The organism is Burkholderia sp. BCC1985 (genome assembly GCF_905339915.1).
Classification (GTDB): Bacteria; Pseudomonadota; Gammaproteobacteria; order Burkholderiales; family Burkholderiaceae; genus Burkholderia.
Genome location: NZ_CAJPGY010000012.1, coordinates 1 through 202,572 on the forward strand (window position 1 = coordinate 1; position 202,572 = coordinate 202,572).

The following is a 202,572-nucleotide window of genomic DNA, read 5'->3' on the forward strand; positions in this document are numbered from 1 at the left end:
CCCCGCGCTGCGTTTCCGTTAGCGCGAAAGAGGCGTGATTCTAAGCACCTGCCCTCGTCTGCGCAACCCCTTTGTGAAAATATTTTGAAAAGCCCCCGTGCGCTGCCGCGCACGGGGGCTTTGGGTTCGTTGCACCAGGCGATCATGGCGGCGACCGACACCCGTCGCTCGCCAAGCTCCACCCGGCCGCCGGCGAATCAACGGTTCTTGAATACCGGTTTCCGCTTCTCGACGAATGCCGCCATCCCTTCCTTCTGATCTTCGGTAGCGAACAACGAATGGAACAGTCGACGCTCGAAATGGACGCCCTCGGCCAGCGTCGTCTCGTACGCACGGTTCACCGACTCCTTGACCATCATGACCGCCGGCAGCGAAAACTCGGCGATCGTCGTCGCAGCCGCAATCGCCTCGTCGAGCAGCTTGTCGGCAGGCAGCACACGCGACACCAGCCCGGCCCGCTCCGCCTCGGCTGCATCCATGAAACGTGCGGTCAGGCACATGTCCATGGCCTTCGCCTTCGAGACCGCGCGCGGCAGGCGCTGCGTACCGCCTGCGCCAGGCATCACGCCCAGCTTGATCTCGGGTTGACCGAACTTGGCCGTTTCCGCCGCGAAGATGATGTCGCACATCATCGCGAGTTCGCAGCCACCGCCGAGCGCGAAGCCCGCCACGGCAGCGATGATCGGCTTGCGGATCTCGCGGACGGTCTCCCAGTTACGGGTGATGTAGTCGCCGCGGTAAACATCCATATAGGAATAGGTCGCCATCATGCCGATGTCGGCCCCGGCCGCGAACGCCTTCTCGCTTCCCGTCACGACGATCGCGCCAATCTCGTCGTCCGCGTCGAACGCTTTCAGCGCAGCGCCCAATTCATCCATCAATGCATCGTTCAGCGCATTCAGCGCCTTCGGACGATTCAGCGTGACCAGCCCGACTCGCCCCCGGGTCTCCACCAGGATGTTCTCGTAAGACATCTATTTCTCCTCGATCAATGAAATGAGAAACGCCTCGCACATGCGAATAGTTTGATGCTACCATTCTCCGACCAACCGGTCGGTTAATTAATCGATCCAACCCTTCTCAACGTCCATCAGGCCGCCGTCATGACCCATGCACTGTTCACGAAGCACGAAGACACGCTGAAACACGCCCTCGCCGCCATCGAGAGCCGCGGGTACTGGAGCCCGTTCGCGGAAATGCCGAGTCCCAAAGTGTACGGGGAAAGCGCGAACGCCGATGGCGAAGCGGCGTTCAAGGCACACCTCGGCAACACGTTCGTGCTCGACCAGCCGGCGTCCGGCGGAACCGTCGGCGCGGAGCAGTCGCCGTACGGGGTCGCGCTGGGCATCCGCTACCCGAAATCGACGCCCGACGAACTGATTGCCGCAGCCGCCGCGGCCCAGCGTGCATGGCGCGAAGCCGGCCCGAGCGCCTGGATCGGCGTCAGCCTGGAAATCCTCGCGCGACTGAATCGCGCGAGCTTCGAGATTGCCTACAGCGTGATGCACACGACGGGCCAGGCGTTCATGATGGCGTTCCAGGCCGGCGGCCCGCACGCGCAGGATCGAGCACTCGAAGCGGTCGCCTATGCATGGGACGAGTTGCGGCGCATCCCCGCCGATGCGCACTGGGAGAAGCCGCAAGGCAAGAACCCGCCGCTCGCGATGCACAAGCGCTATACGATCGTCCCGCGCGGTACCGGCCTCGTGCTCGGCTGCTGCACGTTCCCGACCTGGAACGGCTACCCGGGCCTGTTCGCCGATCTGGCGACCGGCAACACGGTGATCGTCAAACCCCATCCGGGCGCGATCCTGCCGCTCGCGATCACGGTCCGCATCGCCCGCGACGTGCTGCGCGAAGCCGGCTTCGATCCGAACGTCGTCACGCTCCTCGCGACCGAGCCGAACGACGGTGCCCTCGTGCAGGACCTCGCGCTGCGTCCTGAAATCAAGCTGATCGACTTCACGGGCAGCACGCAAAACGGCACGTGGCTCGAACGCAATGCCCACCAGGCACAGGTGTATACCGAGAAGGCAGGCGTCAACCAGATCGTGATCGACTCGACCGACGACCTGAAGGCCGCGGCCAAGAACATCGCGTTCTCGCTGGCGCTGTACTCCGGCCAGATGTGCACGGCACCGCAGAACATCTATGTGCCGCGCGACGGCATCCGGACGGCAGACGGTCATGCGAGCTTCGACGAAGTCGCGCAGGCCATCGCCGTCTCCGTGCAGAAGCTGACCGGCGACCCGGCGCGCTCGGTCGAACTGATCGGCGCGATCCAGAACGACGGCGTGACCGCGCGCATCGACGACGCGCGCAAGCTCGGCCGCGTGCTCGCCGACAGCCAGACGCTCCAGCACCCGACGTTCGCCGACGCTCGCGTGCGCACACCGCTCGTGCTGCAACTCGACGTGGCCGACCGCGCGAAGTTCACGCAGGAATGGTTCGGCCCGATCTCGTTCGTGATCGCGACCGACTCGACCGCGCAGTCGCTCGATCTCGCCGGCGAAATCGCCGCGGAACATGGCGCATTGACGCTGTCCGTCTACAGCACCGACGACCAGGTCCTCGACGCTGCGCACGATGCGGCGGTGCGTGGCGGCGTCGCGCTGTCGATCAACCTGACGGGCGGCGTGTTCGTCAACCAGTCGGCCGCCTTCTCCGACTTCCACGGCACCGGCGCGAACCCGGCCGCCAACGCGGCGCTGGCCGACCCGGCGTTCGTCGCCAACCGGTTCCGCGTGGTGCAAAGCCGCGTCCATGTTGCGCCGAAGGCAGTGCCCGCGGAAGCCGGCCAGACGGCATAACCCGAATGGCCGACGTGCAAACGCCGTCACGTTCTCTACCATGAACGAATCCGTCAACCGGCGGGTTCGTTGCACATCGACACACCCATGACCGACGCCTACATCTGCGACGCGATTCGCACCCCCATCGGCCGCTACGGCGGCGCCCTGAAAGACGTTCGTGCCGACGATCTCGGCGCGGTGCCGCTCAAGGCGCTGATCGAACGCAACCGTAACGTCGACTGGTCGGCAATCGACGACGTGATCTACGGCTGCGCGAACCAGGCCGGCGAGGACAACCGCAACGTCGCGCGCATGTCCGCGCTGCTCGCGGGCCTGCCGACCGCCGTGCCGGGCACGACGCTGAACCGGCTGTGCGGCTCAGGCATGGACGCCGTCGGCACCGCCGCGCGCGCGATCAAGGCGGGCGAGGCACGCTTGATGATCGCGGGCGGCGTCGAAAGCATGACGCGTGCGCCGTTCGTGATGGGCAAGGCCGCCAGCGCGTTCGCGCGCCAGGCCGCCATTTTCGACACGACGATCGGCTGGCGTTTCGTCAATCCGCTGATGAAACAGCAATACGGCGTCGATTCGATGCCGGAGACGGCCGAGAACGTCGCGGTCGACTACGACATCAGCCGCGCCGACCAGGACCTGTTCGCGCTGCGCAGCCAGCAGAAAGCCGCGCGCGCGCAGCGGGACGGCACGCTCGCCGAGGAAATCGTCCCGGTGACGATTCCGCAGAAGAAAGGCGACGCGCTCGTCGTATCCGTCGACGAGCATCCGCGCGAAACGTCGCTCGAAGCGCTCGCGAAGCTGAAGGGCGTCGTGCGCCCGGACGGCTCGGTGACGGCCGGCAACGCGTCGGGCGTCAACGACGGCGCATGCGCACTGCTGCTCGCCAACGCGGAAGCCGCCGATCAATACGGGCTGCGCCGCCGTGCGCGCGTCGTCGGCATGGCGACCGCCGGCGTCGAGCCGCGCGTGATGGGCATTGGCCCGGCGCCGGCCGCGCAGAAACTGTTGCGCCAGCTCGGGATGACGATCGACCAGTTCGACGTGATCGAGCTGAACGAGGCATTCGCGTCGCAGGGTCTCGCGGTGCTGCGCATGCTCGGCATCGCCGACGACGATCCGCGCGTGAACCCGAACGGCGGCGCGATCGCGCTCGGCCACCCGCTCGGCGCATCGGGCGCCCGGCTCGTGACCACGGCACTTCATCAACTCGAGCGTACGGGCGGCCGCTTTGCGCTCTGTACGATGTGCATCGGCGTCGGCCAGGGCATCGCGATCGCCATCGAACGCGTGTAACCGACGCACCGCGCGCCTATAACGAAGTCATGAAGGAGACACTGCATGTCATATCAGGCGATCCAGCTGGATATCGATCAGGCTGCCCGCGTGGCCACGATCACCCTCAACCGTCCGGACAAGCTGAACAGCTTCACGCGGGCAATGCACCGCGAATTGCAGTCGGCACTCGATGAAGTCGAGACGGCCGGCGCGCGTGCGCTGATCCTGACGGGTGCGGGGCGCGGCTTCTGCGCAGGCCAGGACCTGGCCGACCTCGACTTCACGCCGGGCGCGTCCACCGACCTCGGCACGCTGATCGACGAGCATTTCAATCCACTGATCCGCTGCCTGCAACGCATGCCGATTCCGGTGATCGCCGCCGTCAACGGCACGGCGGCCGGCGCCGGCGCGAATCTCGCGCTCGCCTGCGACATCGTGTTCGCCGCGCGCTCGAGCAGTTTCATCCAGGCCTTCGTCAAGATCGGGCTCGTGCCCGATTCGGGCGGCACATGGTTCCTGCCGCAACGCGTCGGCATGGCACGCGCGCTGGGGCTCGCCCTGACCGGCGACAAGCTCGGCGCCGAACAGGCCGAACAATGGGGCTTGATCTGGCGCGCGGTCGACGACGATGCGCTCGCCGCGTCGGCCCGTCAAGTTGCCAACCAGCTCGCGCAGCAACCGACGCTCGCGATCGCGTCGATCAAGCAGTCGATGCGCGACAGCGTCACGAATACGCTCGACCAGCAGCTCGACCTCGAGCGTGACCTGCAGCGCAAGCTCGGCCAGTCGTACGACTACGCGGAAGGCGTGAAGGCGTTCATCGAGAAGCGCGCGCCGCGGTTCGAGGGACGTTGACATGACCACCTCCACCGACACGCTCGACCCCGATGCGCTCGCCCGTGCGGCGGCACGGGCCATGTACGACGCGGACGCCTGCAGCCGCGCGTTCGGCATGGAAATCGCCGAAGTGCGCGCCGGCTACGCACGCCTGCAGATGCGCGTGCGGCCGGAATTCCTGAACGGGCACCAGACCTGCCACGGCGGCATCATCTTCACGCTTGCCGATTCGACGTTCGCGTTCGCGTGCAACTCGTACAACCTGAATACCGTTGCCGCGGGCTGCTCGATCGAATACCTGCGCCCCGTCTACGGCAACGACCTGCTGACGGCCGAGGCGATCGAGCAGACACGCAGCGGCCGGCATGGCGTCTACGACATCCGCGTCACGAACCAGGCAGGCGAAACGGTCGCGATGTTTCGCGGCAAATCGGCCCAGATCAAGGGCACGGTCCTCCCGGAAGACCGCTGACGTCCACGGCTCGCTCATAACAATCACTGGAGACAGGCATGACTACCCCGCTACCGCTCGAGCCGATCGAGACCGCTTCACGCGACGAGCTGACCGCGTTACAGCTCGAACGCCTGAAATGGTCGCTCCGGCATGCGTATGAGCACTCCCCCGTCTATCGCCGCAAATTCGACGAAGCGGGCGTGCATCCCGACGATCTGAAGACACTCACGGATCTGTCGCGCTTCCCGTTCACGACCAAGAGCGACCTGCGCGACAGCTACCCGTTCGGCATGTTCGCGGTGCCTCAGGACCAGATCTCGCGCATTCACGCGTCGTCGGGCACGACCGGCAAGCCGACCGTCGTCGGCTATACGGCACGCGACATCGATACGTGGGCGAATCTCGTCGCGCGCTCGATCCGCGCAGCCGGCGCGCGGCGCGGCGACAAGGTTCATGTCAGCTACGGCTACGGTTTGTTCACCGGCGGGCTCGGCGCACACTACGGCGCCGAACGCGCAGGGCTCACTGTGATCCCGTTCGGCGGCGGCCAGACCGAGAAGCAGGTGCAGCTGATCCAGGATTTCCGGCCCGACATCATCATGGTGACACCGAGCTACATGCTGTCGATCGCCGACGAGATCGAGCGCCAGGGCCTCGATCCCGCGCAGAGTTCGCTGCGCATCGGCATCTTCGGCGCGGAACCGTGGACCAACGACATGCGCGTGGCCATCGAGCAGCGGATGGGCATCGACGCGGTCGACATCTATGGGCTGTCCGAAGTGATGGGCCCGGGCGTCGCGTCGGAATGCGTCGAGACCAAGGACGGCCCGACCATCTGGGAAGACTACTTCTACCCGGAAATCATCGACCCCGAGACCGGCGAAGTGCTGCCGGACGGTGAACTCGGCGAGCTGGTCTTCACGTCGCTGACGAAGGAAGCGCTGCCGATCATCCGCTACCGCACGCGCGACCTCACGCGCCTGCTGCCCGGCACCGCGCGCACGATGCGCCGGATGGAAAAGATCACCGGGCGCTCGGACGACATGATGATCGTGCGGGGCGTCAACGTCTTCCCGACGCAGATCGAGGAACAGCTGCTGAAGCAGCGCGCGCTGGCACCGCACTATCAGATCGTGCTGACGAAGGAAGGTCCGCTCGACGTGCTGACGCTCAACGTCGAGCCGTGTCCCGAAACGGCGCCCGACACGGCCGCGATCCACGCGGCCAGACAGGCGCTCGCACACGACATCAAGTCGCTGATCGGCGTGACGGCTGTCATCAACGTATTGCCCGTGAACGGAATCGAGCGCTCGGTCGGCAAGGCGCGACGCGTCATCGACAAGCGCAAGGGCTGATACCGGCTACGGCACGAGGGCGCTCCGGAACAGCGATCATGCGCGGCCCTCGAAAAAACAGCCCGACCGGCCAAAACCGGTCGGGCTGCCTCGTCTCGATGCGCCGGCTACACGTGCGTGCCGGCGTCACCGCGGATCACGAATTCGGGAACAGCAGCCACATCCGGCCGATCTGCTTCATCCGTCCGGCCTGGTCGCCGGCGTCGTCGCCGAGCCCCCAGAAATAGTCGGCCCGCACGCCGCCCTTGATCGCGGAACCCGTGTCCTGCGCGAACACGAGCCGGTTCATCGGCGTATTCGTCAGCGGACGCGTGGTCTGCAGGAACACCGGCGTGCCGAGCGGGATCGACGACGGATCGACCGCGATCGAACGCTCCGCCGTGAGCGGCACGCCGAGCGCACCGATCGGGCCGTCCGCGCCGCCGTGCGGTGCATCTTCCTTCGTCGGCATGTCGCGGAAGAACACGAATCGCGGATTCGTGTCGAGCAACGCATCCACGCGAGTCGGGTTCGCCTTCGCCCACGCCTTGATGCCCTGCATCGTCGCCTGGGCGGGCGTCAGCTCGCCGCGATCGAGCAGCCACTTGCCGATCGAGCGATACGGCTGGTTGTTGGTGCCGCCGAAACCCACCCGCATCACCGAACCGTCGTCGAGCAGCACGCGTCCCGAGCCCTGCACCTGCAGGAAGAACGCCTCGATCGGATCGTCGACCCACACGAGTTCGTTGCCGTTCAGGATGCCGGCGCGCTCGAGCTGCGCGCGAGCGGGCAGCGCGGCACCGGCGCGATAGCCGGCCGGCCAGCGGTACAGCGCGTACTGGTAAGGACCGCGACGCACGCGGGAGCCATGCAGCAGCGGCTCGTAATAGCCGGTCACGAGCCCGTCGAGCGTGCCGTCGGTGTTCGCCAGCTGAAACGGCGTGAAATACGTTTCGAAGAAGGTACGCGCGCTGCTGACGTCGAGTTCGTCGAGGCGATCGGCGGCCGCGCAGGCGCGCTGCCATGCCGGCTGGCGCGCGAGCCGCACACAGTTCTGCCGCAGCGCGGCCGTCGCGCCGATCAGCGAATCGTCCTGCCAGCCCGGCACCTGTTGCCAGGCAACCGGCGTGAGCCGCTTCGCGGCGACCTGCCCCGGCACGATCGCCGCACCGGTCGGCGGCTTGAGCGTCGACGTGCGCGTCGGCGCGCCGCCGCACGCGGCAAGCAGCGCCGCCGTCGCGACCGCCGCAACCCAGCCGGCCGCCCGCGGCCCAAACCACATACAATGTCCGTTCTTGATGGAAACCGCCATGTCTGATTTTCTCGACCAATATCCGATGCTCATCTTCGCGCTCGAAGCCTTCGTAGCGCTTGCCCTGCTGATCTTCATCGTCGTGTGGACGTCGTCGGGCAGGAAGAAGCACGCCCGCGGCAACGACCGCCAGCCGCGCTGACCATCGCCCGCACGCTCAATGCAGCGTGCGCGGCATATGCAGCGCAAACTCGTCGACCGGCGCGTCGAACCGCTCGCCGTCCTCCGCCACGCAGAAGTACGCGCCGCGCATCGTGCCGACCGGCGTCGCGATCACGGCCCAGCTCGTGTATTCGAACTGTTCGCCCGGCTGCAGCAGCGGCTGGTGCCCGACGACGCCGAGCCCCTTCACTTCCTGCACGTGGTTTTCGCTGTCCGTGATGATCCAGTGACGCGCGATCAGCTGGGCCGCGACCTGCCCGGTATTCCGGATGGTCAGCGTGTACGCGAATGCGTATTGACGCCGATCGGGGTCGGATTGTTCCGGCAAGAAGCTGGTTTTCACCGAAACGGTGAACTGATACTGACTCATGGTGTTTCCGCTGTAGGTAACCGCCGCGCCGACTCGAGCGGCAGGGCCGCGGGCGCGCCGCACTGGTTCGGCATTCTATGCGGAATCGGGCCGCATCCGCACGGCCCGTCGCCGCGCACCGGGTCGCCGGACGGTAGAATGGCGGTTTTGCGCCGCTGCGTCCCCGCTCCCCTGTCATGACTCAATTCCGCATCGCTCCCAGCATCCTGTCGGCCGACTTTGCACGGCTCGGCGAAGAAGTCCGCAACGTGGTCGCCGCCGGCGCCGACTGGATTCACTTCGACGTGATGGACAACCATTATGTGCCGAACCTCACGATCGGCCCGCTCGTCTGCGAGGCGATCCGCCCGCACGTGCAGGTGCCGATCGACGTGCACCTGATGGTGCGCCCGGTCGACCGGATCGTGCCCGATTTCGCGAAAGCCGGCGCGAACCTGATCAGCTTCCACCCGGAAGGCTCGGACCACATCGATCGTACGCTGTCGCTGATCCGCGATCACGGCTGCAAGGCCGGCCTCGTGTTCAACCCGGCCACGCCGTTGAACTATCTCGACCACGTGATGGACCGCCTCGACTTCGTGCTGCTGATGTCGGTGAACCCGGGCTTCGGCGGCCAGTCGTTCATTCCGGAAACGCTGAACAAGCTGCGCGAAGCGCGCGCCCGCATCGACGCGTACACCGAGCGCACCGGCCGCGAGATCCTGCTCGAGGTCGACGGCGGCGTGAAGGCCGACAACATCGCGGAAATCGCGGCGGCCGGCGCGGACACCTTCGTCGCGGGTTCGGCGATCTTCGGCAAGCCCGATTACCGCACGGTGATCGACGAGATGCGTGCCGCGCTCGCCACCGTCGCGCGGAGCTGACGCCGTGGCCGATTCCTCGCTGGCCGGGGCCGCAGCCGACGGCACGGTCCGTTTCGCGACGCCGCGCATCGACGCGGCGCTGATCGACCTCGACGGCACGATGGTCGACACGGCCGACGATTTCACGGCCGGGCTGAACGGAATGCTCGCGCAGCTCGGCGCGCCGGCCACGTCGCGCGACGAGGTGATCGGCTACGTCGGCAAGGGCTCCGAGCATCTGATCCAGAGCGTGCTGAAGCCGCGCTTCACGCGCGAGGAAGCGCACGCGCGCTTCGACGACGCGCTCGCGATCTACCAGACCGAGTACGCGAAGATCAACGGTCGCCACACGCGTCTCTATCCGGACGTCGCAACCGGCCTCGATGCGTTGCGCACGGCCGGCATCCGGCTCGCATGCGTGACGAACAAGCCGCACCGCTTCGCGGTCGAGCTGCTCGAGCAATACGGGCTGATCCATCACTTCGGCATCGTGCTCGGCGGCGACAGCGTCGCGCGCAAGAAGCCCGATCCGCTGCCGATGCTGACGGCGTGCGAAGCGCTCGGCGTCGCGCCGGACGCGGCGGTCGCGATCGGCGACTCGGAAAACGACGCGCTGGCGGGCCGCGCGGCCGGCATGGCGACGCTGACGGTGCCCTACGGCTACAACCACGGCAAAGCTATACAAACGATAAATTCGGATGGTATAGTCGATTCGCTGCTGGTCGCAGCCCGCGCGATCACCGCGCACAACGCCGGCCGGCCAACCCTCTGATTATTTCTTCCATCCGCATGTTTCTGAATAAAAAACGGAGTCTGAGCAGCATCGACCGGGGAGCCTGGCCCTGGCGTCGCTGGTCGCGCTAACCTCTTCGATGAGGTACGCTGAGGCACGTCTTCAGCGCCGTTTTTTATCTCGCTGCGCAGCCGCGCGCCGATCGTCGCACCACCTCGAGTTCTACCGCGTCCGAACGCTTGCGTTCAGGACCGGCCGCAGGCTCGCGACGTTCACGCCCGGCGAGCCGGCCGGCAACAGGCACTTCTCGATCGACCGCCCTTTCGCCGACGGCAGCCCGCGCAGCGTCAAGTGATCCCTGGCGCACGCCGCCGCTCGTCCCGAACAGGACCGGAACATGACCGAACTCGAATTCCAATCGCTTGCGAACGAAGGCTACAACCGCATCCCGCTGATCGCGGAAGCGCTCGCCGACCTCGAAACGCCGCTGTCCCTCTACCTGAAGCTGGCCCAGCCTGAACGCGCGGGCGCCAACTCGTTCCTGCTCGAGTCGGTGGTCGGCGGCGAACGCTTCGGCCGCTATTCGTTCATCGGCCTGCCCGCCCGCACGCTGGTGCGCACCCGCAACGGCGTGTCCGAAGTGGTGCGCGACGGCCAGGTCGTCGAGACGCACGACGGCGACCCGTTCGAATTCATCGAGTCGTTCCAGGCGCGCTTCAAGGTGGCGCAGCGCCCGGGCCTGCCGCGCTTCTGCGGCGGCCTCGCCGGCTATTTCGGTTACGACGCGGTGCGCTACATCGAGAAGAAGCTCGCGAACACCGCGCCGCGCGACGATCTCGGCCTGCCCGACATCCAGCTGCTGCTCACCGAAGAAGTCGCGGTGATCGACAACCTCGCCGGCAAGCTCTATCTGATCATCTATGCGGACCCGGCCCAGCCGGAAGCCTATACGAAGGCCAAGCAGCGCCTGCGCGAGCTGAAGCAGCGCCTGCGCACGACCGTACAGCCGCCCGTCACGTCGGCGAGTGTGCGCACCGAGACGTTCCGCGAGTTCAAGAAGGAAGACTATCTGGCCGCCGTGCGCCAGGCGAAGGAATACATCGCGGCCGGCGAACTGATGCAGATCCAGGTCGGCCAGCGTCTGACGAAGCCGTATCGCGACAATCCGCTGTCGCTGTATCGCGCGCTGCGTTCGCTGAATCCGTCGCCGTACATGTACTACTACAACTTCGGCGATTTCCACGTGGTCGGCGCATCGCCGGAAATCCTGGTGCGCCAGGAAAAGCGCGGCGAAGACCAGATCGTCACGATCCGTCCGCTCGCCGGCACGCGTCCGCGCGGCAACACGCCCGAGCGCGATGCGGAACTCGCGACCGAACTGCTGAACGATCCGAAGGAAATCGCCGAGCACGTGATGCTGATCGACCTCGCGCGCAACGACGTCGGCCGCATCGCGGAAATCGGCTCGGTGCAGGTGACCGACAAGATGGTGATCGAAAAGTACTCGCACGTACAGCACATCGTCAGCTCGGTCGAAGGCAAGCTGAAGCCCGGCATGACGAACTACGACGTGCTGCGCGCGACGTTCCCGGCCGGCACGCTGTCCGGCGCGCCGAAGGTGCGCGCGATGGAACTGATCGACGAGCTCGAGCCGATCAAGCGCGGGCTGTACGGCGGCGCCGTCGGCTACCTGTCGTTCTCGGGCGAGATGGATCTCGCGATCGCGATCCGCACGGGCCTGATCCACAACGGCAACCTGTATGTGCAAGCGGCAGCCGGCGTCGTCGCGGACTCGGTGCCCGAATCCGAATGGCAAGAGACCGAGAACAAGGCGCGCGCGGTGCTGCGTGCGGCCGAACAGGTCCAGGACGGCCTCGATAGCGACTTCTGACCGGAGACTGACCATGCTGCTCATGATCGACAACTACGATTCGTTCACCTACAACCTGGTCCAGTACTTCGGCGAACTGGGCGAGGACGTGCACACCTATCGCAACGACGAAATCACGCTCGACGACATCGCGCGCCTGAACCCCGCCGCCATCTGCCTGTCGCCCGGCCCGAGCAATCCGCAGCACGCGGGCATCACGCTCGACGTGCTGCGCGAATTCGCGGGCAAGAAGCCGATCCTCGGCGTCTGCCTCGGCCACCAGGCGATCGGCGAAGCATTCGGCGGCCGCGTCGTGCGCGCGAAGACCATCATGCACGGCAAGGTGAGCCGGATCGAAACCGACTGCCGCGGCGTGTTCGCCGACCTGCCGAAGCATTTCGACGTCACGCGCTACCACTCGCTCGCGATCGAACGCGAATCGCTGCCCGACTGCCTCGAGGTGTCCGCGTGGACCGACGACGGCGAGATCATGGGTGTGCGCCACAAGACGCTGCCGATCGAAGGCGTGCAGTTCCACCCGGAATCGATCCTCTCCGAGCACGGCCACGCGCTGCTCGAGAATTTCCTGAAGCAGAATCGCGCAGCGGCCCGCGCGGCCGCGCCGGCAGCCTGACGGGAGACGCACGATGACGATTACCCCGCAGGAAGCGCTGCAACGCACGATCGAGCACCGCGAGATCTTCCACGACGAAATGCTGCACCTGATGCGGCTCATCATGCGCGGCGACATGTCGCCCGTGATGGCGGCCGCGATCATCACCGGGCTGCGCGTGAAGAAGGAGACGATCGGCGAGATCGCCGCCGCCGCGACCGTGATGCGCGAATTCGCGAACCACGTCGAAGTGCAGGACAACTCGAACTTCGTCGACATCGTCGGCACGGGCGGCGACGGCGCGCACACGTTCAACATCTCGACCGCGTCGATGTTCATCACGGCGGCGGCCGGCGCGAAGGTCGCGAAGCACGGCAACCGCGGCGTGTCGAGCAAGTCCGGCAGCGCCGACGTGCTCGAGGCGCTCGGCGTGAACATCGACCTGCAGCCCGACCAGGTTGCCGCATCGATCGCCGAAACCGGCATGGGCTTCATGTTCGCGCCGAACCATCATCCGGCGATGAAGAACATCGCGGCCGTGCGCCGCGAGCTCGGCGTGCGGACGATCTTCAACATTCTCGGCCCGCTGACCAATCCGGCCGGCGCGCCGAACCAGCTGATGGGCGTGTTCCACCCCGACCTCGTCGGCATCCAGGTGCGCGTGATGCAGCGCCTCGGCGCGCAGCACGTGCTGGTCGTGTACGGCAAGGACGGGATGGATGAAGTGTCGCTGGGCGCCGCGACGCTCGTCGGCGAATTGCGCGACGGCAAGGTGCACGAATACGAGATCCATCCGGAGGACTTCGGCCTGCAGATGGTATCGAACCGCACGCTGAAGGTGGAAAATGCCGAGGAATCGCGCACGATGCTGCTCGGCGCGCTGGACAACCAGCCGGGTGTCGCACGCGAGATCGTCACGCTGAACGCGGGCACCGCGCTCTATGCAGCCAATATCGCCGAATCGATCGCCGACGGCATCCAGCTCGCCCGCGAAGCGATCGCGAGCGGCAAGGCACGCGCGAAGGTCGACGAACTCGTGCGCTTCACGCAGCAGTTCAAGCGCTGACTCCCTTTACGAATCAAGCAGGAACCCACATGAGCGACATTCTCGACCGAATCATCGCCGTCAAGCGTGAAGAAGTCGCGGCGGCCATGCGCAGCACGCCGCTCGAGGCACTGAAACTGGACGCATCGGCGCGCGACCTGCGCGACTTCGTCGGCGCACTGCGCGCGAAGCAGGCAGCGGGCCAGGCGGCGGTAATCGCCGAAGTGAAGAAGGCGAGCCCGTCGAAGGGCGTGCTGCGCGAGCATTTCGTGCCGGCCGACATCGCGCGCTCGTATGCGGCTCACGGCGCGGCGTGCCTGTCGGTGCTGACCGACGAGCAATTCTTCCAGGGCAGCGTCCGCTATCTCGAGGAAGCGCGTGCGGCGTGCACGCTGCCGGTGCTGCGCAAGGACTTCATCGTCGACGCGTACCAGATCCTCGAGGCGCGCGCGATGGGCGCCGACGCGATCCTGCTGATCGCGGCCGCGCTCGACACGCCGCTGATGCAGGACCTCGAGGCGTACGCGCACTCGCTCGGCCTCGCGGTGCTGGTCGAAGTTCACGACCGCGACGAGATGGAACAGGCGCTGACGCTGAAGACGCCGCTGCTCGGCATCAACAACCGCAACCTGCGCACGTTCGAGACGACGATCCAGACCACGCTCGACATGCTCGACATGATTCCGCCGGACCGCATGGTCGTGACCGAGTCGGGCATCCTGTCGCGCACCGACGTCGACACGATGCGCGCGGCGAACGTGAACGCGTTCCTCGTCGGCGAAGCGTTCATGCGCGCCGACCAGCCGGGCGAGGAACTGGCGCGGATGTTCTTCTGATGGCGATCGAAAAGGAAATCAAGCTCGCGCTGCCGGCCGGCCAGGCCGATGCGGCGCGGCGCTTTTTCGAGACGCTGACCGGCGAAACCGGTAACGTGATCGCGCTGGCGAACGTCTACTACGACACGCCCGACCTCGCGCTGGCGCGCTCGAAGAGCGCGGTGCGCGTGCGCCGCACGCCGCACGGCTGGCTGCAGACCTTCAAGACGGTCGGCAGCGCGGAAGCCGGCCTGCATCGCCGCCATGAATGGGAATTGCCCGTCGCCGGCGATGCGCTCGAAATCGATGCGCTGGTCACCGCGTGCGACGTGCCGGAGGCTGCCGGCGCGCTGCGCGATGCGGCGCCCGCGCTGCACGCACTGTTCCGGACGGATTTTTCGCGTACGCTGTGGCGCATCGCAATCGGCGGCGCAACCGTCGAGGCCGCGGTGGACGTCGGCGAGATCGTCGTCCAGGCGGAACACGATACGCGCCGCGAACCGATCAGCGAAATCGAACTCGAACTGATCGACGGCCCGGAAGCGGCGCTCGCGACACTCGCCGCCGAACTGCAGCAAGCGCTGCCGGGCCTCGCCCCCGAAAACATCAGCAAGGCGCAACGCGGCTACCGGCTGCGCGCGCAATAAACCCGCATCACGCATGGCAACCCGCAAGACTCTCCGCACGCCGCAGCAGGCGTCGCTGTTCGATGATCCCGTGCCGGAAACGGCGCAGGACGATGTTCCCGCCCCGGCGCCTGCGCCGGCCGCAGCCGGGCGCAAGCCCGCAAAGAAGGCAGCGGCCCCCGCGCCGGTTTCCGCCGCGCCGCAGCCCGCTGCCGCCGACGCTCCCGGCACTCCCGCCGCCCCTGTTGTCGCGGATGTCCCGCACCTCGCCGCGCAATTCGACGCGCTGCCGGCCGTCTGGCGCGACGTGCTGAAACCCTTCACCGACAGCGACGCGTATGCGCCGCTGTGCCGCTTCGTCGACGACGAACGCGCGGCCGGCAAGACGGTCTACCCGACCGACGTGTTCCGCGCGCTGCGTCTGACGAGCCCGGACGACGTGAAGATCGTGATCCTCGGCCAGGACCCGTACCACGGCGACGACCGCGGCACGCCGCAGGCGCACGGCCTCGCGTTCTCGGTGCCGCCGGCCGTGCGCACGCCGCCGTCGCTGCGCAACATCTTCAAGGAGATCGCCGCGAATTTCGGCCACGACACGCCGCGTCACGGCTGCCTCGATACCTGGGCGCGCCAGGGCGTGCTGCTGCTCAACACCGTGCTGACGGTCGAGCGCGGTGCGGCCGCGAGCCACGCGAAGCGCGGCTGGGAGCAATGCACGGACACGCTGATCCGCGAACTCGCCCGCCGCCATCGCGGGCTCGTGTTCATGCTGTGGGGTGCGCATGCGCAGGCCAAGCGCGCGCTGTTCGACGCGAACGCGCACTGCGTGCTCGAGGCGCCGCATCCGTCGCCGCTGTCCGCTCACCGCGGCTTCCTCGGTTGCCGCCACTTCGCGCTCGCGAACGACTATCTGGCCGACGCGGGGCGCGAGCCGATCGACTGGCGCCTGCCGGAGGTGGCCGAAACGCTTGCGTAACCGCGTTGCGCATTTAGCGCTTCACGTTTCGCTTTCGTCCGCATCAAGCAAAAACGCCGCGCCCCTTTCGGGACGCGGCGTTTTTTTCATCCGTCGGACGCAGCGGGTGCACCGCACCCGCGTCGGCCTCAGACGGCAGCGATCGCTTCGCGTGCGCTGGCGAGCGCGGCGCTCTGCGCATCCGGCCCGAGGTTCAGGCCTTCAGCGTGGATGAAGTTCACGTCGGTCAGGCCGATGAAGCCGAGGAACGAGCGCAGGTACGGCGTCTGGCTGTCGTTCGGCGTACCCAGGTACTTGCCGCCGCGGGCCGTCACCACGTGAACCTTCTTGCCCTTGATCAGGCCTTCCGGACCGTTCTCGGTGTAGCGGAACGTGACGCCTGCGCGGGCGATCCAGTCGAAATACGTCTTCAGTTGCGACGACACGCCGAAGTTGTACATCGGTGCGCCGATCACGACGATGTCGGCCGCCTGCAGTTCGGCGATCAGCGCATCGCTCTTCGCGACGATCGCATTCTGTTCCGCGCTGCGCTGGTCGGCCGGCGTGAAGAATGCGCCGAGCACCGATTCATCGAGGTGCGGCAGCGCGTCGGCCAGCAGGTCGCGAACCACGACCTTCGAACCGGGGTTCGATTGTTGCAGCTTTGCCGTCAGTTCGTTGGCCAGCAGCGTGGATTGCGCACCTTGCGAGCGCGCCGCGGAATTGATTTGCAGAATGGTCGTCATGTCAGGCTCCGGTTTGGTTGCGCTTCGGTAGCGCGAGTGACGCCATTGTGCGTGGCCGCATGGCCGCGAAAAAGCGGGTTCAGGGCGACGGATTGTTGCAGCAACAGAACAATCCATGATCGCGCCCCGAAACCCGCCCGTGCATGCTCAGCCCTTCAGCCAGGCTTCGCGGGCCTTCTGCGCGGCAGCCGGTTTCGCGGCGGCCGCGAGCCGGTAGCGCGCGATTTCCGGCCCGTCCAGTTTCAGTTTCGCGGTCCGCAGCTCGTCGCGGCGGAATGCGTGCACCTCGACCTTGTCGCCCGGCCGGTAACGCGCGAGCAGCATGTCGAGGTTCGTGCCGGTGACGCGCAGCCCGTCGAGCGCGATCAGCGTGTCGCCCGCCGACAGCCCCGCGCGATGCGCGCCGCCGCCTTCGTAGACCGCCGCCAGCGTGCAGTCCGCGCCGCCGCGCAGCCGCGCGCCGATGGTCGGCTTCGCGGTCGCACCCGCTGCAACCTCCGGCGTGAGCGTCACGCCGAACGGCGCGAGCAGGTCGGCGAGCGGCAGGTCGCGCGTGCCGTGCACGGCGTCGGCGAACAGCCGGCCGAGCGCGACGCCCGTCGCTTCCTCGATCAGCGTCTCGACCTCGTTTTCTTCGACACCCGCCTGCTTGCCTCGATAGAACTCGCGGCCGTAGCGTTGCCACAGCAGACGCATCACGTCGTCGAGCGACTTGCGGTTGCGCGTCTGCGCGCGGATCGCGAGATCGAACGCAAGCGCGACGAGCGAACCCTTCGTGTAATAGCTGACGATCGCGTTGGTCGCGTTCTCGTCCTGACGGTAGTACTTGATCCACGCGTCGAACGAGCTGTCCGCGACGCTCTGCTTCAGGCGCCCCGTGCCACGCAGCACGCCGCCGACGGTACGGCCGAGCGCCGCGAAATATTCGTCCTGCGACATCAGTCCGCTGCGCACCAGCATCAGGTCGTCGTAATACGACGTGAAGCCTTCGAACAGCCACAGCAGCGACGTGTAGTTTTCGCGCGCGAGGTCGTACGGCACGAACGCGGCCGGTTTGATGCGCTTCACGTTCCACGTATGGAAATACTCGTGGCTGCAAAGGCCGAGGTACGTGCGATAGCCTTCCGTCGTTTCCGACCGGCCCTTCACCGGCAGGTCGGTGCGGTTGCAGATCAGCGCGGTCGACGCACGGTGCTCGAGGCCGCCGTAGCCGTCGCTGACCGCGAGCGTCATGAAAACGTAGCGGTCCATCGGCGCCAGTTTCGATTTCGGTTCGAACAGCGCGATCTGCGCTTCGCACACGCGCTTCAGGTCGGTGCGCAGCCGCTCCATGTCGAGCTGCGTCACGCGCCCGGCGATCACGATGTCGTGCGGCACACCGTGCGCGTCGAACGTCGCCAGCGCGAATTCGCCGATCGTCACCGGATGGTCGGCGAGCTCGTCGTAGTTCGCTGCGCGATACGCGCCAAACCCGTAGCGCCTGGTCCCGCGTGCCTCGGGCAACGACGTGCCGACGCGCCACGTGCGAAACGCCGGGCCCGCCGGTTTCGCGATGTCGACCTCGCATGGCGCATCCTCGCGGCCGGCGGCGCTCAGGAACACGGCCGTGGCGTTGAAGAAGCCGCCCGAGTCGTCGAGATACGCGGAGCGGACCGACAGGTCCCATGCGTACACGTCGTAGCGCAACGTCAGCGCGCCGTTCACCGGCGCGGCCTGCCACGTGTTCTTGTCGGTTTTCGCGATCCGCACCTTGCGGCCCGCGTCGTTGAACGCGGCGAGCGTCACGATGTTGCGCGCGAACTCGCGCACGAGGTAGCTGCCCGGAATCCATACCGGCAGCGAGAAGCGCTGGCCTTCGGGATCGGGATCGGTGACCGTCACCGTCACTTCGAACAGGTGCGCGGCAAGATCTTTCGGGGCAATCGAATAGCGGATCGGCTGGGTCATCGTGGCAATCGGTCGAAAATCGGACGGGAAATCAGACGGAATACGGCGGCGGAAACGAAGAGAGGCGCCGGCAGAGATCGCGGGCGCCCCTCGCTGGCCGGGCCATGCGGCCCGGCGTGTCGCCGGTTACTTGCTCGACGCGAGCGCCTGGTTCAGCTGGTCGGCCGACACCGCGCCCGGCAGGCGGCGGCCGTCGGGCAGGAAGATCGTCGGCGTGCCGGTGACGTTCATCCCGCGGCCGAGCGCGAGGTTCTTGTCGAGCGCGGTCGTATCGCAGGCGCCGGCGCCGGTCGGCACGCGATGGTCGAGCATCCAGCCCTCCCAGGATTTCGCGCGGTCGGTCGCGCACCAGATCGCCTTCGACTTCGTGGTCGAATCGGGCGACAGCACCGGATACAGGAACGTGTAGACGGTCACGTTGTCGACCGACTGCAGCGTCGTCTCGAGGCGCTTGCAGTACGGGCAGTTCGGATCGGAGAACACCGCGATCTTGCGGGCGCCGTTGCCCTTGACGACCTTGATCGCGTTCGCGAGCGGCAGGCTCGCGAAGTCGATCTTGTTGAGGTCGGACAGGCGCGCGTCGGTCAGGTTCTTGTGCGTCTTGGTGTCGACGAGATCGCCGAGCAGCACGTAGTCGCCGGCTGCATCGCTATAGATGATCTGCGTGCCGAGGTTCACTTCGTACAGGCCCGCGACGGGCGACTTCGACACGCTCTTGATCGGCGCGTCGTTGCCGAGACGCGCTTGCAGCGTGGCTTTCAGCTTGTCGGTGGTCTGGTCGGCCTGCGCGGTACAGCCGAGCGTCGCCATCGTGACGGCCAGCGCCAGCGATGCGATGCGGATCGTTTTTTTCATCCTGTCGTTCCTTCAGCTCAATCGGAGTGCACGTCACAGTGTACGCCGTAACGGAGCCCAGTCCGACAGGCCGAGGGCGCGAAGGTTCGCTCAGCCGAGCGCGGCCGACACGAGCCAGCGCTTCACGAGCGGTTGCGCGCCGACGAACGCCATGCCCGCGTTGCGGACCGCCTTCGCGAACGAGCCCGGAACCGCGAACAGCCGCTGCAGCCCGTCGGTCGCGACCATCAGTGCGCGGATGTCCTCGCGGCGCGAGCGCTCGTAGCGGCGCAGCAGCACCGTATCGCCGAGGTTGCGGAAGCTCTCCTTGTTCGCGATCGCATCGGCGAGTGCCGCGACGTCGCGCAGCCCGAGGTTCATCCCCTGCCCCGCAAGCGGATGGATCAGGTGCGCGGCATCGCCGACCAGCGCGACGCGCGGGGCGATCAGCTTGTCGACGGTCTGCAGCGCGAGCGGGAAGCCGGCCGCCGGCGTCACGCATTCGAGCGTGCCGACCTGGCCGTGCGACACGCGCTCGACTTCCGCCGCGAGCTGCGCGGGATCGAGCGCGAGCAGTTCGTCCGCATGCGCTGTGTGCGCGGACCACACGAGCGACACGTGACCGTCCGGCAGCGGCAGCAACGCAATGATCTCGCCTTCGTGAAACCACTGACAGGCCGTCTCGCGGTGCGGCAGCGACGCCTTGAAGTTCGCGACGACGCCCGTCTGCCGGTAATCGCGCCGCTCGACCCTGGCCCCCATTTGAGAACGCACCCACGAATGCGCGCCGTCCGCGCCGACCACGAGGTCCGCTTCGAGCACCTTGCCCGACGACAGCGTCAGCACGGCTGCGTCGTCGCGCACGTCGAAGCCCTGCGCGCGCGCGTCGAACCACGTGAGGTTCGGCTGGAACCGCAGCGCCGCGTCGAGCGACGTCTCGATCAGCGACGATTCGGCGATCCAGGCCAGTTGCGGCACGGAGGCCTGGTACGCGGAGAAATGCAGTTCCGCGTGCGCGTCGCCATACACGCGCATGTCGTACACCGGCGCGAGCCGGCCATGGTCGAGCGCCTGCCAGACCCGCAGCCGCTCCAGCAATGCCTGCGAGCTGGACGACAGCGCGTAGATGCGGGTGTCGAACGCGAGATCGGCGGGGCGCGGCGTGGCCGGCTGGGCGAGCAAGGCGGTCTTGTAGCCGGACTGGGTCAGTGCGAGCGCGGCCGTCTTGCCGACGAGCCCGCCGCCGACCACGGCGACGTCGAAGGTGTGGTGGGCAGTCATGGCGGGCATTATAGCCGTGGGGCCAATCCCTTACGCGGCCGGACTTTGCGGGAAATCAGCAGAATCGCAGGCGGGTCCGGCAGCGCGGCGGCCCGTCGCATCGGGCGTTCGGGTGAAGGCCGGAAACCGGGGCGTCGGCACGGTACAATAGCGCCTTTGAACGTCGGCCCGCCGCGCCCCGCGCGCCGGCCGTCCCTATTTTCCCGCGCCGCCGTGCCTTGTCCGGCCGCGCCGCTCCACCCGTCCGAAGGATTCCATGAGTCTCAAATGCGGCATCGTCGGCTTGCCCAACGTCGGCAAGTCCACCCTGTTCAATGCGCTGACCAAGGCCGGCATCGCCGCCGAGAACTACCCGTTCTGCACGATCGAGCCGAACGTCGGCATCGTCGAAGTGCCTGACACGCGCCTGAAGGCGCTCGCCGAGATCATCAACCCCGAGCGCATCGTGCCGGCCGTCGTCGAATTCGTCGACATCGCGGGCCTCGTCGCGGGCGCGAGCAAGGGTGAAGGCCTCGGCAACCAGTTCCTCGCGAACATCCGCGAAACCGATGCGATCACGCACGTCGTGCGCTGCTTCGAGGACGACAACGTCATCCACGTCGCCGGCAAGGTCAGCCCGATCGACGACATCGAAGTGATCAACACCGAACTCGCGCTCGCCGACCTCGGCACCGTCGAGAAGGCGCTCACGCGCTACTCGAAGGCCGCGAAGTCCGGCAACGACAAGGAAGCGGTGAAGCTCGCCGCGGTGCTCGAGAAGGTGCGCGCGCACCTCGACCAGGGCAAGGCCGTGCGCGGCCTCGATCTGTCGGACGACGAGCAGGCGCTGCTCAAGCCGTTCTGCCTGATCACCGCGAAGCCGGCGATGTACGTCGCGAACGTGAAGGACGACGGCTTCGAGAACAACCCGCACCTCGAAGCGGTGCGCAAGTATGCGGAAAGCGAGAACTCGCCGGTGGTCGCGGTGTGCGCGGCGATCGAGGCGGAAATCGCCGATCTCGACGATGCGGACAAGGAAGCGTTCCTCGCCGACATGGGCATGGAAGAGCCGGGCCTCGACCGCGTGATCCGCGCGGGCTTCAAGCTGCTCGGCCTGCAGACCTACTTCACCGCGGGCGTGAAGGAAGTGCGCGCGTGGACGATCCACATCGGCGACACGGCGCCGCAAGCGGCCGGCGTGATTCATACGGACTTCGAGCGCGGCTTCATTCGCGCGCAGACGATCGCATTCGACGACTTCGTCGCGTACAAGGGCGAACAAGGTGCGAAGGAAGCCGGGAAGATGCGCGCGGAAGGGAAGGAATATGTCGTGCACGACGGAGATGTGATGAACTTCCTGTTCAACGTCTGACGCATCAACAGACGCTGTTTCGTGCAGTGTCACGGTAACCAGGAAAAGCCCGCAAGTCGCGGGCTTTTTTCATTTCGAACGGGTTCGTGAAGGTTTGCGGGAAGCACTCGCGGACAACCGTTTCGTCATTTCCTTCGCCGCCGCCGTTACACAGATCGCCCGCGCCGCAGGTCGCATCGAACCATTGCTCCACGCATTACGCGTCGATTGTTCACATGATGCGTCGCGCGCTTTCTTCCACCGTGCGATCTGCGCGTCGAGCGCCTTCTTGCGCTCCGGCCGCTCGCTCACCGGTTTGTCGACGACCCGCTGCAAATCCCGCTCGGCGACGAGCTGATCGCGCCACGCGCAAAAATTCATGCTCGTCTGGTTCGAATCGCAGTCGCTGAGCAGCGCGTTGACCTCGCTAGCCGGCAAACCGCTGCGCACCGCTATCTCGTCCTCTGGCGTCGGCCCGGCAAATGCATGCGCCGACGCCAGTACGAGCAAACCGATCATGGCCGTTGTCACTGTGCCCTCTGTTGTGGCTGGAACGGCGCCGATTCGAGCAGACGCCGGTCGACAAGCCCGCTTTCCCGCCGACGCAGCTCCGCCCAACCTGCTTCACTCAACCTCAAGCCCTCATTCGCCATCTGCCACTCTCCCGGCGCGACCGCTCACGCGAGTCGACCTCATCATTTACTTCGGTTGTCGATGCGCTCAAGGTATGGAGTTGCCGTCGGCGATGAAATCAGACGAGTTCGATTTTGCGAGTCCTTATGTCAATGATTCGCCGTGGTGATGAACGCTCCAGGTTCCACGTCAAGTGCCTCCGTTTGCTGGTGCAAAACAAATGGCCCGATCGCCAATGCCGATCGGGCCATTTTCACGACGGGAATCCCCGCGTCAACCGACAGCGAACGCTCAGGCCCGCTGCCGCATCGTCACTTCATCACATCGCCGACACCCGCCGCCCCGCCCCCGCTCGCGCATCGCGACCGCGCTTGTTCAGCCAAGACGCAAACAGCACGAGCAGCGCGAGCACGGCCGTCGCACCGACTTCCATCCGGTGTTCCTCGCTGACGAACATCACGGTCAGCGTGCCGCAGATGAACAGGATCACCGCCCACGTGAGCCACGGGAACAGCCACATCCGCAGCGTCAGGTCGGCGCCGCCCGATTCGAGCGTCTTGCGCATCCGCAGCTGCGAGATCGCGATCACGAGATACACGAGCAGCGCGATCGCACCCGACGTCGCCAGCAGGAAGCCGAACACCTGCTCCGGCATCAGGTAGTTCGCGATCACGGTCAGGAAACCGAATGCGGTCGATGCCAGCACGGCCGCACGCGGCGTACCGGTCGAATCGGTGCTGTGCAGGAACGCAGGTGCGTCCTTGCGCTTGGACAGCGAGAACAGCATCCGCGATGCGGTGTACAGCGCGGAATTCAGGCAGCTCGCGACCGACACGAGCACGATCACGTCGATGATCGCCTTCGCGTTCGGAATACCGATCAGCTCCATCGCACGCTGATACGAGCCGTGCTTCGGCAGCAGCGGATCGTTCCACGGCACGATCGCCGCGACGACGAGGATCGAGCCGAGATAGAACAGCGTGATACGCCAGATGACGGAATTGGTCGCACGCACGATCTGGCGTTGCGGGTTGTCCGACTCGGCGGCCGCGATCGTCACGATCTCGGTACCGAGGAACGAGAACATCGTCGTCAGCATCGCCGCGAGCACCGCGCCGGCGCCGTTCGGCATGAAGCCCTGGTGCGCGAAGAGGTTCGACACGCCCGATACGGCCGGCGCGGGCACGATGCCGACGATCGCCGCACCGCCGATGCACAGGAACACGACGATCGCGACAACCTTGATCAGCGCGAACCAGAATTCGAATTCGCCGTAGTTCTTGACCGAGAAGAGGTTGGTGATCGTCAGCAGCAGCGTGATGCCGAGCGCGAAGATCCAGGTCGCGACGCCGGGGAACCACGCATTGAGGATGGTAGCCGCAGCGGTTGCCTCGATCGGGATCACGAGCACCCAGAACCACCAGTACAGCCAGCCGATGGAGAAGCCCGCCCAGTGACCGATCGCGCGATCGGCATAGGTCGAGAACGAACCGCTGTCCGGATGCGCGACGGCCATCTCGCCGAGCATGCGCATCACCAGCACGACCAGGACGCCCGCGATCGCATACGCGAGGATCGAAGCCGGGCCGGCTTCCGCGATTGCGTGGCCGGAGCCGACGAACAAGCCCGCGCCGATGACGCCGGCAATCGACATCATCGTCACGTGCCGCTGCTTCAGACCCGTGCCGAGGCCTGTCTTGCTTCCACTCATGTGTCTCTCTCCAAAAAACGGTTCCGGTATGACCGGGTGTCGCGTGAAGGCGGCGGGGAGTTGTCGTTGTTGAACCCGGCAGCCCGCCGCGCATGCGCGCATACGGGCAGGAAGCCGGGTCGAGCTGTTCCGGTCGGTGCGCGACGCAGTCTGCGAAGCCGCGGGTGCGATGCGGCGCACGAGGTGCCGGCGCATCGCGTACGCCCCTTCCGTCGGCTGTCGGTCAGCCGCCTTCGAAGCGAAGGAGTGTAAGCATCAAACGGTTCTTCACTAAGAACCAATTGAAGAATTTCGATGGATCCACTTGTTGCATCGATGCGAACCGATGCAACGCATGATCCGGTTCGGCGTCCGCCTGCGGGCAGCCGGATCGGGCAAGTGATGACGGCGCGTGCCCGCTCGGCATCATGGTGAACACGTTCCGTCGAAGCGGATCGCGTGCCGCGCCGGCGCGGCTCAGTTGGCGTCGTCCGGCCCTGCGTCGCGCCATTTGGCCGGCACGATCGCGCGCCATTCGCGCAGAAGCAGGTTTCTCACGGCGTCGGGATGCGCGGCCGACAGGCGCACCAGCACGATCGGCCAGCCCGCATAGTGGTCGGTCAGGTAATACACGTCGGGCTCCGCTTCGATCAGCCACGCGCGCTCGTCGGGGCCGACGCCCTTCACGACGAGCGTATCGCCGTCCTCGCGCAGGCGCGCGAGCGTCTTGCCCTTCACCTTGAGTGCGGGCGTGCCGTACGACGTCCCCTCCTCGACGCCGCGCCATGCGAGCGCGATCTGCCGCACTTCGTCGAATGTCACGATGCGCCTCCAGCCGTCGATGATCGAGATCCGGCCACCGTAGCGGAAATCGTAGATCGCGCCTAGCTGGAAGGCGCCGTGCCTTGCAGCGGGCGACGCGCGTCTAGCGACCGGCCGCGCGCACGGCCATCTGCGCGCGTCCGGTGGTGGCGACGATCGCGAACGCGACCGCATTGGCGGCCGCGCTGGCCAGGATCGGCACGAGATAACCGCCACCCGCGTCGTAGATGAAACCGGCCGCAGCCGGCCCGATCAGCGTGCCGAACGCGATGCTCGTGTACAGCACGCCGATGATCGCGCTCACGTTGCGGCCGCCGAAGTAGTCCATCACGACTGCGGGCAGCACGGCGACCCAGCCGCCGTAGAACACGCCGAACACGAGTGCGAACGCGGCCAGCGTCGCGACGCTGCCGGCGCCGGCCCACGCGACGAGCGCGACGGCCATGCCTGCGAACATCGCGAGCAGCGATGCGCGGCGGCCGAAGCGGTCGGCGAGGCCGCCGAGAAAGAAGCGCCCAGCCGTGCTGCCGACGCCGATCGCGCCGAGCAGCAGCACGGCCGTCGACGATGCGACGCCATGATCGAGCGCATACGGCACGAGGTGCACGAACGGCACGAAGACGCCGAACGAGCACACGAGGCATGCCGCGTAGAGGCTTGCGAACGGTCGCGACGTGACGGCCTCGCGCAGCGTCGCGCCGGTGGGCGCCGCTGCGGCAGCCCGCGCGCGATCCACAGCGTTCACGGCGCCCGGGGCCCCTGCCGTGTGCCCGCCCGCTTCCGGCAAGCCTCCGCCGCCGGCCGGATGCACGGCCTCCCCGTCCGGCAACAGCCCGCGCCCGCGCGGGTCGTTCTCGATCAGCAGCGACATCCCGGCGCCGATCGCGACGGCGAGCGCCGCAAGCGTGAAATAGGCGCCGCGCCAGCCGACGTGCGCGATCAGCGCAGAGGCGAGCGGCGGCATCACGAGCGTGCCGACGCCGATCCCCGCGACCGCGAGCCCCGACGCGAAGCCGCGCCGCCGCACGAACCAGCGCTGCACGGCGCCGACGGCCGGCACATACGCGCAGCCGACGCCGAGACCGACACCGAGCCCGTACGCGACATAGACCTGCAGCAGCGTATGCGCGGCGCCGGCCGCCGCGAGACCCGCCGCCGTCAGCAACATGCCGGTGACGGCGAGCCGCCGTGAGCCGAAACGATCGGCAAGCGGGCCGCTGACGATGCCGAAGCCGAAATACAGGAAGCCGGCCAGCGAGAACACGAGCGAGATCTGCCCGCGCGATGCGGCAAAATCCCGCTGCAGCGCTTCGACGAACGCGCTGAACGTGTACGCACTGCCGAAGCCGACGAACGTGACGGCGAACGCGGCCGCCACCACATACCAGCCGTAGAAGACGCGCGACGCGCGCGGGCCGCTCATGACGATGCTCCTCTCAGGTTCCGCCGGACGCCGCGCGGCGTCCGGATTGCCTCATGGATATAGTTGAACTATGTTGATCGCATCGACCGCCGCGAGTCAGCCGTGACGAATGCGATCCGCATGCGACAACGGTACTCGCGCGCATGCCTTGCCTCAAACGATATTTCGTCGGCCTTTCGCTTTAGAAAAACTCAATGAACCGTTCCCGTCTGCCACCGCTCAACGCGTTGCGCGCGTTCGAGGCGGCGGCCCGCCACCTGTCGGTGAAATCGGCAGCGCAAGAGCTGTCGGTCACGCCCGGCGCGGTGAGCCAGCTGATCCGCACGCTCGAGACCCATCTCGGCGTGCAACTGTTCGAGCGCGTGAACCGCGGTATCCTGCTGACCGCCGCGGGCCGCGACTATCTGCCGCCCGTGCGCAACGCGTTCCGGCAAATCGCCGACGCGTCGCAGCGCGTGTCGGGCGCCGCCGACAGCGGCGTGCTGACGGTGAGCGTCACGCCGTTTTTCGCATCCGCATGGCTCGTGCCGCGCCTCGCGCAGTTCCGCGATGCATGCCCGGACGTCGACCTGCAGATCGTCGCGAGCCATGCGCTCGCCGATTTCTCGCGCGACGGCGTCGACGTCGCGATCCGCCACGGTCTCGGCCGCTACATCGGGCTGTGCAGCGAACGGCTGCTGACCGTGGAGATCGTCGCGCTTGCGGCGCCGGAACTCGTCGCGCGGCTGGGCATGCCGGCCACGCCCGCCGACCTGGCCGGATGGCCGCATCTGCACGACGCCGAACGCAAGGGCTGGCACATCTGGTTCGACGCGCAGCGAATCGCCGATTTCGGGCCGCCGCGCGGCCCCGCGTTCGACGATTCCAGTCTGTTGCTGCAGGCGATCCTCGCCGGCCAGGGCGCCGGCCTGCTGCCGGCGGCGATGGTGCGCGGCGAGCTCGCGAGCGGCCGGCTCGTGCAGCTTGCCGACGTCGCGTGGCTCGACGACTTCGCGTACTACCTCGTCTATCCGCCGCATCATGCGGAGCGCGCGAAAGTCGCCGCGTTCCGTCGGTGGATTCTCGAGGCCGCCCAGGCCGACGGCGCGGCATCGATGACGGGCACGGCGTAGCGTCGCTGCAGCGCGGGGCGGCGGCAACGATCTCGAGCCGATCGGCTAACATGCGGCCCGGGCCGTCGGCCCGCCAGCCACCGGCAACGGACAACGACATCAGCAGAGAGACCATGCCAGCCCTGCTCCGCCGCGCGACACGCATCGCAACCCTGTCGGCCGCGCTGTTCGTCGCGTGCGCCGCCCTGCCGCCCGCGACGCACGCCTATCGCGCGTCGCCCGGCTACGGCAGCGAAGCCGACCTCGACCGGCACGACACGTACCGCAATCGCGACGGCGACACCGTCCATGCACCGGCGCATTCGAAATCGGGCCGCGTGCCCGAGGGCGCGAGCGCGCGCTGCCGCGACGGCACGTACAGCTTCAGCCGCCATCGGCGCGGCACCTGCTCGGGGCACGGCGGCGTCGCCGGATGGCTGTGAACGCGGGTCGGCCGAATGGCCAGCGCGGTGCCAGCGGCAGCCGGCGCCGAAGTACAATACGCGCTCGCGCCGCCAACCCGCGGCGACACCGCCGCGCCCCGCGCGGCACGCTCCGTACCGAATCACCCGACGCCACGCACGCCCATGCGCTGCGCGGCAGTCTCAACCCTTTCTGAGTTTCACACCCAAATGGCCCAATACGTTTTCACGATGAACCGGGTCGGCAAGATCGTGCCGCCCAAGCGCCAGATCCTGAAGGACATCTCGCTGTCGTTCTTTCCCGGCGCGAAGATCGGCGTGCTCGGCCTGAACGGCTCGGGCAAGTCGACGCTGATCCGCATCATGGCGGGCGTCGACAAGGACATCGAAGGCGAAGCGACGCCGATGCCGAACCTGAACATCGGCTACCTGCCGCAGGAACCGCAGCTCGATCCGACGAAGACGGTGCGCGAAGCCGTCGAGGAAGGCCTCGGCGACCTGTTCCAGGCGAACAAGAAGCTCGAGGAAATCTACGCGGCCTATGCGGAACCGGACGCCGACTTCGACGCGCTCGCAGCCGAGCAGGCGAAATACGAAGCGATCCTCGCATCGAGCGACGGCGGCAGCCCCGAGCAGCAGCTCGAAGTGGCCGCCGACGCGCTGCGCCTGCCGGCGTGGGACGCGAAGATCGAGCACCTGTCGGGCGGTGAAAAGCGCCGCGTCGCGCTGTGCAAGCTGCTGCTCGAGAAGCCGGACATGCTGCTGCTCGACGAACCGACCAACCACCTCGACGCGGAATCGGTCGACTGGCTCGAGCAGTTCCTGGTGCGCTTCCCGGGCACCGTCGTCGCCGTCACGCACGATCGCTACTTCCTCGACAACGCGGCCGAGTGGATTCTCGAACTCGACCGCGGCCACGGCATTCCGTGGAAGGGCAACTACAGCAGCTGGCTCGACCAGAAGGAAGAGCGCCTGAAGCAGGAAGAAGCGTCGGAATCGGCGCGCCAGAAGGCGATCAAGAAAGAACTGGAGTGGGTGCGCCAGAACCCGAAGGGCCGCCAGGCGAAGTCGAAGGCGCGTATCGCGCGCTTCGAGGAGCTGAACAGCCAGGAATACCAGAAGCGCAACGAAACGCAGGAAATCTTCATTCCGGTCGGCGACCGCCTCGGCAATGAAGTGATCGAGTTCAAGAACGTCAGCAAGTCGTTCGGCGACCGCCTGCTGATCGACAACCTGAACTTCAAGATTCCGGCCGGCGCGATCGTCGGCATCATCGGCCCGAACGGCGCCGGCAAGTCGACGCTGTTCAAGATGCTGACCGGCAAGGAACAGCCGGATTCGGGCGAAGTCGTGATGGGCCCGACCGTGAAGCTCGCGTACGTCGACCAGAGCCGCGATGCGCTCGACGGCTCGAAGACGGTGTTCGAGGAAATCTCGGGCGGCGCCGACGTGCTGACGGTCGGCAAGTACGAAACGCCGTCGCGTGCGTACATCGGCCGCTTCAACTTCAAGGGCGGCGACCAGCAGAAGATCGTCGGCAACCTGTCGGGCGGCGAACGCGGCCGCCTGCACCTCGCGAAGACGCTGATCTCCGGCGGCAACGTGCTGCTGCTCGACGAACCGTCGAACGACCTCGACGTCGAAACGCTGCGGGCGCTGGAAGACGCGTTGCTCGAATTCGCGGGCTCGGTGATGGTGATCTCGCACGATCGCTGGTTCCTCGACCGGATCGCGACGCACATCCTCGCGTTCGAAGGCGATTCGCAGGTCACGTTCTTCGACGGCAACTACCAGGAATACGAAGCCGACAAGCGTGCGCGCCTCGGCGAGGAAGCCGCGAAGCCGAAGCGCCTGCGCTACAAGCCGATCAGCCGCTGAACGATGCGGCCCGTGCATCCGGCGACGCGACGCCGGGTGCCGAACGCGGCCGCCTCCGGATCGGCAGAACGACAAAGCGGGCTCATGGCCCGCTTTTTTTTCATCCGCCTGTCTGCATTCGGCTGTGGCGTCCGGCGCGCCGCCTACGCGAGCGCGCCCAGTTCGCGCAAACGCGTCTCGGTCGCGGCCGCGCTCGTGTGATGAATGCCATGCCAGCCGAGTGCCGTCGCAGCCGCGGCATTCTTCGCGTTGTCGTCGATGAACACGAGCTCATGCGGCGCAATGCCCGGCAGGTGCGGCTCGATCCGCGCATGCATCTCGCGGTAGATCGCCGGATCGGGTTTCACGAGCTTCACGCGACCCGACACGACGATGTCCTTGAAGCGCCGCAGCACCGGGAAGTTGTCCCACGCATACGGAAAAGTCTGCGCGGACCAGTTGGTCAGCCCGAAGAGCGGCATCCCCTGCGCATCGAGCCGGTCGACGAGCGCGGCGCCTTCGTCGAGCACGCCGCCGATCATCTCGTGCCAGCGCGCGTAGAACGCGCGGATCAGCGTCTCGTGCGCCGGAAACTTCGCGACCAGCTCGCGCGTGCCTTCGTCGATCGTCTGCCCGCCGTCCTGCCGGATCACCCAGTCCATCGCGCACACGTGCGTGAGGAACCAGCGGCGCTCGGCTTCGTCCGGAATCAGCTGCCGGTACAGGTACTCGGGGCTCCAGTCGATCAGCACGCCGCCGAAATCGAACACCACCGCCTTGATCGTCATGCGAACTCCGTGGCGAGCACGTCGGCGAGCGGACGCGGCGTCACCGCATTGCCCGACAGCGTATTGTTTTCCCACACGAAGTGATGATGCGCGACGATCTGCGCGGCCGACAGGTGCGCGCGCTCGTTCGTCGTGTGCAGGTCGGACACGACGGTCGTCCGGTAGCCGAGCAGTGCCGCGCGGCGCGCGGCCGAATCGACGCAGAACTCGGTCGCATAGCCGCAGATCAGCACCGAACGGATGCCGTGGCCGTCGAGCTGCGCGGCGAGCGGCGTGTCGTGGAACGAATCGCTCACCTGCTTGCGGATGCGCCAGTCGGTGCGACCGACGATCAGTTCCTCATGCAGTTCCCAGCCGGGCGTGCCGGGCACGATGTCGTCGTCCGCATCGCCGTCGTGCTGCACGAAGCACACGGGCGCGTTTGCCGCACGTGCCGCCGCCGTCAGCCGGTTGATGCCCGACACGACGTCGTCGAGCCGGTACGCGGGCCGCGCCCGCTGCACCAGCCCGCGCTGCATGTCGATCACGATCACTGCGGTGTCTGCCATCGATTGCCCTCTCGGTCGTGGTCCGGCCGTCGCGCGGCCGGTATCTATCGTGTATTGCGCGTCGCGTCAGATCGGCTGCGTGCGCGCGTCGAGCCACGCCTTCGCGTCGCCGCTCACGTGCCGGCCGACGCGCTCGCGCACGGTCGCGTGGTACGCGTTCAGCCACGCGCGTTCTTCCTCATGCAGCATCTCGATCAGCACGCAGCGCGTGTCGATCGGGCACAGCGTCAGCGTCTCGAACGCGAGGAAGTCGCCGAACTCGGTCTGCCCGCCCGCGCGGTTCACGACCAGGTTTTCGATCCGGATGCCCCATTTGCCGGGCCGGTACACGCCCGGCTCGATCGACGTGATCATCCCCTCTTCCATCGCCGTGTACGGCTCGGCCGGCGCGTAGTGCGAGATGACCTGCGGGCCCTCGTGCACGTTCAGGAAGTAGCCGACGCCGTGACCGGTGCCGTGGCCGTAGTCGAGCCCGGCCGCCCACATCGGCGCGCGCGCGATCGCGTCGAGCATCGGCGAGCGGATGCCGCGCGGGAAGCGTGCGCGCGACAGCGCCATCATCGACTTCAGCACGATCGTGAAATCGCGGCGCTGCAGGTCGCTGACCGTGCCGACCGGCACGACGCGCGTGATGTCGGTGGTGCCGGTCGTGTACTGGCCGCCCGAATCGACGAGCAGCAGGCCATCTCCGGCGATCGTCGCGTGCGACTCGGGCGTCGCGCGATAGTGCGGCATCGCACCGTTCGCGTTGAAGCCGGCGATCGTCGCGAAGCTCGGCGACACGTAGCCGGGGCGCCGCGCGCGCGCGGCCGTGAGTTGCTCGTCGATCGTCAGCTCGGTGATCGTCTCGCGGTTCACCGCCTGCTCGAACCACGCGAAGAATTCGGCGAGCGCGGCGCCGTCGTGCTCCATCGTCACGCGCACGTGCTCGATCTCGGCGGACGTCTTGCGCGACTTCGCGAACGTCGACGGGTTCACGGCTTCGATCAGCTTCACGCCGGCCGGCACGGCCTCGAGCGTGCCGAACGTCACGCGGCGCGGATCGATCAGCAGCGTCGCGCCGTCGGGCAGCGCCGCGAGCGACGCGCGCGCGGCGTCGTACGCGCGGACCTCGACGCCGTCCTGCGCGAGCGACGCGGCCAGCGCCGGCGACACCTTGCCGTCGGCGACGAACAGCGTCGCGCGATCGGCGCCGATCATCGCGTGCGCGACGAACACGGGGTTGAAGTTGACGTCGGCGCCGCGCAGGTTGAACAGCCACGCGAGATCGTCGAGCGTCGACACGAAATGCCATTGCGCGCCCTGCGCGTGCATCGCGCGGCGCACTTCGGCGAGCTTGCTCGCGCGCGTCGTGTCGGCCTGCGGCGCCACGTGCTCGAACACCGCGTCGCCCGGCAGCCCCGGGCGCTCCGGCCAGATCGCGTCGAGCAGGTCGAGATCGGTGCGCAGCGCGATGCCGCGCGCGCTCAGCGCGGCCGTCAGCGCGCGTGCCGCCGCGACGCCGAGCACGGCGCCGTCGACGCCGACCGTCGTCCCGGCCGGCACGTTCTGCGCGAGCCAGTCGACGTGCGGCGCGCTCTGCTGCCCGCCCGTCATCTTCATCAGCTGGACGCCCGTGCCGGCGAGTTCGGCCTCGGCCTGCACCCAGTAGCGGCTGTCGACCCACAAGCCCGCGAAATCCGCGGTCACGACCAGCGTGCCGACCGAGCCCGTGAAACCGGACAGCCAGCGTCGCGCCTGCCAGCGCTCGGGCAGGTACTCGGACAGGTGAGGATCGGCGGACGGCACGAGATAGGCGGCCAGGTCCTCGCGGACCATCGCGCCGCGCAGCAGCGCGAGGCGGGCCGGCACCGACGAGACTTCGGGGAGACGGGCATTCATGATTTCACCTGAGAGCGTTCAGCGACGGGCCGACACGGCGACCGTCACGGCTACGGCGAGGAACGCGACACCGGTGCAGACCGGCCATTCGAGCGTTTCGCCGTCGTAAAACAGTCCAGAGAGATTGCCGGCCATGCGCGCGGCGGCGGCGCCTGCGATGCCGACCAGCACCACGATCCACCATGCCGGCCGGCCCGTGCGCCGCATCGGATGCAGCCACCGGCCGAACAGCCCGACGGCCGCTCCCAGGACAAGGATTCCAAACCAGTTCATTCGACGCCTTCTATAAATTCAGATTCGTCCCATAGGCGTGAACGTTGCCAGCGGCTAGCATCGATTCATCCATCGAACCTGAGACCAGCCGGGCGCCGCGAACATTCGAGTGTAGGGGCCGACCCGACGTTATGGCAAGCGCGCGCCCGCAGGCGTATTGAAGAAATCCTCATGCGAATCGCTCTCATCGATCCGGAGGCGCATCATGCTGCGCTCCTGAACCGCCTGCTGTTCGCCGGCGGTCATGTGTGCCACGCGTTTCCGTCCAGCGCGGCGTTCTTCGAGTGGCTCGCCACCGATACCTGCGACATGCTGATCATCGGCAATTGGGCCGGCGACCAGCCGGCCGAGGTAGTCATTCCGCGGGCGCAGGCGATCCTGCCCGGCCTGCCGGCCATCGCCGTGATGCAGCTAGCGCGCGAAAGCGAAGTCGTGTCGTGCCTGCACGCGGGCGCCGACGACTGCCTCGTGCGCCCGGTGAGCGGCCCCGAGCTGCTCGCACGCGTCAACGCGCTGAGCCGGCGCGCGGGTGTCCGGCGGCCGCCAAATCGCTCGCGCGAAATGTATGGAGAATACGCATTCGATGCGACCCACAGCCTCGTGCGCTTCGGCAATGCGATCGTCGCGCTCACGCCGAAGGAGTTCCGCTTCGCACAGCTGCTGTTCGCGAACCTGTCGCGGCCCGTGTCGCGCGCGCATATCCTCGAGACGGTTTGGGCCCGCCGCCGCGACATGAAGTCGCGCACGCTCGACACTCATGCGTCCCGGCTGCGCAGCAAGCTGCGGCTGCTTCCGGAGCGCGGCTACCGGCTTCTGCCGCTCTACGGCTACGGCTACCAGCTCGACCGCGTGCCGATCGAGCCCCCAAATTCGAGGCCGCGCCACGCCGATGCCCGGTATGCCGCAAGTGAGGAAATCGCTGAAACGCTATAATATGGGGCTAAACGATAGCCCTCGATATGCAACTCCTCACGATCGGAATCAACCACCACACTGCGCCTGTCGCCCTGCGCGAACGCGTGGCGTTTCCGCTCGAGCAAATCAAGCCGGCTCTCGTCACGTTCAAGAACGTGTTCCTCGGCCCCCAGGCGCCGAATGCGCCCGAAGCAGCAATCCTCTCCACCTGCAACCGCACCGAACTCTATTGCGCGACCGACGATCGGGCCGCCCGCGAGGGTGCGATTCGCTGGCTGTCGGAGTACCACCAGATTCCGGTCGACGAACTCGCCCCGCACGTCTATGCGCTGCCGCAATCGGAAGCGGTCCGGCACGCATTCCGCGTCGCGTCGGGTCTCGATTCGATGGTGCTCGGCGAAACGCAGATCCTGGGCCAGATGAAGGATGCGGTACGCACCGCGACGGAAGCCGGCGCGCTCGGCACCTATCTGAACCAGCTGTTCCAGCGCACGTTCGCCGTCGCGAAGGAAGTGCGCGGCACGACCGAGATCGGCGCGCAGTCGGTGTCGATGGCCGCCGCCGCGGTCCGCCTCGCGCAGCGCATCTTCGAAAAAGTGTCGGATCAGCGCGTGCTGTTCATCGGCGCCGGCGAGATGATCGAGCTGTGCGCGACGCACTTCGCCGCGCAGAGCCCGCGCGAGCTCGTCGTCGCGAACCGCACGGCCGAACGCGGCCAGCGGCTCGCCGAACGTTTCAACGGCCGCGCGATGCCGTTGTCGGACCTGCCGGCCCGCATGCACGAATTCGACATCATCGTGTCGTGCACCGCGTCGACGCTGCCGATCATCGGCCTCGGCGCGGTCGAACGTGCGGTGAAGGCGCGCCGCCACCGGCCGATCTTCATGGTCGACCTCGCGGTGCCGCGCGACATCGAGCCGGAAGTCGGCAAGCTGAAGGACGTGTTCCTCTACACCGTCGACGATCTCGGTGCGATCGTGCGCGAAGGCAACGCATCGCGCCAGGCCGCGGTTGCACAAGCCGAGACGATCATCGAAACCCGCGTGCAGAACTTCATGCAGTGGCTCGACACGCGCAGCGTCGTGCCGGTGATCCGTCACATGCATACGCAGGCCGACGCGCTGCGCCGCGCGGAAGTCGAGAAGGCGCAGAAGCTGCTCGCGCGCGGCGACGATCCGGCCGCCGTCCTCGAAGCGCTGTCGCAGGCGCTCACCAACAAGCTGATCCACGGCCCGACGAGCGCGCTCAACCGCGTGAACGGCACCGACCGCGATTCGCTGATCGACCTGATGCGCGGCTTCTACCAGCACGCGCCGCGCTCGAACGACCAGTCCGGCCACTAGCGCCGGCCGGTTGCCCCTGCCGCCGGCCGCGCGCCGGCCTATCCTTTTCGAATACCCCTTTTGTCCGGGAGCGTCGCTCCACACCATGAAGACGAGCATGCAACGCAAGCTCGACCAGCTGTCTATCCGGCTGGCCGAACTGAACGACCTGCTGAGCCGCGAAAACGTCACGGCCGACCTCGACCAGTACCGCAAGCTGACGCGCGAACACGCGGAACTCGGCCCGGTCGTCGAGCAGTACGCGCTGTGGCGCCAGTCGCGCAGCGACGAGACTGCCGCGCAGGAGCTGGTCGCCGATGCATCGATGCGCGATTTCGCCGAAGACGAGATCCGCAGCGCGCGGGAACGCATGGTCCGCCTCGAAGGCGAGTTGCAGAAGATGCTGCTGCCGAAGGACCCGAACGACGACCGCAACATCTTCCTCGAAATCCGCGCGGGCACCGGCGGCGACGAATCGGCGCTGTTCGCGGGCGACCTGCTGCGCATGTACCTGCGCTTCGCGGAACGCCAGCGCTGGCAGGTCGAGATGATGTCGGAGAGCCCGTCGGATCTCGGCGGCTACAAGGAAGTGATCGTGCGGATCGCCGGCCAGGGCGCTTACTCGCGGCTGAAGTTCGAATCGGGCGGCCATCGCGTGCAGCGCGTGCCGGCGACCGAAACGCAGGGACGCATCCACACGTCCGCCTGCACGGTCGCGGTGATGCCGGAAGCCGACGAAATCGGCGAGGTCGAGATCAATCCGGCCGACCTGCGGATCGACACGTTCCGCGCGTCGGGTGCGGGCGGCCAGCACATCAACAAGACCGATTCGGCGGTGCGCGTCACGCACATCCCGACCGGGATCGTCGTCGAGTGCCAGGACGACCGCTCGCAGCACAAGAACAAGGATCGTGCGCTGAAGGTGCTCGCCGCGCGCATCAAGGACAAGCAGTATCACGAGCAGCACGCGAAGGAAGCGGCGACGCGCAAGAGCCTGATCGGCTCGGGCGACCGCTCGGAGCGGATCCGCACGTACAACTTCCCGCAGGGCCGGATGACCGATCATCGGATCAACCTCACGCTGTACCGGCTCGAGGCGCTGATGGACGGCGATCTCGACGAACTGATCGGCGCGCTCGTCACCGAACACCAGGCCGAACTGCTCGCGTCGCTCGGCGACACCGACTGAGGTCGCGATGTCCGACACCACCGCCGACGATCTGCTGCGCGCGTCGCCGCTCGACCCGGTCGATGCGCGCGTGCTCCTCGCGTACGCGCTCGGCTGGACCCGCACGCAGCTGATCACGCGCGGCGACGCCCCGCTCGAGCCCGCCGCGATCGCGCGCTACCGCGCGCTCGAAGCGCGCCGCGTGGCGGGCGAGCCGGTCGCGCAGCTTGTCGGGATGCGCGAATTCTTCGGCCGGCCGTTCGATGTGACGCCCGACGTGCTGATCCCGCGCCCCGAAACCGAACTCCTCGTCGAAGCCGCGCTCGACGCGATCGACGGTCGCCCGCATCCGGCCGTGCTCGATCTCGGCACCGGCAGCGGCGCGATCGCCGTGTCGATCGCCGCCGAACGGCCCGATGCACGCGTGTGGGCGCTCGACCGCTCATCGGCCGCGCTCGACGTCGCCCGGCGCAACGCGCACAAGCTGCTCGACGCGCGCCGCCCCGGCGGCCCGCTGCACTGGCTGCAGAGCGACTGGTACGCCGCGCTCGAGCCGACGCTCGCGTTCGACACGATCGTCAGCAATCCGCCGTACATCGCGCAGCACGATCCGCACCTCGCGCAGGGCGACCTGCGGTTCGAGCCGCGCGGCGCGCTCACCGACGATGCCGACGGCCTCAGCGCGATCCGCACGATCGTCGCAGGCGCCGGCGCGTACCTGAAACCAGGCGGCACGCTCTGGATCGAGCACGGCTACGACCAGGCCGAAGCCGTGCGTGCCTTGCTCGTGTCACGCGGCTTCGTCGCGGTCGAATCGCTCGCCGATCTCGCCGCGATCGAACGCACCACGGGCGGCCGCCGGCCCGTCTGACGGCCGGCCCGCCCGGTTGAAATCCGCTATCATTTCGTTCTAACGCCCCGCCAACGCAAGGTCAGTCATGGACACCCAACAACGTATCAAGCAAATCGTCGACGAAAACCAGGTCGTGCTCTTCATGAAGGGCAACGCGCAATTCCCGATGTGCGGCTTTTCGGGCCGCGCCGTGCAGGTGCTGAAAGCCTGCGGCGTCGACCAGTTCAAGACGGTCAACGTGCTCGAGGACGACGAGATCCGCCAGGGCATCAAGGAATTCTCGAACTGGCCGACCATCCCGCAGCTGTACGTGAAGGGCGAATTCATCGGCGGCTCGGACATCATGATGGAGATGTACCAGTCGGGCGAACTGCAGCAACTGTTCGCCGCCGCGTAACGCCCCGTTCCCGATGGCATCTCCCAGCGCGCCGCCACGCCGGCTGATCGTCGCGATCACCGGCGCCACCGGCGCGGTCTACGGCGTGCGGCTGCTCGAATTGCTGCGCGCCGCCGGCGGCGTCGAAACGCATCTGCTGGTTTCGAACGCCGGCTGGCTCAATATCCAGCATGAATTGCAGCTGTCGAAGGCCGAAGTCGAAAGCCGGGCGGATGTCGTGCATTCGGTGCGCGATGTCGGCGCGACGATCGCGTCCGGTTCGTTCGCGACCGACGGGATGGTGATCGCCCCGTGCTCGATGAAGACGCTCGCGAGCGTCGCGCACGGCCTGTCGGACAACCTGATCACGCGCGCGGCCGACGTCACGCTGAAGGAACGCCGCCGTCTCGTGCTGATGGTGCGCGAAACGCCGTTCAACCTCGCGCATCTGCGCAACATGACCGCCGTGACCGAAATGGGCGGCATCGTGTTTCCGCCGCTGCCCGCGTTCTACGCGATGCCGAAGACGATCGAGGAACTCGTCGACCAGACCGTCACGCGCGTGCTCGACCTGTTCGCGCTCAGCGCACCGATGACGACGCCGTGGGCCGGCATGCGGCCCGCACGGTAAGCCGCTCGACGCGGCGCTTCGGCGCCGTTCTCCACGCATCTTCGTCGATTCGGCCGCCTTCCGGTTCGATCCAGCCGCGCCCAGCCTCCCCGCGCCTGCTCCCGCGCACCCGAATCGGCCGAATTATCAACCATTGCGATTCAATCAAATTCCAGCAAGCCGATTTATCAATGTCCGGTGCGCGCCTATAGTCACATGCAACCCACTATTGCAGGCTCCCCACCATGAACCGCTTGCCTTCGCTTTACCTGTCACACGGCGCCCCGACGCTGCCGATCGACCCGACGCTGCCGTCCGGCGCATTCACGCACCTCGGCGCCGAATTGCCGCGCCCCCGCGCGGTGCTGATGCTGTCCGCGCACTGGGGCACGCAGCAGCCGGTCGCGAGCGTGGCCGCGCACCCGGAAACGATCCATGACTTCTACGGCTTCCCGCGCGCACTGTACGAGATCCGCTACCCGGCACCGGGCGCGCCCGAGGTCGCCGAGCGGGCGGCCGCGCTGCTGACCGCGGCCGGCATCGCGACCGCGACGACCGAGCACGGCCTCGACCACGGCGCGTGGGTGCCGATGCTGCTGATGTTCCCGGAAGCCGACGTGCCCGTCGCGCAGTTGTCGATCCAGCCGCGTGCGGACGCGGCCCATCACTTCGCGCTCGGCCGCGCGCTGCGGCCGCTGCGCGACGAAGGCGTGATGGTGATCGGCTCGGGCCAGATCACGCACAACCTGCGCGCGGCCGATTTCAGCGCGGCGCCCGAGGATGCGGACCCGCGCGTCGCGGAATTCACCGACTGGTTCGAGGCGAAGCTCGCCGCGCGCGACGTCGACGCGCTGCTCGACTATCGCCGGCAGGCGCCGCACGCGGCGCTGATGCATCCGACCGACGAGCACCTGCTGCCGGTGTTCACCGCGCTCGGCGCAGCCGACGACGACTACCAGCTCGGCATCCAGTCGCTCGGCACGTATCAACGCGTGCTCGCGATGACGAACTACGTGTTCGCAAGCGCGGCCGCCTGAATCGCGCGACACGGCGACACAAGCGCCGAGCACAAATAAAAAGCCCGCCCGAGCATCGCTCGGACGGGCTTTTTTGCGCTTTCCGCCACCGCCGATTCCGGTGGCAGGTCAGGCGTCAGGCACCGACCCCTTCAAGGATCTCGTCGTGCGCCTCGCGCTCGTCGAGATACTGGGTCCGGTAACCGGTATTCACGCCCCAGAAGTAGAACACCAGCGAGATTGCCGCGACGATCAGCATGTCCCAGCCGTACGGCAGCACGCCGTAACCGCCGAACTCCTTGCTGCCGACCAGCGACAGCACGGCCATCGTCGGCAGGTACGCGACCAGCCACCATGCGGCCTTCAGGTCGGCGCCCCAGCCGGTCCAGCCCGACTTCGCCTGGAAGTAGAAATACACCGGCAGCGCGACGATCATCAGCAGGATGATTTCGCCCGTCAGCGGCCACTTCGCCCAGTACAGGATCAGCGACGCGCAGACGAACGCGAACGGTGCGATCAGCTTCATCAGCGGGATCGACAGCGGACGCTCGATGTCGGTCGCCGCGCGACGCAGCGCCATCAGGCTGATCGGGCCGGTCAGGTACGAGATCACCGTTGCGACCGAGATCACTGCCGCGAGCGAGCTCCAGCCGCGGAAGAAGAACAGGAAGATGAACGACACGAGCAGGTTGAACCACATCGCCTGGCGCGGCACACCGTAGATCGGGTGCACGTTGCCGAACATCTTCGGCATCGTGTTGTTGCGCTCCATCGCGTAGATCATGCGCGTGGTCGTCGCCATGTAGGTCGTACCGGTGCCGCTCGGGCTGATGAACGCGTCGACGTACAGCAGGATCGCGAGCCAGTTCAGGTTCAGCGCGATCGCGAGTTCGGCGAACGGCGACGAGAAGTTGAACTGCGACCAGCCCTTCGCGACGTCGGCCGGATTCACCGAACCGATGTACGCCATCTGCAGCAGCACGTAGATCACGAGTGCGATCAGGATCGACGTGATCACCGCGAACGGCACGCTGCGCGACGGATTGCGCGCTTCGCCGGCCAGGTTCACCGGGCTCTGGAAGCCGTTGAACGCGAACACGATACCGCTCGTCGCGACCGCGGTCAGCACGGCCGACCAGCCGTACGGCGCGAAGCTTGCATTCGATGCAGTACCGAGGTTTTCCGAGTGGAAGCTCGACAGCATCAGGCCGAGGATCGTGAGGCCGGGGATCAGGAACTTGAAGATCGTGATCGCGGTGTTCGCACGTGCGAAGGCCTTGACGCCCCAGTAGTTCAGCAAGAAGTAGATGACGACCAGCACGGCCGACAGCAGCAGGCCGGGTGTCGTCAGCTCGCCGTTCACGAACAGCGCATGCGCCCACGGATACTGCCACGTGCTCATGTACTGGATCGACGCTTCCGCCTCGATCGGGATCACCGATACGATCGCGATCCAGTTCGCCCACGCGCTGATGAAGCCCACCAGCGAACCGTGCGAGTAGCGCGCGTAGCGCACCATGCCGCCCGACTCGGGGAACATCGCACCGAGTTCAGCGTACGTCAGCGCAATCGCGAGAATCACGACCGCGCCGATGATCCATGCGCAAATCGCCGCCGGACCGGCAATCTTCGCAGCCTTCCAGGCGCCGAACAGCCAGCCCGAACCGATAATCGAACCCAGCCCCGTCAGCATCAGTGCAAACGGGCCGATGTTCCGTTGAATAGAACTCTTCACATCCTCTCCTATGTCTCAAAAAGCATGGTCGGCCCGCGGTCCGGGATCGGCTCGGACAGCAGCGCGCATGCAATTTTGGGGGGAAGGATCACCCGATCGGGGCAACCCGTCCACGCGGCGCGTAGTTTAACGGTTGCACCTCCAAGTTGGCGCCAAAATCGTTCGGCCCCTACAAAAAAGTCGCATCGTTTGCAAGGTTTGTAAACCTTAACTCCGCAATAACCCTGAGTGCATGGAAATCCGGTTGACCGCGCGACCGATTACCCGTATAAACAACGTTGCAGGATTTCAAGCGGCGAGTGAATTGGTTCTTTCGTAGTTCGCCCATCAACGGTACTCCGGTTGGTCCCATTACCCCCTTCCTTGATTTTCCGCACCCCATGGGCCTCGGCCCCGTTTTATCTTTTTAGGAACAAGTAACATGGCAACCGGTACCGTCAAGTGGTTCAATGACGCAAAGGGCTTCGGCTTCATCACCCCGGAAGGCGGCGGCGACGATCTGTTCGCGCACTTCTCGGAAATCCGCGTCGAAGGCTTCAAGACGCTGCAAGAAAACCAGAAGGTTGAATTCGAAGTGAAGACGGGCCCGAAGGGTCTGCAAGCTGCGAACATCCGTCCGGTCTAAGTTCGGCGCGATAATTCGTGTAAAAAAGCCCCGCTTCGGCGGGGCTTTTTGTTTTCCGGCGCGGGCAGCCATGCGGCCGCTGCCGATCGAGAATGGCCTCCGGTCAGCCGAACAGCCGCTGCGCGTGAATGCCGAGCCCGGTCGCGACGCTCGCGAGGCGATCGCCGAACACCGGCTGCGCGTCCGGGAATGCGCCGGCGAGCGCACCCGACAGGAACGCGAGCCCGGTCGAGCCGCCGGTGAAATACAGCGCGCCGACATCGCGCGGCGCGACGCCCGCCAGCCGCACCGTTTCGCGCGCGGCATCGACGATGCGCGCGGTGTCGTCGACGCTCGCGTCGACCAGGCGTTCGGCGTCGAACGCGATCTGCAGATCCTCTTCCACGTCGTTCAGGTCGATCATCGTCTCCCCGCCCGCCGCCACGCCGATCTTCGCTTCTTCCGCGCGCGCCATCAGCGCATGCCCGAGCCGCTGCTCGACCACGCGCGTGAGCCGGTCGTACTGCCGCACGTCCTGGTACAGGTGCTTCATCAGCTTCAGCTCGCCCAGCCGCTTCGGCGTGTAGACCGTGTTGATGAGGTGCCAGGTCGCCAGGTCGAAGTAGATCCGGTTCGGCAGCTCGCGTCCCTCGGGATCGAGCGCGCGGTAGCCGAACGCCGGCAGGATCGCCGCCAGCTCGACGCGCCGGTCGTAGTCGGTGCCCGCGACGTGCACGCCGTGGTGCGCGAGCACGTCGTCCTTGCGCTCGAGGCGCGCCATCCGCTCCGGCCCGACGCGCACCAGCGAGAAGTCCGACGTACCGCCGCCGATGTCGGCGACCAGCACCAGCCGCTCGGCCTGCTGGCGCGACTCGTAGTCGAACGCGGCCGCGATCGGTTCGTACTGGAAATGCACGTCCGCGAACCCGACCGACTGCGCGGCCGCTTCGAGCTGGTCCTGCGCGAGACGGTCGGCGCGCGGATCGTCGTCGACGAAGAACACCGGCCGGCCGAGCACCGCGCGGCCGATCGGCGCGCCGGCGCGCGCTTCGGCCTTGCGTTTCAGGTGCGTCAGGAAGCGCGCGATGATCTCCGTGTACGCCATCGCACTACCGTCGCCGAGATCCGTCGTCGTTTCCGCGAGCGGCGAGCCGAGGATGCTCTTCATCGAGCGCATCAGGCGGCCGTCGAAACCGTCGATATAGGACGCGAGTGCCGCCCGGCCGTATTCGACCGTCTGCTCGTCGTTGTTGAAGAAGATCGCGGTGGGCAGCGTCAGGTGGTCGCCCTCGACGGGCGCGAGGCGCATGGCGTCGCCGTCGGGCAGGGCCACGGCGGAATTGGACGTGCCGAAATCGATCGCGCAGTAAGTCATGGGAAGGTGCCGCAGCATGGCCGGCGCGAAAACGGAAAGGACGGGCTTTTTAACATGAAGCCCGCCGGATCACAACCGGGGGCGGCCGCCGGCGCGGTGCAACCGGCCCGGGGCGGAGATCAGGCGCGCCTGCGGCAGGCCGGCGACAGGGGCGGACGGGGTGCCCGAGGCGCCCCGCCGCCCGCTTGCAGCGCACCGCCGACAGGTTCGGACAGAGTGCTCGACGCGCCCCGGCACCCGCTTGCGGCACACCGGCGACAGGTGCAGACGGGGTGCCCGACGTGCCCCGCTGCCCGCCTGCAGCGCACCGGCAACCTGTGCGGACAAGGTGCTCGACGCACGCCTGCCCGCTTGCACCATCAGGCCGCGGCGTCGAAACCCTTCTTCCATGCGCCCGCATACACGACCTCGCCGATCGCGTGGCGCGTGCGCGGCGCCTTTTCGCGTTCGCGCAACACCGGGTCGAGCTTGTCGACGTTGCCGTAGTGGCCGAGCGAGATGATCGCCGGAATCGCGACGTCGGCCGGAATCTCGAACGCATCGCGGAACGCCTTCGCATCGAAGCCGCTCATCTGGTGCGCGGCGAGACCCAGCGCGTGCGCCTGCAGCACCAGCGACATCGCGGCCGCGCCCGCATCGTACAGCGCGGTCGGCGCCGGCTCGCCCTTCGGCGTGAGCGTATGCGCGGTCACCGCGATCAGCACCGGCGCCGGCGCGTTCCAGCCCTGGTTGAACGGCACCAGCGTCGCGAATGCGTGCTTGAACGCCGCTTCGTCCTGCGTGCGATCGAACACGATGAAGCGCCACGGTTGCGCGTTGTAGGCGGACGGCGCCCAGCGCGCCGCTTCGAGCACCGCGTGCAGATCGGCGGCGCTGATCGGCTCGTCCGAATACGCGCGCGGGCTCCAGCGGCCGGCAATCAGGTCGTGAATCGAAACAGTGGTGGGAGCAGGTTTGACGGACATGCGGTTCCTCGCTGACATCGATGAAGGGCGCGAACGCCCGGCGAACCGCAAGCATAACCGCTTGAGCCGTCGCGCGCCCGGTCATCCCGCGCAATGCAAATCACCGATCCTGCATTGACCGGCCGCACCCGCGCACGGGCCGGCCGGCGCACCGCGCTCAGGCGGCCTGCGCGGCCGCGCGGGACGGGCCGCGATTGATCCGCAGCACGATCAGCGCACCGACGATGCAGAGCGCGCCCGAGATCATCGACGCGATCGTATAGGTGCCGAGGCTCGCGCGCAGCAGCCCCGCACCGAGCGCCGCGAACGCCGCGCCCAGTTGGTGGCCGGCGACGATCCAGCCGAACACGACCGGCGCCGCGGCCTTGCCGAACACGTCGGTGGCCAGCCGCACGGTCGGCGGCACGGTCGCGATCCAGTCGAGCCCGTAGAACATCGCGAACAGCGGCAGACCGAAGAAGTCGATGCCGAACGCATGCGGCAGGTAGATCAACGACAGCCCGCGCAGCCCGTAGTACCAGAACAGCAGCACGCGGTTGTCGTAGCGGTCGGACAGCCAGCCCGACAGCGTCGTGCCGAACAGGTCGAACACGCCCATCGCGGCGAGCAGCGACGCGCCCTGCACTTCGGACATCCCGTAGTCGCTGCACATCGCGATGAGGTGCGTGCCGACGTAGCCGTTGGTGCTCGCGCCGCAGATGAAGAAGCTGAAGAACAGCAGCCAGAAGTCGCGCGAGCGGCTCGCGGTCAGCAGCGTGCGGAACGCGACCGCGAGCGGGTTCTCCTTCGTCGCGTCGGGCGCCGCCGGCGCGTCGGCCGGCTCGCCGTACGGACGCAGCTGCACGTCGGCCGGCCGCTCGGGCAGCAGGAACGCGACCAGCGGAATCACGATCGCGGCCGCCACTGCGACGACCAGCACGACCGGCCGCCAGCCGTGGCGCTGCGCGATCGCCGCGAGCATCGGCAGGAACACGAGCTGCCCGGTGGCCGTGCTCGCGGTCAGGATGCCCATCACGAGGCCGCGCCGCGCATGGAACCAGCGTGTGACGAAAGTCGCGGACAGCGTCAGCGCGACGACGCCGGTCGAGCAGCCGACCATCAGCCCCCAGATCACGACCATCTGCCAGCTCTGCGTCATCATCGACGACAGCGCGACGCCCGCGCTCATCGTCACGAGCGCGGTCAGGATCGTCGGCCGCAGCCCGAAACGCTGCATCGCCGCGGCCGCGAACGGGCCCGTCAGGCCGTACAGCGCGATGTTCACCGAAATCGCCAGCGAAATCGCCGCGCGGCTCCAGCCGAGTTCGCGCTCGAGCGGCACCATCAGCACGCTCGGCGTCGCGCGCGTGCCGGCCGCCGCCAGCAGGATCAGGAAAACCACCGCCGCCGCGAGCCATCCGTAGTGGAAGCGCCCGCCGATTCGTGTCACTGCCCAGTTCATGTTGTCGCTCTCCAGTTGGCGGCCCCGCGCTCGCGCGTCAGCCCCGCCTCACCTCCGGGCCACCTCCGCCGCACGCTGCATCGGCTGACCCGGGCCGATACGTGGCATTTGTCTGTCGAGCCGGTCGGCATTGTTACCGATCGGTCACAAGTGTGTTGCGATCGTAGTGACCAGTCGGTAACATGTCAAGCAATTCACCACGCAGTCGAGGGTCATCATGTCGGGCATCGAGGCCGCCAACAAGCCGCCGGCACGCCGCACGCGCCGGCCGATCGCCGCGGCCGCCGCGCAGGAACACCTGCTGCGCGCCGCGGAGGAGCTGTTTTACAAGGAAGGGGTGCGCGCGGTCGGCGTCGAGGCGGTCGTGGAGCGCGCGGGCGTCAACAAGATGAGCCTGTACCGCCAGTTCTCGTCGAAGGACGAGCTGATCCTCGCGTATCTGGAACGGATGGATGCGTGCTTCTTCGAGCGTCTCGATTCGAGCGTCGCGAAGCATCCGGGCCAGCCGAAGGCGCAATTGATCCAGTATTTCGTCGATCTGGCCGAACGCGCGACGCAGAAGGACTATCGCGGCTGTCCGTTCGTCAACGTCGCGGCCGAATTCCCGGATACGTCGCATCCGGCGCGCGAGCGCGTCGCGCAGAACAAGGAACAGCTGATGAAGCGGCTCGTCGAGTTGTGCGAAGGCGCGGGCGCCCGGCAGCCGAAAGCGCTCGCCGACGCGCTCGCGCTCATCGTCGAAGGCATCTATGCGGCGAGCCAGACCTACCGGCACGGCGAAACGCCGATCGGCACCGCGCCCGCGCTGGCCACGCAGCTGATCGAAGCCGCCTGCGCGTGACAGGCGGCGCACGCCCCGCCCCGGCGTGCCCGCTCCGGCTACAATGCGGCCCTCGCTGCCGCTTCGCCCGACCGCCTCCGCCATGACCGATACCCGCCCCGACTCCCACGACGACATTCTCGCCGCCACGCGGCACTGGCTCGCGCGCGCGGTGATCGGGCTCAATCTGTGTCCGTTCGCGAAGAGCGTCTATGTGAAGGACCAGGTACGCTACGCGATCAGCGAAGCGACGACGCTCGAGGACGCGCTCGCCGATCTCGAAACCGAGCTGCGCGCGCTCGAAGCGGCGGATCCGCAGCAGGTCGACACGACGCTCGTGATCTATCCGCGCGCGTTCGCGGATTTCGTCGACTATAACGATGCGCTGTTCTTCGCCGAGCGGCTCGTGCGGCAACTGCGACTCGACGGCGTGCTGCAGATCGCGAGCTTCCATCCCGAGTACCGGTTCGAAGGCAGCGAAGCCGACGACATCGAGAACTACACGAACCGCGCGCCGTATCCGATCCTGCACCTGCTGCGCGAGGACAGCATCGCGCGCGCGGTCGATGCGTTCCCGGACGCATCCGCGATCTACGAGAAAAACCAGGAAACGTTGCGCCGCCTCGGCCACGACGGCTGGCGTGAATGGATGCGCCGGCCGGGCGACGACGTCTGACGCGTCGCGCGGCGGGTGGCTGGCGCGCGGCGGACGGAGGCCGGGCGTCGGTCCGCCTTGGTCCGCCTTGGTCCGCCTCGGTCCGCCTCGGTCCGCCTCGGTCCGCCTTGGTCCGCCTCGGTCGCCTCAGTCCGCGGACTGCTCGACGGCCTCGCCGGCCGCCGCCGCGGGCGCCGGCGCGAAGAAGCGCTCGTTCAGTTCGGCGAGCCCGAACATGCCGAGGATCTCGTTCAGCCGCTCGCCGGGCTTGCGGCGCGGCAGGTTCTTGTACTGCGCGATGATCAGCTCGTTCTTCATCGAATGCTCCCAGCCGACCAGCTCGGTCACGCTCACCTGGTAGCCGTGCGCCTCGAGCTGCAGGCAGCGCAGCACGTTGGTGATCTGGCTGCCGAATTCGCGCGTATGCAGCGGATGCCGCCACACTTCCGTCAGCGCGTTCGCGAGCGACTTGCCCTTGTTCTTGCGCAGCACGCCCGCGACCTCCGCCTGGCAGCACGGCACCAGCACGATGTGCTGCGCGCGCTTCGCGAGCGCGAACCGGATCGCGTCGTCGGTCGCCGTGTCGCACGCATGCAGCGCGGTGACGACGTCGACCGTTTCGGGCAGCTTCGGCGACGTGATCGAATCGGCGACCGACAGGTTCAGGAACGACATCCCGCCGAATCCGAGCCGCGCGGCGAGTTCGGTGGAGCGCGTGACGAGTTCCTCGCGCGTCTCGATCCCGTACACGTGCGACGCGAACGCCGGCGTGCCGTGCCCCGGCTGCTGCTTGAAGAACAGGTCGTACAGGATGAAGCCGAGATACGACTTGCCGGCGCCGTGATCGACGAGCGTCACGCCGCCCTTGTCGGCCTGCACGCTCGCGAGCAGCGGCTCGATGAACTGGAACAGGTGATAGACCTGCTTCAGCTTGCGGCGGCTGTCCTGGTTCAGCTTGCCGTCGCGGGTCAGGATGTGCAGTTCCTTCAGCAGCTCGACGGACTGCTCCGGACGGATTTCGTAGGTCTTGTTCGACATCGTGAAACGGCGCCGGGCCACGGTCGGTCGACCACGGCCCGGCGGCGGGAATTCGTGAGGAATGGCGACAGTTTACCGAAAATACGCGATCAGGCTCGCGCGCCGAGCCGCCAGAGCGACGTGACCTCGGCGCGGCGCGCGGCGTGCAGCGGATCGTCCGCGTCGGCCGACTTCGGGTGTGCGGGGCGGATGTCTTCGCGGCCGAGCACGACGAGGCCCGCTTCGTCGATCCATTGCAGCAGCGTGTCGCGCGGCCGCAGGCCGAGATGCTCGGCAAAATCGGACAGGATCAGCCAGCCTTCGCCGCCCGGTTCGAGATGGTCGGCAAGCCCCGCGAGGAAACCGCGCAGCATGCGGCTGTCGGGATCGTAGACCGCGTATTCGATCGGCGCGCTCGGACGGGCCGGCACCCACGGCGGGTTGCAGACGACGAGCGGTGCGCGGCCGGCCGGAAACAGGTCGGCTTCGACGACGTCGACGCGCCCGGCATGACCGAGCCGCGCGACATTCTCGCGGGCGCATGCGAGCGCGCGCGGATCCTGGTCGGTCGCGACGATGCGCTCGACGCCGCGCGACGCGAGCACGGCCGCGAGCACGCCGGTGCCCGTGCCGATGTCGAACGCGAGCGAGGTCGCGGGCAGCGGCGTGCGCGCGACGAGTTCGACGTATTCGCCGCGCACCGGCGAGAACACGCCGTAATGCGGATGGATCGGCGCGCCGCCGAGCGCCGGGATCGGCACGCCCTTCTTGCGCCATTCGTGCGCGCCGACGAGGCCGAGCAGTTCGCGCAGCGACACGACCGACGGCGCGCCGCCCGGGCCGTACGCTTCCTCGCACGCGGCGCGCACGTCGGGCGCGCGGCGCAGCGGGATAGTGTAGTCGGCGTCGAGCGGGATCAGCAGCATCCCGAGCGTGCGGGCGCGCTGCGATTGCGCGAGCCGGTGCAGGTTGAACGCGTCGACGCCGACCGCGGCCTTCGCCTTCTTCGGCTTGCGTTCGACGCGGCGCGCCATCGCCTGCACGAGCTGGCGTGCATTCTGGAAATCGCCCTGCCAGACGAGTGCGGTGCCCTCGCACGCGAGGCGGTACGCCGCGTCGGCGGTGACGCGGTCGTCGGCGGGCACGGCGCGCTTCGGCGGCTGCACGCCGGCTTCGGAACGCCAGCGCACGGCATGTTCGGCGCCGTCGGCGTCGGTCCAGTGGAAAACGGGGAAATCGGTCACGCGAGCTCGGCTACGGTTGGCTTCAGACAGGCGGCGGGTCCGGGCTACCGGAGTGCGCCGCGCGGACCACACCATACCGCGCTTTGCCCGCGCGGCAAAGCGTGGGCGACCGCCCTGGCCGCCAGCCGCGCGATGCTCGCGGCGTGTCAGCTCTGGTCGTCGAGCGCCGCGTCCGGCGCGTTCTGCTTCACCGACGCGATGCCGTTCTCGCGGCCGGCTTCAGCCTTGTACAGCTCGCTCGTGCCGATGATCTCGTGATTGCCGGCCTTCAGGTTGAACATGAACTGGCCGTTGCTCGCGGCCTTGCGCTCGTAGCGCGCGTCGTCCGGTGCGTTCTTGCGCACGGACGCGACGCCGTTTTCCGCCGACGCCTTGGTCTTGTACAGCTCGCTGCGCAGAATGATCTCGCCGTTGGCTGCCTTCAGGTGGAACAGGAACTGCCCGTCGTTCGCTTTCTTGATGACGAATTTCGCTGCCATGGTGCCCTCTCCAAAAAGTCGTCCGGCCCTCCGGACCGAGGCAGTCTAAACGCGATTGCAGCGCAAAACGTAAGGCGCACGAAACACGATCGTCAGGAATCGTCAGACGGCGCTGCAATCACGCCGCTTCGTCCGGTCCGGCATCCGGGGCGTCGCGCAGGCATCGTCTAGCCGCCCCACCCCGGCGTCGCCGGCATGCGCAACGTGCCCGCATCGCTGAAACGCACGGTGCCGAGCACGCCGCCGGCGAGCCGGCCGCGCAGCGCGTACGGCAACTCGCCGCTGGCTGCCGCGCCGGGCAGGTTCCACGCCTGCCGCGCGGCGGCGAACGCCGACACCGAAACGGGCACGTCGATCACGGCCTCGCCGAAGCGCGGCACGACGCCCGAGCGATCGCTGACCCCGCTCGCGAACGGCGTGCCGTTCAGGTCGAGCGCGACCGAAATGCCGTCGTATTCGATCGGCGTGTCATTCGGGTTCTGCACGCGCAGCTTCAGGCTGAAGCGCATCTCGAGGCCCTGTCCGGCCAGCGGGTCGAGCCCGGCGACGGTCACGCTCACGGGCTCGCGCGTCAGGCCCGCGCAACCGCCGAGCGCGAAGACGGCGGCGAACAGCAGCAGCATGGCGCGCAGCGGCGCGATACGGAACAGGGCTCGTGGCATGGGCTGGCCTCCTTGCGGCAATCGATCGGCGGGTCGTCGCCGCATTGTACCGAGCGCGCCGCGCCACGCCCTGATTCGTAGTTTTCGCGCGCCGGCGAGATCGTTAATAGATTAAAACTACGGAAACGACATGCTAAACAGAAAGCGAATTAATGCTTCCCAGCATTCAATGGCGCGCTAAAAATTCAAGAGAAGCACTTTCTAATTTTTTCGTTTCCTTTACCCAAAACCATCAAGTATATTTACGCATCCTTCGAGCAGGCCGACAAACCTTCAAGCCGTATGACGGCGATTTTACGGAACGGCGACACGCCGTCCTTCCGTCCTGCGGCCTGGTACGGCCAGCCCCGTGGGTCGTCGGTTCAAAGGGAATGCACGCCCGCACAGGGCGGGCGGCCCCGTGTCGTGCGCGCGAAATCAATTCAGTACAACCCGCGCCCGGCCATTTTGAACCGGCCAGTTAACCGACATCCGGAAACACAGAGGGGGCAGTAAACCATGATTACCTTCACGTAGTCGGCCGGCCGTCTTTTCGAATAATCCGTCATTGGCATTTCTCGTCGCTGTTGATTAACGGCGAGGGATTTCTTTTGCCGGCGTTTTCGCAGCACTGAACGATTCTTTCAACAATCGAGGTTTCAGTCATGTCGATCAACATTCACAAGATGCGTTACCTGCCGCTGGTTGCCGCACTCGCGCTCGCCGGGTGCGGCGGCGACGACAGCGGCGTCGGCTCGGCTTCCGCACTCAGCTCCGCCGGCGCGCCGCACTCGAGCTCGTCGCCCGCCGCCAACACGCCGCCGTCAGCGTCCAACGTCGACAAGAGCGTGTCGCCCGTCGAGCTGCCGGACACCGTGGTACCGGTCAACTACCGGCTGTGGTTCCGCCCGAACGATGCGCTGAACGCGTTCGACGGGCGCGCCGACGTCGAGATCAAGGTGCTGAAGCCGGTCAACAACATCGTGATCGCCGGCCATCGGATCAAGTTCACGAACGGCCGCATCACGCTGCAGCCGGGCAACATCCAGCTGATCGCGACGCCGCAGGACAAGGGCGACTTCTACCAGCTGCGCCCCGTCTCCGGCACGATCGCGCCGGGCAACTATTCGCTGCACATGGAATGGTCGGGCATCATCAACTTCAAGTCGTACGACGATCCGGCCACGCAGACAGGCGGCAGCTGCGGCGACGATCCGTATCCGGGCTGCTCGGCCGCGGAAGGCGTGTTCCGCGTCGACCTGAAGGGCACCGACGGCACGACGAGCGGCGCGATCCTCACGCAGGGCGAAACCAACCTGTCGCGCCAGTGGTTCCCGGGCTGGGACGAGCCGGCCTTCCGGCCGACCTATGAAGTGACGGCCGAAGTGCCGCAGAACTGGCGCGTCGTGTCGAACGCGGCCGAGAAGCCGTCGACCAACGTCGGCGGCGGCTACAAGCTCGTGCAGTTCGAAAAGACGCCGCCGATGCCGTCGTACCTGCTGTTCTTCGGCGGCGGCATGTTCGATACCTACGAGGACGACTTCTCGAGCCCGCTGCCGGGCGGCAAGGGCGGCCTGCACCTGCGCGTGTTCACGCCGCCGGGCATGAGCGACTGGGCCAAGCCGGCGATGGACCGCACCAAGCAGGCGCTCGATTTCTATTACCGCTACACGGGCATCCCGCTGCCGCTGACGAAGTTCGATACGGTCGCCGCGAACGACGCGTTCAAGGAGCAGAAGGACCTGAACTTCGGCGGGATGGAGAACTGGGGGTCGATCCTCGAGTTCGCCGACGACATCCTGCCGCAACCGGGCCAGCCGATGTCGCGCTACGGTAACGAGGTGCTGACGCACGAAGTCGCGCACCAGTGGTTCGGCGATCTCGTCACGGCCGACTGGTGGGACAACGTCTGGCTCAACGAGTCGTTCGCGACGTTCTTCGAGACGAAGACGACGATCCAGTTCTTCCCCGACGAGTTCAGCTGGCTCGACCAGGTGAAGAACAAGTATCGCGTGATCAATCGCGACATCGGCCCGAACGCGTTCCCGGTCGCGCCGAACTTCAACGACTGGGCATCGAACGACTTCGTGCTGAGCGCGAGCGCGTTCACGTACGACAAGGGCGGCCATGTGCTGAAGACGCTCGAGAACTATCTCGGCGAGCAGACATTGCGCCGCGGCCTGCAGCAGTACCTGGTCGACTACTCGTTCGGCAACGGCACGCCGAAGCGCCTGTGGGATGCGCTGTCGAAGGAAAGCGGCCAGGCGGTCGGCCCGATCGGCGACAGCTACGTGCGCCAGACGGGCGTGCCGCTGATCTCGCTCGACACGCAGTGCGACATGACGAAGAACCAGACGGTCGTCACGCTGAAACAGCAGCCGTTCCCGAACAAGAACGCGTATCCGGGCCTGCAGTGGACGGTACCGATCACGCTCGCGTACGGTCAGGGTCTCGCGAAACGCACGACGCTCGCGCTGAAGGATACGCAGACGCAGACGCGGATCGACGGCTGCACGGGCGTGGTCGCGGATCCGAGCGGTCTCGACTACTACGTCGTGAACTACAGCGACGCCGCGTGGAGCGGCCTGCTCACGCAGGTCAACAGCTCGGTCGATCCGGTGCTGCTCGCGAACCTGAAGAGCGAGGCCGCGCTGCTCGTCGCGAACAACCTCGCGCCGGCTTCGCGCTCGACGTCGATCGGCTCGGTCGCTTCGCCGGCCGCAATGAAGCTGCGCCAGGCGCCGAGCTTCGGCGGCATCGCGCCGACGATGAAGGAACGTCCGTCGCTGCGCTACCAGGGCATGTTCAAGCCGCGCAAGACGCTGGTTCAGTAACGTGATCCGGCCGGCCGGTGCCGCGCGATACGCGGCGCCGGCCGGCGTTCGACGCTTCATGTCCCTTCACGTCCCTTCACCTCCTATCGCAGGCCCCGGATGCGGGGCCTGTTTTTTGTTGCCGCCGCGCGCGGCGCCGCGCCAATGCCGGCCTGGCGCCTGTTCACGCCGATAACGGGCCCTAGCGATCGTCGCGCCGGCGAAACGCCCACCAAGCGGCGAGCGCGGTAAAGCCCGCGACCAGCAGCACCATCAGCCAGAACCCGTGCTTGTTCTCCGAGAACGGCACGCCGCCGACGTTCATCCCGAAGAAGCCCGCGACGATGTTGATCGGCAGCGCGATCACGGTCACGAGCGTCAGCGTGAACAGCGTCCGGTTGTTCTGCTCGTCGAGCCGCGAACCGATCTCTTCCTGCAACAGCTTGATCCGCTCGTTGAGCCCCGACAGATCGGCGAGCACCAGCGAGAACTCTTCGGTCGATTCGCGCAGCTCCTGCACGTCTTCGGCGTGGAGCCACGCGGGCGGTTTCGCGAGCAGCCGGAAAATCGAGCCGGGCTCGGGCGCCAGCATGCGCTGCAGCCGCGTCAGCGTGCGGCGCATCGCGCCGAGCTCGATGCGGTTCGACGTGAGCCGTTGCGACAGGAAGCGATCCTCGATGCGATCGACGTCGATGCTCGTGCGCCGCATGATCTGGATCAGCAGGTCGGCCTGGTCGCGCAGCAGGTGCACGAGCAGTTCGGCCGGCGACCGGAACCGCTCGCCGTCGCGCACACAGGCGCGCAGCGTATCGACCGAGCGCAGCGGCTTGAGCCGCGCGGTGACCATGATGCGCCGCTCGACGTGGACGAACAGCGTCGCGATTTCCGACGGCGTCAGCTCGAGGTTGAACATCACGTCGTTGACGATCGCGCGCAGCGCGCCGTCCTCCTGCTCGATGCGCGTCGAGCGCGATCCTTCGTGGAGGAATTCGAAGAAGCTGTCGGGCAATCCGAGGTGCGTGCGCATCCAGCGCTCGCTCGCGCCGTGCGCGAGATTGAAGTGCAGCCAGACGAAATCGTCCGATGCGGCCGCATCGCGCTCGCGGCACGCGCGCAGCCATGCGGCGGCCGCATCGGCATCGAGCATCGCGCCCGATCCGCCCGGGACGAAGCGGAATCCGCACACCATGCCGGACGTATCGGCGCCGTAAGTCTGTACGATCAGGTCCATCGTGTCGAAGGTCGTGCGGCGCTCGCCGCGCCGCGCATCGCGCATTGCGGCGCCACGCCGGGAAATGGAAGGAAACGTATGCCCGATGCATGCGGCATTTTCGTGACATTGTCACATCCTGCCGTCCGGCGTAAGACGTCCCCAAAAACAACGCGCCGCCCGGTGGGCGGCGCAGGTGCGATGTGCAGGCTGGTGTGATGCCGGTTACTGCCGCGTCTCCGACTGCGCGGCGGTCGGGCAGGCCGGATCCTTGCCCCAGTGGCCGTCGCAGACGCGCCAGCGGCACAGCTGATCCTCGAAGAAGCCGCGCTCCGCGCAATCCTTCACGCGCGATGCGAGCGAACCGCCCGTCGCGGCGGCCGTCTTGGTCGGCACGACCTGCCCCTTCTGCGCGGCGACCTTCTTGTCGGCCGGCTTCGTACGGGCGACGAGCGCGGCGAGCAGGTCCGCATCCGGGTCGTCCTTCCCGGACGCCTTCGCGCTCGCGGTACGGGTCGCCGCTTCGCGACGCTTCTTCGCCTGCGCGAGCTCCGCCTGCTGTTCCTTGTGATGCTTGCGAGCCTCCGCCTTCGCATCGGCCTTCGCATCGGCCTTGCTGCGGGCGGCGACCTTGTCGCTCTTCGCGGCGTCGGCCTTCGCGGATTTCGTCGTCGCCGCTGCTGCGGCAGCCGTCGCGGCGACGGCGCCCGCCGTCGCTGCGCCCGATGCATCGTCGGCACCGTTCGCGAGCGCGCGCGACAAGCGGCTGTTGTCCGCACCCGACGCGCCCGATGCGGACGCAACGGCCTGGGACGCGGCATCGTCGTTGACGATCGTCGCCGTTTGCACGACAGGCGCAGCCGACGCGGCATTCTGCGCGACCTGCACGGCGGCGGCGCTGGCCGGCTCGGCCTTTGCCGGTGCCTGCACGGGCGCGGCGGCCACGACGGCCGCCTCGCCGGATTGCTGCTGCCAGCGCCATGCGCCCCAGCCGCCGACGGCGACCACGAGCGCGACGACGGCCGCGATCGGCCCCTTCAGCGAACGGCGCGGCGGTTCGACCGGCGGCGTGACACGCCCTTCCAGATTCGCGAGAATGCGCGACTGCTGCGCCCCGCTCCCGCCTGCCGGTTTGGTATCGGATAGCAGGCTGGGCGGGGTTTTCGAATTTGAATTTTCCGGCGCACTCATTCAGCGTCTCATTGAATCCTGGTTTAATTCACCGCGATAATATAGCCCGGCCTCTCAAAGCAGCCTGATTCTAAGAGCAAGCATTGCAAAACACAATCAATTCCAATTTCCGGGGATTTCGTTGATTGCCGTCGCACTCGTCGCCTATTTCGCCCTTGCCGTCGCGGTTGCGGCACTGTTGCTTTTACCGGGTATCCGCGCGACCGTTTTCGAATCCGTCGCCCAGTTTCGCGGCCGCCTGACGCGCCGCGCGAACGATCACGCCGCACGTACGCGAAGTCAAATTGTTAAATCGGCAACCGTTACGCGCGGCGCATTAAGTGACGTGCAAAATTTACTGATCCGGCGGCGCTTGATGATTATGGTGTCGGCAGGTATTCTTGCGACGCCGCCATTGGTGGCCATTGCGTTACGCGGTCGGCAATTATTTCAGTACGACGACACGGCGCGCGTGCCTGACGAGAAGATCGCCGCGCTGCTGCAGGGCGAACAGCTCGTGCCGCCGCCGCCGTTGCCGCCGGAAGTCTTTGCCACGAAGGAAGTCGAACAGGTGCGGCCTGCGCTGAGAGATGCAAGCCGCGACTGGAACCTGCTGGATCCCGATTTCCGTACGCGTTTGCTGCTGGTCTACAAGATCATGCACGAACAATATGGTTACGAGATGGCGCTGCTGGAAGGTTATCGGAGTCCGGAACGACAGAACCGGCTCGCGCAGATGGGCACCAACGTGACCAATGCGGCGGCCTTCCAGAGTTATCACCAGTTCGGGCTCGCGGCCGACAACGCGTTTCTGCGCGACGGCAAGCTGGTCATTTCCGAGAAAGATCCCTGGGCGATGCGCGGCTACCAGTTGTACGGACAGGTCGCCGAGCAAGTCGGCCTGACCTGGGGAGGCCGTTGGAAAATGATGGATCTCGGGCACGTGGAATACCATAAACCCGGTTTTAAACTGGGACGCGGCAGCTAGTCAGGGCTGCCGGACAAGAAATAATGAGGGCGGCATGGGGCTTTTTAATCACCCGGCAGGAAACGATTTGGGCGGTGCAAACGATCGGGCATTCCGTTGCGCGATTTTTTCAGGCAGCCGCTTCCGTTTTAATTCTCACAGCGTCCTTTCATTATTGCGCGCGCCTTCTCCGATGCCGCGGGCGCATTGATGCCAGCCCCCTTCATCCCGTTTGACAGCATGGCGACACATCGCGGCGCCACGCTTGCCGCTCGGCGCGCCTGCGTCGCCTCACCGAATCGCACCGGAACCTGAACGTCCTATGCAACGCATCCTCAACGTGCTGACTCATCCGCGTACGCTCTCGATTGTCGGGATCGTCGCGCTAGCGGCGATTCTCTTCATCGCTGCCGACATGCTGCAGCTGCCGCTCCTGTGGGCGGCGGTCGCCTTCGCGGCGATCCTCGTGCTGTGGCTCGGCGTCGCACTGGTGCGCCGCTGGCGCGTGAAGCGCGCGAACCGGCAGCTCGGCCAGGTGCTGGAAGAGCAGGCGGAAACCGGCAAGATCGCCGCGCCGGCCGCGGCCGCGCTCGCACCCGACACGAAGACCGCCGACCTCGACGTGCTGCGCACGCGCCTGTCCGACGCGGTGAAGACGATCAAGACGTCGAAGATCGGCCAGGTGTCGGGCGGCTCCGCGCTGTACGAACTGCCGTGGTACATCGTGATCGGCAACCCGGCCGCCGGCAAGAGCAGCGCCGTGCTGAACTCCGGCCTGCAGTTTCCGTTCGCGGACAAGAACAGCGCGGTGATCCACGGCATCGGCGGCACGCGTAACTGCGACTGGTTCTTCACGACCGAAGGGATCCTGCTCGACACGGCCGGCCGCTACTCGGTGCACGAGGAAGACCGCAGCGAATGGCTCGGCTTTCTCGGCCTGCTGAAGCGCTATCGTCCGAAGGCGCCGATCAACGGCATCATCGTCACCGCGAGCATCGCCGAACTCACCGGCAACCGCCCCGAATTCGCGATCAACCTCGCGAAGAACCTTCGTCAGCGCGTTCAGGAGCTGACGGAGAAGCTCGAGGTGTTCGCGCCGGTCTACGTGATGTTCACGAAGGCCGACCTGATCACCGGCTTCACCGAATTCTTCAGCAGCAGCGACAAGCACGAATACGACCGCGTGTGGGGCGCCACCCTGCCCTACGAGCCCGATGACAAGCGCGACGTGGTCGCGCAGTTCGACACGCACTTCGAGGAACTGTACGAAGGGCTGAAGGAAATCAGCGTCGCGCAGCTGTCGCTGTCGCGCGGCAACCAGCTGTCGCCGGGCCAGCTGAGCTTCCCGCTCGAATTCTCGACGATCAAGCCGTCGCTGCGCGCGTTCCTCGCGACGCTGTTCGAGAACAACCCGTTCCAGTACAAGCCTATTTTCCGCGGCTTCTACTTCACCAGCGCGCTGCAGGAAGGCGAAACCAACAGCGCCGCCGCGCAGCGCATCGCGCACCGCTTCGGCCTCGACGCGAGCGCGCTGCCGAAGCCGCACAGCGCGTTCTCGAAGAACGGCTTCTTCCTGCGCGACCTGTTCTCGAAGGTGATCTTCGCGGACCGCCAGACCGTGCGCCAGTTCGCGAGCCCGACCAAGACCCGGCTGCGCTACGCGACCTTCTTCGGCTTCGTCGCGGCGCTCGCGCTCGCGCTCGGCGGCTGGACCTGGTCGACGATCGGCAACCAGCAGCTCGTCGCGAACGTGCAGGCCGACCTCGACAACGTCACGCGCCTGCAGCAGGGCCGCAACGACCTGCAGTCGCGCCTGCAGGCGATGGACATCCTGGAAGATCGCATCGAACAGCTCGAACAGTTCCGCCGCGACAAGCCGGTGTCGGTGTCGCTCGGCCTGTACCAGGGCGACCGTCTCGAGCAGCACCTGCTGACCGAGTACTACAACGGCGTGCGCCAGATCCTGCTGGCGCCGGTCTCGCAGAACCTCGCGTCGTTCATGAAGGACGTGAACGCGCACCCGGAACAGCTCGTGCCGATGACGCGCCCGCCGGAATCGGGTGCCGTGCAGGGCGGCGCGATTCCCGTGTCGACGAACCCGCCGGGCGCCACGCCGCTCGCCGGCGCCGCGCAAGGCGCATCCGCGGCGGCGGCCGCCGCGCCGCAACAGCCGGCCGCGCCGCAAGGCGGCCTCTACAGCGACGCGTCGCCGACCAACGTGCAGGACGCATACAACGCGCTGAAGACCTACCTGATGCTGTCCGACAAGCGTCACGTCGAACAGGCGCACCTGACCGACCAGCTCGCCCGCTTCTGGCGCGGCTGGCTCGAGACGAATCGCGGCAACATGCCGCGCGACGAGATGATCAAGAGCGCCGAGCGCATGATCTCGTTCTATCTCGCCCGCGTGAACGACAACGACTGGCCGATGATCGACGCGAACCTCGCGCTCGTCGACCAGACCCGCGAGAACCTGCGCCGCGTCGTGCGCGGCATGCCGGCCCGCCAGCGCGTCTACGAGGAAATCAAGGCGCGCGCGTCGACCCGCTTCGCGCCGATGACCATCGCGCGCATCGTCGGCGACGGCAACCAGGGGCTGGTCGCCGGCAGCTATGCGATTCCGGGCACGTTCACGCGCGAAGCGTGGTTCGACTACGTGCAGCCGGCGATCCGCGACGCGGCGACCAAGGAACTGCAGGCGAAGGACTGGGTGCTGAACACGTCGACGCAGGACGACCTGACGCTGGAAGGCAGCCCCGAGCAGATCCAGAAGACGCTCGTCGGGATGTACAAGACCGAGTACGCGCAGCACTGGCAGAAGTTCATGCAGGGCATCGCGGTGCAGGGCTTCAGCAGCTTCGGCCAGGCCGTCGACGGGATGAACCGCCTCGGCGACCCGCAGGATTCGCCGATCCGCAAGATCCTCGAGACCGCGTACGACCAGACGTCGTGGGACAACCCGTCGCTGGCGAACGTCGCGATCAAGAAGGCGCAGACCGGCGTCGTGAACTGGGTCAAGCAGCTGTTCACGCGCTCGCAGGCCGGCCAGGTGGCGGCCGCGAACATCGACATCAACGGCAATCCGGCCGAGGTGCCGATGGGTCCGATCGGCCAGGAGTTCATCGGGCTCGCGCGGATCGTCGCGACGCACGACGGCACGTCGATGCTCAAGGGCTATATGGACTCGCTGTCGAAGGTCCGTACGCGCTTCAACGTGATCAAGAACCAGGGCGACCCCGGCCCCGGCGCGCGCCAGCTGATGCAGCAGACGCTCGACGGCAACGGCTCGGAACTCGCCGATTCGCTGAAGTTCGTCGACGAGCAGATGCTGACCGGCCTCACCGATTCGCAACGCAAGTCGCTGCGTCCGCTGCTGGTGCGGCCGCTGATGCAGGCGTTCTCGGTGGTGATCCAGCCGGCCAGCGCGGAAGTCAACAAGGTATGGAACGCGCAGGTCTACCAGCCGTTCCAGAGCTCGCTCGCGACCAAGTACCCGTTCGCGGCGAACGCGAAGGTCGAGGCCGGCGCCGGTGAAATCGCGCAGGTGTTCGGTCCGGACGGTGCGATCGCGAAGTTCGTCGGCACGACGCTGGGCCCGCTCGCGGTGCGCCGCGGCGACACGCTCGCCGCCCGCACGTGGGGCGACATGGGCATCGGCCTCACGCCCGACTTCACGAACGGCTTCGCGCGCTGGGTCGCCCCGCTCGCCGGCGGCGCCGCGGGCGGCGCCGCCGCGGCGGCCGAACCGCAGACCGTGTTCCAGATCCTGCCGCAGCCGAGCACGGGCACGACGGAATACACGATCGCGATCGACGGCCAGCAGCTGCGCTACCGCAACACGCCGCCGCAGTGGACCAACTTCGTGTGGCCGAACCCGCAGGGCTCGCCGGGCGCGACGCTGTCCGCGACGACCTTCGACGGCCGCACGGTGCAGCTCGTCAACGAACCGGGCCGCTACGGTCTCGAGAAGCTGATCAACTCGGCGCAGCGCAAGCGCCGTCCGGACGGCACCTTCGACCTCACGTGGGTCCAGGGCAGCGTGAACGTGTCGGTGACGATGCGCATCATCAGCACGTCGCAGCCGACCAGCAGCGGCGGCGACCAGCCGCAGCAGCAGAGCCTGCGCGGCCTGCAGCTGCCGTCGTCGGTCGCCGACGCGAGCGCGGGTGCCGCGCAGAACGCGACGCAGGCCGGCTCGGGCGCGCCGGCGGCCGCACCGGCCGTCGCGGCCGCCACCGCAACGAACGCACAGGGGGCGCAATGACGCAAACCGTTCAGGCGCAGATCGCCTACTTCGGCAAGATTCCGTCGCGCGGCGACTTCGTGAAGAGCCCGCACAATCCGCAGTTGCTGCAGACGCTCGATCGCTGGATCGCGCAAGCACTCGAACTGCTCGCGGAGGATCCGCGCTGGAAGATCGTCTACGAGGATGCGAAGCCGATGCATTTCGCGTTCCTCGGCTCGCGCAGCAAGCTCGCCATCGCGGGCCACATGGTCGCGAGCCACGACGTGTCGATGCGCCGTTTCCCGTTCCTCGGCGCGACCGCGCTCGAGGTCGATCGGCCGCTCGCGTTCCTCGCGCGCAGCCCGCTGGCGTTCGCGCGGCTGTGGTCGCGCGTCGCCGCGCAGATGCCGGCGCTGCTCGCGAAGGAGGAGCCGCCCGGCGCGCTGCAGGCGCTCGGCGATACGCAGGTGCCGATCGACGTCGGCGGCCCCGGCACGTCGCATGACGGCACCTTCAACGACTTCATCGAACACCAGTCGCTGTACGGCCTGCAGCAGATGCTGCTCGAAAGCGGCCATCCGGTGCGACTGCGCGGCGCGATGCTCGCGCTCGGTTCGCTGTTGCGGCCCGTGATGCAGAGCGGCTCGTCGCACATCGAGCGCGGCCTCACGCTGCCGCTGCCGGTCGACCCGTTCTATCGCAGCCTCGTCGCCGCGTTCTGGCTCGAACTGATCGCACCGTTCGTCGCGCAGGCCGACTTCGAGCTCGCGATCTTCATCGGCACGATCGCCGAACGCGAACGGCTGATCATCGGCTTCAACGGCGCGTCGTCGAAGACGCTGCTGAGCGTCGTCGATCCGCAGACCTACGCCGCCCACAACATCGACATCGACGATCCCGAGTGGATCGACGCCCATGCGCAAAACGATCACCAGATCAGCAAGCTCGTCAGCTACCTCGACCAACCGCAACTGTCGCTGCGCGTCGCCATCGACGCCTTCCGCGAAGCGTTCATCGGAGGCTGACGGGATGCAACGCACGATTCAGGTCCGGCGCACGCGCTTGTCGCCCTTCGTATCCGCTCTCGCCGCCGCGGGCCTCGTCGCCTGCGGCGCGGCCCATGCGCAGAACACGGGCGGCTCGACCGTCACGCCGGTCGGCAACGGCACGGTCGCGACCGCCGCCCTGCCCGCGAACGCCAACCCCGGTGCCGCGCCGGCCACGGCGTCCGGCACGGTGGTGCGCGGCACGGCCGGCACGATCGCACCGCCGCCCGCGAACGCGTCGCCCGGCCAGGTGGTGGTCGGCGGCAAGGTGCCCGACGAGGCGACCAAGGCCGCCGTGCTGCAGAAGCTGCGCGACACCTACGGCGCGGCAAACGTGGTCGACCAGATCGAGGTCGGTGACGTCGCGACGCCGCCGAACTGGAGCGCGAACGTGCAGAAGCTGCTCGGCGCGCAGTTGAAGCAGATCAGCAAAGGCCAGCTGAAGATCAACGGCACGCAGATCGAGATGAAGGGCGAGGTGCACAACGAGGCGCAGCGCCAGCAGCTCGCGAGCGACATGGCCAATACGCTGAATCCGACTTATACGATCAAGAACGGGCTGCGCGTGTCGGCGTCCGAGCAGGGGCTGCTCGACCAGACGCTCGCGAATCGCACGATCGAGTTCGAAACGGGCAGTGCGACGCTCACACCGCAAGGCAGGCAGATTCTCGATCAGATGGCGGCCGCGCTCGCGAAGATGCAGAACCGCACGGTCGACATCATCGGGCATACCGACAACTCCGGGAACCGGACGTCGAACATCGCGCTGAGCCAGGCGCGTGCGGATGCGGTGAAGGGGTATCTGATCACGAAGAGCATCCCGCCGCAGCAGATGACGACGACAGGGGTCGGGCCGGATCAGCCTATTGCGCCGAATGATACGGCCGAGGGGCGCGCGAGGAATCGGCGGATCGAGTTCCGGGTGGGGCAGTAGGCGCCGATTCGGAGATATCGCGCGCCGGGACCGGATAGCGGCAGACTCGTCCCTCGGATTGCGCACGCCCAATCTGCTCGCGCATGGTCAACAAGCCGGTCACCTCACCGCCCCACTACTAAATCCAGCGATTCCAGTGAAATACGCAATCCGCTGCTTGTGGTCGGCCATTCTTCTGTTCGTTGGTGGGCTCTTCGTACTGGTGGGTATAGATGGCACGATCAATTCCGCCATCCTCGTTCGCGCTCGTGCGTGGCCTCACGTCCCCGCCATTGTCGAGCGATGCGAGTTGTCTCTGCGATACGGAAAATCCGATGCGACATGGGAGGCGCGCGCCCTGTTCCGCTATGGCGCGGGACAGGCGCAGCAGTACGATACGACGTGGCAGCCTGCCGGGTCGCCGGTGTATTCGCGTTCGGCCGCCGAGAACATCAGCCGCGAACAATTCGCCGCGTTCACGAAGAAGTATTGCAGCGCCGCAGCGAACGATGACCTGCGCGTTTCGCCGATGTTTCCGGGTATTGCGCGGCGCAACGAAGCGGTTGTGGGCGGGGAATGGGTACGAGAAATCGGATTCGGTCTGTTTGCTCTGGTCGCCGGGTTGATGCTGTCTGCGGCAAGCATTTCGCTGCTGCCGTGGATCGAGGATCGTAAAAAAAGCGCGGCGAAGCGGAAAGCGCGGCGTGCACGGAATCGCGTCAGTGGTTCGTGATGCGGATGTGCATGGCGGGTTCGGATCGCGCCTGGTCACGATCGTTCATGCGAGGCGCCGATCGCCGTTGTCGGTAGCTGAGGACCGGCCGTTCACTGATCGTGCGCGTGTTTAAGGTAATCCAAGCGTCTTCATTCGTTGCTCCGTCAATTCGGTCAAACACTGCGGATGCATTTCCCCAAAGCTGGTCTCGAACATGCTCGGATAGGGCACCATTCCGATCAGTGTTCCGGCTCCCTCTGACATGACGGGCGAAACGGCATCGAGCAGTCCGACGAGCTCCGCCTGGATCGACACGCCTTCAACCAGGCTGAACCCACGGACATGTCGGGTTATTTCCTTCTATTGTGAACTGCCACGAGCTTTCCGTTCGCGAAAGCAAACCACTTCCCCCCCACACTAAGCAGTACGCGGCCAGGCAGCCATCGGACATCGTCAATATCCAACTTGTCGCTAACCGACCAGACTGCGGCGGGTTTTTGGCGGAAATCGTACAGGGAGACAGCCGGTGGATCCGAAAAACCGCCGCTGAAGTCTTCGACGATCAACCGCGAGACGGCCTTATCCTGTTCTTTCGAATCCGGATAGTACACATAGCGTGAACCGTAAAGGTGATCGAATTGCTTGCCATCGAGCTCGACATTAAATGTAACGCCATCGCTTCCCGGTTGGACGATCTTTGATATCTGCAATGTGCCCGCAACGGTACGGATCGTATCGTGATCTCCCCCGGATGTCTGCGCCTTGACACTGATGCAACAGATCGCCATCAACATTACAACAAACGACTTCAACAAACTCGCCTCCTAAAAAGTGGGGTTCGTACCACCGACGACAGTCACAAGATCCAGCAGCGAACGAACATCTTCAAGTTTCGAAGGGTCACATGCGAAGTTCTTGAAGTTGACACCTGTGTCGATGAGATGGCTCAACCACAGGCGGTGAGCCTTGACATAGTTCCCACCGTTCTCTTCCGCACGCTTCGCTGCTGCCGCGCTTCCCACCTGCGCCGTCAAAAGCGTCTTGGCCCCGCGGGCAATGAGTCTGGGAGGATGGTGCGGCTTTGCTTCGGTGTACGTATCCTCCGCAGCAATTGTTCCGGCCAAGTACCGTTTTGCATCGCCTGCTCCTAAGTGGTGAGACAAGTACAGCATCTTCGCGCGCTCCCCATCATTCAATTTCGAGAAATCGTAGCCACCACCTTCGAGTGCCTTGAAATTCGACATACCGTAATCCACCGCCGCCATGATCGCCGCCTCGGCATTCATCCGCAACTCCAGAAGTTCGGCCTTGTGCTCAGGAACCACGCTGAATCGCCCGGCTGCGTCCTTCTTCACCCACCCGTTTGCTTCGGCCTTTTGGTTGATAAAAGTTCCAGGCCTGATCGCCTCGCCCAGCCATGTACCCGCGAGAAATTGCGTGAGCCCTCTCGCTGTCGACTTCGACGCTGCCGAATTGGGATCCCATTCGCCAGTGGAAACGCGCACCTTTTTCGTCTTTTCCTTACCTTTGACCTTGATTTTTTTTTCAACAACAACTGAAAGCTTCGCTGCCTCGATATTCACAACCGACGCGACGGCCTGCGGCTTGAAATTACTTTTCTTGCTCGCGGCAAGGATGTAGTCGCGAAACTTGCTGTTCGGCCCCAAACGCAGATTGTCCTTATTAGGACATTCGACACCTGCATTTACGACCGGATTTCCTGAACTGTCGCGATTGTGTTGCACCTCTCCTGGAGGCAGGGGCAACGGCGCCTTCTCTTGATGATCACTGCCACCTGTGTGGACACGCAGCGGGATCTGCGCCTTCAGCTTTGGGCTTTGTAACGTCGCCTGATGCACGCCTGCAGGCGGTTTAAGTTCAGCTACCTTCTTTCTCCCTCCATCCATCTTCGCCACATATACGTGAATCTTTTCGTCAGCCTTTCGCGTTCTCACGGGCGGCACGACCCCGTGTTCATCGGTAGCATGCTTGTGCCGACCTGCAGCTGTCACGATCGTCGTCTTCAGGTTTTGAATTGGCAAGCCTTTTGCGTCCGTGACGCGAATCCACAATTCGGCAAAGAACGCTTCGACAGGGTCCGCAGCGGGAGAGGAAAGGACAAGCTTTTGTCCTGGATAGATCAAGCGGGAGTTCTCGATCCGATTCAATTTGACGAGATCATCGACTGTCGTTCCGTGAGTGTGAGCAATGGCACTCAGGGTATCGCCGGGGCGGACGACATATTCGTTTTTAGTCTCCATTTTCATGCAACTCCAGCATCGCCTTCTTGTCCGAAATCTGTCATCGATTCGTCGTTTTCCCGATCGATATTGAAGTCGTATATTGCACCCCACTCGCCTTGACCGTAAAGCACTGTCAGATGTTCGGTCTCAGCAGGGTTAACTCTTCGCTCAGAACCCTCGTCAGCAGACACCCCCATGACGATACGCCGCGCCGCTTCCGGCGACACGGCGAACATCGAGTACTTTACTTGACTGACGGACTGACCATCGTCGATCGATCTGAACAAAACTCTCTGACTGAATTTTGTGGGCGACGATTGAGGCAAGTCGGGTAATGGATAACTTAAACGCGCCGGACCAGCAAAACTATGTTGGCTTCCCTTTACATCGACACGACCAGGTGCATGAATTTCGATATCTCCGCCAGCAATTCGGATATACGCACCCCCGGACGTTAACAAAATCTCCCGCGCCGCCGCGATTTCCGTGTTCTCGGTCGCAGAGAGAATTTTCACCGTCTTCTGCGCAGTGATTTCGATATTGTCCTCATGCGCCTGCACCTCGACCTTGCCTTTCCCGGCAAAGAGCTTCACGCCCGCGTTCTGCGCGAACAGGCTGAGCTTCTCCTTGACGCTCGCCACCAGCGATTTGCCGCTGACGAGATGCGTGCTCTGACCACTCACCACGTTCACGTGCCGGTCCGCAGCCAGGTGCGTACTTTGTTGCGACGCCACCCCAATCCCCGCCGGGCTCGCGAACAACATCACCGGCTCCTTGAACGCATTCGCATTCCCCGTCCCGCCGCCTGCAGTCCTGCCGCCGCCCGAAGCCGCCCCCGCCACGCTGCTCTGCGTCGCCTCGGCGAATTGCTTGAGCGCATCGCGACCGGTGCCGAGACTCTCCGCCTGATGCATCTCGCTGACCTGCGACATCGATTCGATCAGCCCCTCGGCATTGCCAAGCTGCTGCTTCGCCTCACTCACGTCGAGCGGCTGGCTGTTCGCCTGCTTCGGATGCGTCGTCACGTACAGGCCCTGCCCGGCCCGCATCGCACCGTACGCATCCGTGCGCAGGTCGAAGCCCGAGCCGAGATACGCACCGCGCGTGTTCCCGTTCTGCTCGATCAGATAGCCGAGGTGAAGCAACGAATTCGCGCTGCTGCTGAACAGGCGCGCGCGGTTCTGCCCGGTCGCGTCGTCGAGCACCATCTCGTTGTGCCCCCATCCTGCATACTCCTTCGACCGGAAGCCCGACAGGATCCCGTTGCTATGCCACTGCGGCCTGGTCGCACCGTTGTACACGCGATGCATGACGATCGGCCGGTCGCAGTCGCCGCCGATGTAGCCGATCAGCACTTCCTCGCCGACCCGCGGAATATGCACGCCGCCGTACCCGCCGCCGGTATCGGACTGCACGACACGCATCCAGCACGACGCGTTCTCGCGGCCTTCGCTCTGGCGGTCCCAGACGAACATGACCTTGATCCGGTTCAGCTCGTCCGTATAAACCTCTTCGCCCTTCGGCCCGACGACGATCGCCGTCTCGAGCTGCATCGCAGGCTTGCGATGCTCGAACGGGCTGCGGTACGGCACGCTCGCGCGCTGCGCTTCGACCTCGACGAGATAGAACCCGGCAGAGCCGTCGTCATGCCCGACTTCGAACGCCGCCGCTTCCCCGTGACCGGCCTTCACCTGCGCCAGCTGGTCCTGCAGGCTATGCGGAAAACTCGCTTCGTGGTCCGAAACCGGCAGATTGTTCTCGATGTACCGCGTGACGCCGATGGCCGCGAACTCGCGCTCGCTCGCCGAATCGCGGTCGTGCTCGGGATGACCGCTCAGCGTGAAGCGCCGGCCGGCATCGATGGCGCGCACGCCGCCCACGCCGAAGAAGCGCTTCGCGCGCGACTCCCATTCCTCGAGACGGATCTTCGACAGGTGTTCGCCGCGGTCCTGGCCCGGATACGTGTACGCGCCGGTGTATTCGTAGATTTCCGCCTGGCCCGGCAGGTCGCCCTGGCCGGCCTTGGTCGGCAGCAACGTGCCGTTCGGATTGCCCGCCGACGACGGCGCTTTGTAGTCGAACGTGCGCGTCGTGTGCAGCGTGCTTTGCAACGTCCGCGATGCGGTCCATTGCGTAAACCCGGCGGTTTCGGTGCCGCTGCCGGAACGATCGAACGTAACGACATTCGGCGACAGCGCATCGACCGCATGCACGTCGTCGGTGATGACGAGCGTATGCGCGTTCCCGTCTTCGCTGTACCGCCAGAACCCGAACAGCCCTTCGTCCTCCATCAGCCGGTGCACGAAGTTCCAGTCGGTTTCGCTCTGGCGACAGTACGACCGGGACGGCAACGGTTTCGACAACGCGAACTGGTATCGGCCCCTGGCCTGCGGATGCGTATCGAACACGTCGGAGAGAATCGCGTCGACCGGCTGGTCCTGCCAGTACCGCATGTCGCTGCGGAACTTGAGGAAATGCATCCACGACGCGAAGCGCAGCTGGTAACTCGACAGGCTGCCGTCGGCGCCGAGCCGTCGGGCCGTGTGGACATAGCCGTTGATCGGCAGATACGACTTGTCCGGCTGCTGGATCCACAGCGTGATCGGCTGCGCGATCAGCGTCTTGAGCTCGACGTCGCTCGCGGTGGACACCAGATCGAGCGCCACGCTGAAATCGCGGCCGAGCGCCGAACGGGTCACGGCGCGGCGCGGCACGAGCGCATTGTTCGGCAGCGACGGGATGTCCGTCTTCAGCAGCCGATCCTGCTGGATCAGGCCACCACGAATCGCCTGTGCCAGTTCGGTCACGTTCATGCGTCACCCTTCTTCTCGTTCATCGCGAGCCCGCCGGGCCCGCGCTCTCAGGTCAACAAGCGGCGGCTCACGACTGCTCGTCGGGCCTCACCCCCAGCAGCTCGCGGATGTGCGACAGCGACCCGTCGTCCTTCACGACGCTCTCGAGCCACTTGTGCAGCGGCATGTCGGCCCATTCGGCGGCCTTGTCCGCGAGATACGCGACCGGGCTGTGCGGCTCGGTCTGGCGGAAGTAGCGCGCGACCGCACGCAGCTGGTCGACGGCCTGCGCACGGTTCTGGATGCCGGCGATCATTTGCGTCACCGGCGGACGCGGAGCGGTCTGCGACTGCACATGGGTCTCCTCGGTGTGGAACGCGTCGCCGAAGCTCGGCTCGATGCGCTCGGGCTGCGCCTGCGGCGCCGACGGCGCATGCGGCGCGCTGCCCGTATAGCCCTGCTCGCGCGCGAAGCGCTCGACGAGCCGGTACACGGTCTCGAACGCGTCGCGCGTCTGCCGGAAGCTCGGCGCCGAATCGCCGGCGCGTTCGACGAGCCGCTCCTCGAACGCGTCGAGCGCGATTTCGAACGCCTTCAGGTTCGCGAGCAGCGTCGTGTAGAACGCGATCGACGTCACGCGCCGCGACGCATCGACCTGCTCGACCGACGGCTTGCCGCGCGCGATGTCGTCCGCGTGTTCCGGATCGCGCTTCACGGCCTGCGCCACATGCTGCGCGACTTCCCAGTCGAGCGTGGTGAACGCGTTCGATGCGCCGTCCGTCACTGGAATGCCGCGCAGCAGCTCGGCCGTGCGGCCGGACAGCCACGCGACGTTGCCGAGCCGGTATTCGACGTCGTCGCCTTCCGGCAGCGGATGCACGGTGTCCCAGTAGTCGCGGCACAGGCCTTCCAGCAGCGCATAGCCTTCGGTGAGGCCGGTGATGCCGTCCTCCAGCGCGAGCGCCTCGGTCAGCCATACGGCGAGCCGCAGGTCCTTGGTGCGCGTGCGCAGCAGCGCGCCCGCGTGATCGACGACGAAGCCCCAGTCGGCCTCCTTGATCTCGGTCACCCACTCGCCCTGGTCGAGCGTCGGATCGTCGTAGCGCCGCGCGTCCTGGATCGCGTCGAATTCGTTCGAGAACAGCAGGTCGTCGCCGCTGGGCGACGCATCGCTGATCGGCGTCAGCAGCTCGGGGAGATTGATCGGCATGGTTCAGTGAATCCGTTGATGCATGAGATGTCGCGTGCGGAGGCTCATTCGACCGTATAGGCGAATTCGCCGGCCTCGTCCGCGCGCACGGCGATGCGCGCGATGGCCGCGCCGTCGGCGATCCGGCCGAGCACGTGGCCCGCGATCTCCGGCAGCAGCGTGCCGTTCAAAATGTGGTCGACGTTGCGGGCACCCGAATCGACCTCGGTGCAGCGCGCGAGCACCGCGTCGACGAGCGATTCGTCCCACTCGAACGCGGCCTTGTGGTTCGCTTCGATGCGGCGACGGATCCGTTCGAGCCTCAGCTCGATGATCTCGGCCAGCACGTCGTCGGAAATCGGGTAGTACGGCACGACCTTCATCCGGCCGAGGAACGCGGGCTTGAACGTCTTGTACAGCTGCGGGCGCAGCGCCTCGGCGAGCGCGTCCGGATCGGGCAGCTCGTCGGCCGGCTTGTTCAGGCACGCCTGCATCACCGCGGCCGATCCGACGTTCGACGTCAGGATGATCAGCGTATTGCGGAAGTCGATCTCGCGCCCTTCGGCGTCGTCCATCGTGCCCTTGTCGAACACCTGGAAGAACATCTCGAGCACGTCCGGATGCGCCTTCTCGACCTCATCGAGCAGCACGACGGAATACGGGTTGCGGCGCACGGCCTCGGTCAGCACGCCGCCCTCGCCGTAGCCGACGTAGCCCGGCGGCGAGCCCTTCAGGCCCGACACGCTGTGCGCTTCCTGGTACTCGCTCATGTTGATCGTGACCATCTTGCGCTCGCCGCCGTACAGGATGTCGGCCAGCGCGAGCGCCGTCTCGGTCTTGCCGACGCCCGACGGCCCGACGAACATGAACACACCGCGCGGCTTGTTCGGATCCTCGAGGTTCGCGGTCGCCGTGCGCACGCGCTGCGCGATCGCATCGAGCGCATGGTCCTGGCCGATCACGCGCGCGGTCAGCAGCGGCTGCAGGTTCAGCACGGTGTCGATCTCGTCCTTCACCATCCGGCCGAGCGGAATGCCCGTCCACGCGGCGACGATCTCGGCGACGACGTGGCCGTCGACCTGCAGCGGCACCATCGGCTCGCCGCCCTGCAGCGCGTGCAGCGCCGCGACGCGTTCGGCCAGCTTCTCGCGCGTGGCCGGCACGTCGACCGGCTCGCCGTCTTCCGACGGACCGCGCGCCCGGTCGAGCGTGTCACGCAGTTCGGTGATCTCGACGACGATCGCGCGCTCGGCTTCATAGCGCGCTTCGTCCTCGGTCAATTGTGCGAGCGCCGTGTCGCGCGCGCCGCGCAGCTCGCCCAGGCGCTCGTCGTGCGCGGCGCCGCCCGCCGCTTCGCGCTCCAGCGACGCGATTTCCGCATCGATGCGCTCGATGCGCTTCTTCGTGTCGTCGATCGCTGCGGGCGTCGCGCTGTGCGCGAGCGCGACCTTCGCGCACGCGGTGTCGAGCACGCTGATCGCCTTGTCCGGCAGCTGGCGGCCACTGATGTAGCGATGCGACAGGCGCACGGCCTCGGTGATCGCGTCGTCGAGGATCCGCACGTTGAAGTGCTTCTCCATCAACCCGGACATCCCGCGCAGCATCGCGGCCGCGAGCGGCTCGCTCGGCTCCTCGACCTTCACGACCTGGAAGCGCCGCGCGAGCGCCGCATCCTTCTCGAAGTACTTCTTGTATTCGCTCCAGGTCGTCGCGGCGATCGTGCGCAGCTCGCCGCGCGCGAGCGCCGGTTTCAGCAGGTTCGCCGCGTCGTTCTGGCCGGCCTGGCCGCCCGCGCCGATGATCGTGTGTGCCTCGTCGATGAACAGGATGATCGGGTGCGCGCTCTTCTTCACCTCGTCGATCACGCTCTTCAGGCGGTTCTCGAACTCGCCCTTCACGCTCGCGCCGGCCTGCAGCAGGCCCATGTCCAGCACGTGCAGCGCGACGCCGCGCAGCGGCGGCGGCACGTCGTCGGCCGCGATCCGCAGCGCGAGACCCTCGACGACCGCCGTTTTGCCGACGCCGGCCTCGCCGGTCATGATCGGGTTGTTCTGGCGGCGGCGCATCAGGATGTCGATCGCCTGGCGAATCTCGGCTTCGCGGCCGATCACCGGGTCGATCTTGCCGTCACGCGCGCGCTGCGTGAGGTTGGTCGTGTACGTGTCGAGCGCGGGCGTCTTCGACGGGCCGGCCGCGGGCGCGGCGCCGTCGGGGGCCGGCGCGACGTCGCTGCCTTCCGCATCCGCCTGGCGCGGCTCGGCTTCGCTCGAACCGGCCATGATCTCGTCGAACTTGTGCTTCAGGTCCGTCACGTTCATTTCCGCGAACTGCGACGACATGCGCTGCGCGAACTGCGCGAGATCGGGCGCGGTCAGCAGCGCGAGCAGCAGATGCCCCGAACGGATGCGGCCGAGCTGCGAATCGAGCGACGCGATCAACCAGGCCTGTTCGAACAGCGCGATCAGGTGCACGGAAAACACCGGCGTGCGCGTGTTGCCCGTCTTCAGGCGCGTGAGTTCGCGCTCGAGATCGGCGCGCAGCGCATGCGGATCGACGCGGCTCGCACGCAACGCGAGCGGCAGGTCGCCCGTCGCCTGGTCGAGCAGCGCGAGAAACAGATGCTCCAGATCGACCTCGTAATGGCCGCGCGCCAGGCACGCGCTCGCCGCGCGCTCGGTCGCGTGCCGGCACAGCGGGTTCAGTTTCGTGATCAGGGTCTTCAGAGGCGTGCTCATGGCGTCGATCTCAGGTTCGATTGTTTGTTGTCGTTCGGAATCAGTGAATCACGTGCAGTTCATAGCGGGCGTCCGAGCGGTCGTCGGCTGCGTCGCGGGTGCAGAGGAACGCGTCCCAGCCGAGCCGCGAGCCCGCGCCGAGCACGCTCGCGCCGACCTCGGTGCGTTTCAGCACGAGCTTCACCTCGTATTCGAGCGTGACGCCGGCGAGCAACGTCAGCATGCGTTCGAGCGCAACGGCCTGCGCGCCGCCGGGCAGGAACGCCTCGTAGTCGCGCTTGGACAGCGGGCCGACGACGATCCGCGCGCGCATGTCGCGCTGCCATACGCGTTCGCCGACGAGCGCCGTCGCGCCGAGCACCGCGTTGACCTCGCCGAGCACGCTCAGCTGGTCGGGCGGCACGTCGTACCACTTGCCGACGAACTGGTCGATCTTCACCGGCACGCGGAAGTAATCGGACAGCGTGCGCTGCAGGTAGGCGGCCGACATCGGCCGGTGCCGCGCGGCGAGCGCGTAGCCGGCGACGGCCTCGTCGAGCACGCCGCCCGCGCCGGCCGCGAGGCTGTCGCGCACCTCGTCGCTCGGCACGCCGGCGATCGCGAGCAGGAGCGGCAGGTAGCGCTCGTCGCGGTCGAGTTCGTAATGGAACGGCAGCCGGTATTTCTTCCACGCCGCGTAGAACAGCGCGGTCGCGCGGTTCGAGAACACGTCGAAGAAGGCGCGCGCCGCGTGGTCGCGCTTCAGGTGCTCGCGCGCGACGATCTGCTCGGTGTAGTGCAGCGGCAGCGCGCCCTGCCCGCCGAGCAGCCCGAAGAATGCGGGTGTCAGTTCGACATGACCGAGCTCGCCGGCCGCGAGCGCGGCGCCGCGATCCTCGCCCGAGTCGAGCAGCGTGCCGTCGTCGTCGAACGAGCGGGCGCCTTCGATCTCGCTCGGCGGAAAGCCGAGCGACAGCGTGTTGCGGAATTCGATGCGCTGCGCGACGACGTCGCCCTGCCGCCACGCGCCGGGGGCATCGGACGCCTGCCGCGCGAACAGCCCTTCGAGCACGCGCACCGCCTGGAAGAACTCGAAGCGGTGCGGCTCGTCGAGCAGCGCGTCGACTACGCCAGGATCGATTCGCCGGTGCGGGGCTTGCATCGAATGATCTCCTCGCCGGTGCGCTTCGACACCACGACTAGTTGAACGAAACTGTTGAGATGAACGTACAGCCCGAAGAAGCTGTCGAGCACGCGCACGAACGACGCGAGGCTCGCGCCGACGAAGTGCTCCTCGTCGATCGTCAGGCGGATCTCGATGCCGCGCACGAAGGTCGCGAACGGCTTGCCGGGCAGCCACTGCACGGCGCCGCGCTGCTCGACGCCGGCGAGGCCGTCGATCTGGCGCATCGACACGGCGGTGCGCCGCAGGTCGTACAGCGTCAGCATTTCCTTGAGCGGCGCGAGCCCGTGCGCGACCAGCGACACGTGGTTCAGCGCGAGATGCGACACGAGCCGCCAGTGCGCGGCGCGGCCGCGCTCGAAGCGCACGCTCTGCGTCGGGCGCCGCAGCATCGAGATGCCGCTCGTCTGCGCGCCGCCTTCCTGGAACAGGTCGCCGCCTTCGAGGCCGAAGGCGAGCATCGCCGGCAGGTCGCGGTTCGTGCAGGTGAGGTCGAGGCTCAGCGTGTCGGTCTGCGGCGAGGTCGGCTCGAAGTCGATGTCGACGATCGAGATCTCGGTTTCGTAGCCGGGGCTTTTCTGCGCGACCCAGTCGTTGCGGCGCGCGAACCAGTAGTGACCGATCCGCGCCGATTCGCCGTGATGCAGCGAATAGAACGGCCGGAACTCGATCACCGATTCTTCATGCGCCTGCTGCCGGACGAGCTTCACCGAATCGATCGAGTACACCTCGTACGCGAACGCGCGGCGCGCTTCGGCGATTACCGGGTACGACACCGCGCGGTGCGTGATGCGGATCGGCTCGCCGTGCTGGCGGAACAGGTTGACGATCGGCGTGCAGAACAGCCGGAAATGGCTGGCCGTCAGCAACTCGAGCAGCCGCGCGACGTGCGAATCGCTGCGCACGTCCTGCAGCACCAGATGCAGCGTCGCGCGCTGGCATCGGCCCGACGCGCGCGCGATCGCCGCAAGATCGAAATCGACGAAATCGAACTTGTCGGGGAACGCTAAGTATTCGGTGAGCAGGCGATACGCAGGGTGCGACTTCGCCGGGTAGTCGATCAGCGCGTCGTCCTCGTCGAAGCCGGCGTGCGCGATCGGCAGCTTGCGCAGCGCGGTCCAGCGGCCGTTGCGCTCGGGCTCGACGTACGCGCCGAGCACGTTGACGAACAGGCAGTCGGTCAGCGCGGCGACGAACGACTGCTCGCCGTGCAGGTGCGCGCGCAGCGTCGGCAGCTTCAGCGCGCCGAGATCGAGCTGCGCGGCGAGCGATTCGAACGTGATCGAGATCACGCCCGTCGCGTTGGACGGCAGCACCGTCGCGCTCGGTGCGAGCGCGACCGGCGTGTAGCGCGCCTCCGAGATGCGGATCGGCGCGAGCGTCACGTCGTACGCGGTGCGGAACCGGCACTGCACGCCGCGGATCGGGCGGCTCTTCAGCTCGGTGCCGCGGTCGATCACGACCGGTTCGGTCTGCTGGCCGGGCGACGCCGGCGTGAACTGCGCGATCGAGCACGACGGGAACGGCCGCAGGTAGTGCGGATACAGCACTTCCAGCAGCGCTTCGGTGAATTCCGGGTAGTCGTCGTCGAGCTTCTTGTTGATGCGCGCGCCGAGCAGCGCGAACGACTCGATCATCCGCTCGACGTGCGGATCCTCGCAGTGCTCGCCCGACAACGCGAGCCGCGCGGCGATCTTCGGATAGCGCTCGGCGAAATCTCGCGAATAGCGCCGCAAAAACGATAATTCGCGCTCGTAATACGGCAGCAATTCTTCCATCGACGACCCCGAACCTCAATATTTCCTGCCGGACCCTGATCCACCACCGGGCGGTCCGGCCCGCTCGGCAGCTCGATTCACAGCATTCTGGCCGCGCGTGCGCGCGTGACCGAATACTGCAGCGTCGACGGCTGCAGCATCGCATCGAAACTCACCGGCTCCTCGGCCGGGTGCACGACGAGCAGCGCCTGGATCGCGAAGTAAAGCGCGTTGGTCGATTGCTCGTTCAGCTCGAACGTCACCTGCACCTGCTGCAGCCGCGGCTCGTGGCGCGCGATGGCCTGCTGGATCGACTTGCAGATGAACGCGCGGTCGTAGTGACTCGCGAGGCTCAGCCCCGCGAAATCGTTCAGCCCGTAGGTCAGCACCGACTTCTGGCACTCCGGCAGCGCGGCCAGCTCGATTTCGGTGTGCGCGATACGGGTGTTGAGAATCGCCTCGACGTCGCGGGCGACCGTGTTCTTGAGCTCGTCCAGCGACAATTGCCGCATCGCGGCCGAGGCCGGCAGATGCGGTTCGTCGTCGAACAGCTTGTCGAGAAAACTGGGTTCGAATCTTTTCATCGGCCGGCGTGCACAGCGAAAACGGCAACGGGACGCCGAGCGCCCCGTTGCCGCAACCGACCTTAGACCGCGTAGGTCTTGTCGTTCTTCGTCAGGCTCCAGGCGCCTTGCGTGTTGCCGCCCTGGTTGCCGCCGATCTTCTGCTGGGTCTGCTTCCACTGCACGGCCGCGTACTTCAGCGAGAACGTCTCGAGCGGCAGACCTTCTTCGCGAACGCTCGGTGCGATGCTCGAGATGATCACGTACTTGAGCTTCACTTCCAGATACTGCACGCGCTTGCCTTCACCGTCCGCGCGCGAGAAATGGACCGTCACTTCGTCGAACGTGGTGCCGCCCGATGCGTGCTGATACAGCAGCGGGCTCGACGAATCGATTTCCTTCGTGAAAATCATGTCGCCGTGCTCGCAGCGCGTCATCGTGTGACCGCCTGCGGTCGATGCCGTTGCCGAACGCGGCTGAACGATCGAGTGATCCCACGATTTCAGCTCGATCCAGCCTTGATGGTCCTTGTCCGCGGATTCACCCTTCACCGCCGGACTACCAAACTGCAAGTGCATATGTAACATGGCCCTTCGACTCCCCAAAGAGGTGGTTTTAACGTCCTACCCAGGCGGCCCGCCCGGGCGATTTACTCGCTTATGAATTTGCCGGTTTGGGCAGATCAGCGACAAGTCGCAGAGAAATCGAGAGTTCGTCGAGCTGAAAGTGCGGACGCAGGAACGCGACCGAACGATACGAGCCCGGCTTGCCCGGAATCTCCGACACTTGTATGGATGCCTCGCGCAGCGGAAATTGCGCCTTCTGTTCCTGCGATGCGTTGTCGTCGAGCAGGACGTACTGCGAAATCCACCGGTTGAGGAAAGTCTCCACGTTCTGCGCCGATGCGAAGCTGCCGATCTTGTCCCGCATCATCGCCTTCAGGTAGTGCGCGACGCGCGATACCGAGAAGATGTACTGAAGCTGGGCGGACAGGACGGCGTTCGCATTCGCGCTGTCGGTGCTGTATTTTTTCGGTTTCTGCACCGATTGCGCGGCGAAGAACGCAGCGTAATCCGAGTTCTTGCAATGCACGAGCGGGATAAAGCCGAGGTCGCTCAGCTCCTTCTCGCGGCGATCGGTGATCGCGATTTCGGTCGGGCACTTCAGCGCGACTTCACCGTCGTCGGTCTTGAACGTGTGGGTCGGCAGGTCCTCGACGAGGCCGCCGCCCTCGACGCCGCGGATCGCCGCGCACCAGCCGAAGTCGTCGAACGCGGCCGTCAGGCGTGCCGCGAACGCCCACGCCGCGTTGCACCACAGGTACTTGTCGTGCTCGGTGCCGTCGACGTCCTCGACGAAGTTGAAGTTCTCCGCCGTCTGGCCGTCCTTCGGATTGAACGGCAGGCGGCCGAGGAAGCGCGGCAGCGTGAGGCCGACGTAGCGCGAGTCTTCCGAATCGCGGAACGACTTCCACTTCGCGTATTCGACCGTGTCGAACACCTTGCCGAGATCGCGCGGCTTGCCGAGGTCGGAGAACGACTCGAGGCCGAGCAGCTCGGGCGACGCCGACGCGATGAACGGCGCGTGCGCGGCCGCCGCGACGTGCGACATCTGCTCGATGAAGTACATGTCTTCCGGCTGGCGCGAGATCTCGTAATCGCCGATCAGCGCACCGAACGGCGAGCCGCCGAACGTGCCGAACTCTTCTTCGTAGACCTTCTTGAACAGCGCGCTCTGGTCGAACTCGCTCGCGCCCTTGAAGTCGCGCACGAGGTCGCGCTTCGGTGCGTGCAGCGCCTTGATCTTGATCGTCTGGCCGGTGTTGCTTTCCTTGACCAGGTAATCCATCCCGCGCCACGTGCTTTCGAGGCGCTGGAATTCCGGCGCGTGCATCACCGCGGACAGCTGCGTGGAGATCAGGCGATCGAGTTCCGCGACGCGCGCGTCGATCGTCGCCGACAGGTTGTCCGACACGATCACCGTGCCGTCGAGCACCTGGTGCACGAGTTCGCCGATCAGGTCCTTCGCACGTGCATGCTCGGAATCGGATTTCGCGACCTTGCTCTTCTCGACGATGTCGTCGAGCAGCGAAGTCCCGGCGGCGTATTCCGCGCCGCTCGCTTGGGCCGCAGCCGTTTGCTGGTTCATCTCAACACTCCGTCGTCATTCGCCGTCTTTGTCGCCGCCGGTGCCCTTCGCGAGCTCCTGCAGCTGCTGCGTGTTCTTCAGCACTTCGGACAGCAGGTCCTCGAGCTTGTCGTTGCCGGCGAGCTTGTTGCGCAGGTCGGCGAGCTTCGAGCGCGCCTCGAGCAGGCGGCGCAGCGGGTCGACCTGTTCGACGACTTCGTCCGGGCTGAAATCCGACAGCGAACGGAACTTCAGGTCGACCGCGAACTTGCCGCCTTCCGGGCTCAGGCGGTTTTCCACCTGGAACGCGGCACGCGGCTCGATCGCCTTCATCACGTCGTCGAAGTTGTCACGGTCGATGTTGACGAACTTGCGGTCGCGCAGCTTCGGCTGCTCGACTTCCGACTGGCCCGCCAGATCGCCGACGACCCCGACGACGAACGGCAGTTCCTTTACCTCGATCGCGTCGCCCTTCTCGACCTCGTAGGTCAGCTGGACGCGCGGCGGCCGTATTTTCTGCAAGCTTTTCTGAATGCTTTCTTTCTTGGCCATCTCGACGGCTCCCAGGTTAGTTGTGGTTATCGCGTCAGTTGCGGTCAGTTGCGCAGTGCGCTGAACGGATCGGCGCCGCCCTTCTGCGGCGCGGTGTTGCCCGACGCCGTCGGCGTGGTGGCAGCACCGGCGGCGACCTCGGTTGCAGCGCCGGCGCCGGCCTTCGGACGGTGAATCTGGCGACGCACGACCTTGCGCGTTTGCGCCTTCTGCTCCGGCGGGAACAGCGCCGATTCGCCGAGCGTGTCGCGCAGCTGCTTCGCGAGCGCCTGCGCGTCCGACTTCGCATCGCCCGCGAGCGACGAATCCTGGCGCAGTTCGCCGAGCGACTGCGTCGCGATCCGCAGCCCCGCGACCGCGAGCACGCTCTTCGCCTGACGGTCGGTCGCGTCGCGCTGCAGTGCTTCCTGCGCGGCGACGATCGCCTGGCCGTAGTGGTTCTGGGCAAACTGGATCTGCGCGATGCGCGACCACGGCTCCTCGCGCGTCGGATCCGACTTCGCGAGCTGCTGGTACAGGCCGAGCGCCTTGTCCTGGTCACCCGATTTCGCGACGGCGTCCGCATCGGCCAGCGACTTGTTGAACACCTCGGCAGACGGCGGCGCCGGCGGCTGGCTCGCACAACCGGCGATCACGCCGCAAGCCAGCACTACCCCAGAAAGTTTTGCGAAGAGACGGTCTTTCATCGTTATATCCACCGGCGCGTGAGTATTAAAATCGTTGAGAATCTGGTTCTTTTGCTTTGCAAGAAGCGCGCGGGTATAGTACCGATCAATTTTTCATAATTCAATCGCTGCGTGCAGAGTAATTCCTTTTAAAATCGTGCGCTACCCCCTCGAAACGCCTCTGGCAGCGGCTCGCCGACGGCTTTCGCATCGACCGGAATGCGCAAGTTTTACTTGGCCTGCAACGCTTTGCGCGAACGACGGAAAAAATTTCCGAAGGCACGCTGCCGTGCGCGTGTGCTTAATAGTTGAACGGCCGATACGCCGGGGATTCGCGGCGAACGCGGAAATACCCGGCAGTTTTGACAGGGGAGTTAAAGGCGGCACGCCGGAAACACGATGAGATCGTCCATGATTCGCTATGCGCTGCCGCTGATTGCCTGCGCGCTCCTGGCCGGATGCGCGGCCGCCCCGCTGCTCGGCTCCGCCGCGAGCGCCGTCATGCAGGCCGCCGGCGTCGGCAAGCCCGACGTGCCGGATGCCCAGAAACCGCCGCGCAACATCGGGCTCACGCTCGCCGCCGCGCCGAACCTCAATGCCGCGAACGATCACAAGCCGCTCGCGTTAGTGGTCAGGCTCTACGCGCTGAAGGATCCGACTTCGTTCCAGCAAGCGCCGTTCGATGCATTCACCGATCCGACCAAGGAAAAGGCCGCGCTGGGCGCCGATCTGCTGAACGTGCGTGAAATCACGCTGATTCCGGGCCAGCGCTATACGGCAACCGAAAAGCTGTCGCGCGAAGCGCAGGCATTCGGCATCGTCGCGCTGTTCCGCGATCCCGCAATCCAGCGATGGAAACTGACGTTCGACCCGGCAAAGTCGGAGAAATCCGGCATAATCATCGGCCTGCATAATTGCGCGATGACGGTCACCGACGGCTCTGTCATCGCACCGCAACAGGGTGCGCCTTCGCAACCGCTGAATTTGCTTTCGTCGGTGACCTGCGGTTAAACATGACGCACGAATGTCATTTAACAAGAGTTAACAAAATGGCGATTAATTCGGGCACGAACAAATCGATTACATCGCAACGCGACATTAACCGGATTTGACATGAGTTATTCGGCCAAGGTGCTGTGGGGGGAAGGGCTGTTCCTCCGGCCTCAACACTTTCAGCGGCAGGACGCGTATCACGAGGCGCGCCTGTTCGAATCCATCCAGGCGATCCAGCCGTACAACTGGGGCGTGCGCTCGGTGCGCATCGACCGCGATGCGCTCGGCAGCAACGTGCTGCGCGTGGCCGAGCTCGCGCTCGTGTTCCCGGACGGCGCGCTTTATGCCGCGCCGCAGGCCGACGACCTGCCGCCGCCGATCGCGCTCGACACGCTGCCGGAAGGCATCAACGAATTCGTGTTCTACCTCGCGCTGCACCCGCTGCGCGAGAACGGCACCAACTACAGCGACGATCCCGCCGCCGGCTTCATCACGCGCTTCGTCAGCGAGCAGACGAGCGTCGCCGACAACTTCACCGACGCCGCCGAAGCCGACATCACGTTTCTGAAGACGCAGGTCAAGCTGATCGCGCACAGCGAGCCGCGCGACCAGCTGCTGTCGGTGCCGCTCGTGCGCGTGCGCCGCACCGCGACGTCCGGCTTCGAGATGGACGACAACTTCGTGCCGCCGTGCCTCGCGATCGACGCGTCGCCGATCCTGCACCAACGGCTGCGCCAGCTCGTCGACGCGCTGCAGGCGAAGGTGAACGCGCTGTACGGTTTTCACCGCGAACCGTCGAAGAACATCATCGAATTCCGCTCGGGCGACATCGCGTCGTTCTGGCTGCTGCACACGGCGAACGCCGCGTTCGCGACGCTCGCGCACCTGCACCAGCACGCGGCGCTGCATCCGGAGCGGCTGTTCCAGGAACTGCTGCGCCTCGCGGGGCAGCTGATGACGTTCTCGAAGGGCTACACGCTCGCCGACCTGCCCGTGTATCGCCATGACGATCCGGGCCCGAGCTTTGCGCGTCTCGACCTGATGCTGCGCGAGCTGCTCGACACCGTGATCTCGACGCGCTACTTCGCGATCACGCTCGACGAGGTGCGTCCGTCGTTCCACCTCGGCCGCCTCGATTCGGGCAAGATCGACGACAAGACCGAGTTCTATCTCGCGGTGTCAGCGGACATGCCGAACGTCGAGCTCATCGATGCGGTGCCGGCGCGCTTCAAGGTCGGCGCGCCCGACGACGTCGACAAGCTCGTGCTGTCGGCAATGCCCGGCGTGCGGCTGTCGTACATGCCGCAGGTGCCGCCCGCGATTCCGGTGCGGCCCGGTGCATGCTATTTCCAGCTCGACTCGCGCGGCGCGTTGTACGAGCGCATGCTGCAGGCCCAGTCCGCGATGATCTACGCGCCGACTGGCATCAATGACCTGAAATTCGAACTGATCGCGGTCACATCATGAGCTACGCGCCTTCCCTGTTCGGCGACAACGCGCCGGCCCCGCTGCATACCCCGGCGTCGACCGACGCCGCGTTCCAGGCCCGTTCGCTGCTCGACCTGCTGTACGACGGGTTCTTCATGCTGTTCCTGCTCAAGAACGGCCGCGAGCCGGACAGCGCGAGCGAGTTCAGCACGAAGATCCAGGAGTTTCTGGCGGATTTCGAGCGTGGCGCGAAGAAGCTGAACATCCCGGCCGAGGACGTGTATGGCGCGAAGTTCGCGTATTGCGCGGCGGTCGATGAAATGGTGCTGTCGTCGCAGTTCAAGATCCGCACCGACTGGGAACGCCGGCCGCTGCAGCTCGTGCTGTTCGGCGAGCAGCTCGCGGGGGAGAAGTTCTTTCAGTATCTCGAGGAATGTCGCGCGCAAGGCGCGGCGCGGTTGCAGTCGCTCGAGGTGTTTCATATGTGCCTGCTGCTCGGGTTCCAGGGCAAGTATCTGCTCGAGGGGCCGGAGAAGCTCGCGTATCTGACCGCGCGGCTGGGGGATGAGATCGCGCATATGAAGGGCAAGCGGGCGGCGTTTGCGCCGCATTGGCCGCTGCCGGATCAGATCGCGCATCGGCTGAAGCGGGAGGTGCCGGTTTGGGCGATCGGGGCGGTGTTTGCGCTGGTGGCCCTGCTCGGGTATCTCGGGCTCAATACCTATCTCAAGGACAAGACGCTGCAGGCGTTGGCGCCTTATTCGCAGGTGATCAAGGTCGGGCCGGAGTCGGCGAATTTGACGATTTCGTTGCCTTGAGGGGCAGGCTTCGTTCGGATGTTGACGCTTCGTGAAGAAAGGACCGCTCGGCGGTCCTTTTTTACTGTGGTGCGTGGGGCGCGTCGTCGTGCGTCGTGCGTCGTGCGTCGTGCGTCGTGCGTCGTGCGTCGTGCGTCGTGCGTCGTGCGTCGTGCGTCGTGCGTCGTGCGTCGTGCGTCGTGCGTCGTCAGAGCAGAATGAATTCCCCGTTGTCGACGTAGAACACGAACGCGTCGAACAATTGCGCGACGCTCGGTTCGTCGACCTGGTCATGCGCATTGATCACGATGTCCTCGATCGTCGCGCTATTCAGCGTGACGCGCCAGCCGGGTTGCGGTGCGGTAGCGGGCGGCGTGGCGGCTTCGGGGTCGTTGGCGTCTTCGGTGAATGCGCCCTCTGTATCGAGCGTCCAGGGCATCGGCGGCAGGCAGAGCCAACCGGAAAAATCGCCGGGATGTTCGAGAATGTGTTTCAGCGACGCGGTGGTCGCGGTGATGGTCGACATGGGTATTGCGGTGGTAACGGGACTGGAGTCAATACGCCCGAGCCAAGATGCGGCGGTTGCACAAGCGTGTCTGCGCAGCGGCGCTCGTGTCGAGCAAGGCGTGATTATGCCAAGTTCGTATGCGCGGGGTTGGCGCTGTGGCGGCTGTCGGTCAGTTGGCTCATGTAATACCGTCATTCGGGACCACGTCTAGTTTCCCGCGTCGGACTGCCCTTCAGGGTTGGTAGCGGACCGTTTCGTAGATCTTGGCCATGCCCTGCTTCGGCGGCGCGCTCGTTCGCGGCCAATCCGGACGAGAAGATCACGCAGGTCCAGCCCTTGCCACAGACCTTGCTGGTGACGAGATCGAGACGATGCGCGTAGAGTTCGTCTTGATTGAAGATCGTGTGCATATAGCGCGAAGCAAGCGCCGGATACTTGCCGTTCAGCATGAACGGTGCAAATTCCGGCTTCGTGTACTGGGCGGGCTTGTCGTCGACCTGGCTCTCGTACAGGTACTGCGCCGTACCTTCGGAAGAAGGTGCGACCTTGGTTCGCAGCACCTGAACGACGACGTCCAGATTCAGTACCTCGAATGCGGATTTGTCGGCTTCGATACTAACTCCTCGGCCATCGGTGCCCTGGAGCGGATCGTTTGCCGTGATCCGCCAATCTGCCGGAAGCTGGAAACTCAAACCATTGGCTTTGAAGAGCTTCGGATGCATCAGATCAGGGGCCGCTGCAGCTCTCGGCCAGAAATCGTCGGCATATGACGCTGTTACGAACGACAAGAGGATAAAAATTACGGAACGGATCGCATAATAACCATATCAAGTCACATCCTGGCCAATCCCAGTCTGACTCCGCCAAGACTACTTGCGAGTTGCTTCGCCTCGCCCCAACTATCGAACCCAATGGCCGAATGTGCGCTCTGCTCCGGGGGAGCAGTCGGTCAGTTTGGCATCAACCGGCCGGCGGGATACCCGTTGTGAACCTGACTCCCTTCTTCGTGGCACGCAATACAGCGTCAGCCAGTTGATCCCCCACGACAATGTATGTCGGAGAGTCGTATTGCCGGCCAATACCATTGGCAGAGAAATCGGAGCGCAAGACCATCTTTTTGAAGCCGACTTTGGCATCAGGGAATCCCGATATTTTCACCACTATCGGCTCAGAAGCGTCGTGATCGACCACGTCAACTTTCCTCATCGGATTGAGAAGAAAGTATGAGCCACCGATAGCCTCTCCATTCGATTTAATAACTGCCGGAATGAACTGTACGTCGCCGTCAATCGCCAGCTCCTCAATCGCAATACGCACCGCTTCGCTTACGAGCGGAATCAAGATGTCCGACCAGATGACGCCGTAATCTTGAATCTTTGAAAGACCCTTTTTGGGAAGCTCGAATACCAATGGATCAGATCTTACGAGGCGAGTTGCCGCCTGCAACTCGAAGCGATCCACGCCATTTTTTACCTCATCGTAGAGCGCCATCCGACTTTCCGGATAGTCCGCCTCTGTGGTCCAGATTTTCGTCATATTTCCTCACTCAGTTTGGACACGCCCATGATCGATGGTTCTTGTTGAGCATACGGTTCCCTGCTTTCAGCTCGGCCCGCTCTCGTGCAATGATTCCGCGCAGAGCCTGGTCATACTGTTTCTGGCCCCAACCCTGCTGCTTTCCTATCGTCACGTCATTGTTGATTTCTCATTCATCTGCGAGATCTTCTCGCAGTCATCGGCGTATGGGCGTTTCGTGATGCGTATCGATCCACCGCATCGGGGTCGGCGCATATTGATAGAGGTTATCGCCACCCGCAAGATCGATCGAATCCTTTGATACGATTCGCGCTTGCAAGGCTAATTTCTGAGAACAAAAAAAAGTATCCACGACCTTGCCATTCGATTTCAAATTTCTCAACCGTACGAATTCAGGCGTCGAAAATCATCCACCCATCTTCAACTCCTCCAGTTTGTGACCGGCATATTCACACGCCTCGGCCGACAAAATAACCTCCGCACCATCTTTTGTATTTCTAAAGCCATCGTCACTTCCCCGCCCGATCTATCACTCACGAGCGTTTCGAATTTTTGACGTTCCTTGAGACCATTGAGCGTCCCGAGGAATACCTCACACTCTTTCAAATCAAAGATGAATGAAATTCCACCAAATTCCCGCAACACTGCCAACATCGCTGCCCTTTATTTTCAACACCTGCCCCCCGAAACTACAGCGGGTTCTTCGTACGATGCCCGCGGCCTTCGAAATTCGCGCAATCATCTCCCCGCTTCGCCCCACGCCTTATACGACGCCGTTCGATCGTGTGTGTCAAAATTCGATGAAAATTGCTGCCTCAGGTGGGTCAATTTTGCGTGGACATCAACAGCTGGTCCACAATGCAGGTTTCCACGCTAGTCAGAAGGTTCGCGTTCATTTCGAACACGGCAAGCTCACCATCACCGCCACCTGAACGCCGAGTTTCAACTCATCACACAAACAACAAGGGCCGCTCTCGCGGCCCTTTTTATCTATACCCGTGACTCAAAATACCATATCAAGAAATCATTAAATGTAGCCCAGCGAGCCGGGATCTTCCCATTTATGAAATCGTTTAAAACCGAAATATCGAGATCGTAGACAGCACCATCATCCTTACTGTACAGGTACATACCTTCGCTTTCATCCGACGTTAAAGCCAGATACTGCTCCGGAATACCGTAGCGATCCCTAACATAATCCGTTTGGTCCGGAATTGCGGGAATAGATGGCCCCTCGATATCAAGCAACTCAGCAACAGGTCGCGAACTTATAAAGCCACCCTGATACTTGAGGTAGAACTGCCCAAAATCAGTATCCGAAGCAACGCCCAGATCTTGAAGTGCCCTCATGGCTGCTTTCGGATCACCTCTGGCGACGTCACCGGTAGATCCAGCCAGATACTGATCGACTGTTGATGGAATCACAGATTACACCCTCCATTTTTTGATGCATTTGCCTCTGCCGCGCGATCCTGCCAGTATTGCTTTCGATCAATGTCAAAGGCATCGCGATCAACGGGGAAATCAGGATTCTTTTGATTTCCATACGGATGCAATGCCTCGCGACCTGCGCCCCTGGCAGCCCTATGTGTGCTGGTTGTTACTTCGAACAAGGGACCGGTTGATTGTTGACGAGAATGGTGCAATTGAATCTGCTGAGGCACGCCGTCTTTCATCATAAATGGCGCACCACCTTCCATTGCTCGTTGCAAATTGGTTTTCCCTCGATGCTCCATATCCCAATCAATATCCTGCTGAAAAACAGTGTACGTGAGACCTGTACCTTTCTTACACGGCCCCCAGCTCCCTTTCTTGAAGCGACTCAAACCCAGCGGATCGATCCACTCTACAGGGTTGAGCGCGTATTGATAGACATTGATACCTCCCGCGAGACCGATCGGGTCCTTGCTAATAAACCGGCCACTACTCGGATCATAGTACCGATACCGGTTGTAATGCAGCCCCGTCTCGTCATCTCCCTGCTGCCCCTGAAACCGCAGCGGATTCCTCGCCGTGATCCCAGCTGCCTTCGACGCTCGCGCAATGACCTCCCGCGCTTCGCCCCACGCCTTATATGACGCTTCCCACACGACGTCGCCGTCGTCATCCGTCAGCAACTGCGGCGTCCCGATCTGATCGCAGTGGTAATAGAACAGCGCCGCGTCACCCCGCCGCTCCGGCATCTTCTGAAGCGGATCATCCTCCGGCACGTAGCGGTCGGTACTCTTCCACTCCGGCGTCGAGATTCCCTCAACCGGTTCCGCCACATACTGCGCCAGCGGCACAAACGTTCCCGGCTCGTACAGATAGTGCGTGCCGCGCTCGCCATCGCTCTCGTACGCCAGCGTGTCGCCATCCCACCCGAACACTATCCGCTCGCCGTTCACCTCCTTCGCAATACGACGACCGAACGCATCATAGAAATACCGTGACTGACTCTGCCGCGACGCCTCCGCAACCCGCGCCGACAGCAAGCGATTGAACTCATCCCACTCGTATTCCTGCTCCCCCGCCGGCGTGCGCTTGAGCACCAGATTCCCGCGCGCGTCGTACTCGAAGTGCATCCCCGCATACGCCTTCAGCAGATTGCCCAACACCTTCGGCACCTCGACCGGCAACGTGCTTTCCGGCCGCACCGGGCTCGACCGGTAGACCGGTGTTTCGGTGGACCGCACCGGATCGATGACGTTGCTCGCCGGGTCGAACGCAAACCGCTCCTTCGCGACCGGACTGATCGCCTCGATCAGCCGCCCGACCGGATCGTATCGATAGTCCGTCCCGCCCTTGCGACTATCCTCGATCCGCGACAACTGCCCGACCGCGTCATAGCGATACCGCCGCTCGGCGAGCGGCGCGGGCGAGGTCGACCGCTGGATCGTCTGCTGCAGCACGCGTCCTGCCGGGTCGTAATGCGTGCGCTGTCCGACCTTGCTCGACAACATGCGTACCGTCTCGCGATGCAGGTCATCGCGCTCGAATTGCACACGCTCGTCGCCATCGAGCAGCATCCCGTGCACATGCCCCGAGCCATACATCAGCCAGTCAACCGCATGCCCATCCGGCCGCACGGTACGTCGTCGGTTGCCGAGCTCGTCGTATTCGTGGTGCCAGACGTAGCTACGCCGCTCGCCGAACAAATCGTACGCGTGATGTTCGCGCACCAGATTGCCGACCGGATCGAAGAAGAACTGCACGCGGCTGTACCGGTTCACCGCGTCGATCAGCCTGCCGCTCCGGTCGTAGGCAAACCGTTCCTCGCTTTCCCCCGCCACACGCTTCATCAGGCGACCGTTTGCGTCGACGTCGATCGACGTCACGCAACCCGCTTCATCAACCGAAACAAGGCTGCCGCTGTCCGGGTCGTATTGATAACGCGTCGACTTGCCGTCAAAACCGATTTCCTCGATCAACCGCCCTGCCGGATCGTAGTGGAACTGGTACGTCGCAAGGTTCGCATCGGTCAGCGCGGTCAAGCGGCCGAGACGGTCGTAGCGATACGCAATCGTCTGCCCGAGCGCATCCGCGCGGCTCGCAATACGACCCGCTGCATCGTAGCCGTATCGGGTCGATCGATTGAGTTGATCCGTATGCCGCAACAACCGGCCTTCAGCATCGTATTGCACGTGCTCGACACCGGCCGGCGAACGCGTCTCCGTCAATTGGCCGTTCGGGCCATAACCATAGGCAACCACGCCACCGGACGCGTCCTTTGTCTCGATCACGCGGCCGATATCGTCGTACCGCCACTCCGTCTTCTTTCCGGAGCAGTCCGTGTAGCTCGTCAATTGCCCGGCGTCGTTGTATCCAAGCGCCTTCGAGCCGCCCTTCGCATCGGTGATCTGCGTAGGCAACCCCTTGTCGTTGTAGGCGTACTTCGTCGCATGCTCGAGCGGATCGATTTCCTCGACGAGATTGCCCGCATCGTCGTACTTGCGCTGCCACACATGCCCGTTCGGATCGACGAGCCGGATCATCTGATCCTTGTCGTCGTACGCCATCTCGACGATGCTGCCGTCCGCGCGCTCGTGCCATGTCCGGTTGCCACGTGCGTCATAACGCATCTGCTCGATGCTGCCGTCCTGCAGAATGTGCAGCGTCAGATTGTTATGCTCGTCGCGCCGGAACCATTCCTCGCTGCCGTCCGGATAGGCGATTCGATAAACGTATCCCTTGATGTTGAAGTAGTAGCGTGACGTCTGACCGAGCGCATCGGTCACGTAGGTCAGCCGAATGTTCGGATGCCATGCAAGGCGGATATCGAGGCTACCGTCGTCCGCGTACTCGCGCACGCATTTCGCGTTCGCGTTGTCTTCAGCGTCCGCGCCGTCCCATTCGAGCGTCATCCCGCGGCCAGTGCGATCGGTATAGCGCGTCACGAGATGACGGTGGTACTGATAGCTCCACGCGTTGCCGTACCGGTCGGTTGCGCGCACGAGATCGCCTGCTTCGTCATAGGCGTAACTCGCAAGCGTACGGCGCTTTCCATCGTCGAGCACCTGCTCGATCATCACGATCCGGCCTTGCTTGTCGTGCTCGAACGACAGCACATTGCCGCTCGCATCGATCAGGCGTGCCACGCGGTCGAGCGCGTCGTAATCGAGCGTGATCGCATTGCCCGCACGATCCTTCTGCATCGCCAGCCGGAACGCATTGCCGCGCCGTTCATACACGTGAAGCTCGTCGTGGCCGTATGCAATCGCGACCCACGTCTCGTCCAGACGCGTCAGCGTCAGGTTTTCCGCGAGATCGTCATGCACACCTCCGGCTGCAAGCGCGCGATATTCGATGCTGCGCCCGCTGGCATCGCGAAAGAACCATGTATCGCCCTCGACATCGATGCGCGTCGTATACGGCGTGAGCCACCGCGCGCCAAGTTCCCCGTTGTCGTATGCGGAAAGGCGCGACCGGTACGTGCGCGCCCAGACGAGCGGCAGTGCGCCGGGCAGTTCAAAGTCCGTGTGAGTGAAAGTCTCATCGCCGAAAGCAAAATCGATCGACCCGGTCGACGCGCCAATTCCGCAACTTTTACAAGGACTCTGGCCGGCACCTTCCGCATGCGCCTGCTGTCCGATCGCACCCGCCGGCTCCTGAGGACGATCGTGCTGCGCGCGCCCCTTGCCGCCGGGCGGCACGTCGGCGGTCTTTTCGTGAAGCTTCCCGCGTGCGCGCACCCTTGCCACGGCCTCGATCACTTGCGCGATCAGCCACAGCATCTTGCCTTCTTCGCTGCCGTTCAGATCGCGGATCGCCTTCGCGACTTTCGGCGCCTCGTCCTTCAGGAACGCGACGATATCGCGGAACGGTTGCAGCCACGAGTCCGGAGCAAGCTTCGCAGCGGTCCCGACCGTCGCGTTCCCGGCTTCCTTCCCCAACGCGATCGAACCTTCGTAACCGTACTCGATCGCATCAACCACCAGCATCGGGTTGTACCAGGATCGCTTGTCCATCTTCCGGGCGATCTGCGCAGTACGCCGCACGTTGGCGCTGCTGTCGAAAATTTGCCCTTTGAGGGCGAGTTCCAGCCCGGTAGCAATACCGAGCATCAACTCCTGCGCCTTATGCGCGCAGTCGTTCAGCAGTTCGACAAGAACGTCCTGCAGGGTCTTCAGGAAGTTCTCGATTTCGGTCGCGGCCGCGGCGTTGACATGCGTGACGAGCACCGAAATGAGCGCCGCGCCGAGATTGCCGCGAGACACCAGCAATTGATTGCGCACGAGCGCCAGCAGCGGCCGTGCCGACAGTCGAAACGATGCCAGCGGCGGCGGAACCGGAATGACGCCGATCAGGTTGATCGCAAGCCCAAGGTAATCGAGCAGATTGGCGTGGCGCTTCTCGACGATCATCACGATGTCGCACACCGCATCGTAAAACGCCATCAGGTTGCCGATGATCGGCACCGCGCTTGCGAAGGTCTTGAGATCCTCGAACGAAATGTGATTGCCGCTGATCTTGAGCAGCCACTTGTTGAAACGGTCGCCGCCCGCCGCTACGTCTTTCGGCGAAATATCGCTGAGCCAGGAAACGGCCTGTTCCTTCTCGGCGCCCGGTGGAAGTTGTTGTGCCATGTCGTTGTTCGTTCAATTCGTTTTTTCAAGACGGCTGACGAGCCGCCCTCTCAGGATTTCAGCGGTCCGCCGAACCCGCTCGTCGGAAGCTTCATGCCGGTCGCACCGGCGGCCGACGCCACCGTCGTAGCGCCCTTTCCGGCGATCCCGGCGACACCAGGTAGCGCGCCCTGCAGCGCACCGGATGCCGCCTTCGCAGCCGGCGTGGCCAGCGCCGCGAGCCCGCCTTGGCGAGCTGCCTGCACCATCCCGGCCACCTGCTTCGCGGCACTGCCCAGGCTCGATGCCGTCTGTAGCGCGGAAACAGCGCCTGCCCCACCCAGCGCACTTGCGGCAGCCGGCAATGCGGAACTCGCCAGTCCGCCCAATGCAGCACCGGCTCCACCTCCGCTCGCAAGCCCCATCGCAGCCGTCGTCGCCGCAGGCGCCATCCCCTTCAACTGGCTCGCGAGCTGGTCCGTCGCCGCGGCTTGCGCCGCCTGCGGCGACGGCTCGACGGGTTCGACCGGCCACTGCGCCTGCTTGAAGTAATTTGCGGGTTGAGCCGACTCGCGCGGATCCTTCCCGAACTCGACACGCACCGCACCCGGCGGCAAACCGCTCACCGCCGTATAGCCGCTGTTGTCGAGCGCCCCTTTCTTCAGCACGGCGCCGTTCACGTCTCTCACCGTGAACAGCCCGCCCTTCACCGCCTCGCCGTTCACGTACTTGTGAAACAGCTCCAACTGCCCCGGCTGATCCGGCCGCGGGCTCGGCAGCGGATAACCCATGCTCGCCGGGCCCGCGAACGTATGCGACGCGCCCTTCACATCGACCGCACCCGGCGTATGAATCTCGATGTTGCCGTCCTTGATGCGGATGTACCCGCCGCCACTCGTCAGCAGAATCCCCTGGTCGGCCGCGATCTCGATCCGGTCGGTTGCGGACACAACCTTCACCGCCTTCTGCGCGGTCACCTCGACGTTGTCCGACTGCGCCTGGATCTCGACCTTGCCCTTGCCGGCGAACAGCTTCATCCCCGCGTTCTGAACGAACAGGCTCAGCTTCTGCCCGATGCTGCCGATCAGCGACTTGCCTGCGGCGACGTGCACGCTCTGTCCGCTCGCGACGTTCACGTGATCGTTCGCGACCACGTGCAGCGACTGCTGTGTCGACATCCCGATCCCCGACGGGCTGCCGAACAGCATCACCGGCTCCTTGAACGCATTCGCGCTGCCCGTGCCGCCGCCTGCCGTGCGTCCGCCGGACGCGTTGCCCGACGCGCTGTCCAGCGTCGCGTCGGTGAACGCGCGCATCGTGTCGTGGGCTTCCTTGAGGCTTTCCGCCTGATGCTGCTCGCTCACGCCCGACATCGCCTCGACCAGGCTTTCGCCCGTCACCAGTTGCTGCTGCGCTTCCTTCACGTCGAGCGGCTGGCTGTTCGGCGCCTTCGGGTGCGTGGTCACGTACAGGCCCTGACTCGCCCGCACCGCGCCATACGCATCCGAACGCAGATCGAAGCCACTGCCCAGATACGACCCGCGCGAATTGCCGTTCTGGTCGATCAGGTAGCCGAGATGCAGCAGGCTGTTCGCGCTGCTGCTCATCAGCTGCACGCGGTTCTGCCCGGTCGCGTCGTCCATCACGAGGTGGTTGTAGCCACTGCCCGAATACTCTTTCGATCGATACCCGGACAGAATCCCGTCGCTATGCCACTGCGGCTGGTTCGCGCCGTTGTACACGCGCCCGACTGCCAAAGGCCGGTCGCAATCGCCACCCACGTAGTCGATCAGCACTTCCTCGCCGATGCGCGGCACGTGCACGCCACCGTAGCCGCCGCCGGTATCCGACTGCACGACGCGCACCCAGCACGACGCGTTCTCGTTGCCCGGGTTCAGACGATCCCATACGAACTGCACACGAATCCGGTTCAGCTCATCTGTATAGACTTCCTCGCCCTGCGGCCCGACGACGATGGCCGTCTCGAGATGCATCTTCGGCTTCTCGTGCTCGAACGGGCTGCGATACGGCACGCTCACGCGCTGCGCTTCGACCTCGACGAGATAGAAGCCGACCGAGCCGTCGTCGTGCGGCACGCGGAACGCGGCGTCGGCACCGTAGCCCTCCTGCGCTTGCGTCAACGTGTCGCGCAGGCTGTACGGAAAATCCGCGCTACTGCTCGCGACGGGCAGGTTGTTCTCGATCCACCATTCGACGCCGATCGCCGCGAACTCGCGCTGGTCGGCCGGATCGCGATCGTGTTCGGGATGATCCGCCAGCGTAAAACGACGGCCGGCATCGATCGCGCGCACGCCGCCCGCGCCGTGGAAGCGCTTCGCTTGCGACTCCCATTCCTCCATCCGCAGCTTCGTCAGATGGTCGCCGCGCGTCTGCTCCAGATACGTGTACGCACCGGTGTACTCGTAGACTTCGAGCTGGTCGGGCAATTCGCCCTGGCCGCCCATCGTCGGCAGCGTCGTGCCCTTCGGGTTCGACGGTTGCGACGGATTCTTGTAGTCGAACGTGCGCGTCGTCCGGGTCACGCTCTGCAGCATGCGCGAGCCCGACCATTGCGTGAACGCGTCGGCTTCGCTCGCCGCGCCGCCCCGATAGAAGCGCACGGTCTCCGGCGACAGCGGCGCGAACGCCTGCAGGTTGTCGGTGATCACGAGCGTATGCGACTTGCCGTCGTCGGCCTGCTGCCATGTGCTGTAGAGGCCTTCGCTCTCCATCAGCCGATGCACGAAATGCCAGTCGGTATCGTGCTGACGCGTGTATGAACGGCTCGGCAGCGGTTTCGACAGCGCGAAGCGGAAATGCCCCTGCGCCTGCGGATGCTGGTTCAGCACGTCGCTGATGATCTGGTCGACGGTCGTGTCGTTCCAGAGCCGCTGGTCTCGGCGAAACTTCAGGAAATGGGTGAAATCGGCGAACGTGAGCTGATAGGTCGTGAGCCCGCCGTCGGCGCCGAGGCGGCGCGCGGTGTGCACGTACCCGTTGATCGGCCGGTAGCTGCGATCGCCTTGCTGGATCCACAACGTGACCGGCTGCGCGATCAGCTTTTTAAGCTCCAGATCGCTGTCAGTCGACAGCACATCGAGCGTGAATTCGTACGCGCGCCCGATGCGCGACCGGCCGACGGCCCGCTGCACGGTCAGCACGTTGGCGCCCAATGGCGTATCGAGCTTCAGCAGCCGGTCCTGCTGAAGCAACCCGCCGCGCAATGCGGCAACAGTGTTCTGCATGTTCATGGCAACGGCCTTTTCTTCTTTTGACGCGCCCTCGGATGGCGCGTGATGCGATTTTCGCTCGCGCGATTTTACAGACAAATTACTAGCCGACTCGGAAAATGACCTGATTTAAAAGAGTATTTTTAATCGTTGGTCCGAACGTCCACGGCGAACCTTTCTAACGCTCGTCCAGCGCTCACGTGCCACGTCGTCACACAGCGCTGCCACCCCGCCGCCCGCTGAAATCGATTGCAATCAGGGCCAATTCGACTTCCGGCGCCGCCCGGTTGCGAGTAGTGTCTACGTGCCCGTCATTCGGCCCGGCCTGGGCACGATCGATGCCCGGTGCGCCCTCACCACACTGAACACTGGAGATCCACGATGAAACGTTCGAAGTTCCTGCTATCTGGCCTGCTGCTCGCGTCGGCCCTCGGTTTCACGGCCGTCGCCGCGCACGCGGAAGACCTGCTCGACTCGGTGAAGAAAGCCGGTGTGCTGCGCGTCGGCCTCGAAGGCACGTATCCGCCGTTCAACTCGCGCGGCACGTCGGGTCAGCTCGAGGGCTTCGACGTCGACGTCGCGAATGCGGTTGCCGGCAAGCTCGGCGTGAAGACGCAGTTCGTCCCGACCGAATGGAGCGGGATCATCGCGGGGCTGCAGGCCGGCAAGTTCGACGTGATCGTCAACCAGGTCACGATCACGCCGCAGCGCAAGGAAGCGCTCGACTTCAGCGAGCCGTACACGTACTCGGCCGCGCAGCTGATCCAGCGCAAGGACGACACGCGCAACTTCAAGTCGCTCGAGGACTTCAAGGGCAAGAAGCTCGGCGTGACGCTCGGCACCAACTACGACCAGATGGCGCGCAGCGTGCCGGGCATCGAGGTGCAGACGTATCCTGGCGCACCGGAAAAGCTGCGTGATCTCGCGGCAGGCCGGATCGAGGCGACGCTCGACGACCGCCTGATGCTGCCGTACATGATCAAGACGTCGAACCTGCCGCTGCGCTCGGGCGCGGTGCTGAACGGCGGCAAGCAGGAGATGGCGATCCCGTTCCGCAAGGGCAATCCGAAGTTCGAGAAGGCGATCAACGATGCGCTGGAGTCGCTGCGCAAGGAAGGCACGTTGAAGAAGATCTCGATGCACTGGTTCGGCAGCGACGTGACGGTGCCGGTCGCGCAGTAAGCGGTTCGCCGCGCTTGCATTGCGTCACGTCACTCGCTGCGGCGAAGGCGTGACGCCTCTTCTCTCCCGCTCTCTTCGCTCAGGCCGCTTCGTCGAAGCGCGCGAGCAGCATCTGGCCGATCGGCGTCAGCGCCGGGCGCGCAGCCACCTCGTTCACGCGTACCTGCGTATCGTCGACGAGCCGCTTTTCGACGAGCACGGCGAACGCGGGGTTCGCCAGGTCGACGCTGTCCGGTGCGCGGGCTATGCGCAGCAGCATCGAGAATTCATGCGGACTCAACATGGTCCTTGTCTCCTGATCGTCCGCGATCCGGTTCGAACGGCGTCGATCGTGTTTTCGAATGGAATGGTGCGAGGCATAGTCGATGCGCCGCCGGGAGCGAGACCCCGGTTGACCGTTGCGCAACGCGGGCACGGCGTCGCGTGCGGGTCACGCACGCCCGGATCGCGACGGTGGCGCCGCGGCGGGAACGTGCAACGTTAGGGGCGCAGCGTGACGCGGGCGTGACAGGGAAAGGGGGGCGCAACGATGTGCGATGCGCACTCGGATTGCCAGCGCAGCGCACGTCGTGCGGATCGGGGCGGGAGCGTAGGTATCTTCAGCCTCGATGGCGATGCCTGTGGCCGAGCTGGATTGACGTGCCATGCGGTCGAAACGTTAGCCTCCATTGCCCATGCGCCTCAAAATTCTCCGCTTCAAACTTCTAGCACTCCAACCAATATCGGCACGATTCCGTTGACGCGATACGCAGCGTTCGTCGCTCGAAATCGAACCGTCTCTCGCAGCGCCCCCCGCCCCAGGAATCTTCGCCTCACCTCGTCTGCCGTTTGGTCAGGGTTTCTATACCGAACGGCCAATTTGCACTCAAAGGAATTGAAACCGCCTACATTGAACGGACACCAAAGTATTTTTCTCTCCGCAAATCTTCACCGAGATTGTGAAAGGTCGTGTCGACGGCGAATGCGCTTCATGAGCACTGCATAGCCGCCACCGCCGCCCTCACTGTTGCGAATATCCGCACATCAAGGGATGGGCGTCGATGCAATCCCCGTGGATTGCACACAGCGGGCCACTCACTCATCCGATATAGCAAAAAAGCGATAAACTGATGACCTGGCATGTTGAGTTGATACCCGAGGCAACGGCCAAATTGCTGGCGTTGCCTCCCGATATGCGCGCCCGCTTCCTCCATATCGCGGAGATGCTGGCGGAGTTCGGCCCGCAACGCGTCGGGATGCCGCATGTGTGCGCGCTGACGGGAAAGCTTTGGGAAATCCGCATGACCGGGCGTGATGGCATCGCGCGGGCGATCTACGTCGCGCGGATGAAGCAACGCCTGATCGTGCTGCACGTGTTCGTGAAGAAGACGCAGAGAACACCGCGTCGCGCTATCGAAATGGCGTGCGCCCGGATAAGGAGGATTGAGCAATGACCAGCCTTGCAACGTTGAAGAAGCGCCTGTTGGCCGACCCGGCCACGCAGGCCGAGTATGACGCGCAGGCACCGGAGTTCGCCGTTGCCCGCGAACTTGTCGCCGCACGCGTGCGCGCCGGATTGACGCAGGAACAGGTCGCCGAGCGGATGCAGACCACTCAATCGACCATCGCGCGGATGGAGAGCGGTCGCACGATGCCGTCGCTGCGCACGCTGGCCCGCTATGCGAAGGCGACGGGAAGTCGCGCCGTGGTACGTCTGGAAGCGATGAAGTAGTTCGACTGCCGCTTGATGGCCCGGCGCCGCGCAAGCGACGGAATCCGCAGGCCGACGCCCGTCCCGGCGGATTGGCGATAAAGCACAGTCGGGAAACCATTGCCCGGATGTGCAGCGCGCACGCCGGTGATCGCTACGAACGAAAAAAAGGGGTTACGGAAAACTCCGTAACCCCTTTTCGGATTTGGTGCCGGCTGCAGGACTCGAACCCGCCACCTGATGATTACAAATCAACTGCTCTACCAGATGAGCTAAGCCGGCGTAAGCGCGAGATTCTACCTCATTTCACGATCTTGAGGCGAGGTCTGCTGCCGCCTTTCGAGCCATCCCCGTCGGTTTTCGGCGGTTCGTCGGCGCCTTCGGACGGTTCTTCGTTCGCACCTTGATCGGCAACCGGCGCCAGCACGACAGGCGACTCGTCGCGCCGCACCTCATCGGCCTGCTCGGCATCGTCCTCGAACGCGCCCGAATCCGCGCCCTCGCCCGCCACCGCATCGACCTGGAACGCCATCCCCTGGCCGTTCTCCCGCGCGTAGATCGCGAGCACGTTGGCCACCGGAATCTCGATCTTGTGCGCCTTCCCGGAGAACCGGGCGGTGAACTCGATCCACTCGTTACCCATCTGCAGCTGGCTCGTCGCCTCGAAGCTGATGTTGAGCACGATCTCGCCGTCACGCACGAACTGACGCGGCACGCGCGTCGAGTTGTCGACCCTCACCGCGATATGCGGCGTGTAACCGTTATCGGTGCACCACTCGTACAGCGCGCGCAGCAGATAAGGCTTCGTTGAAATCTCTTGCATCACAATCCTCGAACCCGGAGCGGGCACGCGGCACGCCGCGCCGCCCGCTCCGTCTTGCCCTCATTGCATCATCAACGACGCATGACCTTTTCGGACGGCGTCAGTGCTTCGATATAGGCCGGACGGCTGAAGATCCGCTCGGCATACTTCATCAGCGGCGCGGCGTTCTTCGACAGTTCGATGCCGTAGTGATCCAGACGCCACAGCAGCGGCGCGATCGCGACGTCGAGCATCGAGAACTCCTCGCCGAGCATGTACTTGTTCTTCACGAAGATCGGCGCGAGTTGCGTCAGGCGATCGCGGATCGCGAGGCGTGCCTTCTCGTGGTTCTTCTCCGCTGCCTTGCCCTTCTCGTTTTCGAGCGTGCTGACGTGAACGAACAGCTCCTTCTCGAAGTTGAGCAGGAACAGGCGTGCACGGGCGCGCTGCACCGGGTCGGCCGGCATCAGTTGCGGGTGCGGGAAGCGCTCGTCGATGTATTCGTTGATGATGTTCGATTCGTACAGGATCAGGTCGCGTTCGACCAGAATCGGCACCTGACCGTACGGGTTCATCACCGAGATGTCTTCCGGCTTGTTGAACAGGTCGACGTCACGGATCTCGAAATCCATCCCCTTCTCGAACAGCACCAGCCGGCAACGCTGGGAGAACGGGCAAGTTGTGCCGGAATACAGAACCATCATATTTGCGTTTCCTCAAAAAAGCCGAGGGCCGGCACGCGGCGCAACCCCTTTCACGGGTTCCGCCTTGCGCCGGCCCCACGCCGGTCAGGCGTGTTTACTTGATATCTTTCCAGTACGCGGCATTGAGCCGCCAGGCCAGGAAAGTCAGGACACCGAGAAAGACCAGCACCCACACGCCGAGGCGTTTGCGGGTCTGCTGGGCCGGCTCGGACATCCATGTCATATAGGCCACCAGGTCGGCCACCGCAGCATCATAGTCCGGCGGCGACAACGTCCCCGGCGTGACCTGCTGGAAGCCGACGAGCGTGTGGACCTTCTCGCCCGTCTCCTCGTCCGTCTTGTCTTCGAATTTGGCAGTGCGCTGCCCCTGCAGTTGCCACAATACATGGGGCATGCCGACGTTCTCGAACACCGCGTTGTTCCAGCCGCTCGGCCGCGTATCGTCGCGGTAGAAACTCCGCAGATACGTGTACAGCCAGTCGCGACCGCGCGCCCGCTCCTCGACCGACAGGTCGGGCGGCGTCGTGCCGAGCCAGTTCTTCGCGTCTTCGGGCCGCATCGCGACGGACATCGTGTTCCCGACCTTGTCGGTCGTGAACAGGAGATTCGTTTCGATCTCCTTCTGGGATATGCCCAGATCCGTCAGACGGTTGTAGCGCATCAGGTTCGCGCTGTGGCAGTTCAGGCAATAGTTTACAAACAATTGCGCGCCGTGCTGAAGCGAAACGAGATTTTCCGTGTTATCGGGCGCCCGGTCGAGCGGAAAATTACCCTCCGCGCGCACGGCCGGCGCCGCCAGCAGCGCGACGGCCGTCGCCCCGATCAGCGCGAGCGTCGAAAGCAGTTTCTTCATGTCGTTCTCTCCTCGCTCTCGTTAATGGGGCTTGAAGCGCACCCGCTCCGGCGGCTGCTTGAACGTGCCAAGCGGCGTCCAGACGGGCATGCCGAGGAAGAACGCGAAGTAGATCAGCGCACAGCCCTGCGCGATCAGCGTCGAGACCGGCGATGGCGGCCGCGTGCCGAGGAACGCGAGGATCAGGAACGCTGCGACGAAGATCCCGAGGAACACCTTGTGGAACAGCGGCCGGTAGCGGATCGACTTCACCGGGCTGCGGTCGAGCCACGGCAGGAAGAACAGCGTGATCACCGCCGAGCCCATCACGACGACGCCCCAGAACTTCGATTCCGTCAGGAACATGAACACGACGATCGCCGCGGCCAGCACCGGCAGCCCGACCTTCCACTTGCCGCGCGCGCGGATCAGCGCGAGCACGCCGAGCAGCGCGATCACGATCATCAGCACGATCTTGAACGGGTCGGTGGTCGCGCGCAGCATCGCGTAGAACGCGGTGAAGTACCACACTGGCGCGATTTCCGGCGGCGTCTGCAGCGGATTCGCCGGGACGAAGTTGTTCGACTCGAGGAAGTAGCCGCCCATCTCCGGCGAGAAGAACACGATCAGCGCGAACACCATCAGGAACACGCAGACGCCGAAGAAATCGTGCACCGAGTAGTACGGGTGGAACGGGATGCCGTCGAGCGGAATGCCGTCCGCGTCCTTCTTCGCCTTGATCTCGATGCCGTCCGGGTTGTTCGACCCCACTTCGTGGAGCGCGACGAGGTGCGCGATCACGAGGCCGACCAGCACGAGCGGAATCGCGATCACGTGGAACGCGAAGAAGCGGTTCAGCGTGACGTCGGACACGACGTAGTCGCCGCGGATCCACAACGACAGGTCCGGGCCGACGAACGGGATCGCCGAGAACAGGTTCACGATCACCTGCGCGCCCCAGAACGACATCTGGCCCCACGGCAGCAGGTAGCCGAAGAACGCCTCGGCCATCAGGCACAGGAAGATCGCGCAGCCGAAGATCCACACGAGTTCGCGCGGCTTGCGGTACGACCCGTACATCAGCCCGCGGAACATGTGCAGGTACACGACGACGAAGAACATCGACGCACCGGTCGAGTGCATGTAGCGGATCAGCCAGCCCCACGGCACCTCGCGCATGATGTACTCGACCGATGCGAACGCGAGCGTCGAATCGGGCTTGTAGTTCATCGTCAGGAAGATGCCCGTGACTATCTGGTTGACGAGCACCAGCAGCGCGAGTGAGCCGAAGAAGTACCAGAAGTTGAAGTTCTTCGGCGCGTAGTACTCGGAAACGTGCTTCTTCCAGGTGGACGTGAGCGGGAAGCGCTGGTCGACCCAGCCGGTGAGACCTGTCGTGGAGACTTCCTTGTTGTCGGCCATCACGCTTCTCCTTTCTCGTCCTTGCCGATCACGAGGGTCGTCGCCGACGTGAACATGTAGGGCGGGATGTCGAGATTCTGGGGCGCCGGCTTGTTCCTGAACACGCGGCCGGCGAGGTCGTAGGTCGAACCGTGGCACGGGCACAGGAAGCCGCCCGGCCAGTCGTCCGGCAGGTTCGGCTGCGGACCCGGCGTGAAGCGTTGGCTAGGCGTGCAGCCGAGGTGCGTACACACGGCCATCACGACGAGAATGTTCTTGCGATCGGCCCGCGAGCGATATTCGTTCGCGCAATACGCGGGCAACGGCATCGAATACGGGGATTTCGAGGTCGGATCGGCCACTTCCTTGTCGGCCTTGACGACGTCGGCCAGCATCGAATCGGTGCGATTCAGGATCCAGACGGGTTTGCCGCGCCACGGCACCGTGACCATCTCGCCGGGCTTCAGGCCGCTGATGTCGACCTCGACCGGGGCTCCGGCCGCTTTCGCTTTCGCGGACGGCGCAAGCGACGCCGCGAAAGGTATGACGGTGGCTACGCCTCCCACGCCACCTGCTACGGATGTCGCAATCAGCCAGGTACGGCGGCCGCTGTCGACGCGTTTCTCTTCCTTGTCTCGCATCACACGCCCCACTTCTGAGTTGGATTTTCCGTCACGACTTTTCATTCCGCCGCTAGTTTGCGCGAATGGAGTCGCCATTTACAAGGCCCGGAGACGAAAATCCCTTCGAAGTAATTGATAGTTAAGGGTTTTCCCCCACTATCGGAGCGATTAAATCATTTCACTTTTAAGCATACGCTACATTGCGAAATTTCGATGCACCGCCGCAAATCCGGCGTTCAGACCGGATTATGAATATCGATAAAAAGGTGTTCGAGATCGAATTCTTCGGACAAGTGGGCGCCGAGCGCCTGGATTCCGTAGCGCTCGGTCGCGTGGTGCCCTGCCGCAACGAACGCGACGCCGCTTTCGGCCGACGCGTGCGTGACGGATTCCGACACCTCGCCGGTCAGGAACACGTCGGCGCCCGCGTCGATCGCCGCGTCGAAATAGCTTTGCGCGGCGCCCGTACACCATGCGATGCGGCGCAACTGCATCTCCGGATCGCCGAGCACGAGCGGCGTGCGGCCGAGCGTGCGCTCGACCTTCGCGACGAAGTGCTCGAGCGAGACGGGCATCGGCAGCGTGGCCATCCAGCCGAGGTCGCCATCGCCGAAACGCTGCTCGCCGAGCAGCCCGAGCTTCTCGCCGAGCTGCGCGTTGTTGCCGAACTCGGGGTGCGCGTCGAGCGGCAGGTGGAATGCGAACAGGTTCAGGTCGTTCGCGAGCAGCAGCTTCAGCCGCTGGTACTTGCGGCCGGTGATCTGCGGCGCCTCGTTGCGCCAGAAATAGCCGTGATGGACGAGCACCGCATCCGCGCCCCATTCGAGCGCGGCTTCGAGGAACGCGACCGACGCCGTCACGCCGGTGGCGATCTTCTCGATCTTGCGGCGCCCCTCGACCTGGAGGCCGTTCGGGCAATAGTCCTTGAAGCGCGCGATTTCAAGGGTATTGTTCAAGTACAATTCAAGTTCGATCCGATCCATATAAACCTCTAATCCTTTCAGATGCTTAGACGCTTCTGGCTGTTCTTCGCGCAGGCGGTGACCGTACTGCTCGCGCTGATGTTCATCGTCGTGACGCTCAAGCCGCAATGGCTGCAACGGCAAGGACAGCTCGGCAAGCAGCTCGCCACGCCGATCGTCGCGCTGCGCGAAGTCGCACCGGGCATCGGCGGCGCCCCCGCGACCACGTCGTACGCCGAGGCCGCGCAAAAGGCGATGCCCGCCGTCGTCAACGTCTTCTCCAGCAAGGACGGCTCGCTGCCGCCCGATCCGCGCGCGAAGGATCCGCTGTTCCGCTACTTCTTCGGCGACCGCAATGCGCGCAAGCAGCACGACGAACCGGCCGCCAACCTGGGCTCGGGCGTTATCGTGAGCCCTGAAGGTTACATTCTAACGAACCAGCACGTCGTGGACGGCGCCGACCAGATCGAAGTCGCGCTCGCCGACGGCCGCACGGGCACCGCGAAGGTGATCGGCAGCGACCCGGAAACCGACCTCGCCGTGCTGAAGATCAACATGACGAACCTGCCGACGATCACGCTCGGCCGTTCCGACCAGTCGCGGGTCGGCGACGTCGTGCTCGCGATCGGCAACCCGTTCGGCGTCGGCCAGACGGTCACGATGGGGATCATCAGCGCGCTCGGCCGCAATCACCTCGGCATCAACACGTTCGAGAACTTCATCCAGACCGACGCGCCGATCAACCCGGGCAACTCGGGCGGCGCGCTGGTCGACGTCAACGGCAACCTGCTCGGCATCAACACGGCGATCTACTCGCGCTCGGGCGGCTCGCTCGGCATCGGCTTCGCGATCCCCGTGTCGACCGCGCGCACCGTGCTCGAAAGCATCATCACGACGGGCTCGGTCACGCGCGGCTGGATCGGCGTCGAGCCGCAGGACGTCACGCCGGAAATCGCCGAATCGTTCGGGCTCCAGCAGAAGTCGGGCGCGATCGTCGCGGGCGTGCTGCAGGGCGGCCCGGCCGACAAGGCCGGCATCAAGCCGGGCGACATCCTCGTGAGCGTGAACGGCGACGACATCACCGACACGACGAAACTGCTGAACACCGTCGCGCAGATCAAGCCGGGCACGCCGACCAAGGTGCATGTCGTACGCAAGGGCAAGGAGTTCGACGTGAAGGTCGTGATCGGCAAGCGCCCGCCGCCGCCGAAGCAGGCGCTCGACGAACAGGACAGCGACAGCGAATGACCTCCGGCGGGCGGCGTACCGGCGCCGCTTGCCAGCCAAGGACGGAAACAAAAAAGGGCAGCCTGATCGGCTGCCCTGTTGCTTTGGTCCGGCGGCGTTGCTCCGGCATGCCTTCTTCACGGTGAAGAAGCTGCGGGCGCCCTCGCGATCTGCGCCATCCGGTCGGCGCGCGCGGCTTCAACGCTGTCGAGGGGCCGTATCGACGACCGCGATCATGCCGGCCGCCGCGCACCGGTCCCGCATCAACTCGCGGCGCCGTTCTCCGCCTCGGGTTCTTCCGTCGGCTTCGGTACGAAGAATCGCGCGGCCAGCAGCCCGATCTCGAACAGCACGACGAGCGGCAACGCGAGCATCAGCTGCGAGAACACGTCCGGCGGCGTGACGACCGCCGCGACGACGAACGCGCCGACGATCACGTACGGCCGCATCTCCTTCAGCTTCTTCAGCGTCAGCACGCCCATCCGGACGAGCAGCACGACGACGATCGGCACCTCGAACGTGACGCCGAACGCGATGAACATCCCGAGCACGAAGCTCAGGTAGTTGTCGATATCGGTCGACATCTCCGCGCCGAGCGGCGCGTTGTAGTGCGCCATCACGCGGAAGATCGTCGGGAACACGAGGAAGTACGCGAACGCCATCCCGCACAGGAACAGCACATAGCTGCTGCCGACGAGCGGCGCGACGAGCTTCTTCTCGTGCTGGTACAGCCCCGGCGCGACGAACGCCCAGATCTGGTACAGCACGATCGGCAACGCGATCACGAGCGCGACGAGCATCGTGACCTTCATCGGCACGAAGAAGGAGCCGGTGACGTCGGTCACGATCATCCTGCCGCCCTTCGGCAGGTTTTCCATCAGCGGCCGCGCGAGCAGCCGGAAGATGTCGGGCGCCCAGTACACGAGCCCGAGGAACACGACGATCACGGCCAGCCCCGCGCGAATGATGCGGTCGCGAAGCTCGACGAGATGGGAAATGAAGGTTTCTTCCGGGGCGTCGCCCGGGTTCTGCTGGGGGTCGCTCACACCGGCCCTCGGTAGGATTGACGAGCGAGCATGCGCTCGGCTCAGAAGAAGCGCGTCGGCCGGCGCAGGCTGGCCGGCTGGTGGCGCGCGACACGCGCGGCGCCCGACTGCACGTGCGTGCGGCGGGTCGTCGCGCGCTTGTACCAGACAGGCGTCGCCGCCTGTTTCACACGCCAGTTGCGACGCTTCGGCGCGAGTGCGGCCGTGCTGCCGCGCCACGACGGCGCCGCGGGCGTGTCGGAGCCGTACGTACCGGCATCGACCGAGCCTTCGTTAAGGCCGCCGACCGCGGAGTTCCACGTGTCGTTCAGCTCCTTCTCGTGCTCGCGCAGGTTGTCGTGAATCGTCGTCTCGACATTGCGCGCGGCCGTCTCGAAATCGGTCTTCATCGTCCGCAACGCGTCGAGTTCGATTTCGCGCGAGACCTCGGCCTTCACGTCGTTGATGTACCGCTGCGCGCGGCCGAACAGTGCGCCGGCCGTACGCGCGACGCGCGGCAGGCGCTCGGGGCCGAGCACCACGAGCGCGACGACGCCGATCAGCGCCATCTTCGAAAGACCGAGATCCAGCATCGCGAATGCCTGTCAGCGTGCCGGCGTTACGCCTTGTTCGAGTCGGAACGCGTCGTTTCCTTCGCGTTGACGTCGACCGAGCCGTTGCGCGGCAGCTGCTGCGCGTCCGCCGGCGTCTCGCCGTCCTTCATGCCGTCCTTGAAACCCTTCACGGCGCTGCCGAGGTCATTGCCGATGTTGCGCAACTTCTTCGTACCGAAAACCAGCGCGACGATCAGCAGCACGATCAGCCAGTGCCAAATGCTCAATCCACCCATGATGAAACCTCTCCTCAACCACGCCGCGTCGCGGCGCAAATCGCCGGCGGCACGCCGGCTTCGACTATCGATGCGGGGAAACGCCCCGCGACGTCAACCCATCCGCAGCCACGGGCGCGGGCCGGCCAGAATGTGCGCGTGCAGGTGGTAAACCTCCTGCCCGCCGCCGGGGCCTGTGTTGATCACCGTGCGAAAACCGGTTTCGCCACCCGTGTACGCGACGCCGAGCTGGTCGGCCAGACGCGCGACCAGCAGCATCAGCCGGCCGAGCATCGGCGCGTCGGCCTCGCTCGCCGCCGACAGCGTCGGCACGTGCCGGCGCGGAATCACGAGCACATGCGTCTCGGCCGCGGGGCGGATGTCGCGGAACGCGACGAATTCGTCGTCCTCGTGCACCTTCGTGCTCGGGATCTCGCCCGCCGCGATCTTGCAGAACAGGCAATTCGGATCGTGACTCATGTTGCTCCTGCGAAACGCCCGCGCGCCGGTCAGAACCAGGCCTGCGAATCGAGCGTCTTGTTGTCGTTCAGGTACAGCCAACCTTTGATGATACGGTACAGCGTCCAAATCCACGTGACAAACATGATGACGAATCCCACGCCCACGAACATCAGCGCGAAGCCGATCACGTAGGCGATCAGCGCGCGCCAGAACGTGCGGATCTGCCACTCGAAATGGTCGGCGTACGGCGTGCCGGCCACGTCGCCGCGCTTCACGTAGTTGATGATGATCGCGATGAGGCCGGTGACGCCGCCCGTCAGCCAATGAATCGCGTAGAGGCCGTACAGCACGTGCGTCAACGTGCGCAAACCGTTCAGCCGCTCGGCGTCCGCTGCACCCGGCACCGACGGCGTCGGAAGCTGGCTCGGCGTATCGGTCATGATGCTACCCCCGTTGGATGACAATTCTTACAGCTTACCGCACTGTCGCCGGCGCGGCAGGCCGCGAGCCGTCAACCGCCGTTTTCCTCGCGCTCGCGGCGCTTGCGCAGCGCCTTTTCCTCGATGCCCGACAACCCTTCGCGGCGCTCGAGTTCGGCGATCACGTCGGCCGGGCTCAGGTCGAAATGCGACAGCATCACGAGGCAGTGGAACCACAAATCGGCCACCTCGCCGACCAGCGCCGTCGGCGCGCCGCCCTGGCGCACGTCCTTCGCGGCCAGCACGACTTCGGTCGCCTCTTCGCCGATCTTCTTCAGCACCGCGTCGTCGCCCTTGTGGAACAGGCGCGATACGTACGATTGTTCGGGGTCGCCGCCCTTGCGGCTATCGATCACGGCCGCGAGGCGCAGCAGCGTGTCTTCGGTCGATTGCGTCATTTGTAGATGTGTTCGGGGTCTTTCAGCACCGGATCGACCGCGACCCAGTCGCCGCTGTCCACCGTACCTTCGAATTTCTGGAAGAAGCACGAATGCCGGCCGGTGTGGCAGGCGATGCCCGACACCTGCTCGACCTTCAGCAGCACGACGTCCTCGTCGCAATCGAGCCGCACCTCGTGCACGTGCTGCACGTGGCCCGACTCCTCGCCCTTGAACCACAGGCGCTTGCGCGAGCGCGAATAGTAGACCGCGCGCTGCGTCTCGATCGTCTTTGCCAGTGCCTCGCGGTTCATCCACGCGAACATCAGCACGTCGTTCGTCGACGCTTCCTGCGCGATCACCGGCACGAGGCCGTTGTCGTCCCAGCGGACCTTGTCGAGCCACGCGGGCAGGGATTTCGTTTCCGTATTCATCACAGCCTCACCGCGATGCCCTGCTCGGCCATGAAGCGCTTCGCCTCGCCGACCGTGTGCTCGCCGTAGTGGAAGATGCTGGCGGCCAGCACCGCGTCCGCGCGGCCGTCCTTGATGCCGTCCGCGAGATCCTGCAGGCAGCCGACACCGCCCGATGCGATCACCGGCACCGGCACCGCGTCCGACACGCCGCGCGTGAGCGCGAGGTCGAAGCCCGACTTCGTGCCGTCGCGGTCCATGCTCGTGAGCAGGATCTCGCCCGCGCCGAGTTCGGCCATCTTGCGCGCCCATTCGATCGCATCCAGGCCCGTGCCCTTGCGGCCGCCGTGCGTGAAGACTTCCCAGCGCGGCGCCTCGCCGTCGGCCGACACGCGCTTCGCGTCGATCGCGACGACGATGCACTGCGAGCCGTACTTGTCGGCCGCGTCGCGCACGAGCTGCGGGTTCGCGACCGCCGACGAATTCATGCTGACCTTGTCCGCGCCGGCGTTCAACAGGCGCCGCACGTCCTCGACGGCGCGCACGCCGCCGCCGACGGTCAGCGGAATGAACACCTGCGACGCAACGGCTTCGATGATCGGCAGGATCAGGTCGCGCTGGTCGGAGGTCGCGGTGATGTCGAGGAACGTCAGTTCGTCGGCGCCCTGGTCGTCGTAGCGGCGGGCGATTTCGACGGGGTCGCCGGCATCGCGCAGCTCGACGAAGTTGACGCCCTTGACGACACGCCCGGCAGTCACGTCCAGGCAGGGGATGATGCGTTTAGCTAGAGCCATGATGTACGCCATAGGCCGCGGTGGAACGGCCGGTTACGGAAGCCTCGCGCGAGGCTTCCGGTCGGGGCCGCCTGCGGGCAGCCCCGGCGAACGGGACACCGCGGTTACGCGTTGTCGAGTTCGCCGTTCAGTTCGTCCGCGCGCTTTTGCGCGGCCGCGAAATCGAGATCGCCGGAGTAGATCGCACGGCCGCAGATCACGCCTTCGACACCGTGCTCTTCCACTTCGCACAGGTTCTCGATGTCCGTGAGGTTCGACAGGCCGCCGCTGGCGATCACCGGAATGCCGACCGCCTGCGCGAGCTTCACGGTCGCCTCGATGTTGATGCCCTGCAGCATCCCGTCGCGGCCGATGTCCGTGTAGACGATCGACTCGACGCCGTAGTCCTCGAACTTCTGCGCGAGATCGATCACCTCATGGCCCGTCAGCTTGCTCCAGCCGTCGGTCGCGACCTTGCCGTCCTTCGCGTCCAGGCCGACGATGATGTTGCCCGCGAACGCGGTGCACGCGTCCTGCAGGAAGCCCGGATCCTTCACGGCCGCGGTGCCGATGATCACGTAGGACAGGCCCGCGTCGAGATACTTCTCGATCGTCTCGAGGCTGCGGATGCCGCCGCCAAGCTGAACGGGGATTTCGTCGCCGACTTCGTCGAGGATCGCTTCGATCGCCTCGAGATTCTTCGGCTTGCCGGCGAATGCGCCGTTCAGGTCGACCAGATGCAGCCGCCGGGCGCCGAGATCGACCCACTTGCGGGCCATCGCCGCCGGGTCCTCGGAGAAAATCGTGGCCTGGTCCATATCGCCCTGTTTGAGGCGCACACACTGACCGTCTTTGAGATCGATGGCCGGAATCAGCAACATAGCAATCGGGTGTCGTCGTGGAAAATGAAAAGAATCCGGCGCGCACCGGCCAAACCGGTGCCGCGCCGTCTCGCTAGTTTAGTACAACTCTTTCGGTGCTTAAGCGTGCGAGCCCCGCACGACAGGCGTTTGCGCCCTGTCAACTGTGGCTCGCGCACCACGTTCACGGCTTCCAGTGTACGAAGTTGCGATACAGACGCAACCCGACTTCCGCGCTTTTCTCGGGGTGGAATTGGGTCGCGAAGAGATTGTCCCGCGCGACCGCTGACGTAAACGGCGCGCCGTAGGCCGTTTCGCCGACCGTGTGCGCCGGGTTGTCCGGGCTCACGTAATAGCTGTGAACGAAGTAGAAATACGCGTCGTCGGGCACGCCGTCCCACAGCGGGTGCGGCTGCGACTGGCGCACGCGGTTCCAGCCCATCTGCGGCACCTTGAAGCGCGAGCCGTCGTCCTGCAGCCGGCCGTCGAGCTCGAAGCGCACGACCTTGCCGGGCAGCAGGCCCAGGCACTTCGTGTCGCCTTCCGCGCTCCAGTCGAACAGCATCTGCTCGCCGACGCACACGCCGAGCAGCGGCTTCGTGCGCGACGCCTCGATCACCGCTTCCTGCAGCCCCGATTCGCCGAGGCAGCGCATGCAGTCGGGCATCGCGCCCTGGCCGGGCAGCACGACGCGGTCGGCCGCGCGAATCGCGGCCGGCGTGTCGACGATCGCCACGTCGGCGGCCGGTTCGGCCTTCTTGAGCGCCTGCGCGACCGAGCGCAGGTTGCCCATCCCATAATCCACAATCGCAATCGAAGTTTTCATCTCAGTGCAGGCAGTAGCGCCCTCAGTCCATTGACGATGAATTCCACCGCCAGCGCCGACAGCATCAAACCCATCAGCCGCGTGGCGATGTTGATGCCGGTGCGGCCGATCCAGTTCGCGATCGGCTCGGCAAGCCGCATCGCGAAGAAACACAGCAGAGCCAGCGCCGCGCCGATCGCGACGAGCCCGGCTCGCTCATACCAGTGATGCGAGTTCGCCGCATAGATGATCACCGTGCTGATCGAGCCGGGGCCCGTCAGCAGCGGAATCGCCAGCGGCACGACCGCGATGTTGTCCTTCTGCTCGGCTTCGTGGCGCTCCTCCGGCGTCGAGCGGGTGTTGCCGGCCTGAGCGTTCAGCATGCTGATCGCCATCAGCAGCATGATGATCCCGCCGCCCACTTCGAGCGAGCCGACCGATATGCCGAAGAAGTCGATGATCTGCTGCCCGAGCAGCGTCGTCACCGTCATCACGCAGAACACCGACACCGACGCGATCCGGATCGTGCGGCGCCGCTCGTCGTCCGTCTGCTGCGCCGTCAGGCTCAGGAAGAACGGCACCGCGCCGACCGGATTGATCAGCGCGAGCAGGGAAATGAACGATTTGAGCAGATCCATCGCAAGCCGGCGCGCCGCGCCGAAGCCGTGAGGTTATCCGTGGCGTCCTGTCCGTTCGAAAGTTAGAGGCTGCCCTTCGTCGACGGAATCTGCCCCGCCGCGCGCTCGTCGAGCTCCACCGCCGCACGCAGCGCCCGGCCGAAGGCCTTGAACACCGTTTCGAGCTGGTGGTGCGCGTTGATCCCGCGCAGGTTGTCGATGTGCAGCGTGACGCCCGCGTGGTTCACGAACCCGCGGAAGAATTCGATCGACAGGTCGACGTCGAACGTGCCGATCCGCGCGCGCGTGAACGGCACGTGGAATTCGAGACCCGGCCGGCCCGAGAAGTCGATCACGACGCGCGACAGCGCCTCGTCGAGCGGCACGTACGAATGGCCGTAGCGGCGGATCCCCTTCTTGTCGCCGATCGCCTTCGCGACGGCCTGACCGAGCGTGATGCCGACGTCCTCGACCGTATGGTGGTCGTCGATATGCGTATCGCCATGCGCTTCGACCTCGAGATCGATCAGACCATGTCGCGCGATCTGATCGAGCATATGGTCGAGAAACGGCACGCCGGTGGCCAGCTTCTGCCGGCCCGTACCGTCGAGATCGAGCTTCACACGGATCTGCGTTTCGCTGGTATTGCGAACGACTTCCGCCACACGCATGGCAATTCCTTGAATGAGTCTGATGTAAATGGGGATTGATCGTCGCGCGCCGCCGCGCCCTGGGGTCAACCGGGCAGCGCGAGTTTCAAGGCAGCCAGCAGGCGCGCGTTTTCGTCGGGAGAACCGACGGTCAGCCGCACGCATTCGGCCAGCAACGGATGCATTTTACTCACGTTTTTGACCAGCACCCGCTCGGTGAGCAACGCATCGAACACGGCCGCCGCGTCCGGCACGCGCACCAGCAGGAAATTGCCGGCGCTCGGGAACACCGTCGCGCCCGGCAGCGCGGCCACGGCCTGCGCGAGGCGCGTGCGTTCCGCACGCAATTCGGCCGCCTGCGCGTCGAGCACGTCGAGGTGATCGAGCAGGAAATCGGCGGTCGCCTGGGTCAGCACGTTGATGTTGTACGGCGGGCGCACCTTGTCGAACTCGGTCAGCCACGTCGGCAGCCCGGCGAGATAGCCGAGGCGGATTCCCGCGAGGCCGAGCTTCGAGACCGTGCGCATCACGACGACGTTGTCGAACTCGGCGGCACGCGGCAGCCACGAGCGCTCCGCGAACGGCTGGTACGCCTCGTCGATCACGATCAGGCTGTGCCGCGCGGCCGCGATGATCCGCTCGACGTCGGCTTCGTCGTACAGCGTGCCGGTCGGGTTGTTCGGGTACGCGAGATAGACGATCGCGGGCCGGTGCTCGGCGATCGCCGCAATCATTGCGTCGGCGTCGAGCGTCAGGTCGGCCTTGAGCGGCACGCCGACGAATTCGAGCTGCGCGAACTTCGCGGACAGCTCGTACATCACGAAGCCCGGCACCGGCGCGAGCACCTTCGCGCCCGGCTTCGCGCAGGCCACCGACATCATGCTGATGATTTCGTCCGAACCGTTGCCGAGCAGCACGTCGCACGCGGCCGGCACGCCCATCGCACGGCGCAGCTTGTCGAGCAGCGCGCCCGGGCGCGGCGCCGGGTAGCGGTTCAGCGCGACCTGCGCGAGGCGCTCGCCGAGCGCCGCCGCGAGCGGCGCCGGCAGCGAATACGGGTTCTCCATCGCATCCAGCTTCACGAACCCGCTCGCGTCGGGCACCGGGTAGCTCGTCATTGCGAGCACGTCGCGGCGGATGATGTCTTGTGGCGTCGTCATGGTCTCAAGCCGGCGTGCGTCGCGCCGGCGTCAAATTGGTCGGCAGGGCGGCGGCTGCCGCCCTGCGCTTGGTCTCCTGGTCGTCCGGAGTCGATGCGTCGGCATCGGCTCCGGCGCGCGGGTCACCCCTTCATCCGGAGCTCGGCACTGCGCGCGTGCGCCTGCAGCCCTTCGCCGTATGCGAGTTCGGAAGCAATCTCGCCCAGCGTCTGCGCACCTTCGGCGCTGACTTCGATCAGGCTCGAGCGCTTGATGAAGTCGTACACGCCGAGCGGCGACGAAAAGCGCGCGGTGCGCGAGGTCGGCAGCACGTGGTTCGGGCCGGCGCAGTAGTCGCCAAGGCTTTCGCTCGTGTAGCGGCCGAGGAAGATCGCGCCGGCGTGGCGGATCTGCTGGCCCCATTGCTGCGGCTCCAGCGCGGAAATCTCGAGGTGCTCGGGCGCGATGTCGTTCGCGATCCGGCACGCTTCGGCCATGTCGCGCACCTTGATCAGCGCGCCGCGGCCTTCGAGCGACGCGCGGATCACGTCCTGGCGCGGCATCGTCGGCAGCAGCTCGTCGATCGCCTTCTCGACGCGCTCGAGGAACGCGGCGTCCGGGCACAGCAGGATCGACTGCGCGAGTTCGTCGTGTTCGGCCTGCGAGAACAGGTCCATCGCGACCCAGCTCGGATCGGTCGTGCCGTCGCACAGCACGAGGATTTCCGACGGTCCGGCGATCATGTCGATGCCGACCGTGCCGAACACGCGGCGCTTGGCCGACGCGACGTACGCGTTGCCCGGCCCGCAGATCTTGTCGACCGCCGGCACCGTGGCCGTGCCGTACGCGAGCGCGCCGACCGCCTGCGCACCGCCGATCGTGAACACGCGATCGACGCCGCCGAGCAGCGCCGCGGCGAGCACGAGGTCGTTCTTCACGCCGTCCGGAGTCGGCACGACCATCACGATCTCGCCGACGCCCGCGACCCGCGCGGGAATCGCGTTCATCAGCACCGACGACGGATAGGCGGCCTTGCCGCCCGGCACGTACAGGCCGACGCGGTCGAGCGGCGTGACCTTCTGGCCGAGCACCGTGCCGTCGCTTTCCGTGTACTGCCAGCTATGGGTGCCGCACTCGATCTTCTGTTTCTCGTGATACGCCCGCACGCGTGCGGCGGCGGCTTCCAGCGCCGCGCGCGCCTTCGGCGCGAGGCCGTCGAGCGCCGTCTGCAGCGCGTCCTGCGGCAGTTCGAGCGCGGCGACGCTGCTGGCGTCCAGCCGGTCGAAGCGGTTCGTGTACTCGAGCACCGCGGCGTCGCCGCGCGACTTAACGTCGGCGAGAATCTGCGCGACCGACTGCTCGATCGCTTCGTCCTCGCTCGCCTCGAACGCGAGCACCGCACGCAGCGCGGCGTCGAAGCCGTCGCTGGTCGAATCGAGTTTGCGGATGGTGATGGCCATGGAAGTTCCGTTACGGTGATGCGCTCAATTGCCATTCTGCGACGCGCGTTCGAACGCGTCGAGAATCGGCTTGAGCGCCGCGCGCTTCAACTTCAGCGCAGCCTGGTTCACGACGAGGCGCGACGAGATCGCCATGATCTCCTCGACCTCGACCAGATTGTTCGCCTTCAGCGTGCCGCCCGAGCTGACGAGGTCGACGATCGCGTCGGCCAGCCCGACGAGCGGCGCCAGCTCCATCGAGCCGTACAGCTTGATCAGGTCGACGTGCACGCCCTTCGCGGCGAAGTGTTCGCGTGCCGTTTCGACGTACTTGGTCGCGACCCGCAGGCGCGCGCCCTGGCGCACCGCGTTCGCGTAGTCGAAACCGGCCGGCACGGCCACCGACATCCGGCAGCGTGCAATGTTCAGATCGATCGGCTGGTAGAGGCCCGAGCCGCCGTGCTCGACCAGCACGTCCTTGCCGGCCACGCCGAAGTCGGCCGCGCCGTATTCGACATAGGTCGGCACGTCGCTCGCGCGCACGATGATCACGCGCAGGTTCGGATCGGTCGTCGGCAGGATCAGCTTGCGCGACGTTTCCGGATCCTCGGCCACCTGCACGCCGGCGGCCGCCAGCAGCGGCAGGGTTTCCTCGAAAATCCGGCCCTTCGACAGGGCGAGGGTCAGCGGCGCGGTCATGCTTGGCTCCCGGAGAGGCGGCGCACGTTCGCGCCGACGGCGGTCAGTTTGGTTTCCATGCGGTCGTAACCGCGGTCCAGGTGGTAGATGCGGTCGACGAGCGTTTCGCCTTCGGCGCGCAGCCCGGCGATCACGAGGCTCGCCGACGCGCGCAGGTCGGTTGCCATCACGTTCGCGCCGGACAGCTTGTCGACGCCCGTCACGAGCGCCGTGTTGCCGTCGATCGTGATGTTCGCGCCGAGCCGGTTCAGCTCCTGCACGTGCATGAAGCGGTTCTCGAAGATGGTCTCGACGACCTGCGCGGTGCCCGTCGCGACCGAATTGAGGGCCATGAACTGCGCCTGCATGTCAGTCGGGAACGCCGGGTATTCCGACGTGCGGATCGTCACCGCCTGCGGGCGGCGGTCCATCTTCACGCGCAGCCAGCTGTCGCCTTCCTCGATCGACACGCCGGCCTCGCGCAGCTTGTCGATCACCGCGTCGAGGATGTGCGGGCGCACGCCCGTCAGCATCACGTCGCCGCCCGCCGCCGCGACCGCGCACAGGAACGTGCCGGCCTCGATGCGGTCGGGAATCACCGAATGGCGTGCGCCGTGCAGCCGCTCGACGCCCTGGATCACGAGGCGGTCGGTGCCGATGCCGTCGATTTTCGCGCCCATCGCGACCAGCAAGTGTGCGAGATCGCTCACTTCCGGCTCGCGTGCCGCGTTCTCGATCACCGTCTCGCCGTCGGCCAGCGTCGCGGCCATCAGCAGGTTTTCCGTCCCCGTCACCGTGATCATGTCGGTCACGATGCGCGCGCCCTTCAGGCGCTTCGCGCGTGCCTCGATGAAGCCGTGCTCGATGCTGATCTCGGCGCCCATCGCCTGCAGGCCCTTGATGTGCTGGTCGACCGGCCGCGCGCCGATCGCGCAGCCGCCCGGCAGCGACACCTTGGCCTCGCCGAAGCGCGCGAGCAGCGGCCCGAGCACGAGGATCGACGCGCGCATCGTCTTGACGAGCTCGTACGGCGCGACGAGGTTGTCGACGCGCGATGCGTCGAGCTGCACGCGGCAGCCGTCCGTTGCGCTCTTCACGCCCATCTGGTTCAGCACCTTCAGCGTGGTGCGCACGTCCTTCAGGTTCGGCACGTTGTCGAGTTCGACCGGCTCGGCGCTGAGCAGCCCCGCGCACAGGATCGGCAGCGCGGCGTTCTTCGCACCCGACACGACGATCTCGCCCGACAACCGGCGACCGCCTTCGATCACCAGCTTGTCCATCCCATGTCCCTGCGATTCCCCGTTGGCGGCCGGGTGTGCCGTGGCGACGCTCTGGACGGCGTCGCGCTCGTTGACGGTGACTTGCACTCAGTGGTTCCGGTTTATGCGTTCTGCCATTCGGCGGGCGTCAGCGTCTTCATGCTAAGCGCGTGAATTTCCTGCTTCATGCGATCGCCGAGCGCCGCATAGACGAGCTGGTGCCGCTGGATCGGCCGCTTGCCTTCGAAGGCCGTCGACACGATCGTCGCGAAGAAATGCTGGCCGTCGCCTTCGACTTCCAGATGAGTGCAGGCGAGACCGCCGGCGATGTATTGCTTGACCTGTTCGGGAGTCGGCAACATGAGGGGCTCCTGTCGGCGCGCGCCGCCCGTGGCGGCCGCCGCCGTCGATATCAATGACGCAGTTTGTAGCCGGTCGCGAGCAGCCGCATCGCGAACATCGCGAGCAGCACGAAGAAACCGGTGACGATCGCGAGGCTCGCGAGCGGGTTGATGTCGGACGCGCCGAAGAACCCGAAACGGAAGCCGTCGATCATGTAGAAAAACGGGTTGAGACGCGAGATCTCGCGCCACACGGGCGGCAGCGAGTGCGTCGAATAGAACACGCCGGACAGGAACGTCAGCGGCATGATCAGGAAGTTCTGGAACGCGGCGAGCTGGTCGAACTTCTCGGCCCAGATCCCGGCGATCAGCCCGAGCGTGCCGAGGATCGCCGAGCCGAGCAGCGCGAACGCGATGATGAACAGCGGCGCCGCGAAATGCATCGGGACAAACCAGATCGTCACGACGAACACGCCCGCGCCGACCGCGAGCCCGCGCACGACGGATGCGAGCACGTACGCGCCGAACATGTCCCGATAGGACAGCGGCGGCAGCAGCACGAACACGAGGTTGCCGGTGATCTTCGACTGGATCAGCGACGACGAGCTGTTCGCGAATGCGTTCTGCAGCACGCTCATCATCACGAGGCCGGGGACCAGGAAGCTCACGTACTCGACGCCCGGATACACCTCGACGCGGCCCGACAGCGCGTGGCCGAAGATCGTCAGGTACAGCAGCGCCGTCACGATCGGTGCGCACACCGTCTGGAACGACACCTTCCAGAAACGCAGGAGTTCCTTGTAGAACAGCGTTTGAAAACCGCTCATGCCAATCCCTCGACGACTTCTGCCCCGTTCATCACCTGGACGAACACATCCTCGAGGTCGGCCTTGCGGACCTCGATCTCGTCGAACGTGCAGCCCGCCGCGCGACACTGCGCGAGAATCCGTTCGACATCGTCGTAGCTCGTCAGACGCAGCAAATGCTCGCCCGGCGCGCGTGCGGCCGGATCGGTCTCCAGCCCGCGCAGCTCGGCGGGCAGCGCGCCCGTTGCCAGCCGCAGGTACAGCTGCAACCCCGCGAAGCGGCGCAGCAGCGCGTCGGTGCGGTCGAGCGCGACGACTTCCCCGCGACGCAGCATCGCGATGCGGTCGCACAGCGACTCGGCTTCCTCGAGGTAATGCGTGGTCAGGACGATCGTGTGGCCTTCGCGGTTCAGCCGCGAGATGAATTTCCACAGCGTCTGGCGCAGCTCGACGTCGACGCCGGCCGTCGGCTCGTCGAGCACGATCACGGGCGGCCGGTGCACGAGCGCCTGCGCGACCAGCACGCGGCGCTTCATCCCGCCCGACAGCGCGCGCATGTTCGCGTCGGCCTTCTCGGTGAGGTCGAGATTGGCCATCACTTCGTCGATCCAGTCGTCGTTGCGGCGCAGCCCGAAATAGCCGGACTGGATCCGCAGCGTCTCGCGGACGGTGAAGAACGGGTCGAACACGAGTTCCTGCGGCACGACGCCGAGCGCGCGGCGCGCACCGCGGAAGTCCTTGACGACGTCGTGGCCGCGCACCGAGATACTGCCTTCATCGGCCCGGGCGAGCCCGGCGAGGATACTGATGAGCGTGGTCTTGCCTGCGCCGTTCGGGCCGAGCAGACCGAAAAACTCGCCCTCCTCGACCGACAGGCTGACGCCCTTGAGCGCCTGAAGCGATTTGTAGCGCTTCTTGACGTGACGGATTTCTATGGCTGACATGACTGTGCGCGGCGCAGGGGCCGCGACGCCTATTCTGTGCTTGCTGCGAAAGAAAATGGGGGCCGGACGCCGATTGGCTGCCCCGCAAAACGCTTGATTATAGGGCAAACCGGCTGGTGGAGCCGGCGCCTAAGGCGCGCGGCCTGAAGCGTGCGCGCGCCGGCTGGCGCGGCAGGCTTCGGTCGGACAGGGTCAATGTCGCCCGGTGCCGTCGATGAGCGCGTCGACGCCGTAGGCGCGCGCGAGGCTGGCGAGCTTCGAGGGGAGATTGAGGATGTCGAGGGTCGCGCCGCGCGCTTTGGCGGCACGTTGCCATGCGAGCAGCACGGCGAGCGCGGACGAGTCGAACTGCGTCAGCGCCGCGCAGTCGACGGCGGTTTCGCCCGCGTCGATGCGCGCGAGACCGTCCGCGAGCGCGGACTTCGCGCTCGCGACGGTCAGCGAGGAGCCGGCCGCGAAGCCGCTCACGACGCCTGCTTGCCGGCGGCAAGTTCCTGGTTGCGCTGCGTCAGGAACTTGATCAGGCCGTCCACGCCGCTTTGCTGGATCTTCTCGTTGAACTGCTGCTGGTACGTCTGGATCAGCCATGCGCCCAGCACGTTCAGGTCATACACCTTCCAGCCGTTGGCCGTCTTGTACAGGCGGTAATCGATCTGGACCGGCTGGCCGTTGTTCATCGCGACCGTCTTCACGACGACGTCGGTGTCGGCCGGATCGGCACGGAACGGCGGGTACTGGATCTGCTGGTCCGGCTTCAGCTGCGCAAGCGCGCCCGAATACGTGCGGATCAGCAGCAGCTTGAACTGCTCCTGAACCTGTTGCTGCTGCTCGGCCGACGCCGTGCGCCAGTTGCGGCCCATCGCGAGCTGCGTGGTGCGGCGGAAATCGGTGTACGGCAGGATGTCCTTGTTGACGATCGTAATGATGCGGTTGGTGTCGCCCTGCTTGATCGTCTGCTGCTTGACCTCGTCGAGCACCTGCTGCGTCGCCGTCTTGATCAGCGCCTGCGGGTTCGACTGGTCGACTTGCGCGTGAGCTGCGCTGCCGAACGAGAACAGCGCCGCGAAAACGGGAATCAGGAACAGTTTTTTCATCATGGAGACCTGCATGAAGAGTCGATGCGAAGGTTGGAGCCGGTAGATTACGCGAAGGTTCGCGTGCGCTACCGACTGAATCGTTTCCGGCTGTAACGAATGTAAGCGCGTCAGTGCAGCCGGATGCTCGGGAAGCGGAATCCGCCCGGCGACGGCGGCGCCACCTGCATCGGCGGCACGGTCGTCGCGCTGGCCGGGTTCGGCGCCTGGGCGGCACCCGACGCCGGTGCGGCAACGGCCGCGCCCGATGCGCCGGCCGGCGCCGTCGCGCCACCGACTGCCGCGGCGCCCGCCGTCCCGGCCGCACCGGCTGCCGCCGGTGCCGCGCCGTCGTCCGGCAGGTCGTACTTCGGCAGCGCATCGTTGCTCGAGGTCGTCGAGGCCTCGCCGCGCGCGTTGTCGATCAGCATCTGGCGGCGTTGCAGGTACGCGTTGCGCACGAACGAATACTTGTCGAGCGCCGCGGCATCCAGCACGTCGCCCGCGCCGAGCAGGTTCGCACGCGTGTTGACGAGGTTCACGCCGAACAGGCCCCAGCTCAGGCCGTCCGGCTTCACGTAGGTGAGCGGGTTGCCGACGTAGTCGACGCCGAGGCCGGCCGTGTCGCGCAGCGTGCTCGGGCCGAGCAGCGGCAGCACGAGATACGGACCCGACGGCATGCCGTAGCGACCCATCGTGATCCCGAAGTCGGCCGTGTGCTTCGGCAGTTTCGCGATCGTCGCGACGTCGAACAGGCCGCCGACGCCGAACACCGTGTTGATCACGACGCGCATGATGTCGCCGACGCCGTCCGCGATCCGCAGCTGCACGATGTTGTTCGCCGCGATGTAGACGTCGCCGATGTTCGAGAAGAAGTTCGTCACGCTGTCGCGCACCGGCTGCGGCACCACGTACTGGTAGCCCTTCGCGACCGGTTTCAGCGCGTACGTGTCGACCGTGTCGTTGAACTTGTACATCGACCGGTTGAAGCCTTCGAGCGGATCGCCCTTGGTCGGCGTCTGCACGGTCGCGCAACCGCTCAACGCGGCGACTGCCGCCACCGCGAGCGCGGCGTGCCTGATGCGGATCGTCTGCATGGTCATTACCCTCTGGTCTTTCTCTCGTGTGGTTATTGGGCGGCCGAACCGGACACCGCGGAGGCCGGCACCGCGACCGGTGCGGGCGCCGCCGGTGCGGCCGAGGCGCCGGATGCCGGCTTCGCGCCACCCGCGTCGGCTGCCTTGCTGTACAGGAACTGGCCGATCAGGTTCTCGAGCACGATCGCCGACTGCGTCATCGTGATCGTATCGCCCGCCTTCAGCATTTCGGTGTCGCCGCCCGGATCGAGGCCGATGTACTGCTCGCCGAGCAGGCCCGACGTCAGGATCTTCGCGGACGAATCCTTCGGGAACGGATACTGGCCGTCGATATCGATCGTCACCAGCGCCTGATAGGTGTTGGGATCGAAGCCGATCGCCTTCACGCGGCCGACCACGACGCCCGCGCTTTTCACGGCCGCGCGCGGCTTCAGCCCGCCGATGTTGTCGAATTTCATCCGCACCGAGTAGGTCGGCTGAAACGACAGCGAGCTCATGTTGCCGACCTTGAGCGCCAGGAACAGCACCGCAAGGAAGCCCACCACCACGAACAGGCCGACCCAGAAGTCGAGAGCAGTCTTTTTCATCGTCATCCCAAAATTTGGCTTGGCTGAGGCTTAGCTGAACATCAGCGCGGTCAGCAGGAAATCGAGGCCGAGTACGGCGAGCGACGCGAACACGACCGTCTTGGTTGTCGCGCGCGACACGCCCTCGGGCGTGGGCTTCGCTTCATACCCTTGAAACAGTGCAATGAAGGTCACGGCGAACCCGAACACGATGCTCTTGATCACGCCGTTGCCGACGTCGGCCCATACCTGGACCCCGCCCTGCATCTGCGACCAGAACGCGCCCGGATCGACGCCGATCAGCACGACCCCGACGAAATAGCCGCCGAGCACGCCGACCGCGTTGAAGATCGCGGCGAGCAGCGGCATCGCGATGATGCCGGCCCACAGGCGCGGCGCGATCACCGTCTTGACCGGGTCGACGGCCATCATCTCGAGCGCGGTGAGCTGCTCGCCGGCCTTCATCAGGCCGATCTCGGCCGTCAGCGACGTGCCCGCGCGGCCCGCGAACAGCAGCGCGGTCACGACCGGGCCGAGCTCGCGCACGAGCGACAGCGCGACCAGCAGGCCGAGCGCCTGCTCGGAACCGTAGCGATTCAGCGTGTAGTAGCCCTGCAGGCCGAGCACGAAGCCGACGAACAGGCCCGACACGGCGATGATCACGAACGAATAGTTGCCGAGGAAGTGGATCTGCTTCGTGACCAGCCGCGGCCGGCGCAACAGCGGGAAGAATTCCAGCACGAGGCGCACGAACAGCCGCGTGCCGTAGCCCGCGCGCTCGAGGCCGCCGATGACGTAACGTCCGATCGCGCTGATCATGCGCGCCCTCCGCCGAGCCCGAAATCCGCTGCCAGCGGCGGGCTCGTGTAATGAAATTTGAACGGGCCGTCCGGCGCGCCGTCGATGAACTGGCGCACGCTCGGGTCGGTCGATGCGCGCAGCTCGTCGGGCGTACCCTGCGCGAGCACGCCGCCGTTGGCCAGAAAATACACGTAGTCGGCGATCGCGAACGATTCCGGCACGTCGTGCGTGACGAGGATCGACGTCGCGCCGAGCGCCTCGTTCAGCGTGCGGATCAGGTTCGCGGTGATGCCGAGCGAGATCGGATCGAGGCCCGCGAACGGTTCGTCGTACATGATGAGCTGCGGGTCGAGCGCGATCGCGCGCGCGAGCGCGATGCGGCGCGCCATCCCGCCCGACACCTCGGACGGCATCAGGTCTCGCGCGCCGCGCAGGCCGACCGCATTGAGCTTCATCAGCACCAGATCGCGGATCAGGTCGTCGGGCAGGTCGGTGTGTTCGCGCAGCGCGAACGCGACGTTCTCGAACACGGACATGTCGGTAAACAGCGCGCCGAACTGGAACAGCATGCCCATCTTGCGGCGCAGCGCGTACAGGCCGTCGCGCGTCTGCGCGCCGACGTCGGCGCCGTCGAACAGCACCTGGCCGCGGCGTGCGCGCACCAGCCCGCCGATCAGGCGCAGCACGGTCGTCTTGCCGCAACCCGACCCGCCCATGACGGCGACGACCTGGCCGCGCCCGAAGCGCATGTTCAGGTTCGACAGGACGAGGCGGTCGCCGTAGCCAAAGTCGACGTCGCGAAGTTCCAGCAGGGTCTCGGTAGGAGTGGGGCTCACGGAGCTGACAGTCCTTTTACGCAGAACGCCGAATTATAGGGCCTGCATTGGAATGATGTCGTGACGCCGTTCCGGGCCCTGCGGTCAATGATTGTCAAATTGTCGGGCAAAGCATTGCTGCAATGCAGCAACGGCCGCCCGATAATCGATCGCGCCCGTTACCGCACTGACGACCGCGACGCTGCCGACGCCCGTCGTCAGCACGTCCGGCAACGCGTCGAGCCCCACGCCGCCGATCGCGACGAGCGGCGCCCGCGCCCCCGCGAAGCGCGCATAGCGGGCAATCCTCGCCAGGCCCTGCGGCGGCGCCGCGACTGCCTTGGTCGCGGTCGCGTAGACGGGACCGAGCGCCAGATAGCTCGGGCGCTCGTGCAAGGCCCGCAACATCTCGTAATAACCGTGGCTCGACAGCCCGAGCCGCAGGCCGGCGCGCGCGATCGCGGCCAGATCGGCCGTTTCCAGATCCTCCTGGCCCAGATGTACGCCGTACGCACCCTCTTCTACTGCGATCTGCCAGTGATCGTTGATGAACACGCGCGCATCGGGATAGCGGCGCCCGGCCGCGACCGCGCGCGCGATTTCCCGGCGCAATGCGTCCGGCTCCGCGCCTTTCACGCGCAGCTGCACGGTCCGCGCGCCGCAATCCAGCACGCGCTCGACCCATTCGGCATCCGGGACGACCGGATACAGGCCCAGTTGCGCGGGGCACGGCGGGAATGCCGGCTCCGGTGCGGCGGCCAGGCCGGCGACACGCGGAAACCGTGCGGCGTCGACCGGCCACGCATCGGCATCGCGGGTTTCGTCGCCGTCCCGCCACGCCAGCGCGAGCACCAGCGCGTCGATCGGCGCGAAACCGCAGTCGAGGAACGCGGCGAGCGCCGCGATCCAGTCGTCGGCGAGCGGATGCGCGGCTTCCAGCGCGTGGCGCACGCCCGCGGCATGCAGCACGGCGCCGCGCTCGTCGAATTCGATCGCGACCGCATCCGGCGATGCGGGGCGCGATGCGGCCGACGCGCGCGCCTGCGCGGCACGGTCGCCGGCCGACACGATCAGCACGTCGCCGTCGGCCGGCACGTCGGGCGCCACGACGCAGAGCCGCCACGGCGTCGTGCCGGCCGGCCAGTCGCCGAGGCGCGCGCGAATCCGCTCTGCCGCTTCGGCCAGCTCGTCGGCTGGCGGCCAGAAGGCATCGGCGAAGCGCGCGCTCATGCGCCGCCTCCGTCCTGGTGCCAGAACGGCATCCCGACGACCGGCGTGCTCGCATGCGCGGTCTCGCGCGCATCCATCGGCCCGGCGAGGTAGGCCGCACGGCCGGCCTCGACGCCCTGCGCGAACGCGCGCGCCATGATCTCCGGGTGCGTGGCCTGCGACACGGCCGTGTTCAGCAGCACGCCGTCGAAACCCCACTCCATCACCTGGCACGCGTGCGACGGCACCCCGAGCCCCGCGTCGACGATCAGCGGCACGTCCGGCAGCCGCTCGCGCAACACGCGCAGCCCGTACGGGTTCACGACGCCCTTGCCGGTGCCGATCGGCGCGCCCCACGGCATCAGCGCCTCGCAACCGACGTCGAGCAGGCGCCGGCCGATCACGAGATCCTCGGTGCAGTAAGGCAGCACCTTGAAGCCGTCCTTGACCAGTTGCGCGGCCGCCTCGATCAGCCCGACCGGGTCGGGCTGCAGCGTATAGTCGTCGCCGATCAGCTCGAGCTTGATCCAGTCGGTGTCGAACACCTCGCGCGCCATGTGCGCGGTCGTCACCGCCTCGGCGACGGTCTGGCAGCCGGCCGTGTTCGGCAGCAACGGCACCGCGTGACGCTTGAGCAGGTCGAAGAAACCGGCCTCGGCGGTGCCCCCGGTCATCTGGCGGCGCAGCGCGACCGTCACCATCCCGGGGCGCGACGCGGCGATCGAGTCGGACAGCGACTGCAGCGACGGATAGCGCGACGTGCCGAGCAGCACGCGGCTTGCGAAGGTTTCGCCGTACAGCGTCAGCGCGTCGGCGGAAGTGAGGGACGTCATGTCGTTTTCCTGGAAGAGCGGTGGCGAACCGGCGGCGCTCAGCCGCCCGCGACGGGGTGCACCACGTCGAGCTTGTCGCCCGTCGCGAGCGCGCGCGCCGCATGCTGCGTGCGCGCGACGAAATTGCCGTTCAGCGCGACCGCGTACGGCGGACGCGCGCCGTACGCGGCGAGCGCGTCGGCCACCGTCGCGCCGTCGGGCAGCGTCAGCGTCTGTTGGTTGATCTGGATATCCATGAGGCTTGATCGAATTTGGTCGGCGGCGCGCGTCAGGCCGGCTGGCGCGCGTCGTCGCGGTGATGAAGGAGCGTCGGCCAGCGCGCGGCATCGCGCCACGCGGCGAACGCGTCGGCATCGGCGAACGTGCCGCCGAGCGCGGCGTGCGCGAACGCGACCGCCGCATGCGCGACTTCCGGCGCGATCATGAAGCCGTGCCGGTACAGGCCGTTGACGGCGAGCGTCGTCGCGCCATCCCAGATCACCGCCGGGCGATGGTCGGGCAGCGTCGGGCGGCACTGCGCGTTGAGTTCGAGGATGCGCGCCTCGCCGAATGCCGGGTGCACGGAGAACGCCGCGCTCAGCAGTTCGAGCGCCGAGCGCACGCTGACGGGCGACATGTCCTCGCCCTCCACCTCGGTTGCGCCGATCACGTACAGGTCGTCCTGTTTCGGCGCGATGTACAGCGGATAGCGCGGATGCAGCAGCCGCACGGGCCGCGTGAGCCCGATGCCGGGCGCATGCACGCGCGCGACCTCGCCGCGGATGCCGCGCAGCGCGGGCAGCGCGGATTTCGCGCCGAGCCCGCGGCAATCGATCGTGAAATGCGCGTCGGGCCGGTTCGCGTCGTCGATCGTCGCGTGCCAGTGCAGCTCGACGCCGCGTTGCGCGAGGCCCGCCGCGAGCGCGCGCAGCGCCTGCCGGTTGTCGAGCTGCCCTTCGCGCGGCAGCATCAGGCCGCGCGCGAAGCGCCCCGCGAGCGCGGGCTCGGCCGCGTCGACCTGCGCACCGGCCAGCGCGACGAAGCCGCCGTCGAACAGCTCGGCCGGCGCGTTCGCGCGCACGCGCCGCTCGAACAACGGCGCCTCGGCACGATCCGCGTGATGCCAGACGACGAGCGTGCCGTGCTGCTGGAAGAACACCGGTTCGGGCAGTTCCGCGAGCCATTGCGGCCAGCGCGCGAGCGATGCGGCGCCGAGCTCGGTGATCAGCAGCTCGGCACTCGCCGCCTCGGCGAGCGGCGCGAGCATCGCGGCCGCGACCCACGCGGCCGACTGCTCGCCGTCCGGGCCGCCGCGTTCGTACAGCGCGACGCGATGCCCGTCGCCCGCGAGCCGCCACGCGATCAGGCGGCCGACGAGGCCGCCGCCGATTACCGCGAAATCCGGCCGGGAAGCATGGAGGTTCATCGCGCCCCCTCCCCGCGAACCAGGCGGGCGCATGCGACGGATGTCGACGCGCGCACACGGTCCCGTGCAGACGCACACGACAGCGGATCGGGAACAGCGCAAAAGACTGAAGATTGAGCGGTCATCATTCCTTCCGTAACGCGCGACGCGCGTACCCAAAAGGACGAAACCGGCAGCAAAGGCCGGCCGGGCGGGACTCGGGCGCTGACCATGTGGGATGGCGGCCAGCGCGGCCCGGCGGGATCAGAAACTTCCCTCGCCGGTATTACCCGGATCGGGTGCGAAGGGTCTTTCTCAGCCTCGCCGCATTGCCCGGAACTGTCCGTCGGCCGCGCTCGAAGCACCCCTGTTTCGTCGTCGGCCATTAGACCATAAAAGCGGAAAGCGCCGCAAACTGTCCCCTTGCGGCAAATTCGCCGTCGCGCCGCGCCGCTCTGGCACAATGCCCGCAGGCCGGCCGCGCGAGCGGCCGGTTGCCGCGTCACCGCCGGCCTTAAGTGCCGTTTAAGACGCGCGGGCCACCATCCGGACGCCCGCCGTCAGTCGGCACCTCGTCCCGGCATGCCGTATTGCGGCGCGCGTCCGGCTCCGCCCGGCCCGCGCGCCGGCTACTCATCAGGAAGCACATGACCCAATCGATCGATCCCGTCCGCTCCGCCTCCGACGCGCCGCAGGACGAGCGCCCGGTATCCGCATGGAGCCTCATCAAGCCCTACTGGGTGTCGTCCGAATGGAAAGTCGCGTGGGGGCTGCTGGTCACGATCATCGCGATCAACCTCTGCGTGGTCTGGATCAACGTCAAGCTGAACAAGTGGAACGCGCAGTTCTACAACGCGCTGCAGTCGAAGGACGTCCACGACTTCCCGAACCTGCTGATGCAGTTCTCCGCGCTCGCGTTCGGCTTCATCATCCTCGCGGTGTACGGCCGCTACCTGCGCCAGATGCTCGGGTTCCGCTGGCGCCAGTGGCTGACCGACCGGTTTCTCGGCCAGTGGCTCGGCGATCGCGCGTTCTACCGGATCGAACGCGACCGTCTCGCCGACAACCCCGACCAGCGGATCACCGACGACCTCCAGTCGTTCGCGACGACGACGCTCGCACTGTCGCTCGACCTGCTGTCGACGGTCGTCACGCTCGTGTCGTTCATCACGATCCTGTGGTCGCTCGCCGGCGCGCTCACGCTCTCGCTCGGCGCAACGCCGATCACGATCCCCGGCTACATGGTGTGGGCGGCCGCGCTGTACGCGGTGGTCGGCTCGCTGATCATCCAGAAGGTCGGTCACCCGCTCGTGTCGATCAACTACCAGCAGCAGCGCGTCGAGGCCGACTTCCGCTTCGGGCTGATCCGCGTGCGCGAGAACGCCGAGCAGATCGCGTTCTACGACGGCGAGAAAACCGAGACCGCCAACGCGCAGAGCCTGTTCACGCGCATTCGCGACAACTGGTGGCGCGTGATGAAGTACACGAAGCGCCTCACGTTCGTGCTGAGCTTCTACGGGCAGATCGCGATCATCTTCCCGCTCGTCGTCGCGGCGCCGCGCTATTTCGCCGGCGCGTTCTCGTTCGGCGTGCTGATGCAGATCTCGTCCGCGTTCGGCACCGTCAGCGATTCGTTCTCGTGGTTCATCAACAGTTACTCGACCCTCGTCGAATGGCGCGCCACCGTCAACCGTCTGCGTGAATTCAAGCGCGTGATGGGCACGTCGCACCTGAAGGAAAGCCTGTCGCCCGCGACCGAGCACGGCGGCATCAACCTGCACTACGTCGATGCCGCGAAGCTGTCGACGTCGTCGCTGAAGCTCGCGCTGCCGAACGGCAACGCGCTCGCGAACATCGGCAACGTGACGATCGAACCCGGCTCGCGCTGGCTCGTGATCGGCAAGTCGGGTTCCGGCAAGAGCACGTTCATGCGCGCGCTCGCGGGCCTCTGGCCGTTCGGCGACGGCGCGATCGACGCGCCGGTCGGCGCGCGGATGATGTTCGTGCCGCAGACGAGTTACCTGCCGATCGGCACGCTGAAAGCAGCGCTCACGTATCCGGCCGCGCCCGACACGTTCACCGACGACGCGTGCCGCGACGCGCTGCGCGCGTGCCGCCTCGAAGACTACGTCGAGCGCCTCGGCGAGACCGGCCACTGGACGCGCGTGCTGTCGCCGGGCGAACAGCAGCGTCTCGCCGGCGCGCGCGTGCTGCTGCACAAGCCGGACTTCCTGTTCCTCGACGAAGCGACGAGCGCGCTCGACGCCGACAACGAAGCGCGGCTCTATCATCTGTTCGCCGAACGGCTGCCGAAGGCCGCGATCGTCAGCATTGCGCACCGCGAGTCGCTGGCCGCGTTCCACGTCGGCACGATCAACGTCGAACGCGTGAACGACAGCGACAAGGTCGCCGCGTAACCGCTCAACAGAAGGCCGGCGCATGCCGCGCCGGCCTTCTCTTCCGCGTCCTTCCCGTCTTCCCGCTACGCCGACACGATCGGCACCGACACGATCGGCACATGCGACACGCCGTCGTGCGACAACCAGCTTTCAAATAGCGTCAGCGCGACGAAACGCAGCGCAACCGGCCGCCCGGTCGCGCCGCCGTGCGCGGGCTGCCCGTCCGCGTCGCGTGGCAGCCGCGCGAGCGTGACGTGCGGCCGGAACGGCCGGCGGTCGGCCGGCACGCCCAGCTCGCGCAGCAGCGAGGACAACTCGGCATTCAGCGCCGCACAGGCGGGATCGGGCGCGAGTTCCGCGACGATCAGCCTCGCGCGCGGCAGGCTCGGCCACCATGCAATCCGCTCGACCGGCTGCAACGGCAAAGCATGCGCGGCCGCGAGCGCCGGCAGGCGTGCGGCCAGCGCGTCGCAACGCGCGCGTTCGATCGCGCCGATGAACGCGAGCGTCACGTGCAGTTGCGCGGGCAGCGTGCGCCGCGCGCCGCGGGTGACCGGCAGCGCGTGCAACGCATCGCGCGACGCCGTATCGGGCATCAGTGCGACGAACACACGGAGCCGGTCGCCGTTCATGACTCGCGCACCGCCACGCGTGCTTCGGCCACCACTTCGACAGGCGCCGCTCGCTGCGGCAGCGGGCCGTGCTCGCCCCACACGTCGGCCGGCAGCACGTGAGCGAGTTCGGGAACGAACGCCGACGACATCCCGACGAGCGCCGTCATCCACATCCGGAAGATCGCGCCCGCCCCGCCGACCGTCAGCGCGACCGCGACGCCGGCGATGTTGCCGGCGCCGAGCAGCAGTGCGATCAGCACGTCATTCCACAACACGCCGTTGGCGGCGTCGATCAACCCATGCACGAATGCCTCCATCCAGAGTCGTTGTAAATGGGGGCGTCATACGCGGCGGCCGTGCGAACGCGGCGAAGACAGTTCTCAATGGTTATTACAAAACGAAAGGCTTCGAAATCGCGAAACGAAACATCAACGCCCGATGTGATCAGGTTAGGCGACGCTTCGGGAAGATGCGGGACGCGCAACGGGGGGAGCAAGCGGCCGGCGCATGCATGCCTGGGACTCGTGTGTGCCGCGAAGCCACGCACTTCGTCACGCGGAGTGGTTGGCGCGGCGCCAAGTAGCGATCCAGTCCGAAAATAGCGCGGTGGCGATTCGCGGCTTTTCGCACCGGAAAACGTTCGCAATAGCGGAGCGCCAAATAGAAATCACGACGAAAAACAAAACCCGCCATTGAACCGGCTTTTCATGCCATCCGATTAGCCATGGAAAATTTCTCAAAACGCGAGCATGCCAAAGCAGAAATTAATGTGGCGAACCGAAGCGGTTTTCCAGGTCACGGCATTCGCGCACGGAATGGGCCGCCCCGTTGCCGCCACGGGCACCGCTTCCCCGTGGCGACAACGAACCGTTCTTATGCTCGTAGCGATTGCGGCGCTCTTTCGGCCACTGCCTGGAAGGCATGAACCGGCGTCCATTGCTGTGCGTGGGTCCCGTTGTAGGGGAATGCCCAGACGAGGTTGTTCGCTTGCAGGCTATCGTAATGGTCGTCGATCACGAGGCCGGTGTTGGCGAGGGACGTAATATATCCCGGGCGAATCGAAATGCTCCAGCGCTGCGACGGCGCCCCCGTGAACGGACGCAGGACCAGCGGCGTTTCGGGCGCGACCTTCCCGTCTGCGAAGTCGACCGCCAGCTTGCCGCCGCCGTTCGAATCGCTGAAATCCAGAATGATGCAACCGTGGGTGGGATCGTAGTCCCACAGGGTCTGCACATTCGGGTCGGTGAAGTAGCGCAGTTGTACCGGGGCATTGGGGCCGATCACGCTGCCGTTGGTATTGTTCTGGGCAACACCGAGGACGCGCGTGGGGTCTTGCGTAAACTGAAACGACATCGATATATACGCCATGATTTTCTCCAAAAAGTATGAAAACCAGACCTTTTTCATGCACCTGAATTAATCAGGCGAAAATCACTATAGGTGGCGATAGACCCCGATTCAATCTCTACCTCAATATATCGTTTGATATTTTTGTTTTTATAAATTGTCGATTTAATTGATGCTTTATTGATTGCCGGCAGCGCTCGGCCCAATAAAAAACCGGGCGCCCCTTCGGACGCCCGGCCGTCTTCGAAACCCGCTCGCGCGCTTCAGCTCAGCGCGGCAGTTCCGAATGCCCCATCAGGTACGCGTCGACCGAGCGCGCGCACTGGCGGCCTTCGCGGATCGCCCAGACGACGAGCGACTGGCCGCGACGCATGTCGCCTGCCGCGAACACCTTGTCGACCGACGTGTAGTACGAGCGATCGCCTTCGGTCGCCGCGCGCGCGTTGCCGCGTGCATCCTTCGCGACGCCGAATGCCTCGAGCACGGTGGCTGCCGGCTGCGTGAAGCCCATCGCGAGCAGCACCAGGTCGGCCTTCATCTCGAACTCGGAGCCCGGTACTTCCTGCATCTTGCCGTCCTTCCACTCGACGCGCACCGCGATCAGCTTCTCGACCTTGCCGTTCTTGCCTTCGAGACGCTTGGTCGCAACCGCCCAGTCACGCTCGCAGCCTTCCTCGTGCGACGACGACGTGCGCAGCTTGATCGGCCAGTACGGCCACACGAGCGGCTTGTTTTCCTCTTCCGGCGGCTGCGGCAGCAGTTCGAACTGCGTGACCTGCTTCGCGCCGTGACGGTTCGACGTGCCGACGCAGTCCGAACCCGTATCGCCGCCGCCGATCACGATCACGTGCTTGCCCTTCGCGAGCAGCTGGTCGGCGAGCTTGTCGCCCGCGTTCACGCGGTTCTGCTGCGGCAGGAAGTCCATCGCGAAATGCACGCCCGCGAGCTCGCGGCCCGGCACCGGCAGGTCGCGCGGCGTTTCCGAACCGCCCGCGATCACGACCGCGTCGAATTCTTCCTTCAGCGTGTCCGGCGAAATGGTTTCCTTCGCGAGGCTGCCGATCGACTCGGGCAGCGGATCCTTGCCGATGAACACGCTGGTGCGGAACGTCACGCCTTCCGCTTCCATCTGGCGCATGCGGCGATCGATCAGCCACTTCTCGAGCTTGAAGTCGGGGATCCCGTAACGCAGCAGGCCGCCGATGCGATCGTTCTTCTCGAACACCGTCACGTCGTGGCCGGCACGCGCGAGCTGCTGCGCAGCGGCGAGGCCCGCGGGGCCCGAACCGACGACCGCGACCTTCTTGCCGGTCTTGTGTTCGGCCGGCAGCGGCTTCACCCAGCCTTCGGCCCAGGCCTTGTCGATGATCGCGTGCTCGATCGACTTGATGCCGACCGGATCGTTGTTGATCCCGAGCGTGCAGGCTGCCTCGCACGGCGCCGGGCAGATGCGGCCCGTGAACTCGGGGAAGTTGTTGGTCGAATGCAGGACTTCGATCGCCTGCTGCCAGTCCTGGCGGTAAACGAGATCGTTGAAGTCAGGAATGATGTTGTTGACCGGGCAGCCGTTGTTGCAGAACGGGATGCCGCAGTCCATGCAGCGTGCGCCCTGGACCTTCGCGTCCGCGTCGGTCAGCGCCGCGACGAATTCCTTGTAGTGCTTCACGCGCGTGAGCGGTGCTTCGTACGCCTCGTGGCGGCGTTCGAACTCCAGAAAACCGGTTGCCTTGCCCATAAGGTGCTCTTCTGTTCGGTGTATCGGGTGGGGGAGCCGCGCGCGGCCGTCAGGCGCGCGCGGCATTCGCTATGTCGTTCGTCGCTCAGGCGGCCAGCACTTCCTTCGCCGCCTTCTTCGCACCGATCTCGCCCAGCGCGCGCTTGTATTCGTGCGGGAACACCTTCACGAACTGGCGGCGCGCCGCGTCCCAGTTTTCCAGCAGCGACTTCGCGCGCGGCGAACCCGTGAACTGGAAATGACGCTCGACGAGCCCCTTGAGCAGCGCTTCGTCCGTCGTGCCCGCATGCCAGAGCGCGCGGTCGACCGTGCGCTCCTGCTCGGCCTGCTGCAGCACCGGCTCGAGCGCGACCATCGACTTGTTGCACTTCGCCGCGAACGTGCCTTCCGGATCGTAGATGTACGCGAGACCGCCCGACATGCCGGCCGCGAAGTTGCGCCCGGTTTCGCCGAGCACGACGACCGTGCCGCCCGTCATGTATTCGCAACCGTGGTCGCCCGTGCCTTCGACGACCGCCGTCGCGCCCGAGTTACGCACGCAGAAGCGTTCGCCCGCGACGCCGCGGAAGAACGATTCGCCTTCGATCGCGCCGTACATCACCGTGTTGCCGCAGATGATGTTTTCCTCGGACTTGCCGCGGAAGTCGTTGGTCGGACGGATGATGATCCGGCCGCCCGACAGGCCCTTGCCGACGTAGTCGTTGCCGTCGCCGACGAGGTCGAGCGTCACGCCCTTCGCGAGGAACGCGCCGAAGCTCTGGCCGGCCGTGCCCTTCAGCTGGATGTGCACCGCGTCGTCGGCCAGGCCTTCGTGGCCGTGCTTCTTCGCGATCACGCCCGACAGCATCGCGCCGACCGTCCGGTTCACGTTGCGCACCGGCTGGATGAACGACACATGCTCGCCGTTCTCGATCGCGGCCTTCGCCTTCTCGATCAGCACGTGGTCGAGCGCGCGCTCGAGGCCGTGATCCTGCACGTCGACGTGACGCGGCGCGACGTCCTCGCACTCTTCCGGCTGGTAGAACACGCGCGAGAAGTCGAGGCCCTTCGCCTTCCAGTGCTCGATGCCCTTGCGCGTATCGAGCAGGTCGGCACGGCCGATCAGGTCGTCGAACTTCGCGACGCCGAGCTGCGCCATGATCTCGCGCACTTCCTCGGCGACGAAGAAGAAGTAGTTCACGACGTGCTCGGGCTGGCCCTTGAACTTCGCACGCAGCACCGGATCCTGCGTCGCGACGCCGACCGGGCACGTGTTCAGGTGGCACTTGCGCATCATGATGCAGCCTTCGACGACGAGCGGCGCCGTCGCGAAGCCGAATTCGTCCGCGCCGAGCAGCGCGCCGATCACGACGTCGCGGCCCGTCTTCATCTGGCCGTCGGCCTGCACGCGGATGCGGCCGCGCAGGCGGTTCAGCACCAGCGTCTGCTGCGTTTCGGCGAGGCCGAGTTCCCACGGCGTGCCCGCATGCTTGACCGACGACAGCGGCGACGCACCCGTGCCGCCGTCATGGCCGGCGATCACGACGTGGTCGGCCTTCGCCTTCGCGACACCGGCCGCGACCGTGCCGACGCCGACTTCCGACACCAGCTTCACCGAGATGCTCGAGCTCGGGTTCACGTTCTTCAGGTCGTGGATCAGCTGCGCCAGATCCTCGATCGAGTAGATGTCGTGGTGCGGCGGCGGCGAGATCAGGCCGACGCCCGGCACCGAGTAACGCAGCTTGCCGATGTATTCGGACACCTTGTGGCCCGGCAGCTGGCCGCCTTCGCCCGGCTTCGCGCCCTGCGCCATCTTGATCTGGATCTGGTCGGCCGATGCCAGGTACTCGGCGGTGACGCCGAAGCGGCCCGACGCGACCTGCTTGATCTTCGAGCGCAGCGAATCGCCGTCCTTCAGCGGAATGTCGCTGACGATCTCGTCGCCGATCACCGACTTCAGCGTCTCGCCCGACTTGATCGGAATACCGCGCAGTTCGTTGCGGTAGCGCTTCTCGTCCTCGCCGCCTTCGCCGGTGTTCGACTTGCCGCCGATCCGGTTCATCGCGATCGCGAGCGTCGCGTGCGCTTCCGTGCTGATCGAACCGAGCGACATCGCGCCCGTCGCGAAGCGCTTGACGATGTCCTTCGCCGGCTCGACGTTTTCGATCGGGATCGCCTTGGTCGGCTCGACCTTGAACTCGAACAGGCCGCGGAACGTCATGTGACGCTTGGTCTGGTCGTTGATCAGGTGCGCGTATTCCTTGTAGGTCTGGTACGAGTTGCTGCGCGTCGCGTGCTGGAGCTTCGCGATCGAGTCCGGCGTCCACATGTGGTCTTCGCCGCGCACGCGATACGCGTACTCGCCGCCCGCGTCGAGCATGTCGCGCAGGACCGGGTTGTCGCCGAACGCATCGCGGTGCAGGCGGATCGCTTCTTCCGCGACTTCGAACAGGCCGATACCGCCGACCTTCGAGGCCGTGCCCTTGAAGTACTTCTCGACGAGGTCGCTCGACAGGCCGAGCGCTTCGAAGATCTGCGCGCCCGTGTACGACATGTACGTCGAGATGCCCATCTTCGACATCACCTTCTGCAGGCCCTTGCCGACCGCCTTCGTGAAGTTGTAGACGGCCTTCTCCGGCGACAGGTCGCCCGACAGGCCTTCCGCCATCTTCGCGAGCGTTTCCATCGCGAGGTACGGGTGCACGGCTTCCGCGCCGTAGCCCGCGAGCAGCGCGAAGTGGTGCGTCTCGCGTGCGGAGCCCGTCTCGACGACGAGGCCCGTGCTCGTGCGCAGCCCTTGCTGGACGAGGTGCGAGTGGATCGCCGACGTGGCGAGCAGCGCCGGAATCGCGACGTGCTCGGCGTCCGTCTTGCGGTCCGACACGATCAGCATGTTGTAGCCCGACTTGACCGCGTCGACGGCTTCCGCGCACAGCGACGCGAGGCGCGCCTCGATGCCTTCCTTGCCCCATGCGACCGGGTAGCAGATGTTCAGTTCGTACGCGCTGAACTTGCCGCCCGTGTACTGGTCGATCGCGCGGATCTTCGCGATGTCCTTGAAGTCGAGCACCGGCTGCGACACTTCGAGACGCATCGGCGGGTTGATGTTGTTCGTGTCGAGCAGGTTCGGCTTCGGGCCGATGAACGACACGAGCGACATCACCATGTTCTCGCGGATCGGGTCGATCGGCGGGTTCGTGACCTGCGCGAACAGTTGCTTGAAGTAGTGATAGAGCGTCTTGTTCTTGTTCGACATCACCGCGAGCGGCGAGTCGTTGCCCATCGAACCGACGGCCTCTTCGCCCTGCTGCGCCATCGGCGCCATCAGGAACTTCAGGTCTTCCTGCGTATAGCCGAACGCCTGCTGGCGGTCGAGCAGCGCGGCGCCCTGCGTGCGGCCGGCCGCGACGTCCTCGGCCTTCGGCTCGATCTCGTCGAGCTTGATGCGCACGGCGTCGATCCAGCTCTTGTACGGCTTCGCGTTCGCGAGGTTGTCCTTGAGCTCCTTGTCGTCGATGATGCGGCCGTGTTCCATGTCGATCAGGAACATCTTGCCCGGCTGCAGGCGCCACTTCTTGACGATCTTCGATTCGGGGATCTGCAGCGTGCCGGCTTCCGACGCCATGATGACGAGGTCGTCGTCGGTCACGATGTAGCGCGCCGGGCGCAGGCCGTTACGGTCGAGCGTCGCGCCGATCTGGCGGCCGTCGGTAAACGCGATCGCGGCGGGGCCGTCCCACGGCTCCATCATCGCGGCGTGGTATTCGTAGAACGCGCGGCGATTCTCGTCCATCAGCGTGTGCTGTTCCCAGGCTTCCGGGATCATCATCATCACCGCGTGCACGAGCGGGTAGCCGGCCATCACCAGCAGTTCGAGACAATTGTCGAACGATGCGGTGTCCGACTGGCCCGGGTAGATCAGCGGCCACAGCTTCGGCAGGTCGTCGCCGAGCACGTGCGACGCGATCGCGCCGGTACGCGCGTTCAGCCAGTTCACGTTGCCCTTCACGGTGTTGATCTCGCCGTTGTGCGCGATCATCCGGTACGGGTGCGCCAGCTCCCAGGCCGGGAACGTGTTGGTCGAGAAGCGCTGGTGCACGAGCGCGAGCGCCGACACGACGCGCGCGTCCTGCAGGTCGCGGTAGTACACGCCGACCTGGCCCGCCAGCAGCAGCCCCTTGTAGACGATCGTGCGCGCCGACATCGACGGCACGAAGTATTCCTTGCCGTGCTTGAGCTTCAGCGCCTGGATGCGGTGGCTCGCGGTCTTGCGGATCACGTACAGCTTCCGCTCGAGCGCGTCCGTCACCATGATGTCCTTGCCGCGGCCGATGAAGATCTGGCGGATCAGCGGCTCGCTCGCCTTGACCGTCGGCGAGATCGGCATCGTATGGTCGACCGGCACGTCGCGCCAGCCGAGCACGACCTGCCCTTCTGCCCGCACCGTCCGCTCGAGCTCCTGCTCGCACGCGAGACGCGATGCGTTTTCCTTCGGCAGGAAGATCATGCCGACCCCATATTCGCCGGCCGGCGGCAGCGTCACGCCCTGCTTCGACATTTCCTCGCGATAGAACGCGTCCGGAATCTGGATCAGGATGCCGGCGCCGTCGCCCATCAGCGGATCGGCACCGACCGCACCGCGGTGATCGAGGTTCTCGAGGATCTTAAGACCCTGCTGAATGATCTCGTGGCTCTTCTTGCCCTTGATGTGAGCGACGAAGCCGACGCCGCAGGCGTCGTGTTCGTTTTGCGGGTCGTACAGACCTTGTGCGGCGGGCACCGCGGCGAGCGGCTGCTGGTGGTCGTTCATGGGGACACCGTCGTAAAGGGGCCTCGAGGGCCGTTGAACCATTTTTTGTTGCCGTCGATCCCGCTCCCGACGGGAGACGGCACGGCCGACAGTGGTTGGGCGAGCTTCACCCGGGCCACCGGAATTCGGAATATACGCGACGAATCAAAGGAATAGCAACAAAAACCGCTTGATCGAACCCCATTTAAACCAATGCTCGGATCTGGTGCCGTTTTATTGGGGCCGTATCGTTTTGGTGCAAAAAGAAGCGGCGCCCGCAGCGCCGCCTCGTGACCCGCCTTTCCCGCGTTACTGCTGGATCGGCGGCGTGTTTTCACGCACCTTTCTGGGGCGTCCGCGCGGCAGCGGCGACACGCGGCGGTTCGCCGTGCGCGCCGCCCACTCGCGGTAGTTCTCGCCGCCGAGCACCCAGCCCTTCAGCGTCGCCTGCTGGAGCTGATCGGCCTGCCGCTCGTCGAGCGGCTGCTCGCACAGCTCCTTGTACGCGCGCTGACGGTCGAACGGCGTGTTGCCGAGCGCCCAGTAGAGCGGATGGTCGGTGATCAGGCTGTCGACGGTGAGCCCGACGTGGTGCCGGTAGCTCGACCAGCGATAGGCGTCGGGCGTCGCGACCAGCTGCGCGCGCACCGGGCTCATCTCGACCACGCGGCTCGCGAGCAGGAAATAGCGCTCGCCTTCGATCACGGTCGCGCGATAGCGGCCTTCCCACAGGGTGCCGCGCCGCGAATAGCGCCGGTTGAAATGCGCGACGTAGCGGCGGCCGACCGCCTGCATCGCCTTCGGCAGGCTCGCCTCGTCGCTCGGCGTCACGAGGAGCTGCACCTGACGCGGCAGCAGCACGTAGGCATGCACCGAAAGATGGTGATCGCGTGCCGCGGCCTTCAGACAATCGATGAAGAGTTCGTAGTCCTGGTCGTCGACAAACGCGGGTTGCTGATCCAGGCCGCGCAGTATCACGTGCTGCGGCTGGTCGGGAACGTAGAGTCGTGCTAACCGTGCCATGCTGAATGTCCGTTTGAACGCGTTAGGAAATACCCGAAGGTCCGAAAATGCGCACCTGCGTAGAATGCCTGTCCTGGCGGGGCGCGGAAGCGTACGGTCGTGCGAATCCTAGGGAGAAAGCTCTAACTTGCGAGCTTGTTTGGTTTTAAACGCAGTCGTCATAATGAGCACGCCTTTGATCGGAGGAGACACAATGAAACGAAAACTGGCCATTACGGGGGCCGTGGCGCTCGCATTCGCGGGCGGTACGGCACACGCACAATCCGCAGGTGATTTCTACGTCAGCACCGGCTGGCTGCACTTTTCGCCGCAGGACAGCAGCGACCCGCTGTTCGTCTACGGCGTCGGCGGCACGCCCATCAACCAATCGATTCCCAACACCGGCGCCGGCATCAACGACGCCGATACGCTCGGTCTCGCAGCGGGCTACTTCGTCACCGACCATATCTCCACCGAGCTCGTGATGGGGATACCGCCGAAGTTCGACATTACCGGCAAGGGTCGGTTCGAAAACTTCGGCGTACTCGGCCGTGCGTACCAGTGGAGCCCCGCCGTATTGCTGCGCTACCACTTCAACGACGCCAACGCGAAGTTCCGTCCGTATGTCGGCGTCGGCGCGACATATACGTGGTTCACCGGCGCAAAGATCACGAACAGCAGCTTCGAGAACGGCGTGCTCGGCGGCCCGACCAGCGCGACGACCAGCAACCAGTGGGCGCCCGTGTTCAACGCCGGCTTCACGTACAACTTCACGAAACACTGGTTCGGCGGCCTGTCGATCTCGTACATCCCGATCAGCGTCACCGCGACCTTCACGACGGCCCGCCGGACGCCGGTCGGCACCCTGACCGAAACGTCGAAAGCGAAGATCTCGCTCAATCCGATCGTCACGTACCTGAACATCGGCTACCGCTTCTAAGCGTAGTCGAATATTTGGGGAATGGTTAATCCTGCTGCAATTTGTAGCCGATTTTTCGTGACGTAACGTCTCCACGATGGAAAACGCCCTGGCGGAAACCCGCCGGGGCGTCGTTTTTTTGCCTCAGGGTTTTCCCGCGACCAGCATCGCGCGGGACCGGTCGCTACGCGATGTCGTCCAGCGCATCGGCGGCGATCAGGTCGATCCGGTCCGTGCAGACCGCATCGACGCCCCAGCGCGCGAGTTCGCGCGCCCGGGCGAGGTCGTTGACCGTGTACACCAGGATCCGCAGGCCCGCCGTCTTGATCGCGCGCACGAGCGGTTCGTCGAGCTCCTTGTGGCTTGCGTGCAACGATACGCAGCCGAGCGCACCGACGACCTGCGCGTGCCAGTCGTCCGGTACCGCCTCGTACAGCATCCCGCGCGGCAGCGCCGGTGCGCTCGCGCGCGCCTGTTGCAGCGCCTCGAACGAGAACGACGACAAGAGCGGCGGCACCGCCGCGCCATGCCAGTACGCGGCCGCATCCGCTGCGACCCGCTGCCCCGTGTCGCGCTCGCGGCCCGGGCACGGCTTGATCTCGACGTTCGCCGCCAGCCCGTGCGCGACGCAGCGCGCCGCCGCCGCCTCGAGCGTCGGCATCCGCTCGCCCGCGAAACGCGCGTCGAACCAGGCACCGGCGTCGAGCGCGGCCAGCGCCGCATAACGCATGCCCGCCGCCGGGCCGCGGCCGTTCGACGTGCGGTCGACCGTGTCGTCGTGCAGGAGGAACGTCACGTCGTCGGCGGACAGCTTCGCGTCGAACTCGACCATCCGGTGACCGCGCCGCGCGCCCTCGTCGAACGCGGCGAGCGTGTTCTCCGGTGCGAGCGTGCCGCCGCCGCGATGGGCGACGACGCGCGGATAGGGCCAGTCGGTTCGGGAAGTCATCATGCGCCTCGCAACGGGTTCGTCAGGGTCAGCCGGCCCGCTTGCCGGTCTCGGGATCGAAGAAATGCAGCCGGTGCGCGGGCAGCGCGGCACCCAGCGCCGTGCCGCGCGCGGGACGATCCGCGTGCGGCAGCCGCACCGCGACGTCGTGGTTGCCCCAGCGGCCGTGCGCGAGGTTGTCCGCGCCGAGCAGCTCGCACGAGTCGACCGGCAGCGTCGCCTGCGCGACGCCCGGCTGCGGCGTCATGTGCTCCGGCCGCACGCCGAGCACCCAGTCGCGCCCGGTGGCGATCGCGGTGCCGATGCCGGGCGCGCCGGCGACCGGCAGCGCCGGGCCGCCGCCCGCGACCGTAAACGTCGCGCCATCCTCCGACAGCCGGCCGTGCATCAGGTTCATCGCCGGCGAGCCGATGAAGCCCGCGACGAACACCGTCGCCGGCTTCTCGTACACGTCGACCGGCGCGCCGATCTGCTCCGCATAGCCGCGGTTCATCACGATCACGCGCTGCGCGAGCGTCATCGCCTCGATCTGGTCGTGCGTCACGTACACGCTCGTGGTCGCGAGCCGCGCATGCAGCCGCTGGATCTCGAGCCGCATCTGCACGCGCAGCTTCGCGTCGAGGTTCGACAGCGGCTCGTCGAACAGGAATACCGACGGCTCGCGCACGATCGCGCGCCCCATCGCGACGCGCTGCCGCTGGCCGCCCGACAGTTCGCGCGGCCGCCGCGCGAGCAGCGGCTCGAGCTCGAGGATCTTCGCGGCGGCAGCCACCCGCGCGTCGATCGTCGCGCGCTCGATGCCGCGGATCTTCAGCCCGTAGCCCATGTTCTGCGCGACCGTCATGTGCGGATACAGCGCGTAGTTCTGGAACACCATCGCGATGTCGCGATCCTTCGGCTCCAGCGCGTTGACCACGCGCTCGCCGATCGCGATCTCGCCGTCCGTCACCGTCTCGAGCCCCGCGATCATCCGCAGCAGCGTCGACTTGCCGCAGCCCGACGGGCCGACCAGCACGATGAATTCGCCGTCGGCGATCTCCACGTCGATGCCATGCAGCACGTGCTGCTTGCCGTCGTAGGATTTCCTGACGCCCTTCAAGCTCAGCGCAGCCATACCTTGTCCTTCTCCCGGTTACGTCAGTTATTTCTCGGAATCGACGAGGCCGCGCACGAACCAGCGCTGCATCGCCAGCACGACGACGAGCGGCGGAATCATCGCCAGCAGCGTCGCCGCCATTACGTATTGCCATTCGGTCGCGGCGTCGCCGCTCGCGATCATCGTCTTGATGCCCACCACCGCCGTCGACAGCGACGCCTCCGTCGTGATCAGGATCGGCCACAGATACTGGTTCCAGCCGTAGATGAACGTGATCACGAACAGCGCCGCGATGCTCGTCTTCGACAGCGGCAGCACGACGTCCCGGAAGAAGCGCAGCGGCCCCGCGCCGTCGATGCGCGCGGCGTCCATCAGCTCGTCGGGCAGCGTCATGAAGAACTGGCGGAACAGGAACGTCGCGGTCGCCGATGCAATCAGCGGCAGCGAGAGCCCCGCGTAGGTGTTCGTCATGTGGAGCGTCGACACGACCTGCACGGTCGGGAAGATCCGCACCTCGACCGGCAGCATCAGCGTGATGAAGATCAGCCAGAACGCCGTGTTGCGGAACGGGAAGCGGAAGTAGACGATCGCGTACGCGGACAGGATCGACACCGCGATCTTGCCGACCGCGATCGCGAGCGCCATCACGAAGCTGTTGACGAGCAGCCGGCCGAACGGCGCCGTCGTGCCGCCGCTGCCGTGCCCCCAGATATAGGCGACGTTCTCCAGCAGGTGCGTGCTCGGCACCAGCGACAGCGGGATCGTGAACACTTCCTGCGCGTTCATGGTCGCCGCGCAGAACGCGACGTACACCGGGAACACGATCAGCACGACGCCCGCGATCAGCACCGCGTGGCAGAACAGGTCGAAGCCCTTGCGATTTTCGATCATGCGTATTGCACCCTGCGTTCGACGAAGCGGAACTGGATCACCGTCAGGCCGACGACGATGATCATCAGCACGACCGACTGCGCACCCGAGCTGCCGATGTCGAGCCCCTGGAAGCCTTCCGTGAAGATCTTGTAGATCAGCGTCTTCGTGCTCTGCGCGGGGCCGCCCGCGGTGGCCGCGTCGATCACCGGGAAGGTGTCGAAGAACGCGTAGACGAGGTTCACGACCAGCAGGAAGAAGCTCGTCGGCGACAGCAGCGGCAGCACGATGTGGAAGAAACGCCGCACCGGCCCGGCACCGTCGATCGCCGCCGCCTCGATCAGCGAGCGCGGAATCGCCTGCAGTCCTGCGTAGAAGAACAGGAAGTTGTAGCTCACCTGCTTCCATACCGACGCGAGCACGACGAGGAACATCGCCTGGCCGCCGTTCAGCGCGTGATTCCACACGATGCCGCCCTTCGCGAGCGCATAGGTGACGAGGCCGATGCTCGGGTTGAACAGGAACGCCCACAGCACGGCCGCGATCGTCGGCGCGACCGCATACGGCCAGATCAGCAGCGTGCGGTATACGCGCGCGCCGCGGATCACGCGGTCGGCGCAGGCGGCGAGCAGCAGCGACACGACGAGCCCGCTGACCGTGACGAGCGAGCTGAACACCAGCGTCGTGCGGAACGAGTCGAGGTACAGCGGGTCGGCGAACAGGTGCGTGAAGTTCGCGAAACCGACGAATTCACTCGACGTGCCGAACGCGTCCTGCATCTGCGTCGACTGCCACAGCGCGACGCCGGCCGGCCACAGGAAGAACACGGCGGTGATCGCGAGCTGCGGCGCGATCAGCAGGTACGGCAGCAGGCTCGCGCCGAAACGGGAACGGGATTGCATCGCGGGTGTCCGGAGGCGAAACGGGAAGGGAACCGTGCCGCCGGCCCGCACGCGCGCATACGCGATGCGGCGGCCGGCGGCACGAACGCGATGCAGGCTCAGCCGCCCGACTTCTCGAAGCGGCGCAGCAGCTCGTCGCCGCGCGACGCCGCCGAATCGAGCGCCTCCTTCGGCGACTTCTTCTCCGCCCAGACCTGCTCCAGCTCTTCGTCGACGACCGTGCGGATCTGCGGCATGTTGCCGAGGCGCAGCCCCTTCGTATACGGCAGCGGCGGCTTGTTCATCATCTGCTTGATCGCGGTTTCCGCGCTCGGGTTCTTCGCATAGAAGCCCTGCTGGCGCGTGAGTTCGTACGCGGCCGTCGTGACCGGCAGGTAGCCGGTTTCCTGGTGCCACTTCGCGGCGATCGGCGGCGAGGCCAGGAATGCGAGGAATTTCGCGACGCCCTTGTAGGTCGCCGGATCCTTGCCGGCCAGCACCCACAGGCTCGCGCCGCCGATGATCGCGTTCTGCGGCGCGCCCTTCACGTTCGCGTCGTACGGCATCATGCCCGTACCGTAGCTGAACTTCGCGAACTTCTGCACGTTCGCGAGCGCGCCCGACGACGTCGTCAGGATCCCGCAGTCGCCGCTGTAGAACTTCGCCGATGCCTCGTCCTTGCGGCCCGCGTACGTGAACGTGCCGTCCTTCTGCATCTGTTGCAGGAACGCGATGTGCGCGACCTGCTGCGGCTTGTTGAATTCGAGCGCCGCGTCGGCGCCGTCGAAGCCGTTGTTGCGGCTCGCGAACGGCAGCGCATGCCACGCGCTGTAGTTCTCGAGCTGGATCCAGCCCTGCCAGCCGGTCGTGAAGCCGCACGTCATCCCGGATTTGCGCAGCTTCTCCGCGGCGGCCTGCACGTCGGCCCACGTCTTCGGCGGCTGGTTCGGGTCGAGCCCGGCCTTCTTGAACGCGTCCTTGTTGTAGTACAGCACCGGCGTCGAGCTGTTGAACGGCATCGACACGAGATGGCCCGTCTTCGCGTCGCTGTAGTAGCTCGCGATGGTCGGTACGAACGCCTTTTCGTCGAGCGGCACGCCGGCCTGCTTGAACACGTCGTAGACCGGCACGACGGCCTTCTTCGCCTGCATCATCGTCGCGGTGCCGACTTCATAGACCTGGAGGATCGCCGGCGCGTTGCCGCTGCGATAGGCGGCGATGCCCGCCGCGAGTGCCTGGTCGTACGTACCCTTGAAGACCGGCACGATCTTGTAGTCGCTCTGCGATGCGTTGAACTGCGTGGCGAGCTCGTTGACGCGCTCACCGAGCGCCGACTCCATCGCATGCCAGAACTGGATCTCCGTCGCGGCGAACGCCGCATGCTGCACACCGAACATGAGCGCGCCGCCCAGCGCGATCGAGCGAACCATTGTCCCCGCGGGCTTCTTCTTCATCGATCTCTCTCCTGTGAAAACGTTACCAACAGCGTGTGCAACATTCCCGTCGCCATTGAACCGGCGAAGTCTAGTGATCGTTTGTGACAGTCAGTTGTCGTTGATGACGAACAGGCGCTGGTATTCCTTCAGCGCGAAGCGGTCGGTCATGCCGGCGATGTAGTGCGCGACGAGGCGCGGCTGCTGCGCTTCGTCGTCCGACTGGTACGGCGGCGGCAGCAGGCGCGGATCGTCGATGAACGCGTCGAACAGCCCGGTGACGACGCGCTGCGCCTTGTTCGCCATGCGCATCACCTTGTAGTGGCGATACAGGTTCTTGAACAGGAAACGCTTGAGGGCCGCCGCCTGCGCGGCGATCGGCTCGCTGTGCGCGACGAGCGGCGGCGCGGCGCGCACGTCGTCGAGCGACGCGGGCGCGACACGCGCGAGATTGCGCGTGGTCTCGTCGATCAGGTCGACGATCAGCGTGTTGATGATGCGGCGCACCGTCTCGTGCACGAGGCGGCGGCCTTCGAGATGCGGGAATTCGGCGAGCGCTGCGTCGTAGTGGCGCTGCCACAGCTCGACTTCGGCGAGCTGCTCGATCGTGATCAGGCCGGAGCGCAGGCCGTCGTCGACGTCGTGGTTGTTGTACGCGATTTCGTCCGCAATGTTCGCGAGCTGCGCTTCCAGCGACGGCTGGCGGCCTTGCAGGAAACGCTCGCCGAGTGCGCCGAGCTTGCGGGCGTTCTCGCGCGAACAGTGCTTGAGGATGCCTTCGCGCGTCTCGAAGCACAGGTTCAGGCCATTGAACGCGCCGTAGTGCTCCTCGAGTTCGTCGACCACCGCCAGGCTCTGCAGGTTGTGCTCGAAGCCGCCGTGCTCGCGCATGCACGCATTCAGCGCGTCCTGCCCGGCATGGCCGAACGGCGTATGACCGAGATCGTGCGCGAGCGAGATCGCTTCGACGAGATCCTCGTTCAGGCGCAGGTTGCGCGCGACCGAACGCGCGATCTGCGCGACTTCGAGGCTGTGCGTGAGGCGGGTGCGAAACAGGTCGCCTTCGTGATTGACGAAGACCTGCGTCTTGTATTCGAGCCGGCGGAACGCGGTCGAATGAACGATGCGGTCGCGGTCGCGCTGGAATTCGGTGCGCGCCGCCGGCGGGGTTTCCTGATGGCGGCGGCCGCGCGACTGCGACGCGTGGGCGGCATACGGAGCGAGATGGGCTTCCAGCGCCGCCAGCGTCGGCGGCTCGGCCAGCGCCGCGACGGATGCGCGGCCGGCTCGGGTCGGTTTGCTGCTGGATGTCTCGCTCACGTCTCCTCCATGTCAGGGGCGCCGGGGCATCCGGGGCGCCGTTATCGGGTCGTCTGCGCCAGCGTAGCGAACACGGCTTCGTCGGGCGCCTGGGTGATCAGCGTATCGCCGAATCGCTTCAGCAGGATGAACTTGATCGCACCGGCTTCAGCCTTCTTGTCGACGCGCATCAGGTCCATGTAGCGCGCATCGCCGAGTGCCGGCCCGCGCACCGGCAGATGTGCGGCGGCGATCACCGCGTCGAGCCGCTGCCGCGACGCTTCGTCGAGCAGGCCGAGCCGCACCGACAGGTCGCCCGCCATCACCATCCCGCAGCCGACCGCTTCGCCGTGCAGCCACTCGCCATAACCGAGCCCGGCCTCGATCGCATGGCCGAACGTATGGCCGAAATTCAGGATCGCACGCAGCCCGCCTTCGCGTTCGTCGGCTGCGACCACGCTCGCCTTGATCTCGCACGAGCGCTTCACCGCATGCGCGAGCGCGGCCGGCTCGCGGCGGTTCAGCGCCTCGACGTTCGCCTCGATCCAGTCGAAGAATGCCGCATCGGCGATCGCGCCCGTCTTGATGACCTCGGCCACGCCGGCCGCCAGCTCGCGATCGGGCAACGTGGTCAGCGCGCCGATATCGGCGATCACGGCCTGCGGCTGGTAGAACGCGCCGATCATGTTCTTGCCGAGCGGGTGGTTGATGCCCGTCTTGCCGCCGACCGACGAATCGACTTGCGACAGCAGCGTCGTCGGCACCTGGATGAACGGCACGCCGCGCATGTAGCACGCGGCGGCGAAGCCGGTCATGTCGCCGATCACGCCGCCGCCGAGTGCGACGAGCGTCGTCTTGCGGTCGGCGCGCTCGGTCAGCAGGCCGTCGAAGATCAGGTTCAGCGTTTCCCAGTTCTTGTAGGCCTCGCCGTCCGGCAGCACGACCGTCGACACGCGCTTGCCGAGCGGCGCGAGCGCCGCGCGCAGCACGTCGCCGTAGAGCGGATCGACCGTCGTGTTCGTGACGATCGTGACCGACGAACCGGTGATGTGAGGGGCGAACAGCTCGGTGCGGCCGATCAGGCCGGCACCAATGTGAATCGGGTAGGCGCGCTCGCCCAGATCGACGTTGACGGTAATCATGCTTGTAGCGGCTTGGCGATGACGCCTGCCAGTTCGAGTTGCATCAGCACCATGTTGACGAGGCCGTTGACCGACGGGCGGCCGGTCTCGATGATGAAGTCCGCGCATTCGCGGTACAGCGGGTCGCGCACTTCGTAGAGCGCTTCGAGACGCGCCTTCGGATCGTCGGTCTGCAACAGCGGGCGGTTCTTGTCCTTGCGGGTGCGCAGCCACAGATCGTGCGGATTGGCGCGCAGATAGATGACGATGCCGCTGCTTTTCAGGCAATCGCGATTCTCGGGCCGCAGCACCGCGCCGCCGCCCGTCGCGAGCACGATGTTCTCGCGCTGCGTGAGATCGGCGATCACCTGCGATTCGCGGTCGCGAAACCCGGCCTCGCCCTCCATCTCGAAGATCACCGGAATGCGCGCACCCGTACGGGCCTCGATTTCGTGGTCGGAGTCGAAGAACGTCCTGTCGAGCCGGCGCGCGACCGCACGGCCCACGGTGGTCTTACCCGCTCCCATAAGGCCGACGAAAAATACGTTTGCGTGTGGGTCCCGCGCTTGCAACGGCTTCCTCTGCTTGAATCTTGCTGGTGTGTGGCGCAGCTTACTGGCAAAGCGGCTGCCTTGTCGAGCCTGCGCCGCCGACTTCAGGCCCCGTTTTTCCCGCATCCGCGTCGCCCGCGCCGGCCGTTTCGCAACGCGCGCCGACGACCGTCGGCGTGATGAAGACGACCAATTCGCTGCGCTGGTCGCGCCGTGCGCGGTGCCGGAAAAGCGCGCCCAGTACCGGTATTTTGCCCAAGAGCGGCACCCGCGTCACATCGTCCCGGTTCAACTGCTCGTAAATCCCGCCGATCGCGACCGTTCCGCCGTCCTCGACCTCGACGCGTGTCTGGACGTGCTTCGTATGAATCGCCGGGCCGGCTGCCGTCGGCTCGCCGATGCTGTCCTTCGTCACGTCCAGGTCCAGCACGACGCGCCCGTCGGGCGTGATCTGCGGCTCGACCTCGAGCTTCAGCGTCGCGCGGCGGAACTGCACGCCGCTCACGCCGTTGCCGACCTTCGCCTGGTACGGCAGCTCCGAGCCCTGTTCGACGATCGCCTTCACGCGGTCGGCCGTCACCACGCGCGGGCTGGAGACGATCTGGCCCCGCCCCTGCGCCTCGAGCGCGCTCAATTCAACGTCGAGCACGCGGCTGAGCGGCGCGGCGAACAACGTGAAGCCGGCCGTCGCCGCCTCGAAGCCGCCGAGCGGTCGTGCGGCCAGGTCGAGCGCGTTGCGCGTGTCCGTCGCGAATGCCGCGCCGTCGGCCGCGGGCGCCCGTCCCTGTGCGCGCAGCGCGACGCGTGCGCCGAGGTTGCGCGAGAAGCCCTGCTCGCCTTCTACGATCCGCGCCTCGATCCGGACCTGCCGCGATGGCCGGTCGATCGCGTCGATCAAGCCCGCGATCTGCGCGATGCGCGGCGCCAGATCGGTGACGAACAACAGGTTCGTGCGCGGATCGGCCGCCGCGGCGCCGCGTTTCGACAGCAGGCGCTGGCCGGTCGCTCCGGCCAGCAGTCGCTGCACGTCCTGCGCGCGCGGGTAATGCAGCGCGAAGGTCCGGCTCGCGAGCGGCTCCAGCTCGGCCGCGCGTGCATGCGTTTCGAAGCGCTCGCGCTCGCGCGCGGCGAGTTCGGCCGCCGGCGTGACCCAGATCACGTTGCCGCGCCGGGACATCGCCAGCCCGTGCGTGTCGAGCAACGTGTCGAACGCATCGCGCCAGCGGACATTGTTCAGACGTAACGTCACGGTGCCGCGCACCTGCTCGCCGACGATGATGTTCAGCCCGGTGAATCGCGCGAACGCGTCGAACGCGGCAGCGAGCCCGGCGCCTTGCAGATTCAGCGAGATCCGCCGCGCGTCATCCGCATCGCCGGGGTGCCGCGCCGCGGCGTCGCTCATGCGCGTCGGCGGCGGCAATGGAATCGGCGGCCCTTCCAGCCGGGGCACCGGTGCGGTGGTGTCCGCTTGAAGCGCCGCACGCACGGCCTGATCGAACGGCGGTGGGCCGTCGTCATGCGCGGGCGCTGCACCGTCCGCGCCGTCCGCACCGTCGGGCGCACCCTGCGGCAGCGGTGTGTCCTGGGCATGCGCCTGCATCGATGCGATCGGCCAGCCGGCCGGCGGCAAAGGCGGCAACAGGGGCAACGGCGGCAGCGCCGCGTGTGCCGCGGCCACGCCCGATCCGACCCAGAATGCGATCGCCCGCCATCCGTACTTCGTCATGGGCGACCTCCGTCATCCATGCCGAACCGGCGCGCGCCGTCGGCTGTCGCAAGCGTCACCGCACCGGCATCGACGCTCACCACGCGTGACATCCCGAACGCTTCGCCCGGCGCAACGGTCGCGAATGCGCCATCGCCCGCGTCGAACAGCGCGAGCCCGGCGCGTACGTCGCGAATCGTGCCGGCCAGGCGCGGCGTCGCATCGTCGGCCTGCGCGGGCAAGCCATCGCCGCCGAATGGATCGTCGCTCGGCACGCCGGCAAGCAGCCGCACCGTGCCATCGGGAACACGAGCCCCCGACAGCGCCGGAAACACGTCGATCGTCATGTCCACCCGCAACGCGGGCGGTTTGCGCTCGATATGCAGCCTCGACGGCACCACCAGCGCGGGAAAACTCGCCAGCCCGCCGATCAGCCGCAGCAGCGCCGGAAAGCCGCCGTCCGCGACGATCCGCACCGTGCGCCGGCCATCCGGGGCCGCTTCGTCAGTGCGCCGCGGCTCGATCGACACGATCCGCAGTCCGCTCGCGCCGGCCAGGTCCGCCAGCTCGAGCATCAGTGCGGGCCACCCCGATGCACGCGGCACGCTGGAGGCGTGCCCGGCGGCCGGGCCCGGGTCGCGCCGTGGCGCGGTCGCGAGCAGCCGCTGTGCGTCGGCGGCACGCACTTGTGCCGTTGCCAGCAACGCGCGACTGCGTGCGAGTCCGCTCGCGTCGACGGCATCCATCAGATGAATGCAGCCCATCGTCACGCACGCGAATGCCGCCACGCAGCCGACGGCATGCGCCGCGGCCGGCGACATCCGCGCCATGCGGCCGCGCCGCCCGGTACCGGCTGGCATGGACCGATGCGTGATCGCCGTCATGCGTCGCCTCCCGCGGCCTTCTGCCACGGCGGCGCGTCGTCCCAACGCACCTGCACGGAAAACCGGAACGGCACGGCCGAACCCGTGACCGGCGTGGCCGAAGCAGGTGTCAGCGCACCGACATCGAATCGCCAGTCACGCTGCTCGACCGCAATCCGTGCGAGCCACCGCGCGGCCGCCCGGTAACTCGTCGTGCGCGCGTCGAGCACGGCGCCGGACGCAGTCGTGCGCAATGCGTCGAGCCGGACGGTGTCGTCGCGCACCTGCGCCAGCGTCGCGAGCAGCCCGGCGACACGCCGGCAAGGCGCGGCAAGCGCGGCCGCCCGTGCATCGCGTCGCGCGAGGTCGGCGGCCACGCCGGCGGCGCGCCGTTCGGCATCGATCCGTGGCTGCAATTGCCGCAGCCGCGCCTCCACACGCGAACGCTCCGCATCCACGCGCCATCGCCACGCCGTCGCCGCCCCCGTCCAAACGCAGGCCCCGAGCACGCCGAGCACGATCGCCGCCCCGCACTGCGCGGCACGGCGCCGCCGCAACGCCTGCGCCAGCCGCTCACGGTACGGCAGCAGATTGAAGCCGCCGAGCACGGCGTGGCCGGCGGCAGTTCGCCCGAACCCCACATCGGCCATCATTCCCACACCCCGCGCAGCGCCAGCCCGATCGCGAGGGCAAACGCCGGACCGCCCTGCGTTCCGGCGGGCACGCCCGGCAGCCCGTCCCATCCGGTGCAGTCGAACGGCACCGCGGCCACGCCGAGCGCATCGCCGATATCGGCGGCCGACGTACCGCAGCGGGCGATGCTGCGCGCGTCGCCGGCCACGAGCACGCAGCGCACCGGCTCGAACACGCACTGGCGCAATGCGTCGGGGAACGCCGCCTGCACGTCGCCGGACACCGCGAGCACCGGTACGGCGATCGAACCGTCGACCCGCCAGCCGCGCACGCCCGTGTCGCAGAACCAGAATGCGGCGTACGGGCCGTGGGCATCGGGTTCGAACTGCGCGGCATAGCGCAACGCGCGCAGCGCGGCGGCCGACTCGCCGTCGACGGCCGTCAGGTCGACGCCGGCCTGCGCGGCGACGTCGATCCGCCGTTCGAGCAATGCCTGCGGCGCCACGGCGACCTCGATCTCGCCCGGGCACGCGCCGTCGTCCTGCCGCCAGTCGAACGCGAGGCTGTGCGGCGGCAGCCCCGAGATCCGTTCAGCGGCCTGCCGGGCGGCGTCCGCGACGTCGTCGCGCCCGGCCAGATCGAGCGTCGCGGTCCGCATTTCGTCGTCGCGCAGCGCCATCACGCCGCGCGTGTCGCAGCGCACGCCCGCCGCCGACAATCGCGACACGGCCGCCGCCAACGCGCGTGCGACCGCGGCCCAGCGCGCCTCCTCCGGCCCGTCCTGCAATCCGACCGGCTCCCGCTCGAGTCCTTCGACCCGCACCTCCACGGCCCGCCCGCGCCGGCTCAGCACGGCCACCCTCACCTCGTCCGCCCCGACGTCGATGCCCGTCGAACGGTGCCTGCCCGGCGCGAACCGCGCCGCCCATCGTCCTGTCATCCCAGCCTCCCGCGATCGTTGCGGCCCACGCCGCGTTTCCGAGGCCTGATTCTGCAAAGCGGCGCGTGTGCCCGACAGTCGGCCGGACGGCCAGTTGTGGCACGGGGCGACCTCGCGGACACTATGCCGGCGGCACCGCGATCAGCCGGTTTCCGGCCGCCGCCCCCCGCGTCAGGACCGGTCTTACCGGGCAGCTATAATCGCGGGACTGTTTTCCGGTATGCCTATGCAATCCACGTCTCCTACGTCCCCGCCTCCCGCGCCCGAGCCGAAGAAGCGGTCCTGGTGGCTGAAAGTCCTGATCGGCCTCGCCGCGATGTGCGTGGCCCTCGTCGTGGCCGGCGGCCTCGTGCTCGGCTACGCGCTCGTCGTCGCGTGGCCGAACATGCCGTCGCTCGACGCGCTGACCGACTATCGTCCGAAGGTACCGCTGCGCATCTATACGTCCGATCACGTGCTGATCGGCGAATTCGGCGAGGAACGCCGCGACATCGTCCATTTCAAGGACGTGCCCGACTCGCTCAAGAAGGCGATCCTCGCGATCGAGGACGCACGCTTCTACGATCACGGCGGCGTCGACCTCACCGGCATCGCCCGCGCCGGCTTCGTCGCACTGACGAATGGCCATGCGTCGCAGGGCGCGAGCACGATCACGATGCAGGTCGCGCGCAACTTCTTCCTGTCGAGCGAAAAGACCTACACGCGCAAGATCTACGAAATGCTGCTGGCCTACCGGATCGAGCGCGCGCTGACGAAGGATCAGATTCTCGAGGTCTACATGAATCAGATCTATCTCGGCCAGCGTGCGTACGGCTTCGCGAGCGCCGCACGGGTCTATTTCGGCAAGGACCTGAAGGACATCACGCTCGCCGAAGCGGCGATGCTCGCGGGGCTGCCGAAAGCGCCGTCCGCGTACAACCCGGTCGTCAATCCGAAGCGCGCGAAGGTGCGCCAGGAATACATCCTGCAGCGGATGCTCGAGCTGAACTTCATCACGCGCGAGCAGTACGACCAAGCCGTCGCGCAGCCGCTCGCCGTCAAGGGTGCCGGCCGCGAGTTCAGCGTGCACGCCGAGTACGTCGCGGAAATGGTCCGACAAATGATGTACGCGCAGTACCGCGAGGAAACCTATACGCGCGGCTTCAACGTCGTCACGACGATCGATTCCGCCGACCAGCAGGTTGCCTACACCTCGCTGCGCAAGGGCATCATGGATTACGAGCGCCGCCACGGCTATCGCGGGCCGGAAGGCTTCATCGAATTGCCGGCCGGCGCCGACGATCGCGAGCAGGCGATCGACGATGCGCTGCTCGAACACCCCGACAACGGCGAGCTGATCGCGGCGGTCGTCACCGCGGCCACCCCGCGCCAGATCACCATCGCCTTCATCGACGGCAGCAGCGCGACGATCGAAGGCGACAACCTGCGCTTCGCGTCGGGCGCGCTGTCGGCCGGCGCGCAGCCGAACCGCCGCATCCGCCCGGGCGCGATCGTCCGGGTCGTGAAGAACGACGCCGGGAAGTGGTCGATCACGCAGTTGCCGCAGGTCGAAGGCGCGTTCATCTCGATCGTTCCGCAGGACGGCGCGATCCGCTCGCTGGTCGGCGGCTTCGACTACAACAAGAACAAGTTCAACCACGTCACGCAGGCGTGGCGGCAACCGGGTTCGTCGTTCAAGCCGTTCATCTACTCGGCGTCGCTCGACAAGGGCCTCGGGCCGGCCACGGTGATCAACGACGGCCCGCTGTATTTCAGCGCCGCGGAAACCGGCGGCCAGCCGTGGGAACCGAAGAACTACGGCGGCGGTTTCGAAGGCCCGATGTCGATGCGCACCGCGCTGCAGCGCTCGCGCAACCTCGTGTCGATCCGGATCCTGAACCACATCGGCACGAAGTACGCGCAGCAGTACATCACGCGCTTCGGCTTCGACGCCGACCGTCATCCGGCCTACCTGCCGATGGCGCTCGGCGCGGGCCAGGTCACGCCGCTGCAGATGGCCGGCGCGTACTCGGTGTTCGCGAACGGCGGCTTCCGCGTGAATCCGTACCTGATCGCCGAAGTGACCGATCCGAACGGCGCTGTCGTCGCCCGCGCGCAGCCGCTCATCGCCGAGCAGAATGCGCCGCGCGCGATCGACGCGCGCAACGCATACGTGATGAACAGCCTGCTGCAGAGCGTCGCGCAGCGCGGCACGGGCGCGCGCACCAACGTGCTGAAGCGCACCGACCTCGCAGGCAAGACCGGCACGACGAACGACTCGCACGACGCGTGGTTCGCCGGCTACCAGCACACGCTCGCGGCGATCGCGTGGATCGGTTACGACAACCCGCGCAGCCTCGGCGATCGCGAAACCGGAGGCGGCCTGTCGCTGCCGGTCTGGATCGACTACATGGGCGCGGCGCTGAAGGGCGTGCCGGAGTTCAAGCCCACGATGCCGGACGACGTCCAGGCGCTCGGCAGCGAGTTGTACTTCACCGACTTCACGCCGGGGCACGGCTTCGTGTCGACGGTCGGCGTGCCGCAGGCGCCGGCGGTGCAGAGCACCGACGAAGCGGTGCCGCATGTCGACGAACAGGAGAAGCAGGACATCATGAACCTGTTCCGCGGCCACTGATACGAACGGCCCGGGCATGAAAAAAGCGCCCCGCGGGGCGCTTTTTCCTTGTGCTTCGATCCGGCGTATCGGCCGCCCGGCCAGGCAAGCGCCGGGCGCGTTACGCGCCGAACGTGATCGGCAGGCCGGCCTGCTGCGTCGCGTACTCGGTGAGCGCCGCGAAGAACTCGGTGCCGGTGCGCGTATCGCGCCATTCGCCGTCCACGAAACGGTAATGGAACCCGCCCGCCTTCGCGGCGATCCACAGCTCCTTCATCGGCGGCTGGAGGTTGACGATGATCTTCGAGCCGTTCTCGAACGTCAGCGTCAGCACGCTGCCGTTGCGCTCCAGATCGATGTCGTGATCGCCGTCGTTCGCGGCATCCACGGTACGCTCGACGGCCGCCAGCACGGCCTCGGCACGGGCCAGGTATTCAGTATCGGACATGCTAAACTCTATCGGTTAAATTGTTCAGGGACGATCATGCGAGTCGTTTTCCGGATGAGCGCGATTGTAGCGGCTTTGGCGATTCTTGCCGGCTGCGGTCAACGCGGTCCGCTCTATCTGCCCACCGTGCCTCCGTTGCCGGCGAAGCCCATCCAGCAGCAGGACACGGCGCCGTCCGACGTCACGCCGACCGATGAAAACGCGTCGTCCGACAGCATTCCCGATTCTTCCGGCACGCCGCTCACGCTGTCACCGGAGCTGTCGAGCGATGCATCGAAGGCCGCGACGCCGGCATCCGGCCCGGCCGCCACGCAGTAAGCGCGCGCCGCCGCTCGCGCGGCTTCCTTCGCGACCAAGGCGATGACTGACCGTCATCGCCTTTTGTTTTTCCGAGCCCGCCTCGTCACGCGCGGATGCGCCGCCAGCCCCATTCGAGCAGGCGCCAGCCGAGCAGCACCGCAACGATCACCGCGTAGAGCTTCGGCTGCGCGAGATTGTGCTTGCCGGCCCTCATCCACCAGAAATGCAGCACGCCGAACAGCGCGATCGCATAGATCGCGCGATGCAGCGTCGCCCAGTGACGGCCGAGCCGGCGCACCATCGCGCGCGGCGAGGTCGCGGCCAGCGGAATCAGCAGCACGAACGCGGCGAAGCCGACCGTGATGAACGGACGCTTGCCGACGTCCTTCAGGATCGCGAGCACGTCGAACCACTTGTCGAACCACAGATACGTCGTGAAATGCAGCGTCGCGTAAAAGAACGCGAACAGGCCGATCATCCGGCGAAAGCGCAGCAACGCTGAAACGCCCGTCACGCGCCGAAGGGGTGTGACGCCGAGCGTGAGGCAGAGCATCACCAGCGTCCAGAGGCCCGTCGAGCGCGTGATGAATTCGATCGGGTTCGCGCCGAGCCGGTCGGTCAGCCCGAACAGCACGAGACGGGCGAGCGGATAGAGTCCGGCCGCGAAAACCAGTACCTTGGCGGGGGCAAGCCAGCGCGGCGCGGCAGCACGCGCTGCGCCGCCCCGGGAACTGCCGGCGGCAGCCGTGCGCGTGCCGGACGCGCGCGCGGGCGTCAGCGTCGAAGGAGGCATGTCGTTTCTCACCGGCGCACTCAGAAGTTCTTCTTCAGGTCCATGCCCTGATACATCGACGCGACGAGATCGCCGTAGCCGTTGAACATCAGCGTCTTGCGCTTCGGCGTGAAGAAGCCGTCCTCACCGATCCGGCGCTCGGTCGCCTGGCTCCAGCGCGGGTGATCGACGCTCGGGTTCACGTTCGAATAGAAGCCGTATTCGTTCGACGCGTACGTGTTCCAGCTCGTTTTCGGCTGCTTGTCGACGAAGCGGATCTTCACGAGCGACTTCGCACTCTTGAAGCCGTACTTCCACGGCACGACGATCCGCACCGGCGCGCCGTTCTGGTTCGGCAACACCTGGCCGTACACGCCCATCGTCAGCAGCGTCAGCGGATTCATCGCCTCGTCCATCCGCAGCCCTTCCGAGTACGGCCAGTCGAGCACCGGCGTCGACAGCCCCGGCATCTGCGACGGATCGGCCAGCGTGACGAACTGCACGTACTTCGCGTTGCCGGTCGGCTGCACGCGCTTGATCAGCTCGGACAGCGGCACGCCGATCCACGGGACCACCATCGACCAGCCTTCGACGCAACGCAGCCGGTACACGCGCTCTTCGAGCGGCGCGAGCTTCAGCAGTTCGTCGAGATCGAACACCTTCGGGTGCAGCACCTCGCCTTCGACGCTCACGCGCCACGGGCGCGGCCGCAACGTGCCGGCGTTTTGCGCCGGGTCGCCCTTGTCGGTGCCGAACTCGTAGAAGTTGTTGTAGGACGTGATGTCCTTGAACGGCGTCACCTGGTCGGCCGCGACGAACTTCGGGTTGGTTTTCGCCGCGAGCTTCGCGGCCCGCGCGTCGGGCGACGCATAGGCGGCGAACGCCGCGCCGCTGCCGCCGAACAATCCGCCCGCCGCCGCCAGGCCGGCGGCCTGCAAGACGCGCCGCCGGTTCTCGAACACCGCGCGCGGCGTAATCTGGCTCTGCGCGATGTCACCGCCGGTCAGTACGGTACGCAAAGGGTGTTTGATCCACATCGTGCTGCTCCTCCTGCATGCGCGGCGCGCACGCTTCATGAGCGTTCGACCCGACCCATCCTGCGCCGTTCGACGCCCGGACCGCCCGCCCGTTACAAAAGAAAACCGCCGGGCACGCAGTGCGCCGGCGGTCTTTTGTCGGACCCGCGTCGGAAATCTTACAGCTTGCCGTAGCTGTGCAGCCCGGACAGGAACATGTTGACGCCGAGGAACGCGAACGTCGTCACGAGCAGGCCGGTGAGCGCCCACCAGGCGGCAACGGCGCCGCGCAGGCCCTTCATCAGGCGCATGTGCAGCCAGGCCGCGTAGTTGAGCCACACGATCAGCGCCCAGGTTTCCTTCGGGTCCCAGCTCCAGTAGCCGCCCCATGCTTCGGCGGCCCACAGCGCGCCGAGAATCGTCGCGATCGTGAAGAACGCGAAGCCGACCGCGATCGACTTGTACATCACGTCGTCAAGCACCTCGAGCGTCGGCAGGCGATCGGCGAGCACGCCGCGCTCCTTCATCAGGTACGCGACCGACACCATCGCCGACAGCGCGAAGCTGCCGTAGCCGATGAAGTTCGCCGGCACGTGGATCTTCATCCACCAGCTCTGCAGCGCCGGCACGAGCGGCTGGATCTGCTGCGCGTCGCGCGCGACCGAGTACCACATCAGGAAGCCGACGGCCGCGCTGATGACCAGCAGCACGAACGCGCCGAGCGCGCGCGTGCCGTAGTGGCCTTCGTAATACAGGTAGAGCAGCGCGGTGATCAGGCTGAACAGCACGAACACTTCGTACAGGTTCGACACCGGGATATGCCCGACGTCGGCGCCGATCAGGTAGGACTCGTACCAGCGCACCATCAGGCCGGTGAAGCCCATCAGCACGGCGACCCACGTGAGCTTCTGGCCGATCGCGGCGCCCGACTCCGAGCGCGCGAGCAGACCGATCCAGTAGAAGATCGTCGCGAGCACGAACAGCGCGCTCATCCACAGGATCGCGGACTGGCTCGACAGGAAGTATTTGAGGAAGAACGCCGCATCGGCGCGCGCGAGATCGCCCTGGTAGATCTGGATCGACAGCAGCGACAGCACGGCGATCGACGCCATCATCAGCCGCGCGGGCTTCCAGCGCCAGCCGAGCACGACGAGCGCCGGCACGGTGCCGATCATCACCGCCTTGTCGTAGTAATTCATGTGTTCGTTGTAATGCACGAACGCATAGCCCGCGCCGACCACGAGTGCCAGTGCGAACAGCCAGTCGATGACCGACAGGCGTGCGAGGAACGGACGGTCGTCGAACAACGGCGCCGGATTCGGGGCCTGGACCGGCCCCGAACGGGAAGAGGAAACTTGCGTGAGATCCATGATGTTACCGGGTGGAATTCTCGGAATCGCCGCCGGCAGGCGGACGGGCAGTCGCTGCCGCACCGGCGGGCGCGGCGTCGCGCGGTGCGGCGCGCAAGGCGGCGCCGGCCGCGTCGCGCGTCTGCACGAATTCTTTCTCGAAATCGAAGGTCTTGCGGGCCGTGGACATCGCCATCACCACATCGACGCCCGAACCGGCATCCTTGAGCCAGAACCAGAGGCGCCGCTCGCGCACGTAGAACATCGAGAAGATGCCGGCGACCAGCAGCAGGCTGCCAAGATACACCAGATTCTTGCCGGGTGCGCGCGTCAACTGAAATACCGAAGCTTGCACCTGCTTGAAGGAGTCAAGCTGCAAATAGACCGGCGATCCATACAAGAAGCTGTCCGATAGCGCATTGATCGCGTTCTGCACGAAGCGGATCGTGTCGGCGCCCTGTTGGGCAGCCGGCTCGCCGGCGCGCTCGCGCGCGATCTGCCAGACCTCCCACATCGAACCCTCGAGCATGCGCAGCAGCAGGCTCGCCGCCTTCTCCTGCTCGGCCTTCGGCACCGAACGATCGATGAAGGTCGCCACCGCCTGGAAGCCGCCGACCGGCTGGCCGTCGGCGCCGCGGCCGATGCTGTCGTCGCTCGCCGCAAAAAGGGTCAGCACCTTGAACGCGCTGTCCTGCAGGCGGCCACGCAGCGACGCTTCGGTCGTCGGCAGCGAACGCTGCGCGAAGCGCGCGGCGGCGTCGGCACGCACGGCCGGATCCTCGAGCGCGGCGCGCAGGCGCATCCATTCACCGATCGAATCCTGGCTGTCGGCCGGAATCCGCATGTAGCGGAACGGATCGTTCGGGCTCGCGCGCACGCCGGCGAGGAACACGCGCGTGCCGCCCATGTCGACCGGCAGCATGTAGTTGTTGAATTCGCGCGCCTGGCCGTCCTTGCCGCGAATCTTGTACTGCACCGACGGGCCGATGTTGTGGAGCTGCACCGGCTTCGACGTCTTCGCGCCCGAACCGAGCCGCTCGTCGAACGCTTCCTTCAGCGACGCCGTCTTCGCGACGCCGCGCACGTCCGGCTTGCCGTTCGCGTCGGCCATGTTCTCGACGTTGATCGCGCGGAAGTCGGAGAACTCGATCGTGTCGCCGTCGCTGCCCGGCATCTGCAGCGGCGCCGTGCTGCCGATCGTGCCCTTCACCGCGAAGGTCTTCGCGTTGCCGCCCGTCATCGGGTAGGCCGTCATCTCCATCTGCGAGCCGCCGTCCTGGAAGCTCGACTGGTAGATCGACACGCCCTTGTACGTGAACGGCTTGTTGACCTCGACGCGCGCGGGGATCTTCTGGCCCGTCTCGCGATCGATCACGACGATGTCGCTCGCGAACAGCTTCGGCATCCCGGTCGTGTAGTAGTCGACGATGAACTTGTTGAGCTGGATCGAGAACGGCAGGTCCTGGATCAGCGAGCCGCTCGGCTGGTTCAGGATCGCGGTCGACACGAACTGGCCTTCCGGCACCCACGCGTAGCCGCGGAACGTCGGGTTCGACACGGACAGCCGGTGGTCGGGCGAGATTTCGCTGATCGTCGCGCTCGTGTTGACCGTGCTCTTGCCGAACATCCACATCTGGAATTTGATCGGCAGGTTGCTGTCCAGCAGGCCGCCGATACAGATCACGACGATCGCAAGGTGCGCGGAGATGTAGCCCCACTTCGTCAGCGCGCCGCGCTTCGCGGAAATCAGCGTCGCGCCGTCGGTTTCACGCACGACGTGCTTGTAGCCGGCCTTGGTGACGAACGTGGCGAGCGTGGCCGCGACGGTCGCGCGCGTGCCGGACGCCGAGTATTCGGCCTTGTGGTGGAACGCGCGCAGGCTGCCTTCGCGGACCTTGTCCTTCCAGCTCTTCGCATCGGCAAGCATCTTCGGCGCATTGCGGATCACGCACAGCGAGATCGACACGACGAGGAAGATCAGGATCAGCATGAACCACCAGGCGCTGTACACGTTGTACAGGCCCAGCGAGCGGAAGATGTCCGCCCAGAACGGCCCGAACTGGTTCACGTAGTTCGGATACGGGTCGTCCTGCGTCAGGACCGTGCCGACGATGCTCGCGATCGACAGCACTACCAGCAGCGCGATCGCGAAGCGCATCGAGCTCAGCAGCTCGATCGCGCGCCTGGACGCACTTTGACCCGACTTCGACTGCAACCCCGACGTGGTAACGCTCATTCAAACTCCGACTAAGGGGAAACAGCCCCTACGCTCACTATGTTCGCTGCCCCCGAGGGGGCGGTCAGCACGCTGGGGACGACCCGGCGAATGCCGACAAAAAAGGGCGAGGCAACCGCAATCACGCGGCGCCCCACCCTTTTTCTTGTTCTGACGCCGGCCGCCCTTCGGGCGCCCGGTCATTCCATTCGCGACCGTCCGGTCAACGCAGGCCCGCGATGTAATCCGCGACGGCCTTGATCTCGTTGTCCGACAGACGCGCTGCGATCTGATGCATCGCCTCGTTGTTGTTGCGCGCGCCGACACCCTGCTGGAACGCGGTCAACTGGGCAACCGTGTAATCGGCCCATTGCCCCGACAGACGCGGATACTGGACCGGAATCCCCTGGCCCGTCGGCCCGTGGCAGCTCGCGCAGGCGGGTACACCCTTTTCCGCGATGCCGCCGCGATAGATCTTCTGGCCGATCGGCACGGTCGCTGCGTCGCGTGCGGTGCCGAGCTTCGTCGTCTGCGATCCGTAATACGCAGCGACGTTGCGCATGTCGTCCGCGCTCAACGCGCTCGCGAACCCGACCATCACCGGATTGGTCCGCGCCGGCCCCTTCGCGCCCGGCTGGGCCTTGAAGTCGTTCAACTGCTTGACCAGATAGTCGGGATGCTGGCCGGCCAGCTTCGGGAAACTGCCCGACGCGCTGTTGCCGTCCGCGCCGTGACACGACGCGCAAACTTGCCCGGCAATCGCCTTGCCGCGGTCCAGATCCGGCTTTGCCGCATCCGCCGCATTTGCCTCCGCTACGAAACCTACGAACCCTGCTGCAACCTGAAGCACCATCAGAGACTTGCACAGTCGATTCATTCGCACACCCTGTTTCGTCTTGTGGGAATTTGAGGTTCTGCAAAAAACGACGTCGACCAGTCTACCGCAGAAGCTGCATAAAAGCGCGAGGCAGGCGCCCGCAGCCCTTTGGCAAAACCGCCGTATTGTACAATATCGCGCTGAAAGCTCCCGCGCCTATCGGGGCTACCCCGCCTCCACCAAGCGGCTCGCGCCGCCCCGTCCCACCGGTTTCCCCATGGCCTTTTTGCTCCACCAAGCCCGCTTCTACACGACCGTCAACCATCTGCGCGACCTGCCGCCGACGGTACAACCGGAAATCGCGTTCGCGGGCCGCTCGAATGCCGGCAAATCGACGGCGATCAACGTGCTGTGCAACCAGAAGCGGCTCGCCTTCGCGTCGAAGACGCCCGGCCGCACCCAGCACATCAACTACTTCTCCGTCGGCCCGGCCGCCGAGCCCGTCGCGAACCTCGTCGACCTGCCCGGCTACGGCTACGCGGAAGTGCCGGGGGCCGCGAAGGCCCACTGGGAAATGCTGCTGTCGTCCTACCTCGCGACGCGTTCGCAGCTGTGCGGCCTAATCCTGATGATGGATTCGCGCCGCCCGTTGACCGACCTCGATCGCCGGATGATCGAGTGGTTCGCGCCGACCGGCAAGCCGATCCACACGCTGCTGACGAAGTGCGACAAATTGACGCGGCAGGAAAGCATCAACGCGCTGCGCAACACGCAGAAGGGACTCGACGCGTACCGTGACCAGGGCGTGAAGGGCAAGCTGACGGTCCAGCTGTTCTCGGCGCTGAAGCGCACGGGGCTCGACGAGGCCCATGAACTGATCGAGAGCTGGGTGCGGCCGTCCGTCGCCGACGAAAAAAGCGAGCCTGTAGCACAATGAGCGGGCAACGCGCGGCCGGGACCGGCCGTGCGCACCTGACGGCACCTGCGGATTCGGCCGGCTCATAAAAAAACCCGCCGTTGAACGGCGGGTCAAACAGCCTAATCGAATAACGACAGGCACCCGCTCAGGGAGGAGAAGCGGGGAGCTGCACGCGACGCGTGCCGCTCGATCGCTATCATATACCAACGCTCTCGAAAATGACCTAAGGGTCCCGTAAGGTTCTTACTACCCTGATTTCTGCCCAATCGCCATGAGCTTCCATCCGCTTCACCGTCCGCGCCGGATGCGCCGCGACGACTTCTCCCGGCGCCTGATGCGCGAAAACCGCCTGACCACCGACGACCTGATCTATCCGGTGTTCGTCGTCGACGGCACCAACGAACGCCAGAGCGTCCCGTCGATGCCCGGCGTCGAGCGCGTGTCGGTCGATCTGCTGATGCATGTCGCCGAGCAGTGCGTCGAACTCGGCGTGCCCGTGCTGTCGCTGTTCCCGGCCATCGAGCCGTCGCTGAAGACGCCTGACGGCCGCGAAGCGGCCAATCCGGAAGGCCTGATCCCGCGCGCGGTGCGCGAGCTGAAGAAGCGCTTCCCCGAACTCGGCGTGCTGACCGACGTCGCGCTCGACCCGTACACGAGCCACGGCCAGGACGGTGTGCTCGACGAGAACGGCTACGTGATCAACGACGACACGATCGAGATCCTGGTCGACCAGGCGCGTGCGCAGGCCGAAGCCGGCGTCGACATCGTCGCGCCGTCGGACATGATGGACGGCCGCATCGGCGCGGTCCGTGAAATGCTGGAAAGCGACGGTCACATCCATACGCGCATCATGGCCTATTCGGCCAAATTCGCGTCGGCGTTCTACGGCCCGTTCCGCGATGCGGTCGGCTCGGCGTCCAATCTGGGCAAGGGCAACAAGATGACCTACCAGATGGATCCGGCGAACAGCGACGAAGCGCTGCGCGAAGTGCGCCTCGACATCGACGAAGGCGCTGACATGGTGATGGTCAAGCCCGGCATGCCGTATCTCGACATCGTGCGCCGCGTGAAGGACGAGTTCCGCTTCCCGACCTACGTGTACCAGGTGAGCGGCGAATACGCGATGCTGAAGGCCGCCGCGATGAACGGCTGGCTCGATCACGACAAAGTCGTGCTCGAATCGCTGCTCGCATTCAAGCGCGCTGGCGCCGACGGCGTGCTCACGTACTTCGCGCTCGATGCCGCGCGTCTGCTGAAAGCGCAGCGCTGAGCCGCGCGCCGGCCGGCACAAGGAAAAACGGCGGGACACTTCGGTGTCCCGCCGTTTTTTTGCATCGTCCGGCCGGCGCAGCTGGCCGCCCGTGCGCCGACCAGCGCGCGTTACACCGTCGGTACCGCCGCGCGATCGAGGCTGCGCAGGAACGTCTCGGCCGCCTGATAACCGACCACACGGCCGATTTCGTTGCCGTTGCGATCGAAGAAGATGATGCCCGGCGGCCCGAACAGGTTGAAGCGCTTGAGCAGCGCCTGGTCGTCCGGACTGTTCGCGGTGACGTCGGCACGCACCAGGTGAAGCTGCGCGAGCCGCGCCTGCACGCGCGAATCGGTGAACGTCAGATGCTCCATCTCCTTGCAGCTCACGCACCAGTCGGCGTAGAAGTCGAGCATCACGGGCTGGCCCGACGTCTTCAGCAGCGCGTCGAGCTCGCGACTGGAGCGCACCGACGCGAACGCGGGCCCCTGCCCTCCGGTCGCCGCACCGGCTGCCGACGCATCGCCCGACGCAACCGTGCGCGCCGCGAGCACGGCCAGCGGCTTCACGGGGTCGTTGGAGCCCGCCGCAAGACCGACGAGCAGCGTTGCAGCCCAGATCGCAAGCGCAGCACCGAGGCCGCGACCGAGACGGCGCCAGATCGATGCGGCGCCGGCATGCGGCGTAAACAGGCCGAGCGCCGCAGCCGCGACGAGCAGCCACAATGCGGCGAGCACCATCTTCAGAGCGCCCGCGAGCACCGGCCACACGATCCACAGCGCGGCGGCAAGCAGCACGATGCCGAAGAACACCTTCACGCCGTCCATCCAGGCGCCCGCGCGCGGCAGTACCGTACCGGCACCGATGCCGACGACGAGCAGCGGCACGCCGAGCCCCAACCCCATGGCGAACAGCGCAGCGCCGCCGAGCAGCGCATTGCCGGTGTGCGCGATGAACGCGAGCACCGCAAACAGCGGCGCCGTCATGCATGCGCCGACGACCAGCGCCGACAACGCCCCCATCGCGGCGACCGCGACGAAGTGACCGCCCCGGCGCGCGCTCGAGGCTTCCGCCGCGCCGTTCTGCCAGCGCTCGGGCAGCGCGATGTCCTTGCCGGAAATCAGCGATACGGCGAATGCGGTGAGCAGCACGCCGAATGCACCGAGCACCCACGGGTTCTGCAGCCATGCGCCCAGGCTCTGGCCGACCAGCGCCGCCGCGATGCCCAGCACCGTATAGACGAGCGCCATGCCGACCACGTACGTCAGCGACAGCGCGAAACCGCGTGTGTGCGTCGCGCGCGTGCCCTGGCCGATGATGATCGCGGACACGATCGGAATCATCGGATACGAGCAGGGCAGGAGACTCAGCACGACGCCGGCGACGAAATACAGTGCGACGATGGTGAAGAAACCGTGCCCCTCGAGCAGCGACTGCGCGAAATCCGCGCTCGTGACCTTGTCGAACCAGTTGCCCGAAGCCGCCGTGCGATCGACCGGCGCGGCCGCGCCCAGCGCTGCGCCGTCGACCTTCACGACGTGCTCCGCAGGCGGATAGCAGATTCCTTCGTCGGCGCATCCTTGCGACGTCACCGCGAGCTCGAACGGCCCCGCCGCCTGCTTGACCGGAACATGAATCACGACCTCGTCGCGATAGGTCTCGACTTCCTTCTGGAACGTCTGGTCGAACTTCACGTGGCCGGCCGGGAATTGCGGATCGCCGAGCGTCGCCTGGCCGCCCTTCACCGCGAACGCGAACCGCTCGCGGTACAGGTAATAGCCGCTGGCAACCTTGAAACGGACGTCCACCTGCCCCGGCGATTCGCTCGCGCTGAACTTGAATGCGACCGACGGATCGAGAAAATCGTCGGCCGCGCGCGCGACCGACAGGCCGCCCAGCACGAACATGAACGACATCAGGACTGCGAGAAACCGCAGCGCGCGCACGCGCACGGAAAGCGCCATACCGTTAAACATGAAATAGACGTTGAGTTTCGCTGGTCACCCATTGGCCGTACGCGGCCGTAGCCGTCGCCTGCCACGAGACGATTTCCGGCGTCTCGTACGGATGATGCGCGAGAATAAATCGCTCCAGTTCGAGCGAGCGGACGGGGCTCGTCTTGAACAGCAACTGGATCTCGTCGGCCGTCTCGACCTTGCCCTGCCAGTGATAGCGCGACTTGATCGCACCGAGCTCCGACACGCACGCGGCAAGCCGCGCGTCGAGCGCGCCGTCAGCGAGCGCCGCGGCCGTCGCCGCATCCGGCACCGTCGTCAGCATCAATACCACCACCATACGCGCCCTCCTGACTGGCCTTTACCGGCTTCCGCCGCCACGAATCACCATCGAGGGCCCGCGCCGATAACTGCATATCGTAGCGCAGCCCGCGCGACGCTGCCGGCACCGGCCTGCGACAATCGATCGCAGCCGAGGCGCCGCCAAAAACAAAAAGGGCCAAGCAATTGCTCGGCCCTTTCGGATCCTGCTGCGTACCGGAAGCTTACTCGGCTTCTTGCACGTTTTCCGTTTCGTCGACTTCCGGACGATCGAGCAGCTCGACCAGTGCCATCGGTGCGTTGTCACCGACGCGGAAGCCGAACTTCAGCACGCGCAGGTAGCCGCCCGGACGGTTCGCGAAACGCGGACCGAGCACGTCGAACAGCTTCGCCACCGAGTCACGATCGCGCAGGCGGTTGAACGCCAGGCGACGGTTTGCCAGCGACGGCTTCTTGCCGAGCGTGATCAGCGGCTCGACGACTTTACGGAGTTCCTTCGCCTTCGGCAGCGTCGTCTTGATGACTTCGTGCTCGATCAGCGAGTTGGACATGTTACGGAGCATAGCCAGACGGTGGCTGCTCGTGCGGTTCAGTTTCCGCAGACCATGACGATGGCGCATTTCAGTTTCCTTGATTCAAAGTTTTGATCCAGCTCTTCTATCGCACCTCTGGGGTGCACGGGCCGGTAGAGAAAAAAGCAAGATGCGGATTTTAAAGGAAAATCCGCATCTTTGCCAACTACTGCTACAGCCGGGCTTACTTGTCGAGACCGGCCGGCGGCCAGTTTTCGAGCTTCATGCCCAGCGTGAGACCGCGCGAAGCGAGCACTTCCTTGATCTCGTTGAGCGACTTGCGACCGAGGTTCGGCGTCTTCAGCAGCTCGTTTTCCGTGCGCTGGATCAGGTCGCCGATGTAGTAGATGTTCTCGGCCTTCAGGCAGTTCGCCGAACGAACCGTCAGCTCGAGATCGTCCACCGGACGCAGCAGGATCGGATCGATCTGCGGTGCGCGCGACGGTGCCTCGGCAGCCGTTTCCGTGCCTTCCAGTGCCGCGAACACGGACAGCTGGTCGACCAGGATGCGGGCCGATTGACGGATCGCCTCTTCCGGGGTGATCACGCCGCTCGTCTCGATGTTCATCACGAGCTTGTCGAGGTCGGTACGCTGCTCGACACGTGCGCTTTCAACGGCGTAGCTCACGCGGCGAACCGGCGAGAACGATGCGTCGAGGACGATGCGGCCGATGATCTTGGCCGTGTCTTCGCCGTAGCGACGGACGTTGCCGGGCACATAGCCGCGACCCTTTTCGATCTTGATCTGAACGTCGAGCTTGCCGCCCTTCGACAGGTGTGCGATCACGTGATTCGGGTTGATGACTTCGCAATCGTGCGCCAGCTCGATATCGCCGGCCGTGACGACGCCTTCGCCTTCCTTGCGCAGGGTCACCGTCACTTCGTCACGGTTGTGCAGCTTGAACACCACACCCTTCAGGTTCAGCAGCAGGTTGACGACGTCCTCTTGCACGCCGTCAAGCGTCGAATACTCGTGCACCACGCCAGCGATCGTGACTTCGGTCGGCGCGTAGCCAACCATCGACGACAGCAGCACGCGGCGAAGCGCATTGCCCAAGGTGTGGCCGTAACCGCGTTCGAACGGTTCCATGACCACCCTCGCGTGGTTCTCGCCCAGCGATTCCACGGCGATGATCTTGGGTTTCAGCAAACTGGTTTGCATGGGCTTTCCTTTTCAATACCCTCGGCTCGTTACACCGATAAGGCTGACCGGTAACAACCAGAAAATAAACAGCCGAGGCCCCTCCTTGCATAACGCAATCGGGGTACCTCGGCCGTCAATCGGATTAACGCGAATACAATTCGACGATCAGGCTTTCGTTGATGTCGCCTGCGATTTCAGCGCGTTCCGGCATTTGCTTGAACGTGCCTTCGAACTTCTTCGCATCGACTGCAACCCAGCTCGGCATGCCGCCTTGCTCGGCCAGCGACAGCGCTTCGACGATACGCGCCTGCTTCTTCGCCTTTTCGCGGATCGCGACGACGTCACCCGCCTTCACTTGCTGCGACGGCACGTTCGCGACGACGCCGTTCACCGTGATCGACTTGTGGCTCACCAGCTGACGCGCTTCAGCGCGGGTCGAGCCGAAGCCCATGCGATACACGACGTTGTCGAGACGCGACTCGAGCAGTTGCAGCAGGTTTTCACCCGTGTTGCCCTTGCGGCGGTCGGCTTCAGCGAAGTAGCGGCGGAACTGACGCTCCAGGACGCCGTAAATACGCTTGACCTTCTGCTTTTCGCGCAGCTGCGTACCATAGTCGGACGTACGTGCGCCCGAGGTACGGCCGTGCTGACCCGGCTTGCTGTCGAGCTTGCACTTGTCGGCGAGCGAGCGGCGCGCGCTCTTCAGGAACAGGTCGGTGCCTTCACGGCGGGACAGCTTGGCCTTAGGGCCGATATAACGTGCCACTTTGCATTCCTTTATCAATCAGTCACGCGGACCGGAATCCGCGCTAGTTCGCGCCCTTTGGGGCGAACGGTGGGCTTAGTCAATCAAAAAAGCAACGCCCGTCGACGCTACGCGGCGACAGGCAAATGCGCCAGCACGAACGTGCCAGCAGCATTCTTAGATACGACGGCGCTTCGGCGGACGGCAGCCGTTGTGCGGAATCGGGGTGACGTCCGAAATCGCGGTGATCTTGATGCCGAGGCCATGCAGTGCACGCACTGCCGACTCACGACCCGGGCCCGGGCCCTTGATCCGCACTTCCAGATTCTTCACGCCATATTCCATCGCCACGCGACCGGCCGACTCAGCAGCAACCTGAGCAGCGAACGGCGTCGACTTGCGCGAGCCCTTGAAGCCCTGGCCGCCCGACGTCGCCCATGCCAGTGCATTGCCCTGGCGATCGGTGATCGTGATGATCGTGTTGTTGAACGACGCGTGAACGTGAACCACGCCTTCAGCGACGTTCTTCTTAACCTTCTTGCGAACGCGTTGCGCCGCGGTGTTCGAAGCCTTAGCCATTACGTTTTCCTGTAACTGTCAGTTCCGCTTACTTCTTCAGCGCTTGCGCTGCACGACGCGGACCCTTGCGGGTACGTGCGTTCGTACGCGTACGCTGACCGCGCATCGGCAGGCCCTTGCGATGACGAACGCCACGGTAGCAACCGAGGTCCATCAGGCGCTTGATGTTCATCGTCACTTCACGGCGCAGATCGCCTTCGACGATGAACTTGCCCACTTCTTCACGCAGCTTTTCGAGGTCTGCGTCGGTCAGGTCCTTGACCTTCTTCGAGAATTCCACGCCAGCTGCCGTGCAGATGCTGCGCGAGCGCGTGCGGCCGATACCGAAGATTGCCGTCAGGCCGATCTCGGTATGCTGGTGATTCGGGATGTTAACCCCTGCGATACGAGCCATTGTTTTTCCTCAAACAAAAAGCGCAAACAAACGCGCGGTCAGCCTTGGCGCTGCTTGTGGCGCGGATCCGAGCTGCAGATCACGCGAACGACGCCTTTGCGCTTGATGATCTTGCAATTGCGGCAAATGCGCTTAACCGATGCCATCACTTTCATGATAATACCCTTTTTTCAAATCACTTCGCCCGGAACACGATCCGCGCACGAGACAGATCGTAAGGCGTCAATTCAACCGTCACCTTGTCGCCCGGCAGGATGCGGATGTAGTGCATCCGCATCTTCCCGGAGATATGCCCCAACACGACATGGCCGTTTTCCAGCTTCACGCGGAAGGTCGCATTCGGGAGGTTTTCGATCACCTCACCTTGCATCTGGATTACATCGTCTTTGGCCATAGTCCTTGATTAACGCATTGGGATGTTGCCGCCCTTGAAGTTTGCCTTCTTGAGCAGCGACTCATACTGTTGCGACATAACGTACGACTGCACCTGCGCCATGAAGTCCATCGTGACGACGACAATGATCAGCAGCGACGTTCCACCAAAATAAAACGGCACGTTCCAGCGCAGCACCAGGAATTCCGGCAGCAGACACACGAAGACGATGTAGATCGCACCGGCCAGCGTCAGACGCGTGAGGATGCGGTCGATATATCGTGCGGTCTGGTCGCCCGGACGAATGCCCGGAACAAACGCGCCGCTCTTCTTCAGGTTGTCCGCGGTTTCCCTGCTGTTGAACACCAGTGCGGTGTAGAAGAAGCAGAAAAACACGATCGCCAGCGTGTACAGCAGCACATAGACCGGCTGGCCCGGCTTCAGCGCCTCCGCGACGTTATGCAACGTGTTGGAGATCCAGCTTCCCGACGGCTGACCCGTGCTGAACCAGCCGAGAATCGTGGCCGGGAACAGGATGATCGACGATGCGAAGATCGGCGGAATCACGCCCGACATGTTCAGCTTCAGCGGCAAGTGCGACGACTGGCCACCGTAGATCTTGTTGCCGACCTGGCGCTTCGCGTAGTTCACGAGGATCTTGCGCTGACCGCGTTCGATGAACACGACCAGGTAAGTCACCGCGGCGATCAGAACGACGATGATGATCGCCGAAATGATGCTCATCGAACCCGTACGCACCAGCTCGAACAGCCCACCGACGGCATTCGGGAACCCTGCTGCGATCCCGCCGAAGATGATGATCGAGATGCCGTTGCCCAGACCACGCTCGGTGATCTGCTCACCCAGCCACATCAGGAACATCGTGCCGGTAACCAGCGTCACGACCGTCGTCAGCCGGAACAGCATGCCGGGGTCGATCACGAGGCCCGGCTGGTTTTCCAGCGCAGCCGCGATACCGAACGCCTGGAAGGTCGCGAGCACCACGGTGAAATACCGCGTGTACTGCGTGATCTTCCGTTGCCCTGCCTGCCCTTCCTTCTTCAGCGCCTCGAGTTGCGGCGAGACGATCGCCAGCAACTGCATGATGATCGACGCCGAGATGTACGGCATGATCCCCAGCGCAAAGATCGTGAAGCGGGAAAGCGCGCCACCCGAGAACATGTTGAACATGCCCAGGATGCCGCCCGCCTGGCTCTGGAACAGCTTCGCCAGTTGATCCGGATCGATGCCCGGCACGGGGATGTGCGCGCCGATGCGATAGACGATCAGCGCCAGGAGCAGGAACATCGCTCGCCGACGCAGATCGCCGAATTTCGCCGTGCTTCGACCGGGTTTTGCAAGACTCGGGCTGTTAGCCAAGTACCTTCTCCGATGAATGCAAGTAACGACGCGCTACGCGTGTCACTCGGCGAACGAACCGCCAGCCGCTTCGATCGCAGCGCGCGCACCCTTGGTGGCGCCGAGACCCTTCACGACGATCTTGCGCTTCAGTTCGCCCGTCGCGATGATCTTTGCGCTCTTCGTCAGCTCGCCGACCAGGCCGGCTTGCTTCAGTGCGAGCAGATCGATTTCATCGACCGGCAGCTTCTCGAGGTCGCCCAGGCGCACTTCACCGACGAATTCCTTCGTCAGCGACGTGAAGCCGCGCTTCGGCAGACGACGTTGCAGCGGCATCTGACCGCCTTCGAAACCGACTTTGTGGAAGCCGCCCGAACGCGATTTCTGACCCTTGTGACCACGGCCAGCCGTCTTGCCGAGGCCCGAACCGATGCCGCGGCCGACACGACGCTTGGCGTGCTTTGCACCAGCGGCCGGCTTCAGGTTATTCAATTCCATATCAACTCCTTGATCCGTAGGGCCGCTTACGCGATGACCTTAACGAGGTACGAGACCTTGTTGATCATGCCGCGGACCGCCGGCGTATCCTGCAGCTCGCTAACCGAGTTGAGTCGGCGCAGGCCCAGGCCACGCACGGTCGCACGGTGCGATTCGCGGGTCCCGATCAGGCTCTTGACGAGCTGAACCTTGACAGTTTTTTCAGACATGGTGACCACCCGGGCTTAGCCCAAAATATCTTCGACGGACTTGCCGCGCTTCGCCGCGATGTCTGCCGGGGTCGACTGCTTGCGCAGACCGTCCAGCGTGGCGCGAACGAGGTTGTACGGGTTCGTCGAACCGTGGCTCTTCGCCACGACGTTCTGAACGCCCATCACGTCGAACACTGCGCGCATCGGGCCGCCGGCGATCACGCCCGTACCTGCCTTCGCCGGAGCGAGGAGGACAGCGGATGCGCCATGCTTGCCGTGCACTTCGTGCTGCAGCGTGCCGTTCTTGAGCGGCACCTTGAACATGTTGCGGCGAGCTTGTTCCATTGCCTTCTGGACAGCGACCGGCACTTCCTTCGCCTTGCCCTTGCCCATACCGATGCGGCCATCGCCGTCGCCAACCACGGTCAGTGCGGCGAAGCCGAGAATACGGCCACCCTTCACGACCTTGGTCACGCGATTGACCGAAATCATCTTTTCGCGAAGGCCGTCGTCGCGCTCGTCAGCCTGAACTTTCGCTTGCATCTTTGCCATGACGAATTCCTTCCTTAGAACTTGAGCCCAGCTTCGCGAGCTGCCTCAGCCAGCGCCTTGACGCGGCCGTGGTAGCGGAAGCCCGAGCGGTCGAAGGCGACGGATTCGATGCCGGCAGCCTTTGCCTTCTCGGCAATACGCTTGCCGATCAGCGTCGCGGCATTAACGTTGCCGCCCTTGCCCGACTTGTCGGCCAGTTCAGCGCGCACTTCTGCCTCGAGCGTCGACGCGCTGGCGAGCACCTTGGTGCCGCAGGGCGAGAACACTTGAGCGTAGATGTGCGTGTTCGTGCGATGCACGGCGAGACGCGCGACCTGCAGCTCAGCGATCTTGATACGCGTCTGGCGAGCGCGGCGCAGGCGAGATTGAGTCTTATCCATGATTGCGCACCCTTACTTCTTCTTCGTTTCTTTGAGGATCACAACCTCGTCGGAATAGCGCACGCCCTTGCCCTTGTACGGCTCCGGCGGACGGTAACCGCGGACTTCCGCAGCCACTTGACCGACTTGTTGCTTGTTGATCCCCTTGATCACGATTTCGGTTTGCGTCGGGGTTTCAGCCTTGACGCCTTCCGGCATCTGGTGCACCACCGGGTGCGAGAAACCCAGCGACAGGTTCAGCTTGTCGCCTTGCGCTTGCGCACGATAACCGACGCCAACCAGCGTCAGCTTGCGCTCGAAACCCTTGGTCACGCCGTGCACGGCATTCGCGATGATCGCGCGCATCGTGCCCGACAGTGCGTTTGCTTCGCGGCTTTCGTCGACCGGCGACAGATTCAGCGTGCCGTCGTTGTTCGCCACGTTCACGAGCGGATTGATCGCTTGCGTGATGGTGCCCAGCGGGCCCTTGACGGTGATCGCACCGTCAGCCAGCTTGACTTCCGCGCCTTGCAGCGCGATCGGGCTCTTACCTACTCGAGACATGTTTCTCTCTCCTCGGCTTTAAGCAACGTAGCAGATGACTTCGCCGCCGACGCCGGTAGCGCGCGCCTTGCGGTCGGTCATCACGCCCTTCGGCGTCGACACGATTGCCACACCCAGGCCGTTCATGACCTGCGGAATGTCGTTACGGCCGCGGTACACGCGCAGACCAGGCTTCGACACGCGCTCGAGGCGTTCGATGACCGGGCGACCTGCGTAGTACTTCAGCGCGATATTCAGTTCGGACTTCGCACCTTCCGCCTTGACGGCGAAATCGTCGATATAACCTTCGTCCTTCAGGACTTGCGCGATTGCAACCTTGACCTTCGACGAGGGCATCGCAACCGATACCTTCTCGACCATCTGCGCGTTGCGGATGCGAGTCAGCATATCGGCGATAGGATCACTCATGCTCATTTACGTTTCTCCTATTACCAGCTCGCCTTGGTCAGGCCAGGAATCTCGCCACGGAATGCGATTTCACGAATCTTGTTACGCGCGAGGCCGAATTTACGGAACGTGCCACGCGGACGGCCCGTGATCGCGCAGCGGTTACGCTGGCGGGTCGGGTTTGCGTTGCGGGGCAGTTGCTGCAGCTCAAGGCGTGCTTCGTAGCGCTCTTCTTCCGACTTGCTTTGGTCTTCGACGATCGCCTTCAGCGCTTCGCGCTTTGCTGCGAACTTCGCGACCAGGCGGGCGCGCTTCTTTTCACGTTCGATCAGTGCCAGTTTAGCCACGGTAACCTCAGTTTCTGAACGGGAACTTGAAGCTGGCGAGCAGAGCCTTTGCTTCGTCGTCGGTCTTCGCAGTCGTCGTGATGCTGATGTTCAGCCCACGCAGTGCGTCGATCTTGTCGTAGTCGATTTCGGGGAAAATGATCTGCTCTTTCACACCGATGTTGTAGTTGCCGCGGCCATCGAAGGCACGACCCGACACACCGCGGAAGTCACGCACGCGGGGCAGGGCAACGGTCACGAAACGGTCGAGGAATTCGTACATCGCTTGGCCACGCAGCGTCACCATCGCGCCGATCGGGTAACCCTGGCGGATCTTGAAGCCTGCGATTGCCTTGCGCGCCTTCGTGACGACCGGCTTCTGACCAGCGATCTTCGTGAGGTCGCCAACGGCGTTCTCGATGATCTTCTTGTCAGCGATCGCTTCGCCAAGACCCATGTTCAGCGTGATCTTGGTGATGCGCGGCACTTCCATGACCGACTTGTAACCGAACTTCTCGATCAGGCCGGGCACAACCTTTTCTTTGTAAAACTCTTGAAAACGAGCCATTTTTTACTCCGCTGCGTCAGGCGCTCAGTACGGCACCGGTCGTCTTCAGGAAGCGAACCTTCTTGCCTTCCTCGACCTTGATGCCAACACGCGACGCCTTGCCATTCGCGTCGACCAGTGCGACGTTCGAAATATGCAGGGGCATCGTCTTCGCTTCCACGCCGCCCGTCGTACCCTTCATCGGGTTCGGCTTCACATGCTTCTTGACGAGGTTGATACCTTCAACCGTCACATGTTCTGCACCGACAGCCAGCACGACGCCGCGCTTGCCCTTGTCTTTGCCAGTGACGACGATGACTTCGTCACCTTTGCGAATCTTGTTCATCGCGACTCCTTACAGCACTTCCGGCGCCAGCGAAACGATCTTCATGAATCGTTCGCTACGCAGCTCACGCGTCACCGGCCCGAAGATACGGGTGCCGATCGGCTCAAGCTTGTTATTCAAAAGCACAGCGGCGTTGCCGTCGAACTTGATCAGCGAGCCGTCTTGACGGCGAACACCCTTGGCGGTGCGGACCACCACGGCGTTGTAGATTTCGCCTTTCTTCACGCGCCCGCGCGGCGTTGCTTCTTTGACGGTCACCTTGATGATGTCGCCAATGCCGGCATAACGACGCTTCGAGCCGCCGAGCACCTTGATGCACATGACTTCACGTGCACCCGTGTTGTCGGCTACTTCGAGCCGAGATTCGGTCTGGATCATGGTTTGTCTTTCCCAACTTAATCCGATTGCACCACCATGATGCATTCGGTCAGTCTTGGTCCCGTCAGCCAATCGGCTGCTTGGGTTGGAACAGCAGCGACGGCAAACGAAACCCGCCATCGCAATTCGGTGAATCTTTCGGACAGGCTGGCGCCAGTCCGCTTCCCCCACCAACTTCGCCCGCGACGGGGCTCCCATAAAGAGGGAAGACCAGGATTATAACAAATAACCCTGGTCACGCAAGCAAAAACTTTGCGATTTCAAGCACTTCGTGGCGAAGTGCTTGTTACTGCCTACTGCTCTGCCCGCTTAGATGACGCGAGCTGCTTCGACGAGGCGCGACACCGTCCAGGCCTTCGTCTTCGAAACAGGACGAGTTTCCTGGATTTCGACGAGATCGCCTTCGTTGCAGGTGTTCGCTTCATCATGCGCGTGGTACTTCTTCGAGCGCACGACATACTTGCCGTAGATCGGGTGCTTGACGCGGTGCTCGATCAGCACGGTGACGGTCTTGTCCATCTTGTTGCTGACGACCCGACCGACCAGCGTCCGCTTCAGCGAGGTTTTCACGCTATCGTTCATTTCTGGTTCGCCTTCTGAGTCATGACGGTCCGCACACGTGCGATGTCGCGACGAACCTTCTTCAGCTGGCTCGTGTTCGTGAGCTGCTGGGTCGCGAGTTGCATGCGCAGGCCGAATTGCGCCTTCAGCAGGTCCGCCAGCTCCTTGTTGAGCGCGGCCTGGTCTTTCTGGAGAAGTTCGGAAGCCTTCATGTTTTCTCCTTAGGCGCCGAGCTGGCGCACGATGAATGCCGTCTTCAGCGGCAGCTTGGCTGCAGCCAGACGGAACGCTTCGCGTGCCAGTTCTTCGGTTACGCCGTCCATTTCATAGAGCATCTTGCCCGGCTGGATCTCGGCGACGTAGTACTCCGGGTTACCCTTACCGTTACCCATACGCACTTCTGCCGGCTTTTGCGAAATCGGCTTGTCCGGGAAGATCCGGATCCAGATGCGGCCGCCACGCTTGATGTGACGCGTCATTGCACGACGCGCCGCTTCAATCTGACGTGCGGTCAAACGACCGCGACCGATCGCCTTCAGGCCGAATTCACCGAACGACACTGCGTTGCCGCGCGTCGCCTTGCCGGTGTTACGACCCTTCTGCTCTTTGCGATACTTCCTGCGTTTCGGTTGCAGCATCGTTATTCTCCAGTCTTGCCGTCTTCCGGCTTGCCGGCGCCACGGCGCGGTGCGCCACGACGAGCACCCGGAGCGCCGCCTTCGCCGTCACGGCGCGGACGACGGTCGCCCGGACGCGCATTGCGACGCGGACGCTTGTCTTCGGCTACTTCTTCAACCACCGGCGCGTCATTGCGGCCGAGCGTGTCGCCCTTGTACACCCACACCTTGACGCCGATGATCCCGTAGGTCGTCTTCGCTTCCGAAGTCGCGTAGTCGATGTCGGCACGCAGCGTGTGAAGGGGCACGCGACCTTCGCGATACCACTCCGTACGAGCGATTTCGATACCGTTCAGACGGCCTGCGCTCATGATCTTGATGCCTTGGGCACCCAGACGCATCGCGTTCTGCATCGCACGCTTCATCGCGCGACGGAACATGATCCGGCGCTCGAGCTGTTGCGTGATCGAGTCAGCGATCAGTTGCGCATCGGTTTCCGGCTTGCGGATCTCTTCGATGTTGACGTGAACCGGCACGCCCATGCGGCGTTGCAGTTCCGTCTTCAGCTGTTCGATATCCTCGCCCTTCTTGCCGATGACGACGCCCGGACGCGAGCTGTAAATCGTGATGCGCGCGTTCTTCGCCGGACGCTCGATGACGACCCGACCGACCGAAGCGTTCTTCAGCTTCTTCTTCAGGTATTCACGAACACCGATGTCTTCCTGCAGCATCGCCGCGAAATTGTTGTTGTTCGCGTACCAACGCGAAGCCCAATTGCGGCTGACAGCCAGGCGGAAGCCAGTCGGATGAATTTTCTGTCCCATCGTATGGCTCCTTAATTCCCGACCGTCACAGTGATGTGACAGGATTGCTTCTCGATGCGGTTACCGCGGCCCTTGGCGCGCGCGGTGAAACGCTTGAGCGATGCAGCCTTGTCGACGTAGATGCTCTTGATCTTGAGCTCGTCGATATCAGCGCCTTCGTTGTGCTCCGCATTCGCGATTGCCGACAGCACAACCTTCTTCACGATGCCAGCCGCCTTCTTCGGCGAGAACGTCAGAACGTTCAGCGCCTTGTCGACCGGCAAACCGCGGATCTGGTCAGCCACAAGGCGCGTTTTTTGCGCCGAGATGCGGGCACCGCGATGAATTGCTTTCACTTCCATCTTGATTGCCCCTTATTTCTTGGCCTTCTTGTCGGCCGCGTGACCCTTGAACGTACGGGTCAGTGCGAACTCGCCAAGCTTGTGGCCGACCATGTTTTCCGAGATGTACACCGGAACGTGTTGACGGCCGTTGTGAACAGCGATCGTCAGGCCGATGAAATCCGGCAGAATCGTCGAGCGACGCGACCAGGTCTTGATCGGCTTTTTGTCGCGCGAAGCTGCAGCCGCCTCAACTTTCTTCAGCAAATGGGCGTCGCAGAACGGACCTTTTTTTACAGAACGTGCCATTGCCTACTCCTTAACGCTTGTGACGGCGCTGGACGATCATCGTCGTCGTGCGCTTGTTGCTGCGGGTACGGTAACCCTTAGCCGGCGTACCCCACGGGCTCACCGGGTCACGACCTGCAGCCGTCTTGCCCTCACCACCACCGTGCGGGTGATCAACCGGGTTCATCGCAACGCCACGCACCGTCGGGCGGATACCGCGCCAGCGGTTCGCGCCAGCCTTGCCGATCTGGCGCAGGCTATGCTCTTCGTTGCCGACTTCACCGATCGTTGCACGGCACTCGATGTGCACGCGGCGGATTTCGCCCGAACGCAGACGAACCTGCGCGTAGACGCCTTCACGTGCCAGCAGCATGGCCGACGTGCCAGCCGAACGCGCCATTTGCGCGCCCTTGCCCGGCAGCATCTCGATGCAGTGGATCGTCGTACCGACCGGAATGTTGCGGATCGGCAGCGTGTTGCCTGCACGGATCGGCGCTTCCGAACCCGACATCAGCTGTTGGCCGACCGTCAGGCCCTTCGGGGCGATGATGTAGCGACGCTCGCCGTCTGCGTAGAGCACCAGCGCGATGTTCGCGCTACGGTTCGGGTCGTACTCGAGACGTTCGACCTTTGCCGGGATGCCATCCTTCGTGCGACGGAAATCGACGATACGGTAGTGCTGCTTGTGACCACCACCCTTGTGACGCGTGGTGATACGACCGTTGTTGTTACGGCCGGCGGTCGAGCTCTGCGAGTCGAGCAGTGCCGCGAACGGCTTGCCCTGGTGCAGGTTCTTGTTGACCACCTTGACCATCGCGCGGCGACCCGGCGATGTCGGCTTAACTTTAACGATTGCCATGATTACTTGGCCTCCGCTTCAAAGTTGATTTCCTGGCCGGGCTTCAGGCAAACGTACGCCTTCTTCACGTCCTTGCGGCGGCCCATCGAACGGCCGAAGCGCTTTTGCTTGCCCTTCTGAACCAGCACGTTGACCGAATCAACTTCAACCTTGAACAGCAGCTCGACAGCCGCCTTCACTTCCTGCTTCGTGGCATCCGGTGCGACTTCGAACACGACTTGCTCGTTCTTGTCGGCAACCAGCGTCGCCTTTTCCGAGATCACCGGTGCGAGCAGGACCTGCATCAAACGATGATCGTTCTTGCGAATCTCGCTCATGACAGCAACTCCTCGATCTGGGCGACCGCAGCCTTCGTGACCAGCACTTTCTTGAAGTAGATCAGCGACAGCGGGTCTGCGTAGCGCGGCTCGACAATCGCCACGTGCGGCAGGTTGCGCGAAGCCAGGTACAGGTTCTCGTCGACCGTGTCCGTGATGATCAGAACGGAGTCGAGACCCATGGTCTTGAATTTGTCAGCCAGCAGCTTGGTCTTCGGCGCTTCGAGGATGATGTCCTCGACGACCGACAGACGGCCTTCGCGGGCCAGCTGCGAGAAGATCGAGCAGAGACCTGCGCGATGCATCTTCTTGTTGACCTTGTGCGAGAAGTTCTCTTCCGGCGAGTTCGGGAAGATGCGACCACCGCCACGCCACAACGGGCTCGACGACATACCGGCACGAGCGCGGCCCGTACCCTTCTGACGCCACGGCTTCTTGGTGGTGTGCTTGACTTGCTCACGGTCCTTCTGTGCGCGGTTACCCTGGCGAGCATTCGCCTGGTACGCGACGACGACCTGGTGGATCAGCGCTTCGTTGTAGTCACGACCGAACACGACGTCCGACGCGTTGACCACTGCACCTTCCTGACCATTTTCGTTCAGGAGCTTGAGTTCCATTATTTCGCCCCCTTGGTCTTGACGGCCGGCGTCACGAAAACCTTGCCGCCCTTCGCGCCCGGAATCGCGCCCTTGACGAGCAGCAGCTTGCGCTCTGCGTCGATACGAGCGATTTCGAGGTTCTGCACCGTCACCGTAACGTCACCGAGGTGACCCGTCATGCGCTTACCCGGGAAAACGCGACCCGGATCCTGCGCCATACCGATCGAGCCCGGCACGTTGTGCGAGCGCGAGTTACCGTGGGTAGCACGGCCGGAGGAGAAGTTGTAACGCTTGATCGTACCGGCGTAGCCCTTACCGATCGACACGCCTTGCACGTCGACCTTCTGGCCCACTTCGAAAAGATCAGCACCGACCACGGCGCCATTCGACAGCTCAGCTGCCTTGGCCGCGTCAATGCGGAATTCCTTGAGGATTTCACCGGCTTCGACACCGGCTTTGGCGAGATGACCTGCCAGCGGCTTCGTCACGCGCGATGCGCGGCGGGAGCCGAATGCAACCTGCACGGCCGTGTAGCCGTCGGTTTCAACAGTCTTGATCTGCGTCACGCGGTTGTCCGACACGTCCAGCACGGTGACGGGAATCGAATCCCCTTCAGCCGTGAAGATACGGGTCATGCCAACCTTGCGACCTACGAGTCCAAGGCTCATCATTTTCTCCATTCCCGACTGCGATTGGTCGGGGCTGATTTACAAAATGCCGGGCACGCAAGGCCCAACTTTTTTTCGCGAATACACGAAAAGCCAAGCAGTATAGCCCGACTTCTCGATTTCCGCAAGCAATACAAAGACTTAGCACCACCCGGCAAGCCGGTTGGCGCCGAAAGCCTTACTGCAGCTTGATTTCCACGTCGACGCCAGCCGGCAGGTCGAGCTTCATCAGCGCGTCAACCGTCTTGTCGGTCGGATCGACGATGTCCATCAGGCGCTGGTGGGTACGGATTTCGAGCTGATCGCGCGACGTCTTGTTGACGTGCGGCGAACGCAGGATGTCAAAACGCTGAATGCGCGTCGGCAGCGGCACCGGGCCACGGACGATTGCGCCAGTCCGCTTCGCGGTATCGACGATCTCGGCAGCCGATTGATCGATCAGACGATAGTCGAATGCCTTCAGGCGAATGCGGATTTTCTGTTGCTGCATGACGATTCCTTGAAAAGAGCGAGGCGATGTTGCATCGCCGGACACTAAAAGAACGCGAACCCTGTTGCCTGCGGGGAGCGAAGCGCCAGGTTCCGAACGGTACTTCCACTGCTAAGCCCGCGATTCTACACGAAAATTCGGAACGGTGGTGCGCGTTTGTCAATGGACCCATGTGCACACCACAAAGAAAAACCGGGTGCCAGATCAAACTGGACACCCGGTTTCGACGGTACGACTGCCTACCGTGGAATCGCGGACCCCGGAGGGATCCGCGGATCGTCGATATTACTCGATGATCTTGGCGACGACGCCGGCGCCGACGGTACGGCCGCCTTCGCGGATTGCGAAGCGCAGACCTTCTTCCATCGCGATCGGAGCGATCAGCTTCACCGTGATCGACACGTTGTCGCCCGGCATCACCATTTCCTTGTCCTTCGGCAGCTCGATCGAGCCCGTCACGTCCGTCGTACGGAAGTAGAACTGCGGACGGTAGTTGTTGAAGAACGGCGTGTGACGGCCGCCTTCGTCCTTGCTCAGCACGTACACTTCAGCCGTGAAGTGCGTGTGCGGCGTGATCGAACCCGGCTTCGCCAGAACCTGGCCACGCTCCACGTCTTCACGCTTCGTGCCGCGCAGCAGGATACCGACGTTGTCGCCTGCCTGACCTTGGTCCAGCAGCTTGCGGAACATTTCAACGCCCGTGCAGGTCGTCTTCACCGTCGGCTTGATACCGACGATTTCGATTTCTTCGCCGACCTTCACGATGCCGCGCTCGACACGACCCGTCACCACCGTACCACGGCCCGAGATCGAGAACACGTCTTCCACCGGCATCAGGAACGCGCCGTCAACTGCACGCTCCGGCGTCGGGATGTACGTGTCCAGCGCGTCGGCCAGGCTCATGATCGCCACTTCGCCCAGCTCGCCCGTGTCGCCTTCCAGCGCCAGCTTGGCCGAACCCTTCACGATCGGCGTGTCGTCGCCCGGGAAGTCGTACTTCGACAGGAGTTCGCGAACTTCCATCTCGACCAGCTCGAGCAGTTCAGCGTCGTCCACCATGTCGCACTTGTTCAGGAACACGATGATGTACGGAACGCCAACCTGACGTGCCAGCAGGATGTGCTCACGCGTCTGCGGCATCGGGCCGTCTGCTGCCGAGCAAACCAGGATCGCGCCGTCCATCTGTGCCGCGCCCGTGATCATGTTCTTCACATAGTCAGCGTGGCCCGGGCAGTCGACGTGTGCGTAGTGGCGGTTAGCCGTTTCGTACTCGACGTGTGCCGTGTTGATCGTGATGCCGCGCGCCTTTTCTTCCGGTGCCGCGTCGATCTGGTCGTAAGCCTTCGCTTCGCCGCCGAACTTCTTCGTCAGCACCGTCGTGATCGCTGCCGTCAGCGTCGTCTTGCCGTGGTCAACGTGACCAATCGTACCAACGTTGACGTGCGGCTTGGTCCGCTCAAATTTACCTTTTGCCATGATTCTCTTCTTTCAAAAAATATCGGTTGGTAGCTGCAGATTTACTTCGACTTCGCGCTGATGATCGCTTCAGCAACGTTGCGCGGAGCTTCAGCGTAGTGCTTGAACTCCATCGTGTACGTTGCACGACCTTGCGTCAGCGAACGCAGCGACGTCGAGTAACCAAACATTTCCGACAGCGGCACTTCGGCGCGAACGATCTTGCCGCCGCCAACCATGTCTTCCATGCCCTGGACGATACCGCGACGGCCCGACAGGTCGCCCATCACGTTGCCCATGTAGTCTTCCGGCGTCTCGACTTCGACAGCCATCATCGGCTCGAGGACGACCGGGTTCGCCTTGCGCATCGCTTCCTTGAACGCCATCGAACCGGCCATGCGGAACGCGTTTTCGTTCGAGTCAACGTCGTGGTACGAACCGAACGTCAGGTGAACCTTCACGTCGACGACCGGGAAGCCAGCCAGCACGCCCGACTTCAGCGTGTCCTGGATACCCTTGTCGACCGCCGGGATGTATTCACGCGGAATCACACCACCCTTGATCTCGTCGAAGAACTCGTAGCCCTTGCCTTGTTCGTTCGGCTCGAGCGTGATGACCGCGTGACCGTACTGGCCGCGACCACCCGACTGCTTGACGAACTTGCCGTCGACATCCTTCGCCGTCGAACGGATCGTTTCGCGGTATGCAACCTGCGGCTTGCCGACGGTCGCTTCCACGCCGAATTCACGCTTCATCCGGTCGACCAGAATTTCGAGGTGGAGCTCGCCCATGCCCGAAATGATGGTCTGGCCCGACTCTTCGTCGGTCTGCACGCGGAACGACGGATCTTCCTGCGCCAGACGGTTCAGCGCGAGGCCCATCTTTTCCTGGTCAGCCTTGGTCTTCGGCTCGACAGCCTGCGAAATCACCGGCTCCGGGAACACCATGCGTTCGAGAACGATCGGGTTCGCCGGGTCGCACAGCGTGTCGCCCGTGGTCGCTTCCTTCAGGCCGACCGCAGCAGCGATGTCGCCTGCACGGACTTCCTTGATTTCTTCACGCTGGTTCGCGTGCATCTGCAGAATCCGGCCGAGGCGTTCCTTCTTGCCCTTGGTCGAGTTCAGCAGCGTGTCGCCCGAATTGACGACGCCCGAGTACACACGGAAGAAGATCAGCTGGCCGACGAACGGGTCGGTCATGATCTTGAACGCGAGCGACGAGAACTTCTCTTCGTCCGACGCCTTGCGCTCTGCTTCTTCACCGTTTTCGAGCTCGCCCTTGACCGGCGGGATGTCGACCGGCGACGGCAGGAAGTCGATCACGGCGTCGAGCATACGCTGCACGCCCTTGTTCTTGAACGCGGTACCGCACAGCATCGGCTGGATTTCGCACGCGATCGTACGGTCGCGCAGCGCCTTGACGATGTCGGCTTCCGGCAGATCGCCTTCTTCCAGGTACTTGTTCATCAGGTCTTCGCTGGCTTCAGCAGCCACTTCGACCATCTTTTCGCGCCATTCCTTGCAGGTCTCGGCGAGCTCGGCCGGGATGTCGACGTAGTCGAACTTCGTGCCTTGCGACGCTTCGTCCCAAATGATCGCCTTCATCTTGATCAGGTCGACCACGCCCTTGAAGTTTTCTTCCGAGCCGATCGGCACCACGACCGGAACCGGGTTCGCCTTCAGGCGCAGACGGAGCTGGTCGTAGACCTTGAAGAAGTTCGCGCCGGTACGGTCCATCTTGTTGACGAACGCGAGACGGGGCACCTTGTACTTGTTAGCCTGGCGCCACACCGTTTCCGACTGCGGCTGCACGCCGCCCACTGCGCAGTACACCATGCACGCGCCGTCGAGCACGCGCATCGAACGCTCCACTTCGATCGTGAAGTCGACGTGGCCCGGGGTGTCGATGATGTTGATGCGGTGTTCCGGATAGTTGCCGCCCATGCCCTTCCAGAAGGCCGTGGTAGCAGCGGACGTGATCGTGATGCCACGCTCTTGTTCCTGCTCCATCCAGTCCATCGTTGCTGCGCCGTCGTGGACTTCACCGATCTTGTGGTTCACACCGGTGTAAAACAGAATGCGCTCGGTCGTCGTCGTTTTGCCGGCGTCGATGTGAGCGCTAATACCGATATTGCGGTAGCGCTCGATAGGAGTCTTGCGAGCCACTTTGATCCTCTACTGGGATGACATGATGCAGCCCAGCTGCATCATGCTTCAACACAAACGGGCGAGGCGCCTGAAAAGCGCACCCGCCCGGAATTTATTTCCGCAAACAGCCCAGCCAGGCGCTTAGAAACGGAAATGCGAGAACGCGCGGTTGGCTTCTGCCATGCGGTGAACTTCATCGCGCTTCTTCATCGCGCCGCCACGGCCTTCGGCCGCTTCGGAGAGTTCACCTGCCAGGCGCAGAGCCATCGACTTCTCGCTGCGCTTCTTCGCAGCCTCACGCAGCCAGCGCATCGCCAATGCCATACGACGCGACGGGCGCACTTCGACCGGAACTTGATAGTTGGCACCACCAACGCGGCGGCTCTTCACTTCGACCACCGGCTTCACGTTGTTGAGCGCAACCGTGAACACTTCCAGCGGGTCCTTGCCACCCTTGGTCTGGATTTGTTCGAATGCGCCATAAACGATGCGCTCTGCAACCGACTTCTTGCCGGACAGCATCAGCATGTTCATGAACTTGGCAACATCAACGTTGCCGAACTTCGGATCCGGCAACACTTCCCGCTTGGGGACTTCGCGACGACGCGGCATGATTCTTCCTTTACTTGTTCAGTTGGAGCTGGTTCCAGCTCCGCGGCCACCAACAAACCCGATCACATCTTCACGACTAACCAGCTTGGCCGGGTGACCACTTACTCGACAGCACCGGCAATCCGGCACTCCCGCCTTGACCGCCCTGCGGCGATCCCTGATCAAAAACTGCTTACTTGGCAGCCTTTGCACGCTTCGCGCCGTACTTCGAGCGCGCTTGCTTACGGTCCTTGACGCCCTGGGTATCCAGCGAGCCGCGAACCATGTGGTAACGCACACCCGGCAAGTCCTTCACACGGCCGCCGCGGATCAGCACAACCGAGTGTTCCTGCAGGTTGTGGCCTTCACCGCCGATGTACGAAATCACTTCGAAGCCGTTCGTCAGACGAACCTTGGCGACCTTACGGAGTGCCGAGTTCGGCTTCTTCGGCGTCGTCGTGTACACACGGGTGCACACGCCGCGACGCTGGGGGCAGTCCTGCAGGGCCGGGCTCTTGCTCTTCGTCGTTTCCGACTGACGGCCTTTGCGAACCAGTTGGTTGATGGTTGGCATTGTTTATTCCTGAAATTGAACAAAATCTGCGCATCGATTTCGGGCAAAGCGAGAATCGACGCACAGTTGACTTCCGAACCGGCGAATCGGGTGCGAGCTTTCGAACGCGACACGGCCCACCGAATACCGGAACCCAGCATGATATTCCGGAAATGCCAACTAAGTCAACGGCTTGCGTGATTTGCCAGCCGCGCGGGCGGTTTACCGGAAGGGTCGGAACACCTGTGTCACGCCGATTCGACGACGTCGATGATCTCGTCGCCGAAGCGTTCGAGCTTGCGCACGCCCATGCCGGGGATATGGCGCAGGTCGTCGATCGTCTCCGGCGCGTTGCGCGCGATTTCGGCCAGCGTCGCATCGTGGAAGATCACGTAGGCCGGCACGCCGTCGGACTTCGCGGTTTCCGCGCGCCACGCGCGCAGCGCGTCCCAGCGTGCGCGCTCGCGCGTGCCCATGCCGGCCGTCGGGTCGACGCGCGTGCCGCTGCGGCTCGACGACTGGCGCGTGCGCTGCGGCTTCACGTAGCGGCGCAGCGTGACCTTCTCCTCGTTCTTCAGCACCGGCTTCGCGGCCTCGGTCAGCATCAGCGCGCCGAAGCCGCCATGGTCGACCGCGAGATAGCCGTACGCGACGAGTTGCCGGAAAATCGCGCGCCACTCGGGTTCGGACAGCGATGCGCCGATCCCGAACGTGCTGAGCTGGTCGTGGCCGCGCTGCAACACTTTCTCCGTGCGGCCGCCGCGCAGGATCTCGATCAGATGGCTCGAGCCGAAATTGAAGCCGCTCGCGCGCTGCGCGCGGAATACGCATGACAGCGCCATCTGCGCCTCGCGCGTCGCGTCCCATGAATCGGGCGGTTCGAGGCACGTGTCGCAGTTGCCGCACGGCTGGCTCGCCTCGCCGAAATAGTTGAGGAGCCGCACGCGCCGGCACGAGATCGTCTCGCACAACCCGAGCAACGCGTCGAGCTTCGACGTCTGCACGCGCTTGTGCGCGTCGTCCGCATCGGACTCGTCGATCATCTTGCGCTGCTGGACGACGTCGCCGAGCCCATACGCCATCCACGCGTTCGCCGGCATCCCGTCGCGGCCCGCACGGCCGGTTTCCTGGTAGTAGCCCTCGACGCTCTTCGGCAAATCGAGGTGCGCGACAAAGCGCACATCCGGCTTGTCGATGCCCATGCCGAACGCGATCGTGGCGCACATCACGATGCCTTCCTCGCGCTGGAACATTTCCTGGTGCTTCTGCCGTACCTCGAACTCCATCCCCGCGTGATACGGCAGCGCGCGCACACCCTGAGCCTTCAGCCATTCGGCCGTTTCCTCGACCTTGCGGCGCGACAGGCAGTAGACGACGCCCGCGTCGGTCGTGCCGTCCGCGTTCGTGTGTTCCGCGCGGATGAAATCGAGCAGCTGCGAACGCGCGTTGTCTTTCTCGACGATCCGGTAACGGATGTTCGGGCGATCGAAGCTCGACACGAACACGCGCGCGTCGTCGAGCGCAAGGCGATGGATGATCTCGTCGCGCGTGATCGCGTCGGCAGTGGCCGTCAGCGCGATGCGCGGCACCGACGGGAAGCGTTCGTGCAGCACCGACAGCTGGATGTATTCGGGACGGAAGTCATGCCCCCACTGCGACACGCAGTGCGCCTCGTCGATCGCGAACAGGCCGATCTTCGCGCGCTCGAGCAGGTCGAGGAAGCGGCCCGTCATCAGCCGCTCGGGCGCGACGTACAGCAGGTCGATCTCGCCCTCGCGCAACGCGCGCTCGGTCGCCGCGGCCTCGGCGCCCGACAGTGTCGAGTTCAGGTAGGCCGCGCGCACGCCGACTTCGCTCAGCGCGGCGACCTGGTCCTGCATCAGCGCGATCAGCGGCGACACCACGATGCCCGCGCCCTGCCCGGCCTCGCGGCGCAGCAGCGCCGGGATCTGGTAGCACAGCGACTTGCCGCCGCCCGTCGGCATCAGCACGAGGCAATCGCCGCCGCCGGCGACGTGTTCGACGATCTCGCCCTGCTGGCCGCGAAAGGCGGAATAACCAAAAACTTCGTCGAGGATTTCGAGGGCGCGGGACATGAGTGAGAACGAGGACGGCGGAAGGATGACCGCAATTTTAACAACCCGCTCGCGCAGCGCGCGGCGAATCGTGCAACGTTGGCCGATCGGACAGGGTTCGAGCGCGCGCATGACGGGCCTGCGCGACCGTGCGGCAAGCCCGTCATGCACGTGAACGACGGATAAAAAAAACCGCCCGGCGGACCGGGCGGTTTCGATGACAGCGAATACGGCAGCGTGAGGCGGCTCGCGCCGCCCGCGCTTATTCGGCTGCCGGGTGTTGCGGCTCTTCCGCCGGCGCGCTCGGCGTACCGAAGTCGAATGCCTCTTCCGCTGCGATCTGGTCGAAACGCTCGCGGTCGGACATCTCCTTCGCCTTGCGTGCCTTGTGGAACGCGAGACCCGTACCGGCCGGGATCAGACGGCCGACGATCACGTTTTCCTTCAGGCCGCGCAGATCGTCGCGCTTGCCCATGATCGCCGCTTCGGTCAGCACGCGGGTCGTTTCCTGGAACGATGCCGCGGAGATGAACGAGTCGGTCGACAGCGACGCCTTCGTGATACCGAGGAGCACGTTGTCGTACGAAGCCGGGCGCTTGCCCTCGGCGATCATGCGATCGTTCTCGTCCAGCATGTCGGAACGCTCGACCTGTTCGCCCGGGATGAAGCGCGTATCACCGTTGTCGGTGATCTGCACACGACGCAGCATCTGGCGAACGATCACCTCGATGTGCTTGTCGTTGATCTTCACGCCCTGCAGACGATACACGTCCTGCACTTCGTCGACGATGTAGCGCGACAGCGCCTCGATACCCTGCAGACGCAGGATGTCGTGCGGATCGGCCGGGCCGTCCACGATCATTTCGCCCTTGTTGACGACCTGAGCATCGTGGACCAGGACCTGCTTTTCCTTCGCGATCAGGAACTCGTGCTGATTGCCTTCGAGGTCCGTGATGACGAGACGCTGCTTGCCCTTCGTGTCCTTGCCGAACGACGTCGTACCGGTGACTTCCGCGAGAATGCCGGCATCCTTCGGCGAACGCGCTTCGAACAGTTCCGCCACCCGCGGCAGACCGCCGGTAATGTCACGCGTCTTCTGCGCTTCGGTCGGGATACGTGCAAGCACTTCACCCACCTGCACTTGCTGGCCGTCCTTCACGGTGATCAGTGCGCCGACCTGGAAGCCGATCTGCACTGCGTGCTCCGTGCCCGGGATCTTCACTTCGTCGCCGTTCGCGTCGAGCAGTTTCACCTGCGGACGCACGCTCTTCGAAGCTTGCGAACCACGACGCTTCACGTCGATCACGACCAGCGTCGACAGGCCGGTCACGTCGTCGATCTGCTTCGCGACGGTCACGCCTTCCTCGACGTTCTCGAACTTCACCGTACCACCGTACTCGGTGATGATCGGACGCGTCATCGGGTCCCACGTCGCCAGCTGCGTGCCGGCCTTGATCGTCGCGCCGTCGAGCTGCAGCAGCGTCGCGCCGTACGGCACCTTGTGACGCTCGCGCTCGCGACCGAAATCGTCGGTGATCAGCGCCTCGCCCGAACGCGAAATGACGATCTGCTCGCCCTTCGCGTTGGTGACGTAACGCATCGTCGCCGTGAAACGCACGATACCGTTGCTCTTCGCTTCGACCGACGACGCCACTGCCGCACGCGATGCCGCACCACCGATGTGGAACGTACGCATCGTCAGCTGCGTGCCCGGTTCACCGATCGACTGTGCCGCGATCACGCCGACTGCTTCGCCGACGTTCACGAGCGAGCCGCGGCCGAGGTCACGGCCGTAGCAGGCCGCGCACAGACCGTAACGCGTTTCGCAGGTCAGCGGCGTGCGCACGCGCACTTCGTCGATGCCGAGGCGTTCGATTTCCTCGACCGCCGTTTCGTCGAGCAGCGTGCCCGATTCGTACAGCGTTTCCTGCGTTTCCGGGTTCACGACGTCCGCGACCGCAACGCGGCCGAGGATACGGTCGCGCAGCGCTTCGACGACTTCACCGCCTTCGACCAGCGCCTTCATCGCGACGCCGTTCGACGTGCCGCAATCGTCCTCGACCACCACCAGATCCTGCGTGACGTCGACGAGACGACGCGTCAGGTAACCCGAGTTCGCGGTCTTCAGTGCCGTATCAGCCAGACCCTTACGTGCACCGTGGGTCGAGATGAAGTACTGCAACACGTTCAGGCCTTCGCGGAAGTTCGCGGTAATCGGCGTCTCGATAATCGAGCCGTCCGGCTTCGCCATCAGGCCTCGCATACCGGCCAGCTGACGAATCTGCACCGCCGAACCCCGGGCGCCCGAGTCGGCCATCATGTAGATCGAGTTGAACGACTCCTGGCGCGTCTCGTTGCCGTCGCGGTCCGTCACCGGCTCCGTCGACAGCTGCTCCATCATCGCCTTGCCGACCGCTTCCGACGTTGCCGACCAGATGTCGACCACGTTGTTGTAGCGTTCCTGCGCGGTGACGAGACCCGACATGTACTGGCGGTCGTACTCCTTCACCTTCTTCGCGGCGTCGCCGACGATCGTTTCCTTCTGCGGCGGCACGAGCATGTCGTCCACGCAGATCGAAATGCCGGCACGCGTCGCGAGGCGGAAACCCGACTGCATCAGCTGGTCGGCGAACACGACCGTCGCACGCAGACCGCACTTGCGGAATGCGGTGTTGATCAGGCGCGAGATTTCCTTCTTCTTCAGCGGCTTGTTCAGCACCGAGAACGGCAGGCCGTGCGGCAGGATCTCCGACAGGATCGCGCGACCGACGGTCGTCGCGTACAGCGAGATCTTCGGCACGAATTCCGGCGCGCCTTCCGACGTGTCCTCGTTGCGGACCATTTCGGTGATCCGCACGTTGACGCGCGAGGCCAGCTCGACTTCCTTGTTCTCGTACGCGCGGATCACTTCCGACACGCCGGTGAACGACAGGCCTTCGCCCTTGCCGTTGATCGCTTCGCGGGTCGCGTAGTACAGACCCAGCACGATATCCTGCGACGGCACGATCGACGGATCGCCGTTGGCCGGGAACAGCACGTTGTTCGACGCCAGCATCAGCGTACGCGCTTCCATCTGCGCTTCGAGCGACAGCGGCACGTGAACGGCCATCTGGTCACCGTCGAAGTCGGCGTTGAACGCCGCGCAGACGAGCGGGTGCAGCTGAATCGCCTTGCCTTCGATCAGCACCGGCTCGAACGCCTGGATACCGAGACGGTGCAGCGTCGGCGCACGGTTCAGCATCACCGGGTGCTCGCGGATCACCTCTTCGAGGATGTCCCACACCACCGGCGTCTGGTTCTCGACTTCCTTCTTCGCAGCCTTGATGGTCGTCGCGACGCCCATCACTTCCAGCTTGTTGAAGATGAACGGCTTGAACAGCTCGAGCGCCATCAGCTTCGGCAGACCGCACTGGTGCAGCTTCAGCGTCGGGCCGACCACGATGACCGAACGGCCCGAGTAGTCGACGCGCTTGCCCAGCAGGTTCTGACGGAAACGACCGCCCTTGCCCTTGATCATGTCGGCGAGCGACTTCAGCGGACGCTTGTTCGCGCCCGTCATCGCCTTGCCGCGACGACCGTTGTCGAGCAGCGAGTCGACGGCTTCCTGCAGCATCCGCTTTTCGTTGCGGACGATGATTTCAGGTGCCTTCAGCTCGAGCAGACGCTTCAACCGGTTGTTACGGTTGATCACGCGGCGATACAGGTCGTTCAGGTCCGACGTCGCGAAACGGCCGCCGTCCAGCGGCACGAGCGGACGCAGTTCCGGCGGCAGCACCGGCAGCACTTCGAGGATCATCCACTCGGGCTTGATGCCCGAGCGCTGGAATGCCTCGAGGACCTTCAGGCGCTTCGCGTACTTCTTGATCTTCGCTTCCGAGCCGGTGTTCTTCAGCTCGGTGCGCAGCGTCTCGACCTGCTCGTCGATGTTGATCGCACGCAGCAGTTCACGCACGCCTTCCGCGCCCATCTCGGCACGGAATTCGTCGCCGTATTCCTCGACCTTGTTGTAGTAATCCTCTTCGGTCATGATCTGCCGCGCCTTCAGCGGCGTCATGCCCGGTTCGATCACCACGTATGCTTCGAAGTACAGCACGCGTTCGATGTCGCGCAGCGTCATGTCGAGCACCATGCCCAGACGCGACGGCAGCGACTTCAGGAACCAGATGTGCGCGACCGGCGAGGCCAGCTCGATGTGGCCCATCCGTTCGCGACGCACCTTCGCCAGCGTCACTTCGACGCCGCACTTCTCGCAGATCACGCCGCGGTGCTTCAGGCGCTTGTACTTGCCGCACAGGCACTCGTAGTCCTTGATCGGCCCGAAGATCTTCGCGCAGAACAGACCATCGCGTTCCGGCTTGAACGTACGGTAGTTGATGGTCTCCGGCTTCTTCACTTCGCCGAACGACCACGAGCGGATCTTGTCCGGCGAGGCCAGACCGATCTTGATCGCGTCGAAAACTTCTTCCTGTTGGACTTGCTTGAATAGATCGAGCAGAGCTTTCATTGCCTTCTCTCCGTAGTCCGATTAATTGCGGTCGAGATCGATGTCGATACCGAGCGAGCGGATTTCCTTCACGAGCACGTTGAAGGATTCCGGCATGCCTGCATCGATCACGTGATCGCCCTTGACGAGGTTCTCGTAAACCTTCGTCCGGCCGGTCACGTCGTCCGACTTCACCGTCAGCATTTCCTGCAGCACGTAGGACGCGCCGTACGCTTCGAGTGCCCACACTTCCATTTCACCGAAACGCTGGCCACCGAACTGCGCCTTACCACCCAGCGGCTGCTGCGTGACGAGCGAGTACGGGCCGGTCGAACGTGCGTGCATCTTGTCGTCGACCAAGTGGTGCAGCTTCAGGTAGTGCATGTAGCCGAGCGTCACGCGACGTTCGAACATTTCACCCGTGCGGCCGTCGTACAGGCGAACCTGGTTCTTCGACGGGTTCATGCCGAGCTGTTCCGCGATGTCGTCCGGGAACGCGAGGTCGAGCATCTTGCCCATTTCTTCCTCGGTCGCACCGTCGAACACCGGCGTTGCAAACGGCACGCCTTCGCGCAGGTTCTTCGCGAGTTCGAGGATCTCGTCGTCGGTGAAGCTTTCCAGGTCTTCCTGGCGGCCCGACTCGTTGTAGATCTTCGTCAGGAACACGCGCAGTTCCTCGATCTTCGCCTGACGCTGCAGCATTTCGCCGATACGCCAGCCGAGGCCCTTCGCGGCCCAGCCGAGGTGCACTTCCAGAACCTGACCCACGTTCATCCGCGACGGAACGCCCAGCGGGTTCAGCACGACGTCTGCCGGACGGCCGTCGGCCATGTACGGCATGTCTTCGATCGGGACGATCTTCGACACGACACCCTTGTTACCGTGACGGCCCGCCATCTTGTCGCCAGGCTGCAGGCGACGCTTGACCGCGAGGTACACCTTGACCATCTTCAGCACGCCCGGCGGCAGTTCGTCGCCTTGCGTGAGCTTCTTGCGCTTCTCTTCGAACGCGAGGTCGAACTGGTGACGCTTCTCTTCGATCGAGTTCTTGATCGCTTCGAGCGATGCCGCTGCTTCGTCGTCCGCGAGGCGGATGTCGAACCAGTGGTAGTGGTCGAGGTCTTCCAGGTAAGCCTGGTCGATCTTCGTGCCCTTCGCGAGCTTCTTCGGACCGCCGTTCGCGACCTTGCCCACCAGCATGCGTGCGAGACGCTGGAACGCGTCGCCTTCCACGATGCGCAGCTGGTCGTTCAGGTCGAGACGGTAGCGCTTCAGTTCGTCGTCGATGATCTGTTGCGCGCGCTTGTCGCGCTGGATGCCTTCACGCGTGAACACCTGGACGTCGATCACGGTGCCGCTCATGCCCGACGGCACGCGCAGCGACGTGTCCTTCACGTCCGAAGCCTTCTCGCCGAAGATCGCGCGCAGCAGCTTCTCTTCCGGCGTCAGCTGGGTCTCGCCCTTCGGCGTGACCTTGCCGACCAGCACGTCGCCCGCTTCGACTTCAGCACCGATGTACACGATGCCCGATTCGTCGAGACGGCCGAGCTGGACTTCCGCCAGGTTCGAGATGTCGCGCGTGATTTCTTCCGGCCCGAGCTTCGTGTCGCGTGCAACGACGTTCAGCTCTTCGATGTGGATCGACGTGTAGCGATCGTCCGCAACGACCTTCTCCGAGATCAGGATCGAGTCTTCGAAGTTGTAGCCGTTCCACGGCATGAACGCGATCAGCATGTTCTGGCCGAGCGCGAGCTCGCCCAGGTCCGTCGAGGCGCCGTCGGCCAGCACGTCGCCGCGCGAGACCTTGTCGCCCATCTTCACGATCGGACGCTGGTTGATGTTCGTGTTCTGGTTCGAACGCGTGTACTTGATCAGGTTGTAGATGTCGACACCGACTTCACCCGCGACCGCTTCGTCGTCGTTCACGCGAATCACGATACGGCCTGCGTCGACGTAGTCGACGACGCCGCCGCGGAACGCCTGGACCGTCGTGCCCGAGTCGACCGCGCAGGTGCGCTCGATGCCCGTACCGACGACCGGCTTTTCCGGACGCAGACACGGCACGGCCTGACGCTGCATGTTCGAACCCATCAGTGCACGGTTCGCGTCGTCGTGCTCGAGGAACGGGATCAGCGAAGCTGCAACCGACACGATCTGCGACGGCGCGACGTCCATGTACTGGATACGGTCCGGCGTGACCATCATCGTTTCGCCGGCTTCACGCGACGACACGAGTTCGTCGATCAGCGTGCCGTTCTCGTCGATCGCGGCGTTCGCCTGCGCGATCATGTAGCGGCCTTCCTCGATCGCCGACAGGTAGTCGATCTGGTCGGTCACCTTGCTGTCCACGACCTTGCGGTACGGCGTCTCGAGGAAGCCGTACTCGTTCAGGTGCGCGTACAGTGCGAGCGAGTTGATCAGACCGATGTTCGGACCTTCCGGCGTTTCGATCGGGCACACGCGGCCATAGTGGGTCGGGTGCACGTCACGCACTTCGAAGCCTGCGCGTTCGCGCGTCAGACCGCCCGGGCCCAGTGCGGAAACACGGCGCTTGTGCGTGATTTCCGACAGCGGGTTGGTCTGGTCCATGAACTGCGACAGCTGCGACGAACCGAAGAACTCGCGGATCGCCGACGAAATCGGCTTCGAGTTGATCAGGTCGTGCGGCATCAGGTTTTCGCTTTCGGCCTGGCCGAGGCGTTCCTTGACCGCGCGCTCGACACGCACGAGACCCGCGCGGAACTGGTTTTCCGCCAGTTCGCCGACGCAACGCACGCGACGGTTGCCGAGGTGGTCGATGTCGTCCACTTCGCCCTTGCCGTTGCGCAGCTCGACGAGGATCTTGATCGTCGCGAGGATGTCGTCGTCCTGCAGCGTCATCGGGCCGACGATCTCGTCACGGCCGACGCGGCGGTTGAACTTCATGCGGCCGACCTTCGACAGGTCGTACGCTTCTTCGCTGTAGAACAGACGGTTGAACAGCGCCTCGACCGCTTCTTCGGTCGGCGGCTCGCCCGGACGCATCATGCGGTAGATCGCGATGCGCGCGGCCGTCTTGTCGGTCGTTTCGTCGACACGCAACGTCGACGAGATGTACGGACCCTGGTCCAGATCGTTCGTGTAGAGCGTCTGGATGTCCTTGATGTCCGCTTCGCGCAGCTTCTCGAGCACGCTTTCCGTGACTTCGTCGTTCGCGCTCGCGATCACTTCGCCGGTGTCGCCGTCGACGACGTTCTTCGCCAGCACGCGGCCGAGCAGATAGTCTTCCGGCACCGAGATGAACTTGGTCTTCGCGGCTTCGAGGTCGCGAATGTGCTTCGCGTTGATCCGCTTGTCCTTCTGGACGATGACCTTGCCATCACGATCCGTGATGTCGAAGCGCGCGACTTCACCACGCAGGCGCTCGGGCACGAACTCGAGTTGCGCGCCTTCGCCCATCAGCGTGAAGTTGTCGAACACGAAGAAGTTCGCGAGGATCTGTTCCGGCGTCAGGCCGATGGCCTTCAGCAGGATCGTGACCGGCATCTTGCGGCGACGGTCGACGCGGAAGTACAGGATGTCCTTCGGATCGAATTCGAAGTCGAGCCACGAGCCGCGGTACGGAATGATCCGTGCCGAGAACAGCAGCTTGCCCGAGCTGTGCGTCTTGCCCTTGTCGTGTTCGAAGAACACGCCCGGCGAACGGTGCAGCTGCGAGACGATGACACGCTCGGTGCCGTTGATGACGAACGAGCCCGTCGGCGTCATGAGCGGAATTTCGCCCATGTACACTTCCTGCTCCTTCACTTCCTTGACGACCGGCTTGTTCGGCGATTCCTTGTCGAGGATGACGAGGCGGACCTTCGCGCGCAGCGCGGAGCAGTACGTCAGGCCACGCTGCTGGCATTCCTTGATGTTGAATGCCGGCGCGGACAACGCATAGCTCACGAACTCGAGGCGCGCGAAGCCGTTGTGCGAAACAATGGGAAATACCGATGTGAAGGCGGCCTGCAAACCTTCAGGCTTGCGTTGCGCGCCAGGCACATCGGCTTGCAGAAACGTGCTGAATGATTCAAGCTGGGTGGCCAGCAAGAACGGAACTTGGTGAACGATGGGGCGCTTCGCGAAACTCTTGCGAATGCGCTTCTTCTCGGTGAAGGAATATTGCATACGATCTCCGAATCACGGCGGGTGCTGTCGAGGCGGGATACCTGGACGTTTCAAACCCGAGTGTTCACCGACTGAGACCCGATGGCCGCCCGATGGCTTGAACGAGCCGAGAAGCTTGGTGGTTGGCCGCTACCAACCGCTGGCTGACGGCAGCGGATGCCTGTGTTGCCCGCTACCCGACCAAACTTGCCTTCTGCAGTCGCTTCAGAAGACAAAGAGAAACGCCAATCGATGCATTGACAACGATTCGGCGGTTTTCTTTGGCTTCTGGGGCCGATTATTCGGGCTCCCGAATGAGTGCCAGAATAACGTCCCCACAAAGCACAAAAAGGCCGGCGGTGAAAATACCGCCAGCCTTCGCACAGCGCGTCGAAACTTACTTGACTTCGACCTTCGCGCCTGCTTCTTCCAGCTTCTTCTTGGCTTCTTCAGCAGCAGCCTTGTCGACGCCTTCCTTGACAGCCTTCGGTGCGCCGTCAACGACGTCCTTCGCTTCCTTCAGGCCCAGGCCCGTCAGTTCGCGAACTGCCTTGATGACTGCAACCTTGTTGCTGCCTGCTTCAGCCAGAACGACCGTGAATTCGGTCTTTTCTTCTGCAGCAGCAGCAGCGCCGCCGCCTGCCGGGCCAGCGACTGCCACTGCAGCTGCCGACACGCCAAACTTCTCTTCGAACGCCTTGACCAGTTCGTTCAGTTCCAGAACGGTCATCCCTTCGACTGCTGCCAGGATGTCTTCTTTTGCGATTGCCATTTGAAATACTCCTAAATTGAATTCGGATACAGCCAGCGATCAGTAACGCTGATGCACGTTCGCTTACGCAGCTTCCGCTTGCTTCTTCTCGGCGAGCGCGGCCAGGGCACGCGCGAAGCCCGAAACAGGCGATTGCATAACGAACAGCAGCTTCGAGAGCAGTTCTTCACGGCTCGGGATGCTTGCCAGCGCTTGCACGCCAGCCTTGTCCATCACCTTGCCATCGAACGAACCAGCCTTGATGACCAACTTGTCATTGCTCTTGCTGAAGTCGTTGACGACCTTAGCAGCGGCAATTGCATCTTCCGAGATGCCGTAGATCAGCGGACCAGTCATCTGCTCTGCCAGCGGAGCAAACGGGGTACCTTCAACAGCGCGACGCGCCAGCGTGTTCTTCAACACGCGCAGGTAAACCTGTTGCTCACGCGCTTTCGCGCGCAGCTTGGTCAGATCGCCAACCGCAATTCCACGATACTCAGCCAGCACAACGGTCTGGGCCTTCGCGACTTGCGCGGAAACCTCAGCGACGACGGCTTGCTTGTCTTCTCTATTAAGCGGCACGGTTAGCCTCCAGAAACGATACGTTCGGCGCGGCCGGCATGGCCGAAACCTCACGTACCTCGTTCAACAACGGCGTCCGACCTCGTTAGGAGTATTTCCACCTCACGCCGTGAATCGCTTCACGACCTGCGGCTTCACCACTGCAAAACTTTTTCGGGTTCGCCATCTGCGTTGGCTTGAATTAAGGGATCGCCTGCCTGCTGCGCCCCACCAACGGTCTTTGATAACCGGTTGCCCGCCCAACTGCACGAACAACCGCCCAAAGCCCATGTAGGCCGCTTCGCGAACGAAGCGGCCCGAATACTTTCTTACGCTGCCAGCGTAGCCTGGTCGACACGCACGCCGACGCCCATCGTGCTCGACAGTGCGATCTTGCGCAGGTAGACGCCCTTGCTCGTTGCCGGCTTCGCCTTCTGCAGCGCTTCGATCAGCGCCGACAGGTTCGAACGCAGTGCAGTCGATTCGAACGATGCACGGCCGATGGTCGCGTGGATGATACCGGCCTTGTCGACACGGAATTGCACCTGACCAGCCTTCGCGTTCTTGACGGCGGTTGCGACGTCCGGCGTGACCGTGCCGACCTTCGGGTTCGGCATCAGGCCGCGCGGGCCGAGGATCTGACCGAGCGTACCGACGATACGCATCGTGTCCGGCGAAGCGATCACGATGTCGAAGTCCATCTGGCCAGCCTTGATCTGCTCAGCCAGGTCTTCCATACCGACGATTTCCGCGCCTGCAGCACGAGCCTGCTCGGCCTTCTCGCCTTGCGCGAACACGGCAACGCGAACCGACTTGCCCGTACCTGCCGGCAGAACGACCGAACCACGAACGACCTGGTCCGACTTCTTCGCATCGATGCCGAGCTGGACTGCGACGTCGATCGATTCGTTGAACTTCGCGCTCGCGCATTCCTTCACGAGTGCCAGTGCGTCTTCGATCGCGTACAGCTTCTGACGGTCGACCTTGGCGGCAAATGCCTGACGGCGCTTGGAGATCTTAGCCATTTACACGCCCTCCACAGTGATGCCCATCGAGCGTGCGCTACCAGCGATGGTGCGAACGGCTGCGTCCAGATCAGCTGCCGTAAGGTCCGGCATCTTGGTCTTCGCGATTTCTTCGGCTTGAGCGCGCGTGATCGAACCGACCTTGTCGGTGTGCGGCTTGCTCGAGCCCTTGTCCACCTTCGCCGCCTTCTTGATCAGGACGGTTGCCGGCGGCGTCTTCATCACGAACGTGAAGCTCTTGTCAGCGTATGCCGTGATGACCACCGGCACCGGCAGACCCGGCTCCATGCCTTGAGTCTGCGCGTTGAACGCCTTGCAGAACTCCATGATGTTCAGGCCGCGCTGGCCCAGTGCCGGACCGACCGGCGGCGACGGGTTGGCTTTACCTGCAGGAATCTGCAGCTTGATAAAGCCGACAATCTTCTTTGCCATTTGTAAACCTCGTTGGAACGCCAGACGGCGTTCGGTGAGTGATAACGCGCGTTCGCCGCTGGCTACTGACGCTCCTCAACGGCCATAACGCGGACCGTAAGCGCGAAGGTGGGCAGCCGAGGCTGCCCACCGAATCGGGATCAAACTTTTTCGACCTGGCCGAACTCGAGTTCGACCGGAGTGGATCGGCCAAAGATCGTGACCGACACACGCACGCGCGATTTTTCGTAGTTGACTTCTTCGACCGTGCCGTTGAAGTCCGTGAACGGGCCTTCCTTGACACGCACCATCTCGCCAACTTCGAACAGGGTCTTCGGGCGCGGCTTCTCGACGCCTTCCTGCATCTGCGACATGATCTTTTCGACTTCCTTCGGGGAAATCGGAGTCGGGCGGTTACGCGCACCGCCGACGAAACCCGTGACCTTCGCCGTGTTCTTCACGAGGTGCCACGTTTCGTCCGTCATTTCCATTTCCACCAGCACGTAGCCGGGGAAGAAACGACGCTCGGTTACTGCCTTGTGGCCACCTTTGACTTCGACCACTTCTTCGGTCGGAACCAGGATCTGACCGAATTTATCCTGCATGCCAGCACGTTCGATGCGCTCCTGAAGCGCACGCTGCACGCTCTTCTCCATACCGGAGTAGGCGTGCACGACGTACCAACGCTTTCCGCTCGGGGATGCCGGAGTATCGCTCATATCATTTCCAACCCAGAATCGCCGAGAAAATCACCCATTCGATCGATTTGTCACTCAACCAGAGGAAAATCGCCATCACGAGCACGAAACCGAACACGACGAGTGTGGTTTGCGTTGCTTCCTTGCGGGTGGGCCAAACGACCTTGCGGACTTCCTTGTACGAATCCTTGGCAAACGCGATGAGGCTCTTGCCAGGTGCGGACATCAGGCCGACGGCCACGCCGGCGATGATACCTACCGCCAATGCGGCACCGCGGACATACCACTGCTGGTTGGCCAGCCAGAAGAAGCCCACGAATCCGGCCAAGACCAGCAATACGCCCAGGGCCAGCATCAGCTTATCGCCGGAGGTATTTACAGTTTCGACGGATGGATTCGCCATAACACCTTAAAACAAATGCCACGTGGGACACGTGGCGATTTTTGGCAGGGGCAGAGGGAATCGAACCCCCAACCTTCGGTTTTGGAGACCGACGCTCTGCCAGTTGAGCTATACCCCTAAACCATGCTGGGGCTGGCTGTTGCCAGCCCCAAAACTGTCGATCAACGAATAACTGGCTTACTCGATGATCTTGGCGACGACGCCGGCGCCGACGGTACGGCCGCCTTCGCGGATTGCGAAGCGCAGACCTTCTTCCATCGCGATCGGAGCGATCAGCTTCACCGTGATCGACACGTTGTCGCCCGGCATCACCATTTCCTTGTCCTTCGGCAACTCGATCGAGCCCGTCACGTCCGTCGTACGGAAGTAGAACTGCGGACGGTAGTTGTTGAAGAACGGCGTGTGACGGCCGCCTTCGTCCTTGCTCAGCACGTACACTTCAGCCGTGAAGTGCGTGTGCGGCGTGATCGAACCCGGCTTCGCCAGAACCTGGCCACGCTCCACGTCTTCACGCTTCGTGCCGCGCAGCAGGATACCGACGTTGTCGCCTGCCTGACCTTGGTCCAGCAGCTTGCGGAACATTTCAACGCCCGTGCAGGTCGTCTTCACCGTCGGCTTGATACCGACGATTTCGATTTCTTCGCCGACCTTCACGATGCCGCGCTCGACACGACCCGTCACCACCGTACCACGGCCCGAGATCGAGAACACGTCTTCCACCGGCATCAGGAACGCGCCGTCAACTGCACGCTCCGGCGTCGGGATGTACGTGTCCAGCGCGTCGGCCAGGCTCATGATCGCCACTTCGCCCAGCTCGCCCGTGTCGCCTTCCAGCGCCAGCTTGGCCGAACCCTTCACGATCGGCGTGTCGTCGCCCGGGAAGTCGTACTTCGACAGGAGTTCGCGAACTTCCATCTCGACCAGCTCGAGCAGTTCAGCGTCGTCCACCATGTCGCACTTGTTCAGGAACACGATGATGTACGGAACGCCAACCTGACGTGCCAGCAGGATGTGCTCACGCGTCTGCGGCATCGGGCCGTCTGCTGCCGAGCAAACCAGGATCGCGCCGTCCATCTGTGCCGCGCCCGTGATCATGTTCTTCACATAGTCAGCGTGGCCCGGGCAGTCGACGTGTGCGTAGTGGCGGTTAGCCGTTTCGTACTCGACGTGTGCCGTGTTGATCGTGATGCCGCGCGCCTTTTCTTCCGGTGCCGCGTCGATCTGGTCGTAAGCCTTCGCTTCGCCGCCGAACTTCTTCGTCAGCACCGTCGTGATCGCTGCCGTCAGCGTCGTCTTGCCGTGGTCAACGTGACCAATCGTACCAACGTTGACGTGCGGCTTGGTCCGCTCAAACTTTTCCTTGGCCATTTTCAACTCCCGAAAGGAATTTCACATGTTGCGCCGCGCGCAAACAGACACTGACTTTTTACTGCTGGTGCCCATGGGCAGGATCGAACTGCCGACCTCTCCCTTACCAAGGGAGTGCTCTACCACTGAGCCACATGGGCGGTATTACGCTTCAACTACACGGACTGGAGCGGGTGAAGGGAATCGAACCCTCGTCGTAAGCTTGGAAGGCTTCTGCTCTACCATTGAGCTACACCCGCACGGGCCACTAACGATTCCCTACCGCTCTCTGCGCTGATGTTCTGGTGGAGGAGGTTGGATTCGAACCAACGTAGGCGTAAGCCAACAGATTTACAGTCTGCCCCCTTTAGCCACTCGGGCACCCCTCCGTAGAGAACTGACGATTATGGGGGTGCATCGCACTCTTGTCAAGCACATCTGGAAGATTATTTTCATTCTCTTCCAGCGCACCCTGGCGACTCACCCGACACCCGCGCTCACCCGGCTGAGGCAAGCACAAGAGGATCGCCGATCGGCGCCCACATCTTCGTCAGACTCCGTCTTCAGCTTCGATTTGCATCTTCGCTGAAAACGAAAGACCGCCATGATACGACCTCTCACGCATAATGCCAAGCGGGTAAACGCAAAAAATTTGCAATTTCCATGCCGGAGGAATCTGCAAGGCCTCCGGCGCGAGCCCAGGGGGTGAGGTTGATTAATGGCAACACATCAGCACCCCGCCAAACCCGGGACAACCGGCTTCTGCGCGCAAGGGTTTCCGGCAAACGGGGTGCCGAAGCCGGATTCCAGGGAAGGCGTCGCCGTTCCCGCTTGCTCCGTTGCGACACCGGAATCGAACCCGGAAAGCACCTAGGGGCCATCTTCGCCCCCTCCCCTCATCACCACTGACGGAAGGCACGCGCGGTACCATCCCGTGTCCCGCGATCATGCCGACCGCTCTCCCGTTTCCCTGCCTCCACGCGATACCCTGTCGTCCTTCTTGCCTTCGCACTGGTCTTTGCTTCCTCGGTGGCACATGCAGGCAACATCGACAACGCGTGGTGCAGCACGGGAAGGATCGCGGCAGTCCGAGAGCCGACGCATTCCGGGCGCCACACCGCCAGGCGCGCGAAAGGCGCCGCGGCTCGCGCGACGCATGAGACTTAAAACCGGCCGTCGACGCCGTCTGCTTGTTGGCCACCAGCACGCGGCGACGCCCGCGAGTCACGACCCCGGAAGCGATCGCGTACGCGTGGTTGCCGAACGAGCGTCAACCTACGTTATCGCGGCTGATAGCGACGCTGGCACCTTGCGAGAAGGTCCAACAGCTCGGCCTGCCTAGATGTCTTGGTGCCGCTGATGCGCGACGACCTGCGCCCGCACGCCTGCTGCCACATCGCTTGCGTGTCGCCGTCGCTGCGAACGTTCAGCAGTGCAGCGCGCATTGTGTCGAACCGTCCTTCGTGCAAGCCGACCACCATGAATGTCTGGGCGGCCTATCGCGGCGAGGCTGCGCTATACACGCGCCATCCGACGTGTGGATACGAGTGGAACCTCGTTCAGTCAAGCGCGGAGCTGCATCGGCTTTGACCGGGGCGCCTGTACGTCGCCCCGTACGAACCAGGCGGCAGGGAAGCCGACATTCAACGCGGGTTCGTCGACATCGACTACTCACTGCCCGGCGATGCTCATGTCGACCCGGAGCCATGGCAGCAGCACGATCCGCCGATTCGCCCGATCGAGCGCTTGGCACTGGGTAGTCCAAGCACTGCATGCACGGTGCGGTCGTCCGGCATCAACGCGGACGGTACGCATTTCGGATTGATGGGCGAAGGCCGCCACTATTTCGGGGGCACCGCCTATTCGCTCGTCGAAGAAATTCGCCTCCGCGACGCCTTCGCGCCGATGGAAGGCCTCATGGCGGTTGCGGTCGTCACGCATATGCCGACGGGCGCGCGATCTCGGCCTCGCGCTGTCGCCGAGGCAGCCGTGGATTTACCTTGAAACGCGCCAATCACACACCAGCACCTCGAAACGGAATCGACGACGTTGGGCGGAGATAACCGATATACACCAATTAATAGCCCGAGATAATGGACTCCGATTTGCGATGGCTAGACTTGCCGTGCAATGTGCTCGAGGAGGTAAATAACGGGAGAACGAGCGGAGGCGCGATCACTTCGAGCATGACGCGGCCATCGGCGGCACCCCGGCGATTGACGGAGCCTTCGGCTGCGCGCAAGGGTGCCCCCTGCCGCGCCCCTGGTCGGTTCATCACAGGATGGAAACCGCACGGAACTCGAAGCCAGTGGCAACCGAGATGATAGACGTGGTAGATCTCGCTGCGCGGGTTCGATGCAGTCAACGATGATGAGGAGCAGGATGCGTCAATGAGCCGCCATCTGCTCAAACAATTCGGCGCCGATCAGACTCTCGCGCTGCGAGCGGTGCAAGACTGGCCGCCCTAGCCGCGGAGTTACCGGCAGCAGCGGGGTCGAGCCACTCGTCCATTCGCGACACGGCGCGCGGCGTACATGAAAGTCCCGCCCGCCCGCTCGACCAGCCAGCCAGCCAGCCAGCCAGCTTGCTTGCTTGCTTGCTTGCTTGCTTGCTTGCTTGCGCCAACGCCAACGCCAACGCCAACGCCAACGCCAACGCCCGGCGGTGATTGAACAT

Annotated in this window: 196 protein-coding genes, 5 tRNA genes, 1 pseudogene and 1 riboswitch; of the genes and pseudogenes, 48 read left to right on the forward strand and 154 right to left on the reverse strand. The window is 65.0% G+C overall.

Annotated elements, in window-relative coordinates; genetic code table 11:
• Nucleotides 1-197: 197 nt before the first annotated feature.
• The gene (locus U4Z31_RS14235; RefSeq protein WP_044845869.1) at nt 198-974 is read right to left on the reverse strand and encodes an enoyl-CoA hydratase; all 777 of its coding nucleotides are present in this window, start codon (nt 972-974) and stop codon (nt 198-200) included.
• Between the two features lie 129 nt (nt 975-1,103).
• On the opposite strand from U4Z31_RS14235, the gene paaN reads away from it, so the two are divergent.
• The 5 genes from paaN (at nt 1,104) to paaK (ending at nt 6,728) form a co-directional block, all read left to right on the forward strand.
• A complete protein-coding gene (gene paaN, locus U4Z31_RS14240; protein ID WP_321810667.1) occupies nt 1,104-2,810 on the forward strand; it encodes a phenylacetic acid degradation protein PaaN in 1,707 nt (568 codons plus the stop codon).
• 87 nt (nt 2,811-2,897) lie between these two features.
• Nucleotides 2,898-4,100 (forward strand): 3-oxoadipyl-CoA thiolase, encoded by a 1,203-nt coding sequence (pcaF, locus tag U4Z31_RS14245; protein ID WP_321810668.1) that lies wholly within the window; start codon nt 2,898-2,900, stop codon nt 4,098-4,100.
• 45 nt (nt 4,101-4,145) lie between these two features.
• A complete protein-coding gene (paaG, locus tag U4Z31_RS14250) occupies nt 4,146-4,937 on the forward strand; it encodes a 2-(1,2-epoxy-1,2-dihydrophenyl)acetyl-CoA isomerase PaaG (RefSeq protein ID WP_321810669.1) in 792 nt (263 codons plus the stop codon).
• 1 nt (nt 4,938) lies between these two features.
• Nucleotides 4,939-5,391, forward strand: a complete 453-nt coding sequence (gene paaI / locus U4Z31_RS14255) for a hydroxyphenylacetyl-CoA thioesterase PaaI (protein WP_321810670.1) — start codon at nt 4,939-4,941, stop codon at nt 5,389-5,391.
• A 38-nt stretch (nt 5,392-5,429) separates the two neighbouring features.
• Entirely contained in the window at nt 5,430-6,728 is a 1,299-nt protein-coding gene (gene paaK, locus U4Z31_RS14260) for a phenylacetate--CoA ligase PaaK (RefSeq protein ID WP_044845874.1), read from the forward strand.
• Nucleotides 6,729-6,864: 136 nt separating this feature from the next.
• Here the strand turns inward: paaK and U4Z31_RS14265 are convergent, their stop codons facing one another.
• Together U4Z31_RS14265 and apaG are read right to left on the reverse strand one after the other, a co-directional pair.
• Nucleotides 6,865-8,097 (reverse strand): murein transglycosylase A, encoded by a 1,233-nt coding sequence (locus tag U4Z31_RS14265; protein ID WP_415750284.1) that lies wholly within the window; start codon nt 8,095-8,097, stop codon nt 6,865-6,867.
• Between the two features lie 79 nt (nt 8,098-8,176).
• Nucleotides 8,177-8,551 carry a Co2+/Mg2+ efflux protein ApaG gene (gene apaG, locus U4Z31_RS14275; RefSeq protein WP_044845994.1) on the reverse strand — a complete coding sequence of 125 codons (375 nt, stop codon included), beginning with the start codon at nt 8,549-8,551 and terminating at the stop codon, nt 8,177-8,179.
• Between the two features lie 176 nt (nt 8,552-8,727).
• On the opposite strand from apaG, the gene rpe reads away from it, so the two are divergent.
• The 8 genes from rpe to U4Z31_RS14315 all read left to right on the forward strand — a co-directional run bounded on the left by rpe (nt 8,728) and on the right by U4Z31_RS14315 (nt 16,071).
• The gene (rpe, locus tag U4Z31_RS14280; protein WP_044845875.1) at nt 8,728-9,414 is read left to right on the forward strand and encodes a ribulose-phosphate 3-epimerase; all 687 of its coding nucleotides are present in this window, start codon (nt 8,728-8,730) and stop codon (nt 9,412-9,414) included.
• A gap of 4 nt (nt 9,415-9,418) precedes the next feature.
• Complete coding sequence (locus U4Z31_RS14285; RefSeq protein WP_321810672.1) at nt 9,419-10,165, forward strand: phosphoglycolate phosphatase; 747 nt, start codon at nt 9,419-9,421, stop codon at nt 10,163-10,165.
• A 358-nt stretch (nt 10,166-10,523) separates the two neighbouring features.
• Nucleotides 10,524-12,017 carry an anthranilate synthase component I gene (gene trpE, locus U4Z31_RS14290; RefSeq protein WP_059449739.1) on the forward strand — a complete coding sequence of 498 codons (1,494 nt, stop codon included), beginning with the start codon at nt 10,524-10,526 and terminating at the stop codon, nt 12,015-12,017.
• Nucleotides 12,018-12,030: 13 nt separating this feature from the next.
• Entirely contained in the window at nt 12,031-12,630 is a 600-nt protein-coding gene (locus U4Z31_RS14295; RefSeq protein WP_321810673.1) for an aminodeoxychorismate/anthranilate synthase component II, read from the forward strand.
• A 13-nt stretch (nt 12,631-12,643) separates the two neighbouring features.
• On the forward strand, nt 12,644-13,675 hold the full coding sequence (gene trpD / locus U4Z31_RS14300; protein WP_039318793.1) for an anthranilate phosphoribosyltransferase: 1,032 nt from the start codon (nt 12,644-12,646) through the stop codon (nt 13,673-13,675).
• A gap of 29 nt (nt 13,676-13,704) precedes the next feature.
• Entirely contained in the window at nt 13,705-14,490 is a 786-nt protein-coding gene (gene trpC / locus U4Z31_RS14305; protein WP_044845878.1) for an indole-3-glycerol phosphate synthase TrpC, read from the forward strand.
• A complete protein-coding gene (locus tag U4Z31_RS14310) occupies nt 14,490-15,116 on the forward strand; it encodes a CYTH domain-containing protein (protein ID WP_044845879.1) in 627 nt (208 codons plus the stop codon). Before trpC ends, U4Z31_RS14310 begins: the two co-directional genes overlap by 1 nt.
• A 13-nt stretch (nt 15,117-15,129) precedes the next feature.
• Nucleotides 15,130-16,071: a uracil-DNA glycosylase gene (locus tag U4Z31_RS14315; protein WP_321810674.1), complete on the forward strand. Its 942-nt coding sequence runs from the start codon at nt 15,130-15,132 to the stop codon at nt 16,069-16,071.
• A gap of 128 nt (nt 16,072-16,199) precedes the next feature.
• On the opposite strand, the gene U4Z31_RS14320 is transcribed toward U4Z31_RS14315, so the two are convergent.
• The 4 genes from U4Z31_RS14320 to U4Z31_RS14335 all read right to left on the reverse strand — a co-directional run bounded on the left by U4Z31_RS14320 (nt 16,200) and on the right by U4Z31_RS14335 (nt 20,867).
• The gene (locus U4Z31_RS14320; protein WP_124487907.1) at nt 16,200-16,796 is read right to left on the reverse strand and encodes an FMN-dependent NADH-azoreductase; all 597 of its coding nucleotides are present in this window, start codon (nt 16,794-16,796) and stop codon (nt 16,200-16,202) included.
• Nucleotides 16,797-16,943: 147 nt separating this feature from the next.
• On the reverse strand, nt 16,944-18,743 hold the full coding sequence (locus U4Z31_RS14325) for a PDZ domain-containing protein (protein WP_321810675.1): 1,800 nt from the start codon (nt 18,741-18,743) through the stop codon (nt 16,944-16,946).
• Nucleotides 18,744-18,869: 126 nt separating this feature from the next.
• The gene (locus U4Z31_RS14330) at nt 18,870-19,598 is read right to left on the reverse strand and encodes a DsbC family protein (protein WP_044845883.1); all 729 of its coding nucleotides are present in this window, start codon (nt 19,596-19,598) and stop codon (nt 18,870-18,872) included.
• A 90-nt stretch (nt 19,599-19,688) separates the two neighbouring features.
• Complete coding sequence (locus tag U4Z31_RS14335; protein ID WP_124487905.1) at nt 19,689-20,867, reverse strand: UbiH/UbiF family hydroxylase; 1,179 nt, start codon at nt 20,865-20,867, stop codon at nt 19,689-19,691.
• A 247-nt stretch (nt 20,868-21,114) separates the two neighbouring features.
• On the opposite strand from U4Z31_RS14335, the gene ychF reads away from it, so the two are divergent.
• Complete coding sequence (gene ychF / locus U4Z31_RS14340; protein ID WP_059532716.1) at nt 21,115-22,209, forward strand: redox-regulated ATPase YchF; 1,095 nt, start codon at nt 21,115-21,117, stop codon at nt 22,207-22,209.
• 69 nt (nt 22,210-22,278) lie between these two features.
• On the opposite strand, the gene U4Z31_RS14345 is transcribed toward ychF, so the two are convergent.
• The 5 genes from U4Z31_RS14345 to U4Z31_RS14365 form a co-directional block, all read right to left on the reverse strand.
• A complete protein-coding gene (locus tag U4Z31_RS14345; RefSeq protein WP_321810676.1) occupies nt 22,279-22,707 on the reverse strand; it encodes a lysozyme inhibitor LprI family protein in 429 nt (142 codons plus the stop codon).
• Between the two features lie 433 nt (nt 22,708-23,140).
• On the reverse strand, nt 23,141-24,532 hold the full coding sequence (gene gabP / locus U4Z31_RS14350) for a GABA permease (RefSeq protein WP_124487902.1): 1,392 nt from the start codon (nt 24,530-24,532) through the stop codon (nt 23,141-23,143).
• Nucleotides 24,533-24,755: 223 nt separating this feature from the next.
• A complete protein-coding gene (locus U4Z31_RS14355) occupies nt 24,756-24,950 on the reverse strand; it encodes a hypothetical protein (RefSeq protein WP_124571704.1) in 195 nt (64 codons plus the stop codon).
• Between the two features lie 38 nt (nt 24,951-24,988).
• Nucleotides 24,989-25,333: an MmcQ/YjbR family DNA-binding protein gene (locus U4Z31_RS14360; protein WP_321801794.1), complete on the reverse strand. Its 345-nt coding sequence runs from the start codon at nt 25,331-25,333 to the stop codon at nt 24,989-24,991.
• 103 nt (nt 25,334-25,436) lie between these two features.
• Nucleotides 25,437-26,756, reverse strand: coding sequence for an MFS transporter (locus U4Z31_RS14365; protein WP_321810677.1), 1,320 nt, complete (start codon nt 26,754-26,756; stop codon nt 25,437-25,439).
• 194 nt (nt 26,757-26,950) lie between these two features.
• Here U4Z31_RS14365 and gcvA point away from each other — a divergent pair, with 194 nt between their 5' ends.
• From gcvA to ettA, 3 genes are all read left to right on the forward strand, one after another.
• Entirely contained in the window at nt 26,951-27,868 is a 918-nt protein-coding gene (gcvA, locus tag U4Z31_RS14370; protein ID WP_044845890.1) for a transcriptional regulator GcvA, read from the forward strand.
• Between the two features lie 113 nt (nt 27,869-27,981).
• The gene (locus tag U4Z31_RS14375) at nt 27,982-28,290 is read left to right on the forward strand and encodes a DUF3761 domain-containing protein (protein WP_321810678.1); all 309 of its coding nucleotides are present in this window, start codon (nt 27,982-27,984) and stop codon (nt 28,288-28,290) included.
• Between the two features lie 189 nt (nt 28,291-28,479).
• On the forward strand, nt 28,480-30,147 hold the full coding sequence (ettA, locus tag U4Z31_RS14380) for an energy-dependent translational throttle protein EttA (protein ID WP_044845892.1): 1,668 nt from the start codon (nt 28,480-28,482) through the stop codon (nt 30,145-30,147).
• Between the two features lie 143 nt (nt 30,148-30,290).
• On the opposite strand, the gene U4Z31_RS14385 is transcribed toward ettA, so the two are convergent.
• The 4 genes from U4Z31_RS14385 to U4Z31_RS14400 all read right to left on the reverse strand — a co-directional run bounded on the left by U4Z31_RS14385 (nt 30,291) and on the right by U4Z31_RS14400 (nt 33,616).
• Nucleotides 30,291-30,914 (reverse strand): HAD-IA family hydrolase, encoded by a 624-nt coding sequence (locus U4Z31_RS14385; protein WP_321810679.1) that lies wholly within the window; start codon nt 30,912-30,914, stop codon nt 30,291-30,293.
• Entirely contained in the window at nt 30,911-31,462 is a 552-nt protein-coding gene (locus tag U4Z31_RS14390; protein ID WP_124522189.1) for a cysteine hydrolase family protein, read from the reverse strand. Before U4Z31_RS14390 ends, U4Z31_RS14385 begins: the two co-directional genes overlap by 4 nt.
• Before the next feature lie 66 nt (nt 31,463-31,528).
• A complete protein-coding gene (locus tag U4Z31_RS14395; RefSeq protein ID WP_321810680.1) occupies nt 31,529-33,343 on the reverse strand; it encodes an aminopeptidase P family protein in 1,815 nt (604 codons plus the stop codon).
• 18 nt (nt 33,344-33,361) lie between these two features.
• Nucleotides 33,362-33,616, reverse strand: a complete 255-nt coding sequence (locus tag U4Z31_RS14400; RefSeq protein WP_044845896.1) for a hypothetical protein — start codon at nt 33,614-33,616, stop codon at nt 33,362-33,364.
• Nucleotides 33,617-33,787: 171 nt separating this feature from the next.
• Here U4Z31_RS14400 and U4Z31_RS14405 point away from each other — a divergent pair, with 171 nt between their 5' ends.
• The 7 genes from U4Z31_RS14405 (at nt 33,788) to U4Z31_RS14435 (ending at nt 39,897) form a co-directional block, all read left to right on the forward strand.
• Nucleotides 33,788-34,549, forward strand: coding sequence for a response regulator transcription factor (locus U4Z31_RS14405; protein ID WP_044845897.1), 762 nt, complete (start codon nt 33,788-33,790; stop codon nt 34,547-34,549).
• A 26-nt stretch (nt 34,550-34,575) separates the two neighbouring features.
• Entirely contained in the window at nt 34,576-35,874 is a 1,299-nt protein-coding gene (hemA, locus tag U4Z31_RS14410; protein ID WP_044845898.1) for a glutamyl-tRNA reductase, read from the forward strand.
• 85 nt (nt 35,875-35,959) lie between these two features.
• Nucleotides 35,960-37,042, forward strand: a complete 1,083-nt coding sequence (gene prfA / locus U4Z31_RS14415; protein WP_044845899.1) for a peptide chain release factor 1 — start codon at nt 35,960-35,962, stop codon at nt 37,040-37,042.
• Between the two features lie 7 nt (nt 37,043-37,049).
• Nucleotides 37,050-37,892 carry a peptide chain release factor N(5)-glutamine methyltransferase gene (gene prmC / locus U4Z31_RS14420; RefSeq protein ID WP_321810681.1) on the forward strand — a complete coding sequence of 281 codons (843 nt, stop codon included), beginning with the start codon at nt 37,050-37,052 and terminating at the stop codon, nt 37,890-37,892.
• Between the two features lie 67 nt (nt 37,893-37,959).
• Nucleotides 37,960-38,271 (forward strand): Grx4 family monothiol glutaredoxin, encoded by a 312-nt coding sequence (gene grxD / locus U4Z31_RS14425; protein WP_011883132.1) that lies wholly within the window; start codon nt 37,960-37,962, stop codon nt 38,269-38,271.
• Between the two features lie 13 nt (nt 38,272-38,284).
• Nucleotides 38,285-38,881: a UbiX family flavin prenyltransferase gene (locus tag U4Z31_RS14430; protein ID WP_321810682.1), complete on the forward strand. Its 597-nt coding sequence runs from the start codon at nt 38,285-38,287 to the stop codon at nt 38,879-38,881.
• A 224-nt stretch (nt 38,882-39,105) separates the two neighbouring features.
• On the forward strand, nt 39,106-39,897 hold the full coding sequence (locus U4Z31_RS14435) for a class III extradiol ring-cleavage dioxygenase (RefSeq protein ID WP_321810683.1): 792 nt from the start codon (nt 39,106-39,108) through the stop codon (nt 39,895-39,897).
• A 115-nt stretch (nt 39,898-40,012) separates the two neighbouring features.
• Here U4Z31_RS14435 and U4Z31_RS14440 read toward each other — a convergent pair whose 3' ends face one another.
• Nucleotides 40,013-41,611 (reverse strand): APC family permease, encoded by a 1,599-nt coding sequence (locus U4Z31_RS14440; RefSeq protein ID WP_044845903.1) that lies wholly within the window; start codon nt 41,609-41,611, stop codon nt 40,013-40,015.
• A 421-nt stretch (nt 41,612-42,032) separates the two neighbouring features.
• Between U4Z31_RS14440 and U4Z31_RS14445 the strand changes: the two genes are divergently transcribed.
• Nucleotides 42,033-42,236, forward strand: coding sequence for a cold-shock protein (locus U4Z31_RS14445; RefSeq protein ID WP_006477070.1), 204 nt, complete (start codon nt 42,033-42,035; stop codon nt 42,234-42,236).
• A gap of 103 nt (nt 42,237-42,339) precedes the next feature.
• Here the strand turns inward: U4Z31_RS14445 and U4Z31_RS14450 are convergent, their stop codons facing one another.
• The 3 genes from U4Z31_RS14450 to U4Z31_RS14460 form a co-directional block, all read right to left on the reverse strand.
• Nucleotides 42,340-43,590: an Hsp70 family protein gene (locus U4Z31_RS14450; protein ID WP_044845904.1), complete on the reverse strand. Its 1,251-nt coding sequence runs from the start codon at nt 43,588-43,590 to the stop codon at nt 42,340-42,342.
• A 359-nt stretch (nt 43,591-43,949) separates the two neighbouring features.
• Nucleotides 43,950-44,555, reverse strand: a complete 606-nt coding sequence (locus tag U4Z31_RS14455; protein ID WP_044845905.1) for a nitroreductase family protein — start codon at nt 44,553-44,555, stop codon at nt 43,950-43,952.
• A gap of 157 nt (nt 44,556-44,712) precedes the next feature.
• Entirely contained in the window at nt 44,713-45,996 is a 1,284-nt protein-coding gene (locus U4Z31_RS14460; protein ID WP_044845906.1) for an MFS transporter, read from the reverse strand.
• Between the two features lie 217 nt (nt 45,997-46,213).
• Here U4Z31_RS14460 and U4Z31_RS14465 point away from each other — a divergent pair, with 217 nt between their 5' ends.
• Nucleotides 46,214-46,837, forward strand: coding sequence for a TetR/AcrR family transcriptional regulator (locus tag U4Z31_RS14465; protein WP_044845907.1), 624 nt, complete (start codon nt 46,214-46,216; stop codon nt 46,835-46,837).
• Nucleotides 46,838-46,919: 82 nt separating this feature from the next.
• Nucleotides 46,920-47,492, forward strand: coding sequence for a DUF1415 domain-containing protein (locus U4Z31_RS14470; RefSeq protein WP_044845908.1), 573 nt, complete (start codon nt 46,920-46,922; stop codon nt 47,490-47,492).
• A 126-nt stretch (nt 47,493-47,618) separates the two neighbouring features.
• On the opposite strand, the gene U4Z31_RS14475 is transcribed toward U4Z31_RS14470, so the two are convergent.
• The 4 genes from U4Z31_RS14475 to U4Z31_RS14490 form a co-directional block, all read right to left on the reverse strand.
• Nucleotides 47,619-48,509 (reverse strand): class I SAM-dependent methyltransferase, encoded by an 891-nt coding sequence (locus U4Z31_RS14475; RefSeq protein ID WP_044845909.1) that lies wholly within the window; start codon nt 48,507-48,509, stop codon nt 47,619-47,621.
• Nucleotides 48,510-48,598: 89 nt separating this feature from the next.
• On the reverse strand, nt 48,599-49,732 hold the full coding sequence (locus U4Z31_RS14480; protein WP_124522201.1) for a methyltransferase: 1,134 nt from the start codon (nt 49,730-49,732) through the stop codon (nt 48,599-48,601).
• Between the two features lie 146 nt (nt 49,733-49,878).
• Nucleotides 49,879-50,211, reverse strand: a complete 333-nt coding sequence (locus U4Z31_RS14485) for a YegP family protein (protein ID WP_257775227.1) — start codon at nt 50,209-50,211, stop codon at nt 49,879-49,881.
• 167 nt (nt 50,212-50,378) lie between these two features.
• Nucleotides 50,379-50,873 (reverse strand): LEA type 2 family protein, encoded by a 495-nt coding sequence (locus tag U4Z31_RS14490; RefSeq protein ID WP_124522203.1) that lies wholly within the window; start codon nt 50,871-50,873, stop codon nt 50,379-50,381.
• Nucleotides 50,874-51,517: 644 nt separating this feature from the next.
• Between U4Z31_RS14490 and U4Z31_RS14495 the strand changes: the two genes are divergently transcribed.
• The gene (locus U4Z31_RS14495) at nt 51,518-53,686 is read left to right on the forward strand and encodes a M1 family metallopeptidase (protein ID WP_321810684.1); all 2,169 of its coding nucleotides are present in this window, start codon (nt 51,518-51,520) and stop codon (nt 53,684-53,686) included.
• Between the two features lie 181 nt (nt 53,687-53,867).
• Here the strand turns inward: U4Z31_RS14495 and U4Z31_RS14500 are convergent, their stop codons facing one another.
• Both U4Z31_RS14500 and U4Z31_RS14505 read right to left on the reverse strand, forming a co-directional pair.
• Entirely contained in the window at nt 53,868-54,896 is a 1,029-nt protein-coding gene (locus U4Z31_RS14500) for a transporter (protein WP_044845996.1), read from the reverse strand.
• A gap of 204 nt (nt 54,897-55,100) precedes the next feature.
• Nucleotides 55,101-56,066 (reverse strand): phage tail protein, encoded by a 966-nt coding sequence (locus tag U4Z31_RS14505; RefSeq protein WP_321810685.1) that lies wholly within the window; start codon nt 56,064-56,066, stop codon nt 55,101-55,103.
• A 121-nt stretch (nt 56,067-56,187) separates the two neighbouring features.
• On the opposite strand from U4Z31_RS14505, the gene U4Z31_RS14510 reads away from it, so the two are divergent.
• From U4Z31_RS14510 to U4Z31_RS14530, 5 genes are all read left to right on the forward strand, one after another.
• Nucleotides 56,188-57,033 carry a M15 family metallopeptidase gene (locus U4Z31_RS14510; protein WP_044845915.1) on the forward strand — a complete coding sequence of 282 codons (846 nt, stop codon included), beginning with the start codon at nt 56,188-56,190 and terminating at the stop codon, nt 57,031-57,033.
• 301 nt (nt 57,034-57,334) lie between these two features.
• A complete protein-coding gene (tssM, locus tag U4Z31_RS14515) occupies nt 57,335-61,276 on the forward strand; it encodes a type VI secretion system membrane subunit TssM (RefSeq protein WP_044845916.1) in 3,942 nt (1,313 codons plus the stop codon).
• A complete protein-coding gene (gene tagF / locus U4Z31_RS14520; RefSeq protein ID WP_044845917.1) occupies nt 61,273-62,262 on the forward strand; it encodes a type VI secretion system-associated protein TagF in 990 nt (329 codons plus the stop codon). Before tssM ends, tagF begins: the two co-directional genes overlap by 4 nt.
• A gap of 4 nt (nt 62,263-62,266) precedes the next feature.
• The gene (locus tag U4Z31_RS14525) at nt 62,267-63,217 is read left to right on the forward strand and encodes an OmpA family protein (RefSeq protein ID WP_321810686.1); all 951 of its coding nucleotides are present in this window, start codon (nt 62,267-62,269) and stop codon (nt 63,215-63,217) included.
• Nucleotides 63,218-63,275: 58 nt separating this feature from the next.
• Complete coding sequence (locus tag U4Z31_RS14530; protein WP_321810687.1) at nt 63,276-63,929, forward strand: DUF3592 domain-containing protein; 654 nt, start codon at nt 63,276-63,278, stop codon at nt 63,927-63,929.
• A gap of 332 nt (nt 63,930-64,261) precedes the next feature.
• Here the strand turns inward: U4Z31_RS14530 and U4Z31_RS14535 are convergent, their stop codons facing one another.
• The 12 genes from U4Z31_RS14535 to U4Z31_RS14590 all read right to left on the reverse strand — a co-directional run bounded on the left by U4Z31_RS14535 (nt 64,262) and on the right by U4Z31_RS14590 (nt 79,717).
• Nucleotides 64,262-64,723 carry a hypothetical protein gene (locus U4Z31_RS14535; RefSeq protein WP_321810688.1) on the reverse strand — a complete coding sequence of 154 codons (462 nt, stop codon included), beginning with the start codon at nt 64,721-64,723 and terminating at the stop codon, nt 64,262-64,264.
• A gap of 12 nt (nt 64,724-64,735) precedes the next feature.
• Nucleotides 64,736-66,178, reverse strand: coding sequence for a LysM domain-containing protein (locus tag U4Z31_RS14540; protein ID WP_321810689.1), 1,443 nt, complete (start codon nt 66,176-66,178; stop codon nt 64,736-64,738).
• Nucleotides 66,175-68,967 carry a type VI secretion system Vgr family protein gene (locus U4Z31_RS14545; protein ID WP_321810690.1) on the reverse strand — a complete coding sequence of 931 codons (2,793 nt, stop codon included), beginning with the start codon at nt 68,965-68,967 and terminating at the stop codon, nt 66,175-66,177. Before U4Z31_RS14545 ends, U4Z31_RS14540 begins: the two co-directional genes overlap by 4 nt.
• A 67-nt stretch (nt 68,968-69,034) precedes the next feature.
• The gene (gene tssA / locus U4Z31_RS14550; RefSeq protein WP_321810691.1) at nt 69,035-70,156 is read right to left on the reverse strand and encodes a type VI secretion system protein TssA; all 1,122 of its coding nucleotides are present in this window, start codon (nt 70,154-70,156) and stop codon (nt 69,035-69,037) included.
• 44 nt (nt 70,157-70,200) lie between these two features.
• Nucleotides 70,201-72,870, reverse strand: a complete 2,670-nt coding sequence (gene tssH / locus U4Z31_RS14555) for a type VI secretion system ATPase TssH (RefSeq protein ID WP_321810692.1) — start codon at nt 72,868-72,870, stop codon at nt 70,201-70,203.
• Nucleotides 72,871-72,910: 40 nt separating this feature from the next.
• On the reverse strand, nt 72,911-74,011 hold the full coding sequence (gene tssG / locus U4Z31_RS14560) for a type VI secretion system baseplate subunit TssG (RefSeq protein ID WP_124667624.1): 1,101 nt from the start codon (nt 74,009-74,011) through the stop codon (nt 72,911-72,913).
• Nucleotides 73,975-75,810, reverse strand: a complete 1,836-nt coding sequence (tssF, locus tag U4Z31_RS14565) for a type VI secretion system baseplate subunit TssF (protein WP_321810693.1) — start codon at nt 75,808-75,810, stop codon at nt 73,975-73,977. Before tssF ends, tssG begins: the two co-directional genes overlap by 37 nt.
• A 77-nt stretch (nt 75,811-75,887) precedes the next feature.
• Entirely contained in the window at nt 75,888-76,373 is a 486-nt protein-coding gene (gene tssE / locus U4Z31_RS14570) for a type VI secretion system baseplate subunit TssE (RefSeq protein ID WP_044845929.1), read from the reverse strand.
• 62 nt (nt 76,374-76,435) lie between these two features.
• Nucleotides 76,436-76,939 carry an Hcp family type VI secretion system effector gene (locus U4Z31_RS14575; RefSeq protein ID WP_006477093.1) on the reverse strand — a complete coding sequence of 168 codons (504 nt, stop codon included), beginning with the start codon at nt 76,937-76,939 and terminating at the stop codon, nt 76,436-76,438.
• A gap of 70 nt (nt 76,940-77,009) precedes the next feature.
• Nucleotides 77,010-78,500: a type VI secretion system contractile sheath large subunit gene (tssC, locus tag U4Z31_RS14580; protein WP_006751237.1), complete on the reverse strand. Its 1,491-nt coding sequence runs from the start codon at nt 78,498-78,500 to the stop codon at nt 77,010-77,012.
• A gap of 15 nt (nt 78,501-78,515) precedes the next feature.
• Nucleotides 78,516-79,031: a type VI secretion system contractile sheath small subunit gene (gene tssB / locus U4Z31_RS14585; protein WP_321810694.1), complete on the reverse strand. Its 516-nt coding sequence runs from the start codon at nt 79,029-79,031 to the stop codon at nt 78,516-78,518.
• A gap of 44 nt (nt 79,032-79,075) precedes the next feature.
• Complete coding sequence (locus U4Z31_RS14590; protein ID WP_124522218.1) at nt 79,076-79,717, reverse strand: tetratricopeptide repeat protein; 642 nt, start codon at nt 79,715-79,717, stop codon at nt 79,076-79,078.
• Between the two features lie 378 nt (nt 79,718-80,095).
• Between U4Z31_RS14590 and tssJ the strand changes: the two genes are divergently transcribed.
• From tssJ to icmH, 3 genes are all read left to right on the forward strand, one after another.
• A complete protein-coding gene (gene tssJ, locus U4Z31_RS14595) occupies nt 80,096-80,707 on the forward strand; it encodes a type VI secretion system lipoprotein TssJ (RefSeq protein ID WP_044845932.1) in 612 nt (203 codons plus the stop codon).
• A 102-nt stretch (nt 80,708-80,809) separates the two neighbouring features.
• On the forward strand, nt 80,810-82,156 hold the full coding sequence (gene tssK, locus U4Z31_RS14600) for a type VI secretion system baseplate subunit TssK (protein ID WP_321810695.1): 1,347 nt from the start codon (nt 80,810-80,812) through the stop codon (nt 82,154-82,156).
• Nucleotides 82,153-82,935, forward strand: a complete 783-nt coding sequence (gene icmH / locus U4Z31_RS14605; RefSeq protein ID WP_044845934.1) for a type IVB secretion system protein IcmH/DotU — start codon at nt 82,153-82,155, stop codon at nt 82,933-82,935. Before tssK ends, icmH begins: the two co-directional genes overlap by 4 nt.
• 187 nt (nt 82,936-83,122) lie before the next feature.
• Here the strand turns inward: icmH and U4Z31_RS14610 are convergent, their stop codons facing one another.
• From U4Z31_RS14610 to U4Z31_RS14620, 3 genes are all read right to left on the reverse strand, one after another.
• Entirely contained in the window at nt 83,123-83,440 is a 318-nt protein-coding gene (locus U4Z31_RS14610) for a hypothetical protein (protein WP_321810696.1), read from the reverse strand.
• Between the two features lie 173 nt (nt 83,441-83,613).
• Nucleotides 83,614-84,144, reverse strand: coding sequence for a hypothetical protein (locus U4Z31_RS14615; RefSeq protein ID WP_321810697.1), 531 nt, complete (start codon nt 84,142-84,144; stop codon nt 83,614-83,616).
• Between the two features lie 238 nt (nt 84,145-84,382).
• Nucleotides 84,383-84,913 carry an imm11 family protein gene (locus U4Z31_RS14620; protein WP_321810698.1) on the reverse strand — a complete coding sequence of 177 codons (531 nt, stop codon included), beginning with the start codon at nt 84,911-84,913 and terminating at the stop codon, nt 84,383-84,385.
• A gap of 662 nt (nt 84,914-85,575) precedes the next feature.
• Between U4Z31_RS14620 and U4Z31_RS14625 the strand changes: the two genes are divergently transcribed.
• Entirely contained in the window at nt 85,576-85,890 is a 315-nt protein-coding gene (locus tag U4Z31_RS14625; protein WP_321801722.1) for a hypothetical protein, read from the forward strand.
• Nucleotides 85,891-85,948: 58 nt separating this feature from the next.
• Here the strand turns inward: U4Z31_RS14625 and U4Z31_RS14630 are convergent, their stop codons facing one another.
• From U4Z31_RS14630 to U4Z31_RS14640, 3 genes are all read right to left on the reverse strand, one after another.
• Nucleotides 85,949-86,308 carry an SMI1/KNR4 family protein gene (locus U4Z31_RS14630; protein ID WP_321801720.1) on the reverse strand — a complete coding sequence of 120 codons (360 nt, stop codon included), beginning with the start codon at nt 86,306-86,308 and terminating at the stop codon, nt 85,949-85,951.
• Nucleotides 86,309-86,379: 71 nt separating this feature from the next.
• The gene (locus U4Z31_RS14635) at nt 86,380-91,023 is read right to left on the reverse strand and encodes an RHS repeat-associated core domain-containing protein (protein ID WP_321810699.1); all 4,644 of its coding nucleotides are present in this window, start codon (nt 91,021-91,023) and stop codon (nt 86,380-86,382) included.
• A gap of 50 nt (nt 91,024-91,073) precedes the next feature.
• Nucleotides 91,074-94,253, reverse strand: a complete 3,180-nt coding sequence (locus U4Z31_RS14640; protein WP_321810700.1) for a type VI secretion system Vgr family protein — start codon at nt 94,251-94,253, stop codon at nt 91,074-91,076.
• A 360-nt stretch (nt 94,254-94,613) separates the two neighbouring features.
• Here U4Z31_RS14640 and U4Z31_RS14645 point away from each other — a divergent pair, with 360 nt between their 5' ends.
• A complete protein-coding gene (locus U4Z31_RS14645) occupies nt 94,614-95,414 on the forward strand; it encodes a cystine ABC transporter substrate-binding protein (protein WP_044845938.1) in 801 nt (266 codons plus the stop codon).
• Nucleotides 95,415-95,493: 79 nt separating this feature from the next.
• Here the strand turns inward: U4Z31_RS14645 and U4Z31_RS14650 are convergent, their stop codons facing one another.
• Nucleotides 95,494-95,697: a hypothetical protein gene (locus tag U4Z31_RS14650; protein WP_044845939.1), complete on the reverse strand. Its 204-nt coding sequence runs from the start codon at nt 95,695-95,697 to the stop codon at nt 95,494-95,496.
• Nucleotides 95,698-96,523: 826 nt separating this feature from the next.
• Between U4Z31_RS14650 and U4Z31_RS14655 the strand changes: the two genes are divergently transcribed.
• Together U4Z31_RS14655 and U4Z31_RS14660 are read left to right on the forward strand one after the other, a co-directional pair.
• Nucleotides 96,524-96,847 carry a type II toxin-antitoxin system RelE/ParE family toxin gene (locus U4Z31_RS14655; protein WP_321810701.1) on the forward strand — a complete coding sequence of 108 codons (324 nt, stop codon included), beginning with the start codon at nt 96,524-96,526 and terminating at the stop codon, nt 96,845-96,847.
• Nucleotides 96,844-97,125: a helix-turn-helix domain-containing protein gene (locus tag U4Z31_RS14660; protein ID WP_044845941.1), complete on the forward strand. Its 282-nt coding sequence runs from the start codon at nt 96,844-96,846 to the stop codon at nt 97,123-97,125. The genes U4Z31_RS14655 and U4Z31_RS14660 overlap by 4 nt, the downstream gene beginning before the upstream one ends.
• A 185-nt stretch (nt 97,126-97,310) precedes the next feature.
• On the opposite strand, the gene U4Z31_RS14665 is transcribed toward U4Z31_RS14660, so the two are convergent.
• From U4Z31_RS14665 to U4Z31_RS14695, 7 genes are all read right to left on the reverse strand, one after another.
• Nucleotides 97,311-97,386, reverse strand: a tRNA-Thr gene (locus U4Z31_RS14665).
• A 19-nt stretch (nt 97,387-97,405) separates the two neighbouring features.
• Nucleotides 97,406-97,927, reverse strand: a complete 522-nt coding sequence (locus U4Z31_RS14670; RefSeq protein WP_044845942.1) for a ClpXP protease specificity-enhancing factor — start codon at nt 97,925-97,927, stop codon at nt 97,406-97,408.
• Nucleotides 97,928-97,998: 71 nt separating this feature from the next.
• Complete coding sequence (locus U4Z31_RS14675; RefSeq protein ID WP_006400565.1) at nt 97,999-98,610, reverse strand: glutathione S-transferase N-terminal domain-containing protein; 612 nt, start codon at nt 98,608-98,610, stop codon at nt 97,999-98,001.
• Nucleotides 98,611-98,704: 94 nt separating this feature from the next.
• On the reverse strand, nt 98,705-99,463 hold the full coding sequence (locus U4Z31_RS14680) for a cytochrome c1 (protein WP_257775419.1): 759 nt from the start codon (nt 99,461-99,463) through the stop codon (nt 98,705-98,707).
• A gap of 21 nt (nt 99,464-99,484) precedes the next feature.
• On the reverse strand, nt 99,485-100,867 hold the full coding sequence (locus U4Z31_RS14685; protein ID WP_124487862.1) for a cytochrome b: 1,383 nt from the start codon (nt 100,865-100,867) through the stop codon (nt 99,485-99,487).
• The gene (petA, locus tag U4Z31_RS14690) at nt 100,864-101,484 is read right to left on the reverse strand and encodes a ubiquinol-cytochrome c reductase iron-sulfur subunit (RefSeq protein WP_044845945.1); all 621 of its coding nucleotides are present in this window, start codon (nt 101,482-101,484) and stop codon (nt 100,864-100,866) included. The genes U4Z31_RS14685 and petA overlap by 4 nt, the downstream gene beginning before the upstream one ends.
• Before the next feature lie 218 nt (nt 101,485-101,702).
• Nucleotides 101,703-102,449: a Nif3-like dinuclear metal center hexameric protein gene (locus U4Z31_RS14695; RefSeq protein ID WP_044845946.1), complete on the reverse strand. Its 747-nt coding sequence runs from the start codon at nt 102,447-102,449 to the stop codon at nt 101,703-101,705.
• 21 nt (nt 102,450-102,470) lie between these two features.
• Here U4Z31_RS14695 and U4Z31_RS14700 point away from each other — a divergent pair, with 21 nt between their 5' ends.
• Entirely contained in the window at nt 102,471-103,676 is a 1,206-nt protein-coding gene (locus U4Z31_RS14700) for a Do family serine endopeptidase (protein WP_044845947.1), read from the forward strand.
• Nucleotides 103,677-103,918: 242 nt separating this feature from the next.
• On the opposite strand, the gene tatC is transcribed toward U4Z31_RS14700, so the two are convergent.
• From tatC to U4Z31_RS14845, 29 genes are all read right to left on the reverse strand, one after another.
• The gene (gene tatC, locus U4Z31_RS14705) at nt 103,919-104,701 is read right to left on the reverse strand and encodes a twin-arginine translocase subunit TatC (RefSeq protein ID WP_044845948.1); all 783 of its coding nucleotides are present in this window, start codon (nt 104,699-104,701) and stop codon (nt 103,919-103,921) included.
• Between the two features lie 41 nt (nt 104,702-104,742).
• Entirely contained in the window at nt 104,743-105,273 is a 531-nt protein-coding gene (tatB, locus tag U4Z31_RS14710) for a Sec-independent protein translocase protein TatB (protein ID WP_044845949.1), read from the reverse strand.
• Nucleotides 105,274-105,299: 26 nt separating this feature from the next.
• A complete protein-coding gene (tatA, locus tag U4Z31_RS14715) occupies nt 105,300-105,530 on the reverse strand; it encodes a Sec-independent protein translocase subunit TatA (protein WP_044845950.1) in 231 nt (76 codons plus the stop codon).
• A 93-nt stretch (nt 105,531-105,623) separates the two neighbouring features.
• Nucleotides 105,624-105,989, reverse strand: coding sequence for a histidine triad nucleotide-binding protein (locus tag U4Z31_RS14720; protein WP_044845951.1), 366 nt, complete (start codon nt 105,987-105,989; stop codon nt 105,624-105,626).
• A gap of 29 nt (nt 105,990-106,018) precedes the next feature.
• Entirely contained in the window at nt 106,019-106,411 is a 393-nt protein-coding gene (locus U4Z31_RS14725) for a DUF4870 family protein (protein WP_044845952.1), read from the reverse strand.
• 71 nt (nt 106,412-106,482) lie between these two features.
• Nucleotides 106,483-106,848, reverse strand: a complete 366-nt coding sequence (locus U4Z31_RS14730; protein ID WP_044845953.1) for a phosphoribosyl-ATP diphosphatase — start codon at nt 106,846-106,848, stop codon at nt 106,483-106,485.
• Nucleotides 106,845-107,261, reverse strand: a complete 417-nt coding sequence (hisI, locus tag U4Z31_RS14735; RefSeq protein WP_044845954.1) for a phosphoribosyl-AMP cyclohydrolase — start codon at nt 107,259-107,261, stop codon at nt 106,845-106,847. Before hisI ends, U4Z31_RS14730 begins: the two co-directional genes overlap by 4 nt.
• The gene (gene hisF / locus U4Z31_RS14740; protein WP_044845999.1) at nt 107,261-108,034 is read right to left on the reverse strand and encodes an imidazole glycerol phosphate synthase subunit HisF; all 774 of its coding nucleotides are present in this window, start codon (nt 108,032-108,034) and stop codon (nt 107,261-107,263) included. The genes hisI and hisF overlap by 1 nt, the downstream gene beginning before the upstream one ends.
• Before the next feature lie 104 nt (nt 108,035-108,138).
• Nucleotides 108,139-108,894, reverse strand: coding sequence for a 1-(5-phosphoribosyl)-5-[(5-phosphoribosylamino)methylideneamino]imidazole-4-carboxamide isomerase (gene hisA, locus U4Z31_RS14745; RefSeq protein ID WP_034183653.1), 756 nt, complete (start codon nt 108,892-108,894; stop codon nt 108,139-108,141).
• 163 nt (nt 108,895-109,057) lie between these two features.
• Nucleotides 109,058-109,699 carry an imidazole glycerol phosphate synthase subunit HisH gene (gene hisH, locus U4Z31_RS14750; RefSeq protein WP_321810702.1) on the reverse strand — a complete coding sequence of 214 codons (642 nt, stop codon included), beginning with the start codon at nt 109,697-109,699 and terminating at the stop codon, nt 109,058-109,060.
• Nucleotides 109,696-110,316 carry a YchE family NAAT transporter gene (locus U4Z31_RS14755; protein WP_044845956.1) on the reverse strand — a complete coding sequence of 207 codons (621 nt, stop codon included), beginning with the start codon at nt 110,314-110,316 and terminating at the stop codon, nt 109,696-109,698. The genes hisH and U4Z31_RS14755 overlap by 4 nt, the downstream gene beginning before the upstream one ends.
• A 62-nt stretch (nt 110,317-110,378) precedes the next feature.
• Nucleotides 110,379-110,966 (reverse strand): imidazoleglycerol-phosphate dehydratase HisB, encoded by a 588-nt coding sequence (gene hisB, locus U4Z31_RS14760; RefSeq protein ID WP_006751804.1) that lies wholly within the window; start codon nt 110,964-110,966, stop codon nt 110,379-110,381.
• A gap of 65 nt (nt 110,967-111,031) precedes the next feature.
• A complete protein-coding gene (hisC, locus tag U4Z31_RS14765) occupies nt 111,032-112,105 on the reverse strand; it encodes a histidinol-phosphate transaminase (protein WP_044845957.1) in 1,074 nt (357 codons plus the stop codon).
• Nucleotides 112,106-112,227: 122 nt separating this feature from the next.
• On the reverse strand, nt 112,228-113,544 hold the full coding sequence (hisD, locus tag U4Z31_RS14770) for a histidinol dehydrogenase (RefSeq protein WP_044845958.1): 1,317 nt from the start codon (nt 113,542-113,544) through the stop codon (nt 112,228-112,230).
• 24 nt (nt 113,545-113,568) lie between these two features.
• Entirely contained in the window at nt 113,569-114,222 is a 654-nt protein-coding gene (hisG, locus tag U4Z31_RS14775; RefSeq protein WP_006751807.1) for an ATP phosphoribosyltransferase, read from the reverse strand.
• Nucleotides 114,219-115,568: a UDP-N-acetylglucosamine 1-carboxyvinyltransferase gene (gene murA, locus U4Z31_RS14780; RefSeq protein WP_044845959.1), complete on the reverse strand. Its 1,350-nt coding sequence runs from the start codon at nt 115,566-115,568 to the stop codon at nt 114,219-114,221. Before murA ends, hisG begins: the two co-directional genes overlap by 4 nt.
• A gap of 14 nt (nt 115,569-115,582) precedes the next feature.
• Nucleotides 115,583-115,822 (reverse strand): BolA family protein, encoded by a 240-nt coding sequence (locus tag U4Z31_RS14785; RefSeq protein WP_059460389.1) that lies wholly within the window; start codon nt 115,820-115,822, stop codon nt 115,583-115,585.
• 50 nt (nt 115,823-115,872) lie between these two features.
• Nucleotides 115,873-116,628: an ABC transporter permease gene (locus tag U4Z31_RS14790; protein ID WP_257775423.1), complete on the reverse strand. Its 756-nt coding sequence runs from the start codon at nt 116,626-116,628 to the stop codon at nt 115,873-115,875.
• On the reverse strand, nt 116,625-117,551 hold the full coding sequence (locus U4Z31_RS14795) for an ABC transporter ATP-binding protein (protein ID WP_321807771.1): 927 nt from the start codon (nt 117,549-117,551) through the stop codon (nt 116,625-116,627). Before U4Z31_RS14795 ends, U4Z31_RS14790 begins: the two co-directional genes overlap by 4 nt.
• A 192-nt stretch (nt 117,552-117,743) precedes the next feature.
• The gene (locus tag U4Z31_RS14800) at nt 117,744-118,019 is read right to left on the reverse strand and encodes a lipid asymmetry maintenance protein MlaB (RefSeq protein WP_044845962.1); all 276 of its coding nucleotides are present in this window, start codon (nt 118,017-118,019) and stop codon (nt 117,744-117,746) included.
• Nucleotides 118,016-118,645, reverse strand: coding sequence for a phospholipid-binding protein MlaC (locus U4Z31_RS14805; protein ID WP_044846000.1), 630 nt, complete (start codon nt 118,643-118,645; stop codon nt 118,016-118,018). The genes U4Z31_RS14800 and U4Z31_RS14805 overlap by 4 nt, the downstream gene beginning before the upstream one ends.
• Nucleotides 118,646-118,755: 110 nt before the next feature.
• The gene (locus U4Z31_RS14810; RefSeq protein WP_044845963.1) at nt 118,756-119,721 is read right to left on the reverse strand and encodes a VacJ family lipoprotein; all 966 of its coding nucleotides are present in this window, start codon (nt 119,719-119,721) and stop codon (nt 118,756-118,758) included.
• Between the two features lie 32 nt (nt 119,722-119,753).
• Nucleotides 119,754-120,314, reverse strand: coding sequence for an outer membrane lipid asymmetry maintenance protein MlaD (gene mlaD / locus U4Z31_RS14815; RefSeq protein ID WP_044845964.1), 561 nt, complete (start codon nt 120,312-120,314; stop codon nt 119,754-119,756).
• Between the two features lie 24 nt (nt 120,315-120,338).
• Nucleotides 120,339-121,106 carry a lipid asymmetry maintenance ABC transporter permease subunit MlaE gene (mlaE, locus tag U4Z31_RS14820; protein ID WP_006762098.1) on the reverse strand — a complete coding sequence of 256 codons (768 nt, stop codon included), beginning with the start codon at nt 121,104-121,106 and terminating at the stop codon, nt 120,339-120,341.
• Nucleotides 121,103-121,924, reverse strand: coding sequence for an ABC transporter ATP-binding protein (locus U4Z31_RS14825; RefSeq protein ID WP_044845966.1), 822 nt, complete (start codon nt 121,922-121,924; stop codon nt 121,103-121,105). Before U4Z31_RS14825 ends, mlaE begins: the two co-directional genes overlap by 4 nt.
• A gap of 84 nt (nt 121,925-122,008) precedes the next feature.
• Complete coding sequence (gene thiE, locus U4Z31_RS14830; protein WP_321810703.1) at nt 122,009-123,133, reverse strand: thiamine phosphate synthase; 1,125 nt, start codon at nt 123,131-123,133, stop codon at nt 122,009-122,011.
• Complete coding sequence (locus tag U4Z31_RS14835; protein ID WP_039322226.1) at nt 123,130-123,945, reverse strand: thiazole synthase; 816 nt, start codon at nt 123,943-123,945, stop codon at nt 123,130-123,132. The genes thiE and U4Z31_RS14835 overlap by 4 nt, the downstream gene beginning before the upstream one ends.
• Before the next feature lie 38 nt (nt 123,946-123,983).
• Nucleotides 123,984-124,181: a sulfur carrier protein ThiS gene (gene thiS, locus U4Z31_RS14840; RefSeq protein ID WP_014898319.1), complete on the reverse strand. Its 198-nt coding sequence runs from the start codon at nt 124,179-124,181 to the stop codon at nt 123,984-123,986.
• Nucleotides 124,182-124,213: 32 nt separating this feature from the next.
• Complete coding sequence (locus U4Z31_RS14845) at nt 124,214-125,350, reverse strand: FAD-dependent oxidoreductase (protein ID WP_321810704.1); 1,137 nt, start codon at nt 125,348-125,350, stop codon at nt 124,214-124,216.
• Nucleotides 125,351-125,584: 234 nt separating this feature from the next.
• A riboswitch (TPP riboswitch) is annotated at nt 125,585-125,708 on the reverse strand.
• A gap of 268 nt (nt 125,709-125,976) precedes the next feature.
• On the opposite strand from U4Z31_RS14845, the gene U4Z31_RS14850 reads away from it, so the two are divergent.
• Nucleotides 125,977-127,746 carry an ABC transporter ATP-binding protein/permease gene (locus tag U4Z31_RS14850; RefSeq protein WP_044845970.1) on the forward strand — a complete coding sequence of 590 codons (1,770 nt, stop codon included), beginning with the start codon at nt 125,977-125,979 and terminating at the stop codon, nt 127,744-127,746.
• 65 nt (nt 127,747-127,811) lie between these two features.
• On the opposite strand, the gene thpR is transcribed toward U4Z31_RS14850, so the two are convergent.
• The 6 genes and pseudogenes from thpR to U4Z31_RS14880 form a co-directional block, all read right to left on the reverse strand.
• Nucleotides 127,812-128,360 (reverse strand): RNA 2',3'-cyclic phosphodiesterase, encoded by a 549-nt coding sequence (thpR, locus tag U4Z31_RS14855; protein ID WP_321810705.1) that lies wholly within the window; start codon nt 128,358-128,360, stop codon nt 127,812-127,814.
• A gap of 113 nt (nt 128,361-128,473) precedes the next feature.
• Nucleotides 128,474-128,659: pseudogene (locus tag U4Z31_RS14860) on the reverse strand (alanine:cation symporter family protein); the annotation flags it as partial.
• A 556-nt stretch (nt 128,660-129,215) separates the two neighbouring features.
• A complete protein-coding gene (locus U4Z31_RS14865; RefSeq protein ID WP_052664703.1) occupies nt 129,216-129,749 on the reverse strand; it encodes an RICIN domain-containing protein in 534 nt (177 codons plus the stop codon).
• Between the two features lie 208 nt (nt 129,750-129,957).
• A complete protein-coding gene (locus U4Z31_RS14870) occupies nt 129,958-131,424 on the reverse strand; it encodes a glutamate synthase subunit beta (RefSeq protein ID WP_321810706.1) in 1,467 nt (488 codons plus the stop codon).
• A gap of 85 nt (nt 131,425-131,509) precedes the next feature.
• Complete coding sequence (locus tag U4Z31_RS14875; protein WP_044845974.1) at nt 131,510-136,213, reverse strand: glutamate synthase-related protein; 4,704 nt, start codon at nt 136,211-136,213, stop codon at nt 131,510-131,512.
• A 288-nt stretch (nt 136,214-136,501) separates the two neighbouring features.
• A complete protein-coding gene (locus tag U4Z31_RS14880) occupies nt 136,502-137,215 on the reverse strand; it encodes a transposase (protein ID WP_006752972.1) in 714 nt (237 codons plus the stop codon).
• A gap of 193 nt (nt 137,216-137,408) precedes the next feature.
• Here U4Z31_RS14880 and U4Z31_RS14885 point away from each other — a divergent pair, with 193 nt between their 5' ends.
• Nucleotides 137,409-138,134, forward strand: coding sequence for an OmpW/AlkL family protein (locus tag U4Z31_RS14885; protein ID WP_044845975.1), 726 nt, complete (start codon nt 137,409-137,411; stop codon nt 138,132-138,134).
• 163 nt (nt 138,135-138,297) lie between these two features.
• On the opposite strand, the gene ugpQ is transcribed toward U4Z31_RS14885, so the two are convergent.
• From ugpQ to U4Z31_RS14945, 12 genes are all read right to left on the reverse strand, one after another.
• Nucleotides 138,298-139,062 (reverse strand): glycerophosphodiester phosphodiesterase, encoded by a 765-nt coding sequence (gene ugpQ, locus U4Z31_RS14890; RefSeq protein ID WP_321801836.1) that lies wholly within the window; start codon nt 139,060-139,062, stop codon nt 138,298-138,300.
• Nucleotides 139,063-139,090: 28 nt separating this feature from the next.
• Complete coding sequence (locus U4Z31_RS14895) at nt 139,091-140,176, reverse strand: sn-glycerol-3-phosphate import ATP-binding protein UgpC (RefSeq protein ID WP_124487847.1); 1,086 nt, start codon at nt 140,174-140,176, stop codon at nt 139,091-139,093.
• A gap of 27 nt (nt 140,177-140,203) precedes the next feature.
• Nucleotides 140,204-141,049: a sn-glycerol-3-phosphate ABC transporter permease UgpE gene (gene ugpE, locus U4Z31_RS14900; protein ID WP_044845977.1), complete on the reverse strand. Its 846-nt coding sequence runs from the start codon at nt 141,047-141,049 to the stop codon at nt 140,204-140,206.
• The gene (ugpA, locus tag U4Z31_RS14905) at nt 141,046-141,930 is read right to left on the reverse strand and encodes a sn-glycerol-3-phosphate ABC transporter permease UgpA (RefSeq protein WP_044845978.1); all 885 of its coding nucleotides are present in this window, start codon (nt 141,928-141,930) and stop codon (nt 141,046-141,048) included. The genes ugpE and ugpA overlap by 4 nt, the downstream gene beginning before the upstream one ends.
• Before the next feature lie 98 nt (nt 141,931-142,028).
• Nucleotides 142,029-143,363: a sn-glycerol-3-phosphate ABC transporter substrate-binding protein UgpB gene (gene ugpB / locus U4Z31_RS14910; RefSeq protein ID WP_044845979.1), complete on the reverse strand. Its 1,335-nt coding sequence runs from the start codon at nt 143,361-143,363 to the stop codon at nt 142,029-142,031.
• 90 nt (nt 143,364-143,453) lie between these two features.
• A complete protein-coding gene (locus U4Z31_RS14915; RefSeq protein ID WP_321801604.1) occupies nt 143,454-144,662 on the reverse strand; it encodes a deoxyguanosinetriphosphate triphosphohydrolase in 1,209 nt (402 codons plus the stop codon).
• A 41-nt stretch (nt 144,663-144,703) separates the two neighbouring features.
• A complete protein-coding gene (gene aroB, locus U4Z31_RS14920) occupies nt 144,704-145,783 on the reverse strand; it encodes a 3-dehydroquinate synthase (RefSeq protein ID WP_044845981.1) in 1,080 nt (359 codons plus the stop codon).
• Nucleotides 145,780-146,334, reverse strand: coding sequence for a shikimate kinase (locus U4Z31_RS14925; protein WP_082088580.1), 555 nt, complete (start codon nt 146,332-146,334; stop codon nt 145,780-145,782). The genes aroB and U4Z31_RS14925 overlap by 4 nt, the downstream gene beginning before the upstream one ends.
• Before the next feature lie 40 nt (nt 146,335-146,374).
• Nucleotides 146,375-148,039, reverse strand: a complete 1,665-nt coding sequence (locus tag U4Z31_RS14930) for a type IV pilus secretin PilQ (RefSeq protein ID WP_321810707.1) — start codon at nt 148,037-148,039, stop codon at nt 146,375-146,377.
• The gene (locus U4Z31_RS14935; protein WP_321810708.1) at nt 148,036-148,902 is read right to left on the reverse strand and encodes a pilus assembly protein; all 867 of its coding nucleotides are present in this window, start codon (nt 148,900-148,902) and stop codon (nt 148,036-148,038) included. The genes U4Z31_RS14930 and U4Z31_RS14935 overlap by 4 nt, the downstream gene beginning before the upstream one ends.
• Entirely contained in the window at nt 148,899-149,534 is a 636-nt protein-coding gene (locus tag U4Z31_RS14940; protein WP_321810709.1) for a fimbrial protein, read from the reverse strand. Before U4Z31_RS14940 ends, U4Z31_RS14935 begins: the two co-directional genes overlap by 4 nt.
• Nucleotides 149,531-150,454 (reverse strand): competence protein ComA, encoded by a 924-nt coding sequence (locus U4Z31_RS14945; RefSeq protein ID WP_321810710.1) that lies wholly within the window; start codon nt 150,452-150,454, stop codon nt 149,531-149,533. The genes U4Z31_RS14940 and U4Z31_RS14945 overlap by 4 nt, the downstream gene beginning before the upstream one ends.
• 226 nt (nt 150,455-150,680) lie before the next feature.
• Here U4Z31_RS14945 and U4Z31_RS14950 point away from each other — a divergent pair, with 226 nt between their 5' ends.
• The gene (locus U4Z31_RS14950) at nt 150,681-153,068 is read left to right on the forward strand and encodes a penicillin-binding protein 1A (RefSeq protein WP_082088581.1); all 2,388 of its coding nucleotides are present in this window, start codon (nt 150,681-150,683) and stop codon (nt 153,066-153,068) included.
• A gap of 100 nt (nt 153,069-153,168) precedes the next feature.
• Here U4Z31_RS14950 and cyaY read toward each other — a convergent pair whose 3' ends face one another.
• Nucleotides 153,169-153,495, reverse strand: coding sequence for an iron donor protein CyaY (gene cyaY, locus U4Z31_RS14955; RefSeq protein WP_124487840.1), 327 nt, complete (start codon nt 153,493-153,495; stop codon nt 153,169-153,171).
• Nucleotides 153,496-153,531: 36 nt separating this feature from the next.
• On the opposite strand from cyaY, the gene lptM reads away from it, so the two are divergent.
• On the forward strand, nt 153,532-153,813 hold the full coding sequence (lptM, locus tag U4Z31_RS14960; protein WP_124571926.1) for an LPS translocon maturation chaperone LptM: 282 nt from the start codon (nt 153,532-153,534) through the stop codon (nt 153,811-153,813).
• A gap of 85 nt (nt 153,814-153,898) precedes the next feature.
• On the opposite strand, the gene msrQ is transcribed toward lptM, so the two are convergent.
• The 5 genes from msrQ to U4Z31_RS14985 all read right to left on the reverse strand — a co-directional run bounded on the left by msrQ (nt 153,899) and on the right by U4Z31_RS14985 (nt 160,024).
• Nucleotides 153,899-154,588: a protein-methionine-sulfoxide reductase heme-binding subunit MsrQ gene (msrQ, locus tag U4Z31_RS14965; protein WP_321810711.1), complete on the reverse strand. Its 690-nt coding sequence runs from the start codon at nt 154,586-154,588 to the stop codon at nt 153,899-153,901.
• Between the two features lie 20 nt (nt 154,589-154,608).
• The gene (gene msrP, locus U4Z31_RS14970) at nt 154,609-155,604 is read right to left on the reverse strand and encodes a protein-methionine-sulfoxide reductase catalytic subunit MsrP (RefSeq protein WP_321810712.1); all 996 of its coding nucleotides are present in this window, start codon (nt 155,602-155,604) and stop codon (nt 154,609-154,611) included.
• Nucleotides 155,605-155,762: 158 nt separating this feature from the next.
• The gene (ccsB, locus tag U4Z31_RS14975) at nt 155,763-156,953 is read right to left on the reverse strand and encodes a c-type cytochrome biogenesis protein CcsB (protein WP_321810713.1); all 1,191 of its coding nucleotides are present in this window, start codon (nt 156,951-156,953) and stop codon (nt 155,763-155,765) included.
• Nucleotides 156,954-156,957: 4 nt separating this feature from the next.
• On the reverse strand, nt 156,958-159,168 hold the full coding sequence (locus tag U4Z31_RS14980) for a cytochrome c biogenesis protein ResB (protein ID WP_321810714.1): 2,211 nt from the start codon (nt 159,166-159,168) through the stop codon (nt 156,958-156,960).
• A 202-nt stretch (nt 159,169-159,370) separates the two neighbouring features.
• Nucleotides 159,371-160,024 carry a c-type cytochrome gene (locus tag U4Z31_RS14985; RefSeq protein WP_044848922.1) on the reverse strand — a complete coding sequence of 218 codons (654 nt, stop codon included), beginning with the start codon at nt 160,022-160,024 and terminating at the stop codon, nt 159,371-159,373.
• A gap of 217 nt (nt 160,025-160,241) precedes the next feature.
• Between U4Z31_RS14985 and yihA the strand changes: the two genes are divergently transcribed.
• Nucleotides 160,242-160,901 carry a ribosome biogenesis GTP-binding protein YihA/YsxC gene (gene yihA, locus U4Z31_RS14990; protein ID WP_044848923.1) on the forward strand — a complete coding sequence of 220 codons (660 nt, stop codon included), beginning with the start codon at nt 160,242-160,244 and terminating at the stop codon, nt 160,899-160,901.
• Between the two features lie 253 nt (nt 160,902-161,154).
• A complete protein-coding gene (hemB, locus tag U4Z31_RS14995; protein ID WP_121860787.1) occupies nt 161,155-162,153 on the forward strand; it encodes a porphobilinogen synthase in 999 nt (332 codons plus the stop codon).
• A 110-nt stretch (nt 162,154-162,263) separates the two neighbouring features.
• On the opposite strand, the gene dsbD is transcribed toward hemB, so the two are convergent.
• From dsbD to U4Z31_RS15240, 49 genes are all read right to left on the reverse strand, one after another.
• On the reverse strand, nt 162,264-164,111 hold the full coding sequence (gene dsbD / locus U4Z31_RS15000; protein ID WP_321810715.1) for a protein-disulfide reductase DsbD: 1,848 nt from the start codon (nt 164,109-164,111) through the stop codon (nt 162,264-162,266).
• A complete protein-coding gene (gene cutA, locus U4Z31_RS15005; RefSeq protein WP_044848926.1) occupies nt 164,104-164,430 on the reverse strand; it encodes a divalent-cation tolerance protein CutA in 327 nt (108 codons plus the stop codon). The genes dsbD and cutA overlap by 8 nt, the downstream gene beginning before the upstream one ends.
• 205 nt (nt 164,431-164,635) lie before the next feature.
• Nucleotides 164,636-165,031 (reverse strand): 50S ribosomal protein L17, encoded by a 396-nt coding sequence (gene rplQ, locus U4Z31_RS15010; protein WP_006477175.1) that lies wholly within the window; start codon nt 165,029-165,031, stop codon nt 164,636-164,638.
• A gap of 136 nt (nt 165,032-165,167) precedes the next feature.
• Complete coding sequence (locus U4Z31_RS15015) at nt 165,168-166,145, reverse strand: DNA-directed RNA polymerase subunit alpha (protein WP_006477176.1); 978 nt, start codon at nt 166,143-166,145, stop codon at nt 165,168-165,170.
• Between the two features lie 124 nt (nt 166,146-166,269).
• Nucleotides 166,270-166,893: a 30S ribosomal protein S4 gene (gene rpsD / locus U4Z31_RS15020; RefSeq protein WP_006477177.1), complete on the reverse strand. Its 624-nt coding sequence runs from the start codon at nt 166,891-166,893 to the stop codon at nt 166,270-166,272.
• A 156-nt stretch (nt 166,894-167,049) separates the two neighbouring features.
• A complete protein-coding gene (gene rpsK, locus U4Z31_RS15025; protein WP_004197937.1) occupies nt 167,050-167,451 on the reverse strand; it encodes a 30S ribosomal protein S11 in 402 nt (133 codons plus the stop codon).
• A gap of 28 nt (nt 167,452-167,479) precedes the next feature.
• Nucleotides 167,480-167,845 carry a 30S ribosomal protein S13 gene (rpsM, locus tag U4Z31_RS15030; protein WP_039323572.1) on the reverse strand — a complete coding sequence of 122 codons (366 nt, stop codon included), beginning with the start codon at nt 167,843-167,845 and terminating at the stop codon, nt 167,480-167,482.
• Between the two features lie 38 nt (nt 167,846-167,883).
• Nucleotides 167,884-168,000 (reverse strand): 50S ribosomal protein L36, encoded by a 117-nt coding sequence (gene rpmJ, locus U4Z31_RS15035; protein ID WP_004199844.1) that lies wholly within the window; start codon nt 167,998-168,000, stop codon nt 167,884-167,886.
• 20 nt (nt 168,001-168,020) lie between these two features.
• Nucleotides 168,021-168,239, reverse strand: a complete 219-nt coding sequence (gene infA / locus U4Z31_RS15040; protein ID WP_004521905.1) for a translation initiation factor IF-1 — start codon at nt 168,237-168,239, stop codon at nt 168,021-168,023.
• 9 nt (nt 168,240-168,248) lie between these two features.
• Nucleotides 168,249-169,598, reverse strand: coding sequence for a preprotein translocase subunit SecY (gene secY, locus U4Z31_RS15045; RefSeq protein ID WP_006400642.1), 1,350 nt, complete (start codon nt 169,596-169,598; stop codon nt 168,249-168,251).
• Between the two features lie 42 nt (nt 169,599-169,640).
• Nucleotides 169,641-170,075, reverse strand: a complete 435-nt coding sequence (gene rplO, locus U4Z31_RS15050) for a 50S ribosomal protein L15 (RefSeq protein WP_006482880.1) — start codon at nt 170,073-170,075, stop codon at nt 169,641-169,643.
• 26 nt (nt 170,076-170,101) lie between these two features.
• Entirely contained in the window at nt 170,102-170,284 is a 183-nt protein-coding gene (gene rpmD, locus U4Z31_RS15055) for a 50S ribosomal protein L30 (protein WP_006400644.1), read from the reverse strand.
• 15 nt (nt 170,285-170,299) lie between these two features.
• Nucleotides 170,300-170,818 (reverse strand): 30S ribosomal protein S5, encoded by a 519-nt coding sequence (gene rpsE / locus U4Z31_RS15060; protein WP_006752931.1) that lies wholly within the window; start codon nt 170,816-170,818, stop codon nt 170,300-170,302.
• A 14-nt stretch (nt 170,819-170,832) separates the two neighbouring features.
• Nucleotides 170,833-171,198, reverse strand: coding sequence for a 50S ribosomal protein L18 (gene rplR / locus U4Z31_RS15065; RefSeq protein WP_006477183.1), 366 nt, complete (start codon nt 171,196-171,198; stop codon nt 170,833-170,835).
• A 12-nt stretch (nt 171,199-171,210) separates the two neighbouring features.
• On the reverse strand, nt 171,211-171,741 hold the full coding sequence (gene rplF / locus U4Z31_RS15070) for a 50S ribosomal protein L6 (protein WP_006758786.1): 531 nt from the start codon (nt 171,739-171,741) through the stop codon (nt 171,211-171,213).
• 18 nt (nt 171,742-171,759) lie between these two features.
• Complete coding sequence (rpsH, locus tag U4Z31_RS15075) at nt 171,760-172,155, reverse strand: 30S ribosomal protein S8 (RefSeq protein WP_006477185.1); 396 nt, start codon at nt 172,153-172,155, stop codon at nt 171,760-171,762.
• 14 nt (nt 172,156-172,169) lie between these two features.
• The gene (rpsN, locus tag U4Z31_RS15080) at nt 172,170-172,475 is read right to left on the reverse strand and encodes a 30S ribosomal protein S14 (RefSeq protein WP_006482884.1); all 306 of its coding nucleotides are present in this window, start codon (nt 172,473-172,475) and stop codon (nt 172,170-172,172) included.
• A gap of 7 nt (nt 172,476-172,482) precedes the next feature.
• A complete protein-coding gene (gene rplE, locus U4Z31_RS15085) occupies nt 172,483-173,022 on the reverse strand; it encodes a 50S ribosomal protein L5 (protein ID WP_006477186.1) in 540 nt (179 codons plus the stop codon).
• 16 nt (nt 173,023-173,038) lie between these two features.
• Nucleotides 173,039-173,347 (reverse strand): 50S ribosomal protein L24, encoded by a 309-nt coding sequence (gene rplX, locus U4Z31_RS15090; RefSeq protein WP_006477187.1) that lies wholly within the window; start codon nt 173,345-173,347, stop codon nt 173,039-173,041.
• A gap of 9 nt (nt 173,348-173,356) precedes the next feature.
• The gene (rplN, locus tag U4Z31_RS15095) at nt 173,357-173,725 is read right to left on the reverse strand and encodes a 50S ribosomal protein L14 (RefSeq protein WP_006752929.1); all 369 of its coding nucleotides are present in this window, start codon (nt 173,723-173,725) and stop codon (nt 173,357-173,359) included.
• A 309-nt stretch (nt 173,726-174,034) separates the two neighbouring features.
• Complete coding sequence (rpsQ, locus tag U4Z31_RS15100) at nt 174,035-174,307, reverse strand: 30S ribosomal protein S17 (RefSeq protein WP_006752928.1); 273 nt, start codon at nt 174,305-174,307, stop codon at nt 174,035-174,037.
• On the reverse strand, nt 174,304-174,498 hold the full coding sequence (rpmC, locus tag U4Z31_RS15105; RefSeq protein ID WP_006400652.1) for a 50S ribosomal protein L29: 195 nt from the start codon (nt 174,496-174,498) through the stop codon (nt 174,304-174,306). The genes rpsQ and rpmC overlap by 4 nt, the downstream gene beginning before the upstream one ends.
• Nucleotides 174,499-174,507: 9 nt before the next feature.
• Entirely contained in the window at nt 174,508-174,924 is a 417-nt protein-coding gene (gene rplP / locus U4Z31_RS15110) for a 50S ribosomal protein L16 (protein ID WP_006482873.1), read from the reverse strand.
• 2 nt (nt 174,925-174,926) lie between these two features.
• Nucleotides 174,927-175,727 (reverse strand): 30S ribosomal protein S3, encoded by an 801-nt coding sequence (rpsC, locus tag U4Z31_RS15115; RefSeq protein WP_006482899.1) that lies wholly within the window; start codon nt 175,725-175,727, stop codon nt 174,927-174,929.
• Between the two features lie 11 nt (nt 175,728-175,738).
• The gene (rplV, locus tag U4Z31_RS15120; protein ID WP_004199272.1) at nt 175,739-176,068 is read right to left on the reverse strand and encodes a 50S ribosomal protein L22; all 330 of its coding nucleotides are present in this window, start codon (nt 176,066-176,068) and stop codon (nt 175,739-175,741) included.
• Between the two features lie 12 nt (nt 176,069-176,080).
• Entirely contained in the window at nt 176,081-176,356 is a 276-nt protein-coding gene (rpsS, locus tag U4Z31_RS15125) for a 30S ribosomal protein S19 (protein ID WP_004199273.1), read from the reverse strand.
• Between the two features lie 10 nt (nt 176,357-176,366).
• Nucleotides 176,367-177,194 (reverse strand): 50S ribosomal protein L2, encoded by an 828-nt coding sequence (gene rplB, locus U4Z31_RS15130; RefSeq protein ID WP_006482900.1) that lies wholly within the window; start codon nt 177,192-177,194, stop codon nt 176,367-176,369.
• 2 nt (nt 177,195-177,196) lie between these two features.
• Nucleotides 177,197-177,511, reverse strand: a complete 315-nt coding sequence (gene rplW / locus U4Z31_RS15135; RefSeq protein WP_004199275.1) for a 50S ribosomal protein L23 — start codon at nt 177,509-177,511, stop codon at nt 177,197-177,199.
• Entirely contained in the window at nt 177,508-178,128 is a 621-nt protein-coding gene (gene rplD, locus U4Z31_RS15140; protein WP_006477192.1) for a 50S ribosomal protein L4, read from the reverse strand. Before rplD ends, rplW begins: the two co-directional genes overlap by 4 nt.
• The gene (rplC, locus tag U4Z31_RS15145; protein WP_006752926.1) at nt 178,128-178,778 is read right to left on the reverse strand and encodes a 50S ribosomal protein L3; all 651 of its coding nucleotides are present in this window, start codon (nt 178,776-178,778) and stop codon (nt 178,128-178,130) included. The genes rplD and rplC overlap by 1 nt, the downstream gene beginning before the upstream one ends.
• A gap of 178 nt (nt 178,779-178,956) precedes the next feature.
• Nucleotides 178,957-179,268, reverse strand: a complete 312-nt coding sequence (gene rpsJ / locus U4Z31_RS15150; protein ID WP_004199280.1) for a 30S ribosomal protein S10 — start codon at nt 179,266-179,268, stop codon at nt 178,957-178,959.
• Between the two features lie 285 nt (nt 179,269-179,553).
• Nucleotides 179,554-180,744, reverse strand: a complete 1,191-nt coding sequence (gene tuf, locus U4Z31_RS15155) for an elongation factor Tu (RefSeq protein WP_011350666.1) — start codon at nt 180,742-180,744, stop codon at nt 179,554-179,556.
• Nucleotides 180,745-180,785: 41 nt separating this feature from the next.
• Complete coding sequence (gene fusA, locus U4Z31_RS15160; RefSeq protein WP_044849034.1) at nt 180,786-182,888, reverse strand: elongation factor G; 2,103 nt, start codon at nt 182,886-182,888, stop codon at nt 180,786-180,788.
• A 123-nt stretch (nt 182,889-183,011) separates the two neighbouring features.
• Nucleotides 183,012-183,482, reverse strand: coding sequence for a 30S ribosomal protein S7 (gene rpsG, locus U4Z31_RS15165; RefSeq protein ID WP_006477195.1), 471 nt, complete (start codon nt 183,480-183,482; stop codon nt 183,012-183,014).
• A 172-nt stretch (nt 183,483-183,654) separates the two neighbouring features.
• Nucleotides 183,655-184,035: a 30S ribosomal protein S12 gene (gene rpsL / locus U4Z31_RS15170; protein WP_006400662.1), complete on the reverse strand. Its 381-nt coding sequence runs from the start codon at nt 184,033-184,035 to the stop codon at nt 183,655-183,657.
• Nucleotides 184,036-184,262: 227 nt separating this feature from the next.
• Nucleotides 184,263-186,110 (reverse strand): DNA helicase RecQ, encoded by a 1,848-nt coding sequence (gene recQ, locus U4Z31_RS15175; RefSeq protein ID WP_044849035.1) that lies wholly within the window; start codon nt 186,108-186,110, stop codon nt 184,263-184,265.
• A 241-nt stretch (nt 186,111-186,351) separates the two neighbouring features.
• Nucleotides 186,352-190,593 carry a DNA-directed RNA polymerase subunit beta' gene (rpoC, locus tag U4Z31_RS15180; RefSeq protein WP_044849036.1) on the reverse strand — a complete coding sequence of 1,414 codons (4,242 nt, stop codon included), beginning with the start codon at nt 190,591-190,593 and terminating at the stop codon, nt 186,352-186,354.
• A gap of 21 nt (nt 190,594-190,614) precedes the next feature.
• On the reverse strand, nt 190,615-194,721 hold the full coding sequence (gene rpoB / locus U4Z31_RS15185) for a DNA-directed RNA polymerase subunit beta (RefSeq protein ID WP_044849037.1): 4,107 nt from the start codon (nt 194,719-194,721) through the stop codon (nt 190,615-190,617).
• Nucleotides 194,722-195,097: 376 nt separating this feature from the next.
• Nucleotides 195,098-195,472, reverse strand: a complete 375-nt coding sequence (gene rplL, locus U4Z31_RS15190; protein ID WP_021161757.1) for a 50S ribosomal protein L7/L12 — start codon at nt 195,470-195,472, stop codon at nt 195,098-195,100.
• A gap of 63 nt (nt 195,473-195,535) precedes the next feature.
• Nucleotides 195,536-196,033 (reverse strand): 50S ribosomal protein L10, encoded by a 498-nt coding sequence (gene rplJ / locus U4Z31_RS15195; RefSeq protein WP_021161756.1) that lies wholly within the window; start codon nt 196,031-196,033, stop codon nt 195,536-195,538.
• A 308-nt stretch (nt 196,034-196,341) separates the two neighbouring features.
• Nucleotides 196,342-197,037, reverse strand: coding sequence for a 50S ribosomal protein L1 (gene rplA, locus U4Z31_RS15200; protein WP_044849038.1), 696 nt, complete (start codon nt 197,035-197,037; stop codon nt 196,342-196,344).
• Entirely contained in the window at nt 197,038-197,469 is a 432-nt protein-coding gene (rplK, locus tag U4Z31_RS15205) for a 50S ribosomal protein L11 (protein WP_006400671.1), read from the reverse strand.
• A 140-nt stretch (nt 197,470-197,609) separates the two neighbouring features.
• Nucleotides 197,610-198,167, reverse strand: coding sequence for a transcription termination/antitermination protein NusG (gene nusG / locus U4Z31_RS15210; protein WP_006400672.1), 558 nt, complete (start codon nt 198,165-198,167; stop codon nt 197,610-197,612).
• Between the two features lies 1 nt (nt 198,168).
• Entirely contained in the window at nt 198,169-198,549 is a 381-nt protein-coding gene (gene secE, locus U4Z31_RS15215; protein ID WP_006482892.1) for a preprotein translocase subunit SecE, read from the reverse strand.
• Between the two features lie 42 nt (nt 198,550-198,591).
• Nucleotides 198,592-198,667 (reverse strand) — tRNA-Trp (locus tag U4Z31_RS15220).
• 59 nt (nt 198,668-198,726) lie between these two features.
• Nucleotides 198,727-199,917, reverse strand: a complete 1,191-nt coding sequence (gene tuf, locus U4Z31_RS15225; protein ID WP_006482910.1) for an elongation factor Tu — start codon at nt 199,915-199,917, stop codon at nt 198,727-198,729.
• A gap of 65 nt (nt 199,918-199,982) precedes the next feature.
• A tRNA-Thr gene (locus U4Z31_RS15230) sits at nt 199,983-200,057 on the reverse strand.
• A 25-nt stretch (nt 200,058-200,082) separates the two neighbouring features.
• Nucleotides 200,083-200,156 (reverse strand) — tRNA-Gly (locus tag U4Z31_RS15235).
• A gap of 43 nt (nt 200,157-200,199) precedes the next feature.
• A tRNA-Tyr gene (locus tag U4Z31_RS15240) sits at nt 200,200-200,285 on the reverse strand.
• Nucleotides 200,286-201,642: 1,357 nt separating this feature from the next.
• Here U4Z31_RS15240 and U4Z31_RS15245 point away from each other — a divergent pair.
• Nucleotides 201,643-201,900 carry a hypothetical protein gene (locus U4Z31_RS15245; protein WP_321810716.1) on the forward strand — a complete coding sequence of 86 codons (258 nt, stop codon included), beginning with the start codon at nt 201,643-201,645 and terminating at the stop codon, nt 201,898-201,900.
• Nucleotides 201,901-202,572: the final 672 nt, after the last annotated feature.

Excerpts from the sequence above, each read along its gene's own strand:
- U4Z31_RS14235 (WP_044845869.1), bottom strand. The coding sequence starts at position 974 with ATGTCTTACGAGAACATCCTGGTGGAGACCCGGGGGCGAGTCGGGCTG.
- paaN (WP_321810667.1), top strand. The coding sequence starts at position 1,104 with ATGACCCATGCACTGTTCACGAAGCACGAAGACACGCTGAAACACGCC.
- pcaF (WP_321810668.1), top strand. The coding sequence starts at position 2,898 with ATGACCGACGCCTACATCTGCGACGCGATTCGCACCCCCATCGGCCGC.
- paaG (WP_321810669.1), top strand. The coding sequence starts at position 4,146 with ATGTCATATCAGGCGATCCAGCTGGATATCGATCAGGCTGCCCGCGTG.
- paaI (WP_321810670.1), top strand. The coding sequence starts at position 4,939 with ATGACCACCTCCACCGACACGCTCGACCCCGATGCGCTCGCCCGTGCG.
- paaK (WP_044845874.1), top strand. The coding sequence starts at position 5,430 with ATGACTACCCCGCTACCGCTCGAGCCGATCGAGACCGCTTCACGCGAC.
- U4Z31_RS14265 (WP_415750284.1), bottom strand. The coding sequence starts at position 8,097 with ATGAAGATCAGCAGGGCAAGCGCTACGAAGGCTTCGAGCGCGAAGATG.
- apaG (WP_044845994.1), bottom strand. The coding sequence starts at position 8,551 with ATGAGTCAGTATCAGTTCACCGTTTCGGTGAAAACCAGCTTCTTGCCG.
- rpe (WP_044845875.1), top strand. The coding sequence starts at position 8,728 with ATGACTCAATTCCGCATCGCTCCCAGCATCCTGTCGGCCGACTTTGCA.
- trpE (WP_059449739.1), top strand. The coding sequence starts at position 10,524 with ATGACCGAACTCGAATTCCAATCGCTTGCGAACGAAGGCTACAACCGC.
- U4Z31_RS14295 (WP_321810673.1), top strand. The coding sequence starts at position 12,031 with ATGCTGCTCATGATCGACAACTACGATTCGTTCACCTACAACCTGGTC.
- trpD (WP_039318793.1), top strand. The coding sequence starts at position 12,644 with ATGACGATTACCCCGCAGGAAGCGCTGCAACGCACGATCGAGCACCGC.
- trpC (WP_044845878.1), top strand. The coding sequence starts at position 13,705 with ATGAGCGACATTCTCGACCGAATCATCGCCGTCAAGCGTGAAGAAGTC.
- U4Z31_RS14310 (WP_044845879.1), top strand. The coding sequence starts at position 14,490 with ATGGCGATCGAAAAGGAAATCAAGCTCGCGCTGCCGGCCGGCCAGGCC.
- U4Z31_RS14315 (WP_321810674.1), top strand. The coding sequence starts at position 15,130 with ATGGCAACCCGCAAGACTCTCCGCACGCCGCAGCAGGCGTCGCTGTTC.
- U4Z31_RS14320 (WP_124487907.1), bottom strand. The coding sequence starts at position 16,796 with ATGACGACCATTCTGCAAATCAATTCCGCGGCGCGCTCGCAAGGTGCG.
- U4Z31_RS14325 (WP_321810675.1), bottom strand. The coding sequence starts at position 18,743 with ATGACCCAGCCGATCCGCTATTCGATTGCCCCGAAAGATCTTGCCGCG.
- U4Z31_RS14330 (WP_044845883.1), bottom strand. The coding sequence starts at position 19,598 with ATGAAAAAAACGATCCGCATCGCATCGCTGGCGCTGGCCGTCACGATG.
- U4Z31_RS14335 (WP_124487905.1), bottom strand. The coding sequence starts at position 20,867 with ATGCCCGCCATGACTGCCCACCACACCTTCGACGTCGCCGTGGTCGGC.
- ychF (WP_059532716.1), top strand. The coding sequence starts at position 21,115 with ATGAGTCTCAAATGCGGCATCGTCGGCTTGCCCAACGTCGGCAAGTCC.
- U4Z31_RS14345 (WP_321810676.1), bottom strand. The coding sequence starts at position 22,707 with ATGATCGGTTTGCTCGTACTGGCGTCGGCGCATGCATTTGCCGGGCCG.
- gabP (WP_124487902.1), bottom strand. The coding sequence starts at position 24,532 with ATGAGTGGAAGCAAGACAGGCCTCGGCACGGGTCTGAAGCAGCGGCAC.
- U4Z31_RS14365 (WP_321810677.1), bottom strand. The coding sequence starts at position 26,756 with ATGAGCGGCCCGCGCGCGTCGCGCGTCTTCTACGGCTGGTATGTGGTG.
- gcvA (WP_044845890.1), top strand. The coding sequence starts at position 26,951 with ATGAACCGTTCCCGTCTGCCACCGCTCAACGCGTTGCGCGCGTTCGAG.
- U4Z31_RS14375 (WP_321810678.1), top strand. The coding sequence starts at position 27,982 with ATGCCAGCCCTGCTCCGCCGCGCGACACGCATCGCAACCCTGTCGGCC.
- ettA (WP_044845892.1), top strand. The coding sequence starts at position 28,480 with ATGGCCCAATACGTTTTCACGATGAACCGGGTCGGCAAGATCGTGCCG.
- U4Z31_RS14385 (WP_321810679.1), bottom strand. The coding sequence starts at position 30,914 with ATGACGATCAAGGCGGTGGTGTTCGATTTCGGCGGCGTGCTGATCGAC.
- U4Z31_RS14390 (WP_124522189.1), bottom strand. The coding sequence starts at position 31,462 with ATGGCAGACACCGCAGTGATCGTGATCGACATGCAGCGCGGGCTGGTG.
- U4Z31_RS14395 (WP_321810680.1), bottom strand. The coding sequence starts at position 33,343 with ATGAATGCCCGTCTCCCCGAAGTCTCGTCGGTGCCGGCCCGCCTCGCG.
- U4Z31_RS14400 (WP_044845896.1), bottom strand. The coding sequence starts at position 33,616 with ATGAACTGGTTTGGAATCCTTGTCCTGGGAGCGGCCGTCGGGCTGTTC.
- U4Z31_RS14405 (WP_044845897.1), top strand. The coding sequence starts at position 33,788 with ATGCGAATCGCTCTCATCGATCCGGAGGCGCATCATGCTGCGCTCCTG.
- hemA (WP_044845898.1), top strand. The coding sequence starts at position 34,576 with ATGCAACTCCTCACGATCGGAATCAACCACCACACTGCGCCTGTCGCC.
- prfA (WP_044845899.1), top strand. The coding sequence starts at position 35,960 with ATGAAGACGAGCATGCAACGCAAGCTCGACCAGCTGTCTATCCGGCTG.
- prmC (WP_321810681.1), top strand. The coding sequence starts at position 37,050 with ATGTCCGACACCACCGCCGACGATCTGCTGCGCGCGTCGCCGCTCGAC.
- grxD (WP_011883132.1), top strand. The coding sequence starts at position 37,960 with ATGGACACCCAACAACGTATCAAGCAAATCGTCGACGAAAACCAGGTC.
- U4Z31_RS14430 (WP_321810682.1), top strand. The coding sequence starts at position 38,285 with ATGGCATCTCCCAGCGCGCCGCCACGCCGGCTGATCGTCGCGATCACC.
- U4Z31_RS14435 (WP_321810683.1), top strand. The coding sequence starts at position 39,106 with ATGAACCGCTTGCCTTCGCTTTACCTGTCACACGGCGCCCCGACGCTG.
- U4Z31_RS14445 (WP_006477070.1), top strand. The coding sequence starts at position 42,033 with ATGGCAACCGGTACCGTCAAGTGGTTCAATGACGCAAAGGGCTTCGGC.
- U4Z31_RS14450 (WP_044845904.1), bottom strand. The coding sequence starts at position 43,590 with ATGACTTACTGCGCGATCGATTTCGGCACGTCCAATTCCGCCGTGGCC.
- U4Z31_RS14455 (WP_044845905.1), bottom strand. The coding sequence starts at position 44,555 with ATGTCCGTCAAACCTGCTCCCACCACTGTTTCGATTCACGACCTGATT.
- U4Z31_RS14460 (WP_044845906.1), bottom strand. The coding sequence starts at position 45,996 with ATGAACTGGGCAGTGACACGAATCGGCGGGCGCTTCCACTACGGATGG.
- U4Z31_RS14465 (WP_044845907.1), top strand. The coding sequence starts at position 46,214 with ATGTCGGGCATCGAGGCCGCCAACAAGCCGCCGGCACGCCGCACGCGC.
- U4Z31_RS14470 (WP_044845908.1), top strand. The coding sequence starts at position 46,920 with ATGACCGATACCCGCCCCGACTCCCACGACGACATTCTCGCCGCCACG.
- U4Z31_RS14475 (WP_044845909.1), bottom strand. The coding sequence starts at position 48,509 with ATGTCGAACAAGACCTACGAAATCCGTCCGGAGCAGTCCGTCGAGCTG.
- U4Z31_RS14485 (WP_257775227.1), bottom strand. The coding sequence starts at position 50,211 with ATGGCAGCGAAATTCGTCATCAAGAAAGCGAACGACGGGCAGTTCCTG.
- U4Z31_RS14490 (WP_124522203.1), bottom strand. The coding sequence starts at position 50,873 with ATGCCACGAGCCCTGTTCCGTATCGCGCCGCTGCGCGCCATGCTGCTG.
- U4Z31_RS14495 (WP_321810684.1), top strand. The coding sequence starts at position 51,518 with ATGTCGATCAACATTCACAAGATGCGTTACCTGCCGCTGGTTGCCGCA.
- U4Z31_RS14500 (WP_044845996.1), bottom strand. The coding sequence starts at position 54,896 with ATGGACCTGATCGTACAGACTTACGGCGCCGATACGTCCGGCATGGTG.
- U4Z31_RS14505 (WP_321810685.1), bottom strand. The coding sequence starts at position 56,066 with ATGAGTGCGCCGGAAAATTCAAATTCGAAAACCCCGCCCAGCCTGCTA.
- tssM (WP_044845916.1), top strand. The coding sequence starts at position 57,335 with ATGCAACGCATCCTCAACGTGCTGACTCATCCGCGTACGCTCTCGATT.
- tagF (WP_044845917.1), top strand. The coding sequence starts at position 61,273 with ATGACGCAAACCGTTCAGGCGCAGATCGCCTACTTCGGCAAGATTCCG.
- U4Z31_RS14525 (WP_321810686.1), top strand. The coding sequence starts at position 62,267 with ATGCAACGCACGATTCAGGTCCGGCGCACGCGCTTGTCGCCCTTCGTA.
- U4Z31_RS14540 (WP_321810689.1), bottom strand. The coding sequence starts at position 66,178 with ATGAAAATGGAGACTAAAAACGAATATGTCGTCCGCCCCGGCGATACC.
- U4Z31_RS14545 (WP_321810690.1), bottom strand. The coding sequence starts at position 68,967 with ATGAACGTGACCGAACTGGCACAGGCGATTCGTGGTGGCCTGATCCAG.
- tssA (WP_321810691.1), bottom strand. The coding sequence starts at position 70,156 with ATGCCGATCAATCTCCCCGAGCTGCTGACGCCGATCAGCGATGCGTCG.
- tssH (WP_321810692.1), bottom strand. The coding sequence starts at position 72,870 with ATGAGCACGCCTCTGAAGACCCTGATCACGAAACTGAACCCGCTGTGC.
- tssG (WP_124667624.1), bottom strand. The coding sequence starts at position 74,011 with ATGCAAGCCCCGCACCGGCGAATCGATCCTGGCGTAGTCGACGCGCTG.
- tssF (WP_321810693.1), bottom strand. The coding sequence starts at position 75,810 with ATGGAAGAATTGCTGCCGTATTACGAGCGCGAATTATCGTTTTTGCGG.
- tssE (WP_044845929.1), bottom strand. The coding sequence starts at position 76,373 with ATGAAAAGATTCGAACCCAGTTTTCTCGACAAGCTGTTCGACGACGAA.
- U4Z31_RS14575 (WP_006477093.1), bottom strand. The coding sequence starts at position 76,939 with ATGTTACATATGCACTTGCAGTTTGGTAGTCCGGCGGTGAAGGGTGAA.
- tssC (WP_006751237.1), bottom strand. The coding sequence starts at position 78,500 with ATGAACCAGCAAACGGCTGCGGCCCAAGCGAGCGGCGCGGAATACGCC.
- tssB (WP_321810694.1), bottom strand. The coding sequence starts at position 79,031 with ATGGCCAAGAAAGAAAGCATTCAGAAAAGCTTGCAGAAAATACGGCCG.
- U4Z31_RS14590 (WP_124522218.1), bottom strand. The coding sequence starts at position 79,717 with ATGAAAGACCGTCTCTTCGCAAAACTTTCTGGGGTAGTGCTGGCTTGC.
- tssJ (WP_044845932.1), top strand. The coding sequence starts at position 80,096 with ATGAGATCGTCCATGATTCGCTATGCGCTGCCGCTGATTGCCTGCGCG.
- tssK (WP_321810695.1), top strand. The coding sequence starts at position 80,810 with ATGAGTTATTCGGCCAAGGTGCTGTGGGGGGAAGGGCTGTTCCTCCGG.
- icmH (WP_044845934.1), top strand. The coding sequence starts at position 82,153 with ATGAGCTACGCGCCTTCCCTGTTCGGCGACAACGCGCCGGCCCCGCTG.
- U4Z31_RS14610 (WP_321810696.1), bottom strand. The coding sequence starts at position 83,440 with ATGTCGACCATCACCGCGACCACCGCGTCGCTGAAACACATTCTCGAA.
- U4Z31_RS14615 (WP_321810697.1), bottom strand. The coding sequence starts at position 84,144 with ATGCATCCGAAGCTCTTCAAAGCCAATGGTTTGAGTTTCCAGCTTCCG.
- U4Z31_RS14620 (WP_321810698.1), bottom strand. The coding sequence starts at position 84,913 with ATGGCGCTCTACGATGAGGTAAAAAATGGCGTGGATCGCTTCGAGTTG.
- U4Z31_RS14625 (WP_321801722.1), top strand. The coding sequence starts at position 85,576 with ATGAAATTCCACCAAATTCCCGCAACACTGCCAACATCGCTGCCCTTT.
- U4Z31_RS14630 (WP_321801720.1), bottom strand. The coding sequence starts at position 86,308 with ATGAGGGCACTTCAAGATCTGGGCGTTGCTTCGGATACTGATTTTGGG.
- U4Z31_RS14635 (WP_321810699.1), bottom strand. The coding sequence starts at position 91,023 with ATGGCACAACAACTTCCACCGGGCGCCGAGAAGGAACAGGCCGTTTCC.
- U4Z31_RS14640 (WP_321810700.1), bottom strand. The coding sequence starts at position 94,253 with ATGAACATGCAGAACACTGTTGCCGCATTGCGCGGCGGGTTGCTTCAG.
- U4Z31_RS14645 (WP_044845938.1), top strand. The coding sequence starts at position 94,614 with ATGAAACGTTCGAAGTTCCTGCTATCTGGCCTGCTGCTCGCGTCGGCC.
- U4Z31_RS14650 (WP_044845939.1), bottom strand. The coding sequence starts at position 95,697 with ATGTTGAGTCCGCATGAATTCTCGATGCTGCTGCGCATAGCCCGCGCA.
- U4Z31_RS14655 (WP_321810701.1), top strand. The coding sequence starts at position 96,524 with ATGACCTGGCATGTTGAGTTGATACCCGAGGCAACGGCCAAATTGCTG.
- U4Z31_RS14660 (WP_044845941.1), top strand. The coding sequence starts at position 96,844 with ATGACCAGCCTTGCAACGTTGAAGAAGCGCCTGTTGGCCGACCCGGCC.
- U4Z31_RS14670 (WP_044845942.1), bottom strand. The coding sequence starts at position 97,927 with ATGCAAGAGATTTCAACGAAGCCTTATCTGCTGCGCGCGCTGTACGAG.
- U4Z31_RS14675 (WP_006400565.1), bottom strand. The coding sequence starts at position 98,610 with ATGATGGTTCTGTATTCCGGCACAACTTGCCCGTTCTCCCAGCGTTGC.
- U4Z31_RS14680 (WP_257775419.1), bottom strand. The coding sequence starts at position 99,463 with ATGAAGAAACTGCTTTCGACGCTCGCGCTGATCGGGGCGACGGCCGTC.
- petA (WP_044845945.1), bottom strand. The coding sequence starts at position 101,484 with ATGCGAGACAAGGAAGAGAAACGCGTCGACAGCGGCCGCCGTACCTGG.
- U4Z31_RS14695 (WP_044845946.1), bottom strand. The coding sequence starts at position 102,449 with ATGGATCGGATCGAACTTGAATTGTACTTGAACAATACCCTTGAAATC.
- U4Z31_RS14700 (WP_044845947.1), top strand. The coding sequence starts at position 102,471 with ATGCTTAGACGCTTCTGGCTGTTCTTCGCGCAGGCGGTGACCGTACTG.
- tatB (WP_044845949.1), bottom strand. The coding sequence starts at position 105,273 with ATGCTGGATCTCGGTCTTTCGAAGATGGCGCTGATCGGCGTCGTCGCG.
- tatA (WP_044845950.1), bottom strand. The coding sequence starts at position 105,530 with ATGGGTGGATTGAGCATTTGGCACTGGCTGATCGTGCTGCTGATCGTC.
- U4Z31_RS14720 (WP_044845951.1), bottom strand. The coding sequence starts at position 105,989 with ATGAGTCACGATCCGAATTGCCTGTTCTGCAAGATCGCGGCGGGCGAG.
- U4Z31_RS14725 (WP_044845952.1), bottom strand. The coding sequence starts at position 106,411 with ATGACCGATACGCCGAGCCAGCTTCCGACGCCGTCGGTGCCGGGTGCA.
- U4Z31_RS14730 (WP_044845953.1), bottom strand. The coding sequence starts at position 106,848 with ATGACGCAATCGACCGAAGACACGCTGCTGCGCCTCGCGGCCGTGATC.
- hisI (WP_044845954.1), bottom strand. The coding sequence starts at position 107,261 with ATGAATACGGAAACGAAATCCCTGCCCGCGTGGCTCGACAAGGTCCGC.
- hisF (WP_044845999.1), bottom strand. The coding sequence starts at position 108,034 with ATGGCTCTAGCTAAACGCATCATCCCCTGCCTGGACGTGACTGCCGGG.
- hisA (WP_034183653.1), bottom strand. The coding sequence starts at position 108,894 with ATGTTGCTGATTCCGGCCATCGATCTCAAAGACGGTCAGTGTGTGCGC.
- hisH (WP_321810702.1), bottom strand. The coding sequence starts at position 109,699 with ATGAAAACTTCGATTGCGATTGTGGATTATGGGATGGGCAACCTGCGC.
- U4Z31_RS14755 (WP_044845956.1), bottom strand. The coding sequence starts at position 110,316 with ATGGATCTGCTCAAATCGTTCATTTCCCTGCTCGCGCTGATCAATCCG.
- hisB (WP_006751804.1), bottom strand. The coding sequence starts at position 110,966 with ATGCGTGTGGCGGAAGTCGTTCGCAATACCAGCGAAACGCAGATCCGT.
- hisC (WP_044845957.1), bottom strand. The coding sequence starts at position 112,105 with ATGACGACGCCACAAGACATCATCCGCCGCGACGTGCTCGCAATGACG.
- hisD (WP_044845958.1), bottom strand. The coding sequence starts at position 113,544 with ATGGCCATCACCATCCGCAAACTCGATTCGACCAGCGACGGCTTCGAC.
- hisG (WP_006751807.1), bottom strand. The coding sequence starts at position 114,222 with ATGACCGCGCCGCTGACCCTCGCCCTGTCGAAGGGCCGGATTTTCGAG.
- U4Z31_RS14785 (WP_059460389.1), bottom strand. The coding sequence starts at position 115,822 with ATGTTGCCGACTCCCGAACAGGTCAAGCAATACATCGCCGGCGGTCTC.
- U4Z31_RS14790 (WP_257775423.1), bottom strand. The coding sequence starts at position 116,628 with ATGAGCGGTTTTCAAACGCTGTTCTACAAGGAACTCCTGCGTTTCTGG.
- U4Z31_RS14795 (WP_321807771.1), bottom strand. The coding sequence starts at position 117,551 with ATGTCAGCCATAGAAATCCGTCACGTCAAGAAGCGCTACAAATCGCTT.
- U4Z31_RS14805 (WP_044846000.1), bottom strand. The coding sequence starts at position 118,645 with ATGAAAAAACTGTTCCTGATTCCCGTTTTCGCGGCGCTGTTCTCGTTC.
- U4Z31_RS14810 (WP_044845963.1), bottom strand. The coding sequence starts at position 119,721 with ATGCAGACGATCCGCATCAGGCACGCCGCGCTCGCGGTGGCGGCAGTC.
- mlaD (WP_044845964.1), bottom strand. The coding sequence starts at position 120,314 with ATGACGATGAAAAAGACTGCTCTCGACTTCTGGGTCGGCCTGTTCGTG.
- mlaE (WP_006762098.1), bottom strand. The coding sequence starts at position 121,106 with ATGATCAGCGCGATCGGACGTTACGTCATCGGCGGCCTCGAGCGCGCG.
- thiE (WP_321810703.1), bottom strand. The coding sequence starts at position 123,133 with ATGAGCGCGCGCTTCGCCGATGCCTTCTGGCCGCCAGCCGACGAGCTG.
- U4Z31_RS14835 (WP_039322226.1), bottom strand. The coding sequence starts at position 123,945 with ATGACGTCCCTCACTTCCGCCGACGCGCTGACGCTGTACGGCGAAACC.
- thiS (WP_014898319.1), bottom strand. The coding sequence starts at position 124,181 with ATGGATATCCAGATCAACCAACAGACGCTGACGCTGCCCGACGGCGCG.
- U4Z31_RS14845 (WP_321810704.1), bottom strand. The coding sequence starts at position 125,350 with ATGAACCTCCATGCTTCCCGGCCGGATTTCGCGGTAATCGGCGGCGGC.
- U4Z31_RS14850 (WP_044845970.1), top strand. The coding sequence starts at position 125,977 with ATGACCCAATCGATCGATCCCGTCCGCTCCGCCTCCGACGCGCCGCAG.
- thpR (WP_321810705.1), bottom strand. The coding sequence starts at position 128,360 with ATGAACGGCGACCGGCTCCGTGTGTTCGTCGCACTGATGCCCGATACG.
- U4Z31_RS14865 (WP_052664703.1), bottom strand. The coding sequence starts at position 129,749 with ATGAAAAAGGTCTGGTTTTCATACTTTTTGGAGAAAATCATGGCGTAT.
- U4Z31_RS14870 (WP_321810706.1), bottom strand. The coding sequence starts at position 131,424 with ATGGGCAAGGCAACCGGTTTTCTGGAGTTCGAACGCCGCCACGAGGCG.
- U4Z31_RS14875 (WP_044845974.1), bottom strand. The coding sequence starts at position 136,213 with ATGAACGACCACCAGCAGCCGCTCGCCGCGGTGCCCGCCGCACAAGGT.
- U4Z31_RS14880 (WP_006752972.1), bottom strand. The coding sequence starts at position 137,215 with ATGGCACGGTTAGCACGACTCTACGTTCCCGACCAGCCGCAGCACGTG.
- U4Z31_RS14885 (WP_044845975.1), top strand. The coding sequence starts at position 137,409 with ATGAAACGAAAACTGGCCATTACGGGGGCCGTGGCGCTCGCATTCGCG.
- ugpQ (WP_321801836.1), bottom strand. The coding sequence starts at position 139,062 with ATGACTTCCCGAACCGACTGGCCCTATCCGCGCGTCGTCGCCCATCGC.
- U4Z31_RS14895 (WP_124487847.1), bottom strand. The coding sequence starts at position 140,176 with ATGGCTGCGCTGAGCTTGAAGGGCGTCAGGAAATCCTACGACGGCAAG.
- ugpE (WP_044845977.1), bottom strand. The coding sequence starts at position 141,049 with ATGATCGAAAATCGCAAGGGCTTCGACCTGTTCTGCCACGCGGTGCTG.
- ugpA (WP_044845978.1), bottom strand. The coding sequence starts at position 141,930 with ATGCAATCCCGTTCCCGTTTCGGCGCGAGCCTGCTGCCGTACCTGCTG.
- ugpB (WP_044845979.1), bottom strand. The coding sequence starts at position 143,363 with ATGAAGAAGAAGCCCGCGGGGACAATGGTTCGCTCGATCGCGCTGGGC.
- aroB (WP_044845981.1), bottom strand. The coding sequence starts at position 145,783 with ATGATTACCGTCAACGTCGATCTGGGCGAGCGCGCCTACCCGATTCAC.
- U4Z31_RS14930 (WP_321810707.1), bottom strand. The coding sequence starts at position 148,039 with ATGACGAAGTACGGATGGCGGGCGATCGCATTCTGGGTCGGATCGGGC.
- U4Z31_RS14935 (WP_321810708.1), bottom strand. The coding sequence starts at position 148,902 with ATGACGGCGATCACGCATCGGTCCATGCCAGCCGGTACCGGGCGGCGC.
- U4Z31_RS14940 (WP_321810709.1), bottom strand. The coding sequence starts at position 149,534 with ATGATGGCCGATGTGGGGTTCGGGCGAACTGCCGCCGGCCACGCCGTG.
- U4Z31_RS14945 (WP_321810710.1), bottom strand. The coding sequence starts at position 150,454 with ATGACAGGACGATGGGCGGCGCGGTTCGCGCCGGGCAGGCACCGTTCG.
- U4Z31_RS14950 (WP_082088581.1), top strand. The coding sequence starts at position 150,681 with ATGCAATCCACGTCTCCTACGTCCCCGCCTCCCGCGCCCGAGCCGAAG.
- cyaY (WP_124487840.1), bottom strand. The coding sequence starts at position 153,495 with ATGTCCGATACTGAATACCTGGCCCGTGCCGAGGCCGTGCTGGCGGCC.
- lptM (WP_124571926.1), top strand. The coding sequence starts at position 153,532 with ATGCGAGTCGTTTTCCGGATGAGCGCGATTGTAGCGGCTTTGGCGATT.
- msrQ (WP_321810711.1), bottom strand. The coding sequence starts at position 154,588 with ATGCCTCCTTCGACGCTGACGCCCGCGCGCGCGTCCGGCACGCGCACG.
- msrP (WP_321810712.1), bottom strand. The coding sequence starts at position 155,604 with ATGTGGATCAAACACCCTTTGCGTACCGTACTGACCGGCGGTGACATC.
- ccsB (WP_321810713.1), bottom strand. The coding sequence starts at position 156,953 with ATGGATCTCACGCAAGTTTCCTCTTCCCGTTCGGGGCCGGTCCAGGCC.
- U4Z31_RS14980 (WP_321810714.1), bottom strand. The coding sequence starts at position 159,168 with ATGAGCGTTACCACGTCGGGGTTGCAGTCGAAGTCGGGTCAAAGTGCG.
- U4Z31_RS14985 (WP_044848922.1), bottom strand. The coding sequence starts at position 160,024 with ATGAATCGACTGTGCAAGTCTCTGATGGTGCTTCAGGTTGCAGCAGGG.
- yihA (WP_044848923.1), top strand. The coding sequence starts at position 160,242 with ATGGCCTTTTTGCTCCACCAAGCCCGCTTCTACACGACCGTCAACCAT.
- hemB (WP_121860787.1), top strand. The coding sequence starts at position 161,155 with ATGAGCTTCCATCCGCTTCACCGTCCGCGCCGGATGCGCCGCGACGAC.
- dsbD (WP_321810715.1), bottom strand. The coding sequence starts at position 164,111 with ATGTTTAACGGTATGGCGCTTTCCGTGCGCGTGCGCGCGCTGCGGTTT.
- cutA (WP_044848926.1), bottom strand. The coding sequence starts at position 164,430 with ATGGTGGTGGTATTGATGCTGACGACGGTGCCGGATGCGGCGACGGCC.
- rplQ (WP_006477175.1), bottom strand. The coding sequence starts at position 165,031 with ATGCGCCATCGTCATGGTCTGCGGAAACTGAACCGCACGAGCAGCCAC.
- U4Z31_RS15015 (WP_006477176.1), bottom strand. The coding sequence starts at position 166,145 with ATGCAAACCAGTTTGCTGAAACCCAAGATCATCGCCGTGGAATCGCTG.
- rpsK (WP_004197937.1), bottom strand. The coding sequence starts at position 167,451 with ATGGCTAAGGCTTCGAACACCGCGGCGCAACGCGTTCGCAAGAAGGTT.
- rpsM (WP_039323572.1), bottom strand. The coding sequence starts at position 167,845 with ATGGCTCGTATCGCAGGGGTTAACATCCCGAATCACCAGCATACCGAG.
- rpmJ (WP_004199844.1), bottom strand. The coding sequence starts at position 168,000 with ATGAAAGTGATGGCATCGGTTAAGCGCATTTGCCGCAATTGCAAGATC.
- infA (WP_004521905.1), bottom strand. The coding sequence starts at position 168,239 with ATGGCCAAAGACGATGTAATCCAGATGCAAGGTGAGGTGATCGAAAAC.
- rplO (WP_006482880.1), bottom strand. The coding sequence starts at position 170,075 with ATGGAATTGAATAACCTGAAGCCGGCCGCTGGTGCAAAGCACGCCAAG.
- rpmD (WP_006400644.1), bottom strand. The coding sequence starts at position 170,284 with ATGTCTGAAAAAACTGTCAAGGTTCAGCTCGTCAAGAGCCTGATCGGG.
- rpsE (WP_006752931.1), bottom strand. The coding sequence starts at position 170,818 with ATGGCAAAGATGCAAGCGAAAGTTCAGGCTGACGAGCGCGACGACGGC.
- rplR (WP_006477183.1), bottom strand. The coding sequence starts at position 171,198 with ATGGATAAGACTCAATCTCGCCTGCGCCGCGCTCGCCAGACGCGTATC.
- rplF (WP_006758786.1), bottom strand. The coding sequence starts at position 171,741 with ATGTCTCGAGTAGGTAAGAGCCCGATCGCGCTGCAAGGCGCGGAAGTC.
- rpsH (WP_006477185.1), bottom strand. The coding sequence starts at position 172,155 with ATGAGCATGAGTGATCCTATCGCCGATATGCTGACTCGCATCCGCAAC.
- rplE (WP_006477186.1), bottom strand. The coding sequence starts at position 173,022 with ATGGCTCGTTTTCAAGAGTTTTACAAAGAAAAGGTTGTGCCCGGCCTG.
- rplX (WP_006477187.1), bottom strand. The coding sequence starts at position 173,347 with ATGAACAAGATTCGCAAAGGTGACGAAGTCATCGTCGTCACTGGCAAA.
- rplN (WP_006752929.1), bottom strand. The coding sequence starts at position 173,725 with ATGATCCAGACCGAATCTCGGCTCGAAGTAGCCGACAACACGGGTGCA.
- rpsQ (WP_006752928.1), bottom strand. The coding sequence starts at position 174,307 with ATGAACGATAGCGTGAAAACCTCGCTGAAGCGGACGCTGGTCGGTCGG.
- rpmC (WP_006400652.1), bottom strand. The coding sequence starts at position 174,498 with ATGAAGGCTTCCGAACTTCTCCAGAAAGACCAGGCCGCGCTCAACAAG.
- rplP (WP_006482873.1), bottom strand. The coding sequence starts at position 174,924 with ATGCTGCAACCGAAACGCAGGAAGTATCGCAAAGAGCAGAAGGGTCGT.
- rpsC (WP_006482899.1), bottom strand. The coding sequence starts at position 175,727 with ATGGGACAGAAAATTCATCCGACTGGCTTCCGCCTGGCTGTCAGCCGC.
- rplV (WP_004199272.1), bottom strand. The coding sequence starts at position 176,068 with ATGGAAGTGAAAGCAATTCATCGCGGTGCCCGCATCTCGGCGCAAAAA.
- rpsS (WP_004199273.1), bottom strand. The coding sequence starts at position 176,356 with ATGGCACGTTCTGTAAAAAAAGGTCCGTTCTGCGACGCCCATTTGCTG.
- rplB (WP_006482900.1), bottom strand. The coding sequence starts at position 177,194 with ATGGCAATCGTTAAAGTTAAGCCGACATCGCCGGGTCGCCGCGCGATG.
- rplW (WP_004199275.1), bottom strand. The coding sequence starts at position 177,511 with ATGAGCGAGATTCGCAAGAACGATCATCGTTTGATGCAGGTCCTGCTC.
- rplD (WP_006477192.1), bottom strand. The coding sequence starts at position 178,128 with ATGGAACTCAAGCTCCTGAACGAAAATGGTCAGGAAGGTGCAGTGGTC.
- rplC (WP_006752926.1), bottom strand. The coding sequence starts at position 178,778 with ATGAGCCTTGGACTCGTAGGTCGCAAGGTTGGCATGACCCGTATCTTC.
- rpsJ (WP_004199280.1), bottom strand. The coding sequence starts at position 179,268 with ATGCAGCAACAGAAAATCCGCATTCGCCTGAAGGCATTCGACTATCGT.
- tuf (WP_011350666.1), bottom strand. The coding sequence starts at position 180,744 with ATGGCAAAAGGTAAATTTGAGCGGACCAAGCCGCACGTCAACGTTGGT.
- rpsG (WP_006477195.1), bottom strand. The coding sequence starts at position 183,482 with ATGCCGCGTCGTCGCGAAGTCCCCAAGCGGGAAGTGTTGCCGGATCCG.
- rpsL (WP_006400662.1), bottom strand. The coding sequence starts at position 184,035 with ATGCCAACCATCAACCAACTGGTTCGCAAAGGCCGTCAGTCGGAAACG.
- recQ (WP_044849035.1), bottom strand. The coding sequence starts at position 186,110 with ATGTCCCGCGCCCTCGAAATCCTCGACGAAGTTTTTGGTTATTCCGCC.
- rpoC (WP_044849036.1), bottom strand. The coding sequence starts at position 190,593 with ATGAAAGCTCTGCTCGATCTATTCAAGCAAGTCCAACAGGAAGAAGTT.
- rpoB (WP_044849037.1), bottom strand. The coding sequence starts at position 194,721 with ATGCAATATTCCTTCACCGAGAAGAAGCGCATTCGCAAGAGTTTCGCG.
- rplL (WP_021161757.1), bottom strand. The coding sequence starts at position 195,472 with ATGGCAATCGCAAAAGAAGACATCCTGGCAGCAGTCGAAGGGATGACC.
- rplA (WP_044849038.1), bottom strand. The coding sequence starts at position 197,037 with ATGGCTAAGATCTCCAAGCGCCGTCAGGCATTTGCCGCCAAGGTCGAC.
- rplK (WP_006400671.1), bottom strand. The coding sequence starts at position 197,469 with ATGGCAAAGAAGATTGTCGGCTTTATCAAGCTGCAGATTCCTGCAGGT.
- nusG (WP_006400672.1), bottom strand. The coding sequence starts at position 198,167 with ATGAGCGATACTCCGGCATCCCCGAGCGGAAAGCGTTGGTACGTCGTG.
- secE (WP_006482892.1), bottom strand. The coding sequence starts at position 198,549 with ATGGCGAATCCATCCGTCGAAACTGTAAATACCTCCGGCGATAAGCTG.
- tuf (WP_006482910.1), bottom strand. The coding sequence starts at position 199,917 with ATGGCCAAGGAAAAGTTTGAGCGGACCAAGCCGCACGTCAACGTTGGT.